Source organism: Zeimonas arvi (genome assembly GCF_008039575.1).
GTDB lineage: Bacteria > Pseudomonadota > Gammaproteobacteria > Burkholderiales > Burkholderiaceae_E > Zeimonas > Zeimonas arvi.
This window is the reverse complement of the sequence record NZ_VDUY01000005.1, coordinates 1-223,165: the sequence shown is the minus strand read 5'-3', so window position 1 is coordinate 223,165 and position 223,165 is coordinate 1. Positions and strand designations below refer to the sequence as shown.

The 223,165-nt window shown below is 70.6% G+C and carries 212 protein-coding genes and 1 riboswitch (1 of these 213 cut by a window edge); of the genes, 118 read left to right on the top strand and 94 right to left on the bottom strand.

What is annotated here, in order from left to right:
• The 3 genes from FHP08_RS13490 to can all read right to left on the bottom strand — a co-directional run.
• Window positions 1-542 carry the 5' portion of a flavin reductase family protein gene (locus FHP08_RS13490; protein WP_147704996.1) on the bottom strand. Its footprint begins 130 nt before the window's first position, so 542 of the gene's 672 nt are visible here — the first part of the coding sequence; the start codon lies at window positions 540-542; its stop codon lies beyond the left edge, outside the window.
• Between the two features lie 86 nt (window positions 543-628).
• Complete coding sequence (locus FHP08_RS13485) at window positions 629-1,885, bottom strand: D-amino acid dehydrogenase (RefSeq protein ID WP_147704995.1); 1,257 nt, start codon at window positions 1,883-1,885, stop codon at window positions 629-631.
• Window positions 1,885-2,544 (bottom strand): carbonate dehydratase, encoded by a 660-nt coding sequence (can, locus tag FHP08_RS13480; RefSeq protein ID WP_225879136.1) that lies wholly within the window; start codon window positions 2,542-2,544, stop codon window positions 1,885-1,887. The genes FHP08_RS13485 and can overlap by 1 nt, the downstream gene beginning before the upstream one ends.
• A 92-nt stretch (window positions 2,545-2,636) precedes the next feature.
• Here can and FHP08_RS13475 point away from each other — a divergent pair, with 92 nt between their 5' ends.
• From FHP08_RS13475 to FHP08_RS13435, 9 genes are all read left to right on the top strand, one after another.
• Entirely contained in the window at window positions 2,637-3,683 is a 1,047-nt protein-coding gene (locus FHP08_RS13475) for an asparaginase (protein WP_323808900.1), read from the top strand.
• The gene (locus tag FHP08_RS13470) at window positions 3,683-5,083 is read left to right on the top strand and encodes an amidase (protein ID WP_147704994.1); all 1,401 of its coding nucleotides are present in this window, start codon (window positions 3,683-3,685) and stop codon (window positions 5,081-5,083) included. Before FHP08_RS13475 ends, FHP08_RS13470 begins: the two co-directional genes overlap by 1 nt.
• A 95-nt stretch (window positions 5,084-5,178) precedes the next feature.
• Window positions 5,179-5,775 carry an NnrU family protein gene (locus FHP08_RS13465; RefSeq protein WP_147704993.1) on the top strand — a complete coding sequence of 199 codons (597 nt, stop codon included), beginning with the start codon at window positions 5,179-5,181 and terminating at the stop codon, window positions 5,773-5,775.
• Window positions 5,776-5,849: 74 nt separating this feature from the next.
• Complete coding sequence (locus tag FHP08_RS13460) at window positions 5,850-6,146, top strand: CopG family ribbon-helix-helix protein (protein WP_147704992.1); 297 nt, start codon at window positions 5,850-5,852, stop codon at window positions 6,144-6,146.
• A gap of 46 nt (window positions 6,147-6,192) precedes the next feature.
• On the top strand, window positions 6,193-6,480 hold the full coding sequence (locus FHP08_RS13455; protein ID WP_147704991.1) for a type II toxin-antitoxin system RelE/ParE family toxin: 288 nt from the start codon (window positions 6,193-6,195) through the stop codon (window positions 6,478-6,480).
• A 28-nt stretch (window positions 6,481-6,508) separates the two neighbouring features.
• Window positions 6,509-7,774, top strand: coding sequence for a benzoate/H(+) symporter BenE family transporter (locus FHP08_RS13450; protein ID WP_147704990.1), 1,266 nt, complete (start codon window positions 6,509-6,511; stop codon window positions 7,772-7,774).
• A 63-nt stretch (window positions 7,775-7,837) separates the two neighbouring features.
• A complete protein-coding gene (locus FHP08_RS13445; RefSeq protein WP_147704989.1) occupies window positions 7,838-8,140 on the top strand; it encodes a hypothetical protein in 303 nt (100 codons plus the stop codon).
• Window positions 8,141-9,046 (top strand): glycine/sarcosine/betaine reductase selenoprotein B family protein, encoded by a 906-nt coding sequence (locus FHP08_RS13440; protein WP_222707896.1) that lies wholly within the window; start codon window positions 8,141-8,143, stop codon window positions 9,044-9,046. It abuts the gene before it with no gap.
• Window positions 9,047-9,174: 128 nt separating this feature from the next.
• Window positions 9,175-9,546, top strand: a complete 372-nt coding sequence (locus tag FHP08_RS13435) for an MliC family protein (RefSeq protein ID WP_147704988.1) — start codon at window positions 9,175-9,177, stop codon at window positions 9,544-9,546.
• 25 nt (window positions 9,547-9,571) lie between these two features.
• On the opposite strand, the gene FHP08_RS13430 is transcribed toward FHP08_RS13435, so the two are convergent.
• From FHP08_RS13430 to FHP08_RS13420, 3 genes are all read right to left on the bottom strand, one after another.
• A complete protein-coding gene (locus FHP08_RS13430; protein ID WP_147704987.1) occupies window positions 9,572-10,024 on the bottom strand; it encodes a hypothetical protein in 453 nt (150 codons plus the stop codon).
• Between the two features lie 45 nt (window positions 10,025-10,069).
• Window positions 10,070-11,071 carry a YeiH family protein gene (locus tag FHP08_RS13425; RefSeq protein ID WP_147704986.1) on the bottom strand — a complete coding sequence of 334 codons (1,002 nt, stop codon included), beginning with the start codon at window positions 11,069-11,071 and terminating at the stop codon, window positions 10,070-10,072.
• A 209-nt stretch (window positions 11,072-11,280) separates the two neighbouring features.
• Window positions 11,281-12,054 (bottom strand): IclR family transcriptional regulator, encoded by a 774-nt coding sequence (locus tag FHP08_RS13420; RefSeq protein WP_147704985.1) that lies wholly within the window; start codon window positions 12,052-12,054, stop codon window positions 11,281-11,283.
• 37 nt (window positions 12,055-12,091) lie between these two features.
• On the opposite strand from FHP08_RS13420, the gene FHP08_RS13415 reads away from it, so the two are divergent.
• Complete coding sequence (locus FHP08_RS13415) at window positions 12,092-13,525, top strand: NAD-dependent succinate-semialdehyde dehydrogenase (RefSeq protein WP_147705149.1); 1,434 nt, start codon at window positions 12,092-12,094, stop codon at window positions 13,523-13,525.
• 41 nt (window positions 13,526-13,566) lie between these two features.
• On the opposite strand, the gene FHP08_RS13410 is transcribed toward FHP08_RS13415, so the two are convergent.
• Entirely contained in the window at window positions 13,567-14,331 is a 765-nt protein-coding gene (locus FHP08_RS13410; RefSeq protein ID WP_225879135.1) for an AraC family transcriptional regulator, read from the bottom strand.
• Between the two features lie 174 nt (window positions 14,332-14,505).
• Between FHP08_RS13410 and FHP08_RS13405 the strand changes: the two genes are divergently transcribed.
• Complete coding sequence (locus FHP08_RS13405) at window positions 14,506-15,681, top strand: YbfB/YjiJ family MFS transporter (RefSeq protein WP_147704983.1); 1,176 nt, start codon at window positions 14,506-14,508, stop codon at window positions 15,679-15,681.
• 10 nt (window positions 15,682-15,691) lie between these two features.
• Here FHP08_RS13405 and FHP08_RS13400 read toward each other — a convergent pair whose 3' ends face one another.
• Window positions 15,692-18,043: a molybdopterin-dependent oxidoreductase gene (locus FHP08_RS13400; protein WP_147704982.1), complete on the bottom strand. Its 2,352-nt coding sequence runs from the start codon at window positions 18,041-18,043 to the stop codon at window positions 15,692-15,694.
• Between the two features lie 146 nt (window positions 18,044-18,189).
• On the opposite strand from FHP08_RS13400, the gene FHP08_RS13395 reads away from it, so the two are divergent.
• The 14 genes from FHP08_RS13395 to FHP08_RS13335 all read left to right on the top strand — a co-directional run bounded on the left by FHP08_RS13395 (window position 18,190) and on the right by FHP08_RS13335 (window position 34,184).
• Window positions 18,190-18,954 carry an IclR family transcriptional regulator gene (locus FHP08_RS13395; protein ID WP_147704981.1) on the top strand — a complete coding sequence of 255 codons (765 nt, stop codon included), beginning with the start codon at window positions 18,190-18,192 and terminating at the stop codon, window positions 18,952-18,954.
• A complete protein-coding gene (locus tag FHP08_RS13390; RefSeq protein WP_225879134.1) occupies window positions 18,926-20,017 on the top strand; it encodes a histone deacetylase family protein in 1,092 nt (363 codons plus the stop codon). The genes FHP08_RS13395 and FHP08_RS13390 overlap by 29 nt, the downstream gene beginning before the upstream one ends.
• 23 nt (window positions 20,018-20,040) lie before the next feature.
• Window positions 20,041-21,447 (top strand): aminotransferase, encoded by a 1,407-nt coding sequence (locus FHP08_RS13385; RefSeq protein WP_147704979.1) that lies wholly within the window; start codon window positions 20,041-20,043, stop codon window positions 21,445-21,447.
• A 62-nt stretch (window positions 21,448-21,509) separates the two neighbouring features.
• Complete coding sequence (locus FHP08_RS13380) at window positions 21,510-23,096, top strand: ABC transporter substrate-binding protein (RefSeq protein WP_187272294.1); 1,587 nt, start codon at window positions 21,510-21,512, stop codon at window positions 23,094-23,096.
• A 6-nt stretch (window positions 23,097-23,102) separates the two neighbouring features.
• A complete protein-coding gene (locus tag FHP08_RS13375; RefSeq protein ID WP_147704977.1) occupies window positions 23,103-24,080 on the top strand; it encodes an ABC transporter permease in 978 nt (325 codons plus the stop codon).
• Entirely contained in the window at window positions 24,077-24,922 is an 846-nt protein-coding gene (locus FHP08_RS18570; RefSeq protein ID WP_222707895.1) for an ABC transporter permease, read from the top strand. The genes FHP08_RS13375 and FHP08_RS18570 overlap by 4 nt, the downstream gene beginning before the upstream one ends.
• Complete coding sequence (locus tag FHP08_RS13370) at window positions 24,919-26,550, top strand: ABC transporter ATP-binding protein (RefSeq protein WP_222707903.1); 1,632 nt, start codon at window positions 24,919-24,921, stop codon at window positions 26,548-26,550. The genes FHP08_RS18570 and FHP08_RS13370 overlap by 4 nt, the downstream gene beginning before the upstream one ends.
• Before the next feature lie 61 nt (window positions 26,551-26,611).
• Window positions 26,612-27,619 carry a Bug family tripartite tricarboxylate transporter substrate binding protein gene (locus FHP08_RS13365; protein WP_147704975.1) on the top strand — a complete coding sequence of 336 codons (1,008 nt, stop codon included), beginning with the start codon at window positions 26,612-26,614 and terminating at the stop codon, window positions 27,617-27,619.
• A gap of 2 nt (window positions 27,620-27,621) precedes the next feature.
• Window positions 27,622-28,767 (top strand): CaiB/BaiF CoA transferase family protein, encoded by a 1,146-nt coding sequence (locus tag FHP08_RS13360; protein ID WP_225879133.1) that lies wholly within the window; start codon window positions 27,622-27,624, stop codon window positions 28,765-28,767.
• A gap of 55 nt (window positions 28,768-28,822) precedes the next feature.
• Window positions 28,823-29,473 carry a cysteine dioxygenase family protein gene (locus tag FHP08_RS13355; protein WP_147704973.1) on the top strand — a complete coding sequence of 217 codons (651 nt, stop codon included), beginning with the start codon at window positions 28,823-28,825 and terminating at the stop codon, window positions 29,471-29,473.
• A complete protein-coding gene (locus tag FHP08_RS13350; RefSeq protein WP_147704972.1) occupies window positions 29,470-30,207 on the top strand; it encodes an enoyl-CoA hydratase/isomerase family protein in 738 nt (245 codons plus the stop codon). Before FHP08_RS13355 ends, FHP08_RS13350 begins: the two co-directional genes overlap by 4 nt.
• Window positions 30,208-30,277: 70 nt before the next feature.
• On the top strand, window positions 30,278-32,398 hold the full coding sequence (locus FHP08_RS13345) for an acetate--CoA ligase family protein (protein WP_147704971.1): 2,121 nt from the start codon (window positions 30,278-30,280) through the stop codon (window positions 32,396-32,398).
• Entirely contained in the window at window positions 32,349-33,185 is an 837-nt protein-coding gene (locus FHP08_RS13340) for an enoyl-CoA hydratase/isomerase family protein (RefSeq protein WP_225879132.1), read from the top strand. Before FHP08_RS13345 ends, FHP08_RS13340 begins: the two co-directional genes overlap by 50 nt.
• A gap of 39 nt (window positions 33,186-33,224) precedes the next feature.
• Window positions 33,225-34,184, top strand: coding sequence for a Bug family tripartite tricarboxylate transporter substrate binding protein (locus tag FHP08_RS13335; protein ID WP_147704970.1), 960 nt, complete (start codon window positions 33,225-33,227; stop codon window positions 34,182-34,184).
• A gap of 3 nt (window positions 34,185-34,187) precedes the next feature.
• On the opposite strand, the gene FHP08_RS13330 is transcribed toward FHP08_RS13335, so the two are convergent.
• The 3 genes from FHP08_RS13330 to FHP08_RS13320 all read right to left on the bottom strand — a co-directional run bounded on the left by FHP08_RS13330 (window position 34,188) and on the right by FHP08_RS13320 (window position 36,659).
• The gene (locus tag FHP08_RS13330) at window positions 34,188-35,075 is read right to left on the bottom strand and encodes a phytanoyl-CoA dioxygenase family protein (protein ID WP_187272293.1); all 888 of its coding nucleotides are present in this window, start codon (window positions 35,073-35,075) and stop codon (window positions 34,188-34,190) included.
• Complete coding sequence (locus FHP08_RS13325; protein ID WP_147704968.1) at window positions 35,068-35,889, bottom strand: phytanoyl-CoA dioxygenase family protein; 822 nt, start codon at window positions 35,887-35,889, stop codon at window positions 35,068-35,070. Before FHP08_RS13325 ends, FHP08_RS13330 begins: the two co-directional genes overlap by 8 nt.
• 131 nt (window positions 35,890-36,020) lie before the next feature.
• The gene (locus tag FHP08_RS13320) at window positions 36,021-36,659 is read right to left on the bottom strand and encodes a GntR family transcriptional regulator (RefSeq protein WP_222707894.1); all 639 of its coding nucleotides are present in this window, start codon (window positions 36,657-36,659) and stop codon (window positions 36,021-36,023) included.
• Window positions 36,660-36,753: 94 nt separating this feature from the next.
• On the opposite strand from FHP08_RS13320, the gene FHP08_RS13315 reads away from it, so the two are divergent.
• From FHP08_RS13315 to gtdA, 3 genes are read left to right on the top strand one after another with little or no spacing between them, the layout of a single operon-like run.
• A complete protein-coding gene (locus FHP08_RS13315) occupies window positions 36,754-37,158 on the top strand; it encodes a VOC family protein (protein ID WP_187272292.1) in 405 nt (134 codons plus the stop codon).
• Window positions 37,151-38,335, top strand: a complete 1,185-nt coding sequence (locus FHP08_RS13310) for a 3-hydroxybenzoate 6-monooxygenase (RefSeq protein WP_147704965.1) — start codon at window positions 37,151-37,153, stop codon at window positions 38,333-38,335. The genes FHP08_RS13315 and FHP08_RS13310 overlap by 8 nt, the downstream gene beginning before the upstream one ends.
• A gap of 19 nt (window positions 38,336-38,354) precedes the next feature.
• Window positions 38,355-39,413: a gentisate 1,2-dioxygenase gene (gene gtdA / locus FHP08_RS13305; protein ID WP_147704964.1), complete on the top strand. Its 1,059-nt coding sequence runs from the start codon at window positions 38,355-38,357 to the stop codon at window positions 39,411-39,413.
• Between the two features lie 5 nt (window positions 39,414-39,418).
• Here gtdA and FHP08_RS13300 read toward each other — a convergent pair whose 3' ends face one another.
• The 5 genes from FHP08_RS13300 to FHP08_RS13280 form a co-directional block, all read right to left on the bottom strand.
• Entirely contained in the window at window positions 39,419-40,840 is a 1,422-nt protein-coding gene (locus tag FHP08_RS13300; RefSeq protein WP_147704963.1) for an APC family permease, read from the bottom strand.
• Window positions 40,840-41,793, bottom strand: coding sequence for a class I SAM-dependent methyltransferase (locus FHP08_RS13295; RefSeq protein WP_147704962.1), 954 nt, complete (start codon window positions 41,791-41,793; stop codon window positions 40,840-40,842). The genes FHP08_RS13300 and FHP08_RS13295 overlap by 1 nt, the downstream gene beginning before the upstream one ends.
• A 143-nt stretch (window positions 41,794-41,936) precedes the next feature.
• On the bottom strand, window positions 41,937-43,109 hold the full coding sequence (locus FHP08_RS13290; RefSeq protein ID WP_147704961.1) for a M20 aminoacylase family protein: 1,173 nt from the start codon (window positions 43,107-43,109) through the stop codon (window positions 41,937-41,939).
• Entirely contained in the window at window positions 43,109-44,383 is a 1,275-nt protein-coding gene (locus FHP08_RS13285; RefSeq protein ID WP_147704960.1) for an ArgE/DapE family deacylase, read from the bottom strand. The genes FHP08_RS13290 and FHP08_RS13285 overlap by 1 nt, the downstream gene beginning before the upstream one ends.
• A gap of 59 nt (window positions 44,384-44,442) precedes the next feature.
• Window positions 44,443-45,054: a LuxR C-terminal-related transcriptional regulator gene (locus FHP08_RS13280; RefSeq protein ID WP_147704959.1), complete on the bottom strand. Its 612-nt coding sequence runs from the start codon at window positions 45,052-45,054 to the stop codon at window positions 44,443-44,445.
• A gap of 82 nt (window positions 45,055-45,136) precedes the next feature.
• Here FHP08_RS13280 and FHP08_RS13275 point away from each other — a divergent pair, with 82 nt between their 5' ends.
• Genes FHP08_RS13275 through FHP08_RS13265 form a run of 3 tightly spaced genes read left to right on the top strand, consistent with a single transcriptional unit; the run spans window position 45,137 to window position 48,692 of the window.
• On the top strand, window positions 45,137-46,306 hold the full coding sequence (locus FHP08_RS13275) for a thiolase domain-containing protein (protein ID WP_147704958.1): 1,170 nt from the start codon (window positions 45,137-45,139) through the stop codon (window positions 46,304-46,306).
• Window positions 46,303-47,895: an AMP-binding protein gene (locus FHP08_RS13270; protein WP_147704957.1), complete on the top strand. Its 1,593-nt coding sequence runs from the start codon at window positions 46,303-46,305 to the stop codon at window positions 47,893-47,895. The genes FHP08_RS13275 and FHP08_RS13270 overlap by 4 nt, the downstream gene beginning before the upstream one ends.
• 2 nt (window positions 47,896-47,897) lie before the next feature.
• The gene (locus tag FHP08_RS13265) at window positions 47,898-48,692 is read left to right on the top strand and encodes a 3-hydroxybutyrate dehydrogenase (protein WP_147704956.1); all 795 of its coding nucleotides are present in this window, start codon (window positions 47,898-47,900) and stop codon (window positions 48,690-48,692) included.
• A 6-nt stretch (window positions 48,693-48,698) separates the two neighbouring features.
• On the opposite strand, the gene FHP08_RS13260 is transcribed toward FHP08_RS13265, so the two are convergent.
• From FHP08_RS13260 to FHP08_RS13245, 4 genes are all read right to left on the bottom strand, one after another.
• Window positions 48,699-49,373 (bottom strand): dienelactone hydrolase family protein, encoded by a 675-nt coding sequence (locus FHP08_RS13260; protein WP_147704955.1) that lies wholly within the window; start codon window positions 49,371-49,373, stop codon window positions 48,699-48,701.
• A 20-nt stretch (window positions 49,374-49,393) separates the two neighbouring features.
• Window positions 49,394-50,359, bottom strand: a complete 966-nt coding sequence (locus tag FHP08_RS13255; protein ID WP_147704954.1) for a tripartite tricarboxylate transporter substrate binding protein — start codon at window positions 50,357-50,359, stop codon at window positions 49,394-49,396.
• Between the two features lie 46 nt (window positions 50,360-50,405).
• The gene (locus FHP08_RS13250; RefSeq protein ID WP_147705147.1) at window positions 50,406-51,245 is read right to left on the bottom strand and encodes a thioredoxin family protein; all 840 of its coding nucleotides are present in this window, start codon (window positions 51,243-51,245) and stop codon (window positions 50,406-50,408) included.
• A gap of 115 nt (window positions 51,246-51,360) precedes the next feature.
• A complete protein-coding gene (locus FHP08_RS13245) occupies window positions 51,361-51,831 on the bottom strand; it encodes an outer membrane lipoprotein (RefSeq protein WP_147704953.1) in 471 nt (156 codons plus the stop codon).
• A 203-nt stretch (window positions 51,832-52,034) separates the two neighbouring features.
• Here FHP08_RS13245 and FHP08_RS13240 point away from each other — a divergent pair, with 203 nt between their 5' ends.
• A complete protein-coding gene (locus tag FHP08_RS13240) occupies window positions 52,035-52,628 on the top strand; it encodes an HNH endonuclease (RefSeq protein WP_147704952.1) in 594 nt (197 codons plus the stop codon).
• Here FHP08_RS13240 and FHP08_RS13235 read toward each other — a convergent pair.
• The 4 genes from FHP08_RS13235 to FHP08_RS13220 form a co-directional block, all read right to left on the bottom strand.
• The gene (locus FHP08_RS13235) at window positions 52,619-53,221 is read right to left on the bottom strand and encodes a gamma-glutamylcyclotransferase (RefSeq protein ID WP_147704951.1); all 603 of its coding nucleotides are present in this window, start codon (window positions 53,219-53,221) and stop codon (window positions 52,619-52,621) included. The two genes, FHP08_RS13240 and FHP08_RS13235, sit on opposite strands and share 10 nt — an antisense overlap.
• 98 nt (window positions 53,222-53,319) lie before the next feature.
• The gene (locus FHP08_RS13230; RefSeq protein ID WP_147704950.1) at window positions 53,320-56,061 is read right to left on the bottom strand and encodes a DNA topoisomerase III; all 2,742 of its coding nucleotides are present in this window, start codon (window positions 56,059-56,061) and stop codon (window positions 53,320-53,322) included.
• 222 nt (window positions 56,062-56,283) lie between these two features.
• Window positions 56,284-57,420, bottom strand: coding sequence for a DNA-processing protein DprA (gene dprA, locus FHP08_RS13225; protein ID WP_147704949.1), 1,137 nt, complete (start codon window positions 57,418-57,420; stop codon window positions 56,284-56,286).
• A gap of 9 nt (window positions 57,421-57,429) precedes the next feature.
• Window positions 57,430-58,443 carry a LysM peptidoglycan-binding domain-containing protein gene (locus FHP08_RS13220; protein WP_222707893.1) on the bottom strand — a complete coding sequence of 338 codons (1,014 nt, stop codon included), beginning with the start codon at window positions 58,441-58,443 and terminating at the stop codon, window positions 57,430-57,432.
• A gap of 151 nt (window positions 58,444-58,594) precedes the next feature.
• Between FHP08_RS13220 and def the strand changes: the two genes are divergently transcribed.
• The 12 genes from def to FHP08_RS13160 all read left to right on the top strand — a co-directional run bounded on the left by def (window position 58,595) and on the right by FHP08_RS13160 (window position 71,951).
• Window positions 58,595-59,101: a peptide deformylase gene (def, locus tag FHP08_RS13215; protein ID WP_147704947.1), complete on the top strand. Its 507-nt coding sequence runs from the start codon at window positions 58,595-58,597 to the stop codon at window positions 59,099-59,101.
• Between the two features lie 150 nt (window positions 59,102-59,251).
• Window positions 59,252-60,238, top strand: a complete 987-nt coding sequence (gene fmt / locus FHP08_RS13210) for a methionyl-tRNA formyltransferase (RefSeq protein ID WP_147704946.1) — start codon at window positions 59,252-59,254, stop codon at window positions 60,236-60,238.
• Between the two features lie 109 nt (window positions 60,239-60,347).
• Window positions 60,348-61,202: a zinc metalloprotease HtpX gene (gene htpX, locus FHP08_RS13205; protein WP_147704945.1), complete on the top strand. Its 855-nt coding sequence runs from the start codon at window positions 60,348-60,350 to the stop codon at window positions 61,200-61,202.
• A complete protein-coding gene (rsmB, locus tag FHP08_RS13200; RefSeq protein ID WP_225879131.1) occupies window positions 61,199-62,524 on the top strand; it encodes a 16S rRNA (cytosine(967)-C(5))-methyltransferase RsmB in 1,326 nt (441 codons plus the stop codon). Before htpX ends, rsmB begins: the two co-directional genes overlap by 4 nt.
• Entirely contained in the window at window positions 62,521-63,135 is a 615-nt protein-coding gene (locus FHP08_RS13195) for a DUF4390 domain-containing protein (protein ID WP_222707892.1), read from the top strand. The genes rsmB and FHP08_RS13195 overlap by 4 nt, the downstream gene beginning before the upstream one ends.
• On the top strand, window positions 63,087-65,402 hold the full coding sequence (locus tag FHP08_RS13190) for a sensor histidine kinase (protein ID WP_147704944.1): 2,316 nt from the start codon (window positions 63,087-63,089) through the stop codon (window positions 65,400-65,402). The genes FHP08_RS13195 and FHP08_RS13190 overlap by 49 nt, the downstream gene beginning before the upstream one ends.
• 28 nt (window positions 65,403-65,430) lie before the next feature.
• Window positions 65,431-66,237, top strand: coding sequence for a response regulator (locus tag FHP08_RS13185; protein WP_147704943.1), 807 nt, complete (start codon window positions 65,431-65,433; stop codon window positions 66,235-66,237).
• A gap of 3 nt (window positions 66,238-66,240) precedes the next feature.
• On the top strand, window positions 66,241-67,668 hold the full coding sequence (gene trkA / locus FHP08_RS13180) for a Trk system potassium transporter TrkA (RefSeq protein WP_147704942.1): 1,428 nt from the start codon (window positions 66,241-66,243) through the stop codon (window positions 67,666-67,668).
• A gap of 52 nt (window positions 67,669-67,720) precedes the next feature.
• Window positions 67,721-69,040: an amidase gene (locus FHP08_RS13175; protein ID WP_222707891.1), complete on the top strand. Its 1,320-nt coding sequence runs from the start codon at window positions 67,721-67,723 to the stop codon at window positions 69,038-69,040.
• Window positions 69,037-70,497, top strand: a complete 1,461-nt coding sequence (locus FHP08_RS13170) for a TrkH family potassium uptake protein (RefSeq protein ID WP_225879130.1) — start codon at window positions 69,037-69,039, stop codon at window positions 70,495-70,497. Before FHP08_RS13175 ends, FHP08_RS13170 begins: the two co-directional genes overlap by 4 nt.
• 4 nt (window positions 70,498-70,501) lie before the next feature.
• Window positions 70,502-71,623: a GTP-binding protein gene (locus FHP08_RS13165; protein WP_147704940.1), complete on the top strand. Its 1,122-nt coding sequence runs from the start codon at window positions 70,502-70,504 to the stop codon at window positions 71,621-71,623.
• Window positions 71,624-71,705: 82 nt separating this feature from the next.
• Complete coding sequence (locus FHP08_RS13160; RefSeq protein ID WP_147704939.1) at window positions 71,706-71,951, top strand: BTH_I0359 family protein; 246 nt, start codon at window positions 71,706-71,708, stop codon at window positions 71,949-71,951.
• Between the two features lie 4 nt (window positions 71,952-71,955).
• On the opposite strand, the gene FHP08_RS13155 is transcribed toward FHP08_RS13160, so the two are convergent.
• Genes FHP08_RS13155 through FHP08_RS13145 form a run of 3 tightly spaced genes read right to left on the bottom strand, consistent with a single transcriptional unit; the run spans window position 71,956 to window position 74,206 of the window.
• A complete protein-coding gene (locus tag FHP08_RS13155; protein ID WP_147704938.1) occupies window positions 71,956-72,348 on the bottom strand; it encodes a rhodanese-like domain-containing protein in 393 nt (130 codons plus the stop codon).
• A gap of 1 nt (window position 72,349) precedes the next feature.
• On the bottom strand, window positions 72,350-73,672 hold the full coding sequence (locus FHP08_RS13150) for a TRAP transporter large permease (protein ID WP_147704937.1): 1,323 nt from the start codon (window positions 73,670-73,672) through the stop codon (window positions 72,350-72,352).
• 27 nt (window positions 73,673-73,699) lie between these two features.
• Complete coding sequence (locus FHP08_RS13145) at window positions 73,700-74,206, bottom strand: TRAP transporter small permease (protein ID WP_147704936.1); 507 nt, start codon at window positions 74,204-74,206, stop codon at window positions 73,700-73,702.
• A gap of 208 nt (window positions 74,207-74,414) precedes the next feature.
• Here FHP08_RS13145 and FHP08_RS13140 point away from each other — a divergent pair, with 208 nt between their 5' ends.
• The 4 genes from FHP08_RS13140 (at window position 74,415) to FHP08_RS13125 (ending at window position 78,653) form a co-directional block, all read left to right on the top strand.
• On the top strand, window positions 74,415-75,752 hold the full coding sequence (locus FHP08_RS13140) for an aromatic ring-hydroxylating dioxygenase subunit alpha (RefSeq protein ID WP_147704935.1): 1,338 nt from the start codon (window positions 74,415-74,417) through the stop codon (window positions 75,750-75,752).
• Window positions 75,749-77,191 carry a glutamine synthetase family protein gene (locus FHP08_RS13135; protein ID WP_147704934.1) on the top strand — a complete coding sequence of 481 codons (1,443 nt, stop codon included), beginning with the start codon at window positions 75,749-75,751 and terminating at the stop codon, window positions 77,189-77,191. Before FHP08_RS13140 ends, FHP08_RS13135 begins: the two co-directional genes overlap by 4 nt.
• 4 nt (window positions 77,192-77,195) lie before the next feature.
• Window positions 77,196-77,519: a 2Fe-2S iron-sulfur cluster-binding protein gene (locus FHP08_RS13130; protein WP_147704933.1), complete on the top strand. Its 324-nt coding sequence runs from the start codon at window positions 77,196-77,198 to the stop codon at window positions 77,517-77,519.
• A gap of 90 nt (window positions 77,520-77,609) precedes the next feature.
• Window positions 77,610-78,653 (top strand): TRAP transporter substrate-binding protein, encoded by a 1,044-nt coding sequence (locus tag FHP08_RS13125; RefSeq protein ID WP_147704932.1) that lies wholly within the window; start codon window positions 77,610-77,612, stop codon window positions 78,651-78,653.
• Between the two features lie 36 nt (window positions 78,654-78,689).
• On the opposite strand, the gene FHP08_RS13120 is transcribed toward FHP08_RS13125, so the two are convergent.
• Complete coding sequence (locus FHP08_RS13120; protein ID WP_147704931.1) at window positions 78,690-79,091, bottom strand: HIT family protein; 402 nt, start codon at window positions 79,089-79,091, stop codon at window positions 78,690-78,692.
• Between the two features lie 54 nt (window positions 79,092-79,145).
• On the opposite strand from FHP08_RS13120, the gene FHP08_RS13115 reads away from it, so the two are divergent.
• Both FHP08_RS13115 and FHP08_RS13110 read left to right on the top strand, forming a co-directional pair.
• A complete protein-coding gene (locus tag FHP08_RS13115; RefSeq protein ID WP_147704930.1) occupies window positions 79,146-80,441 on the top strand; it encodes a flavin-dependent oxidoreductase in 1,296 nt (431 codons plus the stop codon).
• 24 nt (window positions 80,442-80,465) lie between these two features.
• A complete protein-coding gene (locus FHP08_RS13110; RefSeq protein WP_147704929.1) occupies window positions 80,466-81,425 on the top strand; it encodes an EamA family transporter in 960 nt (319 codons plus the stop codon).
• A gap of 5 nt (window positions 81,426-81,430) precedes the next feature.
• Here FHP08_RS13110 and FHP08_RS13105 read toward each other — a convergent pair whose 3' ends face one another.
• Window positions 81,431-82,087, bottom strand: a complete 657-nt coding sequence (locus tag FHP08_RS13105) for a glutathione peroxidase (RefSeq protein WP_147704928.1) — start codon at window positions 82,085-82,087, stop codon at window positions 81,431-81,433.
• A gap of 209 nt (window positions 82,088-82,296) precedes the next feature.
• On the opposite strand from FHP08_RS13105, the gene FHP08_RS13100 reads away from it, so the two are divergent.
• Window positions 82,297-83,493, top strand: coding sequence for an MFS transporter (locus tag FHP08_RS13100; RefSeq protein ID WP_147704927.1), 1,197 nt, complete (start codon window positions 82,297-82,299; stop codon window positions 83,491-83,493).
• A gap of 55 nt (window positions 83,494-83,548) precedes the next feature.
• On the opposite strand, the gene FHP08_RS13095 is transcribed toward FHP08_RS13100, so the two are convergent.
• From FHP08_RS13095 to FHP08_RS13080, 4 genes are all read right to left on the bottom strand, one after another.
• Window positions 83,549-84,370: an acyl-CoA thioesterase gene (locus FHP08_RS13095; protein WP_147704926.1), complete on the bottom strand. Its 822-nt coding sequence runs from the start codon at window positions 84,368-84,370 to the stop codon at window positions 83,549-83,551.
• Between the two features lie 34 nt (window positions 84,371-84,404).
• Window positions 84,405-85,112, bottom strand: coding sequence for a fumarylacetoacetate hydrolase family protein (locus tag FHP08_RS13090; RefSeq protein ID WP_147704925.1), 708 nt, complete (start codon window positions 85,110-85,112; stop codon window positions 84,405-84,407).
• A gap of 73 nt (window positions 85,113-85,185) precedes the next feature.
• Window positions 85,186-85,515, bottom strand: coding sequence for a hypothetical protein (locus tag FHP08_RS13085; protein ID WP_147704924.1), 330 nt, complete (start codon window positions 85,513-85,515; stop codon window positions 85,186-85,188).
• Window positions 85,516-85,531: 16 nt separating this feature from the next.
• The gene (locus FHP08_RS13080; protein ID WP_147704923.1) at window positions 85,532-86,899 is read right to left on the bottom strand and encodes an NAD(P)/FAD-dependent oxidoreductase; all 1,368 of its coding nucleotides are present in this window, start codon (window positions 86,897-86,899) and stop codon (window positions 85,532-85,534) included.
• Window positions 86,900-87,064: 165 nt separating this feature from the next.
• On the opposite strand from FHP08_RS13080, the gene metH reads away from it, so the two are divergent.
• Complete coding sequence (metH, locus tag FHP08_RS13075) at window positions 87,065-90,919, top strand: methionine synthase (protein WP_147704922.1); 3,855 nt, start codon at window positions 87,065-87,067, stop codon at window positions 90,917-90,919.
• Between the two features lie 57 nt (window positions 90,920-90,976).
• Window positions 90,977-91,177 (top strand): hypothetical protein, encoded by a 201-nt coding sequence (locus tag FHP08_RS13070; protein ID WP_147704921.1) that lies wholly within the window; start codon window positions 90,977-90,979, stop codon window positions 91,175-91,177.
• Between the two features lie 58 nt (window positions 91,178-91,235).
• Here the strand turns inward: FHP08_RS13070 and FHP08_RS13065 are convergent, their stop codons facing one another.
• Together FHP08_RS13065 and serA are read right to left on the bottom strand one after the other, a co-directional pair.
• Window positions 91,236-92,426: an MFS transporter gene (locus FHP08_RS13065; RefSeq protein ID WP_147704920.1), complete on the bottom strand. Its 1,191-nt coding sequence runs from the start codon at window positions 92,424-92,426 to the stop codon at window positions 91,236-91,238.
• A 24-nt stretch (window positions 92,427-92,450) separates the two neighbouring features.
• Complete coding sequence (serA, locus tag FHP08_RS13060; RefSeq protein ID WP_147704919.1) at window positions 92,451-93,692, bottom strand: phosphoglycerate dehydrogenase; 1,242 nt, start codon at window positions 93,690-93,692, stop codon at window positions 92,451-92,453.
• A 209-nt stretch (window positions 93,693-93,901) separates the two neighbouring features.
• Between serA and FHP08_RS13055 the strand changes: the two genes are divergently transcribed.
• Genes FHP08_RS13055 through FHP08_RS13045 form a run of 3 tightly spaced genes read left to right on the top strand, consistent with a single transcriptional unit; the run spans window position 93,902 to window position 96,747 of the window.
• Window positions 93,902-94,891: a TRAP transporter substrate-binding protein gene (locus FHP08_RS13055; protein ID WP_147704918.1), complete on the top strand. Its 990-nt coding sequence runs from the start codon at window positions 93,902-93,904 to the stop codon at window positions 94,889-94,891.
• Between the two features lie 12 nt (window positions 94,892-94,903).
• Window positions 94,904-95,473: a TRAP transporter small permease gene (locus FHP08_RS13050; protein WP_225879129.1), complete on the top strand. Its 570-nt coding sequence runs from the start codon at window positions 94,904-94,906 to the stop codon at window positions 95,471-95,473.
• The gene (locus FHP08_RS13045; protein WP_147704917.1) at window positions 95,470-96,747 is read left to right on the top strand and encodes a TRAP transporter large permease; all 1,278 of its coding nucleotides are present in this window, start codon (window positions 95,470-95,472) and stop codon (window positions 96,745-96,747) included. The genes FHP08_RS13050 and FHP08_RS13045 overlap by 4 nt, the downstream gene beginning before the upstream one ends.
• Before the next feature lie 2 nt (window positions 96,748-96,749).
• Here FHP08_RS13045 and FHP08_RS13040 read toward each other — a convergent pair whose 3' ends face one another.
• From FHP08_RS13040 to FHP08_RS13025, 4 genes are read right to left on the bottom strand one after another with little or no spacing between them, the layout of a single operon-like run.
• Window positions 96,750-97,931, bottom strand: a complete 1,182-nt coding sequence (locus tag FHP08_RS13040) for a CaiB/BaiF CoA transferase family protein (RefSeq protein WP_147704916.1) — start codon at window positions 97,929-97,931, stop codon at window positions 96,750-96,752.
• Window positions 97,931-99,094 (bottom strand): acyl-CoA dehydrogenase family protein, encoded by a 1,164-nt coding sequence (locus tag FHP08_RS13035; RefSeq protein WP_147704915.1) that lies wholly within the window; start codon window positions 99,092-99,094, stop codon window positions 97,931-97,933. The genes FHP08_RS13040 and FHP08_RS13035 overlap by 1 nt, the downstream gene beginning before the upstream one ends.
• 13 nt (window positions 99,095-99,107) lie before the next feature.
• Window positions 99,108-99,953, bottom strand: coding sequence for an FAS1-like dehydratase domain-containing protein (locus tag FHP08_RS13030; protein ID WP_147704914.1), 846 nt, complete (start codon window positions 99,951-99,953; stop codon window positions 99,108-99,110).
• A gap of 10 nt (window positions 99,954-99,963) precedes the next feature.
• The gene (locus FHP08_RS13025) at window positions 99,964-100,713 is read right to left on the bottom strand and encodes an SDR family oxidoreductase (RefSeq protein ID WP_147704913.1); all 750 of its coding nucleotides are present in this window, start codon (window positions 100,711-100,713) and stop codon (window positions 99,964-99,966) included.
• 134 nt (window positions 100,714-100,847) lie between these two features.
• On the opposite strand from FHP08_RS13025, the gene FHP08_RS13020 reads away from it, so the two are divergent.
• The 4 genes from FHP08_RS13020 (at window position 100,848) to FHP08_RS13005 (ending at window position 104,656) form a co-directional block, all read left to right on the top strand.
• A complete protein-coding gene (locus tag FHP08_RS13020) occupies window positions 100,848-101,726 on the top strand; it encodes a dihydrodipicolinate synthase family protein (protein WP_147704912.1) in 879 nt (292 codons plus the stop codon).
• A 115-nt stretch (window positions 101,727-101,841) separates the two neighbouring features.
• Complete coding sequence (locus FHP08_RS13015) at window positions 101,842-102,078, top strand: hypothetical protein (RefSeq protein WP_147704911.1); 237 nt, start codon at window positions 101,842-101,844, stop codon at window positions 102,076-102,078.
• Between the two features lie 186 nt (window positions 102,079-102,264).
• Window positions 102,265-103,815: a class I adenylate-forming enzyme family protein gene (locus tag FHP08_RS13010; RefSeq protein ID WP_147704910.1), complete on the top strand. Its 1,551-nt coding sequence runs from the start codon at window positions 102,265-102,267 to the stop codon at window positions 103,813-103,815.
• A gap of 25 nt (window positions 103,816-103,840) precedes the next feature.
• A complete protein-coding gene (locus tag FHP08_RS13005) occupies window positions 103,841-104,656 on the top strand; it encodes a fumarylacetoacetate hydrolase family protein (RefSeq protein WP_147704909.1) in 816 nt (271 codons plus the stop codon).
• Window positions 104,657-104,662: 6 nt separating this feature from the next.
• Here the strand turns inward: FHP08_RS13005 and FHP08_RS13000 are convergent, their stop codons facing one another.
• The 5 genes from FHP08_RS13000 to FHP08_RS12980 all read right to left on the bottom strand — a co-directional run bounded on the left by FHP08_RS13000 (window position 104,663) and on the right by FHP08_RS12980 (window position 109,620).
• Complete coding sequence (locus FHP08_RS13000; protein ID WP_147704908.1) at window positions 104,663-106,078, bottom strand: amidase; 1,416 nt, start codon at window positions 106,076-106,078, stop codon at window positions 104,663-104,665.
• Between the two features lie 14 nt (window positions 106,079-106,092).
• Complete coding sequence (locus FHP08_RS12995) at window positions 106,093-107,391, bottom strand: TRAP transporter large permease (protein ID WP_147704907.1); 1,299 nt, start codon at window positions 107,389-107,391, stop codon at window positions 106,093-106,095.
• A gap of 15 nt (window positions 107,392-107,406) precedes the next feature.
• A complete protein-coding gene (locus FHP08_RS12990) occupies window positions 107,407-107,961 on the bottom strand; it encodes a TRAP transporter small permease subunit (RefSeq protein ID WP_222707889.1) in 555 nt (184 codons plus the stop codon).
• A 120-nt stretch (window positions 107,962-108,081) separates the two neighbouring features.
• A complete protein-coding gene (locus tag FHP08_RS12985) occupies window positions 108,082-109,125 on the bottom strand; it encodes a TRAP transporter substrate-binding protein (protein ID WP_147704906.1) in 1,044 nt (347 codons plus the stop codon).
• 153 nt (window positions 109,126-109,278) lie between these two features.
• Window positions 109,279-109,620 (bottom strand): DUF1840 domain-containing protein, encoded by a 342-nt coding sequence (locus FHP08_RS12980; RefSeq protein ID WP_187272291.1) that lies wholly within the window; start codon window positions 109,618-109,620, stop codon window positions 109,279-109,281.
• A 45-nt stretch (window positions 109,621-109,665) separates the two neighbouring features.
• On the opposite strand from FHP08_RS12980, the gene FHP08_RS12975 reads away from it, so the two are divergent.
• Together FHP08_RS12975 and FHP08_RS12970 are read left to right on the top strand one after the other, a co-directional pair.
• Complete coding sequence (locus FHP08_RS12975) at window positions 109,666-110,247, top strand: hypothetical protein (RefSeq protein ID WP_147704904.1); 582 nt, start codon at window positions 109,666-109,668, stop codon at window positions 110,245-110,247.
• Entirely contained in the window at window positions 110,244-111,509 is a 1,266-nt protein-coding gene (locus tag FHP08_RS12970; RefSeq protein WP_147704903.1) for an MFS transporter, read from the top strand. The genes FHP08_RS12975 and FHP08_RS12970 overlap by 4 nt, the downstream gene beginning before the upstream one ends.
• Here the strand turns inward: FHP08_RS12970 and FHP08_RS12965 are convergent.
• From FHP08_RS12965 to FHP08_RS12950, 4 genes are all read right to left on the bottom strand, one after another.
• Window positions 111,484-112,464, bottom strand: a complete 981-nt coding sequence (locus FHP08_RS12965; protein WP_225879128.1) for a DMT family transporter — start codon at window positions 112,462-112,464, stop codon at window positions 111,484-111,486. The genes FHP08_RS12970 and FHP08_RS12965 overlap by 26 nt on opposite strands.
• 81 nt (window positions 112,465-112,545) lie before the next feature.
• Window positions 112,546-113,601, bottom strand: coding sequence for a CaiB/BaiF CoA transferase family protein (locus tag FHP08_RS12960; RefSeq protein WP_147704902.1), 1,056 nt, complete (start codon window positions 113,599-113,601; stop codon window positions 112,546-112,548).
• Window positions 113,598-115,223, bottom strand: coding sequence for a YifB family Mg chelatase-like AAA ATPase (locus FHP08_RS12955; protein WP_147704901.1), 1,626 nt, complete (start codon window positions 115,221-115,223; stop codon window positions 113,598-113,600). The genes FHP08_RS12960 and FHP08_RS12955 overlap by 4 nt, the downstream gene beginning before the upstream one ends.
• A gap of 32 nt (window positions 115,224-115,255) precedes the next feature.
• Window positions 115,256-115,501 (bottom strand): accessory factor UbiK family protein, encoded by a 246-nt coding sequence (locus FHP08_RS12950; RefSeq protein WP_147704900.1) that lies wholly within the window; start codon window positions 115,499-115,501, stop codon window positions 115,256-115,258.
• Between the two features lie 320 nt (window positions 115,502-115,821).
• On the opposite strand from FHP08_RS12950, the gene FHP08_RS12945 reads away from it, so the two are divergent.
• The 9 genes from FHP08_RS12945 (at window position 115,822) to metW (ending at window position 124,014) form a co-directional block, all read left to right on the top strand.
• Window positions 115,822-116,613 carry a TorF family putative porin gene (locus FHP08_RS12945; RefSeq protein ID WP_147704899.1) on the top strand — a complete coding sequence of 264 codons (792 nt, stop codon included), beginning with the start codon at window positions 115,822-115,824 and terminating at the stop codon, window positions 116,611-116,613.
• A 45-nt stretch (window positions 116,614-116,658) separates the two neighbouring features.
• On the top strand, window positions 116,659-116,997 hold the full coding sequence (locus FHP08_RS12940; protein WP_147704898.1) for a P-II family nitrogen regulator: 339 nt from the start codon (window positions 116,659-116,661) through the stop codon (window positions 116,995-116,997).
• A 27-nt stretch (window positions 116,998-117,024) separates the two neighbouring features.
• Window positions 117,025-118,344, top strand: coding sequence for an ammonium transporter (locus FHP08_RS12935; protein WP_225879127.1), 1,320 nt, complete (start codon window positions 117,025-117,027; stop codon window positions 118,342-118,344).
• 201 nt (window positions 118,345-118,545) lie between these two features.
• Window positions 118,546-119,502 (top strand): glutathione synthase, encoded by a 957-nt coding sequence (gene gshB, locus FHP08_RS12930; protein ID WP_147704896.1) that lies wholly within the window; start codon window positions 118,546-118,548, stop codon window positions 119,500-119,502.
• Entirely contained in the window at window positions 119,499-119,903 is a 405-nt protein-coding gene (locus tag FHP08_RS12925; protein ID WP_147704895.1) for a PTS sugar transporter subunit IIA, read from the top strand. Before gshB ends, FHP08_RS12925 begins: the two co-directional genes overlap by 4 nt.
• Entirely contained in the window at window positions 119,900-120,166 is a 267-nt protein-coding gene (locus FHP08_RS12920; RefSeq protein ID WP_147704894.1) for an HPr family phosphocarrier protein, read from the top strand. Before FHP08_RS12925 ends, FHP08_RS12920 begins: the two co-directional genes overlap by 4 nt.
• A gap of 7 nt (window positions 120,167-120,173) precedes the next feature.
• Window positions 120,174-121,895 carry a phosphoenolpyruvate--protein phosphotransferase gene (gene ptsP / locus FHP08_RS12915; protein ID WP_147704893.1) on the top strand — a complete coding sequence of 574 codons (1,722 nt, stop codon included), beginning with the start codon at window positions 120,174-120,176 and terminating at the stop codon, window positions 121,893-121,895.
• A 28-nt stretch (window positions 121,896-121,923) separates the two neighbouring features.
• Window positions 121,924-122,001, top strand: a riboswitch (SAM riboswitch).
• A 67-nt stretch (window positions 122,002-122,068) separates the two neighbouring features.
• Window positions 122,069-123,322, top strand: a complete 1,254-nt coding sequence (gene metX, locus FHP08_RS12910; protein WP_147704892.1) for a homoserine O-acetyltransferase MetX — start codon at window positions 122,069-122,071, stop codon at window positions 123,320-123,322.
• Window positions 123,323-123,396: 74 nt separating this feature from the next.
• Window positions 123,397-124,014 carry a methionine biosynthesis protein MetW gene (gene metW / locus FHP08_RS12905; RefSeq protein ID WP_407704035.1) on the top strand — a complete coding sequence of 206 codons (618 nt, stop codon included), beginning with the start codon at window positions 123,397-123,399 and terminating at the stop codon, window positions 124,012-124,014.
• Window positions 124,015-124,018: 4 nt separating this feature from the next.
• Here metW and FHP08_RS12900 read toward each other — a convergent pair whose 3' ends face one another.
• A complete protein-coding gene (locus tag FHP08_RS12900; protein WP_147704891.1) occupies window positions 124,019-125,161 on the bottom strand; it encodes a PQQ-dependent sugar dehydrogenase in 1,143 nt (380 codons plus the stop codon).
• Window positions 125,162-125,261: 100 nt separating this feature from the next.
• On the opposite strand from FHP08_RS12900, the gene FHP08_RS12895 reads away from it, so the two are divergent.
• Window positions 125,262-125,594 (top strand): ArsR/SmtB family transcription factor, encoded by a 333-nt coding sequence (locus FHP08_RS12895; protein ID WP_147704890.1) that lies wholly within the window; start codon window positions 125,262-125,264, stop codon window positions 125,592-125,594.
• Window positions 125,595-125,670: 76 nt separating this feature from the next.
• The gene (locus FHP08_RS12890; protein ID WP_222707888.1) at window positions 125,671-126,726 is read left to right on the top strand and encodes a permease; all 1,056 of its coding nucleotides are present in this window, start codon (window positions 125,671-125,673) and stop codon (window positions 126,724-126,726) included.
• Between the two features lie 34 nt (window positions 126,727-126,760).
• Here the strand turns inward: FHP08_RS12890 and FHP08_RS12885 are convergent, their stop codons facing one another.
• Genes FHP08_RS12885 through FHP08_RS12875 form a run of 3 tightly spaced genes read right to left on the bottom strand, consistent with a single transcriptional unit; the run spans window position 126,761 to window position 129,274 of the window.
• On the bottom strand, window positions 126,761-127,561 hold the full coding sequence (locus FHP08_RS12885; protein ID WP_147704889.1) for an enoyl-CoA hydratase/isomerase family protein: 801 nt from the start codon (window positions 127,559-127,561) through the stop codon (window positions 126,761-126,763).
• A 4-nt stretch (window positions 127,562-127,565) separates the two neighbouring features.
• Window positions 127,566-128,060 (bottom strand): cupin domain-containing protein, encoded by a 495-nt coding sequence (locus tag FHP08_RS12880; RefSeq protein WP_147704888.1) that lies wholly within the window; start codon window positions 128,058-128,060, stop codon window positions 127,566-127,568.
• 20 nt (window positions 128,061-128,080) lie between these two features.
• Entirely contained in the window at window positions 128,081-129,274 is a 1,194-nt protein-coding gene (locus FHP08_RS12875) for a RuBisCO large subunit C-terminal-like domain-containing protein (RefSeq protein WP_147704887.1), read from the bottom strand.
• 52 nt (window positions 129,275-129,326) lie between these two features.
• Between FHP08_RS12875 and FHP08_RS12870 the strand changes: the two genes are divergently transcribed.
• The 5 genes from FHP08_RS12870 to icmF all read left to right on the top strand — a co-directional run bounded on the left by FHP08_RS12870 (window position 129,327) and on the right by icmF (window position 140,216).
• A complete protein-coding gene (locus FHP08_RS12870; RefSeq protein WP_147704886.1) occupies window positions 129,327-130,499 on the top strand; it encodes an acyl-CoA dehydrogenase family protein in 1,173 nt (390 codons plus the stop codon).
• The gene (locus FHP08_RS12865) at window positions 130,496-131,635 is read left to right on the top strand and encodes an acyl-CoA dehydrogenase family protein (protein WP_147704885.1); all 1,140 of its coding nucleotides are present in this window, start codon (window positions 130,496-130,498) and stop codon (window positions 131,633-131,635) included. Before FHP08_RS12870 ends, FHP08_RS12865 begins: the two co-directional genes overlap by 4 nt.
• Window positions 131,636-131,683: 48 nt before the next feature.
• Window positions 131,684-136,147 carry an RHS repeat-associated core domain-containing protein gene (locus tag FHP08_RS12860; protein WP_147704884.1) on the top strand — a complete coding sequence of 1,488 codons (4,464 nt, stop codon included), beginning with the start codon at window positions 131,684-131,686 and terminating at the stop codon, window positions 136,145-136,147.
• An 11-nt stretch (window positions 136,148-136,158) separates the two neighbouring features.
• Entirely contained in the window at window positions 136,159-136,686 is a 528-nt protein-coding gene (locus FHP08_RS12855; protein WP_147704883.1) for a hypothetical protein, read from the top strand.
• Between the two features lie 179 nt (window positions 136,687-136,865).
• The gene (gene icmF / locus FHP08_RS12850; RefSeq protein WP_147704882.1) at window positions 136,866-140,216 is read left to right on the top strand and encodes a fused isobutyryl-CoA mutase/GTPase IcmF; all 3,351 of its coding nucleotides are present in this window, start codon (window positions 136,866-136,868) and stop codon (window positions 140,214-140,216) included.
• A gap of 51 nt (window positions 140,217-140,267) precedes the next feature.
• On the opposite strand, the gene FHP08_RS12845 is transcribed toward icmF, so the two are convergent.
• Window positions 140,268-140,831: a DUF2917 domain-containing protein gene (locus FHP08_RS12845; protein WP_187272290.1), complete on the bottom strand. Its 564-nt coding sequence runs from the start codon at window positions 140,829-140,831 to the stop codon at window positions 140,268-140,270.
• 197 nt (window positions 140,832-141,028) lie between these two features.
• Between FHP08_RS12845 and FHP08_RS12840 the strand changes: the two genes are divergently transcribed.
• Together FHP08_RS12840 and FHP08_RS12835 are read left to right on the top strand one after the other, a co-directional pair.
• Window positions 141,029-142,555 carry an aminotransferase-like domain-containing protein gene (locus FHP08_RS12840; RefSeq protein ID WP_147704880.1) on the top strand — a complete coding sequence of 509 codons (1,527 nt, stop codon included), beginning with the start codon at window positions 141,029-141,031 and terminating at the stop codon, window positions 142,553-142,555.
• A gap of 222 nt (window positions 142,556-142,777) precedes the next feature.
• Entirely contained in the window at window positions 142,778-143,782 is a 1,005-nt protein-coding gene (locus FHP08_RS12835) for a Bug family tripartite tricarboxylate transporter substrate binding protein (RefSeq protein WP_147704879.1), read from the top strand.
• Between the two features lie 16 nt (window positions 143,783-143,798).
• Here the strand turns inward: FHP08_RS12835 and FHP08_RS12830 are convergent, their stop codons facing one another.
• A complete protein-coding gene (locus FHP08_RS12830) occupies window positions 143,799-145,529 on the bottom strand; it encodes an ABC transporter ATP-binding protein/permease (RefSeq protein WP_147704878.1) in 1,731 nt (576 codons plus the stop codon).
• Between the two features lie 74 nt (window positions 145,530-145,603).
• On the opposite strand from FHP08_RS12830, the gene FHP08_RS12825 reads away from it, so the two are divergent.
• On the top strand, window positions 145,604-146,665 hold the full coding sequence (locus tag FHP08_RS12825) for an AI-2E family transporter (RefSeq protein ID WP_147704877.1): 1,062 nt from the start codon (window positions 145,604-145,606) through the stop codon (window positions 146,663-146,665).
• 209 nt (window positions 146,666-146,874) lie between these two features.
• On the opposite strand, the gene FHP08_RS12820 is transcribed toward FHP08_RS12825, so the two are convergent.
• The 3 genes from FHP08_RS12820 to FHP08_RS12810 form a co-directional block, all read right to left on the bottom strand.
• Window positions 146,875-148,308, bottom strand: coding sequence for a Do family serine endopeptidase (locus FHP08_RS12820; protein ID WP_147704876.1), 1,434 nt, complete (start codon window positions 148,306-148,308; stop codon window positions 146,875-146,877).
• A 70-nt stretch (window positions 148,309-148,378) separates the two neighbouring features.
• Complete coding sequence (locus FHP08_RS12815; RefSeq protein WP_147704875.1) at window positions 148,379-149,728, bottom strand: sensor histidine kinase; 1,350 nt, start codon at window positions 149,726-149,728, stop codon at window positions 148,379-148,381.
• The gene (locus tag FHP08_RS12810) at window positions 149,725-150,402 is read right to left on the bottom strand and encodes a response regulator (protein WP_147704874.1); all 678 of its coding nucleotides are present in this window, start codon (window positions 150,400-150,402) and stop codon (window positions 149,725-149,727) included. The genes FHP08_RS12815 and FHP08_RS12810 overlap by 4 nt, the downstream gene beginning before the upstream one ends.
• 96 nt (window positions 150,403-150,498) lie before the next feature.
• Here FHP08_RS12810 and FHP08_RS12805 point away from each other — a divergent pair, with 96 nt between their 5' ends.
• The 5 genes from FHP08_RS12805 to FHP08_RS12785 are packed head-to-tail and all read left to right on the top strand — an operon-like array spanning window position 150,499 to window position 155,456.
• On the top strand, window positions 150,499-151,542 hold the full coding sequence (locus tag FHP08_RS12805) for an ABC transporter ATP-binding protein (RefSeq protein ID WP_147704873.1): 1,044 nt from the start codon (window positions 150,499-150,501) through the stop codon (window positions 151,540-151,542).
• A complete protein-coding gene (locus FHP08_RS12800; RefSeq protein ID WP_147705138.1) occupies window positions 151,542-152,828 on the top strand; it encodes an ABC transporter substrate-binding protein in 1,287 nt (428 codons plus the stop codon). The genes FHP08_RS12805 and FHP08_RS12800 overlap by 1 nt, the downstream gene beginning before the upstream one ends.
• Window positions 152,829-152,849: 21 nt before the next feature.
• Window positions 152,850-153,728 (top strand): carbohydrate ABC transporter permease, encoded by an 879-nt coding sequence (locus FHP08_RS12795; protein ID WP_147704872.1) that lies wholly within the window; start codon window positions 152,850-152,852, stop codon window positions 153,726-153,728.
• Window positions 153,725-154,579 (top strand): carbohydrate ABC transporter permease, encoded by an 855-nt coding sequence (locus FHP08_RS12790; protein ID WP_147704871.1) that lies wholly within the window; start codon window positions 153,725-153,727, stop codon window positions 154,577-154,579. Before FHP08_RS12795 ends, FHP08_RS12790 begins: the two co-directional genes overlap by 4 nt.
• Window positions 154,580-154,592: 13 nt before the next feature.
• Entirely contained in the window at window positions 154,593-155,456 is an 864-nt protein-coding gene (locus FHP08_RS12785; RefSeq protein WP_147704870.1) for an endonuclease/exonuclease/phosphatase family protein, read from the top strand.
• Window positions 155,457-155,507: 51 nt separating this feature from the next.
• Here FHP08_RS12785 and hisC read toward each other — a convergent pair whose 3' ends face one another.
• Window positions 155,508-156,584 carry a histidinol-phosphate transaminase gene (gene hisC, locus FHP08_RS12780; protein WP_147704869.1) on the bottom strand — a complete coding sequence of 359 codons (1,077 nt, stop codon included), beginning with the start codon at window positions 156,582-156,584 and terminating at the stop codon, window positions 155,508-155,510.
• A gap of 159 nt (window positions 156,585-156,743) precedes the next feature.
• On the opposite strand from hisC, the gene FHP08_RS12775 reads away from it, so the two are divergent.
• On the top strand, window positions 156,744-157,508 hold the full coding sequence (locus tag FHP08_RS12775) for a ParA family protein (protein WP_147704868.1): 765 nt from the start codon (window positions 156,744-156,746) through the stop codon (window positions 157,506-157,508).
• On the opposite strand, the gene FHP08_RS12770 is transcribed toward FHP08_RS12775, so the two are convergent.
• Window positions 157,468-158,796, bottom strand: coding sequence for an MFS transporter (locus FHP08_RS12770; RefSeq protein WP_147704867.1), 1,329 nt, complete (start codon window positions 158,794-158,796; stop codon window positions 157,468-157,470). The genes FHP08_RS12775 and FHP08_RS12770 overlap by 41 nt on opposite strands.
• 207 nt (window positions 158,797-159,003) lie before the next feature.
• Here FHP08_RS12770 and FHP08_RS12765 point away from each other — a divergent pair, with 207 nt between their 5' ends.
• Genes FHP08_RS12765 through FHP08_RS12710 form a run of 12 tightly spaced genes read left to right on the top strand, consistent with a single transcriptional unit; the run spans window position 159,004 to window position 170,723 of the window.
• Window positions 159,004-159,738: an IclR family transcriptional regulator gene (locus tag FHP08_RS12765; protein ID WP_187272289.1), complete on the top strand. Its 735-nt coding sequence runs from the start codon at window positions 159,004-159,006 to the stop codon at window positions 159,736-159,738.
• A 55-nt stretch (window positions 159,739-159,793) separates the two neighbouring features.
• A complete protein-coding gene (locus FHP08_RS12760; protein WP_147704865.1) occupies window positions 159,794-160,330 on the top strand; it encodes a TRAP transporter small permease in 537 nt (178 codons plus the stop codon).
• On the top strand, window positions 160,330-161,616 hold the full coding sequence (locus tag FHP08_RS12755) for a TRAP transporter large permease (protein WP_147704864.1): 1,287 nt from the start codon (window positions 160,330-160,332) through the stop codon (window positions 161,614-161,616). The genes FHP08_RS12760 and FHP08_RS12755 overlap by 1 nt, the downstream gene beginning before the upstream one ends.
• A 54-nt stretch (window positions 161,617-161,670) precedes the next feature.
• Complete coding sequence (locus FHP08_RS12750) at window positions 161,671-162,672, top strand: TRAP transporter substrate-binding protein (protein WP_147704863.1); 1,002 nt, start codon at window positions 161,671-161,673, stop codon at window positions 162,670-162,672.
• Complete coding sequence (locus FHP08_RS12745; protein WP_187272288.1) at window positions 162,656-163,960, top strand: CaiB/BaiF CoA transferase family protein; 1,305 nt, start codon at window positions 162,656-162,658, stop codon at window positions 163,958-163,960. Before FHP08_RS12750 ends, FHP08_RS12745 begins: the two co-directional genes overlap by 17 nt.
• A gap of 3 nt (window positions 163,961-163,963) precedes the next feature.
• Entirely contained in the window at window positions 163,964-164,431 is a 468-nt protein-coding gene (locus tag FHP08_RS12740) for a MaoC family dehydratase (protein WP_147704862.1), read from the top strand.
• On the top strand, window positions 164,428-165,306 hold the full coding sequence (locus FHP08_RS12735) for an HpcH/HpaI aldolase/citrate lyase family protein (protein WP_222707887.1): 879 nt from the start codon (window positions 164,428-164,430) through the stop codon (window positions 165,304-165,306). The genes FHP08_RS12740 and FHP08_RS12735 overlap by 4 nt, the downstream gene beginning before the upstream one ends.
• A gap of 4 nt (window positions 165,307-165,310) precedes the next feature.
• Complete coding sequence (locus tag FHP08_RS12730; protein WP_147704861.1) at window positions 165,311-166,543, top strand: CaiB/BaiF CoA transferase family protein; 1,233 nt, start codon at window positions 165,311-165,313, stop codon at window positions 166,541-166,543.
• A 15-nt stretch (window positions 166,544-166,558) separates the two neighbouring features.
• Window positions 166,559-167,725 carry an acyl-CoA dehydrogenase family protein gene (locus tag FHP08_RS12725; RefSeq protein WP_147704860.1) on the top strand — a complete coding sequence of 389 codons (1,167 nt, stop codon included), beginning with the start codon at window positions 166,559-166,561 and terminating at the stop codon, window positions 167,723-167,725.
• A gap of 28 nt (window positions 167,726-167,753) precedes the next feature.
• On the top strand, window positions 167,754-169,037 hold the full coding sequence (locus FHP08_RS12720) for an acetyl-CoA hydrolase/transferase family protein (protein ID WP_222707886.1): 1,284 nt from the start codon (window positions 167,754-167,756) through the stop codon (window positions 169,035-169,037).
• Between the two features lie 27 nt (window positions 169,038-169,064).
• Entirely contained in the window at window positions 169,065-170,234 is a 1,170-nt protein-coding gene (locus FHP08_RS12715) for a CaiB/BaiF CoA transferase family protein (RefSeq protein ID WP_147704859.1), read from the top strand.
• Window positions 170,235-170,288: 54 nt separating this feature from the next.
• Entirely contained in the window at window positions 170,289-170,723 is a 435-nt protein-coding gene (locus FHP08_RS12710) for a group III truncated hemoglobin (RefSeq protein ID WP_147704858.1), read from the top strand.
• Between the two features lie 39 nt (window positions 170,724-170,762).
• Here the strand turns inward: FHP08_RS12710 and FHP08_RS12705 are convergent, their stop codons facing one another.
• From FHP08_RS12705 to FHP08_RS12685, 5 genes are read right to left on the bottom strand one after another with little or no spacing between them, the layout of a single operon-like run.
• Window positions 170,763-171,227, bottom strand: a complete 465-nt coding sequence (locus FHP08_RS12705) for a type II toxin-antitoxin system VapC family toxin (protein ID WP_147704857.1) — start codon at window positions 171,225-171,227, stop codon at window positions 170,763-170,765.
• Entirely contained in the window at window positions 171,224-171,520 is a 297-nt protein-coding gene (locus FHP08_RS12700; RefSeq protein ID WP_147704856.1) for a hypothetical protein, read from the bottom strand. The genes FHP08_RS12705 and FHP08_RS12700 overlap by 4 nt, the downstream gene beginning before the upstream one ends.
• Before the next feature lie 26 nt (window positions 171,521-171,546).
• On the bottom strand, window positions 171,547-172,740 hold the full coding sequence (locus tag FHP08_RS12695; RefSeq protein WP_147704855.1) for a serine hydrolase domain-containing protein: 1,194 nt from the start codon (window positions 172,738-172,740) through the stop codon (window positions 171,547-171,549).
• Complete coding sequence (locus FHP08_RS12690) at window positions 172,733-173,203, bottom strand: tellurite resistance TerB family protein (RefSeq protein ID WP_147704854.1); 471 nt, start codon at window positions 173,201-173,203, stop codon at window positions 172,733-172,735. The genes FHP08_RS12695 and FHP08_RS12690 overlap by 8 nt, the downstream gene beginning before the upstream one ends.
• Window positions 173,203-174,117 carry an NAD(P)-dependent oxidoreductase gene (locus tag FHP08_RS12685; protein WP_187272287.1) on the bottom strand — a complete coding sequence of 305 codons (915 nt, stop codon included), beginning with the start codon at window positions 174,115-174,117 and terminating at the stop codon, window positions 173,203-173,205. Before FHP08_RS12685 ends, FHP08_RS12690 begins: the two co-directional genes overlap by 1 nt.
• A 123-nt stretch (window positions 174,118-174,240) precedes the next feature.
• On the opposite strand from FHP08_RS12685, the gene FHP08_RS12680 reads away from it, so the two are divergent.
• Both FHP08_RS12680 and FHP08_RS12675 read left to right on the top strand, forming a co-directional pair.
• Window positions 174,241-176,310 (top strand): ATP-dependent helicase, encoded by a 2,070-nt coding sequence (locus FHP08_RS12680; RefSeq protein WP_147704852.1) that lies wholly within the window; start codon window positions 174,241-174,243, stop codon window positions 176,308-176,310.
• A gap of 130 nt (window positions 176,311-176,440) precedes the next feature.
• Complete coding sequence (locus FHP08_RS12675) at window positions 176,441-177,730, top strand: MFS transporter (RefSeq protein ID WP_147704851.1); 1,290 nt, start codon at window positions 176,441-176,443, stop codon at window positions 177,728-177,730.
• 96 nt (window positions 177,731-177,826) lie between these two features.
• Here FHP08_RS12675 and FHP08_RS12670 read toward each other — a convergent pair whose 3' ends face one another.
• The 3 genes from FHP08_RS12670 to FHP08_RS12660 all read right to left on the bottom strand — a co-directional run bounded on the left by FHP08_RS12670 (window position 177,827) and on the right by FHP08_RS12660 (window position 181,073).
• On the bottom strand, window positions 177,827-178,819 hold the full coding sequence (locus tag FHP08_RS12670; RefSeq protein ID WP_147704850.1) for an NADPH:quinone reductase: 993 nt from the start codon (window positions 178,817-178,819) through the stop codon (window positions 177,827-177,829).
• Window positions 178,820-178,885: 66 nt separating this feature from the next.
• Window positions 178,886-180,367 (bottom strand): sensor histidine kinase, encoded by a 1,482-nt coding sequence (locus tag FHP08_RS12665; RefSeq protein WP_147704849.1) that lies wholly within the window; start codon window positions 180,365-180,367, stop codon window positions 178,886-178,888.
• A gap of 10 nt (window positions 180,368-180,377) precedes the next feature.
• On the bottom strand, window positions 180,378-181,073 hold the full coding sequence (locus FHP08_RS12660) for a response regulator transcription factor (protein ID WP_147704848.1): 696 nt from the start codon (window positions 181,071-181,073) through the stop codon (window positions 180,378-180,380).
• Window positions 181,074-181,290: 217 nt separating this feature from the next.
• Here FHP08_RS12660 and FHP08_RS12655 point away from each other — a divergent pair, with 217 nt between their 5' ends.
• Both FHP08_RS12655 and FHP08_RS12650 read left to right on the top strand, forming a co-directional pair.
• A complete protein-coding gene (locus FHP08_RS12655) occupies window positions 181,291-181,848 on the top strand; it encodes a Spy/CpxP family protein refolding chaperone (RefSeq protein ID WP_187272286.1) in 558 nt (185 codons plus the stop codon).
• Between the two features lie 76 nt (window positions 181,849-181,924).
• Window positions 181,925-182,470: a YaeQ family protein gene (locus FHP08_RS12650; RefSeq protein WP_147704846.1), complete on the top strand. Its 546-nt coding sequence runs from the start codon at window positions 181,925-181,927 to the stop codon at window positions 182,468-182,470.
• A 22-nt stretch (window positions 182,471-182,492) separates the two neighbouring features.
• On the opposite strand, the gene FHP08_RS12645 is transcribed toward FHP08_RS12650, so the two are convergent.
• Window positions 182,493-183,281 (bottom strand): SDR family NAD(P)-dependent oxidoreductase, encoded by a 789-nt coding sequence (locus tag FHP08_RS12645; RefSeq protein ID WP_147704845.1) that lies wholly within the window; start codon window positions 183,279-183,281, stop codon window positions 182,493-182,495.
• Between the two features lie 87 nt (window positions 183,282-183,368).
• Between FHP08_RS12645 and FHP08_RS12640 the strand changes: the two genes are divergently transcribed.
• Complete coding sequence (locus tag FHP08_RS12640) at window positions 183,369-184,076, top strand: UPF0149 family protein (protein WP_147705134.1); 708 nt, start codon at window positions 183,369-183,371, stop codon at window positions 184,074-184,076.
• A gap of 27 nt (window positions 184,077-184,103) precedes the next feature.
• On the opposite strand, the gene FHP08_RS12635 is transcribed toward FHP08_RS12640, so the two are convergent.
• Complete coding sequence (locus FHP08_RS12635) at window positions 184,104-185,474, bottom strand: TAXI family TRAP transporter solute-binding subunit (RefSeq protein WP_187272285.1); 1,371 nt, start codon at window positions 185,472-185,474, stop codon at window positions 184,104-184,106.
• Between the two features lie 84 nt (window positions 185,475-185,558).
• Complete coding sequence (locus FHP08_RS12630) at window positions 185,559-186,206, bottom strand: hypothetical protein (protein ID WP_147704843.1); 648 nt, start codon at window positions 186,204-186,206, stop codon at window positions 185,559-185,561.
• Window positions 186,207-186,393: 187 nt separating this feature from the next.
• Here FHP08_RS12630 and pdsR point away from each other — a divergent pair, with 187 nt between their 5' ends.
• Both pdsR and FHP08_RS12620 read left to right on the top strand, forming a co-directional pair.
• Window positions 186,394-187,089 (top strand): proteobacterial dedicated sortase system response regulator, encoded by a 696-nt coding sequence (gene pdsR, locus FHP08_RS12625; RefSeq protein WP_147704842.1) that lies wholly within the window; start codon window positions 186,394-186,396, stop codon window positions 187,087-187,089.
• Between the two features lie 39 nt (window positions 187,090-187,128).
• Complete coding sequence (locus FHP08_RS12620) at window positions 187,129-189,201, top strand: ATP-binding protein (protein ID WP_147704841.1); 2,073 nt, start codon at window positions 187,129-187,131, stop codon at window positions 189,199-189,201.
• Here FHP08_RS12620 and FHP08_RS12615 read toward each other — a convergent pair.
• The 5 genes from FHP08_RS12615 to FHP08_RS12595 form a co-directional block, all read right to left on the bottom strand.
• Entirely contained in the window at window positions 189,179-190,249 is a 1,071-nt protein-coding gene (locus FHP08_RS12615; RefSeq protein WP_147704840.1) for a serine hydrolase domain-containing protein, read from the bottom strand. The two genes, FHP08_RS12620 and FHP08_RS12615, sit on opposite strands and share 23 nt — an antisense overlap.
• Before the next feature lie 113 nt (window positions 190,250-190,362).
• On the bottom strand, window positions 190,363-191,181 hold the full coding sequence (locus FHP08_RS12610; protein WP_147704839.1) for an enoyl-CoA hydratase/isomerase family protein: 819 nt from the start codon (window positions 191,179-191,181) through the stop codon (window positions 190,363-190,365).
• On the bottom strand, window positions 191,162-192,097 hold the full coding sequence (locus FHP08_RS12605) for a VOC family protein (RefSeq protein WP_147704838.1): 936 nt from the start codon (window positions 192,095-192,097) through the stop codon (window positions 191,162-191,164). The genes FHP08_RS12610 and FHP08_RS12605 overlap by 20 nt, the downstream gene beginning before the upstream one ends.
• A 2-nt stretch (window positions 192,098-192,099) precedes the next feature.
• Window positions 192,100-193,341, bottom strand: coding sequence for a CaiB/BaiF CoA transferase family protein (locus tag FHP08_RS12600; protein ID WP_147704837.1), 1,242 nt, complete (start codon window positions 193,339-193,341; stop codon window positions 192,100-192,102).
• A complete protein-coding gene (locus tag FHP08_RS12595; RefSeq protein WP_147704836.1) occupies window positions 193,338-194,084 on the bottom strand; it encodes a GntR family transcriptional regulator in 747 nt (248 codons plus the stop codon). Before FHP08_RS12595 ends, FHP08_RS12600 begins: the two co-directional genes overlap by 4 nt.
• Before the next feature lie 224 nt (window positions 194,085-194,308).
• Between FHP08_RS12595 and dctP the strand changes: the two genes are divergently transcribed.
• The 5 genes from dctP (at window position 194,309) to FHP08_RS12570 (ending at window position 199,028) form a co-directional block, all read left to right on the top strand.
• The gene (gene dctP / locus FHP08_RS12590; protein ID WP_147704835.1) at window positions 194,309-195,301 is read left to right on the top strand and encodes a TRAP transporter substrate-binding protein DctP; all 993 of its coding nucleotides are present in this window, start codon (window positions 194,309-194,311) and stop codon (window positions 195,299-195,301) included.
• Window positions 195,302-195,378: 77 nt separating this feature from the next.
• Entirely contained in the window at window positions 195,379-195,864 is a 486-nt protein-coding gene (locus FHP08_RS12585; protein ID WP_147704834.1) for a TRAP transporter small permease subunit, read from the top strand.
• Window positions 195,861-197,177, top strand: coding sequence for a TRAP transporter large permease (locus tag FHP08_RS12580; protein ID WP_147704833.1), 1,317 nt, complete (start codon window positions 195,861-195,863; stop codon window positions 197,175-197,177). The genes FHP08_RS12585 and FHP08_RS12580 overlap by 4 nt, the downstream gene beginning before the upstream one ends.
• Before the next feature lie 6 nt (window positions 197,178-197,183).
• A complete protein-coding gene (locus FHP08_RS12575) occupies window positions 197,184-198,638 on the top strand; it encodes an amidase (RefSeq protein ID WP_147704832.1) in 1,455 nt (484 codons plus the stop codon).
• Between the two features lie 3 nt (window positions 198,639-198,641).
• Window positions 198,642-199,028 carry a response regulator gene (locus FHP08_RS12570; protein ID WP_147704831.1) on the top strand — a complete coding sequence of 129 codons (387 nt, stop codon included), beginning with the start codon at window positions 198,642-198,644 and terminating at the stop codon, window positions 199,026-199,028.
• A gap of 42 nt (window positions 199,029-199,070) precedes the next feature.
• On the opposite strand, the gene ettA is transcribed toward FHP08_RS12570, so the two are convergent.
• The 4 genes from ettA to FHP08_RS12550 all read right to left on the bottom strand — a co-directional run bounded on the left by ettA (window position 199,071) and on the right by FHP08_RS12550 (window position 203,258).
• Window positions 199,071-200,744: an energy-dependent translational throttle protein EttA gene (gene ettA, locus FHP08_RS12565; RefSeq protein ID WP_147704830.1), complete on the bottom strand. Its 1,674-nt coding sequence runs from the start codon at window positions 200,742-200,744 to the stop codon at window positions 199,071-199,073.
• Window positions 200,745-200,831: 87 nt separating this feature from the next.
• Window positions 200,832-201,182 carry an arsenate reductase (glutaredoxin) gene (gene arsC, locus FHP08_RS12560; RefSeq protein WP_147704829.1) on the bottom strand — a complete coding sequence of 117 codons (351 nt, stop codon included), beginning with the start codon at window positions 201,180-201,182 and terminating at the stop codon, window positions 200,832-200,834.
• A gap of 17 nt (window positions 201,183-201,199) precedes the next feature.
• Window positions 201,200-202,357 carry a serine hydrolase domain-containing protein gene (locus FHP08_RS12555; protein WP_147704828.1) on the bottom strand — a complete coding sequence of 386 codons (1,158 nt, stop codon included), beginning with the start codon at window positions 202,355-202,357 and terminating at the stop codon, window positions 201,200-201,202.
• 16 nt (window positions 202,358-202,373) lie between these two features.
• Window positions 202,374-203,258, bottom strand: coding sequence for a class I SAM-dependent methyltransferase (locus FHP08_RS12550; RefSeq protein ID WP_147704827.1), 885 nt, complete (start codon window positions 203,256-203,258; stop codon window positions 202,374-202,376).
• 84 nt (window positions 203,259-203,342) lie between these two features.
• Here FHP08_RS12550 and ppk2 point away from each other — a divergent pair, with 84 nt between their 5' ends.
• Window positions 203,343-204,119 carry a polyphosphate kinase 2 gene (gene ppk2, locus FHP08_RS12545; RefSeq protein ID WP_147704826.1) on the top strand — a complete coding sequence of 259 codons (777 nt, stop codon included), beginning with the start codon at window positions 203,343-203,345 and terminating at the stop codon, window positions 204,117-204,119.
• On the opposite strand, the gene ald is transcribed toward ppk2, so the two are convergent.
• From ald to FHP08_RS12505, 8 genes are all read right to left on the bottom strand, one after another.
• Entirely contained in the window at window positions 204,094-205,224 is a 1,131-nt protein-coding gene (ald, locus tag FHP08_RS12540; protein WP_147704825.1) for an alanine dehydrogenase, read from the bottom strand. The two genes, ppk2 and ald, sit on opposite strands and share 26 nt — an antisense overlap.
• Window positions 205,225-205,384: 160 nt before the next feature.
• On the bottom strand, window positions 205,385-205,789 hold the full coding sequence (locus tag FHP08_RS12535) for a carboxymuconolactone decarboxylase family protein (RefSeq protein WP_147704824.1): 405 nt from the start codon (window positions 205,787-205,789) through the stop codon (window positions 205,385-205,387).
• A 78-nt stretch (window positions 205,790-205,867) separates the two neighbouring features.
• On the bottom strand, window positions 205,868-207,100 hold the full coding sequence (locus tag FHP08_RS12530) for an amino acid ABC transporter substrate-binding protein (protein ID WP_147704823.1): 1,233 nt from the start codon (window positions 207,098-207,100) through the stop codon (window positions 205,868-205,870).
• 48 nt (window positions 207,101-207,148) lie between these two features.
• The gene (locus FHP08_RS12525) at window positions 207,149-207,952 is read right to left on the bottom strand and encodes an ABC transporter ATP-binding protein (protein WP_147704822.1); all 804 of its coding nucleotides are present in this window, start codon (window positions 207,950-207,952) and stop codon (window positions 207,149-207,151) included.
• A gap of 4 nt (window positions 207,953-207,956) precedes the next feature.
• The gene (locus tag FHP08_RS12520) at window positions 207,957-208,613 is read right to left on the bottom strand and encodes an ABC transporter ATP-binding protein (protein WP_225879126.1); all 657 of its coding nucleotides are present in this window, start codon (window positions 208,611-208,613) and stop codon (window positions 207,957-207,959) included.
• A gap of 53 nt (window positions 208,614-208,666) precedes the next feature.
• Window positions 208,667-209,548 carry a branched-chain amino acid ABC transporter permease gene (locus tag FHP08_RS12515; protein WP_147704820.1) on the bottom strand — a complete coding sequence of 294 codons (882 nt, stop codon included), beginning with the start codon at window positions 209,546-209,548 and terminating at the stop codon, window positions 208,667-208,669.
• 9 nt (window positions 209,549-209,557) lie between these two features.
• A complete protein-coding gene (locus FHP08_RS12510; RefSeq protein ID WP_147704819.1) occupies window positions 209,558-210,541 on the bottom strand; it encodes a branched-chain amino acid ABC transporter permease in 984 nt (327 codons plus the stop codon).
• A 67-nt stretch (window positions 210,542-210,608) separates the two neighbouring features.
• On the bottom strand, window positions 210,609-212,087 hold the full coding sequence (locus FHP08_RS12505; RefSeq protein WP_147704818.1) for an amidase: 1,479 nt from the start codon (window positions 212,085-212,087) through the stop codon (window positions 210,609-210,611).
• Between the two features lie 425 nt (window positions 212,088-212,512).
• Between FHP08_RS12505 and FHP08_RS12500 the strand changes: the two genes are divergently transcribed.
• Window positions 212,513-213,544, top strand: a complete 1,032-nt coding sequence (locus FHP08_RS12500; protein ID WP_147704817.1) for a serine/threonine protein kinase — start codon at window positions 212,513-212,515, stop codon at window positions 213,542-213,544.
• A gap of 181 nt (window positions 213,545-213,725) precedes the next feature.
• Window positions 213,726-214,184, top strand: a complete 459-nt coding sequence (locus FHP08_RS12495) for an SH3 domain-containing protein (RefSeq protein ID WP_147704816.1) — start codon at window positions 213,726-213,728, stop codon at window positions 214,182-214,184.
• A gap of 67 nt (window positions 214,185-214,251) precedes the next feature.
• Here the strand turns inward: FHP08_RS12495 and FHP08_RS12490 are convergent, their stop codons facing one another.
• The 7 genes from FHP08_RS12490 to FHP08_RS12460 form a co-directional block, all read right to left on the bottom strand.
• Entirely contained in the window at window positions 214,252-215,529 is a 1,278-nt protein-coding gene (locus tag FHP08_RS12490; protein ID WP_147704815.1) for a TRAP transporter large permease, read from the bottom strand.
• Entirely contained in the window at window positions 215,526-216,020 is a 495-nt protein-coding gene (locus FHP08_RS12485; protein ID WP_147704814.1) for a TRAP transporter small permease, read from the bottom strand. Before FHP08_RS12485 ends, FHP08_RS12490 begins: the two co-directional genes overlap by 4 nt.
• Before the next feature lie 75 nt (window positions 216,021-216,095).
• On the bottom strand, window positions 216,096-217,067 hold the full coding sequence (locus FHP08_RS12480; RefSeq protein WP_147704813.1) for a TRAP transporter substrate-binding protein: 972 nt from the start codon (window positions 217,065-217,067) through the stop codon (window positions 216,096-216,098).
• A 79-nt stretch (window positions 217,068-217,146) separates the two neighbouring features.
• Window positions 217,147-218,217, bottom strand: coding sequence for a vWA domain-containing protein (locus FHP08_RS12475; protein ID WP_147704812.1), 1,071 nt, complete (start codon window positions 218,215-218,217; stop codon window positions 217,147-217,149).
• Window positions 218,214-219,173, bottom strand: a complete 960-nt coding sequence (locus tag FHP08_RS12470; RefSeq protein WP_147704811.1) for a DUF58 domain-containing protein — start codon at window positions 219,171-219,173, stop codon at window positions 218,214-218,216. The genes FHP08_RS12475 and FHP08_RS12470 overlap by 4 nt, the downstream gene beginning before the upstream one ends.
• The gene (locus tag FHP08_RS12465) at window positions 219,148-220,176 is read right to left on the bottom strand and encodes an AAA family ATPase (RefSeq protein WP_147704810.1); all 1,029 of its coding nucleotides are present in this window, start codon (window positions 220,174-220,176) and stop codon (window positions 219,148-219,150) included. Before FHP08_RS12465 ends, FHP08_RS12470 begins: the two co-directional genes overlap by 26 nt.
• A gap of 24 nt (window positions 220,177-220,200) precedes the next feature.
• The gene (locus tag FHP08_RS12460; protein ID WP_407704027.1) at window positions 220,201-221,097 is read right to left on the bottom strand and encodes a S1C family serine protease; all 897 of its coding nucleotides are present in this window, start codon (window positions 221,095-221,097) and stop codon (window positions 220,201-220,203) included.
• 232 nt (window positions 221,098-221,329) lie between these two features.
• Here FHP08_RS12460 and FHP08_RS12455 point away from each other — a divergent pair, with 232 nt between their 5' ends.
• The 4 genes from FHP08_RS12455 to FHP08_RS12440 all read left to right on the top strand — a co-directional run.
• A complete protein-coding gene (locus FHP08_RS12455; RefSeq protein ID WP_147704808.1) occupies window positions 221,330-221,842 on the top strand; it encodes a 2,4'-dihydroxyacetophenone dioxygenase family protein in 513 nt (170 codons plus the stop codon).
• An 8-nt stretch (window positions 221,843-221,850) separates the two neighbouring features.
• Complete coding sequence (locus FHP08_RS12450; RefSeq protein WP_147704807.1) at window positions 221,851-222,318, top strand: YeeE/YedE family protein; 468 nt, start codon at window positions 221,851-221,853, stop codon at window positions 222,316-222,318.
• Window position 222,319: 1 nt separating this feature from the next.
• Complete coding sequence (locus tag FHP08_RS12445; RefSeq protein ID WP_147704806.1) at window positions 222,320-222,736, top strand: YeeE/YedE family protein; 417 nt, start codon at window positions 222,320-222,322, stop codon at window positions 222,734-222,736.
• A 92-nt stretch (window positions 222,737-222,828) separates the two neighbouring features.
• Window positions 222,829-223,165 (top strand): helix-turn-helix domain-containing protein (locus FHP08_RS12440; protein ID WP_147704805.1); only part of this gene is annotated, 337 nt, incomplete at its 3' end.

Sequence of the window (223,165 nt, the reverse complement as noted above, 5' to 3'; positions counted from 1 at the left end):
TTGTACTCGCCCAGGTAGATGCGCCGGTCCACATGGGTGCGCACCACGCGGCCCATGACCCAGTGGTGGTTGCCGATCTCCACGATCTGGTGGAGCACGCATTCGAAGGCCACCGGCGAACCGAGCACGCGGGGCGGGCGCACCGATTCCGAGGCCACCGGCTCGAGGCCGGCGTGCGCGAACTCGTCCTCGCCCGGGGGCAGGTTGGTCGAGGTCTTCACCATCGGCTCGAGCAGGGTCTCGGGCACCATGTTGATCACCATCTCGCCGGTGGCTCGGATGTTGTCCAGGGTGTCCTTGTACTGCGCGCCGCCGCTCGCCGCGGTCTTCGGGCGCGGGCCCACCGCGAAGCCCAGCACGGGCGGGTGCGCGCTGCACACGTTGAAGAAGCTGTAGGGCGCCAGATTGGCGCGGCCCTGCTCGTCCGCGGTGGCGACCCAGGCGATGGGGCGCGGCGCGATCGAGTCGCGCAGCAGCAAGTACATCTCGTCGCGGCCGAGGTCATCGGTGGCGAGGCTCAGCGTGTCGGGTGCGTCGGTCATGGCGTCTGGAGCTCCGGAAGGCTCGGCAGTTTACAAAGAACCAGTAACTTTCCTGATTTCCCAACAAACGGGTGCTGCGAGACTCTTCAAGCTGCGGGCCAGCCGACTTCGGGCCGCCGGCCGCCCAGCATGTCCGCCAGCACCCGTCCCGAACCGCAGGCCAGGGTCCAGCCCAGCGTGCCGTGCCCGGTGTTCAGATGCAGGTTCGTGTAGCGGGTCGGGCCCAGGCAGGGCAGGTTGGACGGCGTGGCCGGGCGCAGGCCGCTCCAGAACTCGGCACGATCGACGTCGCCGGCGCCGGGAAAGAGCTGCCGGGTCCGCGCGAGGATCCCTTCGCACCGGCGGCGGTTCAGCGCGCGGTCCCAGCCGGACAGCTCCGCCGTGCCGGCGACGCGCAGCCGGTCGCCCAGCCGCGAGAACACCAGCTTGTGCGCGTCGTCGGTCAACGAGGCCTGCCAGGCCTTGTCCGGGTCGGCCACCGGCATCGTGACCGAGTAGCCCTTGGCCGGGTACACGTTGAGCCGGATGCCGAGCGGGGCGGCCAGCAGCGGGCTCCAGCTGCCCGCCGCGAGCACCCAGTGGTCCGCCTCGAGGCGCGTGTAGCGGCCGTCGGGGCCGATCGCCTCGACGTGGTCGATGCGGTTGCGCGACGCCGGTCTCAGGGCCGTTACCTGATGGCCGTGCAGGAAGCGAACGCCGGCCGATTCGCAGCGCCGTGCCAGCTCGATCGTGAAGCGGTGCGCGTCGCCGGATTCGTCATCGGGCGAGAAGGTGGCGCCGGCCAGCGCCGTGCCGATCGAGGCCAGCGCCGGCTCGATGCGCACCGCCTCCTGCGCGTCGACGATGCGGCGCTCGCAACCGAGCTCGGTCATCAGCCGGGCCGGCTCGCGGGCGGCCTCGAACTCCGCGGCGTCGGTGTAGAAGTGCACGATGCCGCGGGTCTGCGCCTGGTAGTCGATGCCGGTTTCCTCGCGCAGCGCGCGCAGGCAGTCGCGGCCGTACACGCCCAGGGATACGAGCCGGCGGATGTTCTCGCGGGTGCGCGCGGCGGTGCACTCGCGCAGGAAGGCCGCCAGCCACCACCATTGCCGCCAGTCGGCCCGAGGGCGGAACAGCAACGGGGCGTCGGCCTGCGCGAGCCACTTCAGCACCTTCAGCGGCGCCTGCGGGTTGGCCCAGGGCTCGGAGTGGCTGACCGCGATCTGGCCGCCGTTGGCGAAGCTGGTCTCGCAGGCGGGACCGGCCTGCCGGTCGACCACCGTGACCTCGAAGCCCGCGCGCGCGAGGTACCAGGCCGACGCCACGCCGACCACGCCCGCGCCGATGACGGTGACGCGCGCCATCAGTCCAGGGCCCGCAGCGCCACCTCGTAGGCCTGCTCGAGCTCCTTGAGCGACGCGGCGGTCATGCCGAGGTCGCGCAGCAGCCCGTCCTTCAGGCCGTAGATCCAGCCGTGCAGCGTGAGCGGCTGCCTGCGCTCCCAGGCGTCGAGCACGATGGTGGTGCGCGCCACGTTGCGGACCTGCTCGATGACGTTGAGCTCGCAGAGCCGGTCGACCTGGTGCGACTCGTGGTACAGCGGGCGGATCCTCGCCGGATGCCGCTCCCGCACGTCCTGCACGTTTCGCAGCCAGTTGTCGACCAGGCCGACCCGGTCCTGGCGCAGCACCGCGCGAACGCCGCCGCAGCCATAGTGGCCCACGACCATGATGTGCTCGACCTTGAGCACCTCGACCGCGAACTGCATGACCGACAGGCAGTTCAGGTCGCTGTAGGCGACCACGTTGGCCACGTTGCGGTGGACGAAGACCTCCCCCGGCGGCAGGCCGATGATCTCGTTGGCCGGCACGCGGCTGTCGGAGCAGCCGATCCACAGGTAGCGCGGCGACTGCTGGCGCGAGAGCTTCGCGAAGAACTCCGGATCCTCCTCGGAGATTCGCTTGGCCCAGGCGCGGTTGTTGGCGAAGAGGTCCTTCAGGACGCGCACGGTGGTTCCGGTCAATGGCGGACGAGCCACGATTATCGCATCGGCCGCTTCGAGTAAGATCGACCCGCGCCCTTCCCCGCGCGAGCGCCTCCCGCCCCCGAGCCCGCATGTCACCGATGCACGAGATCCTCGTCGAGACCACCCGAGGGGGCCTGCCCGGCCAGGGCGAGCACGTCGAGAACCGGCACGCCGGCTCGGTGGCGGTGGTCGACGCCTCGGGCCGACTGGTGGCCAGCGCAGGCGATCCCGACTTCGTGTCGTTCACCCGCTCCACGATCAAGCCCTTCCAGGCCCTGCCCTTCGTGCTGGCCGGCGGGCCGAAGCGGCTGGGTTTCGGGCCGCGCGAGCTGGCCCTGATGTGCGCGAGTCATTCGGCCGAGCCGATGCACCTGGCGGTGGTCGCCGGCATGCTGGAGCGCGCAGGCGCGTCGCCGGCCAGGCTGCAGTGCGGCTGCCACGTGCCGCTGCGCTTCGCGGCCACCGGCGCGAGCCCTCCGCCCGACGAACGCTTCACCGAGGTCGAGAACAACTGCTCGGGCAAGCACGCGGGCTTCCTGGCCTGGTGCGCCTTGCACGGCGCGCCGATGGACGGCTACCTCGGCTTCGATCACCCGCTGCAGCGCGCGATCCGCGAGCGGCTTTCGCAAGCCTGCGAGGTGCCCGACGGCGCAATGCGTTCGGGCATCGACGGCTGCTCGGCGCCCAATCACGCGATCCCGCTGCGCTCGCTGGCGCTGGGCTACGCGCGGCTGGGGCGGGGCGCCGACGGCGACGGGGCGCTCGCGCCCGCGCTCGGCGAGCTGTCGGCCGCGATGTTCGCGCATCCGGAACTGGTGTCAGGCACCGGTCGGCAGGATCTGGCGATCATGCGCGCCGCGCCCGGCGAATGGATCGCCAAGGCCGGCGCCGATGGCGTGCAGGCGATCGCGGTGCGGTCGGCCGGGCTCGGCATTGCGGTCAAGATCACGGACGGCAATGCGCGCGCCGCCGTGACCGCGGCGATCGCCGTGCTCGATGCACTCGGGTTGACGAGTGCCGTGCAGCGCGAGGCACTCGCGCCGCTTGCACGGCCGGAGATCCGCAACGCGCGGGGGCTGAGGGTGGGGGAGGCGCGGTCGGTGGCCGTGCTGAACGCGCCGCGGTCTTCGCCATGATGCCGGCCGGGCTCCCGTTCGCCACGATCACCGGGCTGGCCGCCGCGTATCGTCGTCGCGAGCTTTCGCCGGTCGAGGTCACGCAGGCAATGCTGGGCCGGATCGAGCAGCTCGACCCGGCGTTGCGCAGCTTCGTCACCGTCACGCCCGAGATCGCGCTTGCGCAGGCGCGCAAGGCCGAGGCCGAGATCGCGCGCGGCGCGCAGCGCGGCCCGATCCATGGCGTGCCGATCGGCTTGAAGGACCTCTGCGACACCCGCGGTGTGCGCACCACCTGGGGCACGATGATCCAGGCCGATCGCGTGCCGGCCGCCGACGCGACGGTGGTTGCAAAGCTGTTCGACGCCGGCGCGATCATGCTCGGCAAGCTGAAGATGACCGAGGGCGCGTTTGCCGCACACCATCCGGCGGTGGCCGCGCCGGTCAATCCCTGGCATGCCGATCACTGGACCGGGATCTCGTCGAGCGGATCGGGCGTGGCCGTGGCGGCAGGCCTGTGCTTCGGCGCGATTGGCAGCGACACCGGCGGCTCGATCCGCCTGCCCTCGGGCGCGAACGGCGTCACCGGACTCAAGCCGACCTGGGGCCGGGTCAGCCGGCACGGGGTGAGGCCGCTGGCCGACAGCCTCGATCACCTGGGGCCGATGACCCGCTCGGCGGGCGATGCCGGCGTGATGTTCGCGGTGATGGCGGGACCCGACCCCTGCGACCCGACCACGCTCGACGCGGCGGTGCCCGACTGCCTGGCGCACATGGACGCCGGCGTCAGGGGTCTTCGGATCGGCATCGACCCGTCCTGGGTCCACGACGGATGCCTGCCGGAGACTGCCCGGGTGATCGGCGAGGCACGCAATGTCTTCGCGGAACTCGGCGCCGCCATCATCGAGCTCGCGATGCCGGACCGCACCCGGGCGATGAGCGAAGCCTGGACGCAGCTGTGCGCGGCCGAGGCGGCTGTCGCGCATGAGGCGTGGTTCCCGGCCCGCAGGAGCGAATACGGCAAGGTGCTCGCGGGGCTGCTCGACAAGGGGCGGGCGGTTGGCGGAATCGAGATCGCGCGGATCCTGCAGGACCGGCTCGTGTTCGCCGGCGAATTGCGTACGCTGTTCGCCGACGTCGACCTGCTGCTGTGCCCGGTGCACCCCTTCGGCAATCCCACCGCCCCGGAGCTGCTGTCCATCCTCAGGCAGCCCGGCGGGGGCGATGCGATGCTGCGCTACACCGCGCCCTTCGACATGTCGGGCAGCCCGACGATCACGCTGCCGGGCGGCTTCGACGATCGCGGAATGCCCGTGGGATTCCAGCTGGTCGGCCGCCATCTCGACGAGGCCCTGCTGGTGCGGGCCGGGCACGCCTTCCAGCGCGCGACCGATTGGCACCTCCGCCATCCGGCGCTCTGACGCATGACCCCGCGCGCCCGCCCGGTACTGCCCGAGTGGGCGCGCCTCGCGGCATCATCGGGTTCCCGCGCACGCGCCATCCTCCCGGAATCGAGATGACTCTGCTGATCCTTGGCCTCATCCTGTTCCTCGCCCCTCACTCGGTGCGCATCGTGGCCGACGCCTGGCGCGGCGCCCAGGTCGCGCGCATCGGCCTGCCGGCCTGGAAGGGCCTCTATTCGGCGGTCTCGATCGTCGGCCTCGCGCTGATCGTCTGGGGCTACGGCATTGCCCGCACCGCACCCATCGATGTCTGGAACCCGCCGGTGTTCACCCGCCACCTGGCTTCGCTGTTCACGCTGGCGGCCTTCGTGCTGTTGGTGGCGGCCTACGTGCCTCGCAACCGGATCAAGGCGGCAATCGGCCATCCGATGGTGGCTGGCGTCAAGCTCTGGGCCTTCGCCCACCTGCTGGCCAATGGCACGGTGGCCGACCTGCTGCTGTTCGGATCCTTCCTGGTCTGGGCCATCCTCGACTTCCGGTCGGCGCGCCGGCGGGACAGGTCGGTCGGCGCTGCGCGGGCCGGGGTCTCGCTCGACGCGTCGCCGAGCCTGGCCGCCGATGTCGTCGTGGTCCTGGTCGGCATCGGCGTCTGGGCCTTGTTCGCCTTCCAGTTGCACGGCTGGTTGTTCGGGGTTCGGCCGTTCGGGTGAGGCCAATGGCCGATTCACCGGCTTCGGAATCCGGTGATACCTTGGTGTCACCCGAATGCCGTCCGGAGCCGGCCATGTCCACCACCACGCTGAAGCTTCCCGACGAACTCAAGGCCCGCATCGCGCCGCTGGCCGCCTCTGCCGGCAAGACTCCGCATGCGTGGATGATCGAGGCCCTGCAGGCGCAGGTGGCGCTTGCGGATCTCCGTCAGGCCTTCGTCCGAGAGGCTCGGCAGCGCGCTGCCGAGGTCGATGCGGGCGGCCCGCTGTTCGCGATGGACGACGTTGCGGCCTACCTGAGAGCGCGTCGGGCCGGCGGCACGGTCGAGCGACCTGCGTCGGTCGATGCCCGTTCCAGTCGGGGTCGTTGAGGCCGGCCGGTCGCTCGCCGCTGCCGCAACCTCGCCGACCCGGCCCATGCCCCGCGTGCTGCTCGTCCCCGGGGCGCTCGAAGACCTCGAGCGAATCCAGGATTTCCTTGGCGAGCATCCGCCGGAGCGAGCCGCGGAAGCGCTCGAAGTCATCCTCGACGCCCTTTCCATCCTCGAGCGCCATCCCGCAATCGGATGGCCGGTCGACGGTACGTTGAGGGAACTGGTGATCTCTTTCGGCGCAACCGGCTACGTTGCGCTGTATCGCGTGCGTCCGTCCGGAATGGTCGAGGTGCGGGCGGTGCGCCCCCAAAGGGAGGCCGGATATGGGTAGGCTACGTCGGACCTCCGACCAGGCGCCCATGACCGAACCGCTGATCGAACGCCCTGCCAGCCCGCCTACCAGCTTCGCGCGGCTGCGCGCCGATTTCGGCGCCACCTACGCCGCGAACGGCCTGATCGGCTTCATATTCGCGGCCACCGGGCCGGTGGCGGTGATCCTGTCGGTGGGCACCCGAGGCGGGCTGTCGCAGGCCGAGCTGGCCTCGTGGATCTTCGGCGCCTTCTTCCTGAACGGCTTCCTCACCCTGGCTGCCTGCTGGCTGTACCGCAAGCCGCTGGCCTTCTTCTGGACCATTCCCGGCACGGTGCTGGTCGGCCCGGCCTTGCAGCACCTGAGCTTCCAGCAGGTGGTCGGCGCCTTCATCGCCACCGGCCTGCTGATGCTGCTGCTGGGTCTCTCGGGCTGGGTGCGGCGGGCGATGGCGCTGGCCCCCATGCCGATCGTGATGGGCATGGTGGCCGGCGTGTTCCTGCGCTTCGGCATCGACCTGGTCCACGCGCTGCGCGACGACCCCTGGGTGGCCCTGCCGATGGTCGCGCTGTTCCTGGTGCTCAGCGCGCGGCCGGCGCTCGGGCGCAGGCTGCCGCCGATGATCGGGGCCCTGTCGGTCGGCGCGGTGGCGGTCGCGCTGTCGGGCCGCTTCGACGCGGGAGGCGCGGCGGCGCAGTGGCTGGCCCTGCCGGTCTTGCAGGCGCCGCAGTGGTCCTGGCAGGCCATGGTCGAGCTGGTCGTGCCGCTCGCGATCACCGTGCTGGTCGTGCAGAACGGGCAGGGGGTGGCGGTGCTCAAGTCGGCCGGCCATTCGGCGCCTGTCAATGCGGTCACGATCGCCTGCGGGGCCTGGTCCGTGCTCACCGCTTTCGTGGGCACCGTGTCCACCTGCCTGACCGGGCCGACCAACGCGATCCTGGCCTCGTCGGGCGAGCGCGAGCGCCACTACGTGGCCGGCATCGTCGTGGCCCTGCTCGCGATCCTCTTCGGCCTGTTCGCGCCGCTGTTCGCGCAGCTGATGCTCGCGTCGCCGCCGGCCTTCATCGCCACGCTGGCCGGCCTGGCGATGCTTCGGGTGCTGCAGGCCTCGTTCGTCACCGCCTTCGGAGGCCACTTCACCCTGGGCGCGCTGGTCACCTTCGTGGTCACGGTGGCCGACCTCACGCTGCTGAACATCGGCGCCGCCTTCTGGGGCCTGGTGGCCGGCTTCGCGGTCTCATGGTGGCTCGAGCGCGGCGACTTCGAGGCGATGCAGGCAGCAGCGCGGGCCGCGGAGGCATCCGCCCGGCCTTGATCCGGGGTCGCCGGATCGCCGCGCGGGGACTAAGATGAAGCGTCCCAGCAGGAGCAACGAGCGATGGCGCAGAACATTCCGACCACGCCGGCCGGGTTCGACGAGACCCGGATCATCAAGCGTCCCGATGGCATCTGGTGGCAGTCGCGCGACGGCGGCCGCGAGTACGGCCCCTTCGACACGCTGATGGAGGCGGTCGCCGACATGCAGGCTGCCGAAGACGCCGAGGGCGCCGAGGTGGAGGATGCGCTGGATGCCGCCGAAAGGGTCCACGAGGCGGAAGACGTCCTGGGCATCCCCGACTGGGTCGACCCCGAGACCGGGCAGCTGGCCGACGACGAGCGCACCCGCTTCGAGGACCACTGAGTGCAGGGTCCCGTCCGCTACATGCAGCGCACGCGCGAGTGGTATCTCGCGCTCGGCTACGACAACCCCTATGAATGGGCGCACCACGACGACGCGCCCTTCCAGCCGCTTCGCAAACCGCTGGCGGCCAGCCGGGTCGCCATCGTGACCACGGCGGCGCCGTTCCAGCCCGACAAGGGGCTGCAGGGTCCGGGCGCGCCCTACAACGCAGCCGCGAAGTTCTACCAGGTCTATTCGGGCGACAGCGCCGGCGACCCGGACCTGCGGATCGCGCACGTCGGCATCGACCGCAGGCACGCCGACATGGCGGACATCGGCTGCTGGTTCCCGCTGAAGGCGCTGCGCGATGCGGTGCGCGCGGGCCGCGTCGGCCGGCTGGCCCCGCGCTTTCACGGCGCGCCCACCAACCGAAGCCAGCGGCACACCGTGGAGGTCGACGCGCCGGAGATCCTGGCGCGCTGCCGCCAGGACCGCGTCGATGCGGCGATCCTGGTGCCGAACTGCCCGGTCTGCCACCAGACCGTCTCGCTGGTGGCGCGCCACCTGGAAGCCGGCGGGATCGGCACCGTGGTGATCGGGGCCGCGAAGGACATCGTCGAGCACTGCGGCGTGCCGCGCTTCCTGTTCAACGACTTCCCGCTGGGCAATGCCGCCGGCCGGCCAGGGGATCCGCGCTCGCAGGCCGCCACGCTCGAGCTGGCGCTGCGCCTGCTCGAGTCGGCCCCGGCGGCGCGCACCACGCTGCACTCGCCGTTGCGCTGGGCCGAAGACGATGCCTGGAAGCTCGACTACTGCAACGTGGCGCGCACGCCGCCCGAGGAGATCGCCCGCTTGCGGGCCGACAACGAGCGGGCCCGCGAGATCGCCCGGGCCCTGCGCGAGGCTCCCGGCGTGGCCGAAAACTGACGGATGGCAGGCAGCGCACCGTCGGGCGGCGTCATCCGGCGGCCGTCGAGCTGTTCGATCGGGGCTGTCCGGCAGTAAACTCGCGCCTGACGGGGAACCCGGTTGTCGGGGGCCCGGAGGAGTCGGACATGCGTCTCATCAAGTTCGCGGCCATCGCCGCTGGCCTCGTTCTCGCCGCCGTCCAGTCGCCGGTTTCGGCTGCGGACGAGGAGCTGGTGCAGGTCGCCAGCTTCAACCCCCACGGCTTCAAGGTCCCGCCGGGCGTTTATCGCTGCGACCTGAACCGCAGCGTCCACGTTCGCCAGGTTTCGCCCGACATGCAGTCGGCGGTGCTGAACTGGGACAAGAAGGACTACACGCTGCACGCGGTCAACGCCCGCAGCGGCGCGCTTCGTTACGAAGACGCCGCGTCGGGCCTGGTCTGGCTGGTGATCGTCGGCAAGGCCATGCTGCTGGACACCAAGAACGGCAAGCAGCTGGCCAACGACTGCAAGGTCTGAAGCCCCGGTCGCTCGGGCCGGCGGCTCAGTCGGTCTGGCTTGCGGGCGGCAGCAGGGTCCGGGTCTCGCGGTAGATCCCGCCGGACTCCACGCTGCCCCGCTGCGCGCCCTCGCCGCGCACGCGGGCCTCGCAATCGGACCGGTCGGCGTCCGGCAGCCGCAGGCAGCGCTTCAGGGCGTTTTCCAGGTATTCAGAAGGGGGGTGGCCGTTGCCCAGGCGGGCGCGACGCGCCTCGTCGCGGGCGGCGCCCGCTTCGCGCAGGCAGTCGCTGCGGGCCTGGTGGGTCAGTCCGGCGAGGCACAGGGCGCGGTTGCGCTGGTACTCGGCTTCGATGCCGTCGGCAGTCGCATTCCCGGCGGGCGGATCCGCCGCAAGCGCCGCACTGCAGGCAGCCGTTGCGATGAGCGTCGAAACCAGGCGCATGGCAGCAGGCAGCGTGCGCCGGACACGGAAGGGGAAACGGGCGTTCACCGTCATGGGCGGGATGCCTCCTTGTGGCGGGCCTTTCGTATTCTCCTCGCCTCAGCGCAGCAGCAGAACCCCCCCGAGGACCACTGCGGCGATGAACAAGGTCTCGCCGACGATCATCACCACTGGCTGCCAGCCGAGCTCGGCCAGCTGCCGGAAGGAGGTCTTCACCCCCAGGGCGGCGATTGCCACCACCAGGCACCATCGCGACAGGTCGCCGAGCCCGGTGGCCACGGCCTTCGGGACGACGCCCACGCTGTTGAGCACCACCAGCGCGATGAAGGCCACCAGGAAACCGGGCAGCAAGGGCGGACGGGCTGCGCCGTCGACGCCGCCTGCGCCTCGATAGACCTGCGCGAAGATCAGCACCACCGGCACGAGCATCGCGACGCGCAGCAGCTTGACGAGTGTGGCCCCGTCACCGACCTCGGGCGAGATCATGAAGCCGGCGCCCACGACCTGGGCCACGTCGTGGATCGAGCCGCCGAGAAACACGGCTGCCCCGCGTGCGTCGAGCCCGAGGGATTCGACGATCAGCGGGTAGAGCACCATCGCGACGGTCGATAGTGTCGTGACGCCCACCACGGTGAGCAAGGTGAATCGCTGTTGATCCTTCCCCTGGGGCAGCACCGCCGAGATCGCCAGCGCCGCCGAAGCCCCGCAGATCGCGACCGCCCCGCCGGTGAGCAGGCCGTCGGCTGCCTGTCTGCGCAACACTCGCGACAGTAGCCAGCCGAAGAGGATCGTGCCGCTCACCGCGACCACCACGATCGCCGCCGGCGCGGCGCCCAGTGCAACGATCTGTTCCATGCCGATGCGCGCGCCCAGCAGGGCGACCCCGAAGCGCAGGATCTTCTTCGACGCGAAATCGATCCCGGTCTTTACGCGGGGGCCTTCTGCGGCGAAGTTGAATGCCATCCCGAAGAGCAGGGCGAAGAGCAATTGGGGGCCGTCGTAGCGCTCGGCCAGGAAGCTTGCGGCCAGGGCGATGGTGATCGCGGTGAGGACGCCAGGCAGCGGCGCAGGATCGAGGCGAAGCGGCGGGAGTCTGGACATGTTGCGCGGATCGGCTGGCCGGGAAGCGAAGCCGCGATCTTACTTGACACTCGCTTGATCGAGCAGCCAATATTCATCAATAAGGAACTTCTGGTCTGTATTTGTGAACAGTTCGAATTGCAGGGGATTGGCGATCGCCCGGGGCCGGTGCGCAGGCGCTCAGGGCGAGGCCCTCATGCCTCGCGCCCATGCGAGTCCTGCTCGACTTGTCAGTGCCCTTGCGTTCGGGTTCCGGAGACGCCCTCTCGTTCGAGCTGGGCACTCACCTCGTCGGCGGCAGCGATGACCGCGGGAGCGAGCGTCCGCACGAGCGCCGCTCGCAGGCGCTCCGTCGGGCCGGAGATCCCGATGGCGGCAATCACGCCGCCGCGAGGCTCTCGGACAGGCGCTGCGAGACCGCGGACCCCCTCCCGCCATTCCCCGTTGCTGACGGCATAGCCGTGGTTTCGAATCCAGGCCATTTCTCGCAGGAAATCCTCGGGGTCGACGATCGTCGTGGGCGAGTGCCTCGCAAGTCGGCGCGACAGCGATTCGAGCTGAGCTTCGTTCTGCCACGCCAGGATTGCCTTGCCGGTCGCCGCGGCATAGGCGGGGGCGCGACCTCCGATCGAACTGAAGGTCCGGACCGGCTGCGGGCTGTCGAGCTTGTGGACATAGACGACATCGTCGCCGTCGAGAAGCGAGAGGTGGACGTTTTCCCGCGTCTGCTCGAGAAGGCGCCGCATCGGCGCTTCCGCCAGGCGCCGCAAGTCGAGATTCGCGAGCACCGTGGAGCCGAGTTCCCAGAGCCGGATCGAAGCGGCATAGCGGCCGGAGGCAGGGTCGTGACGGACGTAACCGAGCTCGACCAGAGCCTGCAGCAGGCGGTGGACGTTGCTTTTCCCGATGCCCAGCTGAGACGCCAGCGCAGTGATCCCGAGCGCCTGTTCGGAACGCGCGAGCGCCTCGAGCAGCGCCATGCCCTTGACCAGTGTGTTGTTCATTTCCCGAGATTGTATTGAGTTCCGACCAAGGATCATCATGGGCTACGAAGACCTTACCCTGTACATCGATGGCGAGTTCCTGAAAGGCGATGGGCGCGCCGAGCAAGCGGTGACCGATCCGGCAACCGGGCAGCGCATCGGAACGCTTCCGCTCGCACGCCAGGCGGACCTCGACCGGGCACTGGCCGCGGCCGCTCGCGCGTTCGAAACCTGGCGCGAGGTGTCACCGCTCGAGCGCAGCCGCATCCTTCGGCGCGTCGCCGAACTGAGCCGTGAACGCGCGTCTTCGATCGGCCGGAACATGACCCTCGACCAGGGCAAGCCGCTCGCCGAAGCGGTGGGCGAGGTCTCGCGCTGCGCCGACCACTGCGACTGGCACGCAGAGGAGTGCAGGCGAATCTATGGCCGAGTGATCCCGCCACGCTCGCCGAATGTTCGACAGATGGTGCTGCGCGAACCCGTCGGGGTCTGTGTCGCCTTCACGCCCTGGAACTTCCCGTTCAACCAGGCCATCCGCAAGATCGCGGCTGCGATCGGCGCGGGCTGCACGATCATCCTGAAGGGCCCTGAAGACACGCCCAGCGCGATCGTGGCAATCGCCCGCATGTTCCACGAGGCCGGGTTGCCGCCCGGCGTGCTGAATCTCGTCTGGGGTGTGCCGTCGGAAGTCTCCTCGTACCTCATTCCGGCGCCTGTCGTCCGCAAGGTCTCGTTCACCGGGTCGGTGCCCGTCGGCAAGCAACTGGCCTCGCTGGCTGGCGCGCACATGAAGCGGATCACGATGGAACTGGGCGGTCACTCGCCCGCCATCGTCTGCGAAGACGCGGACATCGATCGGGCCGCCGATCTGCTGAGTGCGATGAAGTTCACCAACGCGGGGCAAGTCTGCGTGTCGCCCAACCGGATCTTCGTTCACGAGAATGCCTGGGACCGCTTCGTCTCGCGGTTTCTCGACAATGTCTCGAAGATCCGGGTGGGGCCTGGCCTGGATCCGGACACCCGCATGGGGCCGCTGGCTCACGAAAGGCGCCTGCCGGTCATGGAGGCGCTGGTCGCCGACGCCTGCGAGCGCGGCGCACGGCTCGAGGCCGGAGGCAGGCGCGTCGGAGACCAGGGGTACTTCTATGCGCCGACGGTGCTCACCGACGTGCCGGAGGACAGTCTGGTCATGACCAGCGAGCCGTTCGGGCCGATTGCGCCATGCGTGCGCTTCCGCGACCTGGACGACGCGATCCGCAGGGCGAACAGCCTGCCTTATGGGTTGTCGTCCTATGCGTTCACCCGATCGACGAGCAAGGCCCTGGCGCTCCAGAACCGGCTTCAGGCCGGCATGGTCAACATCAATCACTCCGGCCAGGCGCTGCCGGAAACCCCGTTCGGAGGGGTCAAGGACAGCGGGATCGGCAGCGAGGGCGGCAGCGAGACCTTCGACGGATACCTTGTGACGAAGTTCGTGACGCAACTCGATTGACCGTCACTCCCGGCACGGCAGGTTCTCGCATTGCGCCACGCTCATGAGACGGCTTCGTGCCGGGACCAGGCGCCGGGTGAAACGGCCATCTCGGATCTGAACATGTGGCTGAAGGCCGAGGTGTTCGCGTAGCCGAGCTCGAGCGCCGTGGCGGTCACGCTGCGCCCTGCGCCGAGCAACTCGATGGCCCTGAACAGACGCAGCCGGTGGCGCCAGGCGCGCGGCGACAGCCCGGTTTCGCGAATGAATCGGCGTGAAAGCGTGCGGGGCGAGGCACCGAGCCTCGCCCCCCATTCCTCGATGCTGCGCTTGTCGGCGGGGTGCGCATAGAGCACTTGACAGAGGGCGTCCAGCATCGGGCTGCGCGGCCACGGCAGATGGAAGCGCACTGCAGGCATTCGCCGAAGCTGGTCGAGGGTCAATCGACGAACGCGGCTCGCATAGCCGGGATCGTCGGTCTGCCCGCTGAGGCGCTCGGCTTCGACGATCAGGGCCCTCAGCAGGTCCGAGACGTCGAGCACGCGGCAGCCCGACGGCATGCCGAGCCGCGGCCGGTCCGCGACGTAGAGACTGCGGAACTCGGCGCCCAGCCACGTGCCGACACGATGCGGCGTGCCAGTCGGTATCCAGACGGCCTGGCGAGGCGGCACGGCGAACCAGCGGTCATCGGCCGCGACGACCAGCACCCCGGAGATCGCGTGGACCAACTGGTTCCACGCGTGGCGGTGTTCGGGAAACGCGTGCCGGGCCGGCAGCCGCTCTGCGCGGACGAAGATCGACGCGGGCAGCCTTTCGATCTCCGGCACCCTGAGTTCCGACCAGTGTTGCCATGCCTCGCGCATTGCGATTCCCCCGCCATCGGTCAGCGGTGCGGCCCGATCGGCATTGTCCGCTCATCGACAGGTTCTGTCTTGATGGCGGGAGCGTCGGCCTGGCAGGCGCCCTAGAGTGGGTCGACGCCGCACTCCCGAGATTTCCGAATGGACCGGATCGCCCCCTGGAAGGTCGCGACGGCAGGAATCGCCAGTCTCATCCTGACCGTCGGATTTTCGCGCTTCGCGTACACGCCCATGCTTCCGGTCATGCAGCAGCAGACCTGGCTGACCGATGTCGCCGGCGGCTGGCTTGCGGCGATCAACTATGCCGGCTACATGGCCGGCGCCTTGTCGGCGACCGTGCTGCATCGCCTGCGGCACAAGTTCTACCTGTACCGGATCGGCCTGCTGATGGCCCTGATCACGACTGCCGGGATGGGCCTCACCGAGGATCCGCTGGCGTGGGCGATCCTTCGCTTCGCCGGCGGCGTTTCGAGCACTGCGGGCATGCTGCTGGCGTCGGGGCTGGTCATGAACTGGCTGATCCGAAATGGCCGCCGCCCCGAGCTGGGCGTGCATTTCTCGGGAATGGGGCTCGGGATCGTCGCCTCTGGCGCGATGGCTGGCGCGTCGGGGAGCTTGCTTAGCTGGTCGGGGCAGTGGCTGGCCTTCGGCCTGGCCGGCTTCCTCTTCTTCCTGCTGGCCTGGGCCTGGATGCCGGCGCCCGCGGACGCGCCGCCGGCCCATGCCCCTGCTGCAAGGCGAACGATTGACGGCGCCGCGCATCCCGAGGGAGGCAATCGATGGCTTGCCTGGACGACGCTCGCCTACCTTTGCGCCGGCTTCGGCTACGTCGTGAGCGCGACCTTCATCGTGGCGATCGTCGAAGCCCTCCCGCACATGTCGGGCCGCGGGGCGGCGGCGTGGGTCGTCGTCGGTCTGGCCGCCGCGCCCGCGACGTGGGTCTGGGACCGCGTCTCGCGTCGCATCGGCGGCAACCGGGCCCTGCAGACCGCCTACTCGCTGCAGATCCTGTCGATCCTGCTGCCGCTGCTCGACGGCGCGCCGCTCTCGACGATGGCCGCGGCGGCGCTGTATGGGGTGACCTTCATGGGCATCGTCAGCCTGACCTTGTCCGGGATCGGGCGCCGATATCCCGAAAATCCGGCGCGAGCGATGGCCAGGCTGACACTCGGCTACGGCCTCGCCCAGGTCGCTGCGCCCGCGCTGACCGGCTACCTGGTCGCGGGGCGCGGCGACTATCGTGACGCCCTGCTGATTGCCGCGGCGGTGATGGCGCTCGGCGTCGCTTGCCTGCGCCGAGCGCACCGCCATGCCTGAGCACCGTGGGTCAGCGGTGCACGAAGGTCGGCAGCTCGAACGCGGTGACCGGCGGGGCCTCGCCTTCGAAACGCTCGATCTGCACCAGGCAGCTCTGGGCCGCGCAACCTTGCGACAGGGTCGACGCGGGCTCGTCCCGGGTGAGCACATTGGGGTTGCCGTGCTTGTCCAGGCTGCCCGGCGTACCGGGATCGACCGGGTCCCACCATGCGCCGGTCGACAGTTTCACCACGCGCGGCGCGACCCGATCGGTGACGACAGCCGCGGCCAGGCAGGCGCCGCGATCGTTGAACACCCTGACCAGGTCTCCGTCGGCGATCCCGCGTGCGCCGGCGTCCTCGGGATGAATCCACGCCGGTTCGCGGCCCTTGATGCGGGCGCCCACGCTGTAGCTCGAGAAGTCGAGCTGGCTGTGCAGTTTCGTGAAGGGTTGGTCGGAGATGAGGTGCAGCGGATAGGCCTCGGCTTGCGCGGCGCCGAGCCACTCCCTGGGCGCCAGCCAGACGGGGTGGCCCGGGCAGTCCGCGAGCGCGAATCCGGCGATTCGTTCGGAATGGATCTCCACCTTTCCGCTTGGCGTCCGCAGGGGCGCGGCGTGCGGATCCTCGCGAAACGCGCCCAGCATGACCACCGGTTCGGCCGGCTCGGGCAGCCGCAGCGCGCCTGCGTCCCAGAAGGCCTCGAACGGCGGCAACTCGAATCCCGCTGCCGCCGCGTGCGGGATCGAATCCTCGTACAAGCGCCGCAGCCAGGCCCGCGCGTCCAGGCCCTCCGTGAACGCTTGCTCGGCGCCGAGGCGCCGGGCGAGGTCGCCGAAGATCGTGTAGTCGTCGCGCGCTTCTCCCGGCGGAACGCAGATCGGCTTCATCGCGACGATCAGGGCTTCGCGGGTCGAGTAGCCGATGTCTTCTCGCTCGAGTGTCGTGGTCGCCGGCAGGACGATGTCGGCCATCCTGGCAGTCGGCGTCCAGACCTGCTCGTGCACGACGATGGTTTCGGGCCGCTGCCAGGCCCGCGCGAGGCGGTTCAGGTCCTGGTGATGGTGGAAGGGGTTGCCGCCTGCCCAGTACACGAGCCGGATGTCCGGGTAGCGATGGGTGCCGCCGTTGTAGCGGAAGGTCTCGCCGGGACGCAGCAGCATGTCGGCGATGCGCGCGACCGGGATGAACTCGCTCACCGCGTTGCGGCCCTGCGGCAGCGTCGGCCCGGCGAACCGGCGCTCCGGGCTGCCGATCAGGTTGACCGCTCCGTAGCCTGCGCCGAAGCCGCCGCCTGGCAGGCCGATCTGGCCGAGTACCGCGGCAAGCGCCACCGCAGCCCAGTAGGGCTGCTCGCCGTGGTCTGCCCGTTGCACCGACCACGAGACATTGACCAGCGTGCGCACCGTGGCCATCTCGGCGGCCAGCGCACGGATGCGCCGTGCCGGCACGCCGGTGATCGGCGCCGCCCAGTCTGCGTTCTTGACGATGCCGTCGGCTTCACCGAGGAGGTAGTCGCGCCATCGCTCGAAGCCGACGCAATGACTTGCCAGGAAGGCTTCGTCGTGGCTGCCGGCGAGGATCGTTTCGCATGCCAGCGCGAGCATGATCGCCGTGTCGGTGTTCGGCCGGATCGGAACCCATTCGACAGCGCCGGCGCCCGGGACTTCCAGGTCCGCGCCCACCGGGCTGAAGTTCACGAAGCGGCAGCCGTTCGAAGCCATGCTCGCGAGGCCCTCTCGAACCCGATGCCGCGCGGTGCCGCCCGCGGAAATCTGCGCGTTCTTGGCGGGCACGCCGCCGAAGCTGACGAAGAGTTTCGTGTGCGCGGCGAGCACGTCCCAGCCGTGATGGCCGGCCATCAGCTCGTCCATGGAAGCGACGATGTGCGGCATCAGCACGCGCGCCGCTCCGAGACTGTAGCTGTCGGCATGCCTGACGTAGCCGCCGATCGAGTTCAGGAATCGATGCACCTGGCTCTGGGCGTGGTGGAAGCGACCGGCACTCGACCAGCCGTAGGAGCCACCGAAGATGGACGCATTGCCGTGCGCGGTCCGGACGCGCTCGAGTTCGGCGGCGACCAGCTCCAGCGCCGTGTCCCACGGCACCTCGACGAAGGGCTCGCGACCGCGCCCGCGCCCGCGGCCCGTGTCGAGACGGCTTGCGCCTGTTTCCCGATCCAGCCATCCGGCGCGTACGGCCGGCCGCCGGACACGGAGCGGCGAGCCGTTGGCATCCAGCATCGCGAGGCCGATAGGGGACGGGTCGGGGTCCTCGGGCAGGCCTCTCAGCGCCCGGATCTGCCCCGTCGCCGGATCGGCAACCGGCTCGTAGATACCCCAGTGGCTGGAGACGAGATTCCTGCGTTCGAGACTTGCTTTCATGGCGGTGCGCGCTCCTTGTGCCGAAGTCCGGTGCGGGTCGCTCGATCAATGCGCTTGACGGCTTCGGCGTCTCAAGCTTACGATGATTCCACTGAGCAGTACAAGAGTTCTGTATTTGTGAACAAACGCCGTCCAGGAAGGACCGGTTGAACAACACCCTCGTCAAGGGCTTGCAGCTTCTGGAGATGCTTGCGCACAGCAGGCGCCCGCTCGGGGTCACCGAACTGGCCCGCTCGCTGGGTTTCGGCAAGAGCCTGACGCATCGCTTGCTGCAAGGCCTGATCGACCTCGGCTACGCGAGCCGTGTCGAGCCGGAGGCTACCTATGCGGTAACCGTTCGGCTGTGGGAGCTCGGCGCCGCGGTGCTCGAGCATCTCGACATACGGGCGGTGGCCATGCCCTTGATGTCCGACCTTCTGGAACAGACCCGCGAGACCGTGCATCTGTCCGTGCTGGATGGCGACGAGGTCGTCTATGTACACAAGCTCGACAGTCCCGAGCCGGTGAGGGCCTATTCGGAGATCGGCGGGCGGGCGCCCGCCTGGTGCGTCGCCACCGGCAAGGCCATGCTCGCCTGGCGCGATCCAGGCAGCCTCGAATCCCTCTCCGTGCGCCTCGTCAGGCACTCGCCGCACACGATCACCGATCCCGCGACCTTCCTCCGGGAAATGGCACGGATCCGGGAGGCCGGCTATGCCGGCAATCGAGGCGAATGGAGGGAGGGCGTGAGCGGGGTCGCGGCGCCCGTGCGCGATGCGGCTGGCAACGTGATCGCGGCGGTCGGCCTGTCGGGCCCCGCCGAGCGACTCAGGCCCTCGGCGTTCCGAACCCTCGCGTCGAGCGTCATCAAGGCCGCACAAGAGATTTCCCGGGCCATCGCGGGTGACGCGCCCCGCCGTCCTGTCCACTGAATCGGTATCCCCCATGCAAGTCTTCTACGCCGCGCAGCAGGCGCTTCACGCTCCCGACCACATTGTCGTCCGGGGACGGGTGACGCCCAATCTGGAAACACCCGCGCGCGCGGCTTCGCTGCGCGACACGGTCGTGGCGCTCGGTCACGCATGCGCCGCGCCCCGCGACCATGGGGTCGGCATCCTGCAGGAAGTCCACGACCCCGATTACCTCGACTTCCTGGCGAGCGCCGCCGAGCGCTGGCAACGGCTGCCCAACGCCGGGCCCCTCGTCCACGCGCATGCGTTTCCGCACCCGTTGCATCGGCGACGTCCGGCGAGCATCCAGGGTCAGGTCGGGTACTACCTGTCCGGAGGTTCCTGTCCGCTGTCGGCCGGCACCTGGGAGGCGGCGCGCTGGGCGGCCAACTGCGCGCTCGAAGCGGCCGAGGCGGCGTTGGCTGGCGCTCGCGAGACCTATGCCCTGTGCCGCCCGCCTGGCCACCACGCCTACGCGGACTTCGCCGGCGGGTTCTGCTACCTGAACAACGTGGCGATCGCCGCCCAGCGGATGGCGAAAGCGCTGGGGCGGGTCGCGATCCTCGACATCGACGTCCATCACGGCAACGGCACCCAGGGCATCTTCTACGAACGCGACGACGTGCACTTCGTGTCCGTGCACGGGGACCCGGACCATTTCTTCCCCTTCTACGCGGGCTATGCCGACGAAACCGGAGTCGGCCGGGGCGCGGGCTACAACCGCAACTTCCCCCTCGCGGCCCGGACGGGAGACCGGGAATGGCTCGCGGCCATCGCCGCGGGGCTTTCCGACATCGAGAGCAGCCGGCCTGCGGCTCTTCTCGTGTCGCTGGGGTTCGATGCATTCGCCGGCGACCCGTCGTCCGACCTCGCGGTCGGCACCGAGGGCTTTCGCGCCGCGGGCCGCCTGATCGGGGCCTCGCGGCGGCCCGTCGTCCTGGTCCAGGAAGGCGGCTATGTCGTCGAACACCTGTCGACGAATCTCACGGCCTTCCTCGAAGGCTTCTTCGCGGCGCGGCCCGAGTCGGCACCGCTGGCAACCTGAACACAACCCGAATGGAGCGAAGCATGGATCTCGGACCGCAGGGGGCAGTCAAGGACGGGGCGATCGACCCGGCGAAGGATGTGGCGCACCTCATCCATCCGTACACGAATCTCGACGCGCACGCGTCACGCGGGCCGGTTGTGATCGAACGCGGAGAAGGGGCCTACGTGTTCGACAGCAATGGCAAGCGGTACCTCGAGGGCATGTCGGCGCTCTGGTGCGCATCGCTCGGCTTCAGCGAGCGGCGCCTCGTCGATGCCGCCACCCGCCAGCTTGCCACCTTGCCCTACTACCACGTCTTCAATCATCGTTCCCACCCGGCGGCCATCCAGCTGGCGTCGCGGCTCACCGCAATCGCCCCGGAAGGTCTCAACCACGTGCTGTTTGCGAACTCGGGCTCCGAGGCGAACGACACGGCGATCAAGCTGGCCTGGTATTACAACAACGCGCTCGGACGTCCGAAAAAGAAGAAGATCATCTCGCGCTGGGGCGCCTATCACGGCGTGACCATCGGCGCAGGAAGCCTCACCGGCGTGCCGGCGATGCACGCCGACTTCGACCTGCCGATCGCGAACGTCGTTCACGCCGAGATGCCGAGCTGGTACCACGGCGCACGCAAGGGCGAGTCTCGCGAGGCTTTCGCTGCCCGCATGCTGTCGAGTTTCGAAGCCCTGGTCGAGCGCGAGGGGCCGGAGACCATCGCCGCGTTCATCGCGGAGCCCGTGAACGGCTCGGGCGGCGGCGTCATCCTGCCCCCTCCCGGGTACTTCGAGGGCATCCAGCGACTGCTCCGCAAGCACGACATCCTGTTGATTGCCGATGAGGTGATCACCGGCTTCGGGCGCACCGGCCGCATGTGGGGATGCGATCACTTCGGCATCAGGCCCGACATGATGACCGTGGCAAAGGCGCTGTCCTCGGCCTACATGCCGATCTCCGGGACGCTGGTCAGCGACGCGATCCACGACGCCATGAAGGCCGAGAGCCGGAAGATCGGCGCGTTCGCGCATGGCGTCACCTATTCTGCGCATCCCGTCTGCGCGGCGGTAGCCAACGAGACGCTGAAGATCTACGAGGAGCGCGACATCGTCGGGCACGTGGCCCGGATGTCCCCCCGCTTTGCGGAGCGACTCGCCGCCCTTCGCGAGCATCCGCTGGTGGGCGAAACCCGCGGCATCGGACTGCTCGGCGCCGTGGAGATCGCACGCGACAAGGCCGAGCGCAAGCCGTTCGATGCTGCGTCGGGAGTCGGTCCGTACATCCAGGCCCGGGCCATGGAGCATGGCGTGATCGTCAGGGCGATCCGCGATTGCGTCGCGGTGTGTCCGCCGCTGATCGTCGACGAAGCGCAGATCGATGAGCTGTTCGACGGCCTCCGGTCCGCGCTCGATGATGCGCGGGAATGGGTGCTGGAGAAGGGCCTCGCCTGAACAGCAGGCAGACACGCAAGCGGAACCGATACCGGCCGGTGGCCACCGGCAGAGGAGACACCATGAAGCGCATGTTGAGATTGTTCGGAACCTGGCTCGCCGCAGCGACCCTCGGCGGGTTCGCCCATGCCCAGGCACCTGTCAACGGCGGCACGCTGAACCTGATCGTGCAGCCCGAGCCGCCCACGATCAACCTCGGAGTCAACAAGCTCGGCCCCGTGTCCTTCGTCGGAAGCAAACTCTACGAAGGCCTGATCACCCTCTCGCCCAAGCTGGAGCCGATCCCGATGCTGGCGGAGTCGTGGTCCATCTCGCCGGACGGACTCGTCTACACCTTCAAGCTGCGCAAGAACGTGAAGTGGCACGACGGCAAGCCCTTCACCGCGGAGGACGTGCTGTTCAGCTTCCAGAAGTTCCTGCCGGCCACCTTCGCCCGCACCCGCCAGGTGATGGAGAAGGTCGAGTCGATCACCGCGCCCGATTCGCATACCGCGGTCTTCCGGCTCAAGCAGCCCTTTCCTTCGTTCATGCTGATCTTCGACGCCACTGGCGGGACGATCATGCCTCGGCACATGTACGAGGGGGTGACCGAGTATCGAACCGCGTCCCAGAACAACACCATCGTCGGCACCGGCCCCTTTCGGGTCAAGGAGTGGCGCAAAGGCGCATACATCCACCTGGTCCGCAATCCCGACTACTGGTCGCCCGGCAAGCCGCATCTCGACAACATCTATTTCCACGTGATCCCGGACGCCAATGGCAGGGCAATCGCCTTCGAAACCGGGAGGATCGATGCGCTCCGCGGTGGCGATGTCGAGAACTTCGAGCTGCGCCGCCTCGCGATCGCCAAGGACGTCAAGCTTGCCGAGTCTGGCTGGGAATTCCTCGACCCGATCGGTTTCCTCAACCTGAACCTGCGCAACAAGCCGCTCGACGACGTCCGCTTCCGTCAGGCGCTTGCCCACGCGATCGATCGCAACTTCATCGTGCGCTCGGTGTTCTCGGGTTTCGGTCGCCTGACGGACGGCCCGTTCACTTCCCGAAGCCCCTTCAAGAACACCGCCGCCGAGACGCGCTATCCGTTCGATCCGGCCCGGGCGCGCGCCCTGCTCGACGAGATGGGCCTGAAGCCGAATGCCGACGGCGTGCGGGCCGAGCTGAGGCTGGTGCCCCTGCCCTACGGCGAGACCTGGCAGCGGTTCGCGGAATTCATCCGCGAACGCCTTGGCGACGTCGGCATCAAGGTGACACTGGTGCCGACCGACGTGCCCGGCTGGTACCGCCGGATCACCAGCGGTGACTTCGACCTCGCGCTCAACTTCGTCTACCTGCTCGGCGACCCGGCGATCGGGAGCAATCAGACCTACCTGAGCTTCGCCGGCATGCCGGTACCGTCGTCCGCGGCCAACGTCGGCGGCTACTCGAATCCGCGCGTCGATGAGTTGCTTCGCACGGCGGAGCACACCCAGGACGTGGCCGAACGCCGCAGGCTGTATGCCGAGCTGCAGAAGATTCTCTCGCAGGACCTTCCGGTGCTCTGGACCCATGAGCTGGTCTTCCCGACCCTGCACCGGACCAAGGTTCACAACCTCCTGGCGACGGGGCTCGGGATGAACGAGAACTTCGCCGACGTCTGGATCAAGCGGTAAGCGGACATGCATCGCCTGAAACCGGTTCTCTCGAGGCTGGCGAAGGCCGCGGCCGTCCTGCTGGGGGTCATCGTCCTCAACTTCATGTTGCTGAGGATGGCCCCGGGCGATCCGGCCGAGGTGATCGCCGGAGAGATGGGCGCCGCGGACGCCCAGTTCATCGCGGACGTGCGGCGCGACTTCGGCCTGGATCGTCCCTTGCCCGAACAGCTGCTGGTCTACGTGGGGCAGGTCGCGACGTTCAACTTCGGCAAGTCGTTCCGCGAAAACCGCCCGGTCGCCGAGATCATCATCGAGCGCCTGCCGGCGACCCTGATGCTCACCCTCAGCGCCTTTGCATTCGCCCTCGTCACTGGCGTCGCGCTCGGTGTGGCCGCCGGGCGAAGGCCCGGGTCGAGGATCGACGCGGCGATCACGGTGCTTTCACTGGTGTTCTTCGCCATGCCCTTGTTCTGGCTTGGGCTGATGGCGATCGTGCTGTTCTCCATGCAGCTCCAGTGGCTTCCTGCCTACGGGATGTCGACGGTGGGGGCGGGGCTCGAGGGGATCGCCCGGCTGCTCGACATGCTGCGTCACCTGGCGATGCCGGCGCTGACGCTCGGACTTTTCTACATGGCCGTGTACATGCGGGTCACGCGGGCTGCGGTCGCCGACGTCGTCGACCAGGATTTCGTGAAGACCGCGCGGGCCAAGGGCGTGCCGGACGGTCGGATCTGGCGCCGTCACGTTCTGCGCAACGCGCTCCTGCCCGTCATCACCTTCGCGACGATTCAGGCCGGTCACATCGTCGGAGGTTCGGTCCTCATCGAGACGGTCTTCGCCTGGCCGGGAATCGGTCGCCTCGCGTTCGACGCCCTGTTCCAGCGTGACTACAACCTTCTGCTGGCCATCTTCTTCGTCTGTTCGGTCATGGTGATCGTGTTCAACCTCGTCGCCGACGTCCTGTACCGGCTCGCCGACCCCCGGATCGAGGTGGCCGCATGAAGCCGTTCCTGCGGATGCTGCTGGGCACGCCCGGCGGCCTGCTCGGCGCCGCGATCCTCGCGGCCGTCGTCGCGATCGCCCTGGCTGCCGACCTGATGTATCCCGGCAACCCCTGGCGGATGGTCGCCGAGCCGAACCTGCCGCCCTTTTCGCCGGGCTATCTCCTGGGAACCGATGTGCTGGGCCGCGACGTCGCGGCGGGGCTCGTGCACGGTGCCCGCGTGTCGCTGCTCGTTGCGCTCCTCGCGACCACGGTGTCGGTGGTGGTCGGGACCGTCATCGGGGCGATCGCGGGCTTCTTCGGGGGATGGATCGACGATCTGCTGATGCGACTGACGGAGTTCGTGCAGACGATCCCCAGCTTCCTGCTGGCTCTGGTGCTGGTGGCGATCCTCGCGCCGTCGATGGTGTCGATCGTCGCGGCGATCGCCGCGGTCTCCTGGCCATCGGTCGCGCGTCTGGTGCGCGCCGAGTTCCTGAGCCTGAAGACCCGGGACTTCGTCCGTGCCGCGGTGGTCGGCGGGCAATCGCATCTGAGGATCATGGCATGCCAGATTCTTCCGAATGCGGTTTCTCCGATCGTGGTCGCGGCATCGCTGATGGTCGCAACCGCGATCCTGCTCGAGTCGTCCATCAGCTTTCTCGGCCTGGGCGACCGGAACTACATCTCCTGGGGCTTCATGATCGGAGCGGGGCGCACCATGATCCTCCAGAACTGGTGGCTGTCGGCGTTTCCCGGCATGGCGATCTTCGTGACCGTGCTCGGCCTGAACCTCTTCGGGGATGCCCTCAACATGGCGCTCAATCCCAGGCAATCGCATGCACGGGGGGGAGCGCAATGAACCGCGGCCATGCCGAAGCCTTGCTCGAGATCCGCGACTTGTCGGTGTCGCTGCCTCGCGGCGGCGACCGCGGATTCGCGGTGTCCGGTGTCTCGATCACCGTTGCCCCGGGAGAGATCGTTTGCGTGGTCGGCGAGTCGGGATCCGGGAAGTCGGTGCTCGCCAACGCGGCCATGCGGCTGCTGCCGCCTTCGCTCGAGGCGAAGAGTGGCCGGATCCTGTTCGAAGGACAGGACTTGGCAGTCCTGTCGGCCGAGCAGATGCGCGAGCTTCGCGGTCGTCGGATGGCAATGATCTTCCAGGAGCCGATGACGGCGCTGAACCCCGTCCTCACGGTAGGCGAGCAGATCGACGAGGCGCTCGCGGTCCATGGGTTCGGGGATTCGACGACGCGCGGCAAGCGTGTGCTGGAGCTGCTCGAGTCGATGCACCTGCCGGATCCCGGAACGCTGCGCGGCCGCTACCCGTTCCAGCTGTCGGGCGGCCAGCGACAGCGAGTGATGATCGCCATGGCGATGGCGCTCGAGCCCAGGCTCCTGATCGCCGACGAGCCCACGACGGCGCTCGACGTGACGACGCAGGCGCAGGTCCTGTCGCTGATCCGGGAGCTCAGGCAGCGAAGCGGCATCGGCGTGCTGTTCATCACTCACGATTTCGGGGTCGTCGCGGATCTGGCCGACCGGGTGGTGGTGATGCAGACCGGGCGGGTGGTGGAGGCGGGGCCCGCGTCGCGGGTGCTCGAAGCGCCCGCCGATCCCTATACCCGGAAACTCATCGCTGCCGTGCCTCGCCTTGCCGACCGGCGCCTGCAGGCGCAGACCAGGGAGCCGTTGCTCGTCATCCGCGGATTGAGCAAGCAGTATGCGGCGCGCCGCAGCTTCTTCAAGCGGGAACGCGCGGGCGTGCGGGCGGTCGATGACGTCTCGCTCGAGATCGGGCGCGGCGAGACACTGGGCCTGGTCGGCGAGTCGGGGTCCGGCAAGACGACGCTCGGGCAGATCGTCGCCAGGCTCATCGAGCCGGACGGCGGAAGCATGCGGTTCGATGGCGTCGACCTCGGAAAGCTTCGGGGCAGGGCGCTGCGCGCGCTGCGTCCCCGGATTCAGATGGTGTTCCAGGACCCCTTTGCGTCCCTCAACCCGAGGCATCGCATACGCCGCATCGTCACGGAGTCCGCCATCCTGGCCGGTGTCGACCCCGAGGAAGCCAACCGCCGACTGCTCGAGACGCTCGAGCGCGTCGGCCTGGAGGCGTCCGCGGCGGACCGCTTTCCGCATGAGTTTTCCGGTGGCCAGAGGCAACGGATCGGGATCGCGCGCGCGCTGGTGATGCGCCCGGAACTGATCGTCGCGGACGAGCCGGTGTCCGCGCTGGACGTGTCGGTTCAAGCCCAGGTTCTCGAGCTCCTCGAGCAGATCCGGCGCGACCTGGGTCTCGCCCTCCTCTTCATCACCCACGACCTGAGGGTGGCGAGCCAGTTGTGCGACCGGGTGGCCGTCATGCAGCGGGGACGCATCGTGGAGATCGGGACGCCCGGCACGATCTTCCGCCAGCCAGCGCACGAGTACACCCGGTCACTGATTGCAGCGATCCCAGGCCAGGAATGGGAGATCCGCAGGGCGGCATAGGCAGCCCCGCGCCGCGAGCTCGCGGCACCCCCGCAACGAAACCCGAGAATCAGGAGAAGTGATGGACAGTTCAGGCACCGACCGCGTCGACAGGCTCCCTCGTCGAGCGCTGCTCGCCGGGGGCGTGGCGCTCGCCGCTGCGTCGTTGTTCCCGGTCGCCGCCCGCGCCCAGGGCAGTTGGCCCGACCGCCCGATCCGCATGGTGGTGCCCTTTCCCCCGGGCGGCAGCAGCGATTCCTTGGGGCGGGTGCTCGCCGAGGGTCTGCGCGAAGCGCTGGGCACGACCGTCGTCATCGAGAACAAGCCCGGCGGCACGACCCAGATCGGCACCGATCAGGTCTTTCGAGCCGACCCGGACGGTTACACGATCCTGCAGGGTTCGGCGACCGCATTCTCGGTGTTGCCCAACATGCGCAAGCTTCCCTACGACCCGGTGACCGGTTTCGAGTTCGCCGGCGGCGTAGCCGACTACATCGCGATCATCACCGCGCGCAACGAGCTCGGCGTGACGAGCCTGCAGCAACTGATCGATCGCGCGAAGAAGGCGCCTGGCAAGCTGACCTTCGGCTCGGCCGGTATCGCGTCGGCGGGCCACATCGCCGGCGAGATCCTGAAGCGCGAGGCCGGCATCGACCTGCTGCACGTGCCCTTCAAGGGATCGGGCCAGCTGATCGCGGCGCTGATCGGCGGCGAGATCGACCTGATCCTCGACGGGGTCGGGCTCGGCATGGCGAAGTCGGGCAAGGCGGTCGCGCTGGCCGCGTTTTCCGATCGCCGTCATCCGGAACTGCCCGATGTGCCCTCGCTGATCGAGGCTGGCGTGAAGGCGAAGCTTCCGACCGGCGGCTGGGGCATCATGGCCCCGCGCGGTACGCCGCCCGATGTCATGCGCAAGCTGTCGAGCGCACTCGAGCAGGTTGTCACCGATCCGAAGAACGTCGACGCGATGCTGCGTTTCGGGGTCGTGGCGCGCTGGACGCCCCCCGATGCCTACAGCAAGGGCCTCGAGGACGCTCGCGCCTATTACGCAGACCTGCTGCCTGCGATCGGCCTGAAGGGGGAGAGGTGAGCGTGCATCCCTTGGCCGGCGTCAGGGTCGTCGAGTTCTGCCAGGTGGCGGCGGGCCCGTTCTGCGGCATGCTGCTGGCCGATTTCGGCGCGCAGGTCGTCAAGATCGAGCCGCCGGAAGGCGACGGGCTGCGGCAGTGGCCGCCCATCCGAAACGGCTTCTCCGAGAATTTCGCCTCGCTGAACCGCGGCAAGCGCTCGATCGCGCTCGATCTGAAGAAGCCCGAGGATCTCGAGGTCGCCCGCGCGCTGGTGCTCGAGGCCGATGTCCTGGTCGAGAACAATCGCCCCGGCGTCATGCAGCGCCTGGGGCTGGGCTGGGACTGGTTCGGCCCGCGCAAGCCCGCGCTGGTCTACTGCTCGATCTCGGCCTATGGGCAGAGCGGGCCGCGTTCCGGCGAGGGCGGCTTCGACCTGACCATCCAGGCCGCTGCCGGCGTGATGAGTGTGACCGGAGAGCCCGACGGCGCCCCGGTCAAGTGCGGCGTGCCGGTGGCCGACTTCACCGCGGGCCTGTACGGCGCCTTTTCGATCGCGTCGATGATCGCGCGGGTGCGCGCCGGCGGGCCGGGCGGCCAGGTCGACGTGCCGATGTTCGCCACCACGCTGGCGATCGCTGCCTTGCAGACCAGCGAGTACTTCGGAACCGGCCGGAATCCGCGCAAGCTGGGTTCGGCGCATCCTCGCAATGCGCCCTACCAGGCCTATCGCGCGCGCGACGGCTGGTTCGCGATCGCGGCGGGCAACGATCGCCTGTGGCGCTCCGTCTGCGAGGTCGTGGCGATGCCCGAGCTGCTCGCCGACGAGCGATTCGCCACCACCACCCTGCGCGCGGCCAACCAGGTGGCGCTGAAGGACCTGCTCGAGGCCCGCTTCGTGCTCGACGACGCGGCGCAGTGGCTGGCGCGCTTCGAGAAGGCCGGCGTGCCGCACGCGCCGATCAACGGCTACGACGAGGCGCTGGCCGATCCGCAGGCCGCCCATCTCGAACTCGTGCGGCCGATGACGATGCCGGGCGGCACCGACACGAAGACCTTCGTGTGCCCGGTGCGCATCGACGGCGCGCCGGTCGTGGTGAACACCCGCGCGCCGGCGCTCGGCGAGCACGAAGACGAACTTCGCGCGGCAGCGAAGCGGACCGTCGTCTGACGGGCGCTCCCGCTCGAGCCGCTGTGGCATGGCAGAACTGTCAGGAGATCATGGAATGAACACCCGACCCGACCAGGCGCCCGCGCAGGGCGTCGAGCCGATCGCGCCGCTGCGCGAGTTCGTCGTCGCGATGACCCGGTTGGTCGAGCGCACCGACCACGAGCCCGCCTTGCTCGCCGAAGGCCGCGAGCTGCTGGCGAAGCTGATCGCCCGCGACGACTGGCTGCCCGAGTTCTGCGCGCAGCCCGACCCGCAGTTCTACCGTCAGTACCTGCTGCACGCCGATCCACTCGAGCGTTTCTCGGTGGTGAGCTTCGTCTGGGGCCCCGGGCAGCGCACGCCGGTGCACGACCATACCGTTTGGGGGCTGGTCGGCATGCTGCGCGGCGCCGAGCTGTGCCAGCGCTGGAAGCGCGAGGCCGATGGCCGCCTGGTGCCCGACGGCGAGCAGGCCACGCTGCGACCCGGCGAGGTCGACGCGGTGTCGCCCACGGTCGGGGACATCCACGTGGTGGCCAACGGGCTGCCGGACCGGCCGTCGATCAGCATCCACGTCTATGGCGCGAACATCGGGGCGTTGCGTCGTCACGTCTTCGATCCGGAGACCGGCGCGTCCAAGGACTTCGTGTCGGGCTACTCGTCGGACCGGGTGCCCAACCTGTGGGACCGCTCGGCGGCGGTGCGCGGCGGGGCGGGCGCGAAGTGAGCGCGCCCGTCGCCGTTTCCGCCGCGGCCGACGGCGTCGTCACGATCACGCTGGACCGCGCCGAGCGGGGCAACGCATTGTCGGCGGATTTCGTCGAGGCCTTGATCGGCGCCTTCGGCCGCGCCGCGGCGGACGCGTCGGTGAACACGGTGGCGTTTCGAGCGAGCGGCCGACACTTCTGCACCGGCTTCGACCTGTCGGACCTCGATGGCGAGACGGACGCGACGCTGCTCTGGCGCTTCGTGCGGATCGAGATGCTGCTCGACATGGTGTGGCGGGCGCCGGTGCGCACCGTGGCGATCGGCCAGGGCCGGATCATGGGCGCCGGCGCCGACCTGTTCGCCGCCTGCGACCTTCGCCTGCTCGCGCCGGGCGCGAGCCTGCGCTTTCCCGGCGCGGGATTCGGGATCGTGCTGGGCACGCGTCGGCTCGCGCGCCGGGTGGGCGACGCCACTGCGCTTCGCTGGGTGAGCGAGGCGACCACGATCGGCGCCGACGAGGCCGCCGAGACGGGACTGGCCAGTGCGGTGTTGACGGTCGGCGCCGGAGAGGCAGGCTCGGGCGCGCTCGCGCCGGTCATGGTGGACCGCCGGACCTGGGCCGGGCTGCGCGCTGCGATCGCCGACGACGGGTCGGACGCCGACCTCGCGGCGCTCGTCCGGTCGGCATCGCGTCCGGGCCTGAAAGCGCGGATGGCGGCCTATCGCGAGCGCCAGCTCGGAGGCTCGCGCTGAATCCTCTGCCTCTGCCGGCCTGCTCGCCGGCCGTCTTCCTTCCCAGAGAACCCAATCAGGAGAAATGAACATGAATGCTCCCGCCCCGTCGGCCCCTGTGCCGGTGGCCGAGGTTTCGCAGTTGCTCGCCCCCCGTTCGGTCGCGGTGATCGGCGCCTCGGAAGACCAGACCAAGTTCGGCGGCCGGCTGTACCGGATGCTGATCAAGCACGGCTACGCCGGCACCATCTATCCCGTGAATCCGGGCCGCGAGAGCCTGTTCGGCATCAAGACCGTGCCCTCGGTCTCGGCCACACCCGAGGCACCGGACATGGTCGTCATGGCCTTGCCCCGCGCGAAGGTCAAGGACGAGATCGCGGCCGCTGCCGCGCGTGGCGCGCGCGGCGGCATCATCATCACCGCCAAGTTCTCCGACGCCGGCCCCGAAGGCGCGGCGCTGGAAGCGGAGATCGTCGAGATCGCGCGTGCCCATGGCATGCGCCTGATCGGCCCGAACTGCCTGGGCATCATCAGCCCGGCCAATCGCGTCGTGCTTTGCTCGTCACCGGCGCTCGATGTCGATGCCTTGCCGGTTGGGCCGATCGGCTTCGTCAGCCAGAGCGGTGCGCTGATGGCCACGATCTTCGACCGGGCGCTCGAAATGGGCGTCGGCTTCTCCCATTGCGTCTCGGTCGGCAACCAGGCGGATCTCGAGCTGTGCGACTTCGTGGAGTACCTGATCGAGGATCCGCGGACTCGCGTGATCTGCACTTACATCGAGGGCATCAAGGACCCGCGGCGATTCGCCGAGCTCGCACGCCGGGCGCGCGAGGCCGGCAAGCCCTGGCTGGCGGTCAAGGCCGGCCGCACCGATGCGGGCAGCCGCGCGGCGTTCTCGCACACGGCGAGCATCGCGGGCTCGCACGCGGTGCTGGCATCGGTGTGCCGGGACGAGAACATCACGATGCTCGACGACACCGGCACGATGATCACCCTCGCCGCCGCACTCGCCAGGCACCCCGACGCGAGGGTCGAGACCGTGGCCGTGCTGACCACTTCCGGCGGGGGCGGCGCGCTGGCCGCCGATGCGATCAGCAGCGGCGGACTGAAGATGGCCGATTTCGCGCCGGCGACGCGCGCTGCGCTGGACGAGCACTACTCACCGGGCCAGGGCCTGAATCCGGTCGACTTCGGTGGGCGGAAGTTCGACGACGCCGCCGACGTTTCGAAGGTGACGGCCGAGATCGTGGCCGCCGATCCGAACACGGACGCGCTCCTCTACGCGATCACCACGGCGCCGATGATGGAGCGGCTGGCCGATCAGCTCGCGGCGGGCATGACGGACGACCAGGGCCAATCGCGCAAACCCGCGTTCTGGGTGATGCAGCCGGGCCGTGCGGCCGACCGGGCGCGCGCAGTGCTGCGCGAGCGCGGCATCGCGTTCACCAACCACACGGGCGAGGCAATCGATGCGCTGGTCGCCTGGCATGCGCGCAGCGGCTTCGTGCCCAGGACGCGGCCCGAACGGCCGGCCGGCGCCACGGTGGCCGCGCCTGCCGCAGGCCAGTACGACGAGGCGGCATCGAAGGCGATCCTCGCCGGCTACGGTGTGCCGGTGAACGAGTCCCGGCTCGTGCGCGGGGCGGACGAGGCGGCCACGGCGGCCCGGGAACTGGGCTACCCGGTCGTGATGAAGATCGTCTCGGCCGACATCGTCCACAAGTCCGATGTCGGAGGCGTTGCCGTGGGAATCGCCGACGATGCTGGCGCAGCCGCGTGCTATCGGCAGATCGTCGACCGGGCCCGCGCCGCGGTGCCGACAGCGCGCATCGATGGTGTGTCGGTCCAGACGATGGCATCCGGAAAGCTGGAAGTGATCGTCGGCGCGCGCCGCGACGCCCAGTTCGGGCCGATCGTCGTCGTCGGTGCCGGTGGCGTGCTGGTGGAACTGCTTTCGGACCGTGCGATCGCGCGGGCGCCGATTGCCGCAGCCGATGCGCGGCGGATGCTGGAGTCCCTGTCGGTCTGGCCCGTGCTGTCGGGGTATCGCGGCAGGGCGTTGGCCGTCGACGCGGTGGTCGATGCCATCGTGCGCGTGAGCTGGCTGGCGCACGACCTGGGATCCCAGGAGTTCGAGCTCGACGTCAATCCCTTGATCGTGGATGTCGACCGGTGCGTTGCGGTCGATGCACGCCTGCGCGTCGGCGCCTGAGCCACCCTCCCTCTTCAAGAACGCGGAAAAAGGAAAAGCGGAAATGGAAAAGATCATTGTCACCAACCACGACGACGGCGTCACGCTGATCGCCATCAACCGACCCGAAAGGCGCAATGCGATCTGCGCACAGACTGCGCTGGAGCTCCAGGCCGCCTTTGCGGAGTTCGATCGAAGCGGGACGCAGCGCATCGCCGTCCTGACCGGTACCGGTGACGAGGCTTTCTCGGGCGGCGCCGACGTGACCAATCTTCCGGAGCTGTGGCGCTGCGTGCCGACCGTCGGCATCTCGACCGACAAGCCCATCATCGGTGCGGTCGGCGGGTGGTGCGTCGGCGGCGCGATGGTCATTGCGATGATGTGCGACCTGATGGTCGCGGCCGACAACGCCAGGTTCTCCTATCCGGAAGCGAAGCTCGGATTCACCGGCGGGATGATCGCCGGTCTGGCGGGCCGAATTCCGCACAAGATCGCCATGGAGATCATGATGCTCGGGCGCACCGTCGATGCGGCCCGCGCGCACGAGATCGGCCTGGTGAACCAGGTGGTGCCGAAGGGCCAGCAGGTCGAAGCGGCGCTGGCGATGGCGCGCGAACTGGCGGGGATGGCGCCGCTGGTGCTGCAGACGATCAAGCGATTCGTCACCGAGTCGGTATTGGCCCAAGGACCCTCCGAGAAGATGGGCCGTGCGCAGCGGGAGCTCGGAATCGTCAGGGACAGCGCGGACATCGAGGAAGGCATGCTGGCATTCCGCGAGAAGCGCGCCCCCCGTTTCACTGGCCGCTGACCTGCCGGCCGTTTGACACTTCATAAGGAGACCGAAGTCATGAAGCGACGTACCCTCGTGATGGGCGGCGTGCTTGCCGCCTTGTCGATCGCAACGAGCCCTTCCATGGCCAACGACTGGCCCGCCAAGCCAGTGCGACTCATCGTGCCGTATCCGGCGGGCGGGAATTCGGATCACATCGCCCGTTTCATCGGCGAGCGGGTCGGACAGGCAATCGGGCAGCCGATCGTGGTCGAGAATCGCGCTGGAGCTGGGGCCACGATCGGCGCCCAGGCGGCGGCCAGCGCACCGGCCGACGGCTACACCTTCCTTCTCGCGCCCACCGCTGTGGTGGCCATCACGCCGCACTTGCGCAAGGTCCCCTACGATCCTGCCGACCTGACGCCGATCGCCAAGGTCTCCGGGAGCTACGGCATGGCGGTCGCGCGGAAGGATCTTCCGGCCAACGACTTCAAGGAACTGGTCGAGCTTGCCAGGAAGTCTCCGGGAAAGCTGACTTTCGGCTCGGCCGGAACCGCGACGATTACGCACTTGATCGGCGAGATCGTCAACATGAAGGCCGGGATCAAGACGTTGCATGTGCCCTACAAGGGCTCGGCGCCGGCGCTGAACGACCTGATCGGCGGCCAGATAGACCTGATCTACGATTCGGTTGCGCTGACCGCGATCAAGGCGGGCCAGGCGAAGCCGCTCGCCGCGACGGGCAAGTACCGGCACCCCGAACTTCCTGATGTTCCGACCACGGCCGAGCTTGGCTATCCGATGGACACGAGCAGTTGGTTCGGCCTCTTTGCGCCCAAGGGCACGCCTGCCGCCGTCGTCGACCGGATGTCTGCGGAAGTGCAGAAGGCGCTCGCGGACCCTGCCGCCAAGTCGAAGATGGAAGCCTTCAGCCAGTACCCCGACTACGAGAATCCCGCCCAGTTCGCGAAGACCGTCGCCGCCGACAGCGCGATGTTCAAGGCGTTGATCTCGACGGCCGGCATCAAGGTCGACTGATGCTCAGCGGCGCCGCTCGGTCTGCAGGGAATAGATCGACGAGTACCCGCCGCTGAAGTCCGGCGGAAGCTCGATGAGGCCGGCCTCCACCCGCGCGTGGGTGGCCGGCTCGCCACGCACCATCCGGTTGCGGTGCCGACTGTCGATGACCGGCGCGGTGTAGGCGAAGGCATCGGCCGCGGCGTACTGGATGATCCAGGTGGTGCGGATGTCGGGCGAGGGGTTCGGCGCCGATCCGTGGACCACCAGTCCGTGGTGCGCCACGACGTCGCCCGGGTCCACCTCGCTGTCCTCGGCGGTGGCCAGCTCCCCGGCGCTCATGCTCTGGTTGCAGTTGAGCACGTAGCGCCCGTCGGCCCAATGGCTGCGTGCCCCGCCGCGGTGGCTGCCCGGAATCGTGCGCAGGCAGCCGTTGGCCTTGCGCGAGGGCGTGAGCGGCACGCTGAGCGCGACCAGGTTCGCGTTGGTGTGCGGGAACACCGGCCAGTCCTGGTGCCAGCCGATCTCCTCGCCGCCGCCGGGCAGCTTGAAGTTGATCTTCGAGTGATAGAACTTGACCGGTCCACCGATCAGGTCCGCGGCGATGTCGCCGAGCACCGAATCGAAGGCGGCCTGCTCGAACACGGGGTCCAGTTCGGTCGGGCTCGACACGCGGCGGATCCGCGGGCTGTCCGCGCGGTGGCCGGCCGAGAGGTCGTAGTGCGAGGTCTTCGCGGCAAGCGAGCGGCCGGCCTCCCACAGGCGCGAGGTCGCGCCGCGAAGCGCCTCGACCAGCGAAGCCTCGAGGACCTGAGGGACCGTGACGAAGCCGCGTTCGCGGTACTCGGCGAGCAGGGCCCGATCGACGACAGGCCGGTGAGGCGGGCGTTGCGCGGCAAGGACTTCAGGCATGGGCGGCTTCCCTCGGAGGCGCGAGCAGCTCATCGGAGCCGACCTGAAGCGCCTGCCAATTGGTGGATCGGACGTAGTCGGGCCGCGGATTCGGCACCTCGTGCGGCCGGTTGCTCACGCGGTTGTAGACGAAGTACACCTGCCAGCGGTCGAAGCGCGACAGGTTGTGCCCCGATGCGTGAAGGATCAGCGGATGGAAGAAGACGACGGCGCCCGGCTTGCCGACGATGGGCACCGGATCCGGGCTCCGCGCCATGATCTCGATCAGTCGCGGTTTCGGCACCACCCAGAGCTTGTAGGAAGTCGTGCGGTCGTCGAACTCGGGCTCGACCAGTCCCGCCTTGTGGCTGCCGGGAATGAAATACAGGCAGCCGTTGGCCTCGGTCGGCTCGTCGAGCATCAACAGGGCGGTGCTCATCGGATCGGCGCCGGGAACGCCGTCGTTCCTCCAGGTGCCGTAGTCCTGGTGCCACTGCCAGACCGAGCCGTCGATCGCCGTCTTCAGGTTGCACTTCGTGTGATGGACGTATAGCGCTTCGTCGCCCAGCAGCTGTCGGGCGGGCAGGAGCAGGCGCGGGCTGCGCGCCGCAGCGTGGAAGACCGGCGATGCGGTGGGCCCGTCGGACTCGTGCACCCGGTAGATCGTCTTGGCGACGCCGCCGATGCGCTCGCGGACCAGATGGTCCGTGTCGATCGCCTGGATGCGGGCGAGCTCGGCCTTCATCGCCGCCACTTCCTCGGGCGAGAAGAGGCCGGGCAGCACGACGAAGCCGTCGCGCTGGTACCGGTCGAGTTGTTCCGCGGTGAGCTGCATCGGGCGCCTCCGGCAGGTTGTCGAGACCTGATGGTATATCACTGGCATGCCAGTGACAAGGGGATGCCAGCGGCAAGAGGAAGCCGCGAGGGTCGTCCGCGCGGAACGGGCGCCGGGCCTGGCGCGCCGGCTCAGGTGTCCGGAAGCGTGGCGCGCGCGAATTCGAACAGGTGGTCGATCAGCGCGTCCGACGACGCTGCGGCGCGCGCCTCGTCCCCGCTGCCGATCGCCTCGGCCACCGCCGCGTGAAGCGCGACCGTCTCGGCCGAGAGCGGGCTGTCGGCCTGGTGGTGGAACCAGAAGCGCCGCGAGACAGCGTGCAGCGCGGCCACGGCATTGGCTGCGACCTCGTTGCGGGCCGCGTGTGCGGCCTGCTGGTTCAACGCGTCGTCGAGCCGCAGGAAACCGTGGAGGTCCCCTTTCCTTCCCGCCTTCAGCATCCGCGCCCCGATCTCCCCGATCCGGGCCCGCTCGGCCGCGCTGGCGCGGCGGGCGGCCGAGCGGGCGATCAGGCGGTCGAGCTCGCGTCGTGCCTCCAGCACCTGGAGCTGCAGGCGGACATCGATCGCGGTGACGACGACGCCGCGACGCGGCAGGATCTGCACCAGGTACTCGCGAGCGAGGCGCTGCAACGCCTCGCGGATCGGGGTGGTTCCGATGCCGATCCGCTCGCTGAGCATCGCTTCCGACACGACGCAGCCCGGCTCGAGCTCGAGCGTGACGATCAGCTCCTCGAGTCTGCGGTACGCTTCCTCGTTGAGGGTGAGCACGGGTGCGGCGGGCTTCGGTGGTCTGGCCTGTGCGTTCATGGCCGGGGAGATTACCAGCGGCCGGCCCGACGCCCATGTCCTGGGGGAGACGCAGATGACCGTGACCGCGATAGACCATGTGAACCTGTCCGTTCCGTCGGCGCGGCTGCCCGAGATGCTGCGCTTCTACACCGGCATCGTGGGGCTCGTCGAAGGCGAGCGGCCGAACTTCAACTTTCCCGGCCACTGGCTCTACGTCGACGGCGGACGGCTGGCCGCCCTGCACCTCGCCTCGTATTCCGAAGACGAGCTCGCGCTGGCGCAGCCCACCGGACGCTTCAACCACGTCTGCTTCCGCATGACCGGCCTCGCCGCGCTGAAGGGGCGGCTGGACGCCGCCGGCCTGCAGTTCCGCGAGCAGCGCAGGGAGGGCAACCCGGTCATCCAGCTGTTCGTTCGGGATCCGGCCGGGGTGATGGTCGAGCTGTCCTTCGATCGACAGGCGGAAGGCGATGTCTGATCGAATCCTGATCGTCGGCGGCGGCATCGGCGGGCTGGCCGCGGCGCTGGCGCTCTCGCGCCGGGGCCTGCGCGCCACCGTGCTCGAGCAGGCCGAGCACATCGGCGAAATCGGCGCGGGCATCCAGCTCGGCCCGAATGCCTTTGCCGCCTTCGACGCCCTCGGCGTGGGCGAGCGCGCGCGCGCCCGCGCGGTCTTCACCGACCGCATGGTGATGATGGACGCGGTCGACGGCTCCGAAGTCGCCTCGGTGCCGGTGGGCGAGGCCTTCCGCAAGCGCTTCGGCAATCCCTATGCGGTGATCCATCGCGCCGACGTTCACCAGTCGCTGCTCGAGGGCGTGCGGGAATCCGACCGGATCGACTTCCGCACCTCGACCCGGATCGTGGCGATCGACAACCGGGCCGACGGCGTCACGGTGCGCGACCAGCGCGGCAACGCGTTCCAGGGCGCGGCGCTGATCGGCTGCGACGGTGTGCGCTCGGTGGTGCGCCAGCACCTGGTGGGCGACGACGTTCGGGTGTCGGGCCACGTGGTCTACCGGGCGGTGGTCGACGCCGAGGACTTTCCCGAGGATCTTCGCTGGAACGCGCCGGCGATCTGGGTGGGCCCGAACTGCCACCTGGTCCACTACCCCTTGCGTGGCGGCGAGCAGTACAACCTGGTCGTCACCTTCCACAGCCGGCAGAAGGAGACCTGGGGCGTGACCGACGGCAGCCCCGAGGAGGTGAACGCCTACTTCGACGGCATCTGCGACCGGCCGCGCCGGCTGCTGAAGCTGCCCAGGAGCTGGAAGCGCTGGGCCACCGCCGATCGAGAGCCGATCGAGCGCTGGTCGCACGGCCGCGCCACGCTGCTCGGCGACGCCGCCCACCCGCTGCTGCAGTACCTGGCGCAGGGCGCCTGCATGGCGCTGGAAGACGCGGTCACGCTGGGCGAGGCCTTGCGCGCGCAGAAGGGCGACTTCGTGACGGCCTTCGGGCGCTACGAGCGCTCGCGGGTCACCCGCACCGCGCGGGTGGTGCTGTCCACCCGCGAGATGGGCCGGATCTACCACGCGAAGGGCGTGGAGCGCCTGGTGCGCAACGACCTTTGGAAGAGCCGCACCCCGGAGCGCTTCTACGACGCGCTCGAGTGGCTGTACGGCTGGCAGGTCGAGACCTGCCTGGCCGATTGAGCCGACACCGGAGGACACGATGAGCACCCCGCCCGTCACGACCGCCGCCGCGACCGCCGCGAGCCGCGAGGCCTTCTACCAGCGGCTCGACGCGCGCAGCATGGCGCCCCTGTGGACGCGGCTGAAGTCCCTGGTGCCCAAGGACCCGACGCCGGTCGGCGTGCCCTGCCTGTGGCGCTACGACGAGGTGCGGCCGTACATCATGGAGTCGGCCGAGCACATCTCGGCCCGCGAGGCCGAGCGCCGCGTGCTGATCCTGGAGAACCCGGCGCTGCGGGGCAGCTCGCAGGCCACCGGCACGCTGTACGCGGGCCTGCAGCTGATCATGCCCGGCGAGATCGCGCCGGCGCATCGGCACACGCAGTCGGCGCTGCGCTTCGTGATCGAGGGCAGCGGCGCCTACACGGCGGTGGACGGCGAGAAGACGCTGATGGCGCCCGGCGACTTCGTGATCACCCCGGGCTGGACCTGGCACCACCACGGCAACGAGGGCAGCGGACCGATGGTCTGGCTCGACGGCCTGGACATCCCCATGGTGGCGCACTACAACGCCACCTTCCGCGAGGACCACCACGCCGAGGCGGCCGAGATCGCGCGGCCCACCGGCGACGCGCTGGCGCGCTATGGGTCCGGCCTGCTGCCGGTCGGCTATCGCGCGCCGTCGCTCAACTCCCCGATCTTCAACTATCCGTACGCGCGCACCCGGGAGGCGCTGCACGCGCTGACCCGCGCCGGCGATCCCGACCCTCACCTGGGCCACCTGATGCGCTACGTGAATCCGGTGGACGGCGGCTGGGCCATGCCGACCATGGCGCCGACGATCCGCCTGCTGCCGAAGGGCTTCCAGGGGCTGCCTTTCCGATCGACCGACGGCATGATCTTCGTGTGCGTCGAGGGCGAGGGCGCGGTCGAGGTGGGCGGGCAGCAGATGGCCTTCGCGCCGCGCGACGTGTTCGTGGTACCGGGCTGGACGAGCTACCGCCTGCGGGCCGGCGTCGACACCGTGCTGTTCTCGTTCTCCGACCGGGTGGCGCAGGAGAAGCTGGGCCTGTATCGCGAGGAGCGTTCGCCGGGCTGAGGCCGTCAGGCGCTGTGCGAGGCGCGCGCGCCGCGGCGGCCCAGCGCGTCGATGGCCCAGAGCAGCAGCGCGCCCAGCACCAGCACACCCACCCCGACCAGCGCGCCCACCTGCACGTAGGCCAGCGACGACCACAGCATGTAGGCGCAGACCGCCGCGAAGGCCAGCGGCAGCAGCGGGTACAGCGGCACCCTGAACGGCCGCTCGGTGTGCGGCTCGCGCACCCGCAGCACGATCAACGCGATCGTGCACAGCAGAAAGAAGGTCCAGAACACCGGCGCGGTGTAGTCGACCATGGTCTGGAAGCCGCCGCGCGTGCCGCTGCCCAGCAGCACCAGCGCCAGCGCGAAGCCCGACTGCGCCAGCAGCGCGTTGACCGGCACGCCGCGCCCCGGATGCCAGTGGCCCAGCGCGGCCAGCGCCGGCCAGTCTCGGCCCACCGCGAAGTTGGTGCGCGCGCCGACGATCATCGTGGCGTTGATCGAGGTGAGCGCGGCCACCGCGACCATGACCGAGATCAGCGTTTCGCCGGCGCGGCCGAAGGCCACCCCCAGCAGATCGGCCGCCACCGCCTTGCTCTCGGCCATGCCGCCGATGCCCAGCCCGTGCAGATAGGCCCAGTTCACCAGCAGGTAGAGCGCGGCGATGATCGCGATGCTGCCCACCAGCGCGCGCAGCATGTTGCGCCGGGAATCCTTCAGCTCGGCGCTCAGGTACGCCGCCTCGTTCCAGCCGCCGTAGGTGAGCAGCACGAAGACCATGGCCAGGCCGAAGGCGGCGGGGCTGGGCGCGCCGCCGGACGCCCCCGAGGCGTCTCCGGAGGCGCCATCCGTCGCGCCGGCTGCGGCCTCCGCGCCGCTTGCCGCCGCCCCCGCTGCGGCGCCGTCGCCGCCCACGAACAGCCACAGTCCCGCGACCACGATCAGCAGCAGTCCGAGCACCTCGGCCAGCGTGAGCCAGGCCTGGGTGCGCGCGCCCGTCTGGATGCCGCGCAGGTTGACCCAGGTGAGCGCGATCACCGCCAGCGCCGCCCAGAGGGCTTCGCTGAACGGCCCCAGCCTGAGGATCTGGCTCATGTAGTCGCCGAACACGAAGGCCAGCAGGGCGATCGAGCCGGTGGTGATCACCGAGAAGCGGGCCCAGGCGAACAGGAAGGCCACGCGCCGGCCGTAGGCCCGATGCAGGAAGTGGTAGTCGCCCCCGGCATGGGGCCAGGCGGCGGCGAGCTCGGCATAGCAAAGCGCGCCGATCAGCGAGACCAGCGCCCCGCCCGCCCAGGCGGCGAACATCCAGCCGGGCGAGCCGGTGAACTGCGCGACCAGCGACGGCGCCTTGAAGATCCCGGCGCCGATGACGATGCCGACGATGATCGCGATCGCGTGGCGCAGCGACAGCGTCTGCTGCGGATCGGGGCCGGGGGGCGCCATCAGTTGTCGTAGATCTCGTTTTCCTGCGCCGGCGCCGAGCCGATGATCGCAGGCGCCTTGCCGATCCGGGTGGCGGTGAAGGGCGCCCCGCTCGCGCCGTCGTAGACGGTGCCCGAGACGTTGTCGCCGTCGATCCGGCCGTCGAAGCGCCGCAGCCGGCCTTCCTCGTCGGTGAACGCGAACCGGACCGTGTCGCCGGCGACCTTCGGCTCGCGAAAACTGGTCTCGAAGTCCTCGAACACGATGCGGCCGCGGAAGTTCTGGAAGGTCTGCTCGACCGCCAGGGCGGCGACCGCCGGCCCCTTGCGCTGCGGGAAGCGCAACTGCCAGTCGCCGCCGAAATTGGCGGGCACCAGCCACAGGTGGGTCGACGCGCTGCCGACGCGCGAAGTCTCGTCGGGCGTCCAGTTGCCGAGCCTGAACTCGTGCGACACGACCCGGGTGCCAGGCTTGAGCGCCATCAGGCGATGGCGCAGCCGCATGTTCAGGTGCGGCAGCAGGTACATCGTGATGACCGAGGCCGGCGAGAAGTCCGACTCGAAGATGTCGGCCTTCTCGAAGCGCGCGCGGTCGGCCACCCCGGCTGCCTGTGCGTTGCGTCGCGCATGCTCGACCATCTGCGGCTCGTACTCGACGCCCAGCCCTCTCGCGCCGAACTCGCGGGCCGCGGCGATCACGATCTTGCCGTCGCCCGCGCCGAGGTCGATCACGAAGTCCGAGGCCGAGACCTGCGCCATGGACAACATGCGGGTGACCAGCTTGTCGGGCGTGGGGATCCAGATCACGTCTTTCCCGGACTGGCCGCGCTGGGGCTGGTAGTCCTGGGCGCCACCGGCGGGGGCCTGGGCGAGCAGCGTGCCGGCCAGGCCGGCGCCGGGCGCTGCCGCGCCGCCGAGCAGCAACGATGCGCCCGACAGCGCAAGGAAGTCCCTGCGGGTGCGAATGGATGGCATTCCGGTCTCCTGAGCTATCGCCAGTCTAGGAAACGCCGCCTCGCCCGGTCCGAATGTCCTAGCGCGGCAGCGGGACAAGCGGTTCCGGAAGGGCCTTCGGCGGGGGCCTGCCGCCTCGCCGCTTCGCCGCTGCGCCGGCAGCCTCAGCCCCGGGCCAGCTTGTGCTCGACGGCCCGCACGAAGAAGCCCACGCCGAGCGGGATCGCGTCGTCGTTGAAGTCGTAGGCCGGGTTGTGGACCTCGCAGGAGCCTTCGATCTCGCCGTTGCCGATGTTGAGGTAGCAGCCGGGCACCCGCTCGAGCATGAAGGAGAAGTCCTCGCTCGCCATGATCAGCGGCGGGTTGCGCTCCACGTTGTGGGCGCCCACCAGCTCGGCGCAGACGGCCGCGGCGAACTCGGCCTGCGCCGGATCGTTGATCGTGGGCGCGAAGTTGACCCGGAAGTCGACCTTCGCGGTGGCGCCCATGGCCCGCGCGACGCCCTCGGCGGTGCGCTTCATGTGCTCGCCGATCATCGTCATCGTGGCGTTGGAGAAGGCCCGCACCGTGCCCGACAGCCTGGCGGTCTGCGGGATCACGTTGTAGGCGTCGCCGGCGTGGAACTGCGTGATCGACAGCACCGCGGTGTCGACCGGCGCCACGTTGCGCGACACGATCGTCTGCAGGGCCGACGCGATCTGCGTGCCGACCATGATCGGGTCGACGCCCGACTCCGGCCGCGCCCCGTGCGCGCCCACGCCGGTGATGTCGATGTCGAAGAAGGCGCCGCCGGCCATCATCGGGCCGGCGCGCACCGCGAAGCGGCCCACCGCCAGCTTGGGCCGGTTGTGCATGCCGAAGATCGATTCGCAGGGAAAGCGCTCGAACAGGCCGTCGTCGACCATCGCCTTCGCGCCGCCCAGGCCTTCCTCGGCCGGCTGGAAGACGAAGTGCACGGTGCCGTCGAAGTTGCGGGTGGCGGCGAGCACCTTGGCCGCGCCCAGCAGCATCGCGGTGTGGCCGTCGTGGCCGCAGGCGTGCATGCGCCCGTCATGGCGCGAGCGGTGATCGAAGCTGTTGGCCTCCTGGATCGGCAGGGCGTCCATGTCGGCGCGCAGTCCGATGGTGCGGGGCGACGCGCCGTTGCGCAGCACGCCGACCACGCCGGTGCGGCCGACGCCGCGGTGCACCTCGATGCCGAAGGACTCGAGGCGCGTGGCGACCAGTTCGGCGGTGCGGCTCTCGGCGAAGCCGAGCTCCGGATGCGCGTGGATGTCGCGGCGCCAGGCGGTGAACTCGGCGTGGTTCTCCTCGATGAGCGGGGGCAAGGTGGTCATTACCTCTCCTCGACGCCGCACCAGTCGGCGATGAACAGCGCGGTGGCCTGCGTGACGCGGCGCACCGACTCCAGCTCCACGCGCTCGTCGAAGCCGTGGATGAACTCGGCGCGCGGCCCGTAGACCAGCGCCGGGGTGTCGGCGTACAAGCCGAAGAAGCGGGCGTCGGTGGTGCCGGTGCTCGCGAAGGGCTGCAGCGGCTGGCCGGTGACCGCCTGGTGAGCGGCGGCCAGGGTGCGCTGGGCCTCGGTGTCCTCGGGCAGCACCCAGCCTTCGGCCATGAAGCCATGGTAGACGACCTCGGGCGGGTGCTTGGCCAGGAAGGGGTCCTTCGCCGCGGCCTTCGCGATCGTGGCCTCGACCTCGGCGCGGGCCTGCATCAGGTCCTGGCCCGGGAAGAGGCCGATGCGCATGTCGAAGGTGCACCAGGCCGGCACGCTGGAGGTCCAGTCGCCGCCCTCGATCTTCGCGAGCACGAAGTTGATCGGATGCGCGTGGCCGGCGAAGGCCGGATGGCCGCGCTCGTTCCACTCGTGCTCGAGCGCGTGCAGCGCCGATACCAGCGGGAAGCAGGCCTCGATCGCGTTGGCGCCCGAGCCGGCGGTCATCACGTGCACCGGCCGGCCGCGCACCTTGACCTGGAACCAGATCACGCCGACCTGCGTGCTCATCAGCGTCTCGCCGAAGGGCTCGGGGATCAGCGCGGCATCGCCGCGATAGCCGCGCTGCAGGCAGGCCAGCGCGCCGTTGCCGGTGCATTCTTCCTCGACCACCGATTGCAGGTAGACCTCGCCGGCGGGCGCGAGCCCGATGCGGGCCAGCGCGTCGAGCGCGAACAGGTTGCCGACCAGGCCGGCCTTCATGTCGCCGCCGCCGCGGCCGTAGAGCCAGCCGCCCTTCACTTTCGGCGCGAAGGGCGGATCGGTCCACATGTCGAGCGGGCCGGTGGGCACCACGTCGATGTGGCCGTTCAGGATCAGCGACCGGCCGCCGCCCTTTCTCGGGCGTTGCGTGCCGACCACGTTGAACGCGTTGTCGTAGGAGATCGCCACCGGCGAGAAGCCGGGCAGGTGACGGATGTCGTCGACCTCGATCTTCCAGCGGTCCACGCTCAGGCCGCGCTCGCGGAAAGCGCGCGCCATCATGTCCTGCGCGGGTGCCTCCTGGCCGCGCAGCGAGGGGCTGGCGACCAGGTCGGCGGTGAAGCGGATCTGCGCGTCGAAGCCGGCGTCGACGGCGTCCAGGATCTTGCGGGTGAGGGTGGCGTCGGGCATGGGCTTGGGGCTGGATGCGTGGAATTCGCCGGGCGGCGCGGCGGGCGCGTGCCGCGTGCTCAGGGCACGCCGAGCACCTTCTGCACCAGTGCCGCGGCGTTCGGTGCATGGTACTTCGCCATCAGGCGCGCGCGGTACTTCTCCACCGTGCGAGGGCTGATTCCGAGATGGCGCGCGCTCTCCTTGCTGGTCTCGCCGCGCACCAGGCCGGTGAGCACCTCGCGCTCGCGCGGCGTGAGCGCGCCGGGGGCGCCCGGCGCTCCCGGGTGGGGATGGCCGCCCAGCGGCTCGAAGGTCCAGGCGGCCAGCGCGAAGGGGGCGGCCGCGTCGGCGCTGCGGCCGTGCACCCGGAACCAGATCAGCCGGCCGCTGCGGTGGCGCATCAGCCGCTCGTCGCCGTACTCGCCGGTGGCCTGCATCCGGCGCAGGCCGCGCTCGCCGATCCGGGCGAACTCCTGGCTGCTCGGGTACAGGCGTTCCAGGCTGGTGCCCTCGAGCTCGACGGGTTCGTAGCCGAACATCCGCGCGAAGGCCGGATTGCACCAGGCGATGGTCCGCTCGCGCGACAGGCACAGGCCCAGCGGCGCGAGCGCGGCGCAGAGCGCAGCGTGCTCCGCATCGCCCGCCGTGGCGGCCGGTGGCGTAGTTTCACGACTTTGCGCGGTGGCCATGGACGGCTACTGTTCGATTCCTGTCCGGAGACGCGCCGGTGCGCGGCGCCCGGCCGATCTTATGCCAGACAAGGAGACGAGGATGTCGGCGGTTGATCTGGTGGGCTTCGGCCACACCCGTTTCGGCAAGTTCCCTGACCGCGACGTGGAGTCGCTGATGCGCGCGGTGGCGCAGCAGGCGCTCGACGACGCCGGGCTCGAGGCCTCGGAAATCGACGGGATCTTCGTCGGCCACTTCAATCACGGCCTGTCGCGCCAGGGCTTCACCGCCGGGCTGGCCGGCGGCCTGCTGCCGGGGCTGCGCTTCAAGCCCGCCACCCGGGTCGAGAACGCCTGCGCCACCGGCACCGCCGCGGTCCACCAGGGCGCGCAGGCGATCCGGGCGGGCGACGCGCGCCGGGTGCTGGCGATCGGGGTGGAGAGCATGTCGCGGCTGCCGACCCGCGAGGTGGGCCAGGCCCTGCTGGCCGCCGGCTACGTGGCCGAGGAGGCCGACACGCCGGCCGGCTTCGCGGGCGCGTTCGCGAAGATCGCCGACGCCTACGCCGCCCGCTTCGGCGCGCCCGAGACGGCGATGGCGAAGATCGCCGCGAAGAACCACGCCAACGGCGCCGACAACCCCTTCGCGCAACTGCGCCAGGCGATCGACGAGTCCTTCTGCGCGACCGAGTCGCCCGGCAACCCGAGGGTGGCCGGCCGCCTGCTTCGCACCGACTGTTCGCCGATCTCCGACGGCGCGGCGGCGGTGGTGCTGGCCGCGGCCGATGCGCGGCCCGCCGGCAAGCCGGCGGTGCGGCTGCGCGCCACCGCCCAGGTCACCGACCTGATGCCGATGTCGGCGCGCGACATGAGCGAGCTGGCCGGCTGCCGCGAGGCCTGGCGGCTGGCGCTGGACCGCGCAGGCCTGTCGCTGGCCGACCTGGACTGCGTGGAGACCCACGATTGCTTCACGATCGCCGAGCTGATGCAGTACGAGGCGATGGGGCTGGCCGCACGCGGCCAGGGGGCGCGCGTGCTCGAAGAGGGCATCGTGCATCCTGGCGGCCGGCTGCCGGTGAACGTGTCGGGCGGTCTGAAGGCCAAGGGCCACCCGATCGGCGCCACCGGCGTGTCGATGCACGTGCTGGCCTCGTGGCTGCTGCTCGGGCGCTTCGGCGCGGACAGGCTGCCGCCGGCCCGGCTCGCGGGCGTGTTCAACATGGGCGGCGCGGGCGTTTCCAACTGCGTGAGCATCCTGGAGCGGGTCGAATGAACCTGGCGCACTGGCTGGCGCGCAGCGCCGCGATCTTCGGCGACCGGCCGGCGCTTGCGCACGGCGACACGGTCGTCTGCAACTATCGCGAGTTCGCCGATCGCGCGGCGCGCGGCGCGCACTGGCTGCGCGGCCGCGGGCTGGCGCCAGGCGACCGGGTGGGCCTGTTCCGCGGCAACGCCCCGGACTACCTGGTCTGGCTGTGGACCGTCTGGTGGGCCGGGCTGGTGGCGGTGCCGATCAACGCCAAGCTGCACGGCCGCGAGGCGGCCTACATCCTGGGACACAGCGGGGCCAGGCTCTGCCTGGTCGATGCCGAGCGCGGCCGGACGCTGGGCGCGCACCTGCCGGCAGGCTGCGGGCTGGTCGGCGCCGAGGCCCTGCCCGAGGTTTCCGGCCTGCCGCCCGCGGACATTGCCGAGCGCGCCGAGGACGACGACGCCTGGCTGTTCTACACCAGCGGCACCACCGGCCGGCCCAAGGGCGTGCAGCTCACCGTGCGCAACCTGCGCTGGTGCACGATGGCGTATCTCGCCGAGGTCCAGCCGGTGTCGCCCGGCGACGCCATGCTGCATCCGGCGCCGCTGTCGCACGGCGGCGGCCTCTATCACCTGCCCTACGTGCTGAACGGCGGGCTCAACGTGGTGCCGGCCTCGGGCGGCTTCGACGGCGCCGAGATCGCGGCGCTGGCCGCGCGCTGGCGCAACGCCTCGTTCTTCGCGGCGCCCACGATGGTGCACCGGCTGGTCGAGTGGGCGTCGGCGCGCGCTGCCGGCGGCGCGGGCGCCCGCCCGATCGAGGGCCTGGCCACGATCTGCTACGGTGGCGGGCCGATGTACCTGGCCGACATCGAGCGCGCGCTGGCGGTGATCGGCCCGCACTTCGCGCAGATCTACGGCCAGGGCGAGAGCCCGATGACGATCACGGTGTTGCCGAAGCACGTGGTCCTGGACCGCGCGCAGCCGCGCCACCGCGAGCGCCTGGCCTCGGTGGGCTACGCGCAGCCGATGGTCGAGGTCTCGGTGCGCGACGCCGACGGCCGCGCGCTGCCTGCCGGCGAGCCGGGCGAGGTCTGCGTGCGCGGCGAGGTGGTGATGAAGGGCTACTGGAAGGACCCGGCCGCCACGGCGAAAGCCATCCGCGACGGCTGGCTCCACACCGGCGACGTCGGCGCGCTGGATGCCGACGGCTTCCTGACCCTGCTCGACCGCAGCAAGGACCTGATCATCAGCGGCGGCACCAACATCTACCCGCGCGAGGTCGAGGAAGCGCTGCTCACGCATCCGGCGGTGGCCGAGGTCAGCGTGATCGGCGCGCCGGATGCGGACTGGGGCGAGGTGGTCGTGGCCTGGGTGGTGCTGCGCGCCCCGGCGGCCGAGGCCGAGCTCGACGCGCACTGCCTGGAGCACATCGCGCGCTTCAAGCGGCCCAAGCGCTGGCGCTTCACCGAGGCGCTGCCCAAGAACAACTACGGCAAGGTGCTGAAGACCGAACTGCGCGAGCGCGAGCGGGCGCTCGTCGCGGGCCAGGGCGAGAAGACGGGCCCGGGCGAGACGACGGGCAAGGGCGCAACGAAGGAGGGAGCCTGATCATGGCCGGGAAGACGCTGAAGGGACGGACCGCGCTGGTCACTGGCGCCACGCAGGGAATCGGCGAGGCGATCGCGCAGGCGCTGGCCGCTGCCGGGGCCGACGTGGTGGTGCACGGCATCGAGCCGCAGGCGGGCGGCGAGGCCGCTGCGGCGGCGCTCGCCGGCGTGCACGGCGTGCGCGCGGCCTACGTGCGGGCCGACCTGGCCGACCCGGCACAGGCGGCGGCGGTGGTCGCGCGCGCCGCGCAGGCGCTGGCCGCGCCCGACATCCTGGTCAACAACGCCGGAATCCAGCACACCTGCCCGATCGAGAGCTTCCCGCCCGAGCGCTGGGACGCGATCATCGCGATCAACCTGAGCGCGGCCTTCCACACGATGCGCGCCGCGGTGCCTGCGATGCGCGAGCGCGGCTGGGGCCGCATCGTCAATATCGCCTCGGTGCACGGACTGGTGGCCTCGGTGAACAAGACCGCCTACCTGGCGGCCAAGCACGGCCTGGTCGGCATGTCGAAGGGCGTGGCGCTGGAGACCGCGACCGACGGCATCACGGTGAACTGCATCTGCCCCGGCTGGACCGAGACCCCGATCCTGGGCCCGCAGATCGCGGCGCGCGCCGCCCAGTTCGGCGGCGATCGCGAAGCGGCCATCCGCGACCTGCTCAAGGAGAAGCAGCCGAACCTGAAGCTGCTGCCGCCGTCGCGGATCGGCGAGGTCGCCGCCTTCCTGTGCAGCGACGCCGCCGAAGGCATCACCGGCGTTTCGTTGCCGGTGGACGGGGGCTGGACGGCGCAGTAGCGCCGATCAACCCACGTGCTTGCCCAGGAACTCCAGCGTGCGGCCGCGCGCGAGCTTCGACGCGGCGGCATCGTAGGAGCCGCGCTGGTCGCAGTTGAAGCCGTGGCCGGCGTCGTAGAAGTGCGCGATCGCCGAGGGGTTGGCGGCCGCGACCTTGCGGGCCTGTTCGGGGGTGGGGCTCTTGTCCTGCTCGCCGAAGTGGAACATGACCGGGCAGGCCGGCTTCTCGTCGGCGAAGTTCGGGATGCCGCCGCCGTAGTACGGGATCGAGCAGGCCAGCCCGCCGACCCGTGCCGCCGCGACCCAGGCCACGGTGCCGCCCCAGCAGTAGCCCACGATGGCGACCTTTCCGGCCTGCGCGGCATGCGCCACGCAGGCGGCGACGTCCTTCATCGCGTCGGCCATGTCGACCTTCTGCATGACGGCGATGCCGGCCTGGATCTCGTCGGGCGAGTAGCCGGTGTCGTAGCCGCGCTGCGCGCGGTCGAACAGCGCCGGCGCGATCGCCAGGAAGCCGTCGGCCGCGTAGCCGTCGGCCACCGAGCGGATGTGCGAATTCACGCCGAAGATCTCGGGTGCGATCACGATCGCGCCGCGGGCCTTGCCTTCGGGCGCGGCCACGTAGGCCGCGAAGCGGTGGCCGTCGGCGGCGGTCAGTTCGATGGTGCTGCTGCGGGTCATCCCGGTCTCCTCGCCCGTTCTCAGATCGTGCCGACCAGACCGAGCCGCTCGATCGTCTTCTTCTCGGCTTCGTAGGTGCGCTTCGCCCACGCGGTGTAGTCGGCCGAGTTCATGTAGACCACAGGCTGGTCGAAGCGGTCGACGATCTCCTTGACCTTCGGCTCGTCGAGTGCGGCCTTGAAGGCGTCGTCCAGCTTCTTGACCACCGCCGGGTCCATGCCCTTGGGGCCGATCAGGCCGAAGGGGGAGTCGGACACGGTGTCGTAGCCGAGCTCGGTCAGCGTGGGGATGTCGGGCCAGCGCTTGGTGCGCTTGCTGCCGTAGGTAGCCAGCAGGCGGACCTTGCCGGCTTCGAGGTGCGGGGCCCAGCCGGTGGAGTCGCTCACCGACATGATGTGGCCGCCCAGCAGCGCGACCATTGCGTCGGCGTTGCCCTTGAAGGGCACGTGGTTCAACTTGATGCCGGCGCGCTCGGAGAACTCCTCCATGGCCAGGTGCGGCGAGGTGTTGGCGCCCGGGCTGCCGTAGGTGAACTTGCCGGGGTTGGCCTTCGCGTACTCGATCAGGTCCTTGATCGACTTGATCGGCGAGTCGGCCGGCACGACCAGGCCGAAGGTGTAGCCGGTCAGGCAGCTGATGTAGGTGAAGTCGGCGATCGGGTCGAAGGTCCGGTTCTTCTGCATGTGCGGGATGCGGAACAGGCCCATCGGCGCCTGCGCCAGCGTGTGGCCGTCGGGGCGCGCGCTGCGCAGCGACAGCGCAGCCAGCGTGCCGCCGGCGCCGGGCTTGTTCTCGACGACCACCGAGCCGCCGAGCGTCCTGGTGGCGGCCTCGGCGAACACGCGGAAGACCTGGTCGGTCGGTCCGCCCGCGGAGAAGGCGCAGTAGAGAACGACCGGCCGGGTCGGGAAGGACTGGGCCAGGGCGGGCATGGCGCCGGCTGCGGCCAGCGCGCCGGCGCCGGCGAGGAATTCGCGTCGTTGCATGATGTGTCTCTCCGTGGGTATGTGGCGCGCGATCGCGCCCCGGGTGTCAGAACAGGACCGAGCTCAGCCGCCGCCGCCACTCGGCCACGAGTTGCGGTTGGGCCGAGGCCATGCCGAAGACTTCGATCATGGTCTTTCGGCCGATGTCGTCGCCGAAGGCGCGATCGCGCTTGACGATCTCGAGCAGCTGCTCGAGCGCCGGTGCCCAGGCCTTCTGGTCGACGTAGTGCCGGGCGAGCTCGAGCCTGGCCTCGAGGTCGCCCTCGTTCTCGGCGATGCGGGTCAGCAGCTCGAGCGGAGGCGGCACGTGGGCTTCCTCGGCGAGCTGGCGCGCGCGGGCGATCAGGTCCGCGACCTGCGGGTCCCCCTTCGCCTCGTCGCTCAGGGCCTCGAGCATGGCGAGCGCGGCGCCCGGGTCGCCCTCGAGCAGCACCTGCGCGTAGAGCAGGCGCGCGGTCTCGTGCTCGGGCGCGGTCGCCAGCACCTTCTGGAGCAGCGCCACCGCGCCGTCGCGGTCGCCGCGCTCGAGCGCCTGCATCGCCTGCTCGATCTCGGCGTCGGCGGGATCCGGCAGCAGCCGGTCGATGAACTCGCGCAACTGGCCTTCGGACAGCGCGCCCTGGAACTGGTCCACCGGCTGGCCGCCGACGAAGGCGAACACGGCGGGGATGGACCGGATCCGGAAGTGCTGGGCCAGCTGCTGCTGCTCGTCGGTGTTGACCTTGACCAGCAGGAAACGGCCGCCGTACTGGGTCTCGAGCTTCTCGAGCAGCGGGCCGAGCGACTTGCACGGGCCGCACCAGGGCGCCCAGAAGTCGAGCAGAACCGGCTTTTGCATCGATGCGTCGATGACGTCGGCCTGGAAGCGTTCGAGCGTGGTGTCGATCATGGCGGTGGGTTCGGGATGCGGATCGGCGCGAGCGGTGCGCGGCGGCAGGGCTCGGGAGCGGTGCCCGGGGCGAGGCGCGCGCGGGGACGGAACGCGATGTTAACGCGAGCCGTCAGTGCGACACGCGAGTGACCCCGCGCGAATCGGTGAGGATGCGCACGCGCTGGCCCGGGGCGAACTGCTCGCCGCCCGCTTCCTGCACCACCGCGAAGACCCGGCCGCGGTCGGTGCGGACCGTGATCTCGAGGGCCTGCCGCGTGGTGGCCGACTGTTCGATGTGACTGCCGGCGACGCCGCCGGCCACGGCGCCGAGCAACGAGCCGATGATGCGGCCGCTGCCGCCGCCGACATTCGAGCCGGCCACGCCGCCGACCACGGCGCCGGCCGCGCCGCCCACGCCGTCGGGGCGGCTGCGCTCGAGCCTGACCTCGCGGATGGCCTCGATGACCGCCATCTCGACCTGCATCGGCCGGAGGGCCTCGCGGTCGGTGTAGGTGTAGCCGGTCCGGGAAGGCGCCGCGCAGCCGCTTGCGAAAATCGCCGCGATCGCGACGATCGCGATCCGGCCGAGGGTGAGGTTCATGGAGGACTCCTTGGGGGTCGATTATCGCAGCGCGGGTGGCGGACCGGGAAGGACGAGTCAGGCGGCCGGGAACCTGGCGCATCGACACATCTCGCCGACGGGGGCCCGCTGGTGCAGAATGGCGGGAACGGTTCTTGCTCGCAGAATCGGTCCCGGGCGTCGGGCGCGTTCCCGATCCGGGCCGTCCTTCCTCGGAGGACTTCGTGACGGCTCTTGCTTCGTCGGTCAGCATCCTGGTGCTCGACGCCGGGGGCACCCCGCGCCGCTGGATCGGCGTGGAGGAGGCCGTCGCCTATTACTGCAAGGAGCAGGTCGCCTGGGACTACGGCGAGCATTCGTTCACCCTGCGCGGGGGGATCAGCCGGGCGTCGGGGCAGCAATCGAGTCTCACGCTGCGCTCGATCGTGGCGGTGCGCGGGGACCGGGCGCACCGGGCGCCGCTCGCCGCAACGCCGGCCTTGAGCCGCGAGATGCTCTTCGCCCGCGACTGCCATGTGTGCGCGTACTGCGGTCGCAGGCTTCGGCCCGCGGAACTCACCGCCGAGCACGTCCATCCGAGAAGCCGCGGCGGCAAGACTTCGTGGACCAACCTGGTCAGCGCCTGCAAGCCCTGCAACCTGCGCAAGGGCGACCGCACCCCCGAGCAGGCGCGGATGCCGCTGCTCTACGTGCCCTACGTGCCCAGCCTCTGCGAGGCCTTCATCCTGCGCAACCGCCGGATCCTCGCCGATCAGATGGCGTTCCTGATGGCCGGCGTTCCTGCCGGCTCGCGGCTGCGCGATCCGCTTCAGGCCTGATTCGGATCGACCGCGGTGGGGCCGTTCGCCGCCGCATCGGGGGTGTCGCGCAGCAACTGCCGGACGTAGCGCAGCAGGCGGTCGTCGTGCACGCCGCGCTGCCTGAGGGCATCCCAGGTGTTGATCGCGTACTCGCGATTGGGCCCCCGCTGACCCTCGCAGGCGTGCAGCCGCTCGAGAACCTCAGGATCGCTCAGGCGCTGGTAAGACACACGGGAGCGGTCTGCAACGAATGTGAGCGCCTGCACACGTGAGCTGTCGGGCAATTCGACGGTGATTTGCCTGGCCAGGTAGATGCTCGCTGCGGGGTCAGGAATCTCGCGGGCGAACAGGCGCTCGATCGCGTTCGCACGGCTGGCCGGCGCGAGCCGGTAGGCCACGCCGATGCAGCTGCCGCCCCGGTCCAGCCCCAGCACCACGCCCGGCCGCTCCGGCGTGCCGCGGTAGCGGGTGGATCGGACGCAGAAGGCTCGGTGATAGCCCCAGGCCCGTGCCAGATGGGCCTGCTCGAATTCGAACTCGGGGTTCCAGATCAGGGAGCCGTAGCCGAAAACCCAGTCGGTGCTGACTTCGGCGGGGTGACTGCACTTCATGCCGGATAGGATAGCGCGGGCGGCGCGCGCCGCCCGGCATGGGCCGACGCTTGGCGACGCGTTGCGACGCCGCGACAAAGCTGACGCGGCGGCCGATCCTATTTCCCGGCGGAGGCCCGCTTGGCGGCAGGCTTTCTGGCGGCGGGTTTCTTCGCAGCGGTCTTCGTTGCCGGTTGCTTTGCTGCCGGTTTCTTCGCTGCCGGTTTCTTCGCTGCGGGCTTCTTCGCTGCGGGCTTCTTCGCAGCCGGTTTCCTGGCGGCCGCCCTTGCCGCGGGCTTCCCGGAATCGGCCGCTGCCGCGCCGGCCTCTGCCGCCGCGCCGGCCTTGGCGCCCCCCGCCTTGCCGGGGGCCTTGCCGCCGGCACCGGGCTTGGCGGGCCGCGGCTCGAACTCGAAACCGACCTTGCCGTCGGCGCCGCGCACCAGGAAGGCCTTGAACTTGCGGCGGGTGCGCTGCGATACGAAGCCCTGGAGCAGGTCGGTGCGGCCCTCGGCGAGCAGCTTGCTCATCTGCGCCGGCTCGATCTCCTGCTGCAGGATGATCTTGCCGCTGCGGAAGTCGCAGGTCTTCTCCGGACCGACGGACTTCTCGCAGACGTAGGCCATGCCGTGCTCGTAGACGCCCGCGCCGCACTTCGGGCAATCGCCCAGCCGGTTCTGGCCGCCGAAGTCGATCGGCTCCGCGCCCTCGGCCTCGGCGTCGGACTGGCCGAAATCGAACTCGAGCTTGTTGTCGGCAGTGAGCTTCAGGATGGCCGCGAAGGGCCGGCCCATCTTGCTGCGAAAGCCCTGCAGCGGGCCGATGGTCCGGTCGCGCAGCAGCGCGTCCGCCTCTTCGGGGGCGAGCAGCCGGCTGCCTGCGATCTTGGTGATCGAGAAATCGCACTTCGTGCAGGCGAAGCGCTTGTAGTTCTCCTTGACCACGCCGCCGCAGGCCGGGCAGGGCGTGGACAGGGTCGCATAGTCGCCCGGCACGGTGCCGGTGCCGAAGTTCTTCGCGCGCTCGACGATGCGCTCGGTCATCTCGGCGATCTCGCGCATGAAGACGTCGCGCGAGAGCTTGCCGCGCTCCATCTGCGCGAGCTTGTACTCCCACTCACCGGTGAGCTCGGGGGCGGTCAGCTCGTTGACCTGCAGCCCGCGCAACAGCGTGAGCAACTGGAAGGCCTTGGGCGTCGGGATCAGCTCCTTGCCCTCGCGGACCAGGTAGTTCTCGGCGATCAGGCCCTCGATGATGGCGGCCCGGGTGGCCGGCGTGCCCAGGCCCTTCTCGGCCATGGCCTCGCGCAGCTCGTCGTCCTCGATGAGCTTGCCGGCGCCCTCCATGGCCGACAGCAGCGTGGCCTCGTTGTAGCGGGCCGGGGGGCGGGTGGCCAGGCCGACCGTCTCGACCGTCTCGGCGCGCACGCGCTCGTCGGGTGCCACCGGGACCAGCGTGTCGTCGCGGCCGCCCTCGCGGCCGTAGATCGCGAGCCAGCCGGCGTTGACCAGCACGCGGCCGTCGGTGCGGAAGCGATGCTCGCCGACCGCCGTGATCCGCGTGGTGACCAGGAACTCGGCGGACGGGAAGAACACCGCCAGGAAGCGCCTCACCACCAGGTCGTAGATCTTCTGTTCGGCATCCGACAGGCCGCCCGATTTCGGCGCCTGCAGGGTCGGGATGATCGCGAAGTGGTCCGAGACCTTGGCGTTGTCGAAGATCCGCTTGTTCGGCTTGACCCAGCCGCGGTCGAGCACCTGGCGCGCGAAGGGGGCGTAGTCGGCGCTGCCGCCGCCGGCCTGCCCGCCGCGCAACATCTCCATCGTGGACACCACGGTGCCGAGGTAGTCCTCGGGCAGGGCGCGCGAGTCGGTCCGGGGGTAGGTGAGCACCTTGTGGCGCTCGTACAGCGCCTGCGCCAGCGCCAGCGTGGTGCGGGCCGAGAAGCCGAAGCGGCCGTTGGCTTCGCGCTGCAGGCTGGTGAGGTCGAACAGCGCCGGAGACTGCTGGGTGGTGGGCTTGGACTCTTCGGTGACCGTGCCGGTCTTGCCCTGGCAGGCGGCGACGACCGCGTCGGCCCGGGTGCGGTCCCAGAGGCGCTCGGCGCGGGCCTCGGGATCGTCTTCCTTCTTCCTGAACTCGGGGTCGAACCAGCGGCCGGCATAGCTGCCCGCCTGGGCGGCGAACTGGGCGTGGACCTCGAAGTAGTCGCGCGGCACGAAGCGGCGGATCTTCTCCTCGCGCTCGACCACGATCGTCAGCGTGGGCGTCTGCACCCGGCCCACGGTGGTGAGGAAGAAGCCACCGTCGCGCGAGTTGAAGGCGGTCATCGCCCGGGTGCCGTTGATGCCGACCAGCCAGTCGGCCTCGGAGCGGCAGCGGGCGGCGTCGGCCAGCGGCAGCATCTGCCGGTCCTCGCGCAGCTGGGCGAAGGCCTCGCGGATCGCGGCCGGCGTCATCGACTGAAGCCAGAGCCGCTTGATCGGCTGCCTGGCCTTGGCGTACTGCGCGATCAGCCGGAAGATCAGCTCGCCTTCGCGTCCGGCGTCACAGGCGTTGATCAGCAGGTCGACGTCCTTGCGGCGGATCAGCCGCGCCAGCAGCTTGAGCCGCTCCTCGTTCTTGGCGATGGGCTGGATGTCGAAGTGCGGCGGGATCACCGGCAGGTGGGCGAAGGACCACTTGCCGCGCTTGACCTCGAACTGTTCGGGCGCCGCGATCTCGACCAGGTGCCCGACCGCCGACGAGATGACGTACTCGTCGTTCTCGAACCAGTCGCCCTGCCGCGGGACGCCGCCGAGGGCCCGAGCGATGTCGGTGGCCACCGAAGGCTTCTCGGCAATGATCAGGGCTTTGCTCATTCAGGGTCCGTAGCGTTGTTGCGGCCTGCCGGCGCCGGGGCGCGGATCCGCGACACGGGGGCGGAACGGCTGCCGCCGCCGCCGAGGCGGCAAGGGGCGCCAATCATAAGTGGCTGGCGCAACCCGGTGCAAGCCGGCCGGACGGCCGACAGGGCCGCCGTCGGATTGAGGGACGGTCCGGATGCCTGGCAGGGAACCTCCGTACGTCATGGGCCGGAAGGCCTAGGACCGGCGCACGAAGCGGCCGTCCACCAGCCGCTCGATCCGGTCCTCCATTTCCAGCGCGAGCAGCCGCGCACCCAGCTCGCCTGCGGGGCGGCCGGTGCGCTCGACCAGGGTGTCCAGGTCGGCGGGATCGAAGCCGAGGGCCTTCAGGAGGTCCCGGTCGGCGGGGTCGGCCGGCTCCGGCGCGCTCTGGCCGGACGGCCCGGTTGCGCCGGTCTTGCCGCGTTCCCGCGTCGGCCCCAGCGCCGCCCGAAGCTCGACCAGGACGTCTTCGGCCGACTCGACCAGCTTGGCGCCCTCGCGGATCAGTTGGTGGCAGCCCTTTGCGACCGGCGAGTGGATCGAGCCGGGGATGGCCATGACCTCGCGGCCGGACTCGAGCGCCTGGCGGGCGGTGATCAGGGAACCGGACTGGCGCGCCGCCTCGACCACCAGGGTGGCCAGCGCCAGGCCGGCGATCAGCCGGTTGCGCCGCGGGAAGTTGTGACGCTGGGCTTCGGTGCCGAGCGGCAGTTCGGTGAGCACCGCGCCGCTCGCCGCGATCGCGTCGGCCAGCGGGCGATGGCGCGGCGGGTAGGCCCGGTCGACCCCGGTGCCCATGACCGCCAGCGTGCCGGCCGGGGTCTGCAGCGCGCCCTCGTGGGCCGCGGCGTCGATGCCCTGCGCGAGGCCGCTGACCACGGTGAGCCCGGCCTCGCCCAGTGCGCGGGCGAAGTCGCGGGCGTGGCCCAGCCCGGCCTGGGTGGCGTGGCGGCTGCCCACGATCGCGATCGACGGGCGCGAGAGCGCTGCCGGATCGCCCCGCACGAACAGCACCGGGGGCGGGTCGGCGATCTCGAGCAGGCGGGGCGGATAGCGCGGGTCGTCGAGGCAGAGCAGGTGGTGATGATCGGCCTGCGCCCAGTCGAGGGTGGTCGCCACCGCTTCGTCCCGGGCGGGGTCGCTGGCGAGCAGCGCGTGGGCGCGCGGCGCGCCGATCGCTGCGGACAGCTTGCTGTGACCGGCCGCGAGCACGTCCTCGGGCAAGCCGAAGGCCTCGAGCAGGCGGCGCACTGTCGCCGGCCCGAGGCCCTGGGTGAGGATCAGCCGCAGCCACGGCGCGCTGGTGTCGCGCGCCCCGGCGGGAAGGGGCATTCGGACTCGCTACGGATTGGTGACGACGTCGCCGACCGAGATCGACTGGGACGCGTCCATGATCAGACCGTAGGAGATGTTATCGAACACGCGGAAAACGAGAAGATGACCGACGGCTTCGTCCGGAAGTCTTAGCTGTTCCTTCGTCTCGCGGTCCACGACCAGGCGGCCGCGCTGATGGATGGCCAGCACGTTGCCCGGCTCGACGCCGGCGCCGCCGCCGGCGTTCACCGCGACGACGTTGTTCCGGCCGATCTGGGTGACCCCGCGATACACGGCGAGGATCCTGCCGTCGACCTCGCCGGCAGGCGGGCGCGGGACATAGCTGAAGGGCTTCGGCGGCTCGGACGGCATCAGGCGGTCGCCCACGCCGATCTCCTCGGTCATCGACGTGATCCGCAGCGTGGCCGGGTCGCCGGACTTCTCCAGGCGCGCCGAACCCACGAACAGCGCTTCCCAGGCGATCGGCTTGCGGGTGTCGGGATCGAGCAGCGGCTTGGCCTGGCGGTAGACGTGCCACTCGCGCACCGTGTCGTCGGCGATGCCGCGGGCGTAGGCCAGATCGCCTCGGCCGAGGTAGACCCGGCCGTCCTGCGTGGCCACGATTCGCGGATTCGCCGCGAGCTCCTTCTCGCCGACGATCAGCGGCCGGTTCAGGAAGGGCTCGATCGCGGTCGAGTCGATCGTCGGCACCGGATCGCGCTCGAGCATCTCGACACGGGTCTGCGGCTGGCGCCGCTCGACCGGCAGCCCGGAGGCATCGGCGCCCGAGCCGCCCGACCCGACCAGACGCGAGAGCCGAAGCCGCGGGCTGGCGCCCGAGCGGTCGAGCACCACGATGTCGCCCGGGTAGATCAGGTGCGGATTGCGGATCTGCTCCCGATTGAGCTCCCAGATCTCGGGCCAGCGCCAGGGCTTGCTGAGAAAGCGTCCGGAGATGTCCCACAACGTGTCGCCCTTGACGACCGTGTAGCGATCCGGCGCGTTCGGCGCCAGTTCGAGCGGCTGCGCGCCGATGGCCATGCCGGCCGTGAGAACGAGCGCTAACGCAAAGCCACGCGTGATAATATTTTTCATTGAATCTGGTGCCCCTGTTCGGCGGATTCTGCCGGCATCGTGGGGGTGTCGCAAGCCAAGCCGTCAGGCGCATCCTACCGACGGCGGTTATTTCCCGATGGCCGTACTTCCGATCCTCAAATACCCCGATCCTCGCCTCAATCGCGTCGCCAAACCGGTTCGCGAGGTCGACGACCGGATCCGCCAGCTGGTGCGCGACATGGCCGACACCATGTACGCGGCGCCCGGCATCGGCCTCGCCGCCACCCAGGTCGACGTCCACGAGCGGGTGATCGTCATCGACGTCTCCGAGGCTCACGACGAGCTCCGGGTCTTCATCAACCCCGAGATCGTCGGCGAGAGCCTCGACCGGAAGGTCTACGAGGAAGGCTGCCTGTCGGTGCCCGGCGTCTACGACGAGGTCGAGCGGCCCGACCGGGTCACGGTCCGCGCGCTCGACGAACGCGGCGAGCCCTTCGAGCTCAAATGCGAGGGCCTGCTGGCGGTCTGCATCCAGCACGAGATCGATCACCTCGACGGCAAGGTCTTCGTCCAGTACCTGTCGCGGCTCAAGCAGAACCGCATCCGGACCCGGATGCAGAAGGCCGAGCGCGTCATCGCCTGACGGCGCGCGGACAAATCCGCTGCGCGGCCGATCTCGCGCCCGTGATGTTCGCCGTTCGTTCGTACGGCCGCGCTTCTCGGCGCGGCCCCGGGCCGCCCGCCACGATCGCTCCGCGCGCCGCCCACCCTCCGACCATACGCCACCAAACCGATGCTTCGAATCGCCTTTGCCGGAACGCCGGAGTTCGCTGCGGCCGCGCTCGACGCGCTGGCCGGGGCCGGCCACGAGATCGCGCTGGTGCTCACCCAGCCCGACCGGCCGGCCGGCCGCGGCAAGGCGCTGCAGCGGAGCCCGGTCAAGCGGCTCGCGCTGTCGCTCGGGCTCGAAGTCTGGCAGCCGGCCACGCTGCGCGACCCGGAAGCCTGGCGCCGGCTGGCCGAGGCCCGTCTCGACGCGATGGTGGTGGCCGCCTACGGCCTGATCCTGCCGGCGCAGGTGCTGGCGATCCCGCGCCTGGGCTGCCTGAACATCCACGCCTCGCTGCTGCCGCGCTGGCGCGGCGCCGCGCCGATCCAGCGCGCGATCGAGGCTGGCGACACCGACTCCGGCATCACGATCATGCAGATGGACGAGGGCCTGGACACCGGCCCGATGCTGTCGCGGGTCGCCACGCCGATCGTCCCTGAGGACACCGGCGGCAGCCTGCACGATCGGCTGGCGTCGCTGGGCGCCCGGGCGATCGTCGACGCGCTCGCCGGCCTGGAGGCGGGGCGGCTGGCCCCCGAGCCACAGCCCGCCGAGGGCGCGACCTACGCCCGCAAGCTCGGCCGGGCGGATGCCGCGCTCGACTTCGCGCTGGGCGCCCGGGCGCTGGTCGACCGGATCCGCGCCTTCGATCCGGTGCCGGGCTCGGTGGCCACGATCGAGCGCGACGGGCCGGTACCGGTCAAGTTCTGGCGGGCTCGGGCGGCTGGCGGGCCGGTCGGGACCGGGCAAAGCGGGGCCGGGCATCAGGGGACCCCTCCTGGCACCGTGCTGCGCGCCGATGCGGATGGCCTGGTCATCGCCTGCGGCGATGGCGCGATCGTGGCCACGGAATTGCAGAAGCCCGGCGGCAAGCGCCTGGCCTGCGGCGATTTCCTGCGCGGCTTCCCGATCCGCGCCGGCGAAAGGTTCGTGCCCCCCGCAACGACCTGAGCGCTGAAGCTTGCAGGATCGCGCTTCGACCCCGATATTCGAACCGAACGGGGTCGGCGCCCGGCGAGCGCCGCTGTCGACCCGACACCCTGACAGGAGTAGAGATCACATGTTCAACTGGGTCAAGACTGCCATCCTGATGGCCGGCATCATGGCGCTGTTCGGCGCCGTGGGTTCGGTGATCGGCGGCCAGCAGGGGATGCTGCTGGCGCTGGGCTTCGGCCTGGTCAGCAACTTCTTCGCGTACTGGTTCTCGGACAAGATGGTCCTGAAGATGTACAACGCGAAGGAGGTCGACGAGACCACCGCGCCCCAGTTCTATCGCATGGTCGCCGAGCTGGCGCAGCGCGCCGAGCTGCCCATGCCGCGCGTGTACCTGATCGAGGAGGCCGCGCCGAACGCCTTCGCCACCGGCCGCAATCCGCAGCACGCGGCGGTGGCCGCCACCACCGGCATCCTGCGCGTGCTCAGCGAGCGCGAGCTGCGCGGCGTGATGGCGCACGAGCTGGCCCACGTGAAGCACCGTGACATCCTGATCTCCACGATCTCGGCCACCATGGCGGGGGCGATCTCGGCGCTGGCCAACTTCGCGATGTTCTTCGGCGGGCGCGACAGCGAGGGCCGGCCGGCCAACCCGATCGCGTCGATCGCGGTGATGCTGCTGGCGCCGCTGGCGGCGATGATGATCCAGATGGCGATCTCGCGCTCGCGCGAGTTCGAGGCCGACCGCGGCGGCGCGGAGATCTCCGGCGACCCGGCGGCGCTCGCCTCGGCGCTCGAGAAGATCCACCGCTATGCCCAGGGCATCCCCCTCGAGACCACCGAGCGGCATCCCGAGACCGCGCAGATGATGATCATGAATCCGCTGTCCGGCGGCGGGTTGCGCGGGCTGTTCTCCACGCATCCCGACACGGCCGAGCGGATCAGTCGGCTGATGGCGATGGCCGGTCGCGGCGTCTCGTGACCGATCGCGCGCCGCTGTCCCGCGAGATCGCGCTGGCGGCGGCGGCGCTCGAGGCGCTCAGGGCAGGGCGGGCGCTGCCTGCCGCGCTCGATGCCGCGCTCGCCTCGGCCAGCAAGCGCGGGCCACTCCCCGACCCCTCGCGCGCCGCGGTGCGCGACATGGCGCACCAGGCCGCGCGCAGCCTGGGCCTGGTCGACGCGTTGGCGGCCCGGCTCAATCGCCGCCCCCCCGCGGCACGGCTGGCGGCCTTGCAGGCGGTTGCGCTCGCCCAGCTGATCGAGCCGATCCGGGCCGAGGCGGTGATCGTCGACCAGGCCGTCGAGGCCGCGCGCGCCGCCCCCGATACCGCGCCCGCCGCCGGCTTCCTGAACGCCACGCTGCGGCGGTTCCTGCGCGAGCGGGAATCGCTGCTGGCCGCCGCCCGCGAGGATCCGGTCGCCCGCTGGAACCACCCGCGCTGGTGGATCGAGCTGCTGCAGCACGACCACCCTTCAGGCTGGCAGTCGGTGCTCGAGGCAGCCGAGGCGCCGCCACCGATGACGCTGCGGGTCAATCGCCGGCGGGCCACCCCCGAGCAATACCTCGCTCGCCTGACGGAGGCGGGTCTTGGCGCTCGCCAGGTCGGCGAGCAGGCGCTTACTCTTGATAGGGCGGTCGCGGTGGACGCCCTGCCCGGCTGGGCCGATGGCGCCGTCTCGGTCCAGGACGCCGGCGCGCAACTCGCCGCACCGCTGCTTGCTCCGGCGCCGGGCGAGCGGGTGCTCGACGCCTGCGCCGGACCGGGCGGCAAGACCACTCACCTGCTCGAGCTCGCGGACTGCGACCTCACCGCGCTCGACGTCGACGAGTCGCGGCTCGCGCCGGTCCGCGAGAACCTCGCGCGGCTCCGCCAACAGGCCCGGATCGTCGAGGGCGACGCCCGCCGCCCGGAAGCCTGGTGGGACGGCCGGCCCTTCGACCGGATCCTGGCCGACGCGCCCTGCACCGCCTCGGGGATCGTCCGCAGGCATCCGGACATCCGCTGGCTGAGGCGGCGTCGCGATATCGCGACACTTTCGGCCCGTCAGTCGGAGATCCTCGCCGGGCTTTGGCCGCTCCTGAAACCGGGTGGTAAATTGCTCTACGCCACCTGCTCGGTGTTCGCATCCGAGAACGAGCCGGTCGTCGCCGGTTTCCTCGCGACCCACGCCGACGCGCGCCGACTGCCCTTGCGAGCCCGAATCGGCGGCGCCGACGAGACGATCGCGCAACTGCTCCCCACGTCGGGGCCCTTCCGCGACCACGACGGTTTCTTCTACGCCCTGCTGGAAAAGCGCCCGTGACCCTACGATTCGCCCTCGCGCTGGCCCTGTTGGCCGCGTGGCTGGGCGCATCCGGTGTCTCCCGTGCCTTCGGCCAGGCGGCCGAGCGCCCCGTAGCGCCGGCGGCCGTCGAAACGGCCTCCGAGCCCCGCCTGGAGCCGCTCCCCGGAGGCGGCTACGCGCTGGCGGCGGACTTCCACGTGCCGCTGACGCCCTCGCTGGTCGATGCGCTGGCGCGCGGCGTGCCGCTCTACTTCGTGGTCGAGTTCGAACTGCGCCGGCCGCGCTGGTGGTGGTTCGACGCGGTGGACATCGAGCGCTCGATGACCTGGCGGGTCGCCTACCATGCGCTGACTCGCCAGTACCGGCTCACCCAGGGCGGCATCATCCAGCCCTTCGACTCGATCGAGGAGGCCTTGCGTACGCTCGCGCGCCTGCGCGGCTGGCGCGTGGTCGACGAGGACGAGGTCGAGGCGGGCGTCGACTACGAGGCCCGGGTGCGTCTCCGGCTCGATACCAGCCAGCTCCCCAAGCCCTTCCAGATCGGCGGCCTGACCAGCCGCGACTGGAACCCGCAGGCCGAATGGAAGCAATTCAAGTTCACGCCGTCGACTCCGAAAAGCGCGCAATAGGCCGGATCCTGCGCTTCGCGCTGATCGGCGCGGTCGCGCTCGCGCTGGTGCTGCTGGTGCTGCTGGCCGGCGCCACCGCGAACACGCGGATGTTCGAGCGCTATTACGCGGTGCTGCTCTGGCTCACGGTGGGCGTGGCGGCCGGCCTGTTCCTGCTGGTGCTCGAGCTGGTGCGCAGGCTGGTGCTGCGCTACCGGCGGCGCCTGTTCGGCACACGCCTGATGGCGAGAATGGCCGTGTCCTTCACGCTGATGACGATCGTCCCGGTCGCGCTGATCTACCTGGTCGCGGTCCAGTTCGTGGGCCGCTCGGTGGAGTCGTGGTTCGCGGTGCCGGTCGAGCGGGCGCTCGATTCCGGGTTGGCGCTGGGCCGGGCTTCGCTCGACTCGATGCTGGCCGAGCTCTCGCAGCGCGCGCGCTCGATCAGCGCCGAACTGGTGGAAACGCCGCAGGAAGCCTGGGCCGGCATGCTGAACCGCCTGCGCGAGCAGAGCGGCGTGCCGGAGGCGGTGATCGTGTCGGGCACCGGCCGCATCGTGGCGGCCAGCGGCAGCCGGATCTCGAGCCTGGTACCCGACCTGCCGCCGGCCAACGCCCTGCGCCAGGCGAGGCTCACCCGGCAGTACGCGGCGATCGAGCCCGGCGAGGGCAACAAGCCCGAGTCGCTCAAGCTCAGGGTGATCCTGGTGATCGGCGCCGACCGCCAGCTCGCCGACGAAAGCCGCTACCTTCAGCTCACCCAGCAGGTGCCGCCCGCGCTGGCCGAGAACGCCGAGGCGGTCGACCGCGGCCGGCGCGACTTCCAGGCCCTGCAGCTGTCTCGCGACGCCCTGCTCCGGCTGTACCGGGTCACGCTGACCCTGATCTTCCTGCTGACCGCCTTCGCCGCGATCGCGGCCTCCTTCCTGCTCGCCGGCTGGCTGACCGGTCCGCTGTCCATGCTGGCGGCGGGCACCCGCGCGGTCGCCGAAGGCGATTTCCGGCCGGTCAAGGACTACTCCGGGCGCGACGAGCTCGGCATGCTGACCCAGTCGTTCAACGTGATGACGCGGCAGCTCGAGGAAGCGAGGATGCAGGTCGATCGCAACCAGCGCGAGCTGGAGCGGGCCAACGCCCGGCTCGAGAGCGTGCTCGCCAACCTGACGGCAGGCGTGCTGGTGCTCGACTCCGATTTCCGGCTGGTCCTGGCCAATGCCGGCGCCGAGCGCATCCTGGGCCTGTCGATGCTCGAGCACCTGGACCGGCAGCTGGCGCACGTGCCGCGGCTCGGCGCCTTCGCCGACCAGGTGCGGGCCGCCTTCGATGAACAGGTCGCCGCCGGCGACGCGAGCTGGCAGCGTCAGTTCGTGCTGCCGCCGCTCCCGCAGGAGGGCGCCGCCGAATCCCCGGCGCGGGATACCGGCCCCGAGTCGGGGGGCGGCCCCGGCGCGCCGCCCGCCGAGCAGACGATCCTGGCGCGCGGCTCGATCCTGCCCGAGCGCCGGGTCGGCTACGTGATCGTCTTCGACGACATCAGCGGCGTGATCTCCGCGCAGCGGGCCGTCGCCTGGGCCGAGGTCGCGCGGCGACTGGCCCACGAGATCAAGAACCCGCTCACCCCGATCCAGCTGGCCGCCGAGCGCCTGCAGCGCAAGCTGGCCGACCGGCTGCCGCCGGCCGACGCCGAGCTGCTCGCGAAGAACTCGCAGACGATCGTCAACCAGGTCGCCGCGCTCAAGCACATGGTCGACGAGTTCCGCGACTACGCGCGCCTGCCGGCCGCGCGCCTCGAGCCGCTCGACCTGAACGCGCTGATCGAGGAGGTGCTGCGTCTGTACCCCGGCGGCGAGGGGCGCGCCATGGTCGAGTCCCGGCTCGCGGCGGATCTGCCCCGGGTCATGGGCGACACCACTCAGCTGCGCCAGGTGATCCACAATCTGCTCAAGAACGCGCAGGAAGCCACCGAGCGGGTCGAGGACGCGCACATCGTCGTGGAGACCGCGCAGGTCGCGCGCGCCGATGGCGGCAGCGCGGTCCGGGTCAGCGTCAGCGACAACGGCAGCGGCTTCCCGGCGGCCGTGCTGGCGCGCGTCTTCGAGCCCTACGTGACCAGCAAGGCGCGCGGCACCGGCCTCGGGCTGGCGATCGTGCGCAAGATCGCCGACGAGCACGGCGCGCGGGTCGAGGTCGGCAACCTTCGCGATGCCCAAGGGGAGGCTGCCGGCGCCCGCATCGCCGTGCTATTTACGAAACTGGCCAAAAACGGGGAGAATCCGGGCCTGTCCTAGAAGCAACACGACCAGCAACGCAGGATCCATGGCGGAAATTCTCGTAGTGGATGACGAAATCGGCATCCGCGAACTGCTCTCCGAGATCCTCGGCGACGAAGGCCATTCGGTCTACGCCGCCGAGAACGCAGGCCAAGCCCGGCAGCTGCGCGACGAGAATCGCCTGGACCTGGTGCTGCTCGACATCTGGATGCCCGACACCGACGGCATCACCTTGCTCAAGGAGTGGGCGGCCGCCGGCAAGCTCTCGATGCCGGTGATCATGATGTCCGGCCACGCCACGATCGACACCGCGGTCGAGGCCACCCGGATCGGCGCGCTCGACTTCCTCGAAAAGCCGATCACCATGCAGAAGCTGCTGCGAGCGGTGGAAACCGGCCTGCAGCGCGGACGTGCCATGCCGCGAGCGGCCGTCGGCCCGGACGGTGCTGCGCCCGCCGCGGGCAATGGCGCCCCGGCGCCCGGCGCCACGGTCACGGCCTTCGTGCCGGCTGCGCCGAGCCTCGATGCGGCGCGCGCCGAGCCCGCAGGCGGCGGCCTGGTCGAGCGTCATCCCGATCTCGCGCCGCCGGGCGGCGCGCAGGCCGAAGCGGCGCAGCAGGGGATCGGCGGCCGATCCTCGGTCGCGCTGCGCGAACTCCCGCTGGACCTGCCGCTGCGCGAGGCGCGCGACGCCTTCGAGCGCGCCTACTTCGAGTACCACCTCGGCCGCGAGCAGGGCAGCATGACCCGCGTGGCCGAGCGCACCGGGCTGGAGCGCACGCACCTGTATCGCAAGCTCAAGCAGCTCGGCATCGATCTCTCGCGCGGGCTGTGGCGCCGCCAGGGCGGCTGAGGCTTGAAGATCGTCATCCTCGGCGCCGGCCGGGTCGGCGCATCGGTGGCCGAGAGCCTGGTCTCGGAGCGCAACGACATCACCGTGGTCGACACCGACGTCGCGCAGCTCAAGCAGTTGCAGGACCGGCTCGACCTGCGCACCGTGGCGGGCAATGGCACGCATCCGCCGGTGCTCGAGCAGGCGGGCATCGAAGACGCCGACATGCTGATCGCCACCGCGGCGCGCGACGAGACCAACCTCGTGGCCTGCCAGATCGCCGCGCGGATGTTCAACGTGCCCACCCGGATCGCGCGCATCCGCGCGCCCGAGTTCCAGGCCCACCCCGAGATCACCGGCGAGGGCGGCTTCTACGTCGACCACCTGATCTGCCCCGAGCAGACGGTGACCGACTACGTGCGCAAGCTGATCCAGTTCCCCGAGGCGCTGCAGGTGCTCGAGTTCGCCGACGGCCGCGCGAGCCTGATCGCGGTGCGCGCCTATGCCGGCGGGCCGCTGGTCTCGCATCCGATCAGCAATCTGCGCACTCGCCACCCGAACGTGGACATGCGGGTGGTGGCGATGTTCCGCGGCGACCGCTCGATCCGCCCCGAAGGCTCCACGATGATCGAGCCCGGCGACGAGGTGTTCCTGCTCGCGCCTTCCGAGCACATCCGCATCGCGCTGTCGGACCTGCGCCGGATGGACAAGCCGGTTCGCAGGGTGATGATCGCCGGCGGCGGCAACATCGGCCTGCGGCTCGCCCGCAAGCTGGGCAGCGACTACCAGGTCAAGGTCGTCGAGACCAGCCGCACCCGCTGCAACTACCTGGTCACCCAGCTGCCGGCGTCCACGCTGGTGCTGAACGGCGACTCCACCGACGAGGACCTGCTCTCCGACGAGGGCGTGGCCGAGATGGACCTGTTCATCGCGGTCACCTCCGACGACGAGAACAACATCATGTCGTGCATGCTCGCCAAGCGGATGGGCGCGCGGCGCACGATCGCGCTGATCAACCGCCAGGCCTACGCGGACCTGGTCGAAGGCAACCGGATCGACATCGCGATCGTGCCCTCGCAGACGACCATCGGCCAGCTGCTCGCCCACGTGCGCCGCGGCGACGTGGTGGCCGTGCACTCGCTGCGTCGCGGCGCGGCCGAGGCGCTCGAGGCGGTCGCGCACGGCGATCCGAAGTCGTCCAAGGTGGTGGGCAGGCGCATCGAGGAGATCGACCTGCCGCGTGGCGCCACCATCGGCGCCATCGTCCGGCCCACCGCCGGCGGGGCACTGCCCGGCCGGCGCGGCGAGCGCGGGGCGGCGCCGGCCGAGGTGATCATGGCCCACCACGACACGGTGATCGAATCCGGCGACCACGTGATCGTCTTCGTGGAGAACCGGCGCATGATCCCCAAGGTCGAGAAGCTGTTCCAGGTCAGTGTCGGATTCTTCTGATCCGCCTTCCTGGCCGGTGGCGACCGGCCGCGCCTCAATGGAAAACCGAACCATGCTGCCCTCCGTGTCGGAGTTGTCTTCGCGGATCGCCCGCGGCGAGTCGTCGGCCGAAACCCTCGCGCGCGCGCTGATGGCGCGGGTGCAGGAGTGCGAGCCGAGCGTGCAGGCCTGGGCATGGTTCGATGCCGCTCACCTGCTGGCCCAGGCGATCGACTTCGACGAGCGCCGCGGTCGCGGCGAGGCCGGCGGACCGCTGGCCGGGCTGCCAGTGGCGGTCAAGGACATCATCGACGTGGCCGGCATGCCCACCGAGGACGGCACCGTGCTGCACGCAGGCCGGATCGCCGACAGCGATGCCGCGGTGATCGCCGCGCTCAGGCGCGCCGGCGGCCTGCCCATGGGCAAGACGGTGACCACCGAGCTGGCGACGTATGCGGCGGGCAAGACGCGCAATCCGCACGACCCTTCGCGAAGCCCGGGCGGGTCGTCGAGCGGGTCGGCGGCAGCGGTCGCCGCGGGCATGGCGCCGCTGGCCATCGGCACCCAGACCAACGGCTCGGTGATCCGCCCGGCCGCATTCTGCGGCGTGGTCGGCTACAAGCCCGGATTCGGCTGCATTCCGCGTGCCGGCGTGCTGACCCAGTCGCCCACGCTGGATCACGTCGGCGTGTTTGCGCGATCAGTCGAGGACGCGGCCCTGCTCGCGCAGGCGCTGTTCGGCCACGATGCGCGCGACCCGGCGACCCGGCCGCTGCCGGCGCCGCCGCTGTTCGACATCGCCCGGGGCGAAGCGCCGGCGCTGCCCCGCTTCGCCTGGGTCGCGACGCCCTGGTGGGACCGGATGGCGCGCGACGCGCAGGCCGCCTTCGGCGGATTGCTCGAGCGCCTGGCCGGCGCCGCCTCGCCCTGCGAGCTGCCCACCGGCGCGGCCGATGCGATCGGCTGGCACCGCACGATCATGGAAGCGGAGATCGCCGGCTCCTACGAACGGGAGTACGAGCGCGGTCGCGACCGGCTGTCCGATTCGCTGCGCGCGCAGATCGAGCGCGGCAGGCGGATCACCGCGGTCGAGCACCGGCGCGCGGTCGAGCGGATCGGCCCGCTGAACCGCGCCTTCGACGCGCTGTTCTCGGACTTCGACGCGATCCTCACGCCGGCCACGCTCGGCACGGCGCCGCGCTTCGAGGACGGCACCGGCGACCCGTTGATGTGCACGCTGTGGACCTACTGCGGCATGCCTGCCGTGTCGCTGCCGCTGCTGCGTGGCGGCGACGGGCTGCCGCTGGGCGTTCAGCTCGTGGGCCGCCGCGGCGACGATGCGCGCCTGCTGCGCACCGCGCGCTGGCTCGTCGCGCATCTCGAGAACCCTTGAACCGTCTCCTCGTCATCGCCCACGTGCTCGGCGGGCTGCTGATGGTGTTCTCGGCCACCTTCCTGCTGCCGCTGGGGTGGTCGCTGGCTGTCGACGACGGCGCGCACGCGAGCTTCTTCATTTCCGCCGCAGGCTGCCTGGGCGTCGGCTCGCTGCTGTGGGCGCTCACCCGGCGCTACCGGCGCGAACTCGAGCCGCGCGACGGCCCCCTGCTCGTGGTCCTGGGCTGGCTGGTCATGTCGCTCGCGGCGGCGGTGCCCCTCGAGCTCGAGATCCCCGGGCTGAGCGTCACGCATGCCTTCTTCGAAGCAGTGGCGGGGCTCACGACCACCGGCGCCACCGTGCTGACCGGGCTCGAGTACCTGCCCCAGTCGGTCAACATCTGGCGCCACGCGATGCAGTGGTACGGCGGGATGGGGATCATCGTGATGGCGGTGGCCATCCTGCCGATGCTGGGCGTGGGCGGCATGCAGCTCTTCAAGGCCGAGATGGCCGGCCCGATGAAGGAGAACAAGCTCACGCCGAGGATCACGCAGACCGCCAAGGCCCTGTGGCTGATCTACATCGCGCTCACGCTCGCCTGCGCGGCGAGCCTGCGCTACATCGCGGGCGAGTCCTGGTTCGACGCGGTCTGCCACGCCTTCTCGGCGATGGCGCTCGGCGGCTTCTCGAATCGCGACGCCAGCATCGGCAGCTTCGACTCGCCGACCGTGGAGGCCATCCTGGGGGTCTTCATGCTGCTGGCCGTCCTGAACTTCGCCACGCACTTCCGCGCGGTGCGGGCCCGCTCGGTGGGGCCTTACCTGCGCGACCCCGAGGCCCGGGCGGTGTTCGTGCTGCTGCTGGGCAGCGGCGCGATGATCGGGCTGTACCTGTACTGGAACGGCGTCTACGACACGCTCGCCGATGCGATGCGCCACGCCTTGTTCAACACGCTTTCGCTCGGCACTTCCACCGGCTACATGGGGCAGGACTACGCCGCCTGGCCGGTGTTCGCGCCGATGTGGATGCTCTTCCTGGCCTGCATCGGCTCGTCGGCCGGGTCCACCGGCGGCGGCATCAAGATGATCCGCACGCTGATCCTGGTGCGGCAGACCTCGCGCGAGCTCGCTCGCATGGTCCACCCGCGCGCGATCTCGCCGCTCACGATCAACGGCCAGATCATCGAGAACCGCGTCATCTTCTCGGTGCTCGGCTTCATGCTGCTGTGGGGCGCGACCCAGATCGTCGTGGCCTTCCTGCTGCTTGCCTCCGGGCTGGACTTCGTGACCGCGTTCTCGGCTGCGGTCGCCATGGTCAACAACCTGGGTCCCGCGCTCGGCGAGTTCGGCCCCACCGGCAACTACGCCGCGCTGGGCAGCTTCCAGGCCTGGGTGCTGACGCTGGCCATGCTCGCGGGCCGGCTCGAGCTGCTCACCTTCTTCGTCGTGCTGACCGGCGCCTTCTGGCGGCGCTGAACCGGTGGACACCGTCCCGGCGACCCTGGTCACCGGTCTTCCCGGCTCGGGCAAGACCGCGCTGCTGCGCCAGTGGCTGGCGGCGATGCCGGCCGGGGAGCGGTGGGGGCTGCTGCTCAACCGCGCCGATGCCGGCGGCTTCCGGGCGCGGCTGCCGGGCGGCCGGGGCGATGCCGGTCCCGGGGCCGGCGCCGCTGCCGACCTCGGCGCCCCGCCCGGCGCCGTCGAGACGGTCGGCGGCTGCGCCTGCTGCGCCGGAAAGCTCGCTTTCGAGACCGCCCTGGTGCGCCTGTTGCGCCGCGGTCCATGGAACCGGCTGCTGATCGAGCTCGACGGCGCCGGGGATCCGCCCCGCTTCGTGGACCTGTTGCGCGCCGGCGTGGCTGGCCGGCACCTGCGGCTCGACGAGGTGGTGGCGGTGGTCGACGCAGAAACTGCGCGGGCCTGGCTGGACGACGCCGGTCCGGACGCCCAGGCCGATCCCGATGTTCGGGTCGACTCCGGCCCCGGCGGCCTCCGCGGCCGCCTGCTGGCCGGGCAGATCGTCGCGGCAGACCGGGTGGTGCTCACCGGTTGCGGCGAGCTGTCCGATCCGCAGGGCTGCGGGGCGCTCGCTGCGGTCCTGCGAACGCGGTCGCCCTTCCGAAGACGGATCGAGCTGGCGCATGCCCGCGAAGCAGCGTCCGCATCCGGCGAGGCGGCGCCGGACTCGCCGGAGGACTGGCCGCCGCTCCTTGCCTCGGGTGACGACGAAAGTGAGTGTTCGCTTGCTCGGCTACCGAACAACGGCCTGAGGCGCGCGGCAATGCCGAAGCGGGGCGGGCCGGGCTGGATCGCCTGGCGCTGGCCGGCGGCCGCCGTCTTCGACCGGGCCGGCCTGGAGGGTCTGCTGGCCCCGTGGCAGGCCCTGCCCGGCCTGGTGCAGGCCGAAGGCGCCTTCCGGACCGCGAGAGACTGGTACCTGTGGCGTCGGGACGCCAGCCGCGATGCCTGGTCGCCGACCGGCTGGCGGCGCGACAACCGGCTGGAACTGCGCCTGGCCGCCGGCGCCGGAAGCTTCGAGCGCCTGGCCGACGCGCTCGAGGCAGGCCTGCTCGGTGCGATCCGCCCGGGGCCGTCCGCCTGAAGCCCGCGCCTGTTCCGGCACAGTCCATGCTTGAAATCCTCCGGACAGCCGCCATCTGGGATTCGAGCCGGGAGGTACCGACATGAACCTGATCTACAACAGCACCAGCTACTGCGTCGTCGAGTTTCGCGACGCCGCCGGCGAGATCGGCGGCTACGAGATCATGGACAAGCTCGGAAAGCGCGAGATCTACCTGGGCGGCGACCTCGCGATCCGCTTCCGGGAGGGTGTGCAGAAGCTCATCGCGGCGGAGCCGTCCACCGACGACGTCGACGAGTTCCTGAGCGGCTTCCAGGGCCTGATGCAGACCCCGGTGGTCCTGCACTGAACCTCTAGAACTGCTCCCAGGGCAGCCCGTCGTGGCGCCAGCCGTTCAGCTTGCCGCGCTGGCGCTCGGCGTTCAGATCGCCCTCGAAGCCGTGCAGCACGTTGCTCACGTCGGTGAACCCGGCCTGCTCGAGCACCTGGGCGGCCTCGACCGAGCGCTTGCCGCTTCGGCAGATCAGGACGATCGGGCGGTCCAGCGAGTGGCCGGCCAGCTTCTTGACCTCGGTGACGAACTCCGGGTTCAGGTCCCAGTCGGGCGCGTCGTACCAGGCCACGTGCATCGCGCCGAGCGCATGGCCGACGAAGAAGTACTCGGCGTCGCTGCGGCAGTCGACGAACAGCGCATCGGGGTTTTTCTGCACGAACTCGTGCGCGTCTCGGGGCAGCAGGTGCTTCATCTCAATCCATGAATCCGACCAGGAACAGCGACAAGGATGGCACGAACAGCAGCAGCAGCGTTCGCAGCAGGTCGCTGATCAGGAAGGGAACCACTCCGCGATAGCTTTCGGCGATCGGCACGCCGCGGGCCAGGCCGTTCACGATGTACACGTTGAGCCCCACCGGCGGCGCGATCAGGCCGATGCCCACGACCATCAGGACCAGGATGCCGAACCAGATCGCCTTGCTCGTGGGGTCGAGGCCCCAGAGCTCGAGCCCCATCACCATCGGGAAGAAGATCGGCACGGTGAGCAGGATCATCGACAGCTCGTCCATCACGCAGCCGAGGACGATGTAGAACACCAGGATCGCGCCGACGATCGCCAGCGGCGGCAGGCCGGACGACCCGACCGCGGCGGCGAGCTGCGCCGGCACCTGGGTCAGCGCCAGCGCCGAGTTCATCAGGTCGGCGCCGATGAAGATCAGGAAGATCATCGCCGAGCTCTCGGCGGCCTGGTAGAAGCTGGTGGCGAGCTTGGCCCGGGTCAGTTCGCCTCGCGCCAGCGCCAGCGCCAGCGTGGACACCGCGCCGACCGCCGCGCCCTCGGTCGGCGTGAACACGCCGCCGTAGATGCCGCCGAACACCAGCACGAAGATGATCGCGATCGGCAGCAGCCCCGCCACCGCGTCGCGCATGTCGGCCTTCTCGACCTGGTCGCGCTCGGGTGCGTGCCCCGGCACCACCCGCACGTAGACCGCGATGGCCACCAGGTAGCCGGCCATCGCGATCAGCCCCGGGATCATCGCCGCCGCGAAGAGCTTGGCGATGTTCTGCTCGGTCAGGATCGCGTAGATCACCAGTATCACCGAGGGCGGGATCATGATGCCCAGCGTGCCCCCGGCCGCCAGCGTGGCGGTGGTCAGGCGGCCCGAATAGCCGTGACGCGTCATCTCGGGCAGGGCCACGGTGCCGACCGTGGCCGCGGTGGCCACCGACGATCCGCAGACCGCGCCGAAGGCGGCGCAGGCGATCACCGCGGCCATCGCCATGCCGCCGCGCACCCGCGACATCAGGCTGTTGGTGAACGAGAACAGCGCGCGCGACAGCCCGCCGTGGGTCGCGAACTGGCCCATCAGCAGGAACAGCGGGATGACCGACAGGTCGTAGTTCGAGAAGCGCGAGTAGGTCTGGGTCTTCAGGAAGTTCGCGTAGGGCAGCCAGCCGGCCTGCATCAGGTAGCCGGTGGTGCCGGCGACGAACATCGCGACCGCGATCGGGATCCGCACCACCATCAGCGCGATCATGATCCCGAAGATCAGCAGGGCGAGGGCGATCGGGTCCATCGTCGCTTCCGTCGGTCGGCGCGCGGGTCAGCGGCTCGCGGGCGCGTGCTGCGCGTCGGCCAGGTCCTCGGCGGCGGGCATGGCTCCGAATGCCTGCGCGAGCCCGATCAGCGCGGTGAGCGCCAGCGGCGGCACCATGGCCACGAAGGCGATCCATTCGGGAAACTGCAGCAGCATGGTCACGGATTCGTATTCCTTCGCGCTCAGGCCGCCAAGCAGCGTTCGCCAGGCCAGCAGGCCGCACATGATCGCCAGCAGCAGGCAGCCGGCGCGATCGAGCAGGTTCCGGGTGCGCGCGCTGGCGCGGGTGGTGAAGAAGTCGACGATGATGTTGCCGCGCCGGATCTGGCACAGCGGCATGAAGGCGGCGACCGCGAAGGCCATGCCCACCTGGACCAGCTCGAAGTCGCCGAGCAGCGCCGCGCCGAAGAACTGGCGCGACACGATGCTGCCGCAGGTGGCCAGCGCCACCGCCATCATGACCAGGCCGGCGAACAGCGCGCACAGGCGCGCCAGCAGGTCGAAGGCGCGCATCACGGCCGTCGCCTCCGGGCCGCGTCGCCTCGTTCGATCAAGGGCATGTCGTCTCCGTCTCGCATCTTCTTGTCGCCCGGCAGTATGCCTGCCGTGGCAGCCGCTCGAAAAGCCTTGGCTCCCTCCGGGGCCGCCGAGTCTACACGAGGGCGCGCCCCGTTCCGGCCATGCTAGAGTCGCCGCACACTCGAGAGGGGGGAGCAGCGCCATGATGTCGCGCGAACAGAACGACCGGATCGCCTGCGTCGGGCCCGGCGATCCGGCCGGCCGCCTGCTGCGGCGCTACTGGCAGCCGGTTGCCCTGCTCGACGAGTTCGACGAGGCGCGGGTCGGCCCGCGGCCGGTCAAGGCGGTGCGCGTGCTCGGCCAGGACTTCGTGCTGTTTCGCGACGAGCAGGGCCGCTGGGGCCTGCTCGATCGCGACTGCCCGCATCGCGGCGCCGACCTGGCCTACGGTCGACGCGAGGACGGCGGCCTGCGCTGTCCCTTCCACGGTTGGCTGTTCGACGTCGAGGGCCGCTGCCTGGAAACGCCGGCCGAGCCCGAGGGCAGCCGCCTGTGCGACCGGGTCCGTCAGCGCGCGTGGCCGGTGCAGGTTCGCGCCGGCGCGATCTGGGCCTGGCTGGGCGACGGCGAGCCGGCCGCCTTCCCGGATCTCGACTGCTTCGTGGCGCCGGACACCCACGCGTTCGCCTTCAAGGGTCTGTGGGAGTGCAACTGGCTGCAGTCGGTCGAGGTGGGCATCGACCCCGCGCACGCCTCCTTCCTGCACCGCTTCTTCGAGGACGAGCAGCCGGGCGAACAGAGCTACGGCCGGCAGTTCCGCAGCGCCTCCAGCGACTCCGACCTGCCCATGACCAAGGTGATGCGCGAGCACTTCCGGCCCGAGATCTACGTGGAGCCGGCGCCGCACGGGCTGCAGCTCACCGCCTTGCGCCGGATCAGCGAGAACTCGACCCACGTGCGGATCACCAACCAGGTCTTCCCGCAGGCCTTCGCGATCCCGCTGTCCGACGAGATGACCATCACCCAGTTCCACGTGCCGGTCGACGACTTCAACAACTACTGGTATGCGTTCTTCACGAGCTTCGGCGCGCCGATCGACAAGGCGCTGATGCGCGAGCAGCGGCTGAAGATGCACGAGCTGCCCGAGTACCGCCCGCGAGTCGGCCGCGGCAACCAGTACGGCTTCGATCCGCGCGAGCAGCTCGAGCAGACCTACACCGGCATGGGCGCCGACATCAACGTTCACGACCAGTGGGCCTGCGAGTCGCAGGGCCCGATCCAGGACCGCACGCGCGAGCACCTGGGCACCACCGACAAGGCGATCATGGCGTATCGCCGGCTGCTGCTGCAGGCGATCGACACGGTCGAGAAGGGCGGTTCGCCGCCGATGTCGATGGACGCCGCGCAGGCCGCCGCGGTGCGCGGCCCGGTCACCATGGACGCGATCGGCCCGGGCGGCAGCGTCGAGGCGCTGTGCGAATTCGGCCGCGGCATCGACGCGCGCCGACGCGCGCGCGCGAGCTGGGGCGCAGGTCGATGAGCTTCGTGGACACGCACGGGCTGCGCAACGAGGCGCAGCGGGCCGAGGCGGCCGGCGTCGCCGAGCGGATCCGGGCCGAGGGGCTCGACGTGGTGCGATTCGTCTACGCCGACCAGCACGGCTTGCTGCGCGGCAAGACGCTGGTGGCGGGCGAGGCCATCGCCGCGCTGGACGCAGGCATCGGGCTGGTGGGCACCAACCTGCTCAAGGACAGCTCCGATCGCACCGCCTGGCCGGTGTTCACGCCCGGCGCGGGCTTCGGCAGCCCCGAGTTCGAGGGCGCGTCCGACGTGGTGATCGTGGCCGATCCGGGCACCTTCCGGGTGCTGCCCTGGAGTCCCAGGAGCGGGTGGATCCAATGCGACGCCCACTTCTGCGACGGCCGGCCGGTGCCCTTCGACACGCGCCGCATCCTCCGGCAGGCGCTGGCGCGGCTGGCCGAGGCCGGCTACGACTACAAGGTGGGGCTCGAGGTCGAGTTCCACGTCTATCGGATCGACGATGCGCGGATCGGCCCCGAGCGCAGCGGCTGGCCCGGCGAGCCCCCGCCGGTGAGCCTGCTGAACACTGGCTACCGCCTGCTCGCCGAGCAGCGCTACGACCAGCTCGAGCCGGTGGTGGAACTCCTGCGCGGGCCGCTGCTGCAGCTCGGGCTGCCGCTCCGGTCCATGGAGATCGAGCTGGGTCCCAGCCAGATCGAGTTCGTGTTCGGCCCCATGACCGGCCTCGAGCCGGCCGACGCGATGATCCTCTTTCGCAGCGCGGCCAAGCAGGTGCTGCGCCGGCACGGCTACCACGCCACCTTCATGTGCCGGCCCAGGCTGCCCAACGTGATGTCCTCCGGCTGGCACCTGCACCAGTCGCTGGTCTCGCGCGCTCGCGGCGGCAACGCCTTCGCCGGGCCGGGCACCGGCGCCGACGACTGCCTGTCGGCCACCGGCCGGCATTTCCTCGCCGGGCTGCTCGCGCACGCGCGCGGCGGCTCGGTGTTCGCCACGCCCACCATCAACGGCTACCGTCGCTTCCGGCCGAATTCGCTGGCGCCCGATCGGGCCACCTGGGGCCGCGACAACCGCGGCGCGATGATCCGGGTGATCGGCGGCGCCGGCGATCCGGGCACCCGGCTGGAGAATCGCGCCGGCGAGCCGGCCGCCAATCCCTACCTGTTCATGGCCGCGCAGATCCACGCCGGGCTCGACGGCCTGGCGCACAGCCTGGATCCCGGTTCCTCGGCCGACACGCCCTACGAGGCCAGCGCCCCGCTGCTGCCGCGCAGCCTCGACGAAGCCCTGCGCGCCCTGCACGAGGACAGCGTGCTCGTCGAGGCCTTCGGCCGCCCCGTGGTCGACTGGTACACCCGCATCAAGCGCGCCGAGATCGTCCGCTTCGAGGCCGAGGTCACCGACTGGGAGCACCGCGAATACTTCGAGATGTTCTGAGCCCATGCCCAACGTCCACTACATCGCCCACGACGGCAACGAGACCGTGCTCGAGGTCGAGCCCGGCAACAACCTGATGATGGCCGCCGTCTTCGAAGGCATCCGCGAGATCGAAGGCATCTGCGGCGGCTGCCTGTCCTGCGCGACCTGCCACGTCTACGTGGACGCGGCGTGGGCCGATCGGCTGCCGCAGCCCTCGGCCGACGAGCTGCGCATGCTCGACGAGGTCGCAGCCGAGCGCCGGCCGAACAGCCGCTTGTCCTGCCAGATCGAAATGCGCGAAGATCTGGCAGGAATTGTCGTCCGGATGCCAGACCACCAGTCGTAGCGCACTAGAATCGATCCACGGCGCGGCGCCGGCGATCGGCCGGACGCTTCCGCGCACACAACCCGGACCACCGGACGAGGAGACAACCCGATGAAGTTCCGCCGCACCCTGTTCAGGACCGCGTTCGCGGCAGGCCTGGCCGCCGCGCTGGCCGTGCCGGCCATGGCCCAGCAGCAGGTCACGCTGAAGTTCCACACCTTCATGCCGCCGCAGTCGAGCGTGTGGCTCGACATGCACGTGCCCTGGATGGACAAGATCGAGAAGGAGTCGGGCGGCCGGATCAAGTTCGAGCGCTACCCGGCCATGCAGCTCGGCGGCACGCCGCGCGACCTGTTCGACCATGCCCGCGACGGCGTGGCCGACGTGGTCTGGACCCTGCCCGGCAACACGCCCGGGCGTTTCCCGCGCATCGAGGTCTTCGAGTTGCCGTTCATGATGACCAACGCCGAGGCCACCTCGAAGGCCTACTGGGAGTACGTGCAGACCTACGCCAGGGACGAGTTCAAGGGCGTCCACCTGGTCGCGGTCAACGTGCACGGGCCCGGCGTCATCCACACCAAGGACAAGCAGATCAAGTCGGTCGAGGACCTGAAGGGACTGAAGGTCCGCGGGCCGACGCGCTTCATCACCAAGATGCTCGGCTCGCTGGGCGCCACGCCGGTGGGCATGCCGCTGCCGCAGATCCCGGACGCGATGTCCAAGGGCGTCATCGATGGCGCGGTGATCCCCTGGGAGGTGGTGCCTGCGGTCAAGGTCAACGAGCTGGCAAAGTACCACGCCGAGTTCGATCCGGCCGGCGGCGCGCTCTACACCACGACCTTCGTGGTGGCGATGAACCAGAAGAAGTACGACTCGCTGCCGCCCGACCTGAAGAAGGTCATCGACGACAACTCCGGCATGGCCACCTCGGGCTGGCTCGGCAAGGTCCAGCAGGGCAACGACCCGAAGGGCCGCAAGACCGCCGAGACCCCGCGCAACACGATCTACACGCTGTCGCCCGAGGCAGCCAAGGCCTTCCAGGTCGCGGCGGCCGACGTGGCCAACGAGTGGGTCAAGGAGATGGACAGCAAGGGCTTCAAGGGCAAGGAGCTGCTTGAGGGCGCCAAGGCGCTGATCCAGAAGCACTCGAAGTAAGCTAGGAGTCTGGGCGGCAGAGTGCCGCCCAGACTCCTAGACCCGGATCCGCGCCGCCAGCGCCTGCAGGGTCTCGAAGGGCGGGTCGCGGCGCGGCCAGCCCAGCGTGACCGCATCGCCGGCGCGGCGCGGCAGCACGTGCAGATGCAGGTGCGGCACGGTCTGCCAGCCGGCGGCCCGGTTGGCCTGCAGGACGGTCACGCCGTCGGCCGAAAACTCTCGCTCGACCGCGATCGCGATTCGGCGCGCGGCGCGCATCAGCGCGGCGGCGGTCTCCTCGTCGGCGTCCATCAGGGTCTCGTAGGGCCGGATCGAGGCGACGATCACGTGGCCGTCGTTGAGCTGGCCCGCGTCCATGAAGGCGAACACGTGCTCGTCGGCGTACACGCGGGCGCAGGGGAGTTCCCCCGAGTAAAGGCGTTCGAAGATCGTCGGCATCGTCCGGGCTCCATCGGCTAAGCTACTTCCATTCTCGGCCCGACAGACGCGAAAGTGAAAGTCCTGATCATCGGAGGCGGCATCGGCGGCCTCACCCTGGCACTGATGCTCCATGCCCGCGGCATCCGGCCGCGCATCGTCGAGGCCGCGGTCGAGGTGAAGCCGCTGGGCGTCGGCATCAACGTGCAGCCGAGCGCGGTGGCCGAGCTGACCATCCTGGGACTGCTCGAGCGGCTCGACGCCACCGGCGTGCGCACCGCCGAGGTGGGCTACTACAACAAGCTCGGCCAGCACATCTGGAGCGAGCCGCGCGGCGTCGACGCCGGCTACGCGGTGCCCCAGTTCTCGATCCACCGCGGCCGGCTGCAGATGCTGCTGTTCGATGCGGTGCGCGAGCGGCTGGGCGCCGACGCGATCGAGACCGGCCTGGAGGCGGTCGCGGTGGAGCCCGACGCCGGATGCGTCACGCTGCGCAGCCGCGCCGACGGCGCGACCCGCACCGAGCAGGCCGACGCGATCGTGGCTGCCGACGGCATCCACTCGGCGGTGCGCCGGCAGTTCTATCCCGACGAGGGCCTGCCGCGCTACTCGGGCCGCATCCTGTGGCGCGCCACCAGCTACGACCGGCCCTGGCTGACCGGCCGCACCATGGTCATGGCTGGCTACGCCGACCAGAAGCTGGTCGCCTACCCGATCACCCGGCCCGACGCCGAGGGCCGCGCGCTGCTCAACTGGATCGCCGAGCTGCGCGTGCCGGGCGGCACGCCGCCCAAGGACGACTGGAACCGCGAGGTGCCCAGGTCGGTGTTCGCACCGGCCTTCGCCGACTGGAAGTTCCCCTGGCTCGACGTGCCGAAGCTCTTCGAAGGCGCCGAGCGCGTGTTCGAGTTCCCGATGGTCGATCGCGATCCGCTGCCGCGCTGGAGCTTCGGCCGGGTGACCCTGCTGGGCGACGCCGCCCACCCGATGTACCCGATCGGCTCGAACGGCGCCTCGCAGGCGATCCTCGACGCGCGGGTGCTGGCCGACGCGCTCGAGAAAGCGGGCGCCGCGGGCGATTCCGCATCGGCCGCCGGCCAGGGCGCGATCGAGGGCGCGCTGAAGGCCTACGAGGCCGACCGGCTGCCGAGGACCGCGCGCATCGTGATGGCCAATCGCGGGCAGGGCCCGGACCACGTGATGCAGATCGTGGAGGAGCGCGCGCCGAACGGCTTCGGCGACGTGCACGAGGTGGCCTCGCACGAGGAGCTGGTCGCGATCGCCGCGCAGTACAAGGCGATCGTCGGCCTGGAGATCGAGACGGTCAACGCGAAGATGAAAGCCTGGGAGGCGCGCGGCGGCCATCGCTGAGCGCGCCCCGCGACGAGCCCCTCGATGCCCGGCACTGCGCTCGCCCTGATCCTGGCGGCGGCCCTGGTGCACGCCGGCTGGAACCTGTGGATGAAGCGCTCCGGCACCGGTGGCGGCATGGCCTTCGTCTGGGGCACCGCGGTCGTCGCGGCGATCGTCTTCGCGCCGTTCGCGGCGCTGTCCGGCGCGTTCGGCGGCGGGGCCGACGCCGCGACGTCCGCCTCCGTGGCGTCTGCCGCCGCGGCGTCTGCCCCCGGTGGTGCCGCCATCGCCCGGCTCGCGGACTGGGGCATCGGCATCTGGGTCGCCGTCGGCATCAGCACGCTGGTCCACACGCTGTACTTCCGGGTGCTGCAGCGCGGCTACGGCGCGGGCGACCTGTCGGTGGTCTATCCGGTGGCGCGCGGCACCGGGCCGCTGCTCGCTTCGCTGGCCGCCATCGCGTTGCTCGGCGAGCCGGCCGGCCCGGCCTCGCTCGCCGGGCTGGTGCTGGTGGTTGCCGGCACCTTCACGATCGCCGGCGGTGGCGCGATCCTTCGCGCCGGCGCCGCGCCGGCCGCGCGCCGCGGCCTGCTCTGGGGGCTGGCCACCGGCGTGCTGATCGCCACCTACACGGTCAACGACGGGCGCGCCGTGTCGGTCCTGAATGCCGACCCGCTGGTCTACTACTGGGCGATCTGCGTGGCCCAGGGCCTGCTCGTGGCGCCCTGGGTGGTCCTCACCATGCCCGAATGGCGAGCGGTGCTCGCCCGCTCATGGCGCGTGGTGCTCGGCGTGGGCGTGCTGTCGCCGATCAGCTACATGCTGGTGCTCCAGGCGATGCGGCTCGCGCCGGTGAGCCTGGTCGCGCCGGCGCGGGAGCTGTCGATGCTGGTGGCGGCGCTGGCCGGCGCCACGCTGCTGGGCGAAGGCCAGCTCGGGCGCAGGCTGGCCGGCTCGACGCTGATCGCGGCAGGCGTGGCGCTGCTCGCGCGCGGCGCCTGACGCGCCTACCGCGCAAGCAGGCGCTCGATCTCCGCAACCAGCTTCGGGTCGTCCGGGCGGACCTTGCTCGGGAAGCTGGCCGCCGGACGGCCCTGGCGGTCCACCAGGTACTTGTGGAAGTTCCACGCCGGCGCCTCGCCGGTGGCGCGCGCCAGCGCCGCGTGCAGCGGATTCGCCTGCGGCCCGGTGACCGCGGTCTTCGTGAACATCGGAAAGCGCACGCCGTAGGTGTCGAAGCAGAGCTGCGCGATCTGCTCGCGGCTGCCGCTCTCCTGCCTGAAGTCGTTCGACGGGAAGCCCATCACGACCAGGCCCCGCGCAGAGTAGCGGGCGTGCAGCGCCTCCAGCCCCTCGTACTGCGGCGTGTAGCCGCAGCGGCTGGCGGTGTTCACGACGAGCAGGACCTTGCCGGCGTACTGGCACAGCGACTGCGGCTGCTCGTCCTGCAGGCGGTCGAAGCTGTGGCGCAGCAGCTCGGGGCAGGCGGCTGTCCCGGTCGTGGCGGCGTCCGCCGGGCGGGCGATCGCGCGCTCGCCGGCGGGGTCACGCCCGCCGGCAGGGCCGCCCGCGGCCCAGGCCTGCGGGACGAGCGCCGCGCCGACCGCGAAGGCCAGCAGCGAGCGACGGGCGCGTCGGCCACGGGCCGAGGAGGATTCGGACATCGGTGCGACGAGTTGCGAGTCGATTTTCACTTGGTCAGGGTACCGCCGTGCCCGGCTTCGGCCGTCGATTTCCTGCCGGGCGTCGAGGGTTCTTCGCATTGGGCGTCGCGTCGGGCCGGTCCCCGCTCCGGCCTTCGGTTCGACCCTCGCGCCGGCCTCGCGCCGCCCGTCGCTGCGGTAGCATCGCGGCTCACGATGAGCTGCCGCCGATGACCCCCTCCCTGCCCGACGAGCGCGCGCTGCGCGCCGCGATCCGCGCGCTGACCTTCGGCAACTTCGCGATCGGCACCGGCGTGATGGTCATGGTCGGCATGCTCGACCTGATCGCGGACGGCCTGGCGATCACGGTGCCGGCGGCCGGGCAGCTGGTCGCGATCGGCGCGCTGGTCACCTGCCTCGGCGCGCCGCTGGCCGCGGCCTTCACCACGCGGATCGACCGCCGCAGGCTGCTCGTGGGCAGCCTGGCGCTGAGCGCCGCGGGACACCTGCTGTCGGCGCTGGCGCCCGGCTTCGCGGTGCTGGCGGTGGTTCGCGCTGCGGCGATGGTGCAGGCGGCGATCTTCACGCCGCAGGCCGCCGCCGCGATCGGCTCGATGGTGCCGCCGCAAGCCCGCTCCCGCGCGGTCACCTCCATCTTCATCGGCTGGTCGATCGCGTCGGTGATCGGCATGCCGCTGGGCAACCTGGTCGGCACCCACCTGGGCTGGCGCGCCGGCTTCGGCGTGGCGGCGCTGCTGAACCTGGCCGCCTGCGCCTGGGTGATGGCGACGATCCCGCGCGGCCTGAAGGCGCCGGCGCTGTCGCTCGCATCGTGGCTGGACGTGGCGCGCAACCCGCTGCTCACCCGCGCGCTCGCGGTCACGCTGATCGGCGGCGCCGGCCAGTTCGTCCTGTCGGCCTACATCGCGCCGGCGCTCAAGCTCGCCACCCAGTCGACACCCGCGGCGGTCGCCGCGGTGATGGCGCTGTTCGGCGTGTTCGGCGTGCTCGGCAATCTGTGGCTGAACCGCCAGATCGGCCGGCGCGGGCCGCACCGCAGCGTCGACACCTCGGTCGTCGCGATCGCGATCGGGCTGGGCTTCGCCGCGCTGCTGACGCTGGCCACCCAATGGCTGCCGATCGCCGTGTGGCCGCTGCTGGTCGCCAGTTGCGTGTTCTGGGGGCTCGGCTGCTTCGCCATGAACTCGGCGCAACAGGCGCGGCTGGCGGCGATCGCGCCGGCGCTGGCCTCGGCCTCGATCGCGCTCAACACCTCGATGATCTATGCCGGGCAGGCGATCGGCGCGGCCGCGGGCGGGGCGCTGATCACGGCGGCCGGCATCGGGCTGCTGCCCTGGGCGGCGCTGGCCCTGCTGCTGGTCACGTACGGGCTGTCGCGCCGGGTGGGCGCACGGGCGGTCGCCTGAGGGCGGTGATCGGGTCGCCGCCCGGGGGCGGCCCCGGGCCCGTTGCCCGAGCCGGTCAGTCCCGGGCGCCGAGCAGCGCCACCGCCTCGCGCACCGGCATGCCCACCGCGAGACCCGCCGCGCGGGCCCTCGGATTCAGGTGGGAGATCACGCCGCGCTCGTAGCCGTCGCGGGCCTCGCCGATGCGGGCCGAGTCGTGCGCGTAGCAGCCGCAGGCCACGCCGATGTCTTCGAGCAGCGCCAGCGCCACGATGCCGGCTTCGTCGCGGCCCACGCCTGCGTCATTCAGGAAGACCGCGCGCGGGCGCACCGGCGCGCGCAGCACGAAGCCGGTCGACGACATCCCGCCGTGCGAGCCGGACACGATGACGCCGTCGGCGCAGTGCTCGTCGATCGAGGTGATCGTGTCGAGCAGGTGCAGCCGCGCGGGTGTCGCTGCGTCGGCCGCGTGCGGGGCATCGCCCTCCTCGAACAGCGCCCGGAACCAGCCGGGAATCGGCAGCGCGCGCAGGCGCTTCGGATCGTCCGGATGCGGCGCCCCGATGAAGCGCACTTCCCAGCCCTCGGCCAGCAGCGTGTCGCCGCGCAGCGCCCGGTGCGCGATCCGGAAGGTCTTCGCGCTCCAGCGCTCGATCTCCGAGCGGATCTCGATGCGTTCGTTGTAGCGCGCCGGCGCCCGGAAGGTCGCACCGGCGTCGACCAGCGGCCCCAGCACCCAGCCGTGCTCGCGCTGCATGCCGTCGTGCGTCTGCCCGGCCGCGAGCAGCAGCGCGTGGGTCGAGGCGTCGAACCAGCGAAAGAAGTTGGGATAGAAGACGATGCCGGCCGGGTCGCAGTCGCCGAACCCGACCAGCACCGCATGCACGTGCGTCTTCATGCGCCGGTCCGTGCGCCCGAGCCTTGCCGCATCCTCAGGTCAACCGGACCTTCAGCTCGCCCACGCCCTCGACCGCGCCTTCGAGCAGGTCGCCGGCGACCACCGCCGCCACCCCTTCCGGCGTGCCGGTGAAGATCAGGTCGCCAGGCTGCAACGCCCAGTACTTCGACAGGTGCTCGATGGTTTCGGCGATGTTCCAGATCAGCTTGGACACGTCGCTGGACTGGCGCACCGCGCCATTCACCTTCAGCCAGATCGCGGCCGCCGACAGCGCCTGGCCGCCCGGCGCCACCTCGGCCGCCTTGCGGATCGGGCCGATCGGGGCGGAGTGGTCGAAGGCCTTGCCGATCTCCCAGGGTCGACCCAGCTTCTTGGCCTCGCCCTGCAGGTCGCGTCGGGTCAGGTCCAGGCCCACCGCATAGCCGTAGATGTGCCTGGCGGCATCGGCCGCGGCGATGTTCCGGCCGCCGGTGCCGATGGCCACCACCAGTTCGATTTCGTGGTGCAGGTCCCGGGTGGCCGGCGGATAGGGCGCCTCACCGGTGCTGCCCTCGGGCACCACGACCAGCGCGTCGGCCGGCTTCATGAAGAAGAAGGGCGGCTCGCGGCCGGTGAAGCCCATCTCCTTGGCATGCTCGACGTAGTTGCGGCCCACGCAGTAGACGCGGTTGACCGGGAAGCGCTCGCCGGCGCCGGCGACCGGCACCGCGGCCTGCGGCGGCGGGGTGAAGACGAAGGACATCGGTGCTCCGTTTGCGGGAACGAAAGGACCGATAGGTTATCAGCCGCGGGTGCTCCTCATCGGCCGCAGGCCTTCAGCTTCCCGTCTTCGCCAGCGCGGCCAGCGGCCAGGCCAGCAAGGCGGCCCCGCCGCCGATGCCCAGCGCGATCGCGGCCAGGTTGGCCCAGTCGATCCAGTAGGCGACGTTCCCGAACGACGACGCGGTCAGCGAGGGCAGCAGCGCGAATGCCGCCATCGCCACCAGCAGGCCGAGCGCGACCGCCAGCGGCAGGCCGCGCCGCCAGGCGCCCGAGCGCGCGGCCAGCAGGAGCGCCAGCAGTGCCGCCAGGTAGCCGATCACCAGGCCCTTGTGGGCCAGGGCCAGTTCGAAGACGATGTTCAGGGCGAGCCAGATTTCGTACATCACGCGGTCTCCCTTCTCAGACCCGGCCCTTGGCCACCGCCATGTAGGCGGGCTTGAGCATGGTGGTCTTCATGAACCAGGCGAACCAGCTGTCCTGCAGCGGGTCGACGCCCGGCAGCGAGGGCGTGAGCCGGCCTTCGTAGTCGAACTCGATCAGCAGCGCCGAGCCTTCGCGCAACAGCAGCGGGCAGGAGGTGTAGCCGTCGAACTGCTGCGACGGGTCGCGCTGCGCGATCACGTCGACCAGGTTGGCGGCCACGATCGGCGCGCTCTTCTTCACGGTGGCGGCGGTCTTGCCGCGCGGCGTGCCGTTGATGTCGCCGATCCCGAACACGTTCGGGAAGCGCCGGTGGCGCAGCGTGCCCTTGTCCACCTCGAGCCAGCCGCCGGCGGCGAAGCCGCCTTCCTTCCAGGCGAGCTCGCTCTTCCTGATCGGGTCGGGCGCGCGCATCGGCGGCGGGATGTGGATGAAGTCGTAGCCCAGCTCGGTCTTCTCGCCCTCGGGGCTCACGAAGGTCGCGCGGCGGGCGCCGATGTCGATGGCGGCCAGCTTGCTGGTGAGCTCAACGCCGATGTCCAGCGCCTTCCAGCGCGCCAGCACCTCGTCGTTGACCTTCGGCACGCTGAACACGTTGCCCAGCGCCGAATGGAAGGTGATCTTCGAGTTGCCGCGGGTGCCGGCCCGGCGCAGGCGGTCGGCCAGCATGAAGGTCATCTTCAGCGGCGCGCCGGCGCACTTGATCGGGGTGGCCGGCAGCGTCATCAGCGCCTCGCCGCCCCTGGCCCGGAAGGCGTCCATTGCGCGCCAGGTGGCGGCGGCGGCGTCGGGCCCGTTGTAGACGCTGGTCAGGCCGTTGGTGCCGATGGCCTTCGGATCCATGCCCTCGATCTGGCCGTAGTCCAGCTGCAGGCCCGTTGCCACCACCAGGAAGTCGTAGCGGAGCTTCGTGCCGGCATCGGTGGTCACCGTGCTGGCCACCGGGTCGAACTCCGCGACGAACTCCCTGACCCACTGCACGCCGGAAGGAATCAGGTCGGCGTTGCGATCGCTGACCTTGGCGACCGGCCAGACGCCGGTGGCCACCAGCGTGTAGCCTGGCTGGTAGTTGTGAACCTCCTTGCGATCCACGATCGTGATGCTCGCGCCCTCGAGCTCGCGCGCCAGCCGGCTGGCCACCGCGAGTCCGCCCAGGCCGCTTCCGGCCACGACGATCTTCGCCGAGGTCTTCGGCGCGGCGCGGGCAGGGGCCGGCGCGGCGAGCATCCCGCCGGCGCCCGCCGCGGCCGCGCCGATCAGGGGCAGCGAGCCCGCGCCGCGCAGGAAATCCCGTCGCCCGGCGGCGGGCGCCCTGTCGAGGCCGGCGAGCGGCTTGTCGGTCTTCATCTCTCCCTCCGGTGGGATGGCCGCGCCGGCAGGTCCGGCGGCAAGCAGATGCGTCTCCACTCATACGTATTGTCAATGCCGCCGCAGGGGTGAACCTTGCGCCGGATCAGCAAAAAGGAGGCCGGCCGTTAAAATGACCGGTTACTCAGAGAAGGCCCGCCTGCGATGAACCCGACCGAAACCCGTCTGCGCGAACTGCTCGAGAACCGGATCCTGATCCTCGACGGCGCAATGGGGACCATGATCCAGCGCTACCGGCTCGACGAGACCGCCTACCGCGGCGAGCGCTTCGCCGACCTCGGGCACGACGTGAAGGGCAACAACGAGCTGCTGTCGCTCACCCAGCCCCAGGTCATCCGCGAGATCCACGAGCAGTACCTGGCCGCCGGAGCCGACATCGTCGAGACCAACACCTTCGGCGCGACGGCCATCGCCCAGGCCGACTACCGGCTCGCGCACCTGGCCAGCGAGATGAACCTGGCTTCGGCCCGGCTCGCGCGCGAGGCCTGCGACCGCCACTCGACGCCCGAGCGGCCGCGCTTCGTGGCCGGCGCGATCGGCCCGCAGCCCAGGACCGCGTCGATCTCGCCCGACGTCAACGACCCGGCCGCGCGCAACGTGAGCTTCGACGAGCTGCGCGAGGCCTACGCCGAGCAGGTGCGCGCGCTGATCGAAGGCGGCGTCGACATCCTGCTGGTCGAGACCATCTTCGACACGCTGAACGCCAAGGCGGCGGTGTTCGCGATCGACGAGATCCTGTCCGAGCGCGAGGCGCAGGGCCTGCCGCGCCTGCCGATCATGATCTCGGGCACGGTCACCGACGCCTCGGGCCGCATCCTGTCGGGCCAGACGGTCGAGGCCTTCTGGAATTCGCTGCGTCACGCCCGGCCGCTGACCATCGGCCTGAACTGCGCGCTGGGCGCCGCCCTGATGCGGCCCTACGTGCAGGAAATCTCGGACAAGTGCGACACCTTCGTGTGCGTGTACCCGAACGCCGGCCTGCCGAACCCGATGTCGGAAACCGGCTTCGACGAGACCCCGGAGATCACCGCCGGGCTGCTGCGCGAGTTCGCGCAGGCCGGCTTCGTGAACGTGGCGGGCGGCTGCTGCGGCACCACGCCCGAGCACATCGCCGCGATCGCCAAGGCGATCGACGGCCTGCCGCCGCGGCGAGTGCCCGCGCGCCCGCCGGCGCTGCGGCTGTCCGGGCTCGAGGCCTTCAACGTCGACGAGTCCTCGCTGTTCGTCAACGTGGGCGAGCGCACCAACGTCACCGGGTCCAAGGCCTTCGCGCGGATGATCCTGGCCGGCCAGTTCGACGAGGCGCTGGCGGTGGCGCGCCAGCAGGTCGAGAACGGCGCGCAGGTCATCGACATCAACATGGACGAGGCGATGCTCGACTCGGCCGCGGCCATGACTCGATTCCTGAACCTGATCGCCTCCGAGCCCGACATCGCGCGGGTGCCGATCATGATCGACAGCTCGAAGTGGACTGTCATCGAAGCCGGCCTCAAGTGCGTGCAGGGCAAGGCCATCGTGAATTCCATCTCCCTGAAGGAGGGCGAGGAGGAGTTCATCCGCCAAGCCACGCTGTGCCGACGCTACGGCGCCGCGGTCGTCGTGATGGCCTTCGACGAGCGGGGCCAGGCCGACAGCTTCGCGCGCAAGACCGAGATCTGCGCGCGCGTCTACCGGGTGCTCACCGAGAAGGTCGGGTTTCCGGCCGAGGACATCGTCTTCGACCCGAACATCTTCGCGATCGCCACCGGCATCGAGGAGCACGACCACTACGCGGTCGACTTCATCGAGGCCACCCGCTGGATCCGCGAGAACCTGCCGCATGCCAAGGTGTCGGGCGGCGTGTCGAACGTCTCGTTCAGCTTCCGCGGCAACGACCCGGCGCGCGAGGCGATCCATACGGTGTTCCTGTACCACGCGATCCGCAGCGGGCTCACGATGGGCATCGTCAACGCCGGCATGGTCGGCGTCTACGACGACATCTCGCCCGAACTGCGCGAGCGGGTCGAGGACATCGTGCTCGACCGGAGGCCGGCGCTGACCGCCGAGCGCGCGCGCCTGCAGGCCGCCGTCGACGCCGGCGACGCCGCGGCGCGCGAGGCCGCGCAGGCGGCGCTCGATGCCGAGACCGGCAAGAGCGCCACCGAGCGAATGATCGAGTTCGCCGCCACGCTGAAGGCCGGCGGCGCGAAGAAGGAAGAGGACCTCGCCTGGCGGGCCGAGCCGGTCGGGAAGCGGCTGGCCCACGCGCTGGTCCACGGCATCACCAGCTTCATCGTCGAGGACACCGAGGAGGCGCGCGCCGCGATCGCCGCGCGCGGCGGCCGGCCCATCGAGGTGATCGAAGGCCCGCTGATGGACGGCATGAACGTCGTCGGCGACCTGTTCGGCGCCGGCAAGATGTTCCTGCCGCAGGTGGTCAAGTCGGCGCGGGTCATGAAGCAGGCGGTGGCCCACCTGATCCCCTTCATCGAGGAAGAGAAGAAGCTGCTGGCCGAGGCCGGCGCCGACGTGGCCTCGAAGGGCCGCATCGTGGTCGCCACCGTGAAGGGCGACGTGCACGACATCGGCAAGAACATCGTGTCGGTCGTGCTCCAATGCAACAACTTCGACGTGGTCAACATGGGCGTGATGGTCCCCTGCTCGGAGATCCTCGCCAAGGCCAGGGAGGAGAACGCCGACATCGTCGGCCTGTCGGGGCTCATCACCCCCTCGCTCGAGGAGATGGCCCATGTCGCGAAGGAGATGGAGCGCGACCCCTGGTTCCGCGACCGCAGGATCCCGCTGCTGATCGGCGGCGCGACCACCTCGCGGGTGCATACCGCGGTGAAGATCGCGCCGCACTATTCGGGGCCGGTGATCTACGTGCCCGACGCGTCGCGCTCGGTGCCGGTGGCGCAGAACCTGATGTCGCCCGATCACCGCGAGGGCTGGCTGGCCGAGCTGCTCGCCGAGTACGAGCGGGTGCGCGTCCAGCATGCGGGCAAGAAGGGGCCGGCGCTGATCGGCATCGAGGCGGCGCGCGCCAACCGCGAGCCGATCGACTGGGGGCGCAGCGGCCCCGACGGCGGGCCCTGCCAGCCGCCCAGGCCCAAGTTCCTGGGCCGGCGCGAGTTCCGCAACTTCGACCTCGGCGAGCTGGCGCGATACATCGACTGGGGGCCCTTCTTCCAGACCTGGGACCTCGCCGGCGCCTTCCCGGCCATTCTGAACGACGAGGTGGTCGGCGAGTCGGCGCGCCGCGTGTATTCGGACGGCAAGGCGATGCTCGAGCGCATCGTCGCCGGCCGCTGGCTCACCGCCAACGGCGTGATCATGTTCGCGCCGGCCAACTCGGTGGGCGACGACATCGAGCTCTACACCGACGAGACCCGCGCCGCGCGCCTGTTCACCTGGCACAACCTGCGCCAGCAGACCGCCAAGCGCGAGGGTGTGGCCAACAAGTGCCTGGCCGACTACGTGGCGCCGAAGGAGATCGACGGCAAGCCCTCGGGCATCGCGGACTGGATCGGCATGTTCGCGGTGACCGCCGGCATCGGCGCCGAGAAGAAGGAGAAGGAGTTCGTCGCCCTGCTCGACGACTATTCCGCGATCATGTTCAAGGCGATCGCCGACCGCCTGGCCGAAGCCTTCGCCGAATGCCTGCACGCGCGCGTTCGGCGCGACCTCTGGGGCTACGCCGCCGACGAGCAGCTCGGCCACGAGGACCTGGTGGCCGAGCGCTACCGGGGCATCCGCCCGGCGCCCGGCTATCCGGCCTGCCCCGAGCACACGGTCAAGCGGGCGATGTTCGACGCGATGCGCTGCGAGGAGATCGGCATGACGCTGACCGAGAGTTTCGCGATGTCGCCGGCGGCCAGCGTCAGCGGCTTCTACCTGTCGCATCCGCAGGCCGCGTACTTCAACGTGGGGCCGGTCGGGGAGGACCAGCTCGAGGATTACGCGCGGCGATCCGGGCGCAGCCAGGAAGCGCTCCGCAGCGCGCTGTCCGCGTTGTTGTAGGCTGTCGGCGGGCGGCTCTGCCGCGCGGCCAGGCCATCACCGAATACAGGAGTCCAATTGGCAAAACCCAACTACTCGTACGAAAAGCGCCAGCGCGAGCTCGCGAAGAAGCAGAAGAAGGAAGAGAAGCTGCGGCGCAAGGCGGCCGGCGCGCAAGCCGCCGGCGACGACGGGCCCGCGGACCACGAGGCGCCGGACGCCGCGGCCGCTGAAGGCGGCGCAGCGGGCGAAGGCGCGGCGGCCGGCGACGGCGACTGACCCGGAACGCCGGCCCTGATCGGGACCGGCAGCCCCGATCAGGAACCGGGGCGGCGGCTCAGGCCCGGTCCCGGCGCGCTGCCCGCAGCATGGCCGCGCCGGCCAGCGCCGGCAGCACGCCCAGCATCAGGTAGGCGCCTCCGTAGGACCCGCCGTTGCGGATCAGCTCGGCGAAGATCACCGGGCCGCTCATGCTGCCGAAGAAGGTCACGAACTGCGAGGCGCCGGCCAGCGTGGCCATGTCGGCGCGCGACGACTGCCGCGCCAGTTCCGCGAAGAACACTCCGTTCCAGCCCATCACCGTGGCCGCGCAGCAGACCGCCGCGGCCACGATCAGCCCGATGCCGGCCGACTCGCCCAGCAGGGCCAGGCCCGCGCAGGCCAGGGCCATGGCCAGGCCGAGCGCGCCCAGAAGGATGCCGGGCGCCACCCAGCGGTCGGCCACGTGCCCCCAGCCGATCCGCGAGGCGGTGCTCACCAGCTGCGAGCCGGCCAGTACGGCCGCGGCGGTGGACAGCGGCTGGCCCAGTTCGAGGTGCAGGTAGGACACCAGGAAGGTGGTGAAGCAGAGCTGGGTGAAGGCGAAGGCGAACGAGGCCAGGCTCAGCGTGCGCAGGGCCGGGTCGCGGATAACCGTGGCCAGGCCCGCGCGCCACGAGCGGGAGGCCGGCGGGTCGCCGGCCGCGGCTCGCGGCGGATCGAGCTTCGCGACCAGCGGCCTCAGGGCCAGCGCGAGCGCCGCGCAGGCTGCGCCCGCGAGCACGACCGAAGGCCGCCAGCCCAGCGCGTGCAGCCCCAGCGGCATCAGCAGGCCCGCGGACGCCACGCCGAGGGGAACGCCGGTCTGCTTGATCGAGAAGAACAGCCCGCGCCTGGCCGCCGGTGCGTGCCGCGCCAGCAGCGTGGACGCAGCGGGATTGATGATGCCGTAGCCCGTTCCCAGCGCCAGCGCGGCGAGCGCGAGCGGCAGCAGGCTGCCTGCGAGTGCGGCCAGGGTGGCGAGCGCGCAGGCGAGCATGGCGGCCTGCGACACGCGGACCGCGCCGAAGCGCGCGACCCAGGCGCCGCTGGCCAGGCCGGACAGCATCGCGGTCAGGTAGGTCAGGCCCACGAACAGGCCCACGCGCTCGGCGCCGAAGCCCAGCGACGGCGCGACCACCGGCGCCAGCACCGAGGGCGCGGTCGCCACCAGGCTGGCCAGCGTCTGGATCGCGAGCGTGCTGGCCAGCGCCGCGGCCGGATGCGTCATCGGTTCAGGGCGCGGCGACACGCCTCAGTAGAGGATCCGGCAACGGATCGTGCCCTCGATCGCGCTCAACTCGTCCAGCGCCACCTGGCTCGCGTCGCCGTCGATGTCGATGACCACGTAGCCCACCAGCGCGTTGGTCTGCAGGTACTGCGCGGCCACGTTGATGCCCGCGCGCGAGAAGCGCTCGTTGATGTTGGCGATGATGCCCGGCACGTTGCGGTGGATGTGCAGCAGCCGGCACTTGCCGGTGTGCTCGGGCAGCGACACCTCGGGGAAGTTCACCGCCGACACGGTGGACCCGTTGTTGCTGTAGCGGATCAGCTTCTCGGCGACCTCGCCGCCGATGTTGGCCTGGGCCTCGGCGGTCGAGCCGCCGATGTGCGGCGTGAGGATCACGTTGTCGAAGCGGCTGAGGGGCGACTCGAAGCGCGAGTCGTTGCCCCTGGGCTCGACCGGGAACACGTCGATCGCGGCCCCGGCCACCCGGCCGCTGTCCAGCGCCGCGGCCAGCGCGTCGATGTCGACCACGGTTCCGCGCGAGGCGTTGATCAGCAGGCCGCCCGGTTTCATCCGGGCGAGCTGCGGCGCGGCGATCATGTTCATCGTGGCCGGCGTCTCGGGCACGTGCAGCGTGACCACGTCGGCCGCGGCGAGCAGCTCGTCGAGTGACGCCGCCTGCCGGGCGTTGCCCAGCGGCAGCTTCTTCTCGATGTCGTGGAAGACGACCCTCATGCCGAGCAGCTCGGCCAGGATGCCGATCTGCGTGCCGATGTGGCCGTAGCCCACGATGCCCAGCGTCTTGCCGCGCACCTCGAAGGAACCGGCCGCGCTCTTGTCCCAGCCGCCGCGGTGCTGGGCGGCGTTCTTCGCGGGAATCCCGCGCATCAGCATGATGATCTCGCCGAGCACCAGCTCGGCCACGCTGCGGGTGTTCGAAAAGGGCGCGTTGAACACCGGGATGCCGCGCCGGGCGGCCGCGTCGAGGTCGACCTGGTTGGTGCCGATGCAGAAGCAGCCGACCGCGTTGAGCCGGGGCGCCCGCGCGAGCACGTTCTCGGTGAGCCGGGTGCGCGAGCGGATGCCCAGGAAGTGCGCGCCCTCGATGGCCGCGACGAGCTCGTCGCCCGACAGCGCCTTCGCGTGGGTTTCCACGTTCGTGTAGCCGTCGGCGCGCAGCGCTTCGATGGCCGAGGCGTGGATGCCTTCCAGCAGAACGAATTTGAGCCGGTCCTTGGGCACGGACAGGCGGGGCGGCGTGGCGTTCATTTCGGGAAGCTCGCGATCGACGGGAAACCCTCGATGATACCGAGCCGGCGGCATCCCTCCGGCCGCCATGGGATGCGGAGGTCCCGGAGAGGCTTCGATCACATGGGGTGCATTGTTTGTGCCAAAGTCATTAGAATGGGCCGGCGGCCGGGAAACCCCAGGATTCGGGGAACCCGGTCGCCCCGACAACAGAAGGAGGAGGCAACCCCATGAAGCTCGTCGCAGCAATCCTGTCCGGCGCGGTCGCGCTCGGTCTTTCGGCCTCGGCGCTTGCGCAGTCGCCGATAGTGGTCAAGTTCAGCCACGTGGTGGCCGAGTCCACCCCCAAGGGCCAGGGCGCCCTGAAGTTCAAGGAGGTGGCCGAGAAGCTGCTGCCCGGGAAGGTCGAGGTGCAGGTCTTCCCCAGCTCGCAGCTGTTCGGCGACGGCAAGGAGATGGAGGCGCTGCTGCTCGGCGACGTCCACTTCATCGCGCCCTCGCTGTCGAAGTTCGACCGCTACACGAAGAAGATCCAGGTCTTCGACCTGCCCTTCCTGTTCCAGGACCTCGCCGCGGTCGACAGCTTCCAGCAGAGCGCCGACGGCAAGGCCCTGCTCGACGCGATGAAGAACCGCAACCTGCAGGGCCTGGCCTACTGGCACAACGGCATGAAGCAGCTGTCCACGAACAAGGACCAGCTGACCCGGCCCGAGCACGTGAAGGGCCTCAAGTTCCGCATCCAGGCGTCCGACGTGCTCGAGGCCCAGTTCCGCGCGCTCGATGCGAACCCGCAGAAGATGGCCTTCGCCGAGGTGTACCAGGCGCTGCAGACCGGAGTGGTCGACGGCCAGGAGAACACCTGGTCGAACATCCACTCGCAGAAGTTCCACGAGGTCCAGAAGACGATCGCCAACACCAATCACGGCATCATCGACTACATGGTGGTCACCAACGCCAAGTGGTGGGACGGCCTGCCCGCCGACGTGCGCGACGGCCTGAAGAAGGCGATGGACGAGGCGACCACGCATGCCAACAAGCTCGCGGCCGAGCTGAACGAGCGCGACCGCAAGCGCATCGAGGAAGCCGGCAAGGCGAAGATCCAGCCGCTGACCAAGGACGACCTGGCGGCCTGGCAGAAGGCGATGGCCCCGGTCTGGAAGAAGTTCGAGGGCGGCATCGGCGCCGACCTCATCCAGGCCGCGCTCAAGCACAACAAGTAAGCCGGGCCCCGCGTGGTTCGCAACCAAGGCGCCGGATCGACGATCCGGCGCTTCGTGGATCGCTGCGAGTCCTTCCTGCTCGCGGCGCTGCTCACGCTGATGACGCTGATCACCTTCGCGCAGGTGATCGCCCGCTATGTCTTCAACTACAGCTTCGTCTGGGCGCTCGAGCTGACCACCTTCCTGTTCGGCGGGCTGATCTTCTTCGGGATTTCCTACGGGGTGCGGGTCGGCGCGCACATCGGCGTGGACGTCGTCGTCCGGCTGCTCTCCGAGCGGGTCGCGCGGCGCGTGGCGCTCGTCGCGGCGGTGCTGTGCCTGGTCTACGCCGGCATCGTGTTCGTCGGCAGCTGGATCTACGTCGGCAAGATGTACGACATCGGCATCCTCGCGCAGGACATGCCGATTCCGCAGTGGGTGCCCAAGCTGGTCGTGCCGCTGGGTTTCGCGATGCTGCTGGTGCGCTTCGCCGAGGTGCTGTGGCGCATCGCCAGCGGCCGCCAGTCGAGCCTGCTGGGCGATGAGGTGCAGGATGCCCTCAAGCACCGCGCCGACGGGCCCGACGAGGAAACCGCCCGATGACCACGCTCGCGCTGTTCGTCCTGCTCTTCGTCTTCATGCTGATCGGCATGCCGGTGGCGGTCGCGCTGGGCCTGTCCTCGCTGCTCACCATCCTGCTCTTCGGCCAGGACTCGCTCGCCTCGCTTGCGCTCAAGCTCTACGAGACCTCCGAGCACTTCACGCTGCTGGCGATCCCCTTCTTCATCCTGGGGGGGGCCTTCATGACCACCGGCGGCGTGGCGCGCCGGATGATCCGCTTCGCCATCGCCTGCGTGGGCCACCTGCGCGGCGGCCTGGCCATCGCCTCGGTGCTCGCCTGCATGCTGTTCGCGGCGGTCTCGGGCTCGTCGCCGGCCACCGTGGTCGCGGTCGGCTCGATCGTGATCGCCGGCATGGTGCGCGCCGGCTATCCGCAGGCCTTCGCGGCCGGCGTGGTCTGCAATGCGGGCACCCTGGGCATCCTGATCCCGCCCTCGATCGTGATGGTGGTCTACGGCGCGGCCACCGAGACCTCGGTCGGAAAGCTCTTCATGGCCGGCGTGGTGCCGGGCATCCTGCTGGGCCTGCTGCTGGCCATGGCGATCTACGTGCTGGCGAAGAAGATGGACCTGCCGCGCCAGCCACGGGCCTCGCTGCGCGAGGTCCTCGAGTCGGCGCGCGACTCGATCTGGGGCCTGCTGCTGATCGTGATCATCCTGGGCGGCATCTACGGGGGGCTGTTCACGCCCACCGAGGCCGCTGCGGTGGCGGCCGTCTATGCCTTCCTGATCGCGGTGTTCGTCTATCGCGACCTGCGCTGGCCGCAGGTGCCCGAGGTCCTGGTCGATGCCTCGAAGGTCACGGTGATGCTGATGTTCATCATCGCCAACGCGCTGCTGTTCGCGCACGTGCTGACCACCGAGCGGATCCCGCAGACGATCGCCGAGCAGATCCTGGCCTGGGGCATGCCGCCCTGGGCCTTCCTGATCGTGGTGAACATCCTGCTGCTGGTGGCCGGCGCCTTCATGGAGCCCACCGGGATCATCCTGATCCTGGCGCCCATCCTGTTCCCGATCGCCACGCAGCTGGGCATCGACCCGGTCCACCTCGGCATCATCATGGTGGTCAACCTCGAGATCGGGATGGTCACGCCGCCGGTGGGCCTGAACCTGTTCGTGACCGCCGGCATCACGAAGATGCCGATCGGCGCGGTGATCCGCGCCGCCGCCCCCTGGTTGCTGGTGCTGCTCGCCTTTCTGGTCTTGGTCACCTACGTCCCGCAGATCTCGCTGGCGCTGCCGGACCTGCTGTTCTGAAGTCAGATCGCGCGGTCCGCGCGCAGCCGCCCGATCGCGGCAGCGTCGTAACCCAGGCTCGCGAGGATCGCGTCGGTATGCGCGCCCAGCGCAGGGATGTCGTCCATGCGTGGCGCGTCGGCGGCGCTGGCGCCGGGCGGCAGCAGCGCCGGGATCGGGCCGGCGGGCGTGCCCACCTCGGTCCAGCGACCGCGCGCCTTCAGCTGGGGATGCGCCCAGACGTCGGCCATCGTGTTGACCTGCGCATTGGCGATTCCGGCCGCGTCGAGCAAGGCGAGCACGCCAGCGGCATCGTGCGCCGCGAAGGCCTCGACGATGATCGCCCGCAAGGCCGCGCGAGCCTCGTTGCGCCGGGCGCTGGTGTCGAAGCGCGGGTCGACGGCCAGGGCGGGCCGGCCCAGCACCTTGTCGCAGAACACCTGCCACTCGCGTTCGTTCTGCAGGCCCAGCATCACCGTCTTGCCGTCGCCGGTCGGGAAGGGGCCGTAGGGATAGATCGTGGCGTGCGCGGCGCCGGCGCGCGGCGGCTGCGGCGCGCCGTCGAACGCGTAGTACATCGGAAAGCCCATCCATTCGACCATGCTCTCGAGCATCGACACGTCGATGCGCTTTCCCAGGCCGGTGCGGCCGCGCTCGAGCAGCGCGGCCAGGACGTTGCTGTAGGCGTACATGCCGGCGGCGATGTCGGCCACCGAGCAGCCGGCCTTGGCAGGCTCCCCGGGCGTGCCGGTGGTCGACACGAAGCCCGACTCGCTCTGGATCAGCAGGTCGTAGGCCTTCTTGTCGCGGTAGGGTCCGTCGGCGCCGTAGCCGGAGATGTCGCAGACGATCAGCCGCGGATGCCTGGGGTGCAGCGCGTCGAAGGAAAGGCCCATGCGCGCGGCTGCGCCGGGCGCGAGGTTCTGCACCAGCACGTCGGCGCCATCGAGCAGCCTCGACAGGATGGCGGCGGCCTCCGGGTGCTTGAGGTCGAGCGTCAGGCTCTCCTTGGAGCGGTTGGTCCAGACGAAGTGCGAGGCCAGGCCGCGCACCCGCGTGTCGTAGGCGCGGGCGAAATCGCCCACGCCCGGCCGCTCGATCTTGATCACGCGCGCGCCCAGGTCGGCGAGCTGGCGCGTGCAGAAGGGCGCCGCGATCGCGTGCTCGAGCGTGACGACGGTGGTGCCTTCGAGCGGGCGCGCCATCAGAAGGACCTCGGCATGCCGAGCACGTGCTCGGCCACGTAGCTGAGGATCAGGTTGGTGGAGATGGGCGCCACCTGGTAGAGCCGGGTCTCGCGGAACTTGCGCTCGACGTCGTACTCGCAGGCGAAGCCGAAGCCGCCGTGGAACTGGATGCAGGCGTTGGCCGCCTCCCACGAGGCCTTGGCCGCCAGGTACTTGGCCATGTTGGCCTCCGCGCCGCAGGGCTGGTGCGCGTCGTAGAGCTGGCAGGCCTTCCAGCGCATCAGGTTCGCCGCCTCGACCTCGATGTAGGACTCGGCGATCGGGAACTGCACGCCCTGGTTCTGGCCGATCGGGCGGCCGAACACCACCCGCTCGCTCGCGTACTTCGACACCTTGTCGATGAACCAGTAGCCGTCGCCGATGCACTCGGCGGCGATCAGCGTGCGCTCGGCGTTCAGGCCGTCGAGGATGTACTTGAAGCCCTTGCCTTCCTCGCCGATCAGGTTCTCGGCCGGGATCTCGAGCTCGTCGAAGAAGAGCTCGTTGGTCTCATGGTTGACCATGTTGAGGATCGGCCTCACCTCGAGTCCCTTGCCGATCGCCTCGCGCAGGTCGACGATGAAGATCGACATCCCCTCGGACTTCTTCTTCACCTCGGCCAGCGGCGTGGTGCGCGCGAGCAGGATCATCAGGTCGGAGTGCTGGATGCGCGAGATCCAGACCTTCTGGCCGTTGACCACGTAATGGTCGCCCTTGCGCACCGCGGTGGTCTTGATCTTCGTGGTGTCGGTACCGGTGGTCGGCTCGGTCACGCCCATCGACTGCAGGCGCAGGTCGCCGCTGGCGATCTTCGGCAGGTAGCGCTTCTTCTGCGCGGCGGAGCCGTGCCGCAACAGCGTGCCCATGTTGTACATCTGGCCGTGGCAGGCGCCCGAGTTGCCGCCGGCGCGGTTGATCTCTTCCATGATCACCGAGGCCTCGGTCAGGCCGAGGCCCGAGCCGCCGTACTCCTGCGGGATCAGCGCCGCCATCCAGCCGGCCCGGGTGAGCGCGTCGACGAACTCGGCGGGGTAGCCGCGCTGCTCGTCGACCTTGCGGTGGTACTCGGCGGGGAACTCGGCGCAGAGCGCGCGGACCGCGTCGCGGATGTCCTGGTGCGGGTCGGTGTGCGTGTGTTTCATGGCCTTGTGTCGGTCAGTCGAGTTCGGCGGCGGCTTCCATGGTCAGGAAGCCCTCGTGGTCACGGGTCCAGAGCGAGACGCGCCGCTCGGATTCGCGCCGCCCGCAGACCCGGAAGCGATGGATGTCGAAGGCCGGGCGGCGCGCCTTGAACGCGAAGCGGCGCAGGCGCGCTTCGGGCAGATTGCGCCGCAGCAGGTCCACCAGCAGCGTGGCGATCAGCGGGCCGTGCACGATCAGGCCCGGGTAGCCCTCGACCCGGGTGGCGTAGTCGCGGTCGTAGTGGATCCGGTGCCCGTTGAAGGTCAGCGCGGAGTAGCGGAACAGCAGCACCGGGTCGGGCACGATCTCGCGCGAGAACTCGGCCTTCGCGGGCGCGGCCTCGGGCGCGGGCTGCGGCGCGTCCGGCGCCGGGTGGTCGCGGTAGACGATGTCGTGCTCTTCGACGATGGCCACGCCGTTCGCGTCGGCGATCTCGTGGCGCACGGTCACGAAGACCAGCGTGCCGCTTCGGCCCTGCTTGCCGGTCACGTCGAGGATGCGCGAGCTGCGGCGAATCTCGTCGCCCACCTTCGGCGGGTGCCGGAACTCGAGCCGGCCGCCGGCGAACATGCGCCGCGGCAGCTCGACCGGCGGCAGGAAGCCGCCGCGCCGCTCGTGTCCGTCGGGCCCGATGTTGCGGGCCAGGGCGCGCGGCGTGAAGAACATCCAGTGCCACAGCGGCGGCAGCTCGGTGCCCGGCGCGGGGTCCGGATCCTCGCGGTCGAGCGCGGCCGACAGCGAGGCCAGCGGGGCCGGCGTGACGAGGTCGGTCCGCTGCTCGGTGCGGCCGATCCACTCGCGGTAGGTGTCGAGGTCCATGGCGCTGTCCTCAGACCGTGCGGCCGCCGTCGACCGGAAACTCGACCCCGGTCACGAATCCGGCATCGTCGCTGGCCAGGAACACCGCCGCGCGCGCGATGTCGCGAGGCTCGGACAGCCGGCCCATGGGGATCGTGGCGATGAACCTGCTTCGGTTCTCGGGCGTGTCGGGCATGCCCATGAAGGCCTCGAGCATGCCGGTGGCGCCCATCACCGGGCAGATCGCGTTGACGCGGATGTTGTCGGGCGCGAGCTCCACGGCGAGCGACTTCGACATCAGGTTCACCGCGCCCTTCGATGCGTTGTACCAGGTGAGACCCGGCCGTGGCCGCATGCCGGCGGTGGAGCCCACGTTCAGGATCACGCCGCCCTTCTGCCGGCGCATCAGCGGCACCACCGCGTGGACCATGTGGAAGATCGACTTCACGTTGACGTCGAACACCCGGTCGAAGGTCGCCTCGTCGACCTCGAGCAGCGGCTGATTGCGATGGGTGAAGCCGGCATTGTTCACCGCGATGTCGATGCGGCCGAAGCGCGCGAGCGTGGCGGCGACCGCCGCGTCGATGTCGGTTCGCTTCGAGACGTCGCAGGCAACGGCGATCGCGGCCTCGCCCAGCTGCGCCGCGACGGCCTTCGCGCCGGCGGCGTCGACGTCGGCGACCGCGACCTTCGCGCCCTCGGCGACGTACTGGCGCGCGATCTCCGCGCCGAAGCCGCTGGCGGCGCCCGTGACGATGGCGACCCTGTCCTTCAGTTTCATTCGCTCCCCCTTGCGCTGGCCTTGCCCGCGAAGTCTATGTCACCGTAGCGATTGCGCGGGCCTGCAGCGGCTGGGCGTCGTTCAGCTTATCGGGTTCCTGGTGCGTCGCCCGCCCGACCCCCGGAGGCAAGAGCATGGATTTCCACGGTGTCTACCCCTACCTGGTGTCCCCGGTTTCGTCCGACGGCGGCATCGACGCGCCGGTGCTCGCGCGGCTGGTCGACGACCTGATCGCCGCGGGCGTGCACGGCCTGGCGCCGCTGGGGTCCACCGGCGAGTTCGCCTACCTATCGTGGCCGCAGCGCCGCCGGGTGGTCGAGGTCGTGGTCGAGGCCGCGCGCGGCCGGGTGCCGGTGGTGGCGGGCGTGGCGGCCACCACCACCGCGGAAGGCGCCAGGCAGGCCCGCGAGATGCAGGCGCTGGGCGCCGACGGCATCCTGGCGATTCTCGAGGCCTACTTCCCGGTGCCGGACGAGGGCGTCTACGGCTACTTCAGTGCGATCGCGCAGGCCACGCCGCTGCCGGTCGTGCTGTACACGAACCCGAACTTCCAGCGTTCCGACCTGTCGCTGGCGGTCATCGACCGGCTCAGCCGGATCGATAACGTCCGCGCGATCAAGGACGCCTCGAACAACACCGGGCGGCTGCTGTCGATCATCGACCGGGTCGAGGGCCGGATGCAGGTCTGCGCGGCCTCGGCGCACATCCCGGCCTGCGTGATGCTGATCGGCGGCGTGGGCTGGATGGCCGGCCCGGCCTGCCTGGTGCCGCGCCAGAGCGTCGAGCTCTACGCGCTGTGCCGGGCCGGCCGCTGGCCCGAAGCGATGGCGCTGCAGGCGCGGCTCTGGAAGCTGAACGAGGCCTTCGCCCGGCACAACCTGGCCGCCTGCATCAAGGGCGGCCTGGTCATGCAGGGCTACCCGGTGGGCCAGCCGCTGCCGCCGCAGGCGCCGCTGTCGCCCCAGGGCCAGGCCGAGGTGCGCGCGGCCCTCGAGGCGGTGGGCGCGCTGTAGCGGGGGGCGCGATCGGGGCAAAGCATCCGTGCCCATTCCATGGTTACTCGCGCGTCGCCGCGGCGTCGGCCGTCCAATCGGCGGTGCGGCCCCTGACGGGCCGATGGAGGAAACCATGAAGAAGACGATCGCGGTCCTCTTGTTCGCCATTTCCGGCCTGGCGGTTGCCAGCAACTGCCCCAACGAGATGAAGGACATCGATGCCGCCCTCGGCAAGGGACCGGCCCTCGCGGCCGCGCAGATGGAAGAGGTGAAGAAGCTGCGTGCCGACGGTGAGCGCCTGCACAAGGAAGGCAAGCACGCCGAATCGATGGCGGCGCTGCAGCAAGCGAAGCGCCTGCTCGGCATCTAGGCGACCGAGTTGTCCAGGGAAGCTCGCGCTTTCCGTAGAAGCGCGGGATCTCCGCAGAAGTCGTAGCCGTGCGAGACGGGCGGCCGCGTGGGGTGCGCGGCCTCCGTCCGGTCAGGCGGGACGCCCCCGCACACCCGCTATCATCACGAACCGCTCCTGCCCATCCCCTTCCCCTTCTCCGGACAGATGCTCCCCATCGAAGCCTTCATCGAGCAGCCCTTCGCGGTCATGACCGACGCGCTGAGGCTGCACGCGGCGGCCGCGCCCGAGCGCGTCGCGCTGATCCTCGACGACCGCAGGCTGCGCTACGGCGAGCTCGACGCGCTGGTCGATCGCGCCGCAGCGGCGCTGCAGCGCGACGGCTGCGGCAAGGGCGACGTCGTGGCGATCTGCGCGGCCACCTCGATCGAGTACCTGGTCGCCTACCTGGGCGCGGTGCGCGCCGGGTTGGCGGTGGCGCCGATGTCGCCCTCGCTCAAGCCCGAGACGCTGGCGGCCATGCTGAAGGATGCCGAGGCGCGCCAGCTCTTCCTCGATGCGAGCACCGAGGCCCTGGTGGCCGGCGACACCCCGGCCGCGCGCATCGCCCTCGATGGCTCGGGCTGCGGGCAGGCTTTCGAGGCCTGGCTCGCGCCGGCGGGCAGCCGACCGGCGCCGGTGGACATCGGCCCCGACGACGCCTTCAACATCATCTATTCGTCGGGCACCACCGGCACGCCCAAGGGCATCGTGCAGCCGCACTCGATGCGCTGGATGCACGCCAGGCGCGGGCCCTTCTACGGCTACACGAAGGATTCGGTCGGCATCCTGAGCACGCCGCTCTACTCGAACACCACGCTGGTCCACACCTTCCCGGCGCTGACCATGGGCGGCGCCCTGGTGCTGATGAAGAAGTTCGACGTGGTCCGCTTCTTCGAGCTGGTGCAGGCGCACCGGGTGACCCACGCGATCCTGGTGCCGGTGCAGTACCAGCGGATCATGGACCACCCGGACTTCGACCGCTACGACCTGTCCTCGCTGGCCAACCGGTTCTCGACCAGCGCGCCCTTCCCGCCGGAGCTCAAGGCCGAGGTGCTGCGCCGCTGGCCGGGCAAGCTGGTCGACACCTACGGCATGACCGAAGGCGGCGGCGCCTGCATGCTGAACGCCCACGAGTTCCCCGGCAAGCTGCATACGGTGGGCCGGCCGGCCAACGGCCACACGATCCTGCTGATCGACGAGCAGGGCCGCGAGGTGCCGCCCGGAGAGGCCGGCGAGATCGTCGGCCACTCGCCGGGGATCATGAGCGGCTACCGCAACCAGCCTGCGCTCACCGCCGAGGCCGAGTGGCTCGCGCCCGACGGCCGCCGCTTCATCCGCACCGGCGACATCGGCCGCTTCGACGAGGACGGCTTCCTGGTGCTGATGGGCCGCAAGAAAGACATGATCATTTCCGGCGGCTTCAACATCTACCCGGTGGACCTCGAGGCCGAGCTGCGCCAGCACCCCGACGTGGCCGACTGCGCGGTGTTCGGCGTGTCCTCGCGCGAATGGGGCGAGACGCCGGTGGCCTTCGTGGTGTCGCGCTCCGGCGGCCAGGCCGTCGCCGCCGACGCGCTGCGTGCCTGGGTCAACGACCGGCTCGGGCGGATGCAGCGGATCGCCGACCTGCGTTTCGTGGACACGCTGCCGCGCAGCTCGATCGGCAAGGTACTGAAGCGGGAGCTGCGCGAGGCCTACGAGCGCGCGCACTCCTGATGGCCAGACACGCGAGGATCCTGGAATGACGACTCCCGACATCGGCGCGATCGCCGAAGCCCTGATGGGTGCCCGCCGCGACGGCAAGGCCCTGGACCCCGTCGCCTGGCAGGCGGCTATTCCCGACATGGACGCGGCCTACGCGGTGCAGGCCGCGGTGGCCGACGCGCAGGGCTGGTTCGTCCGCGCCGCGCCGCGCGCCTGGAAGTCGGGCGGGCCGTCGCGAAGCCAGGTGCTCACGCATGCGCCGCTGCCGCCGGCCGGGGTCAGGATGAGCCCCGCCGACTACGGCGACATGCGCTTCTTCGCGCCGCTGATCGAGATCGAGGTGGCCCTGCGGCTGGCGCAGGCGGTCTCGGCGGAAACGGCCGCGGCCCTGGCTTCGGCGGCCGAGCGCGCCGACGAGGCCGGCCGCGCCGAGCTGGCCGACCGGATCGCCGACGAGCTGGTCGATGCGATGTGCGTGTCGATCGAGGTGGTCGACAGCCGCTGGGCCGACCCCGCGCGGGCCACCGCGCCGATGAAGCTTGCCGACCTGCAATCGCACGGCGCGCTCGCGCTGGGCGCGTGGGTGCCGTACGCGCGACGCGACTGGTCGGCGCAGCGCTGCGAGGTCACGATCGGCGCCGCCGCGCCGGTGGCGCGCACCGGCACGCATCCGCTCGGCTCGCCGACCTGGCTGTTGCCGGTGTGGCTGAAGCACGCCACGCGCAGCGGCGCGGCGGTGCCCGACGGCACCGTGGTCACGACGGGCGCCTGGGCCGGCATGCTTCCTGCCCAGGCCGGCGACGAGGTGACGGCCGCGTTCGAGGGCATCGGCAGCGCGACCGTCAGGATCTGAGCCCAATCAGATCGGCGGCCAGCGATCCGCCCATGGGTGGGCGCGCTCGAACTGGCGGGCCAGCGCGCAGAGGAGCCCGTCGGCGCCGGGGCGCCCGATCAGCTGGAAGCCGAGCGGCAGGCCGTCCGGCGACGGGTCCGCCGGGATCGTGATGGCCGGCAGGCCGGCCGCGTTGACGAAGGCGGTGAACACCGCGTGCGCGCGCGGGCCGGCCGCGCGGCCGTCGATGACCGACGGGAAGACCTCCGAGGACGGCCACGCCAGCGCGGCCGTGGTCGGCGTCATCACGAAGTCGACCGTCTCGAACAACTCGGCGAAGCGCCTGCGCAGCCGCGCGACCTCGTCGAGCGCGCCGAGATACTGCGCCGCGCCAAGCTTGCGCGCGCTTTCGAGCATCGGCTTCAAGGGCTCGCTGAGCAGCGCTTCCTTGCCCTCGTGCCGCGTCATCAGCCAGGCCAGGCCGGTCTGGCTGATGATTGGCCAGCTGATGGCGTTCACGGCGTCGGCGAGGTCGAAGCGAGGGTCCTCCTCGAGGCGGTGGCCGAGGGCCTCGAGCCGTTGCGCCGCACCGGCCACGGAAGCGCGGATGATGGGGTCGACCGGCGAGTCGCCGAAGCGCGGCACGAACCGGATCCGCACCGGCGCTGCCTCGGTCGGCACTTCGAACGGCCGGCCTTCGAAGCGCGCCGACAGCGGGTCGCGCGGGTCGGGGGCGGCCATCACCCGCATGAACGCGATCAGGTCGTCGACACGCCGGGCGATCGGCCCGATCACCTCGAAGTCGTGAAGCACCGCTGGAAACCCGTCGATCCGCGCCACGCGGCCGGTGGAGGGCTTGAGTCCGACCAGCCCGGTATGCGAGGCGGGGCGGCGGATCGAACCGCCGCCGTCGGTGCCGATGGCCACGGGGCCGATGCCGGCCGCCACGGCGGCCACGGCGCCGCCGCTGGAACCGCCCGGCGTCAGCCCGGTGTTCCACGGGTTTCGCGTGAGGCCGAATACGCGGTTGTCGGTGTAGCCCTGGAGCGTGAACTCGGGCACGTTGGTCTTTCCGAGGATGACCGCGCCGGCCGCGCGCAGCCTGGCCACAGGCAGCTCGTCGCGCTCCGGAACGAAGTCGGCGTACAGCAGGCTGCCCCAGGTGCTGCGCATGCCGGCCACCGGGATGTTGTCCTTGATAGTGATCGGCACGCCGTCGATCGGCGACAGCGGACGCCCTTCGCGCCAGCGCGCGGCGCTGGCTTCGGCAGCCTTGCGGGCGCCGGCCGCGTCGAGGGTGACGACCGCGTTCAGGGTCGGGTCGACTGCGTTGCGGCGGGCCAGGACGGCATCGAGGACTTCGACCGGATCGGGGCCGCTGGCGCCGAAGCCGGCGGCCAGCTCGGTGGCGGAGCGCTGCCACAGGGCGGAGGTTTCGTTCATGGGAGACGATCGGTTCAGGACATCTTCTCGGGGAGCCAGGTCACGATCTCGGGCACGAACCACATCAGCAGCGTGAACAGGATCAGCATGATCACGTAGGGCCAGATGCCGCTGATGACGTCGCCGATCGGACCGCCGTCGGTGCGCACGCCCTGCACCACATAGAGGTTCATGCCGACCGGCGGCGTGATCAGCGCGATCTCGCTCATCAGCACGATGAACACGCCGAACCAGATCGGGTCGATGCCGAGGGCCATCGCGATCGGATAGACGATCGGGATCGTCGTCACCTGCATCGACAGCACCTCGAGGAACATGCCGAGGATGACGTAGAAGACGATCAGCAGCAGGATGAACGTGGTCGGGGTGACGCCGATCGACGTCACCGCGCGGCTCAGCATCTGCGGCACGTCGAGCGCGTTGAGCGTGACGTTCAGGATGAAGGCCGCGGCGATGATCAGCGCGATCATGCCGGTGAGCGACGCGGTGTTGCGGAAGGCGTGGTTGAGCGCCTTCCAGCTCATCGAGCCCGCCATCGCGGCCAGCACCAACGCCATCAGCACGCCGAGGGCGGCCGACTCGGTGGGCGTGGCGATGCCGGCGTAGATGCTGCCCATGACGACGCCGAAGATCGCGAAGGGCGGCAGCAGGTGGCGCGACTGGCGGATCTTCTCCGCGAGCGGGATCGGCTGCTCGGCGCGCGCCGTGCCGTTGCGGCGCAGGCTGTCGAGCATGATCCAGGCCATGAACAGCAGGGACAGCAGGATGCCCGGGATGACTCCGGCGATGAACAGCTTGCCGACCGAGTTGTTCGTGATCGAGCCGTAGACCAGCATGGCCACGCTGGGCGGGATCAGGATGCCGAGCGTGCCGCCGGCCGCCAGCGAGCCGAGCGTGGGGCCCATCGGGTAGCCGCGTTCGCGCATGGTCGGCAAGGCCACCGTGCCGATCGTGGCCGACGTGGCGACCGACGAGCCGCAGGTGGCCGCGAACAGCGCGCACGACGCGATGTTGGTGTGCATCAGGCCGCCGGGAAGCCGTCCGACCCAGGCGGCCAGGGAACCGTACATCCGGTCGGCCAGGCCGGTGCGCAGCAGCAGCTCGCCGAGCAGGATGAACAGCGGGATGGCGGTCAGCGAGTTCTCGTTCTGCACGCCCCATACGACGCTGCCGAGCGACTGCACCATCGGCGCGCCGATCATCGCCAGGCCGCCGATCAGCCCGGCCGCGGCGAGCGTGACGGCGACCGGCACGCTGAAGAGAAGCGTTGCGAGGGCAACGAGGAAACCGATCGTGATCGTGGAGATTGCCATGTCCGGGGCTCCCGATCAGCGCTTGTTCAGGTCTTCGAGCTCGGCCGCGAGCTCGTCCTGCGCGCTCTTCGGGCCGAACTCGGCAACCATCTGCGCGCTGCGGCCGCGCAAGAGCATCCAGGTGGCGCGCACCGCGGCGGCCAGCGCGACCAGCGCGAAGATCACCAGCGTGGCGTACCAGATCCCCTGCGGGTAGATCAGCGGGGTGGCCCAGGGCGTGGGCGCGTTGCTGCGGAATTCGATCGTTTCGTCGACGACGAGCCAGCCGACGTAGGCGAGCAGCAGCGCGAGCGCCGCCATCGAGACGACGGACACCCAGTCGAGCAGCGCGCGAGCCGTGGCGGGCAGCAGGGCCTGAATCAGGTCGATGCGGATGTGGGCGCGCTCGACGAAGGCGATCGTGAATGCGAGGCCCGAGCCGACGGCGAGAATGTAGCCCCCCAACTCGTCGGCGCCTTGCAGCGAGAAGGAGAACAGCTTGCGCGCGACGGTCTCGCCGACGACGATCAGGGACAGCGCGATGAACATCCAGCCGAACAGGGCGGACAGGAAACCGGTGAAACGGGACAACGCAGCGACTCCGGAAAGGAACCTGGGCGCAGGGCGGACGAACGCGAATGCGGTATGCGCCTACGGCGGGGGCGCACCGGCCCCCATGGGGGGCCGGCCTTGCGCGGACAGACTGCCCGTTTACTTGACGCCTGCGATGCCGCCGAGGGCGGCCTTCCAGACGTCGCCGCAGCCCTTGTAGGACTTCTCGCAGACTTCGGCCCAGGCCGGGAACGAGACCTTGCCCACGGCATCGCGCACCAGCGCCTGGTCGGCGGGCGACACCGGCACTTCCTTCATGGCGTACTTCTTGACCGTCGTGCAGGGCTCCTTGCCCACGTTGCAGCGCAGCGCGTCGTCGAACAACTCCTTCGAGTAGTCGAAGATGTCCTGCTCGAGCTTGCCGAACGCGGCCGTCAGCTTCTGCTGCTGGTCGGGGGTCATCTTGTTCCAGGTGTCGAGGTTGATCGCGTAGGCCTGGATCGCCGCCTGGAAGCCGATCGGCATGAAGTACTCGGTGACCTCGGGCCAGCCGGCGCTGTTGGCCGAGCTCGCGCCGGTGATCGCGCAATCGACGACGCCTCGCTGCAGTGCCTGCTGGGTCTCGCCGAAGGCCAGGGTGACCGGGATGCCGCCGAGCTGCTCGATGAACTTGGCCAGCGACTGGTCGTAGACACGGACCTTCAAGCCCTTGAGGTCGGCCAGTCCCTTGATTTCGGGCTTGCAGAACAGCACCTGCGGACCGAAGGGCCAGAGTGCGAGCAGCTTCGCCTTGAAGCGATCCTGCAGCCGCTTGTCGAAGGGCTCGCGGTACGCCGCAAGGACCTTGCGGGTCGTCTCGTAGTCGGGGTTGAGGCCGACCAGGTCGAGACCCAGCACGAAGGGCTCGTCGCGCGAGACCTGGGCGAGGCGCAGCGAGACGATGTCGAAGAGGCCCGAGCGCAAGGTGCGCAGGCCTTCGGTGTCCTTGATGCCCAGCGCGTCCATCGGCTTGTAGTCGACTTCGACGTTCAGTCCGCTGATCTTGCTGAGGTTCTCGAAGAAAGGCTGCTCCTTGTGCTGCAGGATCAGGCCGGTGGCGAGCAGGTTGCCGGCCACCCGCAGCTTCTGGACCTGGGCCTGGGCGGCGCCTGCAAAGGCAATGCAGCCAGCGACCAGGCCGGCGGTGAGTGTCTGTTTCAGCATCTACTTTTCTCGGTTGGTGAGCCGGCGGAGTGCATCGTGGATCGGATCTCCGAACCACGGTGGTGCATCATATGAGCGTGATCGATGGCGCGCAATCGGCACATGCGTTGACGACCCTGCCCTGGCCGGCGCTCGGGAAAGCGCGGGGCCCCCTCAGACCCCCCAGGTGATCTCCCGCCCGCCCTTCTGCGCCTCGAGCAGCATTTCCACGAAGGGCCAGGCGCGCTGCGCGTGGGTCACCGTCGCGGCGGGCGATTCCTCGTCCTCGCCATCCTCTTCTTCCTCGCGGTGCGCGCTCTCGCGTCGCGCCTCCCGCACCGCGCGCTTGTCCTCTTCGATGGCCTTGCGCAGCGCCTCGATCGCGGCGGGCATCTGTTCCACGGTGATGATCCCCTGCGGGCCCGGCTGCTTGCCGATCACCCCGAGGATCCATTCGGCCGGCCCCTTGTTCATGACGACCGTTCCGGTTACTCGCGACTTGAACTCGTAGATCATTGTTGCCTCCGTGGGCGGCGCCCTGCCGATTGCTAACATTAGCCGATGCCTGCCCTTGCTGCACGGTCGCTTCGCGCGATGCGCCCGCTTCCCTGGTTCGCGGCCGTCCTCGTGGCGTGCGCCGCGCTGTCGGCCTGCGCCCCCCGCCACGACTGGCGCGAGATCCGCGCCGACGAAGACCACTACCTGGCGATGATGCCGGCCCGGCCCGACCGGATGACCCGGCCGATCGATCTCGACGGCATGCCGGTGAACATGACCATGCAGGGCGCGCGCATCGACGGCGTGGCCTTCATCGTCGGTGCGGCGCCGCTGCCCGACGCGTCGGTCGCGGTGCGCGAGCGCGCGCTGGCCGCGATGCGCACCGCCATGGTCCGCAATATCCAGGGCACGGAATCGCGGGCCGACGCGGTCGCGGTGCCGGTCGTCGACGCCTCGGGCCGCGCGGTGGGATCGGCGCCGGGCTGGCGGATCGAAGCAAGGGGCAGGGTCGGCGAGCGCGCGGTGTCGCTGCACGCGGTGTTCGCGTCGCGTGGCGGCCGGGCCTGGCAGGCGGTGGTGCTGGGTCCCGATCCGGAGCCGGATCCGGCCCGGATCTTCCTCGACGGCTTCCGGATCCTCGAATGAGCGCGGCGGCCTCGACGAGCGCGAACCCGAAAGCGGCCGGCACGATCCTTCCGGCCGGCGCCGCCATCCGCGTGTTCCTCGCCTTCGCGGGCGGCTACTTCATGTCGTACGCGCTGCGCTCGGTCAACGCGATGATCTCGCCGGCGCTGATCGCGGAGTTCGGGCTCAGCAACGCGCAGCTCGGCTCGCTGTCGGCCGCCTACTTCTTCGCCTTCGCGGCGCTGCAGCTGCCGCTGGGCATCTGGCTCGACCGCTTCGGCTCGCGTCGGGTCGACGCCTCGCTGTTGTTGGTGGCCGCTGTCGGCTGCGGCGTCTTCGCGCTGGCCACCGGGCCGACGACGCTCTGGATCGGGCGGGCGCTGATCGGCGCCGGCGTGGCCGGCGCGCTGATGTGCTCGCTGCGTGCCTTCCGATTCTGGTACGCGGCCGAGCGACAGCAGCAGCTCGCCGCGTGGATGCTGGTGGCCGGCACGCTGGGCGCGCTGGTCACCACCGTGCCGGTTCAGCTGGCGCTGCCGTTGCTGGGCTGGCGCGGCGTGTTCTGGGTCTCGGCGGCGCTGCTGGCCTGCGCCAGCGCGGCGATCTTCTTCCTGCTGCCGCACGAGCCGCTGCAGCCGCCCAGGAAGGGCGAGTCTCAGTGGGCCGGCTATCTCACGGTGTTCTCCACGCCCTATTTCTGGCGCTTCGCGATCCCCGCGATGCTGATCCAGTCGAGCTTCATCGCCTTCCAGAGCCTGTGGATCGGTCCCTGGTTCCGCCAGGTGCTGGGCATGGGGCTGGAGGAATCGGCGCGCGCGCTCTTCGTGTTCAACACGGTGCTGATGTTCGCCTACCTGGCGCTGGGCCTGGCGGCGCCCCGGCTGTCGCGGCGCGGCTGGTCCACGCTGTCGGTGGTGTCGGCCGGCTCGATGCTGCTGCTGGCAATCGAGCTTGCGATCGCCTTCGCAGGCGGCCCGCGCGCATGGCTGCTCTGGCTGGGGGTGGCGGTGGTGGTCACGGTCTATACGCTCACGCAGACCCACGTGAGCCTGGTGTTCCCGGAGCGGCTGACCGGGCGGGCCTTCACCGCCTTCAACCTGATCATCTTTGCCGGGATGTTCCTCGCGCAGTGGCTGTTCGGCGTGGCGGTCGACGCGCTGGGCGGCTCGGCCGAGGGCGGGAGCGGCTTCCGCAACGCGATGGGGGTCTGGGTGGCGGCGCAGGCGGCCGCGGTGGCCTTGCTGGTGCTCTGGCGGGTCAAGCCGCCGCGCCACGAGGACTGAAGGCGCGCACGCCGAGCACCACGCCGGCAACGAGCAGCGCGATTCCCAGCCAGCTTCCGGCCGGCGGCCATTCACCGCGCCAGGCGAAGCCCATCGCCAGGGCCGACAGCGTCTCGAACACGATCAGCTGTCCGGCCAGCGAGGTCGGCAGCAGCTGGCTCGCGCGGTTCCAGCACAGGGTGCCGAGCCAGGAGGCCAGCAGCCCGATCGCCAGCATCAGGCCCAGGAACAGCGTCGGCCGCGAGCCGAGCGGCCAGTCGAATCCGGGAGCGGTAGAACCGGGCAGCGCCAGCGCCGGCAGTCCGAACAGGCCGCCCGAAGCCAGGCCCAGCGCCAGCCAGCCGGCCAGCGCCAGCGGCAGCGTGGTGAGCCCCTGCGCGGTGGCCCAGGTGTCGGAGCGCAGCCCGGGCCGGGCGCGCATCCAGGCGGCGTTGCGGATCGGGTACCAGGTCCAGCAGGCCACCGCGGCGGCCGCGAGCAGGACGCCTTCCAGCAGGCCGCCTTCGATGGCGCCCGCGCCCAGCTTGGCCAGCTCGTCGCGGTTCACCAGCAGGATGCCGGCGGCGATCACCGCGAGCGGCACGGCCAGGCGCCGCCAGGGCAGGGCCCGAGCGCCCAGGTTGGATGCGATCGCGATGACCACGGGCAGGCTGCCCACGATCATGGTGGGCAGGGGCGGGCCTGCCGCCTGCACCGCGGCGGCCAGGAAGCCGTAGTACAGCAGGTTCCCCACCAGCGAGAGCTTTGCCGCCTCGATCCAGTCGGCCCGGGTCAGCGCGGCGATGGCCCGCCGGCTGGCCAGGGCGATCGGCACCGCGATCAGGCCGAAGGCCAGGTAGCGGCTCACCGACAGGACGGCCGGCGGGTAGTCGTGCAGGATGGCCGGCGCCACGAAGACCAGCCCCCACATCAAGCCTGCCGCGAGGGCCCAGGCGATGCCCAGCGGGGTATTCACGAGGCCGTGTTCACGAGGGCGTGTTCTCGAAAGGGGCGGGATCGGGCGCGAGCGGGCAGGCACCGAGCCGGGACCGCCCGCTCAGCGATCCGGAGCGAAGTCGAGCACGGCGCCGGGCTGCGGGAAGGGCTCGGCGCGATAGAGCCGGTTCGCAAGGTTGTGCGGATGCCGGGCGGCCTCGAGGAAGTCGAGCACCGGCGACAGGCAGGCGTCGACCGGCTCGGCCAGCGCCGCCCATTCGTCGCGGCTGCGCTCGCCGAAGCGTCGGGCCAGGCGCTCGGCGGTGGCCGGCCACGAGGCCTCGCGGTACTGGTCGGCGGGGTCGATCTCGCCGTCGAGCCCGAGCAGTTCCAGCAGCTGGCGCCAGAACTTCGGTTCGAGCGCGCCGACCGCCACGAAGCGATCGTCGGCGCAGCGGTACACGCGGTAGAAGGGGCGCGCGCCGTCGAGCAGGTTGGCCTCGCGCCCCAGGTTCCAGGCCGCGCCCGCCAGCAGGCCGTAGAACATGCCGGTGAGCCCGACGGTGCCGGCCAGGATGCTGGTTTCCACCACGCCGCCGCGCCCGTCGATGCCGCGCCTGACCAACCGGGCCAGCACGCCGACCAGCAGGTGCATGGCGCCGCCGCCGAAGTCCGCGACCAGGTTGAGCGGCGGCAGCGGCTGCCCGGCCGTGCCCACCGCATTCAGCACTCCGGCCATTGCCAGGTAGTTGATGTCGTGGCCGGCGCGCGGCGCCAGCGGACCGGTGCTGCCCCAGCCCGACAGGCGGCCGATCACAAGGCGCGGGTGCCGGGCCGCGAGCGTGTCCGGCGCCAGGCCCAGGCGCTCGAGCACGCCGGGGCGGAAGCCTTCGATCAGCAGATCCGCCCGGGCGAGCCGGGCATGCAGGGCCTCGAGGCCGTCGGGGTCCTTGAGATTCAGGTGCAGCGTCGTCTTGCCGGCGTTCAGCACGTCGTGCTCGGGCCGCATCGCCACGCCCAGGCCCGGGTCGTCGGGCGGGGACACGCGGACGACCTCGGCGCCCAGGCTGCGCAGCAGCTGGCCCGCGAAAGGCACCGGCCCGATCGCGTGCAGCTCGATCACGGCAAGGCCTGCCAGCGGCAGTTCGCTGCTTTGAGAGCGCTGGGCGTCGGTCATCGGGTCGTGGCCTGGTGAGGGGGGTGCTGGCGCGATGATAGCCCCGCGTCCCGGCCCGGTGGCGTTGCGGGCATCAGGCCGCGCCGGTAGCCGATCGCTTCGCCGACGTCGGCTGCCGCGATGTTCTCGCGACCGGCCAGGTCGGCAATGGTGCGGGCGAGCCTGATCACCCGATGCAGGGCCCGCGAGGACCAGCGCAGCCGCCGGGCCGCGCCGTGCAGCAGCGCCAGCGCGTCGCCGCCGAGCGGACAGTGGCGATCGATGCCGACCGGATCGAGCGCTGCGTTCGCGACCCCCTGCCTGCCGACCTGGCGCGCGCGGGTCAGGGCAACGCGGGCCTGGATCCGCTCGCTCGGCTCCCCCGCTGCCCACGAAGTGAGCACCTGCTCGTCGACTGGACGAACCTGGATCTGGATGTCCACGCGATCGAGCAGCGGGCCCGAGACGCGGGCCTGGTAGCGCAGCACGCGCTCGGGGCTGCACCGGCAGCGGTCTTCGCCGAGATAGCCGCAGGGGCAGGGGTTCATGGCCGCGACCAGCTGGAAGTCGGCCGGAAGCTCGACCTGGCGAGCGGCACGAGACAGCGCGATGCGGCCGGTTTCGAGCGGCTCGCGCAGCGCCTCGAGAGCGGCCCGGCCGAACTCGGGGAGCTCGTCCAGGAAGAGCACGCCGCGGTGGGCCAGGCTGATCTCGCCGGGGCGAGGATTGGAGCCGCCGCCGACCAGCGCGGCGGTGGAGGCGCTGTGGTGCGGCGCGCGGAAGGGGCGGCGGCCCCAGTCTTGTGAGTGAAAGCGCCCGACCAGGCTGGCCACTGCGGCGGCCTCGAGCGCCTCGTGGTCGTCCATGGGCGGCAGGATCGCCGGCAGGCAGCTGGCGAGCAGCGACTTGCCGGCGCCGGGCGGACCGAGCATGAGCACGCTGTGGGATCCCGCCGCCGCGATTTCGAGCGCCCGCTTGGCGGCGCGATGGCCCTTGACCGCGGAGAAGTCCGGCGCATGGTTCCTCGCGCGCGGCTGGCCGGATCCGGACAAGCGCCCGCCGGGCTGCGGAGGATGGCATTCGCCGGTGACCCTCGGCCGAGGAGCGTCGACCCGGTCGAAGGGCGCCTCGCCCCGAAGTTGTCCGACCAGGCGGGGAAGCGTGTCGGCGGCCAGGATGCGCAATCCCTCGACCAGGGCCGCCTCGGTGGCGTTGGCCGCCGGCAGGGCCAGGCTGCAGGCGCCGGCATCGCGCGAGACCGCGGCCGCCATGGCAAGGGCGCCGCGGATCGGCCGGACTTCGCCGGTGAGTGACAGCTCGCCGACGAACTCGATTCCGTTCAGGGACTCGGCAGGAAGCTGCCCGCTGGCGGCGAGGATGCCCATCGCGATGGGCAGGTCGAAGCGCCCCGAGTCTTTCGGCAGGTCGGCCGGGGCCAGGTTGACGGTGAGGCGGCGGTTCGGGAAGTCGAAGCCGGCGTGCAGCAGCGCGGCCCGCACCCGCTCGCGGCTCTCGCGCACCTCGGCTTCCGGCAGGCCCACCACGTGGAAGGCTGGCAGCCCCATGCCCAGGTGGACCTCGACGCTGACCGGCGGGGCGGCCATGCCCACCAGCGCCCTGCTGCGAACCACTGCCAGCGACATCCGGCTCTCCGGCCGGCGCGCCAGCCGGCGAATCAGGTTTGCGGTCGCGCTTTGTCTTCGAGCGCCTGTTCGAGGCGGGCGATTCGTTCCTGCAGCCGGGCCATGCGCTCGAGCTGTGCGTCGAATTCGTCGCGTGTGACCAGGTCGAGGCGCTGGAAGGTCTGGCCGAGGACGGCACGCAGGTTGCGCTCGAGATCGCCGGCGGGGCTGTTGCGAAGCAGGCCGGCGAGGCGCTCCTGGAGATCGGCGATCAACGCCTGCGGAGTGGGCTTCGACATGGTGAATCGAGTCTAGCACGGGCCTTGTGCCATCCACCCGAGCCGCTTCGGGCCTGCGGTCTAGGCCTTTCGGTGAGAGGGCCGCATCGAAACGGTGCGCGATCGCGCGATGCACGGAAATGGTGCGATCCCGATGCGGGCTTTCTGCCCGGGCACGCACCGCGCTGGCCCGTGAAGCCTGGCCAGGGCCTGCCGCGCGAGTGGCGAAGGGGTTGCGCCGCCCCGCATGACGCCTCGCAAGCCCTTCTGGCACGGGAAATGCTTCGAAGCCCTCGAGTCGTCTCGACACGGCCCGAAAAACATTCACGGAGAGTCCGATCATGAAGAAGTCCCTCATCGCAGTCGCGCTGGCCGCTTCCGCAGCCGGCTTTCCCGCCGCAGCCGGTGCCCAGGGCACGACCGAGGCCTCGCCGCATACCTTGAGCGCGAACATGGGGCTCGTCTCGAACTACCGTTACCGCGGCATCGATCAAACGAACGGCAAGCCCGCGGTCCAGGCCGGCATCGACTACGGCCACGCCAGCGGCATCTACCTCGGCACCTGGGCGTCGAACGTGAGCTGGCTGTCCGACGCAGGGGCCGGCGCGGTCAGCAACAGCATCGAGATGGACCTCTACGGCGGCTACAAGGGCAGCGCCGGCGGCATCGCCTACGACGTGGGCGTGCTGCGCTACTACTACCCCGGCACCTATCCCGCCGGCTTCGTCTCGCCCCACACCACGGAGGTCTACGCCGCCGCCACCTGGAACAACGTGACGCTGAAGTACTCGCATGCCGTCACCAATCTCTTCGGCTTTGCCGACAGCAAGGGCGCGGGCTACCTCGACCTGACCGGCAATTTCGATCTGGGTTCCGGCTTCGGCCTTGTCGCCCACGTGGGCTACCAGCGGATTCCCTCGGGCAGCGTGGGCGGCGCGCAGGTCCGCGCCAAGAGCGACTGCTCCTACGCCGACTGGAAGCTGGGCGTGACCAGGGAGGTCGCGGGGATCGGCATCGGCCTGGCCTACGTCGACACGAACGCGAAGGGCGACCTGGGCGAGTGCTACCGCAACGCCTACAACCGCGACCTGGGCAAGGGCACGCTGGTCCTGTCGGCAAGCAAGACGTTCTGAAACTGATCGTCGTGGCCGGCGCCGCCGGCCGCGCGGGAGAACCTGATGAAACTCATCACCGCCATCATCAAGCCGTTCAAGCTCGACGAAGTGCGCGAGGCGCTGTCGGGCATCGGCGTGCAGGGCATCACCGTCACCGAGGTCAAGGGCTTCGGCCGGCAGAAGGGCCACACCGAGCTGTACCGCGGCGCCGAGTACGTCGTCGACTTCCTGCCCAAGGTGAAGATCGAGGCGGCCGTGGCCGACGCGCTCGTCGAGCAGGCCGTCGAAGCGATCGAGGCCTCGGCCCGCACCGGGAAGATCGGCGACGGAAAGATCTTCGTCTACGACGTGGAGCAGGTCGTCCGGATCCGCACCGGCGAAACCGGCAACGAGGCGCTCTGAGCGCTCGACGACCCCCAGGAGAACATGATGAGATTCCTGACTCGATTGCCGGCTGCCGTGCCGGCGCTGCTCGGCGCGCTGCTGCTGTCCCCGGCGGCCGCATTCGCGGCGGAAGCCACGGTCAACAAGGGCGACGTGGCCTGGATGATGACCGCCACCGTGCTGGTCATCGCCATGACGATTCCCGGCCTGGCGCTGTTCTACGGCGGCCTGGTCCGCGCGAAGAACATGCTCTCGGTGCTGATGCAAGTCTTCGTGGTCTTCTCGCTGATCACGGTTCTGTGGGCCATCTACGGCTACAGCCTGGCCTTCACCGGCACCGGCCAGTTCTTCGGCTCCTTCGAGAAGATCTTCCTGAAGGGCGTGGGCGTGGACTCCCTGGCCGACACCTTCAGCGAAGGGATCAAGATCCCCGAGTACGTGTTCATCGCCTTCCAGGCCACTTTCGCGGCCATCACCTGCGCGCTGATCGTCGGCGCCTTCGCCGAGCGGATCAGGTTCTCGGCGGTGCTGCTGTTCTCGGTGATCTGGTTCACCTTCAGCTACCTGCCCGTGGCGCACATGGTCTGGTACGGCGAGGGCCTGCTGTTCAAGGACGGCGCGCTCGACTTCGCCGGCGGCACCGTGGTGCACATCAACGCCGGCGTTGCCGGCCTGGTGGGCGCCTACCTGGTGGGCAAGCGGCTGGGCTACGGCAAGGAAGCGATGCCTCCGCACTCGCTGACGCTCACGATGGTCGGCGCCTCGCTGCTGTGGGTGGGCTGGTTCGGCTTCAACGCCGGCTCGGCGCTCGAGGCGAACTCGACCGCGGCGCTCGCGGTGATCAACACGCTGCTGGCCACCGGTGCCGCCACGCTGTCCTGGATCGCCGGCGAAGCCATGTCCAAGGGCAAGGCCTCGATGCTGGGCGCCGCCTCGGGCGCGGTCGCCGGCCTGGTGGCGGTCACCCCGGCCGCCGGCACCGTGGGCCCGATGGGCGCGATCCTGCTCGGCCTGATCGCCGGCCTGGTCTGCCTGTGGGGCGTGAACGGCCTGAAGCGGCTGCTGGGCGCCGACGACGCGCTCGACGTGTTCGGCGTGCACGGCGTGGGCGGCATCGTGGGCGCCCTGCTGACCGGCGTGTTCACCGCGCCCTGGCTGGGCGGCACGGGCGCCGAGGACTTCTCGATCGCCGGCCAGGTCGTGATCCAGGCCAAGGGCGTGATCATCACGATCCTCTGGTCGGGCGTCGTGTCGCTGGTCGCCTACAAGCTGGTCGACATGATGCTCGGGCTGCGCGTCACCGACGAGGAAGAGCGCGAGGGCCTGGACATCGTCTCGCACGGCGAGTCCGCCTACAGCCGGTGAGTGCCGGGGCGCCGGGCGCGCGACCTGCGCCACCCGGCGCGAGGACGGCGGAAGATGGACGGAAGAAGGGGCCCTCGGGCCCCTTTTCCCATGGCGTGGCGCCTCGCCCGGAAAGGCCCGGCGCTACAATCGGGCGCCAATGCCGCCGGATCCCCGATCCTTCACCGACGCCATGGCCGAACCGGGCCGGGAAACTCATCGATGCGCATCCTGATCATCCTCGACCCGCTCGAGAAAATCACCACCTACAAGGACTCGACCTTCGCGATGATGGTCGAGGCCGACCGGCGCGGCCACGCGGTCTTCGTCTGCGAGCAGCACGAGCTCTCGCTCGCCGGCGGGCGCACGGTGGCTCATGCGCGCCTGCTGCGCCTGCTCGACCCCACCGGCAAGGACCGCGCCTGGTACGCGCTCGGCGAGCCCGCCGAGGAGCCGGTGGCGGCCTTCGACGCCACGCTGATGCGCAAGGACCCGCCCTTCGACATGGAGTACGTGTACTCCACCTACCTGCTCGAGCACGCGGTGCGCGAGGGGGCGAAGGTCTACAACGACCCCACCGCGATCCGCGGCCACAACGAGAAGCTGGCGATCGCCGAGTTCCCGCAGTTCGCCGCGCCGATGCTGGTGACTCGCAGCGCGCAGGCCCTGCGAGGCTTCGTGGACGAGCATGGCATCGCGGTCTTCAAGCTGCTCGACGGCATGGGCGGCAGCTCGATCTTCCGCGCCGAGCGCGGTGACCCGAACCTCTCGGTCATCATCGAGACGCTGAACCAGTTCGGCAATCGTTCGGTGATGGCCCAGCGCTTCCTGCCCGAGATCGCCGACGGCGACAAGCGGGTGCTGCTGATCGGCGGCAAGGTCGTGCCCTTCTGCCTGGCCCGCATCCCGAAGACCGGCGAGTTCCGCGGCAACCTGGCCGCGGGCGGGCGTGGCGTGGCGCGCGAGCTGTCGGCGAAGGATCGCGAGGTCGGCGAGGCGGTCGCCCAGGTGCTGGCGCCGCGCGGGCTGCTGCTGGTGGGCCTGGACCTGATCGGCGAATGCATCACCGAGATCAACGTGACCAGCCCCACCTGCTTCCAGGAGATCCGCGACCAGACCGGATTCGGCGTGGCCGCGATGTTCGTCGACGCGCTCGAGGAGGCGGCGGGCGCGCGATGATCGGCATCATGGTCGTATCGCACGAGCCGCTGGGCACCGCGCTGATCCGCTGCACGCGCCACGTGTTCGGCCGCTTGCCGCCGCAGCTCGCTGCGCTGGACGTGATCCCCGACGAGGATCCCGAGGCGGCGATCCAGGCGGCGCGCGACCTGCTCCTGCGCATCAACGACGGCAGCGGCGCGATCGTGTTCACCGACTGCTTCGGCGCCACGCCGTCGCGGATCGCGATGACGCTCGCCCAGCCGCTGCGCGTGTACGTGGTGGCCGGGGTGAATTTGCCGATGCTGCTCAAGGCGATCACCCAGCGGCGCAGGCCGGTCGAGGAGGTGGTCGAGGAGCTGGTCGCCACCGGCAAGGGTGCGATCCGCGCGATGCGCCCGGAAGACCGGGAGGCGCGATGACCGAGGCCGAAGTGGTCATCGTCAACCGGCTGGGCCTGCACGCCCGGCCCTCGGCCAAGGTCAGCGCAGTGGCGGGAAGGTTCGCCGCCGAAGTCTGGCTCACGAAGAACGCGCGGCGCGTCAACGCCAAGAGCATCATGGGCGTGATGATGCTGGCGGCCGCGCGCGGCAGCACGCTGAAGATCGAGGCCGACGGGCCCGACGAGGCCGAGGCGGTCGCCGCATTGCGCGAGCTGATCGAAGCCGGTTTCGACGAGGAGTAGGGCGGCCATGTTCAGCCTGCACGGCACCGGGATAGGCGGCGGCATCGTCATCAGCCGCGCGCGGGTGGTGGAGTCGCGCCAGCGCGACGTGCTGCGCTATCGCGTGCAGCCCGAGCAGGCCTGGAGCGAGATCGAGCGGCTCGAGACCGCGATCGCGGTGGTCAAGTCCGAGCTCGGGGAACTGGCCGAGGACCTGCCCGACGACGCGCCGGCCGAGGCGCGCGCGCTGCTCGACGTGCACGCGATGATCCTCGACGACCCGGCGCTCTCGGGCGCGGCGCGCACCGCGATCCGCGAGCACCTGTGGAATGCCGAGTGGGCGATCTCGGCGCAGGCCGGCCACCTGGCCGCGCAGTTCGCCGAGCTCGAGGACGAATACCTGAGCGAGCGCGGCCGTGATGTCGAGCAGGTGGCCGACCGCGTGCTGCGCGCCCTGTCGGGCTCGCGCGCCCGCGGGATGCCCGCCTCGGAGCCGGCGATCTTCGTGGCCGAAGACATCGCGCCGGCCGACATGCTGGCCTTGCGCTCGGCGCTGGGTTTCGCGATCGACCTGGGCGGCGCCACCTCGCACATGGCGATCCTGGCGCGCAGCATGAACGTGCCGGCGGTGCTGGGCCTGGGCAGCGCAAGCGCGCTGATCCGCGACGACGACTGGCTGATCCTCGACGGCGAGGCCGGCGTCGTCATCGTGGCGCCCGACGAGGCGGTGCTCGCCGAGTACCGGCACCGGCAGGCCGAGGGCAGGCTCGAGCGCGACCGCCTGCGCCGGCTGTTGCGCGTGCCGGCGGCGACGCTCGACGGCCAGGCCATCCAGCTGCACGCGAACATCGAGCTGCCCGGCGAGGCCGGGCAGGCGCTCGAGGCCGGCGCCGAGGGCGTGGGCCTGTTCCGCTCCGAGTTCCTGTTCATGAACCGGCGCGAGCTGCCCGGCGAGGACGAGCAGTACGAGGCCTACCGCGAGGCGGTGCTCGGCATGCAGGGCCGGCCGGTCACGGTCCGCACCATCGACGTGGGCGCCGACAAGGAGCTGGCCTCGGAGCATGGCGCGGTGTCGCCCAATCCTGCGCTGGGCCGGCGCGCGATCCGCTACTGCCTGGCCGCGCCGGCGGTGTTCCTGACCCAGTTGCGCGCGATCCTGCGGGCCTCGGCCCACGGGCCGGTGAGGCTGCTGATCCCCATGCTCGCGCACGGCCACGAGATCGAGCAGGCGCTGCAGCTGATCGACCAGGCGCGCGCGCAGCTCGCCGAGCGTCGCATCGCCTTCGATGCGCAGATGCCGGTGGGCGGCATGGTCGAGATCCCGGCCGCTGCGCTGACCGCCGGGCTCTTCGTGCGCCGGCTCGACTTCCTGTCGATCGGCACGAACGACCTGATCCAGTACACGCTGGCCATCGACCGCGCCGACCACGAGGTCGCCGCGCTCTACGATCCGTTCCATCCGGCGGTGCTCAGGCTGATCGCAATGACGATCCGCGCCGGCCGCAAGGCGGGCAAGCCGGTGGCGGTGTGCGGCGAGATGGCCGGCGACTGGGGCGCGACGCGGCTGCTGCTGGGCATGGGTCTCACGCAGTTCTCGATGCACCAGGCGAGCCTGCTGCGCGTCAAGCAGGAGATCCTGCGGGCCGACGCATCGAAGCTCGCGCCGAAGGTCTCCCGCCTGCTGTCCTCCGACGAACCGGCGCGCGTGGCGGCGATGCTGGCCAAGCTGCGCGCCGATGCGCCGATTTGACATCGGAGCTCGCCCTCGGTAACTTCCTTTCCCCTGTCGCGCCGATTTGAGGACCAGCTTGCGGGCGCGTTAAAAATGCGGCTAAAGCGGCGGGGTCCGTTCCCCGAAGCCCGATCCGCCTCGCAAGCCGGTCGGGCTTTTTCGTTTCTGGCTTCATCAGGATTCCTCCACCCATGTCGGCACCCGGATCGGTCGGTCAGGTCGCACCGCAGCGCATGCGTTTCGACGCGCCGCTCGCCTTGCGCAGCGGCGCGGCCATCGCCGGCTACGAACTCGTCTACGAGACCTACGGCGAGCTGAACGCCGCGCGTTCCAATGCGGTGCTGATCTGCCACGCGCTGAACGCGTCGCACCACGTGGCGGGCACCTACGGTGACGACCCCAAGACGGCCGGCTGGTGGGACAACATGGTCGGCCCCGGCAAGCCGGTGGACACCCGGCGCTTCTTCGTCGTCTGCGTGAACAACCTGGGCAGCTGCTTCGGCTCCACCGGTCCGATGAGCCGCAACCCGGCGACCGGCGAGCCCTACGGCCCCGACTTCCCGGTGGTCACCGTCGAGGACTGGGTGCACGCGCAGGCGCGGCTGGCCGACGAGCTGGGCATCGCGCGCTTCGCCGCGGTGATGGGCGGCAGCCTGGGCGGCATGCAGGCGCTGGCCTGGGCGACGCTGTATCCGGGGCGGGTGGCGCACTGCGTGGCGATCGCCACCGCGCCCAAGCTGTCGGCGCAGAACATCGCCTTCAACGAGGTCGCGCGCCGCGCGATCATCACCGACCCCGACTTCCACGGCGGACGCTTCTACGCGCACGGCGTGGTGCCGGCGCGCGGACTGCAGGTGGCCCGGATGATCGGCCACATCACCTATCTGTCCGACGACTCGATGGCCGAGAAGTTCGGCCGCGCGCTGCGGCCCTCTCCCGAGGCGCTGGCCGCGCAGCTGGCGGCCGGCGGCGTTTCGGAAACGGACGCGCCGCCGCGCAGCGACTACCGCTTCACCTTCGACATCGAGTTCGAGATCGAGTCTTACCTGCGCTACCAGGGCGAGAAGTTCTCGAAGTACTTCGACGCCAACACCTACCTGCTGATCACCCGGGCGCTCGACTACTTCGATCCCGCGCTCGCGCACGGCGGGGACCTGGCCGCCGCCCTGGCGCCGGCCACCGCCGACTTCCTGGTGGCCTCGTTCACCACCGACTGGCGCTTCGCGCCCGAGCGCAGCCGCGAGATCGTGCAGGCGCTGCTGGCGGCACGCAAGCGGGTCACCTACGCCGAGATCGACGCGCCGCACGGCCACGACGCCTTCCTGCTCGAGGACCCGCAGTACCTGGCGGTGGTGGCGGCCTACTTCGACCGGATCCACACGCGCAGCGTGGCAGGCGCCGGGGCCGCCTCGCCCGCGCCGCAGCACCAGGAGGCCGCGGCATGAAGACGTTTCCCAGGATGCCCGGCGTCGGATCGGGCAGTCCCGCCATGCCGACCGTCTCGGCCGCAAGCGCAGGCCTGATTCCGGTCGACGCGGGGCCCGTCGCCACCGCGCTGCGACCCGACCACGCGGTGATCGGGCAGTGGATCGCGCCCGGCTCGCGCGTGCTCGACCTCGGCTGCGGCGACGGCGCATTGATGGCCTGGCTGCAGGCCGCCCGCGGCTGTACCGGTTACGGCGTGGAGATCGACGACGAGGCGGTGCTGTCGTGCGTGCGCCGCGGGGTCGACGTGGTCCAGCGCGACATCGAGGCCGGCCTGGGCATGTTCGGTCACGACCAGTTCGACGTGGTCGTGCTGTCGATGGCTATCCAGGCCACCCACCAGACCGAGAAGGTGCTGCGCGAGATGAGCCAGGTGGGCAGCGAGGGCATCGTGTCCTTCCCGAACTTCGGCCACTGGTACCACGCCTGGTCGATCCTGCGCGGGCGCATGCCGGTGTCGCGCGAGATGCCCTACGAGTGGTTCAACACGCCGAACCTGCACCTGGCCACCGTGCGCGACTTCGAGGACTTCCTGCGCCGGCTCGGCCTGGTGATCACCGGTCGCGCCTTCCTGGCCGACGGCGAGCCGGTGGGCTGGCTGCCGGCGCTGCGGGCCACGCAGGCGATCTACCGGTTCAGGCGCTCGCGCTGAAACGTCAGCGGCGCGGGTCCAGCCGCACCAGCTGTCCGTCGTCGGCGTCGGTCAGCAGGTACAGCAACCCGTCGGGTCCCTGCCGCACGTCGCGGACCCGTTCCGAGAAGTCGGTCAGCAGCCGCTCCTCGCGCGCCACGCGCGCGCCGCCGAGCTCGAGCCGCACCAGCATCCGGAACTTGAGCGAGCCCACGAACAGGTTGCCGCGCCAGCCCGGGTAGCGATCGCTGGTCAGGAAGGCCATGCCCGAGGGGGCGATCGACGGCGTCCACTGCAGCACCGGCGGCGCCACGTCGGCCCGCTCGGTGCCCTCGCCGATCCGGAAACCCGTCACGTACTGCTTGCCGTAAGTGATCACCGGCCAGCCGTAGTTGGCCCCGGCCTTCTCCACGTTGACCTCGTCGCCGCCCTGCGGGCCGTGCTCGTGCGTCCACAGCGCGCCGGTGTCCGGGTGCAGCGCCGCGCCCTGCACGTTGCGATGGCCGTAGGAGTGGATCTCGGGCAAGGCGCCTTCGCGATTCACGAAGGGATTGTCCGGCGGCACGCTGCCGTCGGGGCGGATGCGCAGGATCTTGCCGAAGTGGTTGTCCAGCGTCTGAGCGCGCTCGCTCTCGGACCAGCGGTCGCCGGTGGTCACGAACAGGTTGCCGTCGCGGGCGAACACCAGCCGCGAGCCGAAGTGGTTGCCGCCGGAACTCGCGTGCTTCTGCGCGAAGATCACCGACACCTCGCGCAGCGCGGCGCCGTCGGCCGACAGCGTGGCGCGCGCGACTGCGGTGCGCGCGCCGTCCTTCGTGGGCTGCGAGTACGACAGGAACACGCTGCGGTCGGTCGCGAAGCCGGGGCCGAGCGCCACGTCGAGCAGGCCGCCCTGGCCCCGGGCGGCGACCTCGGGCACGCCCGTGATCGGTGCCGAGAGGCGGCCGTCCGGGAAGACGCGGCGCAGGCGGCCCGGGCGCTCGGTGACCAGCATGGAGCCGTCGGGCAGGAAGGCGAGTGCCCAGGGGTGCGCGAGGCCGGAGGCGATGCGGGCAGGCGCGATGGCGGCGCGGGCGGGCCCCTGGGTGCGGCCGGGCACCGGGAGCGAGGCGGCGCCGAGCAGTGCAACGCCTGCAGACAGGAAGAAGCGGCGATCCGGTGTGTTCATGCCACGATCGTCGCACCCGCACCGCGGATGCTCGACGATGTCCAAGCGCGCGGCAGGGATTCGATGGTGCTTGCATTTCGAAAAAACTAGAAATATAGTGATGTCCATGAAGCAGTCACGCCTCGACGAGATCTCCGCCGCCGGCATGCTCGCGGCGCTCGGCAGCCCCGCGCGCCTCAGGGTCTACCGCGCGCTCATCCGTGCGGGCGAGGCGGGCATCAACCTGACCGAGCTGCAGCGCGAAGTCGGGATTCCCGCGTCGACGCTGGCGCATCACCTGGGCACCCTCGCCGATTCGGGGCTGGTCGCTCGCGAGCGCAGGGGCCGCGAGCTGCTCTGCACGGCCCGCTACGACCAGGTCCGGCGGGTGAGCGAGTTCCTGATGGCGGAGTGCTGCGCCGGCGCGTCGGCCCCGAGGGGACGGGCGGCCTGAGGCCGTTTTCCGGGACGGCGATGGAATGCCCTTTTTTTTCGCACAAGATCACTATTAATCTAAGGAAATAGATATCATGAACCCGACGACGATGACTGGGCCGGCCGGCCCGCACGCCGTGTGGCTCAGGCCGTGGCAGGCGCTGAGGCGGGCAGATCGGGCCTGGCTCTCGATCGCGCTGCTGGCCGCCGGCCTGCTCGCATTCGATCGCGGTCAGCTCGCAGAAAGCGCGGTCTTCGTGGCGCGCTCGGCTGCCTCGGTGCTGCCCTTTCTCCTGCTGTCGGCGCTGACGGCAGCCTGGGTGCTCGCGGCGGGCGCCGACGGCCTGATCGGCCGCGCCTTCCGCGGGCGCGCCATCCGGATGGTCCTGGTTGCCGCTGCCACCGGCGCCCTGTCGCCGTTCTGCTCCTGCGGAGTCATCCCCATCGTTGCGGCCTTGCTCGCCATGGGCGTGCCGCTCGCCCCGGTGATGGCCTTCTGGCTCGCCTCGCCGTTGATGGATCCGGCCATGTTCTTCGTCACCGCAGGCACGCTCGGCGTCGAGTTCGCGCTCGCGAAGGCCGGCGCGGCGATCGGAGTGGGCATGCTCGGCGGCTTCGGCGCGATGCTGGCGGTTCGCGCCGGACTGGTCGGCGATGCGCTGCGGCCCGAGCTGGTGCAGCGCGCGCGGGGTGAACGTTTTCGCGACCCGGCCGACGTGCTGTGGCGCTTCTGGCAAGAGCCGCCGCGCGCCGCCGCGTTTCGCCGCCACGCCGTGTCGAAGACGCTCTTCCTGGGCAAGTGGCTGCTGCTCGCGTTCCTGCTGGAGAGCCTGATGCTGGCCTGGCTGCCCGCAGATGCGGTCGCGGGACTGGTCGGCGGTGACGGGTTTCTCACCATCCTGAGCGCGGCAACGATCGGCGCCCCCGCCTACCTGAACGGCTACGCCGCGCTGCCGCTCGTGGGTGGCCTGATGAGCCAGGGCATGTCGGCGGGCGCGGCGATGGCCTTCCTGGTGGGCGGCGGAATCACCAGCTTGCCGGCGATGCTCGCGGTGTGGGCCACGGCGCGGCGCGCGGTGTTCGTGCTGTACCTTGGCTTCGCCGTGTCGGGGGCAGTGCTGGCGGGGTTGGTGGCCGGGCTGCTCCTGTGAATCCTTCCCGGCGCCGCGGGCGCTCGCCTCCGGTTCACTGGCCCTTGGCCTTCCTGCCGGCGAGCATCGTCTCCAACCTGCCCCCCAGCTCCTCCGACTTCACGCTCGCCCGGTAGTCCGCCTCGATCCGCGCCATCAGCCCTGCGGGGATGCCGGCGTGCGCCAGTTCGTGCATGTGCCGCTTCATCTGCGCGACCACGCGCGGCTCGTTGCGGCCGATCTGCTCGAGCAGCACGTTCACGCGCGCGGCGAGCGCCTCGCGCGCGTGCATCTCGGTCATGAAGCCGATGCGAAGCATCTCGTCGGACTCGATGGTGGCCGCGGTCAGCATCAGCTTGGTGGCCGCCGGCAAGCCGAGCCGGCTCACGTAGCGGCGCAGGCCGCCGGGGTAGTAGTGCAGGCCGATCTTGGCGGCCGGCATGAACATCTTCAGGCCCAGCGTGCCCAGGCGCAGGTCGCAGCACAGCGCCATGTCGGTGGCGCCGCCGTACACGCTGCCGTTGAGTTGCGCGATGGTCACGAAGGGCAGCGCCTCGAGCGCGTCGAGCATGCGCTCGAAGCGGGCGTCGAGCTCCTCGACCAACGCCTGCAGCGTGTAGCCGGAGCTGAAGGTCTTGTCGCCCGCGCCGGTGATCACCAGCGCGCGCATCGCGGGATCGGCGGCCAGTCGGCCGAACAGCGCGGACAGCGCGTCCACGTCGGCGGGGTCCAGCCGGTTGTGCTCGGCCGGGCGGTTCAGCGTGAGCTTCACGAAGCCGCCGGCGCGCTGGACCAGCGGGGCGCCTTCGTGCGCGGCGAGAGGCAGGGCCTCGATGTCGGCGAAATGGTCGGTCATGTGATCAGGTTCGGATGAAGTCGGCGACTTCGGGTTTCGCTCGCAGCCGGGCCAGGTCTTCGGGCCCCGGGATCCTCGGCCGGTCGCGCTCGCGGTTGACCAGGCACAGGAATCCGAGCGGCGCGTCGGCGTCGGCGCGGAACTGGTGCCAGGTGTCGGGCGGCACGGTGACCAGGTCGCGCTCGCCCAGGTCGAACACGCGATCGCCCACCAGGCAGCGACCGCGGCCCCGCAGGATCATCACCGCGTGCGCATGCGCGTGGCACTCGAGCGTGGAGTGGCCGCCCGGGGCCACTTCGAAATAGCGCCATTCGCAGTGCAGCCCGGGCAGCTGGAACAGCACCTGCCGGGTCACGTCGCGAAAGGGGGCGCTGCCGTCGTCCTTGTAGCGCATCAGTTCGACGTCCTCCCAGCGGCAGTCCGAGAGGGCGCGGCGAACGGGGCCGGAGGCGGGCGAGGCGTCGCCGGAGGCGGGAGGGGTCGCGGCTTTCGTGTTCATGTGCGTGCTCGTGTTCGGGCTCAGGCGGCGGCGGGGTGGCCCGGGTCGCCGCTGGCGGGCTTGGCGCGTGCCCCGCCGCTGTCGCGCGCGGCGCGCAGCGCGCTGGCGAAGGCCGCCGCCCGCGCGGGCATGGCGGGGCCGGCCGCCAGCAGGTCCCCGCCGATCAGCAGCATCGTGTCGGGGCCGAAGGCATCGAGCATCTCCCGGCAACGCTCCACGCGCATGCCGCCGGCCGGCACCGGCAGCGCGGGCAGGTGTCGCCCCAGCGGCTCGCGCGCGGCATCTGCGATGGCCAGGCACTCGCCGCGGCTGAAGGCGAAGCGGCCGCCCCAGTTCGGGAAGATCGTGGCGTCGGCGCCGAACAGCCGGAACAGCCGGCCGAGCAGCAGCGCCGGCGCGATGCGTCCACCCGCGAAGGCCGGATGCGCCATGACCGGCACGCCGGCGCGCCCGCGCAGCAGTCCCGTGAAGGTGCCCGCCCCGATCAGCATCGGGCAGGCCAGCACCGCGCCCACGCCTTCGTCGCGCATCATCGCGAGCTGCCGCTCGAGCCGCTCGGGTCCGCCCGACACGTGCGGCGCATAGAGGCTGCGATGCCCGGCCAGCGCGGGATCGCCGCCGGCGGCCTTCTCGCGGTTCGCGCGCTCGACCGCCCGCTGCACGGCGCTCACTCGCTTCTCGAAAGGCGCGGCCGCCTGGTCGGCGATGCCGTGGTCGTCCTTGATGACGTCGATGCCGGCGCGCGCGAAGGCATAGGCCAGCTGCGCCAGTTCGTCGGGCGGCAGCCCCTGCGGCTTCAGCGCCGTGCAAGACAGCGGCCGGCCTTCGGCCGAGGGGCCGATCGCGGCGCGCCAGCCGGCCGGGCCGAAGCGCGGGCCCGGCAGCGCCTCGACCAGCGACTCGGGCAGTTGCGCGTCGACCAGCGTCACGTCGGGCTGCAGGGCGCAGTTGCCGAACAACATGTTGAGCAGCTGCACCGGGTCGTCGCCGACGGTGTCGGCCGACAGCGACAGGATGGCGCGCTGCAACGCCGGGTCCTGCGGATCGGGCTCGATGGCCTCCACCCGGCCCAGCACCCGTGCGCGCAAGGCTTCGTCGGCGATGGCCTCGGGCGGCATCTCGACCGACTGCTCGATCGCGAGCGCGCGGGCCCGCGCCGGCGCCTCGGCCGGCGTGCAGCGGAGTTGATATGTGACAAGCAGGCGGCTGCTCATGGCCCAAGGATACCGCGCGGCCTGTGTCGAAGCCGGCGACAATCGTGCCGGAATGGACGCCCTGACCCTGCCGCTGACCCGCATTCCGCCTGCCGACGAAGCGCTGCGCGGCGAGATCCGCGCCTTCGTGGAATCGGCGCTGGCCGGCATGCCGGCCGACGTTCGGGCGCGCGCCTGGCTGGGCTACGACCCCGCCTTCAGCCGCGCGCTGGCCGAGCGCGGCTGGGTCGGGCTGGCGCTGCCGCCCGAGTACGGTGGCGGCGGGCGCGGCGTGTTCGCGCGCTTCGTGCTGGTCGAGGAACTGCTCTCGCGCGGGGCGCCGGTGCTGATGCACTGGATCGCCGACCGGCAGAGCGGCCCGATGATCGCGCGCTTCGGCACCGAGGCGCAGAAGCGCCTCTACCTTCCGAAGATCTGTCGCGCCGAGATCGGGTTCTGCATTGGCCTGAGCGAGCCGAACGCGGGCTCGGACCTGGCCTCGGTGCGCACGCGGGCGGTTCGCGGGGCCAAGGGCTGGCGCCTGAACGGCCGCAAGATCTGGACGACCAATGCCCATCACGCGCAGTACATGATCGCCCTGGTGCGCACTTCGGGCAGCGCGGCCGACCGCCACGCGGGGCTGTCGCAGATGATCGTGGACCTGTCGGCGCCCGGCGTCACGGTCCGGAGCATCCGCGACCTGACCGGCGATGCCCACTTCAACGAGGTCTTCTTCGACGACGTGCTGCTGTCCGACGAGGCACTGATCGGCGAAGAGGGGCAGGGCTGGACGCAGGCCAACGCCGAGCTCGCCTTCGAGCGCAGCGGCCCGGAGCGGCTCTTGTCCGCGCAGGTGCTGGTCGACGAGTGGTTCGCCTGGCTGCGCGGGTCGAGTGGGTCGGGCGATCCGCCCGCGGCCCAGGTCGCGGCGCTGGGCGCGATCTACGCGAGGCTGGTCACGCTGCGCGCGATGTCGCTGGCGGTGGCCGCGCGGATCGACGCGGGCGAGTCGCCGATGCTGGCGGCCGCGCTGGTCAAGGACCTGGGCACGCTGGTCGAGCAGGAGATTCCGGCCACGCTGGCCGACCTGCTGGCCGAGTCGCCCGATGGCAGGGGCGCCCGGCCGCCGGCGGTGCTGATGCGCACGCTGGCCTACGTGTCGCAGATGTCGCCCACCTTCTCGCTGCGCGGCGGCACTCGCGAGATCCTGCGCGGCGTGATCGCCCGGGGGCTGGCGCTGCGATGACCGTGCGCGACCAGATTGCCGAAACGGTGGCGCGGATCGCCGCCGATCACTGCGGGACCGGCGTGGTGCGGCAGGCGGAGCGCGCGGCGTCGGTCGGCGGGGGTGCAGGTTCCTCAGCCAGCAGGGGCATTGGTCCTGTCGAGTCCCTCTGGCGCGAGCTGGCGGCGGCGGGGCTGGATCGCGCGACCGCGCCCGAATCCGTCGCTGGCGCAGGGCTCGCCTGGCGCGACGCCCTGCCGCTGGCGATCGCGGTCGGCGAGTTCGCCCTGCCGGTGCCCCTGGTTGAGACGCTGGCCGCGCACGCGCTGGCAGCGGCGGCGGGAGCTGCGCTGCCGGATTCGAGCACGCCGCGCGCTGGCATTGCCGACGGCGCCAGTCTCCCCGGCGCGGCCGGCTTCGCGCGGGTGGCGCGCGACGGCGGCACGCTGGTGGCCGAATCGGTGGCCTGGGGCGACCGGGTCGGGACGGTGATCGGCGTCGATGCGCAGGGCGGCGTGCGCCTGCTCGACGCCGCGCTCGCGACGCGCGACGACGCGCGCAACCCGGCCGGCGAGATCCGCTCGCGCATGGTGTGGCGCGAGCCGCCCGAGTCGGTCGGATCGATGGCCGGCGATGCGCTTGCCGCCCTGGGCGCCGCGTTGCGCGCCGCGCAGCTCGCCGGCGCCATGCGCCGCGTGCTGGCGATGACGGTGCGCTATGCCGGCGAGCGCGAGCAGTTCGGCCGGCCCATCGGGCGCTTCCAGGCGGTGCAGCAGCAGGTGGCCTTGATGGCCGAGCTGGTGGTGCAGGCCACGATCGGCGCGGAGCTGGCCTTCGATGGCGACGACCTGCTGCCCGACCCGGTGCGCGCGGCCTGCGCCAAGCAGGTGGCCAGCGCCAACGCGCTGCAGTGCGCCGCCATCGCCCACGCGGTGCACGGGGCGATCGGCGTCACCGAGGAGTACGACCTGCAATTGTTCACGCGGCGCTTGCGCGCCTGGGCGGCAGAGTGGGGCGGCGCCCATCACTGGGCCGCGGTGCTGGGGCGCGGCCTGCTCGCGGGCGGGCGCGCCTCGGTCTGGCACGCAGTGATCGACGCGAGCGCGGGGTCGTTTGCCGATCCGGCCGCTGATCCGACCTCGGGACGAACGGACTAGGCCGCAGGTTCGATTGTCGGCCCGCGCCGGCGAGCCTAGCTTGGCGGCATGAAGAACGCCGCTCCATGCGCTCCGCAACCGCTTGCCCGGCAGGCGGCAAGGCCTCCGGCCCGCCCGCCCGTCGTCCTGCTGGCGATCCTCGCCTGCCTGCTCCTGTCGGCCCCGGTTGCGCCGTCGCGCGCCGCCTCGGTCTGCGCTGCGGCGGGCGGTGCGCCCGGCCCCCTGATCGGGCTCGGCGACGCCGGCTTCGGCGGGATCGGTCCCGGCGCCGGAAGCCTGTCGAGTCAATCGCCGAACCAGCTGGTCTCGGGCCTGGTCGGTGCGTCGCCGCCGCCGCGCAGCTGCCAGGCGCCGGCCTCGGGTCGCACGGACGCTGCCGGGTCGAGCGCTTCGCCCGGAGTGGGCGAGCCCGCGAGCCTGCCCGCGATCTTCCCCGGGCAAGCGGCCGGCAACCCGGTCGATCTGGTCACCGGCAACAAGTACCAGCGGGTGCTCGATGTCGTGCTGCCCGATCCCGAGTCCGGCCTGCAGGCCGCGTTGCTGGATGCGCTGGGGGCCGACGCCGCGCACGCGCTCGGCGAGGCCTGGCAGCCCTTCGAGCCGCTGCGCCTGGCCTTCACTCGCCACTACAACAGCCGCTTCGATGCCGCCGGGCCGCTCGGTCCGGGCTGGCGCCACGGCTACGAAACCGCGCTGGCGCGCCTGCGGGGTCCGGCCGGCGTCGAGCTGCAGGTGGTGCAGGCGGACGGGCGCAGGCTGGTGTTCCGTGCGGACCCGAAGCGCTCGGGGACCTTCGCCGGCCTTGCGTCCGGCAGCGGCAGCATCGTCGAGCAGCCAGGCGCCAGCCTGCCCTGGGCCTGGCGCTGGGTGGACGGCCGCGTGTTGCGCTTCGACCTTCAAGGTGCGCTGGCCCGCATCGAGGCGCCCGACGGCGACAGGCTGTCGCTGCAGCGCGATCCCCGCGGGCGGCTGGCCGAAATCCGAGATGCGTCGGGCCGGGCGCTCGAGCTCGCCTATGCCGGCGAGCGGCTGTCCGCGATCGTCTTGCCCGATGGGCTGCGCATCCGCTACGAGTACGACGTGCATGGGGTGCTCGCCGCGGCCCGCTACCCCGATGGGCGCGCGCTACGGCACCACTACGAAGACCTGCAGGCCTTCCATCTGCTCACCGGCATCGAGCGGCCCGATGGCCGCCGCAGCCGCTATCGCTACGACGACCTGCGGCGGGTGATCGAGTCGCGGCCCGAGGATGGGCAGGACACCGGCGCCCTGGTCTTCGGCTGGGCGCCGCCACCGGTTGCGGGGGCGGTCGGACGAACCACGGTCACCGAAGGCGAGCGGGTGTCGACCTGGCGTTGGCAGGTCGATCTGCAGACCGGATCGGCGGCCCTGCTGTCCATGGATGGCCAGGCCTGCACGAGCTGCCCGCCGCTGCCGGCATCCTCGCCTGGGGTCATTTCAGGGCCGACTCAGCCGCAGCGAGTGGTCACTTACGGTGTCTTCGGCTTGCCGGCGGAAGCCCGAATCACCGGGCAGGCCCGGCGCCCCGATGAGCCGTCGACGACCCTTTCCATGCACCTGCGCTGGCAGCGTCATGGGGCAGGCCCGCTGGCCGGCAAGCTCGCCTGGGTCGAGCGCCTGTCGCCCGACGGTCGCGCTGCGCGCACCGTGTTCCGGCACGACAAGGCCAGGCGGCTGATCGGAATCGAGCGGCCCGAAGGCTTGACGGAAACGATCGATCGCGACGCCCTGGGCCGTGCCGTCGTGCGGATCGGGCCCGATCTCGCGCGGCGTGCGGCGCGCTTCGACGCCACGTGGCGGCTGGTCGAATGGCGCATCCGGGACGCGGTGACGACGGTCGCATGGAACGACCAGGGCCTGCCGAGCTCGATCGCCTGGCCGGCAGGCGACCGCTGGGCGCTGGACTGGCGCGCGGGGGAGGTTTCGATCCGATCGGACCGGGGCTGGCTGGCGAGCGCGGTCGGCGATCGCACTGCGGTCGCGCCTGCGCACGGCGCTTCGCCTGGCAAGGGGTCGCCGCGCGGCGTCCCGGTCGCGCTGGCCGGGGCGGCGCCGCATCCCTTCGTCGTCGACGGGGCCGGGCGGCGCACCGATCTGCGCCACGACGACTTCGGTCGCCTGGTCGAGGAGCGGTCCGCCGACGCCGGGTGGCGGCGTTACCGGCACGATCCCTGGGGCCGGGTCGAGCGTATCGACTCGGGCGGCGGTTTCGTCGAGATCCGGCGCCACGATCTGGCCGGCCGCCTGATCGAGCGCGAGCAACTCGGCGGCGGCGAGCGCACCGTGACCCGCTTCGCCTGGCAGGGTGAGCTGCTGACGGGCATCGATCATCCCGGTCAGCGGACCCGCGTCGTGCACGATGCGCTCGGCCGGGTCAGCGAGATCGTCGACGAGATCGGCGGAACTGCCCATCGCTGGAGCTTCGCCCGCGATGCGCGCGAGCGCATCGTGTCGCGCGGCCTGCCGGGCGGCGGCCGGATCGACTACGACTACGACCGCCAGGGCAGGCCGGTCGCAATGCGATTTGCCGCCTCGCCTGGCGCCGCCGGCGTTCCGATCGTCGATGCGGTGCGCTACCGCGGCGGCCGCGCCATCGCCTGGCGCTACGGAAACGGCACCCGCTTCGAGCGCCGCGACGATGCCGCCGGCAGGCCGCTCGAATGGACCTGGCGGGGGCGCGAGCCGCTGCCGGCCTGGCGCTATCGATGGCGTGCCGACGGACTGCCGGCCAGCATCTCCGATTCCAGCCAGGAGCGGCGCCTGGGCTGGGACGCGCTCGGCCGGCTCATCGTCGACGAGCGGCGCGCCAGCCCGCGCGAGAACGAGCCGGTGCGCGAGTTCTTCGCCTGGGACCTCGCCGGCGACCTGCGCTACGCCCGGGGTCGCGATGGCCGCGACTGGGCGGCCGACCGCGACCTGGCGCCGCACGACGCCGACGGGAGAGCGCGTCGCCACGGTGGCCTCGAACTTCGCCGCGGGGCGGCGGGCCGAATCGTCGAGGTGGTCGATCAGGCGCGCCCGGTGGCTCGCTATGCGTACAACGCCGCCGGCGAGCGGATCTCGCGGCGGGTCGGTGCAAGCGAGACCGGCTACCTCTATCGCGGTCGCGCGCTGGCCGCCGAAACCGGACAGGGCGGCGGCCTGCGCCGCCACTACCTGCGCTGGATGGGCGCGCCGGTCGCGATCGTCGACCTGCAGGACTCCGGACCGGTCGTGTCCTGGCTGCACGCCGATCACCTCGGCACGCCGCACGCGGCCACCGATGCGGCCGGCCGCCGGGTCTGGCAGGGCGAGTACCTGGCCTTCGGCGGGCTCGCGGCCGAAGGCGGCCCACTGCGCCAGCCATTGCGATTCGCCGGCCAGCATCACGATCCCGAGACCGGGTTGCACGACAACTACCAGCGCAGCTACGACCCCGCGACCGGCCGCTACCTGGAGCCCGATCCGCTCGGCCTCGCCGGCGGGCTGAATCGTTTCGCCTACGCCGACGGCAATCCGGTGCTGGGCGGCGATCCGCTGGGGTTGATCCTGTTCGCCTTCGACGGCACCAACAACGCGGCCACGCCGCCGGGACAGGACGACCAGTCGAACGTTCGGAAGTTCTTCGAGCTCTACGAAGGCAAGGCCTGGTACATGACCGGCGTCGGCCTCGACGATCCGGGCAGCGGGATCCTCACCAACGCGCTCGACCCGCTGAACGGCAACACGGCGCGAGCCCGGGTCGACTTCATGCTCGGCGAGCTCGACGCCTACATGGGCGACGGTCGCATCGGCGAGACCATCGCGATCGACGTCGTCGGCTTCTCGCGCGGGGCGGCGATGGCGCGGGACTTCGTCAACCGCGTCGCGCGCCTCGACGCCGAACGCTACTGGTGGCTGAAGGGCTTCTGCGTCGACCTGCGCTTCCTGGGGCTGTGGGACACGGTGGCGCAGTTCGGGCAGAACGGCAGCGACAATCAACGCTGGCAGCTCGGCATCCCCTCGGCGGTGGGGGCCGCGTATCACGCGGTGGCGCTCAACGAGCACCGCTCGCTGTTCCCGCTGGAAGGCGCGGCCGGCTCGGCGGTGATCGAGCGCGGATTCGTGGGCAGCCATGCCGACGTCGGCGGTGGCAATGCCGAAGGCGACCTCTCCGACATCTCGCTCGCCTGGATGACCCGGATGGCCGCGCAGGCCGGCGTGTCGATGAAGGCGCTTCCGGCCGACTGGCAGCGGGTCGACGCGCCGATCCTGCACGACCGGAACTACGACGCCGCCGGCGACCGCCGGGTCGACGTGCGCGATGCCTCCGGCCGCATCGTGTCGCGCACCACCCAGCGCGCCGCCCCGATCCCGGGCATGGACTGGTCGGCCTCTCAGCCCTTCCTGATCGTGCCGCCCAGCCGCGAGCGCGATGCCTACGGCAAGCTGTCCATCGTCGGCTCGGTCGATCTCGACGCCTACTCCCGATGGCTTGCCGAGAACTACGGCGTGCAACTGGCCGCGCGATGAAGGTCAGCCCGATGAAGCCGGGGGCCGCCGCGCCGGTGGACATCGCCAGGCGCGGCGCGCTGCGGCGCGGCGTGGCGCTGGCGCCGACGGCCTTGCTGCTCGCCGGCTGCCTGCGGCGCGACCCGGCGATCGGCGTGGAGCTGGTCTACGAATCGACGACCCCGGCGGCGGTGACCGATCTCTGGTTCGACGTGATCCGGATCCTGGGCGGGCGCCTGACCGCGCTCCATATCGGGCCGGATGGTTGGAAGCGCGAAGCCCGCCAGCTCCCTCCCGCCCCGGACCCGGTTCCCGCCGTGGTCCGCGCCCGCTGGCGCTACGAAGCCATCGACCCGGTCGACGAGGCCGCCCTGCAGGGCCTGCCCGACGATCGCCTGCCCTGGCGCGAGGCACAGGACTCGGCCGCGCTGCGCGAGGCCATGTCGCCCGATGCACTGACGCTGCTTCGCCGCGAGCCCGATCGCCACCGGCTTCGGCTGGCCATGGTCTTCGACCGAGAGCGCCTGCTGCTGCGCTGGCAGGTGCGCCGCTGGCGCTGAGGCCGGCGTCAATTGACGTTTACGTCAACGTAAGTTAGCGTGACGCCTCGCGTGCGCCGCCGCGCCGCGCGATACTTCGAACGATACGTCCGAAAATTCTCCGCGGCTTCGCACCGATCGCGGCCCCAGCCGGGCTGTCCCGGTTCGACGCCGGCCGCCCAGCGCGCAGGAAACCGACCATGACCGACCTGTCCGACCAGAAGCAGCTCGCCGACTACCGGATGAAGAACCGGGTGCGTTTCGTGACTGCCGCCTCGCTGTTCGACGGCCACGACGCCTCGATCAACATCATGCGGCGCATCCTGCAGAGCAAGGGCGCCGAGGTGATCCACCTGGGCCACAACCGGTCGGTGCGCGAGGTGGTCGACTGCGCGCTGCAGGAAGACGCGCACGCGATCGCCATCTCCTCCTACCAGGGCGGCCACGTCGAGTACTTCAAGTACATGATCGACCTGCTGCGCGAGGCCGGCGCCGGCCACGTGAAGGTCTTCGGCGGCGGCGGCGGCGTGATCGTGCCGGCCGAGATCGCCGAACTGCACGCCTACGGCGTCGAGCGCATCTACAGCCCCGAGGACGGCCAGCGGATGGGCTTGCAGGGCATGATCGCCGACATGATCCGACGCTGCGACATCGATCTGTCGCAGTTCGCGCCCGCCGACCTCCAGGCGCTGGTGGCGCCCGACGCGGCGCGCGAGGGAGAAGCCGACCCCGCGACCTGCGACCGGCTGGCCGAGTCGCGCCGCGCGCTGGCCCAGGCCATCACCGCGCTCGAGCTGGGCCACATGGAAGGCCGGATGGACGAGGCGCAGTTCGCAGCCTGGCGCGCCGAACTGCACAGGCGGGCCGACACGGTCGCCACCCCCACGCTGGGCATCACCGGCACCGGCGGCGCCGGCAAGTCCAGCCTGACCGACGAGCTGATCCGGCGCTTTCGCCTCGACCAGGACGACCGGCTGCGGCTGGCGGTGATCTCGGTCGACCCCACCCGACGCAAGAGCGGCGGCGCGCTGCTCGGCGATCGCATCCGCATGAACGCGATCGACCACCCGAACGTGTTCATGCGCTCGCTGGCCACCCGCGAGGCCGGCAGCGAGATCAGCCAGGCCCTGCCCGACGCGATCGCCGCCTGCAAGGTGGCCGGCTTCGACCTGATCGTCGTCGAGACCTCGGGCATCGGGCAGGGCGACGCGGCAATCGTGCCGCTGGTCGATTCCACGCTCTACGTGATGACGCCCGAGTTCGGCGCCGCCAGCCAGCTAGAGAAGATCGACATGCTCGACTTCGCCGACTTCGTGGCCATCAACAAGTTCGACCGCAAGGGCGCGATGGACGCGCTGCGCGACGTCTCCAAGCAGTACCAGCGCAACCGCGAGCTGTTCACGAAGCGCCCCGAGGAGATGCCGGTGTTCGGCACCCAGGCCTCGCGCTTCAACGACGACGGGGTCACCGCGCTCTACCAGGGCATGCTGCCGCGGCTTGTCGAGCTTGGGCTGAAGCTGCCGCAGCCCGGGCGCCTGCCGAAGGCCGACGGCCGCCACTCGTCGAGCCAGGTCGTCATCGTGCCGCCGCAGCGCATCCGCTACCTGGCCGACGTGGCCGACACGGTGCGCGGCTACAAGCGCCGCGCGCGAGAGCAGGCCCGGTTCGCCCGCGAGGTGCAGCAGCTGCGCGAGTCCGCCCGCATGCTGCGCGAGGACGACGCCGAGAAGAGCGGCGCACGCACGACCGTGGAGGCCCTGGCCGCGAAGCGCGAGGCCTTGCTCGACCCGGCCGCGAAGAAGCTGCTCGCCATGTGGCCCGACATGCGGAAGGCCTACGCCGGCGACGAATACGTGGTGAAGATCCGCGACAAGGAGATCCGGACGAAGCTCACCTACAGCTCGCTGTCCGGCACGAAGATCCGCAAGGTCGTGCTGCCGGCCTATGAGGACCACGGCGAGCTGCTCAAGTGGCTGATGCTCGAGAACGTGCCCGGCTCCTTTCCCTACACCGGCGGCGTGTTCGCATTCAAGCGCGAGAACGAGGACCCGACCCGGATGTTCGCCGGCGAGGGCGATCCCTTCCGCACCAACCGCCGCTTCAAGCTGCTGTCCGAAGGCATGCCGGCCAAGCGCCTGTCGACCGCCTTCGACTCGGTCACCCTCTACGGCCACGATCCGGACCTGCGGCCCGACATCTACGGCAAGGTCGGCAACTCGGGCGTGAGCATCGCCACGCTCGACGACATGAAGGTGCTGTACTCGGGCTTCGACCTCTGCGATCCGGCGACGAGCGTCAGCATGACGATCAACGGCCCGGCGCCCACGATCCTGGCCATGTTCATGAACACCGCGATCGACCAGCAGGTCGAGAAGTTCGAGCGCGAGAACGGCCGACAGCCCACCGACGACGAGCACCAGAAGATCCGCGAGTGGACGCTGTCCACCGTGCGCGGCACGGTGCAGGCCGACATCCTGAAGGAAGACCAGGGCCAGAACACCTGCATCTTCAGCACCGAGTTCTCGCTCAAGGTCATGGGCGACATCCAGGAGCATTTCGTCCACCACGACGTGCGCAACTTCTACTCGGTGAGCATCAGCGGCTATCACATCGCCGAGGCCGGCGCGAACCCGATCAGCCAGCTCGCCTTCACGCTGTCGAACGGCTTCACCTTCGTGGAGGCCTACCTCGCGCGCGGCATGCACATCGACGACTTCGCGCCGAACCTCAGTTTCTTCTTCTCCAACGGCATGGATCCGGAGTACACGGTGCTCGGGCGCGTGGCGCGCCGGATCTGGGCGGTCGCGATGAAGGAGCGCTACGGCGCCAACGAGCGCAGCCAGAAGCTCAAGTACCACTGCCAGACCAGCGGCCGCAGCCTGCACGCGCAGGAGATCGACTTCAACGACATCCGCACCACGCTGCAGGCGCTGATCGCCACCTACGACAACGCGAACTCGCTGCATACCAACGCCTACGACGAGGCGATCACCACCCCCACCGAGGAGAGCGTGCGGCGCGCGATGGCGATCCAGCTGATCATCAACCGCGAGTGGGGCCTGGCCAGGAACGAGAACCCGAACCAGGGCGCCTTCGTCATCGACGAGCTGACCGAGCTGGTCGAGGAGGCGGTGCTGGCCGAGTTCGAGCGCATCGCCGAGCGCGGCGGCGTGCTTGGCGCCATGGAGACCGGCTACCAGCGCGGCAAGATCCAGGACGAGTCGATGCACTACGAGATGCTCAAGCACACCGGCGAGCATCCGATCATCGGCGTGAACACCTTCCGCAACCCGCACGGCGACCCGACCCCGCAGACGCTCGAGCTCGCGCGCTCCACCGAGGAAGAGAAGCAGAACCAGCTGAAGCGGCTGGCCGACTTCCACGCCCGCAACGCGAGCCAGGCGCCCGCGATGCTGCAGCGCCTGAAGGACACGGTGATCGACAACGGCAACGTGTTCGCGGTGCTGATGGACGCGGTGCGAGTCTGCTCGCTGGGCCAGATCACCAACGCGCTGTTCGAGGTGGGCGGGCAGTACCGGCGGAGCATGTAGCCGCCGTTGCCGCCGGCTGCCTTGGGCGACCGCTGGCGCAGGGGCCGACCGCTAGCGCAGGAACTCCAGTCGCCGGGCGATCTCCCCGGCGGCGCCCTGCGCCGACCGGTACGCGCGCGCGGCCTCGATCACGCGATCGGGCGCGCCGATGTCGCGCAGCATGTGTTCGCTTGCCTCGAGCAGCCGCCGATCGAGGCGGCCTCGCCGCCAGGCGGGCGGCGCGTCGCGCGTCGCCTGCCGGGCCGGGACGAACCTGACGAGCGTCGCGCCCGGGTCGTCGCCGCCTATCCTCGCCACGCTGCCGGGCTGCAGGGCCAGCGATTCGCCGCGGGCGACGAAGTGATCGGCCGGGTCGCCGTCGACCGTGACCCAGGCGCGTCCGCGCAGCACGACGATGCGGCCGACCGCCGCGATTCGCAGCGAAGCGAGCTCGTCGGCGGCGAGCCGCAGGAGCCGCTCGTCCTCGGCCATGGCCCGCGCCGCGCGCGGGCGGGGCAGTGCGAGCAAGTGGCCTGACAGGCGGGCCAGGACCCGGGCCAGCAGCCGCTCGGAGGGGCGAACCCGCTGGCGGGCCGGCAGACGGGGAAGAACGCGGGGGAAGGTCTGGGCGAACATGGCATCGCTCCTCGGTGGGGCTTGCGATGCGTCGATCGTGGCCGGTCGCCAGCGGCGCGCCCAGCCGCAGGGTCGCCCCAGCCCGGCAGGCACAGCCGCCTTCGCCGGGCGTCTGTATCTGCCGGCTCCGCAGGCATCTGTCATTGGCGCGGTGCGCCCGACCGGTACAGAATGGCGTGTCCGGAGGGATCACAGACATGGACACCGCACTCGACCACCCGACAGTCCAGGGCCGGGCCGAGCCCGGCCACGGCAACGGCTCCGCGGCGAGCCGCGACGGCGGCGTCCTCTACCTGAGCATCGCCGAGACGCTCGCCCGCTCGATCCGCAGCGGCGCGATGCGCCGCGGCGAGCGCGTGCCCTCGGTGCGCGAGCTCGCCCGCCAGCACGGGGTGTCGCTGTCGACCGCCACGCAGGCCTATCGCTCGCTCGAGGACGCCCGGCTGATCGAGGCGCGGCCTCGCTCCGGCTACTTCGTTGCCGCGCGGCCGCGGTCGCTGCCCGAGCCCGACACGTCGCGCCCGCCGGCGGTGTCGACGCGGGTCGATCGTTCCGCCCTGACCGCCGAGGTCATGCGCATCGCCGAGGACCCAGGCTACCTGTCCTTCGGCGCCGCCTGCCCCGCCGCCTCGCTCTTCGACGAGACGAAACTGCGCCGCGCCGTCGCCCGGTCGGTCCAGCGCCATCGGCAGACCCTCGCCGAGTACCGCGTCGGTCCCGGTCACGAGGCGGTGCGCCGCGCGATCGCGCGGCATGCGCTGAGGCTGGGATCGGTGATCGACCCGCAGCAGCTGCTGGTGACCAACGGCTGCCTCGAGGCCATCGTGCTGTGCCTTCGCGCCGTCACCCGGCCGGGCGACGTCGTTGCGCTCGAGTCTCCGACCTACTTCGGTTTCTTCGAGATCCTCGAGCAGCTCCACCTGCGCGCGCTGGAGATCCCGACCCATCCGCGCACCGGCATGGCGCTCGACGCGCTGCAGCTGGCCTTCGACACGCACGCGGTCAAGGCGGTCCTGACCGTGCCCACGCTCTCGAATCCGCTCGGCGCCAGCATGCCGCTGGCCGAGCGCAGACGGCTGGCGCGGATGGCCGCCCAGCGCGGCATCCCGGTGATCGAGGACGTCATCTACAACGACCTGTCGGAGCAGGACGACCGGCGCCGCAGCGTGCATTCGTTCGACGAGGGCGGCAACGTGATGCTCTGCGGTTCGTTCACCAAGACCCTGGCGCCGGGCATCCGGCTCGGCTGGATGGCGGCAGGCCGCTGGCACGCGCAGGTGCAGCGGATGAAGGCGGCGACCAGCGGCGGGCAGTCCACGGTCCTGGAGCTGGCGATGGCCGAGCTCCTGGGGCAGACGGGCATCGAATCGGGATACCGGCGCCTGCGCGCGACGATCGCGGCGCGAGTCGACGAGGCGCGCGAGATCGTCGCGCAGAGCTTTCCTCGCGGCACCCGGGTGACCGATCCGCCTGGCGGCTTCATCCTCTGGGCGGAGTTCCCGGAAGGTGTCGACACGCTGGAGTTGTGGCGGCGCTGCCTCGACGAGCGGATCTGCTTCGCGCCGGGAAACATGTTCAGCGCCAGCGACCGCTTCGGCCGCTTCGCCCGCTTCGGCGTCGGCGGCCGCTGGGACGATGCGCAGCGTGCCGCGCTGCGCCGGATCGGCGAGCTCGCGACGCGAATGCTGGCGGGCGGCGGCCGAGCGGGCGCGGCCGACGCATAGCGGCTTGCGCGACTGGAGGACGCTTCATGACGGCGTTCTGGGCAATCGGCATCGGCATCGCCTGCCTGATGCTGGCCGGGCTCGTCTGGTGGGTCGTGAAGAACTGGCGCGACGGCGATCGCTGACGAGCGCGCGCCGATCCCGGCCCGCCACGCGGCGCGAAGGGAAGCAGTAGCATTGAAGGTTTTCCGCCTTCCCGCTTTTCCCCTCTCCCCCGCGAACATGAACGAGAACGCTTCGAACCCCCGCCGCCGCCTGCTGGGCGCGCTGGCCGCTTCGCCCCTCGCCGGGCTGCCCCTCGCCGCCCGGCCCATCGACGCCGCAGCCCAGGCCTGGCCGTCGAAGCCGATCCGCTGGGTCGTCCCCTATCCGGCCGGCGGCGGTTCGGACTTCCTGGCGCGGCAGGTGGCGCCGCAGCTCGGCAAGCGGCTCGGCACCCAGGTCACCGTCGACAACCGCCCGGGCGCGGCCGGCATCATCGGCACCGAGATCGCGGCGCGCGCCCCGGCCGACGGCTACACGATCGTCTTCGGCGACAACGGCGCGATGGTCTTCAACCCGGCGCTCTACAGCCAGCTCCCCTACGAGCCAGCCGATTTCGCGCCGGTGGGCTTCATGGCCCGCTTTCCGCTGATCCTGGTCGCCGACCCGGCCAGCGGCTTCACCTCGGCCCGCCAGCTGATCGCCGAGGCGCGCCGCAATCCCGGCAAGTTCAGCTACGGATCGCCGGGCGCCGGCAGCCCGCACCACCTGGCCATGGAGCTGCTGAAGGACCGCGCCGGCCTGTACATCGTCCACGTGCCCTATCGCGGCACCGCGATGGCGATCCAGGACGTCATGGCCGGCACGATCCCGATGATGATCGTCGACACCGCCGGCGGGCTGGCGCAGATTCGCGCCGGCAAGGTCCGCGCGCTGGCCGTGCTGTCGAAGGAGCGCATTCCGCAGCTGCCCGACGTGCCCACGATCGCCGAGGCCGGTGTGTCCGGTATCGAGGTATTCGCGTGGCTGGCCATGTACGTGCCACAGGGCGCGCCGGCCGACATCGTGGGGCGGCTGAACCGCGAGATGCAGGCCACGCTCGGCGAGCCCGAGGTGCGCAAGGCGCTCGAGGACTTCGGCCTGCAGGTCGCGCCCTCGTCGCCGCAGGCGCTCGGCGCCTTCGTGGAGCGCGAGACCGCGATCTGGCACACGCTGATCCGCGAGCGCGGGCTGAAGATCGACTGAAGGCGGCGGGCTGCGTCTAGCCGAACGTGTAGCCCTCGGCCGGCAGCAGCTGCCAGCCGCCTACGCCCGAGAGTTCCAGCACCTGGGAATGGAACTTCAGCAGCGTCGGCCGGTGGCTGACGCTGACCGGCGTCGTGTGGGTGGCCTGCAGCTGCCGGTACAGGTTCTCCTCGTTGTCGGCATCGAGCGCGCTGGTCGCCTCGTCGAGCATGACGAAGTCCGGCTCCCGCAGCAGCACCCGTGCGAAGGCTAAGCGCTGCTGCTCGCCGACCGACAGCACTTTGGCCCAGTCCAGCTCCGCATCGAGACCGCCCGCGCGTCCCGCCAGCTCGGCCAGGTTCACGCGCTGCAGCAGCCGCCGAAGCGTGTCGTCGTCCACCCGCCGGCCGTCTTCGGGGTACAGAAGCTGCGCGCGAAGGCTCCCGAGCGCCATGTACGGCTGCTGCGGCAGGAACATGATGCGGTCGATCGGCGGGCACAGGATGCGGCCCTCGCCCGCCCGCCACAGGCCCGCGACCGCGCGCAGCAGGGAGCTCTTTCCGCAGCCGCTGCCGCCGACGATCATCAGCCCCTGCCCGGGATCCACGGACAGCGAGAGGTCACGCAGCAGGGTGCGCTCGCGACCCGGCGTCGTGACGGTGGCGCGCTCGAGCGCAAGTCGCGTCGCCTTCGCCACCTCGATCTCGATCAGCGACCCTGCTCGCGTTCCCTCGTCCCGCGGCGCGGCGAGCTCGCTGGCGAAGGTGTGCAGCCGGTCGATGCCCGCCGCGAAGCGGCTCAGGCCCTCGAAGTGCTCGACGATCACCGTCATCGCGCTGAGCACCGCCGCGAAGGCGCCGGCCGCCTGCACGGCGCGGCCGACCTCGAGCTCGCCGGCGATCACCCGCGAGGCGAGGATCGCGCTGGGCAGCACCACGGTCATCATGCTGAACCCGTACTGGCACAGGTTCAGCACGAACTGCTTGCGGATCAGCCGCCTGAAGTTGTCGAAGGCCGCGTCGAAGAAGCGCTTCGCCCGTGACGACTCCTGCGCCTCGCCGCGCTGGAACGCGATCGGCTCGGCGTGCTCGCGGATGCGCACCAGGCTGAACCGGAAGTCCGCCTCGCGCCGGATCTGCAGGTAGTTGAGCCCGATCAGGGCGCGGCCGAAGGCGACCGCGATGAACAGGTTGCCGGCAATCGCGTAGACCAGGAGAAAGTAGACGAGTTCCCGCGAGATCGACCACAGCACGCCGGTAAAGGCCACCAACTGGATCGAGGCACCGAGCCCGATCATCAGGAAGTAGAGCGACTCCTGCGTGAAGGACCGGATGTCCTCCGCGATCCGCTGGTCGGGGTTGTCGATGAGGCCCCGCGCGTTCAGTGCGTAGTAGGCGTGGTCCCCCAGGTAGCGCTCGAGAAAGCGGCTGGTCAGCCAGCGGCGCCAGTGGATGCCCAGGCTGTCGCGCACCCAGTAGTGGAGTGCGTAAGTCGGGACCACGACGAGCAGGATGACTACGCATTGGCGGATCGACAGCCAGAACCGGTCGGCATCGCGCGCCGCGAGTGCCGAGGTGAATTCGCCGGTCTGGCCGATCAGCGCCACGCTCAGGCCCGTCAGGGCGAGCAGCAGCAGAACCAGCAGGGCGAGGAATCCCCAGGCCCTGGACCGTTCTTCCGAAACCCAGTAGGGCTTCGCGATTTCCCAGAACCGCAGGAGCAGGCGGCGATTCAGGCCGGTGACGTGTGGATCCGCCGGGGCGTCCATGGAAGGCCAGGAGTGATGAAAGGATGATACTGCCGGCGGTGACCGTTCTCGGGTTTGAGGCATCATTCCGGGCGATGCAAGACCGTTTTACCGAAAAACTTTCGAACCGGCTGGTGCTGGGCCTCCTGCTCGGCGGCCTGCTGCTGCTCACCTGGAGCGTGGTCCGGCCCTTCGTGGTGCCGATGGTATGGGCTGCGATCCTCGCCTACGTGACCTGGCCGATGCTCGAGCGCATGCGCCGGCTGTTCCGGGGCCGGCGCACGCTGGCGGCCGCGGCCATGACCCTGCTGCTCGCGCTGGCCTTCGTGCTGCCCGCGGTCTGGCTCGCCTTGCTGCTGCGCACCGAGATGGCCAACGCCTACGCGGCGGTGGCCGGACTGCTGGCCAAGGGCCCGTACAAGCTGCCGGACTTCATCGCCGGCATCCCGCTGCTGGGCAGCTGGCTGCAGGAAACGCTCGACGGGCTCACCCGCGACCCTTCCGGCATTCGCGCGCAGCTCGCGCACTGGGTCGAGGCGAGCGCGGCCGAGTCGCTCAAGGTCATCGGCGGCGTGGGCCGCAACGTGGCCAAGCTGGCCTTCGCGCTGGTCACCGTGTTCTTCTTCTACCGCGACGGCGAGCGGGTGCTGGCGCAGGCGCAGCTGGTCCTCCACCGTTTCCTCGGCGCGCGGGTCGACCCCTACCTGAGCGCGGTCGGCAGCATGACCACCGCGGTGGTCTGGGGCCTGGTCGCCACCGCGCTCGCGCAGGGCGTGGTGGCCGGCCTCGGCTACTGGTGGTTCGGCGTGGCCGCGCCGGTGATGATGGGTGCGATCACCGCGGCGGTCGCGCTGATCCCCTTCGGCACGCCCTTCGTGTGGGGCAGCGTGGGGGCCTGGCTGATCGCCGACGGTCGCCTGTTCGACGGCATCGGCCTGCTGCTCTGGGGCGGACTGGTGGTCAGCTGGGTCGACAACCTGGTGCGGCCGCTGGTCATCAGCAACGCCACGCGCATTCCCTTCCTGCTGGTGATGTTCGGCGTGCTGGGCGGGCTCGCGGCCTTCGGGCTGGTCGGCCTGTTCCTGGGCCCGGTGATCCTCGCGGTGGTCATGGCCGTCTGGCGCGAGTGGATCGAGGAGTCGGTGAAGGCGGACTGAGGGGAAGCGCGCTCACGGAGGCTGCGCCGGCCGCTGGCCGGGCCATCGGCGTCGCCCCGGTGGACGGCGGCGGCACGCCGATCGACCAGGCCAGCGCGGTCGTCATCAGCATCGTCCGGGCCGCCGGGCGGGCGCTGCGCAGGGTGCGGTGCAGCCGACCGCCGATCTTCGCTCGATGCATCGTCATCGATCGTCTCCTGCATCGCGCTTCAGCCGAGCTGCACCGGCACGAAGATCCGCGCGTCACCGCGCTGCACCAGCAGCGCCACTTGGCGGTCGGTGCCCTTGGCCGCGGCGCGAAGCTGCTCGACCGTCTCGATCGGCTTGCCGTTGACCGACAGGATCACATCGCCGGGCTCGATGCCGGCGCGTTCGGCCGCGCCGGTCACGCCTTCGACGACCAGGCCGCCCTTCAGGCCCGCGGCCTTCCGTTCGGCGGGCCCGAGCGGCCTGACCGCCATGCCCAGGCGGCTCTCGCCGGCGTCGCCCGCCTGCGCCGCGTCGGCTGCGGCGACGCTGTCCTTGCTCTCGCCGAGCACCGCCTGCAACGCGATCTGCTTGCCTTCGCGCACGACCTGCAGGGTCACGCGATCGCCGGGCGCCGCCATCCCGATCCGGGCAGCGAGGTCGCCCGTGCGTTCGATCGGCGTCCCGTCGAGCGCGAGGACCACGTCGCCGGCGCGCAACCCCGCCTTCTCCGCCGCGCTGCCCGGGGCCACGCTGGACACCAGCGCGCCGTTCGGCGACTTCAGCGAGAACGACTCGGCCAGAGCCTGGTTCAGCTCCTGCACGGTCACGCCCAGCCGGGCGTGGCGCACCGTGCCGGTCGCCAGCACCTGGTCGCGCACGCGGATCGCCACGTCGATCGGGATCGCGAACGACAGGCCCTGGTAGCCGCCGGTGCGCGACCAGATCTGCGAATTGATGCCCACCACCCGGCCCTGCGCGTCGAACAACGGCCCGCCCGAGTTGCCGGGATTGACCGCCACGTCGGTCTGGATGAAGGGCACGTAGGCGTCGCCGGGCAGCGAGCGCCCCTTGGCGCTGACGATCCCCGAGGTGGCGCTCTGCTCGAAGCCGAAGGGCGAGCCGATGGCCAGCACGTAGTCGCCCACGCCCAGCGCGGCGGGGTCGCCGATCACCACCGTCGGCAGTCCGCTGGCCTCGATCTTCAGCACCGCCACGTCGGTGGCCGGGTCCACGCCCAGCACCTTCGCCTCGAACTCCCGGCGGTCGGCCAGCTTGACGGTGACCGTGCTCGCATCCCGGACCACGTGGGCGTTGGTCAGGATCACGCCGTCGGGGCTCACGATGAAGCCCGAGCCCTGGCCCTGGACCGGCACCTCGCCGCGCGGCACCGGCGCGAAGGGCAGGCCGCGATAGAAGCGGAAGAAGGGATCGTTCTCGAAGTCCGGGTTGGGCTGGCGAGACACGGGGACCTTGCCCTCGACAGTCACGCCGACCACCGCCGGACCGTATCGCTCGACGATCGCCCGGTAGTCGGGTGCGCTGGTCGGCGCCACGGTCGCAGCGGCTGCCTGAAGGTGCGGCGCGCCGGCACCGTAGCCGGAGGCGGCCGTCGCGCCGCCGGCGCCGATCACGCTGGCCGCGGCCAGCGCAAGAACGACGGATTTCGTCTTCATCATCGACCTCTCGTCACGATGCGGGCATTGCCCGATGCCTGCACCTTAGGAGCCGATTCTTAGGCGAGGCTTAAGAGGGTCGAGCGGGGCTCTGGGCCGGTGCGGGCGCGCCCGCGGCAGGCAGTCGCACGCTCACCCGGAGCCCTCCGCGCGGCGAGTCGCCGAGCGCGATGCTGCCGCCGTGCCGCTCCACGATCGCTCGAACGATCGCCAGCCCGAGACCGCTGCCGCCCCGGTCGCCCGAGGTGCGACTGAAGAAGCGGTCGAAGACCCGCTCGCGGTCCTCGGGCGGGATGCCTGGTCCTTCGTCGTCCACGGTGAGCGCCACCTCGCCGCCGTCGACCGCCAGCGTGATCTCGACCCGGCTGCCCCGGGGCGTGTGGCGGATCGCGTTGTCGACCAGGTTGCGGACCAGCCCGTGCAGGGCTTCCGGCTCGCCAGTCAGTGGCAGCGCGCCAGGGGCGCGCAACTCGAGGCGAACGCCTTGCGACTCCGCGATGGCGCGAAGTTCCGACGCGGCCTCGCGCGCGATCGCCGCGAGGTCGGCCGGCTCGGGGCTCGCGACGGCTTCCGGCTCGCTGCGCGCCAGCGTCAACAGCTGGTCGATCAGGTGAGTCGCCCGGTCGATGCCCGAACGAAGGGCCTGCAGCGCCTCGCTGCGCGCCTGGTCGTCGCGGGCGCGGCCGAGCAGGCCGGCCTGCAGCTTCAGCGCGGCGAGCGGCGTGCGCAGCTCGTGCGCAGCGTCGGCCACGAAGGCGCGCTGCGCCTCGAAGGCGTGGCGCAGCCGGTCGAGCAGGCCGTTGAGCTGGCGCACCATCGGCTCGATCTCGGCGGGCAGGCCCTCGTCGGGAACCGGATCGAGCCGGCGCGCGTCGCGCCGCCTCAGCTCGCGGGTCACCCGGACGACCGGTTCGAGCGCCAGGCCGACCAGCCACCAGATCGCGAGCGCCACCATCGGTGCGATCACCAGCAGCGGCGTCAGGCTGCGCAGCGCGGCCGCGGCCGCGATGCGCTCGCGCACCAGGTAGGGCTGGCCGATCTGGATCACGCGTCCGCGCGCGAGCAGGCTGTAGACGCGCCAGCGCTCGCCCTCGGTCACCACGTCGGCGAATCCGAGCATGGCCCGGTCGGGCAGCCGGGCCCGCGACCGGGTCTGCGAGATGTAGACCTTGGAGCCGTCGGCATTCCAGATCTGCACCACGAAGTCGAACTGCTGGCGCTCCTCGGGCGGCACCGGCGGCGCCGGCACTTCCCCCTGGTCGCGCAGCGACAGCGCCATCTGCTCCAGGTGGTAGTCGAACAGCGCGTGGCTTTCGTGCAGCACGTAGCGATAGGTGACGGTGCCGACCACCGCGACGGCGAGCAGGAAGAGCGGAAGCAGCGACAGCAGCAGCCGCGCGCGGATCGACGTTGCCTTCATTCGGGCGTCTCCGGCGTCGCGGTCGGCACGAACCAGCCGACGCCGCGCAGGTTGCGGATGAAGTCGCGGCCGAGCTTGCGGCGAAGCCCGTGGATGTAGACCTCGACCGCGTTGCTCCCCACCGCGTCGTCCCAGCCATAGAGCCTGTCCTCGAGCTGCGCGCGCGACAGGACCGCGCCGGGGCGCAGCATCAGCGCCTCCAGCACGGCGTACTCGCGCGGCGACAGCGTGACCGGCTCGCCGTCGCGGCTCACCACGTGCGTCGCCGGTTCTATCCGCACGCCGCCGTGTTCGATCACCGCCTCGGCACGGCCGGCGCTGCGCCGCAGCAGCGCGCGGATTCGGGCAGCCAGCTCGTCGAGATCGAAGGGCTTGGTCAGGTAATCGTCGGCGCCGGCGTCGAGTCCGGCGATCCGGCTCTCGATTGCGTCGCGCGCGGTGATCACCAGCACCGGGGTCGCATCCTTGCGCGCGCGGACCGCGCGCAGCAGCGACAGGCCGTCCCGCCCCGGCAGGCCCAGGTCGAGCAGCACCAGGTCGTAGCTGCCGGCGGCCAGCGCGGTGTCGGCCGAGTCGGCGTTGCGCACCCAGTCGACCGCGTAGCCGTCCTGGCGCAGCGCGGTCTGCACCGCCTCGCCGATCATACGGTCGTCTTCCACCAGCAGCATTCTCATCGGTATTGCAAATCCGGTTCCTTCGGTGCAAGGTGCGCGGGCGGCACTGCAACGAGAATGAAACATTATGGTGCTTCAATCCGGGGCGAGTTGCTCATGACCGCCATCGCTCTCGAACACGTCAGCAAGCACTGGGGTGCGACCGCAGCCGTCGACGACGCCAGCTTCACCGCGGCGGCCGGCGGCTTCGTCGTGCTGCTCGGGCCGTCGGGCTGCGGAAAGTCGACGACCTTGAGGCTGATTGCCGGGCTCGACGAGCCGACTTCGGGCCGCATCCTGATCGACGATCGCGACGTGACGAGACTGCCGCCGGCGAAGCGCCGCATCGCGATGGTCTTCCAGTCCTATGCGCTGTTTCCTCACCTGAGCGTGCGCGAGAACATCCTGTTCGGCCTGCGCGTGCGCAAGGAGCCCGCGCGCGACTTCGATCGCCGGCTGGCCCGCGTGGCCGGGCTGCTCGGGCTGTCGCAACTGCTCGACCGCAAGCCTTCTCAGCTCTCGGGAGGACAGCAGCAGCGGGTCGCGCTGGGACGGGCGATCATTGCCGAGACGCCGGTCTGCCTGATGGACGAGCCGCTGTCCAACCTCGACGCGCAGCTTCGCCACGAGATGCGACGCGAGATCCGCGCGCTGCAGCAGAAGCTCGGCATCACGATGGTCTACGTCACGCACGACCAGACCGAGGCGATGAGCATGGCCGACCAGGTGGTGCTGCTCAACGCCGGCCGCATCGAGCAGGATGCCGCGCCCGCCGAGCTGTACGCGCGGCCCGCCACCGTGTTCGCCGCGCGTTTCATCGGCACGCCGCCGATGAACGTGATCGACTGCCCGGGCCGCTCGGACCTGAAGCTGGGTGTGCGCCCCGAGCATGTGCGCCTGGTGACCGACGGAGGGCTGCCCGCCACGGTCCAGGCCGCGGAGTACCTGGGCGCAGACACGGTGCTCACCTGCGCGGCGAGCGAGGGCACGATCGCGGCCCGGCTCTCCGGCCGGCACGAGCTGGCCGAGGGCGCGCGGGTCCGGCTCGCCTGGAACGACGCAGACGGCCATCTCTTCGACGCGGCCACCGGCAGGCGCCGCGACGAGGCCCGCATCGCATTCGCTTCGACCCCCGACCATTTCGCAAGGAGATCCGCGTGATCCGACGCAAGCTGATCCAGGCCATCGCCGCCACGACCCTCGCTTGCGCGCTGCCGGCCGCGCACGCCCAGAAGCCGGTCGAGCTCGACTTCTACTACCCGGTCGCAGTCGGCGGCCCGGTCACGAAGCTGATCGACCAGATGGCAGCCGACTTCGAGAAGGAGAACCCCGGCATCAAGGTCAAGCCGATCTATGCCGGCACCTACCAGGAGAGCATCGTCAAGGCGCTCACCGCGCACAAGAGCGGCAAGCCGCCGCACCTCGCGGTGCTGCTGTCGACCGACATGTTCACGCTGATCGACGAGGACGCGATCGTGCCGATCGACGAACTGGCGGGCGCCGACGGCAAGGCCTGGCTGGGCGGCTTCTACGAGGCCTTCATGATGAACAGCCGCACCGGCGGCAAGACCTGGGGCGTGCCCTTCCAGCGCTCGACCATCGTGCTGTACTGGAACAAGGAGCTGTTCAAGGAGGCCGGGCTCGATCCGGAGAAGGGCCCGAGGAACTGGGACGAGATGGTCGACTTCGCCAGGAAGCTCACCCGGACCGACGCGAGCGGCAACGTGACGCAGTGGGGCGTGAAGATCCCGTCGTCGGGTTTCCCGTACTGGCTGTTCCAGGGCCTGACCACGCCCAACGGCGCCATCCTGATGAACGAGGCCGGCAACCAGACTTTCTACGACAGGCCCGAGGTGATCGAGGCGCTGCAGTACTGGGTCGACCTGTCCGCGAAGCACAAGGTGATGCCCGGCGGCGTCATCGAGTGGGGCACCACGCCGAAGGACTTCTTCGAGAGGAAGGCCGCGATGATCTGGACCACCACCGGCAACCTGACCAACATCCGCGCGAACGCGGGCTTCCCCTTCGGCGTGGCGATGCTGCCCGAGAAGAAGCGCCGGGGCAGCCCGACCGGCGGCGGAAATTTCTACGTGTTCAAGGACACCAGCCCCGAGGAGAAGGCCGCGTCGATGAAGTTCATCAGGTGGGCGACCTCGCCGCAGCGCGCCGCACAGTGGAGCATCGCGACCGGCTACGTGGCGGTGTCGCCGGCCGCCTGGGACACGCCGGAGATGAAGAAGTACGCGCAGGAGGTGCCGCAGGCGCTGGTGGCGCGTGATCAGCTCGAATTCTCGGTGGCCGAGTTGTCCACGCACGAGAACCAGCGGGTCACCAAGGCGCTGAACGACGGCCTGCAGGCGGCGTTGACCGGCGCCAAGCAGCCCGAGCAGGCGATGAAGGACGCGCAGCGCGAGGCCGACCGCATCCTGCGCGCTTACCGGCGGTAGGTGCGCGCACCGGGGCGGTCGATGCGCCCGTCGCTGCAGGCCCAGGTCACCGGCTGGCTGCTGCTGCTGCCGGCCCTGGTCCTGCTCGTGCTGTTCACGCACTGGCCGGCGGTGGCCACCGCCTGGCACAGCCTGTTCAGCACACCCAAGGGCTCGCGGCGGGCGGCCTTCGTCGGCCTGGAGAACTACCGGTACATGCTGGAGGACGATGTTTTCTGGCAGGCGCTGTGGAACAACCTGTGGTTCGCGCTGGGCACCATTCCGGCCTCGATCGCGATCGCGATCGCGATGGCGCTGTGGGTCAACGGCAAGATCGCCGGGCGCGGCTTCCTGCGGATGGCCTACTTCACGCCGACCGTGCTGCCGATGATCGCGGTCGCCAACATCTGGCTGTTCTTCTACACGCCGCAGTACGGCCTGCTGGAGCAGATCACCGGCGCGCTCGGCCTGCCCAGCCACAACTGGCTCGGGGACCGCAGCACCGCGCTCGGCGCGACCATCGTGGTGGCGATCTGGAAGGAGGCCGGCTTCTTCATGATCTTCTACCTGGCCGCACTGCAGCAGATCTCGCCCACCTTGGCCGAGGCCGCGGCGCTGGAGGGAGCGTCGCGCTGGCAGTACTTCCGCCGCGTGCTGTTCCCGCTGCTGATGCCCACCACGCTGTTCGTGCTGATCAACGCGCTGATCAACTCGGTGCGCATGGTGGACCACATCTTCGTGATGACGCGCGGCGGGCCGGACAACGCCAGCGCGCTGCTTCTCTACTACATCTACCAGGTCGGATTCAGCTTCTGGGACTCGGCCTACGCGGCGGCGCTGACCATGGTCGTGCTGGCCGTCCTGGGCCTGGCCGCGGTCGTGAAGTTCCGCTTCCTCGACCGCCGGACGCACTACCAATGAGCGCGGCCGGATCCGGGTCGAACGCGGCGGGCGGCTTCGAGCGCGGCCGTCTCGCCGCGCTGCTCGAGGCTGCAGGCGCGTGGCTGCTGGGCCTGCTGTGGGTCCTGCCGCTGGCCTACGCGGTGTGGACCGCCTTCCATCCGGCCGAGTACTCGACCCGGTTCGAGCTGGGCGCGCCGCTCACCTTGCAGAACTTCGTCAACGCCTGGAACGCCGCGCCCTTCGCGCGCTACTTCCTGAACACCTTCCTGCTGGTCACGATGATCCTGGCCGCGCAGATGGTGCTGGGCACGCTGGCTGCCTATGCTTTCGCGCGCTTCGAGTTCCGCGGTCGCGACCTGGTCTTCATGCTGGTGCTGCTGCAGCTGATGGTGATGCCCGACGTGCTGATCGTGGAGAACTACAACACGATGAACGCGCTGGGGCTGCGCGACACGATCCTGGCGATCGGGCTGCCCTATTTCGCGTCGGCCTTCGGCATCTTCCTGCTGCGCCAGACCTTCAAGACGGTGCCGCGCGAGCTCGACGAGGCGGCGCGGGTCGAGGGCGCCAGCGCGCTGCAGGTGCTCTGGAAGGTCTACGTGCCGCTGGCCCGGCCGGTCTACCTCGCCTACGCGCTGGTGTCGGTCAGCCATCACTGGAACAACTTCCTGTGGCCGCTGATCGTGACCAGCTCGGTGGAGACGCGGCCACTCACCGTGGGGCTGCAGGTCTTCTCGTCCACCGACCAGGGTGTCGATTGGTCGATCATCACCGCGGCAACGCTGATGACCTCGGCGCCGCTGCTGCTGGGCTTCCTGCTCTTCCAGCGGCAGTTCGTGCAGTCGTTCATGCGGGCGGGCATTCGCTGAAGGAGCGCATCCGATGAAGCTGATCACCTGGAACATCCAGTGGTGCCGCGGCGTCGACGGCCGCGTCGATCCGGCGCGCATCGTCGAGCATGCGCGGGCGCTGGCCGATTTCGACGTGCTGTGCCTGCAGGAGGTCGCGGCGAACTTTCCGGCGCTCGCGGGCAGCCGCGGCGAGAACCAGTTCGCCTTGCTGGCCGAGCTGCTGCCCGGCTACACCGCGGTGCCCGGCGCGGCGGTCGATGCGCCCGCGCCCGACGGCGGCCGGCGGGTGTTCGGCAACATGATCCTGAGCCGGTTGCCGGTCAGGCAGGTGCTGCGCATCCAGCTGCCCTGGCCGGCCGACCCCGACACCAACGGGATGCCGCGGCTGCTGCTCGAGGCCACCGTGCAGGCGCCCTTCGGACCCCTGAGGGTGATGACCACCCACCTGGAGTACTACTCGCCCGTGCAGCGCGCCGCGCAGGTCGAGGCGGTGCGGGCGCGACACGCCGAGGCCTTCTCGCATGCGCGGCTCGACCGGGCGCGCGACGCCTCGCACGGCCCTTTCCACACCTGGGACCAGCCGGTGTCGGCGATCCTGACCGGCGACTTCAACTACCTGCCCGAGGATCCTTGCCATGCGCGAATGCAGGCGGACTTCGAGCTGCTCGAGGGCGCCGGGCGGCCCCCCGCGCTGGTCGACGCATGGCGCCATGCGCACCCGGGCCTGCCGCACGCCTTCACGAACGGCGTGCACGACCGGGCCCAGTGGCCGGCGCCCTATGCCTGCGACTTCATCTACGCGAGCGAGGACCTGTTGCCGCGGTTGCGCGAACTGCGTGTGGACGGCGACACGCAGGCCTCGGACCACCAGCCCGTACTGATCGCGCTCGACTAGCGGCCGCGCTCAGGGGTACCGCACTCGTGCTCGGGTGTACCGCACTCGCGCTCAGGCCGCCTGCGCCAGGATCTCGCGCAGCGCGCCGACCAGCGCCTCGCACTCCGCCGGCGTGCCGATCGTGATCCGCAGCCACTGCGCGATCCGCTGCGCGCCGAAGTGGCGGACGATGATCGCCCGCTCGCGCAGCGCGCGCGACAGCGCCGCGGCATCGTGCCCGGGATGGCTCGCGAACACGAAGTTGGCCTTCGACGGGAGCACCTCCAAGCCGAGCGCGGCGAGGTCCGCCGAAAGCTTCTCGCGGCTCTCGATCACGGCCGCGCTGGTGCGCGCGAGCCACTCGGTGTCGCGCACCGCCGCGGTGGCCGCCGCCAGCGCGAGCCGGTCCAGCGGATAGGAGTTGAAGCTGTCCTTGACCCGCACCAGCGCCTCGACGAGGCCGGGGTGGCCCAGCGCGTAGCCCACGCGCAGGCCGGCCAGCGAGTAGGACTTCGACAGCGTGCGCACCACCAGCAGGTTGTCGTGCGAGGCGATCAGCGGCGCGGCGCTCTCGGCGCCGAAGGACACGTAGGCCTCGTCGATCACCACCGGCCAGTCGGCGTTCGCCTCGAGCAGACGGGCGATGTCGGCGCGCGCGATGGCCCGGCCGGTCGGCGCGTTGGGGTTGGGCAGGATCACCGGGCCGCCGCCGGCGTAGTCGCTCACGTCGAGCGCGAATCCCGCGTCGCGCAGCGGCACCTGGCGCGCCGCGATCCGGTACAGGCGACAGTAGGTGGGATAGAAGCTGTAGCTGATGTCCGGAAAGCGCAGCGGCTCGGGATGGGCCAGCAGCGCCTGGAAGGCGAAGGCCAGCACCTCGTCCGAGCCGTTGCCCACGAAGACATGGTCGGGAGACAAGCCTTCCTGCTCGGCGATCGCCTCGCGCAGGACGGTTCCTTGCGGATCCGGGTACAGCCGCAGGCGCGCGCCGTCGTCGCCGAGCTCGGCGCGGATCGCCGCCAGCACCGCCGGGGAGGGCGGATAGGGGTTCTCGTTGGTGTTCAGCTTCACCAGATTGGCCTGCCTGGGCTGCTCGCCGGGTACGTAGGGCGTCAGCTCGCGGACGATCTGGCTCCAGAATCGGCTCATCGGGAGGAATCGCGGTGGGTTCGTTCGGGCGCAGCGCGCAAGCCGCTAGCGTAACGCAAAGCGCCGGCGCCGCTCTGCAAGGCGCGGCTCCGTATACTCTCGTGGCAGCGTCGCTGCGCCTCGTCCGGCCGCAGGCGCGCCAACCGAAGGCAGGACCCGATGCGTTACGTGGTGTTCAACCAGAAGGGCGGCGTGGGCAAGTCCACGATCACCTGCAATCTCGCCGCGATCGGCGCGCAGCAAGGGCTGCGCACGCTCGTCGTGGATCTCGACCCGCAGGGCAACGCCAGCCGATACCTCCTCGGTGCCGAGGCGGACCAGCCTGCCGAGGGCGCGGCCGGCTTCTTCGACCACGTCCTCAGGTTCGCGCTGCGGCCCCGCGACGCGGGCGAGTTCGTCACCCGAACGCCGTGGGAGAACCTCGACCTGATGCGCTCGGACTCGCGACTCGAGGAGCTTCAGGGCAAGCTCGAGTCGCGCTACAAGATCTACAAGCTGCGCGACGCCCTCGAGGCGCTTGCCGAGGACTACGACCGCGTCTGGATCGACACGCCGCCCGCGCTGAACTTCTACACCCGCTCGGCGCTGATCGCCGCGCAGCGCTGCCTGATTCCCTTCGATTGCGACGAGTTCTCGCGCCGCGCGCTGTACGGGCTGCTCGAGAGCGTCGGCGAGATCCAGGCCGACCACAACGAGGCGCTGGAGGTGGCGGGCATCGTCGTGAACCAGTTCCAGCCCCGCGCCAACCTGCCGCAGCGCACGGTGCGGGAGCTGATCGAGGAAGGCCTGCCGGTGCTGCACCCCTACCTGAGCGCCAGCGTGCGGATCCGAGAATCGCACGAACGGGCCACGCCCATGGTCCACCTGGACCCGCGCCACAAGCTCACGCAGGAATTCGTGGCGCTGCACGACGCGCTGCGATAGCGCCCGCCAGCGTGCCGCCGGGGCGGAAGGGCTCGGCGGCCAGCGCGATCGCCCCCAGCGACATCAGGACGACCGCGCGGTAGCCACCGGTCGCATCGTGCAGGATCCCGCCGGCCAGCGAGCCACAGGCGCCGCCCACCGACATGGCCGCGTAGATCGTGCCGTAGATGGTCCCCGCGCTTGGCCCCGCGAAGATCCGGTTCGACATCGTGGATACGATGGGGCCGCGGGCGCCCTGGGCGATGCCGAAGAAGAGCACGTAGCCGACCAGCGCCGCCAGAGTGGCCTGGTACGAGATCGCGAGCAGCCCGAGGATGCCGGCGGACGTCAGCCCGAAGCTCAGCAGCGCCGCGCGAGCGAAGCCCAGGCGGTCGGCCAGCCAGCCGGTGACGATCATGCCGCCGGTGGACAGCAGCCCGGCGAAGCCGAAGGCGCTGGCCGCCGCGATCGGCGTGAAGCCGGATTCGGTCAGGAAGGCCACGATCTGCGGCGACACGCAGTAGATGCCCACCGAGGTGAAGAAGAACACCTGCACCAGCCGCCAGTAGGCCACCGAGCGCATCGCGCTGCGCAGGGTCCAGTCCGCCGGCCGATCGGTGGTGGCGCCGCTCACGGTGTCCGGGCCGGTCGAGGCAGGGGCCCGGGCGACGGCGAGGTGCGCGCGCGAGCGTCCCGCCAGGCGCCCCCAGGGCAGCGCGAGGCAGACCGGCACCAGGGCCAGCACGAACAGGCCGACGGCCTGGCAGGCGCTGCGCCATCCCACCGTGTCGATCAGGTACTGGACCAGCGGCAGCATGAGGAGGATCCCGCAGCCGAAGCCCGAGTACGCGATCGAGATCGCGGTCGCCAGGCTGCGGGTGAACCAGCGGCCGATCAGCGTCGCGGCGCAGACCATGCCGAGCGCGGCCACGCCGGCGCCCACCATCAGGCCCGCGCTCGCGTAGAGCTGCCAGAGCGATTCGATGCGGCCGGCCAGCCAGGCGCCCCCGCCGAGCAACGCAAGCCCGGCGCCGTACACCACGCGCGGGCCGAAGCGATCGAACAGCGCGCCGGCCGCGGGCGAGGCCAGGCCCGCCATCAGCATGTAGGTCGCGAACACGCCGGTCATCGACTGGCGCGACCAGCCGAACTCGGCTTCGAGCGGCAGGATGTAGGCCGAGAAGGCGTCGGCCACGCCACGGCCGAGGAAGTTGAAGACGAAGGCGAGGCCGACGACGGTCACCGCCGTCGGCGTGGCCTCGCGCAGGGGCGCCGGCGCGCCGGTCGGCTCATCGACGTTCACATTCATGAACAATTATTCATGATCGAGAACGGGCTGGCAAGCGCTCGCGCACGATGCAGGGTGATCGAACACCAGGCTTCGCGCTCGCGGCCGATGCTGCGGCGCAATGTTGACGATGCGCCCGGGGCCATGACACGATTCAAGCCTGTAAATGAACGTTCACCTATGTGAACAAGAATGAGCGCCCGGATCGGGCGCCCCGCTGCGACACACATGTCGGTAAAAAGCGCGTTGCGCACCCTGCAGATCCTCGAGGCCTTTGCGGAAGCGGCGCGCCCGATGTCGCTCGGCGAGGTGTCGCGGGCCATCGAGGCGCCCCGGTCGAGCGCGCTCGCGCTGCTCGCCACGCTGGTGGGGCGGGGCTACCTCTATCGCGTGGGGCCTGCGCCGACCTACTACCCCACGCGACGCTGGCTCGACCTGGCGCACGCGGTCTCCGAGAACGATCCCGTTTCGCTGCGGATCCGCGAGTCGCTTGAGCGCCTGCGCGACCTGACCGGCGAGACCGCGATCGACTCGGTGCTCGCCACCGATCGCTCCCTGTACCTCGATGTCGTCGAGTCCCGCGAGCTGGTGCGCTTCGCGGCCCATCCGGGCGAGACGAAGCCGCTGCACCTCTCGGCCTCGGGCCGGGCGCAACTGGCGGTGCTCGGCGAAGACGCGCGGCGCGCGGTGGTCGCCGCGCTGCCCGCGGGGGGCTCGGGCCGCGCGCGCCTGGTCCGCAAGACGCTGCTCGACACGGTGGAAAGGGAGCGCCGGCAGTGCTGGTCGACCAACCTCGGCGAGTTCCGTCCGGACGTGATCTCGGTGGCCTCGGGCTTCGACCTGCACGGCACGATCCACGCGCTGGTCGTCGCGGCGCCCCGCCACCGCGTGGAGGCGAAGGTGGACCAGATCGGCCGCCTGCTGCGCGACGAGGCGCGGGCGCTCGTGGCCAGGCTGCCCTGAGCGGGCGGAGAGAGCGCATGCGCGGAGCACGCCCCGACTCAGGAGAAGACCGGCGATGATCGCGCGCAACCGGGCCCTGATGGCGGCACTCGAGCGCATCCTGCGCGCGATCGGCGTCGCCTGCCTGCTGGCGGTGATGGCCATCGTGTTCTGCGACGTGGGCGCGCGCTACCTGATGAACGCGCCCTTTCCGTGGTCCTACGAGCTGATCGGCATGTACCTGATGCCCGCGATGTTCTATTTCGCGGTCTCCGACACCCTCGCGGCCGACCATCACATCGCGGTCGATCTGCTGCGCCCCGCCATGCCGCCCTGGCTGGCGCGCGGCGTCGAGGTGCTCGGCGGTCTCGCGATGGCGGGGGTCTTCTCGGTCATCGTCTGGCTGTTCGCGAGCTCGTCGCTCGAGAAGTGGGCCTCGGGCGCGGTGGTGATGGGCGCCGTCGAATGGCCCAGCTGGATCCCCGACGCGATCGTCGCGCTGGGCAGCGCCGTCATCGCGCTGCGCCTGCTGGGTCGCGCGGTCGGTCACGCGCTGTCGCTGGTCACCGGCAAGGCGCTGATCGCGCTGCCGGCGCGCGTGGAGGACCACTGATGCTGGCGGCATCGATCGTCGTGCTGCTGTTCCTGCTGCTGGCCGGGGGCGTGCCGGTGGGCTTCTCGCTCGCCATCGCCGGCGCGGCGGGGCTGCTCGCCCACGGCGGCTTCGGGCTGCTGTCGGGCATCCTGTCGACGACCTCGATCTCCACGGTCAGTTCCTACGAGCTGATCTCCATCCCGATGTTCATCCTGATGGCGGAGTTCGTGATCCTGAGCGGGATCGCCGACAACCTGTTCAGGGCCGCCGCGGTCTGGGTGGGCAGGGTCCCGGGCGGCCTCGGGATCGCCACCGCGCTCTCCGGCGCCGGCTTCGGTGCGATCTCCGGGTCGAGCACCGCGGCCGCGGCGACGTTGTCGGCCACCTCGATCCCGGCCATGCTCGAGCAGGGCTACGAGCCGCGGTTCGCCTGCGGCGTGGTGGCGATCTCGGGCACGCTGGCGATGCTGATCCCGCCCAGCATCGCGCTGATCCTGTTCGGCATCATCGCCGACGTCAGCATCGGCAAGCTGCTGATCGGCGGGGTGATCCCGGGCATCCTGGTCACCTTCACGATCGTGCTCACGGTGCTCTACCTGGTCTGGCGCGATCCCTCGCGCGCGCCGCGAGGCGACGGCCACAGCCTGCGCGAGAAGGTCTCCTCGCTGCGGGGGGTCTGGGCGATGATCGTGCTGTTCGGCTTCGTGACCGGGGTGATCTACCTGGGCATCGCTACCCCGACCGAGGCCTCGGCGCTCGGCGCCGGCGGCGCCTTCGCGATCGCTGCGGCCTCCGGCCGGATGCGGGGCGGCAAGCTCTATGCCGCCTCGCTGAACGCGCTGCGCTCGACCGCGATGATCTTCATGATCCTGGTCGGCGCGCACGTCTTCGGCTACTTCTTCACGCTCACCGGCGTCACGCCGAAGGTGGTCGCCGGCATCGGTGCCCTCGAACTGCCGCCCTGGCTGGTCATCGCGGTCATCATCGGCATCCTGGTCGTGCTGGGCTGCTTCCTGGACCAGATCGCGATCCTCGTGCTGACCGTGCCGGTCATGCTTCCGGTGGTCCAGGCGATGGGCTACGACCCGGTCTGGTTCGGTGTCGTGATGATCGTGGCCGGCGAGGTCGGGATGATCACGCCGCCGGTCGGGCTCAACGCCTTCGTGGTGGCCAGGTACGCGCGGCGCCCCCTGTCGGAGGTGTTCGTCGGCGCCTGGCCGCACGTGCTCGCGCATTTCGTTCTCATCGCCGTGCTCGTGGCGATGCCGCAGCTGGTGCTGTGGCTCCCGTCGCGGATGCTCTGACGCGGCCCCGCCCCTGGCTTCACGTCCCGCTTTCACATCCATGAGGAGACAAGCATGAAACTCGCCAGACTCGCGGCCGCGGCGGCGGTCGCCGCCCTGCCGCTCTTCGCCGGCGCACAGACCTCGCTGCGCGTGGCCGATTCGCTGCCGGTCGGCCATTTCTTCGCCGAGCAGGGCCTGAAGTTCTGGATCGCCGAGGTCCGTCGCCAGACCAACAACGCGGTCGAGGTCCAGCATTTCCCGGCAGAGCAGCTGGGCAAGGCCAAGGACATGTTCCAGCTCGCGATGACCGGCGTCGCCGACATCGCGTACGTGGTGCCGTCCTACGTGTCGGACAAGATGCCGCTCATGACGGTGTCCGAGCTTCCGGGCCTGGCGAGCACCTCCTGCCAGGGCACGCGGGCCTTCATGAAGCTGGTGCGCGGCGGCGTCCTCGACAAGCAGGAACTGGCGCCCAACGGGTTCGTCGTCCTGTTCGGCGCGATCCTCGAGCCGTACCAGGTCTATGCCACCCGGAAGATCGAGTCGCTCGAGTCGATCAACGGCATGAAGCTGCGCACCGCCGGCGCGGCCCAGGGCGCGACCATCAAGGCGCTGGGCGGCGTGCCGGTCAACATGGCGGCGCCCGACACCTACGAATCGCTGTCGCGCGGCACCATCGATGGCGTCGTGTTCCCGACCGCCAGCCTGCTGGCCTACGACCTGCCCAGCCGCCTGAAGGGCGCCACGCAGGACGTGAGCTTCGGCACGGTGCTGATCAGCTACGGCATCAGCCAGAAGAAGTTCCTGTCGCTGCCCGAGAACGTGCGGCAGGCGATGCTCTCGGCCGGCGACGCCGCTGCGAACAACGTCTGCACCTTCCTCGACAATGGCGTCGCCGCGAACCGCGCGAAGATCGCGGCCGCCGGCGTGAGCTTCACCAGGCTGGGCGAAGCCGACACGAAGAAGCTGGCCGGCATCGCGGCCACGGTCCAGAAGGACTGGGCGGCCGCGCTCGACAAGCGCGGCAAGCCGGGCACCGAGGTCCTCGAGGCCTACGTTGACGCGCTCAAGTAAGCAGGCGGGCCCGCTGCGCGGCTTTCGCATCGTCGACATGACGACGGTGCTGATGGGGCCGTACGCCACCCAGATCGCGGCCGACTACGGCGCCGACGTGATCAAGGTCGAGCCACCCGAGGGCGACGTGATGCGGGTGGCGGGCGCCAAGCGGCACCGCGACATGGGGCCGCTCTTCCTGCACGCCAACCGCAACAAGCGCAGCGTGGTGCTGGACATCCGGCGGCCGGAGGGGCGCGAGGCGCTGCTGCGCCTGTGCGAAGGCGCCGATGCGATCGTCCACAACATCCGTCCGGCCGCCATGGCCCGGCTGGGCCTGGCCTACGTGGACATCGCCCGGGTGAACCCGGGAATCGTCCACGTGGGGCTCGTCGGATACGGGCGCAACGGCCCTTACGCCGGCCGGCCGGCCTACGACGACCTGATCCAGGCGGCCAGCGGCATGGCCTCGATGTTCGAGCTGGCCGGCGACGAGGCCCCGCGCTACGTGCCCTCGGTGATCGCCGACCGGATCTCCGGGCTGAACGCGGTCCACGCGATGCTGGCCGCCCTGTTGCACCGCCAGCGCACCGGCGAGGGGCAGGACGTCGAGGTGCCGATGTTCGAGTCGGTGGCACAGGTCGTGCTGGGCGACCACCTGGGCGGACTGTCCTTCGAACCGCCGATCGGTCCGCCCGGCTACAGCCGCCTGATCTCGTCGAACCGACGGCCCTATCGCACGCGCGACGGTTTCATCAGCGTGCTGGTCTACAACGACCGCCAGTGGCGAAGCTTCTTCGAGGCGATCGGCCGGCCCGACATCTGGGACAGCGATCCGCGCTTCGCCGACCAGGCCACGCGCGCCCAGCACTTCGACGAAGCCTACGCGATGCTGGCCGAGGTCCTGACCGGACGCACGACGGCCGAGTGGCTGGAGCTGTTCGAGGCGCACGACCTTCCTGCGATGCCGGTCACCCGGATCGAAGACCTCGAACATGATCCGCATCTCGCGGCCGCCGGCTTCGTCGAGCTCGTCGAGCACCCGACCGAGGGCGCGATCAAGCAGATCCGTCCGGCACAGGCCTTCTCGAAGACACCGCCCGGCATCTACCGGCATGCCCCCAACCTCGGCGAGCACACGCGCGAGGTGCTCGCCGAGGCGGGCTTCGAACCCGATCGGATCGACGCCCTCGTTGCCAGCGGCGCCGCGCGCCAGTTCCGCGATCCGCCGTGCGCGCCGATCGCCCCGCCGCCAGGGTCACCCCCCGCGCCGGCTTCGACCATCACGACCCAGGACAGGGGAGCTTAGGACATGGCAGGACTCCATTTCGAGCAGTTCGAACCCGGGCACGTGTTCCGCCACGCGGTGACCCGCACCGTCACCGAGATGGACAACACGCTTTTCTCGGTGATGACCCTGAACATGCAGCCGCTGCACCTCGACGCGCACTTCTCCGAGAAGACCGAGTTCGGCCAGCGGCTGGTGAACAGCCTGTTCACGCTGGGCCTGGTGATCGGCATCAGCGTGACCGACACCACGCTGGGCACGACGATCGCCAACCTGGGCATGTCGGACATCCGCTTCCCGAAGCCGGTCTTCCACGGCGACACGCTGCGCGTGGAGACCGAGGTGGTGTCGGTCAGGGCGAGCGGCTCGCGCCCGAACGCCGGCATCGTCGAGTTCGAGCATCGTGGCTACAACCATCGCGACGAACTGGTCTGCGTCTGCCGGCGCTCGGCCTTCATGAAGCGCCTGCCCGCCGAGGAGGCACGGCCATGATCCGCTCCTACCTGTTCGTTCCCGGGGACAGCGCGCGCAAGTTCGAGCGCGCGATGACCGGCGCCGCCGACGCGCTGATCCTCGACCTGGAGGATTCGGTCGCGCCGGCCAGCAAGGCCGAGGCGCGGCAGGTCACGCGCACGATGCTGGGCGCCGAGCGCGCCGGCAAGAAGCTGTTCGTGAGGGTCAACGCGCTGGACACCGGGCTCACGCTGGCCGACCTGGCCGCGGTCATGTCCGGGCGCCCCCACGGCATCGTGCTGCCCAAGTGCGGTTCGGCGGACGACCTGCGCCGCCTCGACCTGTACCTCGACGCCTTCGAGGCGGCGACCGGCCAGCAGGTGGGTGCGACGAGGATCCTGGCCATCGCCACCGAGACCGCGCGCTCGCTGTTCGGGCTCGGCGACTATCGCGGGACGAGCGCGCGACTGTGCGGGCTGATGTGGGGCGCAGAGGACCTGTCCGCCTCGCTCGGCGCCAGCCGGAACAAGGAAGCCGGCCAGTACCTCGGCCCCTTCCTGCTGGCGCGCAACCTGTGCCTGGCCGGCGCGGCCGCGGCGGGCGTGGACGCGGTCGACACCGTCTACGTCGACATCGAGGATCTCGACGGCCTGCGCGAAGAGACCCTGGCGGCGCGCCGCGACGGCTTCGTGGCCAAGGCGGTGATCCATCCGAAGCACGTCGACGTGGTGAACGCCGCCTTCGTGCCGAGCGAGCAGGAGATCGACTGGGCGCTTCGGGTCATCGCCGCTTTCGAGGAGAGCAGCGGCACCGGCGTGGCCCGGCTCGACGGAAAGATGATCGACCAGCCGCACCTGAAGAACGCACGCCAGATCCTGGCTTACGCGGCGGCGGGCGCGCCGCGCCGGAGCTGAGCCGATGGCGCAGCGCGACGGCGCTGCGGCGGGGCCGCTGGCCGGCATCCGCATCGTGGACATGACCACGGTGCTGATGGGCCCGTATGCCACGCAGACGCTGGCCGACTACGGCGCCGACGTGATCAAGGTGGAGCCTCCCGAAGGCGACCTGGTGCGGCAGATCGGCCCCGCGCGCCACGCCGGCATGGGTCCGATCTTCCTGAACACGAACCGCGGCAAGCGCAGCATCTGCCTCGACCTGAAGAAGCCCGAGAGGCGCGAGGTGCTGCTCAGGCTTGCCGCCGAGGCCGACGCGCTGGTCTACAACGTTCGGCCGCAGGCGATGGCCCGGCTGGGCCTGTCCTGGGAGGCGGTGTCGGCGGTCAATCCGCGCATCGTCTACGCGGGCGTGTTCGGCTACGGCCAGGACGGGCCCTACGCCGACAAGCCCGCCTACGACGACCTGATCCAGGGGGCTTGCGGCCTGCCCCACCTGATCGCGCGCGCCGGCGACGGCACGCCGCGCTACGTGCCGACCGCGCTGAGCGACCGGGTGGTGGCGCTGGCGGCGGTGGGCGCCATCGCCGCAACGCTGGTCGACCGCGAGCGCACCGGGCGCGGCCAGCGCGTCGACATTCCGATGATGGAGACGATGGCCGGCTTCGTGCTCGGCGACCACCTGGGCGGGCTGACTTTCGAGCCGCCGCTCGACGCCGGGGGCTACGGGCGCCAGCTGTCGCCCGACCGCAGGTCGTACAGGACCCGCGACGGCTTCGTCTGCGCGCTGGTCTACAACGACAAGCAGTGGAACGCCTTCCTGGCGGCGATCGGCCGCGAGGACCTGCCGAAGCAGGACCCGCGCTTTGCCGGTTTCGCCGCGCGCATCGCGAACATCGATCACGTCAACGCCGAGCTTGCCAGGATCTTCGAGACGCGCACGACCGCCGAGTGGCTCGCGCTGCTCGAGGCGGCCGACGTGCCGGTGATGCCGATGAACGACCTGCAGGGACTGCTGTCCGACCCGCATCTCGCGGCCACCGGCTTCTTCCGCGCCGTCGAGCACCCGAGCGAAGGCAGGATCCGCGACATGCGGATCGCCGCCACCTGGTCGGCCACCCAGCCGTCGCCCAGCCGGCCCGCACCGCGTCTGGGCGAGCAGAGCGACGAGATCCTGCGCGAGGCCGGTTTCGACGACGCCCGGATCCGGGAATTGATCGAGCGCGGCGCAGTCCGCCCACCCGACATCCAGCACTGAACGACGAGGAAGACGATGGACTTCTCGCTCACCGGCGAACAGGAAAGCATCCGCGACTCGATCGAGCGCATCTGCCGCGACTTCGATGACGCCTACTGGCTGAAGAAGGACCGCGAGGGCGGCTTTCCGTTCGACTTCTTCGACGCGATGGCCGCCAACGGTTGGCTCGGCATCTGCATTCCCGAGGACTACGGCGGCTCGGGACAGGGGATCACCGAGGCCGCGATCATGGCGCAGGCGATCGCCGAGTCGGGCGCGGGCATGTCGGGCGCGTCGGCCGTGCACATCAACATCTTCGGCCTGAACCCGGTGGTGGTGTTCGGCGACGAAGCGCAGAAGAAGCGGATGCTGCCGCCGATGGCGGCTGGCAAGGTCAAGGCCTGCTTCGCGGTCACCGAGCCGAACACCGGCCTGAACACCACGCAGCTCAAGCTGCGCGCGGCGCGCAAGGGCGACCGCTACGTGGTCGACGGCCAGAAGGTCTGGATCTCGACCGCGCAGGTGGCCGACAAGATCCTGCTGCTGGCACGCACCACGCCGCTCGAGGAGGTCAGTCGCCCGACCGAGGGCCTGAGCCTGTTCTACACCGACTTCGATCGCGGCCGCATCCGCGTGCACGAGATCGAGAAGATGGGCCGCAAGGTGGTCGACTCGAACGAGCTGTTCTTCGAAGGCTTCGAGATCCCGGTCGAGGACCGGATCGGCGAGGAGGGCAAGGGCTTCGAGTACATCCTGCACGGCATGAATCCGGAGCGGATCCTGATCGCCGCCGAGGCGATCGGACTGGGCCGCTGCGCGCTCGCGAAGGCCACCGCTTATGCGAAGGAGCGGGTGGTCTTCAACCGGCCGATCGGCCAGAACCAGGCGATCCAGCATCCGCTCGCGAAGAACTGGATGGCGCTCGAGGCGGCGCGGCTGATGATGCTGTCGGCGGCCTGGCAGTACGACAAGGGCCTGCCCTGCGGCGCCGCCGCGAACGCGGCCAAGTACCTGGCCGGCGAGGCGGGCTTCGATGCCTGCCAGCAGGCGGTGATGACCCACGGCGGCTTCGGCTATGCCAAGGAGTTCCACGTCGAGCGCTACCTGCGCGAGGTCATGATCCCGCGCATCGCGCCGGTCAGCCCGCAGCTGGTGCTGTGCTTCATCGCGGAGCGGGTGCTCGGGCTGCCGAAGTCATACTGAGGGCCGAACCGATGCAGGAGCCCTCCCCTTGAGTCGTCCCGACGTCGTGCCGGTGCGCCCCGGCGTGCCTGACCTTGCGCAGTGGATCCGCCCCGGCGACTGCGTGGTCTGCGGGCAGGTGGCCGCGGAGCCGCTCACGCTGACTCGCGCGCTGGTCGAGCAGCGCGAGCGGCTGGGCGGCGTCGACGTGTTCGTCGGCACGCTGTTCTCCGACACCTTCTCGCCCGCGAAGGCCGAGGGGCTGCGCTTCTGCTCGTACGGCGCGATGGGCCGCGCCGCCTCGCTCGCTTCGGCCGGCCTGCTGCGGATCGTGCCCACGCACTACAGCGAGCTCGAGCCCGCCTTCGCCTCGGGCATGCGGCCCGCCGACGTCGTGCTGATCCAGCTTGCGCCCTCCCGAGCGGGCCGGGGGCTGAGCTTCGGACTGGCCAACGACTACGTCGTGGCGGCCGCGCGCCGCGCGCGCGTGGTGGTGGCGGAGATCAACCCCGATGCGCCGTGGACGCGCGGGGCCGAGGTGCCTGCGGATCTCAGGATCGACCTGGCGGTGCAGGCGGCCTGCGCGCCGCTCGAGATCCGCTCCGACGCGGCAGCCGGCGAGCTCGAGACCCGGATCGCGCGCCACCTCGCCGAGATCATTCCCGACGGCGCCACGCTGCAGACCGGCATCGGCAACCTGCCCGACGCGCTGCTCGCCGGCCTCGCGGGACATCGCGAGCTGGGCCTGCACTCCGGGCTGCTCGGCGACCGGGCGATCGAGCTGATCGAGTCCGGCGTGGTCACCAATGCGCGCAAGACGATCGACGCGGGCATCACGGTGACGAACCTGGTCGGCGGCTCGGCGCGCGCGCGCCGGCATGTCGACGACAATCCCGCCTTCGAGGTGCGGCCGGCGGTCTACACCCACGGCGCGGCCACGCTCGCGAGCATCGATCGGCTCTGGGCGATCAACTCGGTGCTCGAGGTCGACCTGAGTGGCCAGGCCAATGCCGAGATGCTGGGCGGCGTGCCCCGCGGTGGGGTCGGCGGGTTGAACGATTTCGTGCGCGGCGCGCGCCATTCTGCCGGCGGTCGCGCCGTGCTGGCGCTGCCGGCCACGACCGGCGATGGCCGGCGCAGCCGGATCGTGCCGACACTGGCTTCGGCCACCGCCACCGTCACCCGCAGCGACGTCGACCTGGTGGCCACCGAGTGGGGCGTGGCCGACCTGAGGCATTGCGATCTCGACGAGCGCGCGCGGCGGCTGATCGCGATCGCCGCGCCGCAGTTCCGGGACGCGCTGGCGCGCGCGGTGCGCGAGCCGGAGTCGTGAGAGCATGGCAACGAGGGAGTTCGCCAGATGACGAGGAAAGGGCCGCTGGCCGGCATCAGGGTCGTCGAGTTCGCCGGCATCGGGCCGGCGCCGATGTGCGGGATGCTGCTGTCGGACATGGGCGCCGAGGTGCTGCGGCTCGACCGGCTCGAGCAGACGGACCTGGGCGTTCCGAGACCGTATCACCTCGACCTGGCCAATCGCGGCAAGCGCTCGCTCGCGGTCGACCTCAAGCATCCCGAGGGGATCGCGCTGGCCCGCGAGCTGATCGCGAAGGCCGACGTGCTGGTCGAGGGCTTCCGGCCCGGCACGATGGAGCGCCTGGGACTCGGCCCCGACGAATGCCTGGCGCTGAACCCCGGGCTCGTCTATGGGCGGGTGACCGGTTTCGGCCAGGACGGGCCACTCGCGAAGGCGGCCGGTCACGACATGAACTACATCGCGCTCGCAGGTGCGCTGCACGCGATCGGCCGGGAGGGCGCGGCGCCGACGCCGCCGCTGAACCTGCTCGGCGACTACGCCGGCGGCACGATGTTCCTGGCCTGGGGCATCGCCTGCGCGCTGCTCGAGGCGCAGCGCTCGGGCAAGGGACAGGTCGTCGATGCGGCGATGGTCGACGGCGTCGCAGTGCTGATGACGGCGCTCTATGGCCTGCTCGGCGGCGGCCTGCACAACGGGCCGCGCGGCACCAACACGCTGGACTCCGGCGCGCCCTACTACGAGGCCTACGAGTGCGCGGACGGCGGCTACGTGTCGGTGGCGCCGATCGAGCATCGCTTCCGCGACGTGCTGCTCGCCAGGCTCGGACCGGAGGCCGAGGCATTGCCCGATCTCGACGACCGCTCGAAGTGGCCGCAGGCCAAGGCGCAGCTGGCCGCGATCTTCCGCAAGCGCACCCGGCGCGAGTGGTGCGAGCTGCTCGAGGGCAGCGACGCCTGCTTCGCGCCGGTGCTCGACCCGCTCGAGGCGCCCTCGCACCCGCACAACCGGGCGCGCGGCACCTACGGGGAGATCGATGGCGTCGTCCAGGGCATGCCGGCCCCGCGCTTCTCGCGCACGCCGCCGGATCTTCCGCGCGGCCCGGAGAAGCCCGGCGCCAGCGGCGGCGGCCTGGCCGTCGACTGGGGCATTCCTCCGGAACGGCTCGGGACGCTGGTGGGCGCGGGCGCGGTCGGCCCGGGTTCGAAAGATCGATAGAATATGAAGCTTTGCGGCCGACGGCCCGAACGGGTCGTCTTCCCCCGGAGCGCAATGTTCAATCCCGACCTCTGCACCGAAGACGAGATCCGCCACCTGGTCCACGCGTTCTACGCGAAGGTGCGCGACGACGCCCTGCTCGGGCCGATCTTCGCCGCGCGGATCACCGACTGGGACCACCACCTCGGCAAGATGGTCGACTTCTGGTCGTCCACCTTGCGCGGCACGGCGCGCTATCGCGGCACGCCGATGCCGAAGCACGCGGCCCTGCCGGGCCTCGAACCGGCGCTCTTCCAGCGTTGGCTGGCCTTGTTCCGCGAGACCACGGCCGAGATGGACAATGCGGCAATGCGCGAGCGCGCCGACGAGCTGGCGGAACGGATCGCCGAGAGCCTGTGGTTCGGCTACCAGATGGCCCGCGACCCGGACCGGATTGCGGCCAAGCTCGAGGCGCGGGCCGCGCACACGCGGGCGCGTCAGGCGCCGTAGCCGTCCGCCCCGGCTTGCGCGGCCTGGCTGCGCAAGCGCTCAGCGCCGCGCCGGCGCCGGTTCGTGCAGCGTGGGAATCAAGGGGTTGCGCGTGCGCAGATCGGGATAGCGGTTGAAGTCGCGATCGGCGGTCCAGAACTCCTCGACGGCATGCTCGATGCAGATCGCGGCGATCCGCGCGTCGTGGGTCGCGCCGCCGGTCGAGCCGGCCCGGCTGGCCAGGGCGCCCAGGATTTCGGCGTGCCGCGCGGTCTCGCCGATCGGGCGGCAGCCCGGATGGGCCAGCCAGGCATGCAAGGTTTCGAGTGCGAGGTCGAGCGGGGTGCGCCATTCGCCGAAGGCGCGGCCGGTGACCACCGCGAGGAACTCGTGGGCGCAGGGCCAGGGGATCGCCCAGCCGCCCGGGTCGCGGGCAAGGCGCGACAGCGCGGCCTGCGCGGACGCGTGGGCCGGCGCGTCGCTGCGGTGCGCATAGACGAGCAGGTTGGTGTCGACTGCGATCACTTGCGCCCCGGCGGCGTGAAGCCGAAGCGCTTCGCGAAGCGCTCGGGGTCGTCGGCGCGGCCCTCGCGCTCGCGGTCGAGAATCTCGCGCAGCGCCGCGGGGTCGAGCGTTGGGGCGCCGGCTGCGGCCAGCGGCCAGGTCGGCGTGCGCAGCGGCGGCAATGCGGACGGCGTGGGCCCGAGCGCGCGCTCGAGCGCGGCCTCGATGATCGCGCGAAGCGTGGTGTTGCCCTCGAGCGCGGCCTGCTTGGCACGGCGAAGCAGGTCGTCGGAGATGTCGATCGTGGTCTTCACGATCGACATCATATGGGAATATGGGTCTATGCGGCAATACGCCTGTCGTTCATCGCCCGATACACCGCGGATTCGAAGGCCAGGAAGCGTGGCAGCACCATCCGGTCGGCGAAAGGCAGCAGCTGCGATACGAACACGCCGGCGATGCCGTTGAGCGTGTCGATCCAGTAGTAGCAATTGCTCAGGCCCGCCCAGGCCAGGCTGCCGGCCGGGCGGCCGGTCGGCGCATCCGCCCGGTTGATCATGAAGCTCAGGCCCCAGCCCTTGGACAGGCCGGGGAAGAACTCGGCGTCCTCCGACAGCGCGGGCACCTGCGTGCGCAGCGGCTGCACTTCCAGGCCGGGGATCTGGTCGGCGGACATCTGCGCCACGGTCTCCGCGCGCAGCACGCGCGCGCCATCGAGCTCGCCGTGGTTCAGGATCATCCGCAGGAAGCGCGCGTAGTCGGCCGCGGTGGAATACAGCCCGCCGCCGCCCATCTCGAACTCGGGCTCCTGCGGAATCTCGAAGTCGGGCAGCGGGGCGATCGTGCCGGCGGCATCGCGCTGGTGCATCTTCGCGAGCCGCGCGCGCATGCCGGGCGTGATCCGGAAGGCGCTGTCGCGCATGCCCAGCGGTGCGAAGATCTCGTCGCGCATCCAGTCGCCGAGCCTCCTGCCGCTCGCGATCTCGAGCAGCCGGCCGGCCCAGTCGATGCCGATGCCGTATTCCCAGCGTGTGCCGGGGTCGAACATCAGCGGCGAGCGCAGCATGGCCAGCTTGCAGGTGCTGTTGGCCGGGATGCCGAGCGCCTGGTGGCAGCGCCAGACCTCGTCGCTCCAGCGCTCGTAGCTGAAGCCCGCGGTGTGGGTCATCAGGTCGCGCAGCGTGACCGGGCGATTCGGCGGACGAAAGCGGGGCGTGCCGTCGGCCTCGAAGCGCTCGAGCACGCCGATCGTGTCGATCTCGGGCGCCACGCGTGCGGCCGGCGCGTCGAGCTCGAGCAGGCCGCGCTCCACGGCCTGCATCACCGCCGCGCCGGTGATCGCCTTCGTCATCGACGCGATCCAGCCCACGGTGTCGCTCGACATCGGTGTCGGTTCGCCGAGGGTGCGCAGGCCGAAGGCGCTCTCGTAGAGGACACCCTTGCGGTCGACGACCAGCGCGGCGATGCCAGGCACCTCGCCGGCTTCGATCGATTGCGAGAGGACGGGGTCGAGGGCAGTGCGAAACTCAGTCATGGGCGGCGTCGCCGAGGCTCTCCTGCGCGCGTCGCTGCGCGTGGACGAAGTCGGCGTGGGGAACGTGGATCAGGTCGGCGATGCGCCGGATCAGGTGGCGCTCGTGCGCGTCGATGTCGCCGTCGGCCATCGCCACCCGCCACATCAGCTCGATGACGCGCATCTTCTGGTCGGCGTCGAAATGGCGGTTGATCAGCGAGGTGAACTGGAAGTAGTCGGTGGCCTGGCGAGCCTCCTGCTCGGCCAGATCGAACAACTGGTCGGCTTCGGCCGCGCTCAGGCCGAGCTTCTCGCGCACGGCCTTCAGCGCCGCCTCGCGTTCGGCGGGTTCGATCTCGCCGTCGATGCGCGCCATTTCGGCGAGCAGCGCGGCGGTGGCCAGCTCGATCGTGTGCTGTCCGCGCGCGCCGGCGCCGCTGCCGCCGAGCTGGCGCTCGAAGAAGTCGGCGATCGCCTTCAGCATCAGCCGGCCTTCCCTGCGGGGACCCCGGCATCGCCCTTCTGCGCGATCTCGCCGCTCGCCTGCAGGTAGACCCCGCTCACGTCGAGCGAACCCAGCCCCGCGCGGCGAGCCGCCTGGAACTGGCTGCGGACCAGCGAGGTGATCGGCGCCGGCCGGTCCACCTGCTGCGCCAGCGCGAGGAAGTAGCGAAGGTCCTTCTCCATCAGCCCGATCTGGAATTGCGGCGTGAAGTCGCGCGACAGGATCTTGGGGATCTTGTTCCGGGTCAGGCGAGAGCCGGCCGCCCCCTCGTTGAGCACCTGCTGCGCCGCCTCCGGGTCGACCCCGGCCGCTATCGCGACCGACAGCGCCTCGGCGAGCGCCGCGTTCAGCGAGCCCGACAGCATGTTGTTGACCAGCTTGATCGTGGCGCCGGCGCCGCTGCCGCCGCAGTGCACCTGCATCTTGCCCATCGCGGCGAGCACCGGCTTCGCCTTCTCGAGCGTGCCGGCTTCGCCGCCCACCATGAAGACCAGCTCGCGGTTGCGCGACTGGGGCACGCTGCCCGAGACCGGCGCATCGAGATGCTCGATGCCGCGGGCCCGCGCCGCCTCGGCGACCTCGCGGACCATCGTCGGCGTGTTGGTGCTCGAGTCGATGATCACCGTGCCCGGCGCCGCATTGGCCACGACGCCGTCGGCGCCGAGCATCACCTGGCGGGTGGCCTCGTCGTCGGCGACGATCGACACGACGAAGTCCGCGCCCGTCACCGCCTGGGCCACCGAGGCGCAGACCGTGGCGCCCTTGTCGGCCAGCGGCTTCGCCTTCCCGGGGCTGCGGTTGAAGGCGCGGACCGTGAAGCCGGCATCGAGCAGGTTGGCGGCCATCGGCGCGCCCATTGCGCCGAGGCCGATGAAGGCGATGGTGGCGGGCATCGGGGTCTCCTGTGCGTGTCGGGAGACCGATTCTAAGCGGCGCGACCCGGCGCCGCGGCCGGGCGGACGGGCGCGGCGCCGGCTCGTGGATGAATCCACAGTAGTCGCGATAGACTCGCGACCATGTCCGTCGAAGTCACTGAATCCGCCTCGACGGGGGCGCGTCCGCGCGCCCCCGTCGAGGCGACCGACGCCCAGCGCCGTGCCGCCTGCTGGGGCGAGACCGGGCCCGACGGCCGGTTCCGTTCCCCGCCGCTGCTCGTCATCGCGGGGGCCGGCACCGGCAAGACGCTGACCATCGCCCATCGCGTGGCGCACCTGGTCATGGCGGGCGTGGACCCGCAGCGAATCCTGCTGCTCACCTTCAGCCGGCGGGCGGCAGCCGAGATGACCCGGCGCGCGGGCCGGCTCGTGGCCAGGGCGCTGGCCGAACGGGCCGGGCGGCCCCTGCCCGCCGCCGCTGCCATCCGCCTGCCCTGGGCCGGCACCTTCCACTCCGTCGGGGCGCGCCTGCTGCGCGAGCACGCCGGGGCGATCGGGCTCGACCCGGCCTTCGGCATCCTGGACCGCGGCGACGCCGCCGACCTGATCGACGCGATCCGCCACGAGCTCGGCTTTTCGGCCACGAAGAAACGCTTCCCGCGCAAGGAAGCCTGCCTGGCGATCCACTCGCTGCAGGCCAGCACCGGCTGGCCGCTGGACCGGGTGCTGCAGGGCTGGCCCTGGTGCGCCGACTGGCGCGCGGAGCTGGAGACCCTGTTCGCGCAGTACGCGCGGCGCAAGCGCGACAACGCGGTGCTCGACTACGACGACCTGCTGCTCGAATGGGAGCGGGCGATGGGCATTCATGAAGTCAGCGCTCGCTTGCGTGCGAAATTCGACCAGGTATTGGTCGACGAGTTCCAGGACACGAATGCGCTGCAGGCCCGCATCCTGCGGACGCTGAAGCCGGACGGTCAGGGGCTGACCGTGGTGGGCGACGATGCGCAGTCGATCTACGCCTTTCGCGGCGCCGACGTCGGCAACATCCTCGACTTCCCGGCCAGCTTCGACCCGCCGGCCGGGCAGGTGACGCTGGAAACGAACTACCGCTCGGTCCAGCCGGTGCTCGACCTGGCCAATGCATTGCTGGCCGAGGCGGCCCGCAAGTTCCCCAAGACCCTGTCGGCTGACCGCGGCGGCGGCGCCCGGCCGCAGCTCGTCACCGTGGCCGACGAGCGCGCCCAGGCCGACTGGGTGATCGACACCGTCCTGCGTCACCGCGAGGAAGGCATGCCGCTGAAGCGCCAGGCGGTGCTGTTCCGCAGCGCGCACCACAGCGACCTGCTCGAGGTGGAGCTGGTCCGGCGCAACGTGCCCTACGTGAAGCACGGCGGCCTGCGCTTCCTCGACGCCGCCCACGTGAAGGACCTGCTGGCGGTGCTGCGCTGGGCCGAGCATCCGCGCAACCTGCTGGCGGGCTTTCGCGCGCTGCAGCTGATGCCCGGCTTCGGGCCGGCGAACGCACAGCGCTGCCTGGAGCGGGTGCGGGAGGGCGCGCTGGTCGACGCGCTGGTCGACGCGCTGCGTGGCTTCGAGGCTCCGGCGGCGGCCCGCGATGCCTGGGCCGGCTTCGTTTCGCTGATGGCCGCGCTGGCGGATTCTTCCACCCGCTGGCCTTCGGGGCAGCTCGATCCGCTGCTCGCCTGGTACCGGCCGCTTCTCGAGCGCCGGCACGACGACGCCGCGGTGCGCGCGAACGACCTCGAGCAGCTCGCGGCGATCGCCACCCGCTTCGGCACGCGCGAGCGCTTCCTCACCGAGCTGGCGCTGGATCCGCCGCAGGCCGCCGGCGACCTGGCGGGCGAACCGTTGCGCGACGAGGACTGGCTCAACCTGTCCACCGTGCACTCGGCCAAGGGGCAGGAGTGGGATGCGGTCTGCGTGCTGAACGTGACCGACGGGAACTTCCCGAACGAGTACGCGACCGGCGATGCGCTGGCGATCGAGGAGGAGCGGCGCCTGCTCTACGTCGCGGCGACCCGCGCGCGGGACGCGCTCTACCTGCTCGAGCCGAAGGCCTTCTACGTGACCGGCCAGCAGCGCTGGGGCGACCGGCACGTCTGGGGCGCTCGCAGCCGCTTCCTGACCGCGCCGGTGCTGGCGCAGCTCGACCCGGTGGCGCCGGCGTTTCCGGGCGACGCGCTGCCCTGAGCGACATGCTGCCCTGAGCGATTCGCGGAACGCCGCGCGGGCGGCGCGCAGCGCGCCGGACTAGACTGGCGGATCGGCCGGCACGGGCTTGCTCCATGGCCTGCCCGCCGGCGTCAGGAGACCGCCGCCGATGCAGCACGAAGTCGACTCCCGCTACGCCTGGTTCCGCCTGGGCATCAACCTCGCGTTGATGACGATCGGCGCGGCCGGAATGTATGTCGTCGTCGTGGTCCTGCCGTCGGTGCAGGCCGAATTCGGCGTGGCCCGCGGCGAGGCCTCGCTGCCCTACACGCTCACGATGATCGGCTTCGGTCTGGGCGGGATCATGATGGGCCGGCTGGCCGACCGCTTCGGGATCCTCGTTCCCGCGGTGCTCGGCGCGGTGGCCCTGTCGGTCGGCTTCGTCGCTGCCGCCTTCTCGCCGAACCTGCTCACCTTCGCGATCCTGCAGGGTGCGGTGATCGGCTTCCTGGGCAGCTCGTCGACCTTCTCGCCGCTGATGGCCGACACCTCGTTCTGGTTCCTGCGCCGGCGCGGCATCGCGGTGGCGATCTGCGCGGCCGGCAACTACCTGGGCGGCGCGATCTGGCCGACGGTCGTGCAGGCCTTCGTCGAGGACTACGGCTGGCGCAACACCTACATCGGCATCGGCATCTTCTGCCTGGCCACGATGCTGCCGCTGGCCCTGATGCTGCGCGCGCCCCGACCGCTGGCGACCTCGCTGCCGCTCACCGACACCGAGGCGGCAAAGGCCGCGGTGCAGGCGGTGGCCCGTACCGCGGGCACCGGGCACTCGGCCGAGCGCCCGCTCGGCATGACCCCGCGCGCGCTGCTCACGCTGCTGTGCATCGCCGGCGTGGCCTGCTGCGTGGCCATGTCGATGCCGCAGGTCCACATCGTGGCCTACTGCGCCGACCTGGGCTACGGTCCGGCGCGCGGCGCCGAGATGCTGTCGCTGATGCTGGGCTTCGGCATCGTCAGTCGCCTGATATCGGGCATGATCTGCGACCGCATTGGCGGCCTGCGCACGCTGCTGCTCGGCTCGGTCATGCAGACGATCGCGCTGATCCTGTTCCTGCCCTTCGACACGCTGGGCTCGCTGTACGTGATCTCGATCCTGTTCGGCCTGTTCCAGGGTGGCATCGTGCCCTCCTACGCGATCATCGTGCGCGAGTACTTCTCGCCCCGCCTCGCCGGCACCTGGGTGGGCCTGGTGATCACCTCGACCATGGTCGGCATGGCCCTGGGCGGCTGGCTGTCCGGCGCGATCTTCGACCTGACCGGCTCCTACGACGCCGCCTTCGTCAACGGGATCGCATGGAACGTCGTCAACGCCGCGATCGTGCTGTGGCTGCTCAAGCGGGCAAGCGGGGCCGGCCTGCTGCGCCCTCTTCGGGCTCCGAAACCGGCGATTGCCTGAACGGCGCGGTGCTTCCCTGCGACGGGCTTGCCGCTTGCCGGCTCGGGTGAACGTCGCCACACAGCGCCGGCCCGTCGCCGGGGACCGCCGCAGCGTTCAGTCGATGGCCACGAGGACCTTGCCGACGTTTGCCATGGCTTCGGTCGCCTCGTGCGCCGCGGCGATCTCGTCGAGCGAGAACGTCTTGTAGAACTGGTGCTTCAGCCGGCCCTCGGCGAGCGTCTCCGAGATCCAGCCGGCGGCCTCGTCGTGCGCGGCCTGCGGCATCGCGTAGACCAGCACGAAGCGCACGGTGAGGTCCTTGGCAAGCATGGGCCAGAAGGGGACGGCGGGCTCGGGAACTGCATCGGACGCGTAGGTCGCGATCACGCCGCTCGGCTCGAGCAGGGCCATGTCGTCGGCCAGGTTCGCGCCGAAGGCGACCTCGATCACGCGGTCGAGCGGCGTGTCGGCGCCGCAGATCCTGCGAACCGCCTCGACCACGTTCTCGGTCTTGCGGTTCACGATCGCATCGGCGCCGGCTTCGCGGGCGCGCCGGGCCTGCTCGTCGCGGCTGACGGTGGCGATCACCTTCGCCGCGCCGCCGAGCTTCGCGACCTGCACCGCGTAGTAGCCCACCGCGCCGGCGCCGCCCTGCACCAGCACGGTCTTGCCGGCGATCGGGCCGTCGGTGAACACGCAGCGATGGGCGGTCATGACCGGGATGCCCATGCAGGCGCCCACGTCGAAGCCCACGCGGTCGGGCAGGCGCACCGCCTTGTGGGCAGGCACGCAGCAGTACTGCGCCGCGGTGCCGAAGGGGCGGCCGAGGTTGGCCTCGTAGACCCAGACGCGCTCGCCGATCCGGCCGGGATCGACGCCCTGGCCGACCGCGTCGATCTCGCCGGCGCCGTCCTGGTGCGGAACGACCACCGGGAAAGGCATTTCCTTCACGCGCAAGCCGCCCCGGCTCTTGGTATCGGACGGGTTGACCGCGGACATCCGGATGCGCACCCGCACCTCGCCGGCGGCGGGCTGCGGGTCGGGCCGCTCGCCCACGCGCAGCACCTCGCGCGCGGCGCCCTTCTTTTCGTACCAGGCTGCTTTCATCGTGGCTGACTCCTTGCGAAGAGCGGAAAACCTTCGAGCATAGAGGCAAGACGACACGCGCGAAAATCAGCCGCCTGCGGACAGGGTCATCGTGACCTCGAGCCCGCCGCCTGTGCGATTGGCCGCCGCGATCGTGCCGTGGTGGGCCGCCAGCGCGCGGCGCGCGATCGCCAGGCCCAGGCCGTGGCCGTCGGCGCTGCCGCTGCCGCGGTGGAAGGGCTCGAAGATCGCGTCGAGCTGATCGGGGGGCACGCCGGGGCCGCGGTCGGCGACCACGATCGTGATCGCGGCTTCCGGCTCGTACCGACGCGTTCCCTCGGCGGGGGCCGCCGCGTGCCGGCCAGCCTGCGTCCCGGCGCGCAGGGCGACCTCGACCGTGCTGCCCTCAGCGGTGTGCCGGACCGCGTTGCGGATCACGTTCTCGAGGGCCCGTTGCAGCCACTCAGGCTGGGCGCGCGCCACCGTGACCGGCGCGGCCGGCGCGTCGAGCGCCACGTCGCGACCGCGCGACTGCGCCTCGAAGCGCGCATCCTCGACGATCTCCTGCAGCAGCTCGCCGAGCTCGACTTCCTGGCGGGCGGCATCGCCGGCGTTGGCCTCCAGCCGGGCCAGCGTCAGCAGCTCGCCGACCAGCGTGTCCAGGCGTTGCGTGTCGCGCTCGATCCGGTCGAGCATCGCCGCGGTCCGCTCGGGGTCCTGGCGCGCCAGGCCGACTGCGGCCTGCAGGCGCGCGAGCGGCGAGCGCAGTTCGTGCGACACGTCGTGCAGCAGTCTGCGCTGCGACACGATCAGCTTCTGCAGCCGCTCGGCCATCCGGTCGAAGTCCTCGCCCAGGCCGGCGATCTCGTCGCGGCGCCGGCCCATCAGCGGCGCGACACGGGTGTCCAGCCGGCCGTCGGCGGCGTTGGCGAAGGCGCGCCGCAGGTGGCGGATCGGCCGGGTCAGGTAGCCGGCAAGCAGGGCGCTGAACGCGAGGCTGGCCAGCAGGCCGATCGCGATGCCCAGCGCCGGCGGCGGGGGCTGGGCCCGGCGGCCGGGCGGGCCGCCGCGCGGCGACTCGGCGCGCCTGCCGGTGTTGCCGTCGGCCAGCGGCACGAAGAGCAGCAGACGCCGGCCTTCCGCGGTCTCGACCAGGCGCACGCCGCGGACCGCGCGTCCGCCGGGCATGGGGCCGCTGCCGGCGCCGCGGCTGCCGCTGTCCTCGGTGGCCGCCAGCGCCCGCGCCCGCGCCACCGCATCGGCCGGCACTGCGCGACCGAGCAGCTCGCGGCCCGTGTCGTCGATCGCGTGAACCCGGGCGGCTGCGCCGGCGTCTCCTGCTTCGGCCTCGAGCAGCGCGCGCAGCGCCGGCTCGCCGCCGTAGCGCAGCGTGGCGGCTGCCGATCGCACCAGGATCTCGGCGCGCGGTCCGGCCGACAGGGCCGTCTCCGGCCGGGGGTCGCGCTGCTGCTGGTACAGCCAGACCGCGGTGCCGACCGCGACGCCGGCCGCGATCAGGGTGAGCCAGAAGCCCAGGAACAGCTTCCAGAACAGGCCCGGGAAGCTCATCGCGGGAGCCTCACTCGGGATCGCGCACGAACTGGTAGCCGCGGCCGCGCACGGTCTCGATCCAGGAGCTGCCGTCGTCGCGCGGGCCGAGCTTGTGCCGCAGGCTGCTCACGTGCACGTCGATGCTGCGATCGAAGCGGCCGAGCGGCCGCCCGAGCGCCGTCTCGGACAGCTCGGCCTTGTCGACCACGCGGCCGGCATTCCGGGCGAGGATCTCGAGCAGGCCGAACTCGGTGCCGGTCAGCGACAGCGGGGCGTCGTGCCAGGTGGCGCGACGCGAGCCGGGCCACAGCCGCAGCGGTCCGCTCGCGACCGGCCCGTCGGGCGCGCCCTCGCGCGGGGCGCTGCGCCGCAGGATCGCGCGCAGGCGCGCGGCCAGCTCCCGTGGCGTGCAGGGCTTGGGCACGTAGTCGTCGGCCCCGAGCTCCAGCCCGAGGATGCGATCGATGTCGTCGCCGCGCGCGGTGAGCATCAGCACCGGCACCGGGCTGCGCGCGCGGATGCGCCTGAGTGCCTCGATGCCGTCGATGCCGGGCATCATCACGTCGAGCACGACGATGTCGAAGGGCTCGTCCAGCGCCCGGCGCGCGCCGGCCTCGCCGTCGGGGGCCGTCTCGGCGTCGAAGCCCTCGCGGGCCAGGTACTCGGCCAGCAGGGTCGAGAGCTCGACGTCGTCGTCGACGAGCAGGACTCTGGGTGGGGTCATCGGGGCATCTCTTTGCGCCGATGATAGCCGCGGCCCGTCGGGCGCCGCTCGGCCCCGCGACGCACTTTACGATCGTTTACACAACCCGAACCCCGGTAAACGAGACGCTCCGGCACGATGCGTCCGTGGCCCGATGCGGGGCGATCCTCTTCCCGCAGGGCCCCGGCGGCGCTGCCCCGGCTTGCGCCCCCCGATTCCTTCGAACGGAGATCAGACTATGAAGAAGCGACTTGTTGCCGGCCTGGCCCTGGCCGGCGCCCTTGCGGTTGCGGCCCCGATGGTCGCCCATGCCTGGGGCGGCGGCGAGCGGTGCGCCGACGGTCCGCGCGCGGGCATGATGCACAAGCACGGCCATCACCACGGCAAGCACGGAATGTACGGCGAGCGCGGCTTCATGGCCGACCTGCAGCTGAGCGAGGAACAGCGCGGCAAGCTGGCCGAGCTGCGCAAGGCGAATGCGCCGGCCATGCAGGAGCAGGCGAAGGCCATGCGCGAGGCGCGCCGCGAGTTGCGCGCCCTCGGCTTCTCGGCCGAATACGACGAGGCCAAGGCCCGCGCGCTCGCCGAACGCGCCGCCAAGGCCTCCGCCGAAATGGCCGCCCAGCGCGCCAGGGCCGCCAACGATTTCTACCAGGTGCTCACCCCCGAGCAGCGGCAGAAGTTCAGCGAGCGGATGGCGCGCATGGAGGAGCGCAGGGCCGGCAAACGTGAGGGCCGGCAAGGCCCCGCCGAACGCTCCGACCTCTACGGTCCGGACGCCGGTCCGCGCGTCTGAGCCCGGGGAGGGCGCCACGGGCCGGGCGACCGGCCCCGCTCGGATCGCCGAAGGGCGGTTGCGGTACATTCCGCCGATGGCCCTTCGCTCCACGATCCACAAGGCCGCGTTGTCCATCGCCGACATGGACCGCGGCCATTATTCCGACCACGAGCTCACCGTCGCGCTGCATCCCTCCGAGACCGAGGAGCGGATGATGGTGCGGCTGCTCGCCTTCGCGCTGTTCGCAGACGAGGACCTCGCCTTCGGTCGCGGGCTGTCCACCGACGACGAGCCCGACCTCTGGCAGCGCGACGATACCGGCGCGATCGTCCACTGGATCGACGTCGGCTGGCCCGACGAGCGCCGGATCCGGCGCGCCTGCGGCCGCGCCGAGCGGGTGTCGGTGCTCGCCTACGGCGGCGCCAAGACCGAGGTCTGGTGGTCGCAGAACGCCTCGGCGCTGGCGCGCAACGCCAACCTCGACGTCGCGGCGGTGCCGCGCGACGCCTCGGCCGCCCTGGCCGGCCTGGCCCGGCGTTCGATGCGCCTGAGCGTCAGCATCCAGGACGGCCGGATCTGGTTCGGCGACGACTCGGGCGGCGTCGACCTCGAGCTGCAGCGGCTGAAACCCGCCGCCTGAGCGCGCATCGGGCCGCCCGCCCTCAGCGCAGCCGCTTCGCGAAGGGCAGGGTGCTGGTCAGGCCGCCGTCGACCGCGATCGCCTGGCCGTTCACGTACGAGGCGTCGTCGCTTGCCAGGAAGGCCGCCATGGCCGCGATCTCGTGCGGCAGGCCGTAGCGGCGCAGCGGGTTCAGCTGGCCGAGCTTGTCCTCGCTGCCCCGCGCGCGGGCGTACTCGAAGACCGGCTTCGTCATTCCGGTCTCGATCAGCCCCGGGCACACCGCATTGATCCGCACGCCGCTGCCCCACATCGAGTTGGCGGCGGTCTGCACCAGGCTGATCACGCCGGCCTTGCTGGCGCTGTAGGGGCTGCCGCCGGCGTTCGAGCGCAGGCCGGCCACCGAGGCGGTGCAGACGATCGCACCGCGTCCCTGCCCGACCATGTGCCGGCCGGCGTGCTTGATCGCCAGGAAGGGGCCGATCAGGTTCACCCGCAGGATCTCGGTCCAGAGGGAGACGTCCTGCTCGAACAGCGGGACGTCGCCGCCGCTGATGCCGGCGTTCGCGTAGACCACGTCGAGCCCGCCGAAGGCCTCGAGCGCGCGGGCGACATAGGCCTTCACCGAGGCCTCGTCGCCGGCGTCGGCGGCCATCGCGATCGCGTCGCCGCCTTCGGCCCGCACCATGGCGGCGGTCTCCTCGACCGCGTCGGTGCTGCGGTCGATCGCCAGGACCCGCGCGCCCTCTTGCGCGAAGCGCAAGGCGCTCGCCCTGCCGATGCCGCTGCCCGCGCCGGTCACGATCGCGCGCTTGCCTGCCAGTCTGCCCATGCCTGTCCTCCTTCGTGGTGTCGCCGAGACCCCATTCTGAACGATGCCCGTCATGTGCATTCCGTCAGGCGCGCGTAAGATTGTCGGATGCAAAACCCCACGAAACCAGGCCAGGCGCCGCTCGCCGAGGCCGACTACGACCGGCTCGACGCGCTGCTCGATTCACTGGGTAATGGCGACGCGATGATCGTCGAGGAGCTCGACGGCTTCCTTGCCGCGCTCGCCTGCGGCGCCGAGGTCGTGCCCCCTGAGGAATACCTCCCCGAGATCCTCGGTCTTCCCGACGACGCCGAGGGCGCCGGCAGTGCGCCCGCCGAATTGCTCGGGCTGATCGAGCGGCATCGCCTGCAGGTCGAGTCGGCGCTGGCCGCGCAAGACTATGCGCCGGTGCTGGCTCACGACGAGCACGGCCAGCCCGATGGCGTGGCCTGGGCCGTCGGCTTCCTGCGCGGCGTGGAAATGCGCCCCGAAGGCTGGGAGGCGATGATCGAGGAAGACGAGTTCTCCGACGCGCTCGATGCGGTGGAGACCCTCGCCGCCACGCTCGACGACGACGCGCCCGCGGCCGCCCGCAAGCTCGGCCGGCGCGAGCGCGAGGCGCTGATCGACCAGATGATCGCCGACGTCGCCGACATCCACGAGTTCTTCAGGCCCTTCCGCAAGGCCGGCACCACGCCGCAGGCCATGCGGGTCGAGACCGTCCGCCGCGAAGGCCCCAAGCTTGGCCGCAACGACCCCTGCCCGTGCGGCAGCGGCAGGAAGTACAAGCTCTGCTGCGGCCGCCAGGCGGCCTGACATCGCTTCCGGCGGCCTGGTCGTGTGTCAGGCGGCCTGCTCGGTGGCGCGCTCACCCGATCGGGCCTCGGCGCGGTTGCGCACCAGCCTGATGTGGCTGCGCAGCGCGTACAGCGCGTCGGTGTGCGACAGCGGCACCGCGATCCGCTCGACTCGCGAGTCCAGCTCGTCCAGATCTCTCAGCAGCTCGACGCGGTCGCGTTCGCCGTCGGACAGCGCGTCCTCGATCCGGCGCAGCTGGCCGTACCAGCGGAAGATCCGCGAGCGCACGCGGAACTCGTAGAGCGGCGGCACGATCCGTGAAAGCGGGATCAGCACCGCGATGATCGAGACCAGCGCGAGCCACATCCGGTCGATCAGGTTGGCCAGCCAGAACGGCAGGTAGCGCTGCAGCCAGGGCGTGCCCGACCGGAAGTAACGCTCGGCCTCGGCGGCCAGCGGCCACTCGAGCGAACGCTCCGACGGGAAATCGCCGCGCCGCTGGAACCAGCCGGAATTGCCGTGGATCGCCCGGGCGGCCTGCACGAAGAGCTGGGCGAGCGCCGGGTGCAGGTCGGCGTGCGCGACCAGCATCGCGGTCGGCGCCACCAGCCGCACGTCGGCGGGCGGCACGTCGTTCGCCAGGTCGACCACGCCTCGCGGCAGCAGCACCGGGCTCAGGAAGGGAAAGCGCCGCGAGTAGGCCTCGGCCTGGGCCACGTCGAGCAGGCGCACGCCCGGCGTCTGCAGCAGCATCTGCACGATCGGCGCCTCGGGGGCCGAGGCGAAGGCCACTGCGTCGATCCGGCCGGCCAGCAGTTCGATGACCGCGGGCGTCTGGCCGAGCCGGTGCAGCGAGAGGTCGCCGTCGCGGATCCCGTTCGCCTCGAACAGGCGGCCGATCAGGTTGGGCACGCCGCTGCCCGGCGGGCCGATGTTCAGCTTCCAGCCGCGCAACTCGCCCAAGTTCTCCAGCCTCGCCTGCCGGAGCAGGCGTCTCGCGGAATCCTCGCGGTAGAACAGCCACAGCGGCTCGAAGAACAGGCTGCCCAGCGCGACCAGCCCGTCGCCCTTGGTTTCGCCTGGCGGCGGCTCGCGGGTGTCCGCGCCGCCCTGCACGAAGGCCAGCGAAACGCCGGAGGCGGGATCGCGCAGCAACTCGAGGTTCTCGGCCGCGCCCTGCGTCTCGCGGAGCACGACCTCGATGCCGTGGCGGGCGAGCCACGCGGCGTAGCGTCGGCCGAACTCGGCGTAGGCGCCCTGCTGCGGGCCGGTGGCAAGGGTGACCGTGGTCGGCGGCGTGGGCTGGAGGAACCAGAAGGCGGCCCACAGCAGGCCGGCCGCGAGCAGCGCGAAGGGACCGAAGGTGAGCGCGAAGTCGCGCGCGTTGAGCAGGGCGTTTCGGAGGAACCTGGGCATGGGCACGATTATCGGGCCCGATTCGCCGCGGTCACCGATCTGCCGATGCGTCCGCCTGGAAGGTCTGATCGACGGCGGGCCGGGTCACTGCGCGCGTGCGCCGGCCGCGGCAGCAGGCGCGGTGGCCTGCTCGGTGGCCGTCCGCACCGAGGCTGCCGGCTGCCGGGCGTCGGTCGGCGGAGCGCTGGGCGCGAGCGATTGCGCGGCGGTCGCTCCTGCGGAAGCCGGCACCTGCGGCGCGACCTCGGTTTGGCCGATCGGCTTTTCGGCGCGCAGCGACTCGGAGGTGATCTCGATCCGCGGCGGCGTCGCAGTCGCCTCGCCGGAACGGGGCTGCGCTGCGGCGGACTCGCCCGCGGGGCCGGCCGGCTGCGCTGCCGGGTCGAGCGAAGCCGGCGCGGGCTGCGACGCGGCGATCGGCTTGTCGGCGCGCAGCGATTCCGCGGTGATCTCGATCCGGGCTGCGGGCGCGGGGGCGACCAGGGGCGTCGCGGCCTTCGCCGCCGCCGGCGCCCCGGCGGCCGGGGACTCGCCGGTCTCCGGCGCCGCCCGACGGACCTCCGCCGGCGCTGCCGACCCGGCCGTCGGCCCCTCGGCCTGCATCGAGATCACCAGCACGACCGATGCGAGCATGACCGAGACGACGACCGCGGCGGCCAGCACGTAGCCCAGGAAGGCGATCCAGTCGCGCCAGTCGATGGTCGGTTGAGCGGTTCCCTCGGTCGTCGGCATGAGCTTCCCTTGGCGCGGCACGGCATGTGCGATAGCGTGAATTGGACGGGGCCGCTGCGTCAGCCGCGAGGCGCGAACCGGATCGAAAGGGAACCGATTCGGGCAAAGGGGGGGCAGCCTCGGCGCCGCGTGCGCCGAACCCCTTGCAGGGGCCGGAATGCCGCGGGTTTGCGATAAAGTGCCGTCCATGGCACGCCGCATTGCAGTCATTGAAGACGAACCCGCGATCCGCGACAACCTGCGTGATGCGCTGGCGCGACAGGGTTTCGAGGTCTCCACCTTCGGCAACCGCCCCGAGGCCCAGCAGGCCATGCAGATCCGCCTGCCCGACATGGCGATCATCGACATCGGCCTGGCCGACGAGCCCGACGGCGGTTTCGAGCTTTGCCGATGGCTGCGGGAAAAGGCGCCCGCCCTGCCCATCCTGATGCTGTCGGCGCGCGACTCCGAGATCGACATCGTGTCCGGGTTGCGGCTCGGCGCCGACGACTACGTCACCAAGAACGTGAGCCTGCCGCACCTGCTGGCCCGGGTCACCGCGCTGTTCCGGCGCGCCGACGCGGTCGCGCAGCCCTCGCAGCAGGGCGAACCCATGATCCGCGGCCCCTTGCGCCTCGACGTCGCCCGCTTCGAGGCCACCTGGCGCAGCGAGCCGATCGCGCTCACGGTCACCGAGTTCTGGATGCTTCACGCGCTGGCCATGCACCCCGGCCATGTCCGCGATCGCGAGGCGCTGATGCGCGAGGCCAACCTGGTCGTCGACGACCAGACGGTCACCTCCTACGTGAAGCGCCTGCGTCGAAAGTTCGAGGCGATCGACAAGGACTTCGACGCGATCGAAACGGTCTACGGGCTCGGTTACCGTTTCCTGGTCCGCGAGTAGACCGGGGCCGTCTTGCCCGAGCCACGGCGCGCCGAGCCGATGCCCGAAGCGGCCCGCCCCCGCCGCTGGCGCCTGCCGCTGGGCCTGCGCTTCACGCTGGTCCTGTCGCTGATCCCGCTGCTGGTCCTGCCGCTGATCGGGCTTCGCTTCGTCGAGGTCATGACGGAGCTGGCGCGCAACGAGCGTCTCGAGAACCTCGCGCTGGCGGCGCGGAATCTCTCGGCCTCGCTGCACGAGCGGCCCGAGCTCTTCTCGTCTCCCGATGCGGCGCGCCGCGCCGATGCGGTCCGCCTGCTGGCGGTCGGGCTGCTCGCGGAAGTCAACGTGGACCAGCGCGATCGCGAGTGGGCCGGCATGCCGAGCCGTCTTCTGACCGAGCCCGACGCCGGCGACGGCCGCTCCCCGACCCTGCGCGTGCGCCTGTCGGCGGCGCGCGCGCAGGAGCACCCCGGCAAGCTGTACCTGCTGGTGGACGCCGACGACGAGCGCCTGGTGCTGCCCGAGGTTCGCGACGGCGTGGCCAAGCCCGGCGACGAGGTCATCGTCTCGGTGGGCGAGCGCGCCGGGGAGATGCGCGACCTCAAGGTCCAGCCGGTCGAGCGTACGGGCGGCTGGCGGGCCGAGATCGAGCTCGACCCCGAGCCGCCGCTGCTGCGCATCCGGGTCGTCGACGTCGACTACCTGGGGTCGCGGAAGGTGGAGGGGCGGCTCGATTCGGGCATGCTCGCGCCGGCCCGGGCGCTGGGCGACGTGCTCCCGGACGATCCCCGGGTGCCCTTGTGGAGCAACGCGATCCGTTCGCTGGCGCGGGCCTCGGGCCGGGTGTCGGTCTACGACGCCTCGGGCGAACTGCTCGCGCAGACTGGCCAGCTCACCGGCGGCGAGCTGCCCGACCGCGGCTGGCAGGCGCGGCTCGCCAGGACGCTGCTGGCCGGCGCCGACCTGCTGCGACCGGCCGCGCCGAAGCTCGCCACCGGCGACCGCGGCGAGGCCGGCAGTGGCGTGGCGGCGACCGACACGCCCGCGCTGACCCGGGCCCTGACCGGCCTGCCCGCGCAGCAGGCCGAGCGCCTGGCCGGCGCGTCGGGGGTGCCGGCCTGGCTGCTCACCAGCGCGCACCCGGTGTGGGTCGGCGACCGGGTGGTCGGCGCGCTGGCCATCGAGGAGAACACCGCCTCGCGGCTCTCGTTCGGGCAGGCCGCGATCGAGCGGCTGGCGCTGCTGGCCGCCCTGGCGCTGGCGGCCAGCGCCGGCGCCCTGCTGCTGGTGGCGTCGATCACCGTGGGCCGGATCGTGCGGCTGCGCCGGCAGGCCGAGCGCGCGATCGACTCCCGCGGGCGGGTGGTGGGCCGGATCGAGCCCGGCCCGATCGGCGACGAGATCGGCGCGCTGGCCGAAAGCCATGCCCAGGTGCTCGAGCGCCTGGGCCAGCACCAGCAGTACCTCGGCAACCTGCGCAGCAGGCTGGTGCACGAGCTGCGCACGCCGATCATGGTGGTCCGGTCCTCGCTCGACAACCTGGCAGCCGAGACCGACGAGGCGCGCCGCGCCGCCTACCTCGAGCGCGTGCGAGAAGGCGCGCAGCGGCTCGAACGGATCGTGGCCAGCATGGGCGAAGCCTCCAGCCTGGAGTCGATGCTCGCGCAGAGCGAACTCGAGCAGGTGGATCTCGGCGAGCTGATCCGCAGCTGCGCCGACGGCTATCGAAGCGCCTTCGGCGTGCCGATCGAGGTGGACTGCGAAGCCGCCGACACCCGCTGCGCGGTGGTGCCCGAGGCGATCGCGCAGGCGCTCGACAAGCTGGTCTCGAACGCCGTGGATTTCGCGGTCAAGGGCTCGCCGATCCGGATCGGGCTCGCGCGCGAGGGCGGGCGCGCGCCGGCCTGGAAGATCGTGGTCGCCAACCAGGGGCCGGCCCTGCCCGCCACGATGCGCGACAGCCTGTTCGACTCGATGGTCTCGGTGCGGGTGGGCGCGGGCCGCGGCAGCGCCCACCTGGGCATGGGGCTCTACCTGGTTCGGCTGGTCGCGGAATTCCACGGCGGCCGCGCGTTCGCCCGCGACATCGAGGGCGGCGTCGAGGTCGGCTTCACGATCGCCGCAGGCCGCTGAGGGCCTTCACCACGCGGGCCGCGAAGCCGTCGATCTTCGCGCCCTCGATCCAGCGCACCACGGCCACCAGTCGGCGCTCGGGATCGACCCAGGTGACCGACGAACCGGCGCCCAGTGCGAAGAAGCCGCGGCCGCCCGCCGACGGAAACACGTCCTGCGTGCCGTTGAGCCAGACCAGCATGCCGTAGAAAGGCGCGAGCGGGCAGGGCGTGCGCATCCGCTCGATCCACGCCTGCGACAGCACGCGTCGTCCGTTGGCAGTGCCGCCATCGGCGAGCATCTGGCCGATCAGCGCCTGGTCGTGCGCGCTGATCGAGATGCCGCCGCCCCAGTGGCTGCCGCCCGGCACCGACTGGACGCGCTTGCCATCGATCTCGACCCAGGAGTTCTCGTAGCCCACCCAGCGCCAGGGATCGCGGGCGCCCACCGGCCCGAGCACCGCCTCTTCGAAGACCTCGGGCAGCGGCCGGCGGAACAGGTGCAGCAGCGCGAGCGACAGCTGGTTGATCCGCACGTCGTTGTATTCCCAGAAGGTGCCCGGCGCCCGCAGCGGGCGCGGATCGCCCTTGCGACCCGCGGGCGCGACCTTCTGGTACTCGACCACCCGGTAGCGGTCGACCTGGTCGGGCACGCCGAAGCATTCGCCCTGCCACTCGCTGGTCTGCTGCAGCAGGTGGGTCCAGGTGACCTCGCGGTTGGGGCCTTCGTCGAAGCCGATGCCGGGCGCGCGCAGCCGGGCGGGCTCATCGGGGTCGGGCAACAGCCCGCGATCGACGGCGATGCCGGCCAGCAGCGCCAGGTAGGTCTTGGCGACGCTGAAGGTCAGGTCGGCGCGATGCGGCTCGCCCCAGCGCGCGACCTCGCGGCCGTCGAGCCGGATCACCCCCGACACCGGGCCCCGGTCGTGCAGCGGCCCGAGGGCACGGTTCCACGGCGCGGGGTCGAGATGATGGATGCCGAAGTTGCCGCCGACCTCGCGGCTCCACGGGGTTTCGCTGGCGATCGCGTAGGCGATCGCGTCGTCGAAGGGATTCGGGACTTGGGGCATGTCGGATCGTGAGGCGGCTGGGCAGGGAGGGAGGATGGGTCGGCGTGAGGATTGCAGTGCCTCGCGGGGGCCGAGTTCAATGGTAGCGCGCGCTCGCGCACCGTGCATCGGCCTCAGTCGCGCGCGACCCGGGGCGAGTGCTTTTCGGCAGCGGCGCGCTGCGCCTCGCGGTGGTCGGCGCCGAACCACAGCCGGGCGAAGGCCTCGCGGGTCATTGCGCGGACCTCCCCGGGGGCGTCGACGCACGCGGTGACGAGACGCTTGATCTCGACGATGGAGGCACGCGACTTGTCGTCGAGCGCGCGGCAGAAGTCGAGCGCCGCACCGAGGGCGCTGCCGGAATCGCAGGCGATGTCGACGAGGCCCAGCGCGCGGGCGGCTTGCGCGTCGTGTCGTTCGCCACCCAGGAGCACGCGCATCGCCGTTGCGCGGCCGACCGTCCGCACCAGTCGTTCGACTCCGTCCCAGCCGGGGACGATGCCCATTCTTGCCTGCGGCAGCCCGAGGCTCGCCTGAGGACCGGCGATGCGGAGGTCGCAGGCGAGCGCGAGTTCGACGCCGCCGCCCAGCGCATGGCCGTCGATCGCGGCGATCACCGGCAACTCGAGTCGTTCGATCCGGCCGAGCAGCGCCCGGATGGCGTCGAAGGTCTCGTTCAGGCCGTCGGCGTCGTCAAACGCGCGATAGCGCTTGACGTCGCCGCCGGTGCAGAAGAAGCGCCCGCCGGCCCCTGTGACGATGATCGAGCGCAGGTCGCAGGCGCCGGCGTGCCGGTCGAGCGCCTGCCCGAGGGCGCGCGCGGTCGGCAGGTCGATCGAGTTGCCGGCGTGCGGGCGATCGATCGCCAGGACCAGGGCCGAGCCGTCGCGCCGGGCAAGCACGCCGTCCGGGGGCGCGGCTGGGCTGCCGGGCTCAGCTGCGTTCGACGACATGCATCAGGATTCCGCCGAGCCCCTTCGGATGGGCGAAACCGATCCGGGCCCGCCGCGAACCCGGCCGGCCGGTCAGGTCGATCATCGGCACGCCGGCCTGGTGAAGTCGCGACAGGGTCGCGTCGATGTCGGGCGCCTTCAGGGCAAGGTGATGCAGGCCCTGGCCGCGCGACTGGACGAAGCGGGTGATCGCTCCCTGGTCCTGCCGGGTGTCGCCAGGCCGACCGTGCTCGACCTCGCCGGACTGGCGCGGGTCGAAATTGGCCAGGAACTCGAGCTCGCAGTCGCCGACCGTGATGAAGACGACCCGCAGCCCGCCGACCGGTTCCGGCTTGCGGTTGTGATAGACGACGCCGTACTTGTCGGAGGTGAAGCTCTCGATGGCCATCGAGACCTCCATGTCGGTCTGGCGGCTCTCCACTTCGAAGCCGAGCTTCCCCGAGAAGACCGCTTCGGCTGCGCGCACATCGGTGCTCGCGACGCCGACATGATCGATCCGCTCGATGATGCCCGCAGGGTGGGGTGCGAGTTCGAGCGGGCGGGTCAGGCAGGTGCGAAGTCCGCAAGTGCGCTCCGGCGGCAGCAGGTAACGCTCGCGTCCGCCGAGCCCGTGGACCGGTGTCCCGGCGACTGGAGCCAGGCCGGTGCCCTGGAGCTGGCCGATCGCCCGGTCGAGGTCGTCGACCGCGAGGGCCATGTGGTGCAGGCCGGGGCGTTCGTGGCCGTCGACCATCGGGTCGCCGGGCGCGAAGACCGCCAGCGCGCTGCGGCCGATGCTGAACACCGGCACCGTCGCGCCGCCGCTCGCGCCCTGCAGGTCGTTGCGGGGGAGCCCGAGATGCTTGCCGAGCACCGTGCAGGTGGCGTCGACGTCGTTCGAGACGAGTGCGATGTATGCGAGCTTGCCAGTGGCCATGTTCAGGAATCTCCTTGTTCGATGCCGCGCACCACGCCGGCGTCGAGCAGCGCCTGGATCCGTTCAGGCGGCAGCCCGAAGCCCTCGAGCACGGCGGCGGTGTCCTGGCCGAGCAGCGGCGGGGCGCGACGAACCGAACGTCCGCCGAGCGAGCTCATCCGGATCGGGTTGGCCAGTTGCTCCAGCCGCCCGATAGTCGGGTGCTCGATCTCCTCGACCATCCCGGTCTGTCGCACGTGCGGATCGCTGAAGACCTGCTGCAGGTCGAGGATCGGACCGGCGGGCACGCCGAGCTTCACGAGCGCCTGCGTCCATTCCATCTTGCCGCGCGTGGCGAAGCGCTCGTTCAGCCGGCGCTTGACCTCGTCGCGTCGGGCGGCGCGCTTGGTGTTGCTGTCGAAGTCCGGGTGATCGATCAGTTCCTCGAGCCCGACCAGGCGGCAGATGCTCGCCCACATGTCGTCGGTGGCGCCCGCCATGTTGAACGGGCCGTCGGCCGCCGCGAAAGTGCCGTATGGACAGATCACCGGGTGGTCGTTGCCGGCCACGCCCGGGGTCTGGCCGAGCGAAAGCTGGCGCTGGCCCTGCACCGTGAGCAGGCCCACGAGCCCGCCGAGCAGCGAGATGTCGATCCGCTGGCCCTGGCCGGTGCGCTGTCGCTCTATGATCGCCGCCTGGATGCCCAGGGTCGCCCACATGCCGCCCACCACGTCGCCGATCGGGATGCCGACCCGTGTCGGCCCCGATTCCGGCTGGCCGGTGAGGCTCATCAAGCCCGACATCCCCTGTGCGATCTGGTCCATGCCGGGCCAGTCCGAGTAGGGGCCGCCGCGCCCGAACCCGGTGATCGACGCGAAGACCAGGCCTGGGTTGCGCTCGCGCAGCGTTTCGTAGGCCATGCCCATGGCCTCCATCACGCCAGGCTTGAAGTTCTCGACGAGGATGTCCACTCCGGCCGCCATCTCGCGCAGCAGCTCGAGGCCCCGCGGGTCGCGGAAGTCGAGCGCGACGCTGCGCTTGTTGCGGTGAATGCTCAGGTAGTAGACGCTGATGCCGTCCTGGAACGGCCCCCAGGTGCGGACCATCTCGCCATCGGGCGGCTCCACCTTGATCACGTCGGCGCCGAGATCGGCGAGGATCATGCCGCAGAACGGGCCGGCGAGCGCGCGCGACAGGTCGAGGACCTTGAGGCCGGACAGCGGCAGGGCGGGTGCGCGGCCGGTCGGCACGGTGCTTTCGTTCATCGAGGATCGTCCTCAGTGCGGGCTTGTCGGTGCGCCGGATCCGGCGCCTTTTCGTCGATGGCACGGAAGCGCCGGACGAGTGCGCGGATGTGCTCGCGCGCCAGCTGGCCCGCATCGTCGGCGCGGCCTTGACGGATGCAGGCGAGCAACGCGTCGTGCTCGAGGATGGACTGTGCCGGCGAGTCCGGGACGCCGCTCATGACCATCTGATAGCGACGGAGCTGCAGGCGGATCTGCGCGTGCAGGCGGCCGAGGATCCCGTTCCCGCTCCCCGCCACCAGTGCGTCGTGGAATGCGGCGGCCAGCCGGTAGTAGGCATCGAGATCGCCGGCTTCGACCGCTACTCGCATCTCGTCTCCCATCGTCTGGAGAGCGCGCATCACGGCCGGGTCGCGATGGACGGCGAGCAGCTCGGCCGCCTTCGTCTCGATCATCTCGCGCACCTCGAAGAGCTCCAGCATCTCCTTGCGGGAAAGCGGGCTGATCGTCACGCCCCGGTGGGGCTGGATCGACACGATGCCCTCGGCCTCGAGCACCCGGAACGCCTCGCGCAGTGGCACCCGGCTCACGCCGAGCCGCTGTGCAAGATCGGTCTCCGTGAGTCGCGTTCCCGGTTGAAGCCGGCCGTCGATGATGGCGGCGCGCAGCGAGCCGGCGATTCTCTCGGCGAGCAGCTCCCGTCGCTGGAGATCCACCTCGGTGAAGGGGTCGCGCATCTGCGTCTGAGGGGTTGTTGCAGTCATCGAAGAAGATTGTAAGAGTTTTATACAATTAAACAAATAGACAATGACCGGCTCAGGCTACAATTCGATCGTGCATCTGCATGACGGGCCGCCGGTGGCGGCAGGCCGTGGCATTCCTTGACAGGATCGCGTCGACCTCAATACTCTCCGTCGACCCGCAGGCAGCACGCATCCGTCGCACGGGCCCCGACCCGTCACGAACATAGAAATACAGGAGGAGTCCGATGAAACGCCTGACCCGTCTTCTCGCCGTCTCGGCGCTCGCCGTCGCCACGGCGGCACCCGCGCTGGCCCAGGAGCTCAAGCTGTCGCACCAGTTCCGGGCGAACACCGACGGCCGCGATCGCGCCGCGCGCGTATTCGTCGAGGAAGTCAACAAGCGCGATCCGAGCCTCAAGTTCCGCATCTATCCGGGCCAGTCTCTCGGCATCAAGCCGGTGGCCCAGCTCGATGCGCTGCAGAACGGCACGCTCGAAATGGCGATCTACCCGCTGTCCTACGGGTCGGGCAAGATTCCCGAGTTCTCGGCGGTCATCCTGCCGGGCACCGTGCCGAGCCTCGATTTCGCGATGAAGCTGCGCGGCACCGCCTTCCACAAGAAGCTGCAGGCCGTCGCACACGCCAACGGCGTTCACATCCTCACCTGGTGGTGGACGCCCGGCGGCTTCGCGGCGAAGGACCGCGCGATCGCCGGCCCGGCGTCGGTGGCCGGCCTGAACATGCGCGCAGCGGATTCGACCTTCGAGTCGATGCTCAAGGCCGCCGGCGCGTCGGTGGTCAGCATGGCCTCGTCGGAGATCTACCCGGCGCTCCAGAGCGGGGTGCTGAACGCCATCCTCACTTCGTCGGAAACCTTCGTGAGCCTGCGCCTGTACGAACAGACCAAGCACGCAACGGTAGGCGGGGACTACAACCTCTGGATGCTGCTGCAGCCGATCCTGATGTCCAAGCAGCACTGGGACAAGCTCACGCCCGCGCAGCAGAAGATCTTCGAGGAGGCCGCCGCCAAGAGCGAGGACTTCTTCCTCGGGCTGCAGCGCGAATCCACCGACAAGATGATCGAGGCCTACAAGAAGGCAGGCGCCGAAGTCCGCCAGATGACCAAGGCGGAGTTCGACCAGTGGATCGAGCTCGCCCGGAAGACCTCCTGGCCAGAGTTCGCGGCCAAGTCGGCCGACGCCAAGGAACTGCTCGAGTTGCTCCAGCAGGTCAAGTGAAGCATCGCATCCAACGGGCCTGAGCGCCCCTGCGAGCCGGCCGCCACGTGCCGGCTCGCTGTTTTCCGGTCGGGAAAATGAAGCACTACGTCTGGTTGATGGACCGCCTGTCCATCGCATGCGCGGTGGTCGCGTCGGTCCTGCTGGCGGCATCGGCGGTGCTGATCACCTGGATGGTCCTCTATCGCGCGATGGGCTATTCGACCTACTGGGAGATCGAGCTGTCGGTCTACATGATGGTGGCGTCGATGTTCCTCGCCTCGCCCTACACGCTGATGACCAAGGGCCATGTGAGCGTCGACTTGCTGGAGCACTACCTGCCTTTCAGCGCCCGCCGGGCGCTGCTGGTCATCCTGGCCCTGCTCAGTCTCGCAGTCTGCGGGTGGCTCGCATGGGCCACCTTCGAGTTCGCCTTGCATGCGTACACGAGCGGCGAGCGCAGCGAGAGTGCGTGGTCGCCGCTCAAGTGGCCGCTGTTCATGACGATGCCGATCGGCTTTGGCCTCACGGCGCTCCAGTACATCGCCGAGCTCGCTCGGCCCGAAACGCCGGAGGCGGCATGAGCGAGCTCCAGATCGGCCTGCTGGTGCTGGTCGTCACCCTCTTCGTCCTGTTCTCCGGCCTGCCGATCGCCTGGGGGCTGATGCTGGTCTCCGTCGGCTTCCTCACGGTGTTCGCCGGGCCGGCCAGTCTTGCGAACGTCCCGCTGGTGCTGATCGACGAGCTCGCCTCGTTCGCGTTGCTCACCATACCGCTGTTCATCCTGCTGGGCGCGGCGGTCGGCACGTCGGCAGCGGGCCGCGATCTCTACGAGTCGCTGCATCGCCTGCTCGACCGCGTTCCGGGGGGCCTGGTCATCTCGAACATCCTCGCCTGCGGGGTGTTCGCGGCGATCAGCGGATCGAGCCCGGCCACGGCCGCCGCGATCGGCAAGGCCGGCATGCCCGAGATGATGCGCCGCGGCGTGCCGCAGGGGCTGGCGGCCGGATCGATCTGCGCGGGGGGAACGCTGGGCATCCTGATCCCGCCCTCGATCACGATGATCCTCTACGGCTTGTCGACGGAGACATCGATCGGCCGGCTGTTTCTTGCCGGGGTGGTGCCGGGGATCATGCTCGTCGTGTTCTTCGCGCTGTATGCCTGGTTCCAGACCATGCGCCACAGGAGGCTGATCAAGGAAGAGGCGCCGGTCTTCTACACGTTCGCGCAGAAGATGGAGGGCCTGGGTCGCGTGTCGCCGTTCATCGCCATCATCATCGCGATCGGTTTCGCGATGTATGGCGGCCTCGCCACGCCGTCTGAAGTGGCGGCGATCTCCGCCATTCTGGCGATGGCGCTCGTCATCATCATCTATCGCGCCTGGCGGGTTCGCGACCAGTGGGAGATCTTCCGGGCCACGGTGCGCGAGTCGACGATGATCCTGATGATCATCGCGGCGGCAGCCGTGTTCTCGTACATGATGTCGCTGCTGTACGTCACCCAGACTGCGGCGCAGGCGCTCGTCGACCTGAACCTGAACCGCTGGGTCCTGCTCGCGGCGATCAACGTGTTCCTGCTCGTGGCGGGCATGTTCCTGCCGCCGGTCGCGATCATCCTGATGATCATGCCGATCCTCACGCCGGTCCTCGAGGCGGCCCAGTTCGACCTGATCTGGTTCGCGGTCATCCTGACCATCAACCTCGAGATCGGATTGATCACGCCGCCGGTCGGACTGAATCTCTACGTGCTGCGCGGCGTGGCCCCTCAGATTCCGTTGCCGGTCGTGCTGAAGGGCTCGATGCCCTTCGTGATCATCATGCTGTTCGCGATCGTGCTCATCTCGGTCTTCCCCGACATCGCGCTGTGGCTGCCGAACCGGATGATGGGATTCGGCTGATCCGAAATGAACGACATCACCGACCTCGATGCGCTCGCGCTGTCGCAAGCGCTGCGCCGGCGCGCGATCTCGTGCCGTGAAGCGATGCGCGCCTACCTGGACCGGATCTCCAGCCTGAACCCGGCGCTCAACGCGATCGTTTCGATGGAGCCCGAGGAGCGCCTTCTGGCTCAGGCCGACGAGCGCGACCGGCAGCTCGCGCGCGGCGAGTGGCTGGGCTGGATGCACGGGATGCCGCAGGCGCCCAAGGATCTCGCGCAGACCCGTGGCCTGCGCACCACCTGGGGCTCGCCGATCTTCCGCGACTTCGTTCCGGACCAGGACGCCGCGATCGTCGAGCGGGTGCGCGCCGCCGGCGCGATCCTGGTGGGCAAGACCAACGTGCCCGAGTTCGGTCTCGGCTCGCAGACCTTCAACGAGGTGTTCGGGCCCACGCTCAATCCCTGGAACCCGTCGAAGACGGCCGGTGGCTCGAGCGGCGGGGCGGCGGCCGCCCTGGCCGCGCGCATGCTGCCGGTGGCCGACGGCAGCGACATGATGGGCTCGCTGCGCAATCCGGCGGCCTTCTGCAACGTCTACGGCTTCCGGCCCTCGCGCGGGCGCGTGCCGAACACGCTGGCGCCCGATGCCTTCAGCCAGCAGCTGGCCACCGACGGCCCGATGGCCCGCAGCGTGGCCGACCTGGCGATGCTGCTTGCCACCCAGGCTGGCTACGACGCGCGCGCGCCGCTGTCGCTGGGCGACGATCCTTCGGTCTTCGCGCAGCCGCTCGAGCGCGACTTCGGCGGCGCGCGGATCGGCTGGCTCGGCGACCTGGGCGGCCACCTGCCCGTCGAGCCGGGCGTGCTCGAGCTCTGCCGCAACGCGCTGAGGGTGTTCGAGGCCCTCGGCTGCCGTGTCGAGGAAGCGCGCGTCGACTTCGCGCCCGAGCGGATGTGGCGGACCTGGCTCGCCTGGCGACGCTTCCTGGTGAGCGGCTCGCTGGTCGCGCACTACCGGGACCCCGGGCGGCGGCCGCTGCTCAAGCCCGAGGCCGTCTGGGAGATCGAGCAGGGACTGGCCACCAGCGCCCTCGACGTCCACGACGCCTCGGTCGATCGCACCGCGCTCTACCGGGCGGTGCTGGCCGCCTTCGAGCATTTCGACTTCCTGGTGCTGCCCACGGCCCAGGTGTTTCCCTTCGACGTGACCCAGCGCTGGCCGAAGTCGATCGCCGGGCGCGAGATGGACACCTATCACCGCTGGATGGAAGTGGTGATCCTGCCCACGCTCACCGGCTGTCCCGCCCTGTCGGTGCCGGCCGGCTTCGCGAGCGAGGGCGAGGCAGCGGGGCTGCCGATGGGCATCCAGATCGTCGGCCGGCCGCGCGACGACCTGTCGGTGCTCCAGCTCGGCCACGCCTGGGACCGCGCCACCGATTGGGCGCGGCGCACGCCCCCGGAGCCCCTCCAGGCAGCCTGAGCGATGGCCGAGCTCGAGCGCCGGGTGCTGATCGTCGACGACGACGAGCTCAATCGCCTGCTGCTCGAACACATGGTCCGGCAGCTGGGCCTGCAGCCGCTGTCGGCGACGGATGGCGAGACCGCGGTGCAGGCCTGCGCCGCCCAGCGTTTCGCCTTGATCATGATGGACCGGCGCATGCCGGGCCTTGACGGCTACGAGGCGCTTGCCCGGATACGCGAGGTCGAGGCGGCAGCAGGCCGATCGCCGGTGCCGGCGATCCTGCTCTCCGGCGACCTGGACCGGCCCGGCGACGCATCCCCGGTCGAGGCCGGCTTCGTCGGGGCGCTGCTCAAGCCCTTCCGCCTCGATGACCTCTCGACGCTGGTGGCGCGGGTGCTGGGCGACTGAGGGCGGGCTGCCCGGCCCGGCACCGGGCCAGGCCCGAGCCCCTCAGGCCGCCAGCGGCTTGTAGCGGATCCGCTCCGGCTTGTCCGCGTCGTCGCCCAGGCGGCGCCGGCGGTCGGCCAGGTAGTCGGCGTAGTTGCCCTCGAACCAGACGACCTGGCTGTTGCCTTCGAAGGCCAGGATGTGCGTGGCCACCCGGTCGAGGAACCAGCGGTCGTGCGAGATCACCACCGCGCAGCCGGGGAAGTCGAGCAGCGCCTGCTCGAGCGCGCGGAGGGTCTCCACGTCGAGGTCGTTGGTCGGCTCGTCGAGCAGCAGCAGGTTGCCGCCGGCGCGCAAGGTCTTGGCCAGGTGCAGGCGGTTGCGCTCGCCGCCCGACAGCTCGCCGATGATCTTCTGCTGGTCGCCGCCCTTGAAGTTGAAACGGGCCGCGTAGGCGCGGGCCGGCGTCGAGTAGCTACCGACCTGGATGATGTCCTGGCCCTCGGAGATTTCCTCGAACACGGTCTTCTTCGGATCGAGCGCGTCGCGGCTCTGGTCGACCCAGGCGGGCTTCACCGTGTCGCCGATTCGCAGGGTGCCGGCGTCGGGCTGCTCGCGGCCCATCAGCATCCGGAACATCGTCGTCTTGCCCGCGCCGTTCGGGCCGATCACGCCGACGATGCCGCCAGGCGGCAGCTTGAAGGACAGGCCGTCGAACAGCAGCTTGTCGCCGAAGCCCTTGCGCAGGCCCTCGGCCTCGACGACCAGGCCCCCCAGCCGAGGACCGGGCGGGATGTAGATCTCGTTGGTCTCGTTGCGCTTCTGGGTCTCGGCCGAGGCCAGTTCGTCGAAGCGCGCGAGCCTGGCCTTGCTCTTGGCCTGGCGGCCCTTCGGATTGGCGCGCACCCAGTCGAGCTCTTCCTTCATCGCCTTGATGCGGGCCGCTTCCTGCTTCGCCTCGAGCTCCAGGCGCTGCTCCTTCTGCTCGAGCCAGGAGGAGTAGTTGCCCTGCCAGGGGATGCCGTGCCCGCGGTCGAGCTCGAGAATCCAGCCGGCCACGTTGTCGAGGAAGTAGCGGTCGTGGGTGACCGCGATCACGGTGCCGGGGAAGCGCTCGAGGAACTGTTCGAGCCACTGCACCGACAGCGCGTCGAGGTGGTTGGTCGGCTCGTCGAGCAGCAGCATGTCGGGCTCGGAGAGCAGCAGCCGGCACAGGGCGACGCGGCGGCGCTCGCCACCCGACAGCGTGGTGACGTCGGCGTCCCAGGGCGGCAGGCGCAGCGCATCGGCGGCCACCTCGAGCTTGCGCTCGATCTCCCAGCCGCCGACCGCGTCGATCTTCGACTGCAGCTCGCCCTGGCGCTCGAGCAGGCGGTTCATCTCGTCGTCGTCCATCGGCTCGGCGAAGCGCTCGCTGATCTCGTTGAACTCCTTGACCAGCGCGATCGTCTCGCCGAGGCCTTCCTCGACGTTGCCGCGCACGTCCTTGGCCGGATCGAGTTGAGGCTCCTGGGGCAGGTAGCCGATCCGGATGCCGGGCATCGGCACCGCCTCGCCCTCGTACTCGCGGTCCACGCCGGCCATGATCCGCAGCAGCGTGGACTTGCCCGAGCCGTTCAGGCCGAGCACGCCGATCTTGGCGCCGGGAAAGAAGGACAACGAGATGTCCTTCAGGATCTGTCGCTTGGGGGGCACGATCTTGCCCACCCGGTTCATCGTGTAGACGTATTGGGCCATGTGTCTGTGTAAGTCTCTTCTGAGTGCAGCCTGATAGCGGATTCGGGGGAGCGCCGGGGCCGCGCGGCGATGCGCGCGGCCAGCGGGTCAGAGGATTTCCAGCACGCGCTCGGGCGGCCTGCCGATCACCGCGCGCCTGCCGCGAACGAAGATCGGCCGCTCGATCAGCCGCGGGTGCGCGACCATCGCGGCGATCAGCGCCTCGTCGTCGAGCGCGGGGTCGGCGAGCCCCAGTGTCTGGTGCTCGTCCTCGCCGGTGCGCAGCAGCGCGCGGGCCGGCAGGCCGAGCTTGCCGAGCAGCGCGCGCAGCGTGGCGGCGTCCGGCGGCTCGTCGAGATAGCGAACGATCGTCGGCTCGATGCCGCGAGCGACGAGCAGCGCCAGCGCGGCCCGCGACTTCGAGCAGCGGGGGTTGTGGAAGAGGACGGCTTCGGACATTCGGCCAGGCGGTCGGTTCAGGATTCGTCGAGCAGGAACTGCGCGGTGCGCCTGAACTCCATTCGCGACAGCATGCGCGAGCGCATGTTGGCGCCGAACTGGAGCGCGAACCAGCGCTCGCGGGGATGCAGCCAGACCACGGTGCCGCAGATGCCGAACCAGGTCAGCTCGCCGGCGGTGGAGGGGGTCGCGCTGGCGCCCCAATCCAGTCGCACCGCCAGCCCGAGCCCGAAGCCGAAGCCCGGCCCGGTGAAGCCGACCGGCCCGGGATTCAGCGCGTCGAGCTGGTTGGCGAACATCTGCTGCAGCGTGGCTTCCGACAGGAAGCGCCGGCCCGCGGCCTGGCCGCCGCCGACCAGCATCCGCGCAAAGCGTGCGTAATCGGCCACGGTGGACACCAAGCCGCCGCCGCCGCTCTGCATCGGCGCGCCCATCCGCTGGCCCAGCGCGTACTTGTCCGAGAAGCCATGCCACGGGCGATCCTCGGCATGGGCCCGCGCGAATCGGCCCACGGCGGCCTCCGGGACCGAGAAGCCGGTGTCGGTCATCCCGAGAGGATCGAAGAGGGCCTCGCGCAGCGCATCGCCCAGGCGCGCGCCGGTGACCCGCTCGACGACCAGGCCCAGCACGTCGGTGGAGAAGCCGTAGAGGAACTGCGTGCCCGGCTCGCAGGCCAGCGGCAGCGACGCGAGCGTGGCCAGCACTTCGGCGGGCGAGAGCGTGGGCAAGCGGCCGTCGAGGTCCGCCTTGGCGGCCGCCGCGCGCAGCGCCGGGTCGCGGATCTCGCCCAGGTAGGCGAAGCCGGAGGTGTGCCGCATCAGGTCGCGCACCGTGGGCTGGCGCGCCGCCGCCTTGCCCGAGGCGAGCTTCAGGCCGGCGAGCTCGGGCAGCCAGCGGTCCACGGGCGCGTCCAGGGCGAGCCTGCCCTGCTCGACCAGCATCAGCGCCAGCGTGCTGACGATCGGCTTGGTCATCGAAGCGATCCGGAAGACCGCATTCTCGACCATGGGCGCGCCGGTCTCGGGGTCGATCACGCCGGCGGCGCGGCTCGCGAGCACCTTGCCGTCACGCTCGACGTGGACCACCGCGCCCGGATAGTGGCGCGCCGCGATCTGCCATTCGAGGAAGGCGTCGAGCAATTCGGCGCCGCCTGGTCTGCGATTCGTCGGGTTCATGCCGGGGATTATGCCCTCACGCCTTCTCGAACTTCAGGGTGAAGCGGTCGCTCTCGCCGATCGCCAGGTAACGGTCCCGGTCGCGCTCCTTCATCCGAAGCGCCGGCGGCAGCGTCCAGACGCCCTCGGGATGGTCCTTCGTGTCGCGCGGGTTCGCATTGACCTCCGACCGGCCGGCCAGCCGGAAGCCGGCGCGCTCGATCAGCGCGATCGCGAAGTCCTCGCGCAGGTAGCCGCTGGCCATCTGCGCCTGCTGGCCGAGGTCATTGCGGCCCCGATGGTCGACCACGCCGAGGATTCCGCCAGGCTTCAGCGCGCGATGGAAGGCGCGCAGCGCGCCCTCGGCCTCGCCGCGCTCGACCCAGTTGTGCAGGTTGCGGAAGGTCAGGATGAAGTCGGCGCTCGCGGGCGGCGCGATCTCGTGCCGGTCGGCATTGAACTTCGTGACCAGCACCTGGTCGTAGAGGTGCGGCTCGGCTGCCAGGCGCTCGAGCAGCCTGCGGTGGTCGGCCAGGTAGCGCGCCGGCGACGTCTCGTCCCGGCTGGCCGCGATGTAGCGACCGCGGTCGCGCAGCCAGGGCGCGAGGATCTCCATGTAGTAGCCGGCGCTGCCGGGCAGGATCTCGACCACCGTGCTGTCGCGGGTGACGCCGAAGAAGGCGAGCGTCTCGGCCGGGTGCCGGTAGCGGTCGCGCGCCGCGTTCGCGGGCCGGCGGTGCGGCGCGGCGAGCAGCGGCTCGAAGGCCTCGATGCCCCGCCCGGCGCCGCGCCCCGGCGGCAAGGCGCAGGCGGCGAGCGAGGCGATCGGCAGCGCGCACAGCGCGCGGCGGGTCTCGCGAAAGCCGGGGCCGGTCGCGTCGAGGCCGGGGCGCGCGGCGCGGAAGCGGGGGCGGGTCGTCATGGTGATCCTCTCCTCGTGGTGCCCAGTATCGGCGTTATCCTGCACGCATTGCGCCGAGCCCGAGCCTGCGACCAGGAGCTTGCGATGAAGAAGCTGAAGAACGGAGACTACAAGGACCTGCTCGAGCCGATGGAGCTGGAGCTAAACAACGTGGCGCGCTGGCTGCAGCACACCGGCAAGCGCATGGTCGTGATCTTCGAGGGACGCGACACCGCCGGCAAGGGCGGCGTGATCAACACGATCGCCGAGCGCCTCAATCCGCGCCAGGTGCGCATCGTGGCCCTGCCCAGGCCCAGCGAGCGCGAGAGCACGCAGTGGTACTTCCAGCGCTATGTGGCCCACCTGCCATCGGCCGGCGAGCTGGTGATGTTCGACCGCAGCTGGTACAACCGCGCGGGCGTCGAGAAGGTGATGGGATTCTGCACCGACGCGCAGTACGAGCTGTTCCTGAAGCAGGCGCCGGTGTTCGAGAAGATGCTGGTCGACGACGGCATCCTGCTGTTCAAGTACTGGCTGTCGGTGGACCAGCAGTACCAGGAGGAGCGCTTCGCCGAACGCGCCGAGGACCCGCTCAAGCGCTGGAAGCTGTCGCCGATCGATCTGAAGTCGCGCGAGGCCTACGACGATTACGGCCGCGCGCGCGATGCGATGTTCGAGGCCACCCACACGAAGCACGCCCCCTGGCACGTGGTGAACTTCGACGACCAGAAGCGCGGCCGCCTGAACCTGATCCGGCATCTGCTCGACAACGTGCCGGACTGCCACCTTCCTGCCGAGCCCTTCGAGCTGCCGCCACTCCCGCACGAGCCGAAGAAGGAGAAGTTCAAGGGCCCGGTCAAGCCGATCCCGGAGAAGTACTGAGCGCGCGTTCCGGTTCGACGAACTCGCGGCCCAGCGCGGCAGCCACCGCCGGGTGCGTGACCTGCCCGGCCAGGGCGTTCAGGCCGGCGCGCAACGCGGCATTGCCCCGAAGCGCGGCCAGGCCGCGGTCGGCCAGCGCGAGCCCGTAGGGCAGCGTGGCCAGGTTCAGCGCGTGGCTCGAGGTGCGCGGCACCGCGCCCGGCATGTTGGCCACGCAGTAGTGGACGATGTCGTCGACCTCGAAGGTCGGCTCGGCGTGGGTGGTCGGCCGCGAGGTTTCGAAGCAGCCGCCCTGGTCGATCGAGATGTCGATCAGCACCGAGCGCGGTTTCATCGTGGCCAGCGCCGCGCGCGACACCAGCTTGGGCGCGGCCGCGCCGGCGACCAGCGCCGCGCCGATCACCACGTCGGCCTGGGCCAGCTCCTGCTCGATGGCCGCCTGCGTTGACGGGCGGGTGCGGATGCGGCCCGGCAACTGGGCCTCGAGCGCACGCAACCTGGGCAGGCCGCGGTTGACCACCGTGACTTCCGCGCCGGCGCCGGCCGCCATGCGCGCCGCCTGGGCGCCGGCCGTGCCCGCGCCGAGCACCAGCACGCGCGCCGGCGGCACGCCGGTCACGCCGCCCAGCAGCATGCCGCTGCCGCCGGCATTGCGCATCAGCAGCTTGCCTGCGATCGTGATCGCCAGGCGGCCCGCGACCTCGCTCATCGGGGCCAGCAGCGGCAGCGCGCCGTCGGCCTCGACCACCGTCTCGTAGGCGATCGCCGCGCAGCCCGACGCGAGCAGGCCTTCGGCCTGCGCGGGATCGGGCGCCAGGTGCAGGTAGGTGAACAGGATGTGCCGCGGCTCGAGCATCGCGAGCTCGGCCGGCTGCGGCTCCTTCACCTTGACGATCAGCTCGGCCTCGGCGAACACCGCGGCGGCGTCGGGCGCGATCGTGGCGCCCGCCCGCCGGTAGGCCTCGTCGTCGGCGCCGATCGCCGCGCCGGCCTGCGTCTCGACCATCACGCGGTGGCCGCGCTCGACGAACTCGCGCACCGACTCGGGCGTGAGGCCCACCCGGTACTCGTGCGTCTTGATCTCCTTCGGGACTCCGATCCTCATGAGTCGCTCCTTGGTGCGGGCCGGGCGCGCCCGCGCGGCTGCATTGCGCCGCCGCTCGAGGCGGGCGGGGCCCCGTGGCGCGAGGCGCGCGAGCGAAGGCCGACAGCCCGGCCGGCCAATCTCGCCGACCCGCGGCGCCGCTCCCGACCCGCCCGGAGCGTCACGGCATCCGGCCGTGCTCGCGAAGCACTTCCTCGGCCGTGCGCAGTGCATCGATCGCGGCCGGAAAACCGCAGTAGGCCACCGAATGCGTGAACACTTCGCGGATCTCCTCTGCGCTGCAGCCGTTGTTGAGCGCGCCGACCAGATGGATGCGCAGCTCGTGCGGACGATTCAGGGCGCACAGCATGGCAAGCGTGACCAGGCTGCGTACCTGCCGGCTCAGGTCTGGGCGCGTCCAAAGCGTGGCATAGGCGAACTCCTCGCTGAGCCCGCGCACGGCCGCATTCAGACGCGTCGTGCTCGCGTCGCGCCGCGCGACATAGTCGCTCCCGAGTATCTCGCGCATCACCTGTCGGCCTGCCGCGCGCAAGACCTGGTGGGCGCCGTCATGCGCTTCGTCCATCTCCTGTCTCCCTGTCTCCCTGCCTGCATGGCCTGTGGCGCCGGCGCGCCACAAGCGCTTCCAACCGCGATCAGCGCATCACTTGCGCTGCGAGAATGGTGGTACCGGATAGATCGGCTTGGCCGTCGCGACCGGTGGCGGATACACGACTTCGAGGCCTGTCGGCGTCGTCTGCATGATCGAGAACTCGTTCTTGAACTGCTTGCCGGTTTCGTCGATCTCGTACTCGCCGGTGGCAGTCACGATCTTGCCGCTCAGCTTCAGCGCCGCCTCCTTCATCTTCGCCGCATCCAGCGACTGTGCGGTGCTGATGATCTGCTCGGTGACAACGCCGGCGCCATAGGCGAGGATGGTCTGGAAGTCGGCCGTGTACTGGGCGTTCGGGAACAGCTTGGCGTAGCGCTCCATCATCTGCGCGCGGTTCAGGCCGTGGGTGACCGGCCAGTTGATCTTCTCGTGCAGCAGCGTCTGGCTGAACACGTAGTGACCGTCCTTGCCCGCCTGCTGAAGGAACTGTGGTTGCGAGGCATACACGAGGTAGACAGCCTTGAAGTCGGCATTGGCCTCCCGGATCTGCCTGGCGATCGTCATCTGGTCGCCCTCGTACGCCGTCGGGTAGAAAGCCTCGGCGCCGCTCGCCCTGGCCTTCTGGATCAGGATGTTGAAATCCTTCGTGCCCTTGGCGAACTTCTCCTCCATGGTGACTTCCATGCCGAGCTTCCTGGCAAGTTCGATCGCTCCCTGGGTAAGCGAAGCCGGGAAGGGCTCATCCAGGTAGGCAAAGGCGATCTTCTTCACGCCCATCGCATGCAGCGCGCGCACCGCTGGCTGGCCGAGAAGCGTGCCGGCGATCTGCGTTGCCGACACGATGTACTTGTAGCCCTGCCGGTAGATCGAGTCCGCGGAGGCCGACCAGATGACCATGAACTTGCCGTTCGTCTCGGTCGCATTGGCCGCGGCTGCGGTCAGCGTGCTGCCGAACGGGCCGAACACCAGATCCACCTTCTCGTCCTTGATGAGCGTCTCGTAGACCCTGGGCACCAGTGTCTTGTCGCTACGATCGTCGAGCTTCACCAGCTCGACCTTGCGCTTCTTGCCACCGATGTCGATGCCGCCACGGCTGTTGACATCGTCGAGCCAGATCTGCAATCCGCGCTCCCCGGACTGGGCCGCCAACGCGAATGTGCCCGCCGACGAGACCGTCATGCCGATGCGGATCGGCGCATCCGTCTGGGCCGTCACCGGTGTGGTCGCCATGCCGGTGACCATGGCAGGCGCCGCCAGCGCCCACAGAAAGGACCTTCGTTGCATAACGTTCTCCTCGTGGGGCTGCATAACGAGCCGCGGACGCCAGCCCCACTAGGCGTCGATGCGGTAGTCGATCCATTCGGCGATCATGTCGCGAAGACTCGAATCCTCCGAGAAGGCCTGTGCCGACCCGTCGATCTTGTTGCGCCCGAGCTCCAGCACGTAAAGGTGGTCGGAGATGCGCACGCACTGGCGGACGTTCTGGTCCACGAGCAGCACGGTGATCCCCTGCCGGGGCAGCTCGCGGACGAACTCGTAGATCTCGGAGGCGGCCTTCGGCGCGATCATTGCCGTCGGCTCGTCGAGCAGCACGGCGCGCGGCTGCAGCGCCAGCGCCCGGCCAAGCTCCAGGAAGCGCTGCTGGCCGCCGCTCATCGCGCCCGCGGCCTGGCTGCGCCGCTCCCGGAGCATGGGGAACTGCGCGTAGGTACGGTCCAGCGCCTCGGCCACCCGCGCCTTGTCGCGACGGAAGGTCCAGCAGGCCAGACGAAGATTGTCCTCCACGCTGAGCTCGTTGAACAGGCTGCGTCCCTGGGGCACCAGGGCGATGCCGTGCTCGATGAAGCGCCAGGGCGGCATGCCGGTGACAGCCTTGCCGTCGATCAGCACGTCGCCGACCACCGGTTTGAGCAGGCCGTAGAAGGTGCGCAGCGCCGTCGACTTGCCGGCGCCGTTGGGCCCGATCACGCCGGTTATCAGACCCGGCCGCACTGCCATCGACAGGCCCTGCAGGATGCGGATGTCGCCGTGATAGGCCACGTCGACGTTGCGCAACTCCAGCACTGGCGGCGCCAGCGCCCCGGCCGCAGGCCCTGCCTGCTTTGGCTGTTGCTCGTTGCGAACGACGCGGTGCATGCGGTCAGGCTCCGAGATAGGCTTCGATCACGGCAGCGTCGCTGCGGATCTGGTCGACGCTGCCCTCGGCGATCACGCGGCCTTCGTTGAGCGCCGCCACCCGATGCGACAACTGGTAGATCGAGGTCAGGTCGTGACTGATCAGAAGAACAGTCTTGCCGGCCGCGGCAATCGACTCGATCTGTTCGATCATGAACCGGCACAGGGTCGGATGCACGCCGGCGAAGGGCTCATCGAGCATGACCACCCTTGGCTCGGGCATCAGCATGCGCGCCATTTCGAGCAGTTTCTGCTGGCCGCCGGACAGCTCCTCGGAAAAGTTGTGGCGCAGGTCGATCAGCCGCATCCGCTCGAGCATCGACTCGGCCCGCTCGATGAGCACGACGTCCGGCTCACTCCGATTGAGTACCGGCACCAGCAGGTTGTCGATCAGCGACATCCGGCGAAAGACGCGCGGAATCTGGAAGGTGCGGCCGATGCCGAGCTTGGCCACCTCGTGCGGCGTCAGGCCGGTGGTCTCGCGATCGCCGATCATCACCCGGCCCTCATCGGGACGGTAGATTCCGCAGATGCAGTTCATCAACGTGGTCTTGCCAGCGCCGTTCACCCCGATGATGCCAAGCACCTCTCCGGGCTGCGCCACGAGTTCGACGCCGGCCAACGCGGTCAGGCCGCCGAAGCGCTTCACCAGTCCGCTCACCCGAATCGACGCGCTCATCGCTGCGCCCTCCAGCCGAGAATGCCGGTGGGGCGGACCAGGATGACGGTGACCAGGATGAGGAAGCCGACGATCTGCGCCATCGCTTGTGGCAGAAAGACGGTCGACATCTGCTCGGCCAGCCCATACAGGAGGCCGGCGAGCAGCGCGCCGACCGGGTTGCCCAGGCCGCCCAGCACGACCACGATGAAGCCGATGATGGCGTAATCGGTGCCGGAGAACGGGTTGAATGCCGGAAAGACCAGTGCGACCAGCACGCCGCTGACTCCGGCGATTGCGGTGGCCAGGGCGAACGCGAATGCGGACAGCTTGATCACGTCGACGCCGACGATCTGGATCGCCTCGCGGTTCATGATCGTGGCCCGCAATGCCTTGCCCGGCAACGTACGGAACAGGAACCAGGCGAGCGCGGCCGACATCGCCAGCGTGACCCCGAACGCGACCAGCCGCGCGGTCGACACGTAGACCAGGCCGACCTTCATCGAGATCGGCTCGAAGGCATAGTCGATCGACCGGGAGTCCGCCTCGAAGAGCAGCAGCATCACCGCGGCCAGCGCGATCGACATGCCGTACATCATCAGGAAGGACATGATCTCCGGATCGTCACTGCGCGACAGCCGTGGGATCAGCAGGAAGTATCCCGCCCAGCCCAGCCCGAAGAAGAAGACCGCCGCAAGCGGCATGGCCAGAAGGGGGGGGATGCCGAGGCTGTTGTACAGCACGTAGGCGACAAAGGCGCCACCGATGACAAACTCGCCATGGGCGAAGTTCACGATGCGCAGCACCCCGTAGAGGAGCGTCAGGCTCAACCCGATCAGCGCGTAGACGCCGCCGACGATGAGGCCGTTGAGCAATCCGTTGAGGACCAGGATCTCCATGGCGAACGCTCAGGGAATGTAGCGGCGCCACTGCGGCCGGCGGCGCAACAGCGTGCCGACGATGCCGCGCGGCAGGAAGAGTACGAGCAGCACGGTGGCCACGCCGAGGATCAGCAGGTTGAGCAGCGGGAACTGCCGCCAGATCAGCTCGTCGAGCCAGACCATCACGATCGAGCCGATGACCGGCCCGGTGATGGTGCCGAGCCCGCCGGCCACCGCGTAGATCACGGTCTTGGCCGTGATCAGCGTGTTGAACGCGGTTTCGGTGTCGACGACATTCGTGTACCAGGCCTCGACCCCGCCGCACAATGCCGGAAAGAAGGCCGCGATCAGCCAGCCATGCAGTCGCACTCGCGCGACGTTCACGCCCATCATGTCGGCCGCCTCCGCATCGTCGCGCACGGCGCGCAGGGCCTTGCCCAGGCGCGAGCGCGCCAGCCACAGGAAGGTGGCCAGCGCAACCAGCATCACGGCCAGCATCACATAGAAGGACAACACCGGTTCGGCCCGGCTGCCCAGCTGCAGGCCGAACGATCCGCCGGTGATGTGTTCGGGCATGTTGGTGATGACCAGCCGGCAGATGCTTGCCAGCGCCAGGCTGACGATGGCGAAGTAGATGCCCGAGAGTCGAAGCGTGGGCGCGAAAAGCAGCCCCAGCGCGATGCCGGCGGCGCCGGAGAACGGCAGCGCGAGCAGCACCGGAAATCCAAGCGTCTTGACCAGGATGGCCGTGGTGAACGCGCCCACGCCATAGAACGCGACGTACCCGAAGGGCATGTAGCCAGAGAAGCCGGCCGCCACGTTGAAGGCCGATGCCATCGTGATCCACAGCATCAGGTAGAAGTGGAAGGCAAGGTTCAATTCGAAGACCGGCACCAGCACGAAGTAGACGCTGACCACGCCGCCGATCAGCGCGGCCAGCGTGTAGTAGATCCGGTCGGCCGCCCGCCGCTCGGCCGCGCGCGGCGCCGACGGAGCCTCGTCAACCGCCATGCCGCGCCTTCTCGATGCAGGACTTCCGGCTGCGCTTCACATCCAGGCACCGCATCGGGGGGTCTCCTCAGGCGGTATCGGCGAGATCCGGGCGCAGCCGGTTGTAGCCGGTCGCATCCTGAAAGGCCTTGCCGATCTCGAGCATCAGCCGCTCGGCATGCGGCTTTCCGATGAACTGGACGCCGACGGGCAGACCCTCATGAAGCCCGGCCGGCATCGCCAGGCTGCACAGCCCCAGGTAGTTCACCGGGCGGGTCAGATAGCCGGGCAACGGAGAGGCCTCGTCGATCTCGTCGATCGGCGGCGCCGGTTCGGCTACCGTCGGCAGCAGGATCGCATCGAATCGGCGAAACCACTCGCCGAAGAACTGGCGCCTTTGCGCCATCATGCGCAGGGTTTCCGCATACTCGCCGGGCGCGAAACTGCGGGCATTGAGCACTCGCGCACGCACGGCCTCCCCGATCTCGGCAGCCGGGTCCTCGATCCTGTCGCGGTTGATCGCAAAGCATTCGGAAGCGATGATCACGCCTGCCGGTCTTGACAGATCGAAATACCAGTCGGGCAGGCGAACCGGCACGATCTCGGCGCCGAGCCGCTCGAGTTGGCCGGCCGCTTGCAGCCAGGCATCGATGACGGCGGGGTGCATGAACTCCGGCAGCTGGTTGCGATCGGGCAGCGCGATACGGACGTGCTCCAGCGAAGTGCCGACGATCTCGGCCGGCAGGTCGACGGGTGGTTGAGCGAGGGTCATGGCGTCACGCGGGTCGGGGCCCGCCAGCACCCGGTAGAGCTCGGCGCAGTCCTCGACGCTGCGGCACAGCGGGCCGATCGAATCGAGCGTCCAGCTGAGCACTCCGGTGCCGTGCAGGCTGATTCGGCCGTGGGTCACCTTGAGCCCGACCAGGCCGCAGAAGGCCGAGGGGATGCGTACCGAGCCGCCGGTATCGCTGCCAATGCCGGCCGGCGCGAGTCCTGCAGCCACCGCCACCGCGGTGCCGCTCGACGAGCCGCCGGGCACCCTGTGACGCTTCATGTCCCAGGGATTCCACGGCGCACCCATGAGCGGGTTGGTGCCCCAGCCGCCGAAGGCGAACTCGACCATGTGCAGCTTGCCCAGGGGAATCATGCCGGCGCCAAGCAGCCGCTCGACGGTGGCCGACGTGCTGTCGGCCCGCCGCGTCGCCCACATCTTCGAGCCCAGCGTGCCGATGCGCCCGGCGATGTCACACAGATCCTTGATCCCGATCGGCAGTCCGTGAAGAGGCCCGATCGGCAGGCCTGCCGATCGGGCCCGGTCAGCGGCGTCGGCCAGCGCGCGCGCCTCGCCGCGATAGACCTCGACGAACGCATGCAGCCTGCCGTCAAGGCGTTCGATCAAGGCCAGGTGCGCATCGACGATCTCGCGGCTCGAGCACCGCGCGCTGCGCAGCGCCTCGGCCTGCTCGGCGAGTGTCAGGTCGCTGAGTTCGATGTCTTGTCCCCCGGGAGCGCTCGTTCTGGATTCTGGCAGCCCGCGCTCGTCCTGCCGATCTTTGCAGTTGATCATGAGGGTAGACCAGCGGCGCTGTCAACGCGGCAACGGAAGCTCCGCATGCGGTCGCCCGCTGTCCGGCAGTGGGCGCCGGACCATCCCCGCCACCGAGACGGCGGTCAATCGAGTGACCGGGCAGGCGCCCTTGCCCTCGCCTTGTTCGTACCGGAAGGACCGGCCTTGGGGGGGCGCGGGCTCTGCTGCATGCCGGTCGGCACGTCATCGCACAAGACCCGCCGCGCCGGCCTGGGGGCTCGGGAGAGCGCGATTGCGAAGGCGCCATCCGAGGACGACGGCCACCATATTGTCGCGGGAACCTGCCTGATGCCGGTGACCACCGTCGACCAACAGCTGGCGGCGCTGCCAGCCGCTTCGCGCCTGCGCAGCCGCGCGAGCTGTCGTGCCGACAGCGGCGAGGCTCGGCACGTAGAATCCACGAGATGAGCGAACCCGATCCGGCCGACCAGACACCCTATGCCCGGCTCGCGCCGGACCTGATGCTCGACGCGCTCGACGCGGTGGGCCTGCGCGGCGACGGTCGTTTCATCGCGCTGAACAGTTACGAGAACCGCGTCTACCAGGTCAGCCTGGAGGACGGCCCTGCGGTGGTCGCGAAGTTCTACCGTCCAGGACGCTGGAGCGACGCGCAGATCCTCGAGGAGCACGCATTCGCCACCGAGCTCGCCGGGCGCGAGATCCCGGTGGTGGCGCCGCTGCCGCTGCGGCCGGTGTCGCCGGACGCATCGGTGTCGGGCGAGCACGACACCCTGGCCGCGTTCGCGGGTTATCGCTACGCCGTCTACCCGCGCCGCGGCGGGCGCGCCCCCGAGCTGGACGACCCCGACACGCTCGAGCGCATCGGCCGGTTCATCGGCCGCATCCACGCGGTCGGCGCGATCGCGCCCTTCGCGCACCGGCCGGCCGTGGACGTGGCCGGCTTCGGCGAGGAGCCGCGCGCCTGGCTGCTCGCGCACGACTTCGTGCCGGCCGATCTGCTGCCCGCCTGGCGCGGCATCGTGGATCGCGCGCTCGACGCGGTACGCGAGGCCTTTGCCCGCGCGGGAGCGGCGAAGGCGATCCGGCTGCACGGCGACTGCCATGCGGGCAACATCCTGTGGACCGACGACGGCCCGCATTTCGTGGACTTCGACGATGCGCGCAGCGGGCCCGCGATCCAGGACCTGTGGATGCTGCTGTCGGGCGACCGCGCCTCGATGACGCGCCAGCTGTCCGACCTGCTGGCCGGCTACGAGGATTTCGCCGACCTGGACCGCCGCGAATTGCAGCTGATCGAGCCCTTGCGCACCCTGCGGCTGATCCACTATTCGGCCTGGCTGGCGCGCCGCTGGCACGACCCCGCATTCCCGGCCGCGTTCCCGTGGTTCGGTACGCAGCGCTACTGGCAGGACCGGGTGCTGGAATTGCGAGAGCAGGTGGCGGCGATGCAGGAGCCGCCGCTCGAGTGCGGCTGAAGCGATCCGGCCCGGAGACGGCCGCAATGCCGCAGGCCGTAGCCTAGCACCGCTGCGCCAGCGAATGCCCGGGCGCGCGGGGCGGACATCGCCGCTCGGCGAGACGCATCGCTTTCTGGCAAATACAATCGGGGTGTCCCCGTCCGCGACGGGCCGCCACGAATCCAGCCAGAAGGAACCGATGTCCAGGACGCGAACCCTGTCCCTCAACCTCGCTTTCGCCGCCTCGCTCTTCACGCTCGCGGCCCCTGCGGCGCACGCCATCGAGATGGTCAGCGTCGACCGCGAGGTGATCAACCTGCGCACCGGCCCGGGCACGAGCCACGAGGCCACCTGGCGGCTGAACCGCGGCTATCCGCTGATCGTGACCGGCCGCAAGGGCGGCTGGCTGTCGGTGCGCGACTTCGAGAACGACACCGGCTGGGTGCTCGGCCGCCTGACCGCGAAGAAGCCGCACTTCATCGTGAAGGGCCAGGACGTGAACATGCGCAGCGGACCCGGCACCCGCTACAAGGTGGTGGGCAAGGCGCAGTACGGCGAGGTGATGAAGACCCTGGAGCGGCGCAAGGGCTGGGCGAAGGTTCGCAAGGCCGACGGCCTGACCGGCTGGATCTCGCGCAAGCTGCTCTGGGGCTGGTAGGCCCCGGAGGGGCCGCCGCGGCCGGTCTCGCGGCGGCGCTCCGGTGCGCCGCGGCGAGCCGGCGCGCTCAGCGCCCGTAGACCAGGTCGCGCAGCAGCAGCGAGATGTCGGGCACGTAGGTGATCACCATCAGGCAGCCGATGATCACCGCCACGAAGGGCAGCAGGTCGCGGATGATCTGATCCAGCGATACGCGCGCGACGGTGCAGGCCGCGAACAGGTTGACCCCGAAGGGCGGGGTGATCATCCCGAGGGCCAGGTTCACCACCATCACGACGCCGAAGTGCACCGGATCGATCCCGAAGTGCGCCGCAACCGGCGCCAGGATGGGCCCCAGCACGATGATCGCCGCGCTGGTCTCGATGAACATGCCGATGAAGAACAGCGCCGCGTTCACGCCGAGCAGGAACAGCGCCGGCGACTGCAGCACCGCCTCGAGCCAGTGACCGATCGCATCCGGCACGCCCGCGCGGGTGAGCAGGAAGGCGAACATGCCCGCGTTGGCGATGATGAACATGATCACCGCCGACGAGACCACCGACTTGCGCAGCACCCGGTACAGGTCGCCCGGCCTGATCTCGCGGTAGATGAGCATCCCCACGATCAGCGCGTAGAACACCGCGACCGCCGAGGCTTCGGTGGGCGTGAAGATGCCGCCGTAGATGCCGCCCAGGATGATCACCGGCATCAGCAGCGCCCAGCCCGCCTGCCAGGTGGCCGGGATCACGCCCAGCCGCCCCTCGCCATCCTGCTTGCCCCAGCCCTTGATCTTGCACCAGACCCAGACGAAGAACATCAGCGAGGCGGCGATGAACAGGCCCGGCAGGACGCCGGCGATGAACAGCTCGCCGATCGATACCTCGGCGCTGACGCCGTACAGGATCATCGGGATCGACGGCGGGATGATCACGCCCAACTCGGCGCTGGTCGCCTGCAGCGAGGCCGCGTAGGTGGTCGGATAGCCGTGCTTCTGCAGCGCCGGGATCAGGATCGCGCCGATCGCGAAGGTGGTGGCTACCGAGGAGCCTGACACTGCGGCGAAGATCATGCAGGTCAGCACGCAGGTCATCGGCAGGCCGCCCTGCACGCCGCCGACCAGGCTCTTGGCGAACTCCACCAGACGGCGCGAGATGCCGCCCGATTCCATCAGGTTGCCGGCCAGGATGAAGAAGGGAATGGCGGCCAGCGGGAACTTGTTGATCGAATTGAACATCTCCTTGACGGAGATGAGCATGTGGGCGTTCGATATCTGCAGGCCCACGATGGCCGAAAGTCCGATCGAGACTGCGACGGAGATGGTCAGCGTGAACGCCAGGACCATCGTGACGATCATCGCGAAGGTCATTGCGCGGTCTCCAGTTCGAGCCGCTGAGGATCGATCAGTGCGCCGACCAGGCCTATGAGCGAGAACACCGCGCCGACCGGCAGGGCCAGGTAGGCCCAGAACATCGAAAGGCTCTCCAGGCCGGCGATGGTCTGCATGCCACCGCGCTGCGCGTAGTCCCAGCCCCACCACAGGACGATCAGCATCAGCGCGACGCTGGCGACGAACACGATCCACTCGAGCGCGCGCCGCATCGGCTGCGAGCTCCAGCGGTACAGGGCGTCGACGCAGACCATGGCGCCTTGCCGGAAGGCGGCGGGAATCGCGAGGAAGACCATCCAGATCAGGCTGAAGCGGATCAGCACTTCAGTCCATTCGGCGGGCTGCTCGAGCACGAAGCGGGTGATGATCTGGAACATGCCGAGCGAGGCCGCGACGACCATCATCGCGCAGGCTCCGATCATGGCAACCCCTGTGCTCAGGCGCTCGAAGCTGAGGAATGCCTGTTTCATCGGTGAGTCACGTGGAAAAAAGAAAGCCCGCCGGCGGGGCGCTGGCGGGCTCGGATTGCACTACGACGGGGCGGATTACTGGACGTTGCGGATCTTGTCCAGGTTCGCCTTGCCGAACTCCTTCTCGAACTGGGCCATGACCGGCGCGAGCGTGGCCTGGAACCTGGCCTTGTCGACGTTGTCGACCACCTGCATGCCGAGCTCGCGCAGCTTCGCCACGCCGTTGGCGTCGTCCTTGTCCACCCGGGCGCGGTTGGCCTCGACGGCGACCTTGGCGGCCTCGAGGAAGGCCTTCTTGTCGGCGTCGGAGAGCTTGTCGAAGGCGCCCTTGTTCATCAGCAGGATGCAGGGGGAGTAGACATGGCCGGTCAACGACAGGTGCTTCTGGACCTGGTCGAACTTGGCGGCCATGATGACCGACAGCGGGTTCTCCTGGCCGTCGACCGTGCCCTGCTGCAGTGCGGTGAACACCTCGGGGAAGGCCATCGGCGTGGTCACGATGCCCAGCCCCTTGTAGGCGGCGATGTGAACCGGGTTCTCCATCGTGCGCATCTTCAGGCCCTTCAGGTCGTCGGGCGCGACGACCGGGCGCTTGCTGTTCGTCATGTGGCGAACGCCGTTCTCGCCCCAGGCCAGGGCCTTGAAGCCCTTGGACTCGAACTTCTTGAGCAGGTCCTGGCCGATCTCGCCGTCGAGCACCTTGCGGGCGTGGGCCTTGTCGCGGAACAGGAAGGGCACGTCGAGGATCTTGGTCTCGGGCACGAAGTTCGGCACCGGGCCGCTCGAGCTGAAGGCCAGTTCCTGCGTGCCGAGCTGGACTGCCTCGATGTACTCGCGCTCGCCGCCCAGCGAACCGTTGTAGAAGGTCTGGATCTTGTAGCGGCCGTTGGTCCGCTTCTCGACTTCCTGGGCGAAGGTGTCGATCGCGACGCCCTGGTGCGAGTCCTTCGCGGTGGCGATGCTGATCCGCATCGTGGTCTGCGCGGCGGCGCCGGCCATCAGGCCCATCGCGAGGGCGAGTCCGAGAGTCAGCTTGGTCAGTTTCATTAGGTCTCCGTTTTTGCGAGGTCGCGATCGGTCCGATCGATCCCGGACCGCGATTGTAGGGAATTCCGGGGAGGCGTGTTCAGAACACCCTGCGGAACCAGAGCATCGAGAGCAGCGCCGAGAGAAGCGCGAGGGCGGCGCCGGCCCCCGCGAACAGGGCGGTGACCTCGGTCTCGCGGGTTTCCAGGACCACCTTGGCAGTCAGCGACTCGTAGACCTTCTTCAGGTCCTCGGCGGTGCCGGCATAGAAGTACTCGCCCATCGTGATGTCGGCGATCGCCTTCAGCGCCTCTTCGTCGAGCCGCACCCGCATGGACCAGCCGTCGCCGACCAGGATCTCGCCGTTGGGCGTGCCGATGCCCACCGTGTAGACCCGCACCCCGCGTTCGGCGGCCATCCAGGCCGAGGCGATCGGGTCCGGCCCGGTGGTGGTCTGGCCATCGGTCAGCAGGATGATGACCGCGGACTCGTGCGAGCCGGGCGGCACCGGCGGCGGCGCGGGCTTCGCCTCGGCGCCCGCGGCCGATGCGGCGCTGCGGCTCCGGTCGAGCGGCGCCGCGCGCTGGCCGGGCGCGCGCCGCCGCGGGTCCTGGCTGCGCAGGTCGAACTCGATGTCGGGGAAGATCGTCTTCAGCGAGATCAGCAGGCCGCTGCCGACCGCGGTGCCGCGTTGCAGTTCGAAGCGGTCGATCGCCGCGAGCAGGTCGTCGCGGCTGTCGGTGGGGGGCTGCACCAGCGCCGCGGTCCCGCCGAAAGTGACCAGGCCGATCCGGGTGCTGCGCGGCTGGTCGGCGATGAAGGCGCGGGCCGCGGCCTGGGCGGCCGCGAGCCGGGTCGGGGACACGTCGTCGGCGCGCATGCTGCCCGAGACGTCCATCGCGAGGATCACGGTCTCGTGCGCCGAGGGCAGCGTCAGCACCGCCGCGGGCCGGGCGACCGCGAGCAGCATCGCGGTGAGCGCGAGCAGGAAGAGCGCCGGGGGCAGGTGGCGGCGGAGACCCTGGCCCGGCGAAATCGCCTCGCGCACCAGCCCCAGGCCGGCGTAGCGCACCGCGTCGCGCGCGCGCCGACGCAGCAGCCACAGGTAGAGCAGCACCAGCAAGGGCAGCAGGACGAGCAGCGGCAGCAGGCGAGGCCAGAGGAAGCTCATCGCGCGCCTCCGGCGCCGAGCCGGTTGCGCAGGCGGCGCAGCCGGGCAAAGCGCAGCACCGCGTCCGCCAGGTCGTCGTCGGTGGCGAGTTCCAGCACGTCGACGCCGGCGCGCGCGAAGGCTTCCTGGAGGTCGGTCTCGCGCCGGGCCGCAGCCTCGGCGAAGCGCCTGCGAAAGCCCCGGTCGTGGGTGTCGACCTGCAACTGCTCGCCGGTCTCGGCATCCTGGATCGTGACGACGCCCAGATCGGGCAGCTCGCGCTCCAGCGGGTCGACGACGCGAACCGCCACCACCTCGTGCCGGACCGCCAGGCGGCCCAGCGCGTCGTGCCAGCCTGGCAGGCTCTGGAAGTCGGAGACCACGAAGACCAGCGAGCGGCGGCGGATCGCGTCGTCGGCGCGCCGGAACAGCTCGGCCAGGTCGGTCGGGTGCGGCCGCAAGGGCGGCGGGCGCGTGGCGATCCGGTGCAGCAGACCCAGGACCTGGGTGCGGCCGCCGCGGGCCGGCAGGGTGGCCTCGACGCCGGCGCCGTAGAGCGTGGCGCCGATGCGGTTGCCGTGCCGCGCGAGCAGCCGCGCCAGCACCGCGGTGAAGTCCCGGGCCATGTCGAGCTTGCTGCCCGGCCCGGAGCCGAAGTCGACCGAGGCGCTGAGGTCGAGCAGGAACCAGGCGTCGATCTCGCGCGATTCGGTGAACTGGCGCACGTGGGGCGTGTCCAGCCGGGCGGTCACGTTCCAGTCGATGTGCCTGACATCGTCGTGGTGCTGGTACTCGCGCAGGTCGGCCAGGTCCATGCCGGCGCCGCGGAACAGGGTGCGGAAGTCGCCCTGAAGCTGGCCGTCGAGCCGGCGGATGACGGTCCACTCGAGGCGGCGCAGCACGCCCTCGGCGTGCGCGGCATCGCGTGTCCCGGTCGCGGCGTGCGCCGCCTCAGGCCTGTTCGGCGAGGTCCACATGGGATTCCAGCGGCTTCTCGGGCGCCGGCAGCTGCTTCATGATCCGGCGGACCAGCGCGTCGGCGTCCACGCCCTCGGCGAGCGCCTCGTAGGACAGCACGATCCGGTGGCGCAGCACGTCGGGCACGAGATCGGTGAGGTCCTCGGGCAGCACGTAGCGGCGCCCCCGCAGGCAGGCCAGCGCGCGGGCGCCCTCGATCAGCGCGATCGTGGCCCGCGGGCTCGCGCCGAAGGTCACGAAGCGCGCCTGGTCGGCCAGCCCGAAGCGCGCCGGCTCGCGGGTGGCGGCAACCAGCCGGACCGCATGCTGGATCAGCGAGGGATCCACGTAGATGCGGCGGCATTGGCGCTGCAGCGCGCCGAGCTGCTCGGTGGAGCAGACCGAGCCGACCGCGATCTCCGGCCCGGTGACCCGCTGCACGATGACGAATTCTTCTTCGTCGCTGGGGTAGCCGACCACCACCTTCATCATGAAGCGGTCCACCTGCGCCTCGGGCAGCGGATAGGTGCCCTCGGTCTCGATCGGGTTCTGGGTGGCCATGACGAGGAAGGGCTCGGGCACGTGGTGGGCCTGGCCCGCGATCGTGACCTGCCGCTCCTGCATGACCTCGAGCAGCGCGCTCTGCACCTTGGCGGGTGCACGGTTGATCTCGTCGGCCAGCAGCAGGTTGGTGAACACCGGCCCGAGCGAGGTCGCGAACTCGCCGGTGCGCTGGTTCCAGATGCGGGTGCCGATCAGGTCCGCCGGCACCAGGTCGGGCGTGAACTGGATCCGCTTGAAGCTGCCGCGGATGGTGCGGGCGAGCGTCTTGACGGTGAGCGTCTTGGCCAGTCCCGGCACGCCTTCCACCAACAGGTGGCCCTGGGCCAGCATCGCGACCATGACGCGCTCGAGGAAGTGGTCCTGGCCGACCACCACGCGCTTGACTTCGAAGAGCACGCGCCGCATCAGCTCGGCGATCGCTTCGCCGTCGCGATCGATGTCCATCGGTGACGATTCCATGCGCGGCCTTGCCTCCTGCGGGATTCAGAACGGCGACATGCCGACCGACATCGCCGCCGTCTCGATGGGCACGGCAAAGCCGATGCCCACGAAGACCCGCTGCTCGGTGGGGTTCATGATCGCGGTGACGATGCCGACGACCTCGCCGTCGACGGTGACCAGCGGCCCGCCCGAGTTGCCGGGGTTGGCGGCCGCGTCGAACTGGATCAGGTCGGTCAGCATGCGCTTGCCCTCCGGCGAGCGGAACTCGCGGCGCAGGCCCGACACGACGCCCGACGTGACCGTGGGGCCGATGCCGAACGGGAAGCCGACTGCGATCACCTGCGCGCCCACGGCCAGGTTCCGGGTGGATGCCATCGTGGCCGGCTTCAGGTCGTCGGGGATGGATTTCGCCCGCAGAACGGCGAGGTCCTGCGCGGGCTCCAGCGCGATCACGCGGGCGTCGGACACGTGGCCGTCGAAGAACTCCACCCTGATGCGCTCGGCGCCAGCCACGACGTGGAGATTGGTCAGGATCGTGCCGTCATCGACGATCACCACGCCGCTGCCGACGTTGCCTTCGGCCTCGTCGTTGGCGGCCGAGTCCTTGTCGAGCGCCCGCACGCGGACCACCGACGGCGCGATCGCTTCCCAGGCCCTGGCGGCCGGCGGAGCCGGCGGATGCGTCTCGAGCGCGTGGGCGACCGCTGCGTCGATGTCGCGCTGGGTGAGGGGCGGTTCGGCGAGCAGGCGCACGGTGAGCGCGGCCGCCGCGACGACCAGCGCGGCGGTGGCGAGCGTTCGCAGCCTGGCGGCCTGCCGGGCCAGGCTCGCGCGAAACCGCGCGAGGCGCCCGGGCGGCGCGTCGGGTGTTGGCGGGGGCGGGTCGCCAGCCGTCCGCGAAGGCCCGCCGGCCGATGTCGCGCTCCCTGTGCGGGGCATGGCGCGGCCGGGCGCCTGCGCCGGGAGGGCCCCGGTCGGGCGCGTTCGGCTCGAATGGCTGTAGAGCGGAACCCTTCGCATGCGCGGACCCCTCCGGTTGTCCGGCGATTTCGGCCAAGTTAGCACGGACGACGCCCTTCCCGCGAGGGTCGCCGACTCGCCCGGCGGGGCATCCCGCCCAGGACGACCTCGATACAATCCAGGGTTCGACATTCAACGGGGAGTGGAAGCGATGAGCAACGAGAAGTGGGTCGCCTACCGACATCCGCAGCCAGCCGAGTCGCCGCCCGAGCTCGTCGTCCCGAACGCCATCCCCACCGACGAGCGGATCTGGGTCCCGGTCGAGGAGAATGTCTGGTTCCGGCCGCTGTGCATGTCGGCCACCCGCGGCTACTGGATGAACCTGCTGCGCGTGCGCAAGTCCGGGGTGCTGTCGCGCCACCGGCATCCGCAGCCGGTGCACGGCTTCGTGCTGAAGGGCGAGTGGCGCTACCTCGAGCACGATTGGGTCGCGAGCGAGGGCGGCTACGTCTACGAGTCGCCGGGCGAGACCCACACCCTGGTCGTCGACCCGCACGTCGAGGAGATGATCACCTTCTTCCAGGTGAACGGCGCGATGATCTACGTCGATCCCGACGGCAACACCACCGGCTACGACGACGTGTTCACCCGCATCGACAAGTGCCGGGCGCACTACACGAAGGTCGGCCTGGGCGCCGACTACATCGACCAGTTCATCCGCTGAGCGCCGTCATGGACGCGCTGTTTCCCCTGGGCACGGCCCACTACCTGGCGGGCGGCCTGATCATCGGCCTGGGCGTCGCGCTGCTGTTCCTGAGCACGGGCCTGATCGGCGGCATGAGCACCGTGTTCACCTCGACCTGGTCCTTCGTGTCGCGGCTGCCATTCTTCTCGCAGGCGCGCTTCGTGGACAGCCGGGTCTGGCGCCTGGTCTACGCCGCCGGACTGATCCTCGGGGCCGCGATCTGGTGGCTGGCGGCGGGGCAGGACTCCGGTTACCGGGTCTCGATCCCGTGGTGGCAGCTCGCCGTCGGCGGCTTCGTGGCGGGCTTCGGCGCGCGCATGTCGAACGGCTGCACCTCGGGACACGGCATCTGCGGAATGGGCTCGCTGCAGGCGCCGTCGATGCTCGCGGTGCTCACCTTCCTGGCCACCGCGATGATCACCGCCCGGCTGGTGCTGATGGTGGGGGGGCGTTGACATGAAACCGATGGGATGGCTGATGGTGCTGGCGAGCGGCGCGCTCTTCGGCTTCGGGCTGGCGCTCTCGACGATGATCCGGCCGGAGGTGGTGCTGTCCTTCCTGCGCTGGCAGGACTTCGGCCTGATGCTGGTGCTGGGCGGCGCGGTGGTCGTGACCTTCTTCGCCTACCGCTTCGTGCCGAAGCTGCTGAGCAAGCCGTTGTTCGGCGCGAGCTTCGGCAAGCATCCGTCCGAGCTGAACCGCAGCACGATCGTCGGCGCGGCGATCTTCGGCGTGGGCTGGGGCATTTCGGGCGTCTGCCCGGGCCCCGCGATCGCGGGCCTGGGCGCCGGGCAGTGGGAGCTGCTGATCTCGGTGGCGGCCATGCTGGCCGGCGCCTGGGTGCACGGCCGCCTGACCGGCGGAAAGGGCTAGGTGTGAAGCTTCAATAGGTTGTTGTGTCCATTCGGACTGGGTTTGAGAGACTGGAAGTCGCCAAACACCCAGATCCCAGGGACGCCAGCCGAATGAACACGCACAAGAATGCCCGACTCACTTTCGCCCGTCGACTCGAGATGGTTCGCCAGATGACAGAGCAGCGTCTGACACCGGCAGCGGCTGCCGCCGCTGCCGGTGTCAGCGAGCCCACTGCGCGCAAATGGCTGGGGCGCTACCTGGCCGGAGGCGAGGCGGCATTGGTCGATGCGAGTTCGGCGCCCAAGCGCAGCCCAAGATCGATCGCGCCGTCCAAGGCACTGGCGATCGTCGAGTTACGTCGCCGGCGCCTGACGCAGTCACGCATCGCGGCGAGCCTCTGTGTCTCGGAGAGCACCGTGAGCCGGGTGCTGTCGCGTGCCGGGCTGT

Coding starts and splice junctions, on each gene's coding strand:
- FHP08_RS12680 (WP_147704852.1), top strand. CDS start 174,241: ATGTCCGTCGAAGTCACTGAATCCGCCTCGACGGGGGCGCGTCCGCGC.
- FHP08_RS13415 (WP_147705149.1), top strand. CDS start 12,092: ATGGGCTACGAAGACCTTACCCTGTACATCGATGGCGAGTTCCTGAAA.
- FHP08_RS12635 (WP_187272285.1), bottom strand. CDS start 185,474: ATGCCCAGGTTCCTCCGAAACGCCCTGCTCAACGCGCGCGACTTCGCG.
- FHP08_RS13485 (WP_147704995.1), bottom strand. CDS start 1,885: ATGGCGCGCGTCACCGTCATCGGCGCGGGCGTGGTCGGCGTGGCGTCG.
- def (WP_147704947.1), top strand. CDS start 58,595: ATGGCCGTACTTCCGATCCTCAAATACCCCGATCCTCGCCTCAATCGC.
- FHP08_RS13095 (WP_147704926.1), bottom strand. CDS start 84,370: ATGAAGACGCACGTGCATGCGGTGCTGGTCGGGTTCGGCGACTGCGAC.
- FHP08_RS13290 (WP_147704961.1), bottom strand. CDS start 43,109: ATGACCACCTTGCCCCCGCTCATCGAGGAGAACCACGCCGAGTTCACC.
- FHP08_RS12830 (WP_147704878.1), bottom strand. CDS start 145,529: ATGGACGCCCCGGCGGATCCACACGTCACCGGCCTGAATCGCCGCCTG.
- FHP08_RS12795 (WP_147704872.1), top strand. CDS start 152,850: ATGCGCCCGTCGCTGCAGGCCCAGGTCACCGGCTGGCTGCTGCTGCTG.
- FHP08_RS12670 (WP_147704850.1), bottom strand. CDS start 178,819: ATGAAAGCAGCCTGGTACGAAAAGAAGGGCGCCGCGCGCGAGGTGCTG.
- FHP08_RS12785 (WP_147704870.1), top strand. CDS start 154,593: ATGAAGCTGATCACCTGGAACATCCAGTGGTGCCGCGGCGTCGACGGC.
- FHP08_RS12770 (WP_147704867.1), bottom strand. CDS start 158,796: ATGAATGTGAACGTCGATGAGCCGACCGGCGCGCCGGCGCCCCTGCGC.
- FHP08_RS12995 (WP_147704907.1), bottom strand. CDS start 107,391: ATGGCAATCTCCACGATCACGATCGGTTTCCTCGTTGCCCTCGCAACG.
- FHP08_RS13100 (WP_147704927.1), top strand. CDS start 82,297: ATGACCCCCTCCCTGCCCGACGAGCGCGCGCTGCGCGCCGCGATCCGC.
- FHP08_RS13285 (WP_147704960.1), bottom strand. CDS start 44,383: ATGCCCGACGCCACCCTCACCCGCAAGATCCTGGACGCCGTCGACGCC.
- FHP08_RS12980 (WP_187272291.1), bottom strand. CDS start 109,620: ATGATCTACGAGTTCAAGTCGCGAGTAACCGGAACGGTCGTCATGAAC.
- FHP08_RS12810 (WP_147704874.1), bottom strand. CDS start 150,402: ATGAGAATGCTGCTGGTGGAAGACGACCGTATGATCGGCGAGGCGGTG.
- ald (WP_147704825.1), bottom strand. CDS start 205,224: ATGAGGATCGGAGTCCCGAAGGAGATCAAGACGCACGAGTACCGGGTG.
- FHP08_RS12465 (WP_147704810.1), bottom strand. CDS start 220,176: ATGGAATCGTCACCGATGGACATCGATCGCGACGGCGAAGCGATCGCC.
- FHP08_RS13255 (WP_147704954.1), bottom strand. CDS start 50,359: ATGCAACGACGCGAATTCCTCGCCGGCGCCGGCGCGCTGGCCGCAGCC.
- FHP08_RS12655 (WP_187272286.1), top strand. CDS start 181,291: ATGAAGAAGCGACTTGTTGCCGGCCTGGCCCTGGCCGGCGCCCTTGCG.
- FHP08_RS12730 (WP_147704861.1), top strand. CDS start 165,311: ATGGCGCAGCGCGACGGCGCTGCGGCGGGGCCGCTGGCCGGCATCCGC.
- FHP08_RS13175 (WP_222707891.1), top strand. CDS start 67,721: ATGCTGCCCTCCGTGTCGGAGTTGTCTTCGCGGATCGCCCGCGGCGAG.
- FHP08_RS13230 (WP_147704950.1), bottom strand. CDS start 56,061: ATGAGCAAAGCCCTGATCATTGCCGAGAAGCCTTCGGTGGCCACCGAC.
- FHP08_RS12600 (WP_147704837.1), bottom strand. CDS start 193,341: ATGAACGAAAGCACCGTGCCGACCGGCCGCGCACCCGCCCTGCCGCTG.
- FHP08_RS12555 (WP_147704828.1), bottom strand. CDS start 202,357: ATGAACCCGACGAATCGCAGACCAGGCGGCGCCGAATTGCTCGACGCC.
- hisC (WP_147704869.1), bottom strand. CDS start 156,584: ATGAGCCGATTCTGGAGCCAGATCGTCCGCGAGCTGACGCCCTACGTA.
- FHP08_RS13385 (WP_147704979.1), top strand. CDS start 20,041: ATGGATCTCGGACCGCAGGGGGCAGTCAAGGACGGGGCGATCGACCCG.
- FHP08_RS12530 (WP_147704823.1), bottom strand. CDS start 207,100: ATGCAACGAAGGTCCTTTCTGTGGGCGCTGGCGGCGCCTGCCATGGTC.
- FHP08_RS13375 (WP_147704977.1), top strand. CDS start 23,103: ATGCATCGCCTGAAACCGGTTCTCTCGAGGCTGGCGAAGGCCGCGGCC.
- FHP08_RS13280 (WP_147704959.1), bottom strand. CDS start 45,054: ATGGCCACCGCGCAAAGTCGTGAAACTACGCCACCGGCCGCCACGGCG.
- FHP08_RS13105 (WP_147704928.1), bottom strand. CDS start 82,087: ATGTCCGAATCCTCCTCGGCCCGTGGCCGACGCGCCCGTCGCTCGCTG.
- FHP08_RS12550 (WP_147704827.1), bottom strand. CDS start 203,258: ATGACGACCCGCCCCCGCTTCCGCGCCGCGCGCCCCGGCCTCGACGCG.
- FHP08_RS12885 (WP_147704889.1), bottom strand. CDS start 127,561: ATGACCGACCATTTCGCCGACATCGAGGCCCTGCCTCTCGCCGCGCAC.
- FHP08_RS13020 (WP_147704912.1), top strand. CDS start 100,848: ATGGATTTCCACGGTGTCTACCCCTACCTGGTGTCCCCGGTTTCGTCC.
- FHP08_RS12825 (WP_147704877.1), top strand. CDS start 145,604: ATGCAAGACCGTTTTACCGAAAAACTTTCGAACCGGCTGGTGCTGGGC.
- dprA (WP_147704949.1), bottom strand. CDS start 57,420: ATGCCCCTTCCCGCCGGGGCGCGCGACACCAGCGCGCCGTGGCTGCGG.
- FHP08_RS13015 (WP_147704911.1), top strand. CDS start 101,842: ATGAAGAAGACGATCGCGGTCCTCTTGTTCGCCATTTCCGGCCTGGCG.
- FHP08_RS13010 (WP_147704910.1), top strand. CDS start 102,265: ATGCTCCCCATCGAAGCCTTCATCGAGCAGCCCTTCGCGGTCATGACC.
- FHP08_RS13055 (WP_147704918.1), top strand. CDS start 93,902: ATGAAGCTCGTCGCAGCAATCCTGTCCGGCGCGGTCGCGCTCGGTCTT.
- FHP08_RS13275 (WP_147704958.1), top strand. CDS start 45,137: ATGTCGGCGGTTGATCTGGTGGGCTTCGGCCACACCCGTTTCGGCAAG.
- FHP08_RS12945 (WP_147704899.1), top strand. CDS start 115,822: ATGAAGAAGTCCCTCATCGCAGTCGCGCTGGCCGCTTCCGCAGCCGGC.
- FHP08_RS13000 (WP_147704908.1), bottom strand. CDS start 106,078: ATGAACGAAACCTCCGCCCTGTGGCAGCGCTCCGCCACCGAGCTGGCC.
- FHP08_RS13090 (WP_147704925.1), bottom strand. CDS start 85,112: ATGTCCTTCGTCTTCACCCCGCCGCCGCAGGCCGCGGTGCCGGTCGCC.
- FHP08_RS12870 (WP_147704886.1), top strand. CDS start 129,327: ATGGACGCCCTGACCCTGCCGCTGACCCGCATTCCGCCTGCCGACGAA.
- FHP08_RS13120 (WP_147704931.1), bottom strand. CDS start 79,091: ATGCCGACGATCTTCGAACGCCTTTACTCGGGGGAACTCCCCTGCGCC.
- FHP08_RS12900 (WP_147704891.1), bottom strand. CDS start 125,161: ATGAACACACCGGATCGCCGCTTCTTCCTGTCTGCAGGCGTTGCACTG.
- FHP08_RS12710 (WP_147704858.1), top strand. CDS start 170,289: ATGTTCAATCCCGACCTCTGCACCGAAGACGAGATCCGCCACCTGGTC.
- FHP08_RS12660 (WP_147704848.1), bottom strand. CDS start 181,073: ATGACCCCACCCAGAGTCCTGCTCGTCGACGACGACGTCGAGCTCTCG.
- FHP08_RS13155 (WP_147704938.1), bottom strand. CDS start 72,348: ATGAAGCACCTGCTGCCCCGAGACGCGCACGAGTTCGTGCAGAAAAAC.
- FHP08_RS12735 (WP_222707887.1), top strand. CDS start 164,428: ATGATCCGCTCCTACCTGTTCGTTCCCGGGGACAGCGCGCGCAAGTTC.
- FHP08_RS13245 (WP_147704953.1), bottom strand. CDS start 51,831: ATGAACCTCACCCTCGGCCGGATCGCGATCGTCGCGATCGCGGCGATT.
- FHP08_RS12875 (WP_147704887.1), bottom strand. CDS start 129,274: ATGAGCAGCCGCCTGCTTGTCACATATCAACTCCGCTGCACGCCGGCC.
- FHP08_RS13140 (WP_147704935.1), top strand. CDS start 74,415: ATGATGTCGCGCGAACAGAACGACCGGATCGCCTGCGTCGGGCCCGGC.
- FHP08_RS13300 (WP_147704963.1), bottom strand. CDS start 40,840: ATGGCGCCCCCCGGCCCCGATCCGCAGCAGACGCTGTCGCTGCGCCAC.
- FHP08_RS13315 (WP_187272292.1), top strand. CDS start 36,754: ATGACCGTGACCGCGATAGACCATGTGAACCTGTCCGTTCCGTCGGCG.
- FHP08_RS13365 (WP_147704975.1), top strand. CDS start 26,612: ATGGACAGTTCAGGCACCGACCGCGTCGACAGGCTCCCTCGTCGAGCG.
- FHP08_RS12750 (WP_147704863.1), top strand. CDS start 161,671: ATGAAACTCGCCAGACTCGCGGCCGCGGCGGCGGTCGCCGCCCTGCCG.
- FHP08_RS13370 (WP_222707903.1), top strand. CDS start 24,919: ATGAACCGCGGCCATGCCGAAGCCTTGCTCGAGATCCGCGACTTGTCG.
- FHP08_RS13085 (WP_147704924.1), bottom strand. CDS start 85,515: ATGTACGAAATCTGGCTCGCCCTGAACATCGTCTTCGAACTGGCCCTG.
- FHP08_RS12585 (WP_147704834.1), top strand. CDS start 195,379: ATGAAGCACTACGTCTGGTTGATGGACCGCCTGTCCATCGCATGCGCG.
- FHP08_RS12515 (WP_147704820.1), bottom strand. CDS start 209,548: ATGGAGATCCTGGTCCTCAACGGATTGCTCAACGGCCTCATCGTCGGC.
- FHP08_RS13335 (WP_147704970.1), top strand. CDS start 33,225: ATGAAGCGACGTACCCTCGTGATGGGCGGCGTGCTTGCCGCCTTGTCG.
- FHP08_RS12510 (WP_147704819.1), bottom strand. CDS start 210,541: ATGGCGGTTGACGAGGCTCCGTCGGCGCCGCGCGCGGCCGAGCGGCGG.
- FHP08_RS12640 (WP_147705134.1), top strand. CDS start 183,369: ATGCAAAACCCCACGAAACCAGGCCAGGCGCCGCTCGCCGAGGCCGAC.
- FHP08_RS12575 (WP_147704832.1), top strand. CDS start 197,184: ATGAACGACATCACCGACCTCGATGCGCTCGCGCTGTCGCAAGCGCTG.
- FHP08_RS13310 (WP_147704965.1), top strand. CDS start 37,151: ATGTCTGATCGAATCCTGATCGTCGGCGGCGGCATCGGCGGGCTGGCC.
- FHP08_RS13220 (WP_222707893.1), bottom strand. CDS start 58,443: ATGGCCATCGGCGCGCAGCCGCTCGAACTGGCGCCGAACGCGCCGGAT.
- FHP08_RS12690 (WP_147704854.1), bottom strand. CDS start 173,203: ATGCTGAAGGCGATCGCCGACTTCTTCGAGCGCCAGCTCGGCGGCAGC.
- FHP08_RS12485 (WP_147704814.1), bottom strand. CDS start 216,020: ATGAAACAGGCATTCCTCAGCTTCGAGCGCCTGAGCACAGGGGTTGCC.
- FHP08_RS12715 (WP_147704859.1), top strand. CDS start 169,065: ATGACGAGGAAAGGGCCGCTGGCCGGCATCAGGGTCGTCGAGTTCGCC.
- FHP08_RS12845 (WP_187272290.1), bottom strand. CDS start 140,831: ATGTTCGCCCAGACCTTCCCCCGCGTTCTTCCCCGTCTGCCGGCCCGC.
- metX (WP_147704892.1), top strand. CDS start 122,069: ATGTCGGCACCCGGATCGGTCGGTCAGGTCGCACCGCAGCGCATGCGT.
- FHP08_RS12950 (WP_147704900.1), bottom strand. CDS start 115,501: ATGTCGAAGCCCACTCCGCAGGCGTTGATCGCCGATCTCCAGGAGCGC.
- FHP08_RS12480 (WP_147704813.1), bottom strand. CDS start 217,067: ATGAAACTGACCAAGCTGACTCTCGGACTCGCCCTCGCGATGGGCCTG.
- pdsR (WP_147704842.1), top strand. CDS start 186,394: ATGGCACGCCGCATTGCAGTCATTGAAGACGAACCCGCGATCCGCGAC.
- FHP08_RS13045 (WP_147704917.1), top strand. CDS start 95,470: ATGACCACGCTCGCGCTGTTCGTCCTGCTCTTCGTCTTCATGCTGATC.
- FHP08_RS12815 (WP_147704875.1), bottom strand. CDS start 149,728: ATGAAGGCAACGTCGATCCGCGCGCGGCTGCTGCTGTCGCTGCTTCCG.
- FHP08_RS12970 (WP_147704903.1), top strand. CDS start 110,244: ATGAGCGCGGCGGCCTCGACGAGCGCGAACCCGAAAGCGGCCGGCACG.
- FHP08_RS12890 (WP_222707888.1), top strand. CDS start 125,671: ATGAACCCGACGACGATGACTGGGCCGGCCGGCCCGCACGCCGTGTGG.
- FHP08_RS12865 (WP_147704885.1), top strand. CDS start 130,496: ATGACCGTGCGCGACCAGATTGCCGAAACGGTGGCGCGGATCGCCGCC.
- FHP08_RS13185 (WP_147704943.1), top strand. CDS start 65,431: ATGGCGGAAATTCTCGTAGTGGATGACGAAATCGGCATCCGCGAACTG.
- ettA (WP_147704830.1), bottom strand. CDS start 200,744: ATGGCCCAATACGTCTACACGATGAACCGGGTGGGCAAGATCGTGCCC.
- FHP08_RS13450 (WP_147704990.1), top strand. CDS start 6,509: ATGACCGAACCGCTGATCGAACGCCCTGCCAGCCCGCCTACCAGCTTC.
- FHP08_RS13355 (WP_147704973.1), top strand. CDS start 28,823: ATGAACACCCGACCCGACCAGGCGCCCGCGCAGGGCGTCGAGCCGATC.
- FHP08_RS12835 (WP_147704879.1), top strand. CDS start 142,778: ATGAACGAGAACGCTTCGAACCCCCGCCGCCGCCTGCTGGGCGCGCTG.
- FHP08_RS13035 (WP_147704915.1), bottom strand. CDS start 99,094: ATGAAACACACGCACACCGACCCGCACCAGGACATCCGCGACGCGGTC.
- FHP08_RS13470 (WP_147704994.1), top strand. CDS start 3,683: ATGCCGGCCGGGCTCCCGTTCGCCACGATCACCGGGCTGGCCGCCGCG.
- FHP08_RS12775 (WP_147704868.1), top strand. CDS start 156,744: ATGCGTTACGTGGTGTTCAACCAGAAGGGCGGCGTGGGCAAGTCCACG.
- FHP08_RS13160 (WP_147704939.1), top strand. CDS start 71,706: ATGAACCTGATCTACAACAGCACCAGCTACTGCGTCGTCGAGTTTCGC.
- FHP08_RS12525 (WP_147704822.1), bottom strand. CDS start 207,952: ATGCACCGCGTCGTTCGCAACGAGCAACAGCCAAAGCAGGCAGGGCCT.
- FHP08_RS12665 (WP_147704849.1), bottom strand. CDS start 180,367: ATGAGCTTCCCGGGCCTGTTCTGGAAGCTGTTCCTGGGCTTCTGGCTC.
- FHP08_RS13435 (WP_147704988.1), top strand. CDS start 9,175: ATGCGTCTCATCAAGTTCGCGGCCATCGCCGCTGGCCTCGTTCTCGCC.
- FHP08_RS13465 (WP_147704993.1), top strand. CDS start 5,179: ATGACTCTGCTGATCCTTGGCCTCATCCTGTTCCTCGCCCCTCACTCG.
- FHP08_RS13130 (WP_147704933.1), top strand. CDS start 77,196: ATGCCCAACGTCCACTACATCGCCCACGACGGCAACGAGACCGTGCTC.
- FHP08_RS12645 (WP_147704845.1), bottom strand. CDS start 183,281: ATGGGCAGACTGGCAGGCAAGCGCGCGATCGTGACCGGCGCGGGCAGC.
- FHP08_RS13270 (WP_147704957.1), top strand. CDS start 46,303: ATGAACCTGGCGCACTGGCTGGCGCGCAGCGCCGCGATCTTCGGCGAC.
- FHP08_RS13425 (WP_147704986.1), bottom strand. CDS start 11,071: ATGTCCAGACTCCCGCCGCTTCGCCTCGATCCTGCGCCGCTGCCTGGC.
- FHP08_RS13110 (WP_147704929.1), top strand. CDS start 80,466: ATGCCCGGCACTGCGCTCGCCCTGATCCTGGCGGCGGCCCTGGTGCAC.
- FHP08_RS12920 (WP_147704894.1), top strand. CDS start 119,900: ATGACCGAGGCCGAAGTGGTCATCGTCAACCGGCTGGGCCTGCACGCC.
- FHP08_RS12500 (WP_147704817.1), top strand. CDS start 212,513: ATGAGCGAACCCGATCCGGCCGACCAGACACCCTATGCCCGGCTCGCG.
- FHP08_RS13475 (WP_323808900.1), top strand. CDS start 2,637: ATGTCACCGATGCACGAGATCCTCGTCGAGACCACCCGAGGGGGCCTG.
- FHP08_RS12445 (WP_147704806.1), top strand. CDS start 222,320: ATGAAACCGATGGGATGGCTGATGGTGCTGGCGAGCGGCGCGCTCTTC.
- FHP08_RS12605 (WP_147704838.1), bottom strand. CDS start 192,097: ATGGCCACTGGCAAGCTCGCATACATCGCACTCGTCTCGAACGACGTC.
- FHP08_RS13135 (WP_147704934.1), top strand. CDS start 75,749: ATGAGCTTCGTGGACACGCACGGGCTGCGCAACGAGGCGCAGCGGGCC.
- FHP08_RS13150 (WP_147704937.1), bottom strand. CDS start 73,672: ATGGACCCGATCGCCCTCGCCCTGCTGATCTTCGGGATCATGATCGCG.
- FHP08_RS13040 (WP_147704916.1), bottom strand. CDS start 97,931: ATGGCGCGCCCGCTCGAAGGCACCACCGTCGTCACGCTCGAGCACGCG.
- FHP08_RS12725 (WP_147704860.1), top strand. CDS start 166,559: ATGGACTTCTCGCTCACCGGCGAACAGGAAAGCATCCGCGACTCGATC.
- FHP08_RS12580 (WP_147704833.1), top strand. CDS start 195,861: ATGAGCGAGCTCCAGATCGGCCTGCTGGTGCTGGTCGTCACCCTCTTC.
- FHP08_RS12880 (WP_147704888.1), bottom strand. CDS start 128,060: ATGAACACGAAAGCCGCGACCCCTCCCGCCTCCGGCGACGCCTCGCCC.
- FHP08_RS13235 (WP_147704951.1), bottom strand. CDS start 53,221: ATGAAGTGCAGTCACCCCGCCGAAGTCAGCACCGACTGGGTTTTCGGC.
- FHP08_RS13325 (WP_147704968.1), bottom strand. CDS start 35,889: ATGCAGCTCACCGCGGAACAACTCGACCGGTACCAGCGCGACGGCTTC.
- FHP08_RS12460 (WP_407704027.1), bottom strand. CDS start 221,097: ATGCCCCGCACAGGGAGCGCGACATCGGCCGGCGGGCCTTCGCGGACG.
- FHP08_RS12630 (WP_147704843.1), bottom strand. CDS start 186,206: ATGCCGACGACCGAGGGAACCGCTCAACCGACCATCGACTGGCGCGAC.
- FHP08_RS13420 (WP_147704985.1), bottom strand. CDS start 12,054: ATGAACAACACACTGGTCAAGGGCATGGCGCTGCTCGAGGCGCTCGCG.
- FHP08_RS12755 (WP_147704864.1), top strand. CDS start 160,330: ATGCTGGCGGCATCGATCGTCGTGCTGCTGTTCCTGCTGCTGGCCGGG.
- dctP (WP_147704835.1), top strand. CDS start 194,309: ATGAAACGCCTGACCCGTCTTCTCGCCGTCTCGGCGCTCGCCGTCGCC.
- FHP08_RS13405 (WP_147704983.1), top strand. CDS start 14,506: ATGGACCGGATCGCCCCCTGGAAGGTCGCGACGGCAGGAATCGCCAGT.
- FHP08_RS12490 (WP_147704815.1), bottom strand. CDS start 215,529: ATGACCTTCGCGATGATCGTCACGATGGTCCTGGCGTTCACGCTGACC.
- FHP08_RS12535 (WP_147704824.1), bottom strand. CDS start 205,789: ATGGACGAAGCGCATGACGGCGCCCACCAGGTCTTGCGCGCGGCAGGC.
- FHP08_RS13380 (WP_187272294.1), top strand. CDS start 21,510: ATGAAGCGCATGTTGAGATTGTTCGGAACCTGGCTCGCCGCAGCGACC.
- FHP08_RS12650 (WP_147704846.1), top strand. CDS start 181,925: ATGGCCCTTCGCTCCACGATCCACAAGGCCGCGTTGTCCATCGCCGAC.
- serA (WP_147704919.1), bottom strand. CDS start 93,692: ATGAACGCCACGCCGCCCCGCCTGTCCGTGCCCAAGGACCGGCTCAAA.
- metH (WP_147704922.1), top strand. CDS start 87,065: ATGAACCCGACCGAAACCCGTCTGCGCGAACTGCTCGAGAACCGGATC.
- FHP08_RS13030 (WP_147704914.1), bottom strand. CDS start 99,953: ATGGACCTCGACACCTACCGCGAGTGGATCGGCCGCACCGAGCAGCGG.
- FHP08_RS12855 (WP_147704883.1), top strand. CDS start 136,159: ATGAAGCCGGGGGCCGCCGCGCCGGTGGACATCGCCAGGCGCGGCGCG.
- FHP08_RS13345 (WP_147704971.1), top strand. CDS start 30,278: ATGAATGCTCCCGCCCCGTCGGCCCCTGTGCCGGTGGCCGAGGTTTCG.
- FHP08_RS12685 (WP_187272287.1), bottom strand. CDS start 174,117: ATGCCCGCCACCATCGCCTTCATCGGCCTCGGCGCAATGGGCGCGCCG.
- FHP08_RS12960 (WP_147704902.1), bottom strand. CDS start 113,601: ATGACCGACGCCCAGCGCTCTCAAAGCAGCGAACTGCCGCTGGCAGGC.
- FHP08_RS13080 (WP_147704923.1), bottom strand. CDS start 86,899: ATGAAGACCGACAAGCCGCTCGCCGGCCTCGACAGGGCGCCCGCCGCC.
- FHP08_RS13430 (WP_147704987.1), bottom strand. CDS start 10,024: ATGACGGTGAACGCCCGTTTCCCCTTCCGTGTCCGGCGCACGCTGCCT.
- FHP08_RS13330 (WP_187272293.1), bottom strand. CDS start 35,075: ATGCCTGAAGTCCTTGCCGCGCAACGCCCGCCTCACCGGCCTGTCGTC.
- icmF (WP_147704882.1), top strand. CDS start 136,866: ATGACCGACCTGTCCGACCAGAAGCAGCTCGCCGACTACCGGATGAAG.
- FHP08_RS12450 (WP_147704807.1), top strand. CDS start 221,851: ATGGACGCGCTGTTTCCCCTGGGCACGGCCCACTACCTGGCGGGCGGC.
- FHP08_RS12615 (WP_147704840.1), bottom strand. CDS start 190,249: ATGCCCCAAGTCCCGAATCCCTTCGACGACGCGATCGCCTACGCGATC.
- ptsP (WP_147704893.1), top strand. CDS start 120,174: ATGTTCAGCCTGCACGGCACCGGGATAGGCGGCGGCATCGTCATCAGC.
- FHP08_RS12695 (WP_147704855.1), bottom strand. CDS start 172,740: ATGACTGAGTTTCGCACTGCCCTCGACCCCGTCCTCTCGCAATCGATC.
- FHP08_RS12860 (WP_147704884.1), top strand. CDS start 131,684: ATGAAGAACGCCGCTCCATGCGCTCCGCAACCGCTTGCCCGGCAGGCG.
- FHP08_RS13190 (WP_147704944.1), top strand. CDS start 63,087: ATGGAAGCAATTCAAGTTCACGCCGTCGACTCCGAAAAGCGCGCAATA.
- FHP08_RS13125 (WP_147704932.1), top strand. CDS start 77,610: ATGAAGTTCCGCCGCACCCTGTTCAGGACCGCGTTCGCGGCAGGCCTG.
- FHP08_RS12495 (WP_147704816.1), top strand. CDS start 213,726: ATGTCCAGGACGCGAACCCTGTCCCTCAACCTCGCTTTCGCCGCCTCG.
- FHP08_RS13260 (WP_147704955.1), bottom strand. CDS start 49,373: ATGACCCGCAGCAGCACCATCGAACTGACCGCCGCCGACGGCCACCGC.
- FHP08_RS12595 (WP_147704836.1), bottom strand. CDS start 194,084: ATGACTGCAACAACCCCTCAGACGCAGATGCGCGACCCCTTCACCGAG.
- FHP08_RS12935 (WP_225879127.1), top strand. CDS start 117,025: ATGAGATTCCTGACTCGATTGCCGGCTGCCGTGCCGGCGCTGCTCGGC.
- FHP08_RS12765 (WP_187272289.1), top strand. CDS start 159,004: ATGTCGGTAAAAAGCGCGTTGCGCACCCTGCAGATCCTCGAGGCCTTT.
- FHP08_RS12805 (WP_147704873.1), top strand. CDS start 150,499: ATGACCGCCATCGCTCTCGAACACGTCAGCAAGCACTGGGGTGCGACC.
- FHP08_RS12620 (WP_147704841.1), top strand. CDS start 187,129: ATGCCCGAAGCGGCCCGCCCCCGCCGCTGGCGCCTGCCGCTGGGCCTG.
- FHP08_RS13145 (WP_147704936.1), bottom strand. CDS start 74,206: ATGCGCGCCTTCGACCTGCTGGCGCGCCTGTGCGCGCTGTTCGCCGGC.
- FHP08_RS12455 (WP_147704808.1), top strand. CDS start 221,330: ATGAGCAACGAGAAGTGGGTCGCCTACCGACATCCGCAGCCAGCCGAG.
- FHP08_RS13340 (WP_225879132.1), top strand. CDS start 32,349: ATGTCGACCGGTGCGTTGCGGTCGATGCACGCCTGCGCGTCGGCGCCT.
- htpX (WP_147704945.1), top strand. CDS start 60,348: ATGTTCAACTGGGTCAAGACTGCCATCCTGATGGCCGGCATCATGGCG.
- FHP08_RS12925 (WP_147704895.1), top strand. CDS start 119,499: ATGATCGGCATCATGGTCGTATCGCACGAGCCGCTGGGCACCGCGCTG.
- FHP08_RS13295 (WP_147704962.1), bottom strand. CDS start 41,793: ATGCCATCCATTCGCACCCGCAGGGACTTCCTTGCGCTGTCGGGCGCA.
- gtdA (WP_147704964.1), top strand. CDS start 38,355: ATGAGCACCCCGCCCGTCACGACCGCCGCCGCGACCGCCGCGAGCCGC.
- FHP08_RS12570 (WP_147704831.1), top strand. CDS start 198,642: ATGGCCGAGCTCGAGCGCCGGGTGCTGATCGTCGACGACGACGAGCTC.
- arsC (WP_147704829.1), bottom strand. CDS start 201,182: ATGTCCGAAGCCGTCCTCTTCCACAACCCCCGCTGCTCGAAGTCGCGG.
- FHP08_RS12505 (WP_147704818.1), bottom strand. CDS start 212,087: ATGATCAACTGCAAAGATCGGCAGGACGAGCGCGGGCTGCCAGAATCC.
- FHP08_RS12610 (WP_147704839.1), bottom strand. CDS start 191,181: ATGTCGTCGAACGCAGCTGAGCCCGGCAGCCCAGCCGCGCCCCCGGAC.
- gshB (WP_147704896.1), top strand. CDS start 118,546: ATGCGCATCCTGATCATCCTCGACCCGCTCGAGAAAATCACCACCTAC.
- FHP08_RS12985 (WP_147704906.1), bottom strand. CDS start 109,125: ATGCTGAAACAGACACTCACCGCCGGCCTGGTCGCTGGCTGCATTGCC.
- FHP08_RS12475 (WP_147704812.1), bottom strand. CDS start 218,217: ATGAGCTTCCTCTGGCCTCGCCTGCTGCCGCTGCTCGTCCTGCTGCCC.
- FHP08_RS12840 (WP_147704880.1), top strand. CDS start 141,029: ATGGACACCGCACTCGACCACCCGACAGTCCAGGGCCGGGCCGAGCCC.
- FHP08_RS12740 (WP_147704862.1), top strand. CDS start 163,964: ATGGCAGGACTCCATTTCGAGCAGTTCGAACCCGGGCACGTGTTCCGC.
- FHP08_RS12470 (WP_147704811.1), bottom strand. CDS start 219,173: ATGTGGACCTCGCCGAACAGGCCTGAGGCGGCGCACGCCGCGACCGGG.
- FHP08_RS13455 (WP_147704991.1), top strand. CDS start 6,193: ATGCCCCGCGTGCTGCTCGTCCCCGGGGCGCTCGAAGACCTCGAGCGA.
- FHP08_RS13065 (WP_147704920.1), bottom strand. CDS start 92,426: ATGACGCATCCGGCCGCGGCGCTGGCCAGCACGCTCGCGATCCAGACG.
- FHP08_RS12955 (WP_147704901.1), bottom strand. CDS start 115,223: ATGTCGCTGGCAGTGGTTCGCAGCAGGGCGCTGGTGGGCATGGCCGCC.
- FHP08_RS12820 (WP_147704876.1), bottom strand. CDS start 148,308: ATGAAGACGAAATCCGTCGTTCTTGCGCTGGCCGCGGCCAGCGTGATC.
- FHP08_RS13025 (WP_147704913.1), bottom strand. CDS start 100,713: ATGAAACTGAAGGACAGGGTCGCCATCGTCACGGGCGCCGCCAGCGGC.
- FHP08_RS13005 (WP_147704909.1), top strand. CDS start 103,841: ATGACGACTCCCGACATCGGCGCGATCGCCGAAGCCCTGATGGGTGCC.
- FHP08_RS12790 (WP_147704871.1), top strand. CDS start 153,725: ATGAGCGCGGCCGGATCCGGGTCGAACGCGGCGGGCGGCTTCGAGCGC.
- fmt (WP_147704946.1), top strand. CDS start 59,252: ATGCTTCGAATCGCCTTTGCCGGAACGCCGGAGTTCGCTGCGGCCGCG.
- ppk2 (WP_147704826.1), top strand. CDS start 203,343: ATGAAGAAGCTGAAGAACGGAGACTACAAGGACCTGCTCGAGCCGATG.
- FHP08_RS13460 (WP_147704992.1), top strand. CDS start 5,850: ATGTCCACCACCACGCTGAAGCTTCCCGACGAACTCAAGGCCCGCATC.
- FHP08_RS12760 (WP_147704865.1), top strand. CDS start 159,794: ATGATCGCGCGCAACCGGGCCCTGATGGCGGCACTCGAGCGCATCCTG.
- FHP08_RS12975 (WP_147704904.1), top strand. CDS start 109,666: ATGCCTGCCCTTGCTGCACGGTCGCTTCGCGCGATGCGCCCGCTTCCC.
- FHP08_RS12895 (WP_147704890.1), top strand. CDS start 125,262: ATGTCCATGAAGCAGTCACGCCTCGACGAGATCTCCGCCGCCGGCATG.
- FHP08_RS13400 (WP_147704982.1), bottom strand. CDS start 18,043: ATGAAAGCAAGTCTCGAACGCAGGAATCTCGTCTCCAGCCACTGGGGT.
- FHP08_RS18570 (WP_222707895.1), top strand. CDS start 24,077: ATGAAGCCGTTCCTGCGGATGCTGCTGGGCACGCCCGGCGGCCTGCTC.
- FHP08_RS13265 (WP_147704956.1), top strand. CDS start 47,898: ATGGCCGGGAAGACGCTGAAGGGACGGACCGCGCTGGTCACTGGCGCC.
- FHP08_RS13445 (WP_147704989.1), top strand. CDS start 7,838: ATGGCGCAGAACATTCCGACCACGCCGGCCGGGTTCGACGAGACCCGG.
- FHP08_RS12940 (WP_147704898.1), top strand. CDS start 116,659: ATGAAACTCATCACCGCCATCATCAAGCCGTTCAAGCTCGACGAAGTG.
- FHP08_RS12675 (WP_147704851.1), top strand. CDS start 176,441: ATGCAGCACGAAGTCGACTCCCGCTACGCCTGGTTCCGCCTGGGCATC.